Here is a 230,686-nt window from a genome sequence, read left to right as displayed (position 1 = left end):
ATGACTACCACTTTAAAAGAATATAAATCAATTACAAAAGTTGCAGGACCACTCGTCTTTGTTGAAAAAACAGAACCAGTAGGCTACGGAACTCTCGTTAAAGTTACCCTTGCTGATGGCACAATTAAATCAGGACAAGTTCTTGATACTAGCGATGATATGGTTGTCGTTCAAATTTTTGAAGGAACCAGCGGAATTAGTAAAGATGCAAAAGTAAAATTCTTGAAAGAGAACATCAAACTTCCGGTTTCGAAAGATATGTTGGGTCGCGTCTTTAACGGTGCAGGAAAACCAATTGATGGTGGCTCACCAATTATCGGAAAGAAAAATCTTGACATTACTGGTGCAGCAATTAATCCGTACTCTCGGGCATCTCCCGCTGATTTTATTCAAACAGGTATTAGCACTATTGATGTTATGAACACTCTTGTACGTGGTCAGAAGCTCCCTATCTTTTCAGGTTCGGGCTTACCGCACAACGAAATTGCATTGCAAATTGCTCGTCAAGCAAAAGTTGTTGGGACAAATGAAAAATTCATCGTTGTTTTTGCCGCAATGGGAATTACTAACGAAGAAGCGCAATACTTCATGAAAGATTTTGAAGAAACAGGCGCAATTGAACGTAGTGTGGTGTTTCTTAATTTGGCTAACGATCCTGCAGTTGAACGTCTCGTTACACCACGTATGGCTTTGACTGCAGCAGAATATTTTGCCTATGAAGAAGATGCTCACGTACTGGTCATCTTAACTGATATGACTAATTACTGTGAGTCACTGCGTGAGATTGGCGCAGCACGTGAAGAAGTTCCTGGTCGTCGTGGTTATCCTGGGTACATGTACACAGATCTTGCGATGATCTATGAACGTGCAGGTTTGATTAAAGGTCGTAAAGGTTCCGTAACACAGATTCCTATCTTGACTATGGTTGGTGATGATATTACTCATCCAATTCCAGATTTGACAGGATACATTACTGAAGGACAAATTGTTCTGAGTCGGGAATTACATCGTAAGAGCATTTTCCCTCCGATTAACGTCTTGCCTTCATTGTCCCGGTTAGCTAACATGGGTATTGGTCCTGAAAAAACCCGTGACGATCACAAAAACGTTTCAGATCAGATGTATGCAAACTATGCAGAAGGTGTTGATCTACGTGGCTTAGTAGCAATTGTTGGAGAAGAAGCACTCAGTGAGAAAGATAGAATGCTCTTGAACTTTGCACAACTCTTTGAACAGCATATTGTCATGCAGGGAAAACGTGAAGACCGTTCCATTAAACGATCACTTGATGTGTGTTGGGAACAACTGCGTAGCATGCCTGAACGCATGTTAACTCGGGTAAGTCCATCATTGAAGCAGAAGTATTATGGTGGGAAATAAGGTTAGACTATGGCACTTGATGTAAAACCAACGCGAAGCGAACTCTTGAAGTTAAAGAAGCAGATTAAGTTAGCGAAGTCTGGACATTCATTACTTAAGAAGAAGCGAGATGGTCTCATTCTTGAATTCTTCGAATTGATGAAGAAAGCAAAGACAGCACGTAGCGAACTTACTGCTGCCTATGTTGGTGCGGAAGAGCATATGAATCTTGCACGAGTGATGCATACTGATTTTAGATTAAGCTCTCTGGCTTTTGCCGTAACACAACAACCTCAAGTTGATGTAGAAACAAAAAACATCATGGGTGTACGTGTTCCCAAAATTACTGGTACTAAAATCTCTAAAACATTGGTAGAACGTAATTTAAGTATGGCAAGTTCTACGCCGGTGATTGACCAAGCGATGGGATCATATGAAACAGTCGTTGAGAATGTTCTTCGGGTTGCGGAAGTGGAGACAGCGATCAAGCGATTGTTGAAAGAGATTGAGAAAACCAAACGACGTGTTAATGCTTTAGAGTTTAGCCGGATTCCTGCCATGGAAGAAGTACGTAAGTTTATTGGGCTACGGCTTGAAGAAATGGATCGCGAGAATGTCTTTCGGTTGAAGAGGATTAAGGGGAAAGCATGAGTTTTCGAGAATGGTTTTCCAAACCGATGAATAAATTTATTTTTATTCGGGTTGCGCTGTTTGTGATTAATTTATTATTGTTTATTGCCGTGGCTGTGTATGGGTATTATAAGTTGGGCGGGAAGATTTGATAATTTCTTAGAGAAAAAAGAGCCCAAAATGGGCTCAAGAATTAAATATTACTAAAGCGTATGTCGCCGTCCATGCCATAAATAATACAGTCTGTATGAAATCGGTTGGCTCGTTCTTCTGCGTGTTGTGCTGCCTCATACATACTTTCATGCACACTTTCTGGTTTATGCTTACCTTCTTCAAACACTGCCCATCCACTCCCTGTTGATAGCACATAGTGCGTACTATGTTTCATCTTTTGTCTCATGCTGCATCCCCCCGTTTGCCATAGCTCTCCCTATGACTTATTCTTAAAAGAAGAGGGATTATATATGCTTGTCCCATAGTTTACCATGAAGTATATGTTCACTATCCTACGTTAACAACATTTCCATTTTTTTGGCTACTTTTATAAAACAGAGCTTTTGTGTATTTAGTATGGATGTCAAAGAATATCGCAATGGGTGTGTTTCTACATTGGATGGTCTTGCCGCTGCTGCTGTATATCAAACTAGTCTTGATTTGTATCAAACAGTTATGCTAAATGGATTTGGGCATGTTCAATTATTAGGTAATGGTAATATTGATGCTAAATTAAGAATGGCGTCAGAATTGGCATTGGATGATTTAGCTAAAACGGCACAAGATCTGGGATGTCGTTATGTTATTGGCGTTTCTGCAACTTCGATAATGACCAAGGAAGGCGTACTTGGTATCATGTATCAAGGCACAGGTTTAGTTCCAAAGAGTCAATTATCAATTGAAAAACCCAAAGAATAATTTCTCATTATCTTTTTAAAGTGTCAAAGAATCTTTCTTCCTATGAAACTTGTTGATGTCCATTGCCACATTTATCATGAGCAGTTTAAAGATACGTTTGAAGATGTTCTCCAACGCGCCAAAGATGCCGGAGTCAAACGAATTCTACTTTCTGGTGTTAATCCTGAAGGGAATGCTAAAGTACTTTCTATTGTCAAAAAACACCCTGAAATGCTACGTGCATCTTTAGGAATTTATCCCATTGATGCATTAGGTATTGAACCGGATGGAACCGGATTACCTGTTCACAAGGGAGCAATTGATTTAGAACAACAATTTCAGTTTATTCGCGATAATCTTAGTCACGTCACTGCAATTGGAGAAGTAGGGCTTGATTTCTATTGGGCAGAGAAAGAGAAGACGTATGCTCAACAAGCAGAAAACTTTCGTCGCATTATTCGTTTTGCTAAAGAGGTAAAGAAACCAATTATTATTCATAGTCGTAAAGCCGAGAAAGAATGCATTGATATTTTAGAAGAAGAATTACCAAATCGTGAAATCCCTGTCAACAACCATTGTTTCTCTGGTAAGAAGAATTTAGTCTTACGAGCAGCAGCGTTGGGGCATTATTTTTCTATACCTGCGAATGTGGTGAAGTCACAGCAATTTCAAATGATGGTGGAATTGGTGGATTTGAAACAGTTGTTAACTGAAACTGATGCGCCCTGGCTCTCTCCGTATACAGACAAACCCAGTGAACCCGCGTATATTCCATTAAGCATTGCGAAGATTGCACAGATCAAGAAGATGACACCAGAAGATGTGGCAGCACAAATTTGGCAGAATTATGTAAACGTGTTTGGGGAGAAATAGGTTTATTCTTGGTGGTGATTTTCTTACCTTCTTAATCGTCCACTATGTGTTAAATTCACACACAGAAAATCAGCAAGGTAATAATCAGGGATATAGAGTAAGTAGGTAATCACTTCTCCTAGTGCGTAGGCGTCTTTATAATCTAGGATGGATTCAATTTCATTGTGTTTGAATTTATATGTTTTAAAAAATAAAGAACAAAATTTGTGCTCTTTGGTGCTGAGCATTTCAAATACATCCCACTCCTGATGAAGACGAGCATCATACTTACGAACAACTCCTTGGAATATGCGATATAGGTGGTATTGTTCGCTATCAACATGGGTTATTTCCCAGATCGATCGCTTTTCTAAAGCATACTTTTTGAATGCAAGATGGATCATGGTTTTGACGTCACTATGTGTTAATACTGGCGAGCAACGTAGAGTAATATTGAGAAACGCTTCATACGTTGCTTTGCCACAGCGTTTAAAGAGAAGCTCGGTAGAGTTATGCCGTTTGGCTTTCACCATGTGGTCTTTGTATTTATCTACAATGAATTTTTTGACATTATTAAGAATAAAAAGGTTTTTGAAACATTCATATATACGTTGATGGTTATCAAATTTTTCAATGGTAAGGATGTTATGCAATCGATCAGCAAGTTTGATTTGAATTGCTTTTTCTCTGATGTTTGCATCGGGGTGTTGGAAGATTTGTGATAATGATTTATAATAAAAATGACGTTTATGTCGAGTAAGCAGTTTTGTGATAGTGAGTATCTCTTTTGCACAGGTTAATGGTAGGTGATTCTTATTACAGAAATTAAGTATTTCCTCTTCGAATGAATGATACGTTTTTCGTTCGAATTCTGCGAGTGTTGAAAGAATGGTTTCTTTCTTTGTTTTTCGTGTGATTAATTCACTTTTGTAAATATCTACTCGTTCTTCGATTAAATCATGGATCAATCCTGCGCAAAGGGTGGTTTCGTCTTTGATTTCTGCTTCACGCAACCCATATACTACATTAAGTGGGTGTACAAACGGGTTTTGTCCATTTTTTCTTTTATGAACTTTGGTATAAGTAGAACGAACTTGCGCATAAAGATAACAAAATAGGGGGTACATGCGAGCTTTAGGATCAAAAAGAGCTTTTGGGGGAAAAATCTTCACCGATGGTTTCCATAATTGGAGATCTTCAAATGCTTCTTTTTCAGATTTATACGACATGGTGAGAAGTAAAGAAAGAAAATAGATGATTTAAAGGTTTCTAAAAACCATACAAATCATGAAACTTATTATCTGATTAAAAATTATTATCTTTTTTATCTTTTTCAAAAATCTCTTTATATCTTTTGTTTCTTCTTTTTTGAATTACAAAATAGTCTTCAATTAACTCTTTTCCTGGTGTATCTAACAATCCTTGCCTTTGCATTCTTTCTAATCTAACTGTTTCATCTTTTAGTGCTTCATCATGTAGGTTCCATACATTGTGCAGGAGTGCATAGGTTCTGTTTTCAATTTTAGGTAATTTTTCTATGGTTCTTAATGTTTGTTCAAGGTTAGTACGTATCTGCTCTGCTTCTTTAGCAGTAGTGGGGACTCTGCTTCGTAGTGATGAGAGTTGTCGATTGTAGGCATACGTGGCAGCACTTACTTGGCTGGTTTCATCACGTAAATCTATTAGATCAAGAAAAAATATTGAAGGTGTTCTTTGTAATCCTTCTGTTATTAAAAAATCTTTATGTTCATCAAGAAGCGCTTTTACTTCATTAAAAATGAGCTCATAAATCGGTTGAAGATCACGAAAGCGGTCTGCGTATTCTGTTTTACGCATACCAATTCTGTCTACTAGCTGTGGAATTTGAAACGTGTTTTCATGGTATTGTTGCGCATCTCGTAGTAGAGTATATGCTAATTCACTTGGAGAAATTGGACAAGGGGTTAGGGTTGGTGGTGGCTGCGTTGGTTCTAACGCGTGGCGAAGTTGTTGATATGATGCAAGGGTTATCTCTTGCGCTCGTTGTTCTAAAGATAATGGGTGAGAACAAATGGTTATTGGTGTGGGAGAAACTTGGTTTGAGGAACTACAGTGAGCAGTGCTAAGGGCTATACCAATAGTTACAAAATACTTTTGTAGGTTCATATCTTCTCATGTTCTCAAATAAAGTCTTATTTTTAGATGATTTCGATTCTAGAGTATCGATTTTGTATTCCGTTTTCTTGTTTTTTCTGTTTTAGGATTTCTAAGTTTATTTTTTGTCTTTCTTTTCGCGTAAACTTATTTCTCTCAATGCGTTGGTAAGATCCTCTTTTGTTATTACTACTTTTGGATTCTCTTCTTGTTGGACGCGGCGAATTGCATTTAGCCCAGCTTCACGGCAAAGGCTTTCAATTTCAGCACCACTCCAGTTTTGGGTTTTTTCTACAAATTCTTTGAGTTTGATCTCTTTTGCAAGGGGCATATCTTTGGTATGTACTCTGAAGATTTGTTCGCGTGATGCTGTGTCAGGCAGAGGGATATCTATTTTGAGTTCAATACGTCCTGGTCGTAATAGGGCGGGGTCAATAAGGTCTGGTCGATTGGTTGCGGCGATGATGGTTACATTTTCAAGATTTTCAATGCCGTCTATCTCTGTTAAGAGTTGATTAACCATGCGTTCGGTTGAATCGTTTAATGATGCGCCACGAGTCTTGGTTATACTATCAAATTCGTCAAAAAAGATAACAGTGGGTGCAACGAGACGAGCGCGTTGGAATGTATCGCGAATCTGTTTTTCTGATTCGCCTACCCATTTACTAATTAATTCTGGGCCTTTTATTGAAATAAAATTGGCATTTGCTTCATTTGCTACGGCTTTGGCGAGCAAGGTTTTTCCTGTTCCGGGTGGTCCTGAGAGTAATACTCCTTTGGGTGGTTTAATTCCTGCTTTTTTGAAAAGATCTGGTTTGAGTAAAGGCAGTTCAATGGTTTCACGTAATTTTTGTTTAATTTCTTCTAATCCACCAATATCGCTCCATTTTACATTGGGTTTACTAATCATTACTTCACGCATGGCGGATGGTTCGACCATTTGCAGTGCTTCTTCAAAATGAGTGTTTTTGATTTCAAGTTTTTCTAAAATAGAGGTGGGTACTTTGACACTAAACTCTTTAAGGCTTGGGATGTATGGTTTGAGTGCTTTAAGTGCAGCTTCTTTACAGAGTACTTCAAGGTCTGCGCCGGTAAAACCAATCGTTTTACGCGCAATTTTGGTGAGTTCAACATCTTTTGCAAGCGGCATGCCTCGGGTGTGGATTTCTAGAATTTCTAATCTGCCTTCATCATTGGGGGGCATAATGCGTAATTCACGATCGAAACGGCCAGGTCGACGTAATGCTTCATCTATATCGTCAGGTCGATTAGTTGCAGCCATAACTACAACATTGCCACGGGTTTTGAGTCCATCCATGGCTGTAAGTAATTGTGCAACAATACGTTTTTCAGTTTGGTCTTTTCCATCACCACGTTTTGGTGCGATGCTATCAATCTCATCTATGAAGATAATGGAAGGCGCATTTTTGTTGGCTTGTTCAAAAATATCGCGGATGTGTTTTTCAGATTCACCGTAGAATTTACTCATAATTTCTGGTCCGGCAATAGAATAAAATGTTGATTCAGTTTCAGACGCTACTGCTTTTGCAAGCAAGGTTTTTCCCGTTCCAGGTGGTCCAGTGAGAAGAACACCTTTTGGAGCACTCACGCCAAGTCGTTCAAACACCTCGGGGTGTTTCATTGGCAGTTCTACCATCTCTCGAATAAGATCGATTTCGCGTTTAAGACCACCAATATCTTCATAAGAAATTGTGGGTAAATTATTTTGTTCTTCAGCAAGAGTATCAGAGATTGTGAGTTGAGTGTTTTGGGTGATGCGAACACAGCCTGCTGGGGAGAGTTTACTCACTACATATTGTAATTGAGTTCCCATGATGTCTACTGCAACACGTTGTTTTTTGAGAAAAACTTTTCCAACTAATCGTTGAAGTATATAGGGGGTGGGGTCGCTGCTAAATTGCACATTTTCTAATGGTGAGATGGTGATACTCTGTGCGGGTTGAGAATCAATTTTGCTAATGGTGACTGTTGATCCTAATGATGTCTCAGCATTAAATCGAGTAAGTGAATCAATACGAATTGATTCTTGTGTTTCGTCTTCTTTTCGTGCTGGCCAGACCGTTGCAACGGTTTTACTTTTGCCCGTTATTTCAATGACATCGTTTTGGTTTAGTTTGAGCTTATGCATTACATCGCTTGAAATTCGGGCAATACTTTTCCCTGCGTCGTGATGGAGTGCTTCTGTTACAATCAAATGGTGGGTGGGTTGAGGGGTCATGAGGTCACCTATTTTAGTGGTTTTGTAAGCCTAATGTTTATTTCAATTGATCTTGGTTGACTTAAGATAAACAAACTTATATAAAAATGTTGTGGATGATATTGTTCTTGGGCAGGGAAAAGTTCCTATTGCTTTTGGTTTGGGTGGAATTTAACAGTTTGTGTACAATTTTCTCTTCTGCTCCCCCACTATCTTTTTATATCAGTGGTGGTGGTCAAAGACTATGACTTCGGTGATAGAATATGCAACACAGGGTTCTCGGATATTTTTAAGTGGGTTAAAGAATCGAATTGTGGCAAAGAAGTATGAGGGTAATGCTCAAGAGATTTGTCATCAGGTTGTGAAAGAATGTTGGAATGGTCGATATTTCCAAACGTCTACTACCAATTTTCCACAGTTTTGGACCCGTGACTTTGGTTGGTGCACAGCTTCACTTCTTCAATTAGGATATAAAAATGAAGTTCATCATACTCTACGATATGCGTTGAATCACTTTCAACAATCAGGTGAGATTACGACCACAATTACTCCTGGGGGAAAACCGTTTGATTTTCCTTTCTTTGCAGTTGATTCATTGCCTTGGCTGATTCATAGTATGCGAATTTCTAAATTTAATTATGATGCGTACAAAGTGTTTCTCAATCGACAAATTGGTCTTTATCATGAAAAAGTTATCAATAAGAATACGGGTTTGGTGAAAGCGGATGTGTATTTTTCTTCAATGAAAGATTTTGCGTTGCGTAAGAGTTCCTGTTATGATAATTGTATGGTGGCAACGCTTGCTCGCGATCTTAGTGAATTACCTGGATTGATAAACCCTTTTGCAAATATTGATTCTGCTGCTTTATTGATAAAGCATTTTTGGAATGGGTCTTATTTTTATGATGATTTACGTCAAAAACCCTATGTGGGTGGCGATGCTAATATCTTTCCTTTTATTACAGGTACGATTAATGATGAAGAGATTGCGCAAAAATGTATCAAAGCGATTGAAGAAGCAAAATTGGATCATCCATTTCCTTTACGTTATACTTCTACTCGAGAAGCAGCGCATTTTGTCTGGCAGGAAGTATTTTTACGCGGATATGAACGTACAGCGATTTGGACACATATGGGTCCGTTGTACATCAAATTTCTTAAACAGTTGAATCCTGAAAATCAAGAGAAAGCGGATTTGCTTAAACAACTCTACACTGCGCAGATTGAGAAACATAAAAATTATTTAGAAGTATTCTCTGAGGATGCAAAACCATTTAGCACGCCGTTTTATTATTCTGATCGTGGGATGTTGTGGGCTGCGAATTATTTGACGTTGTAATTTTTGTCTCTTTTTAGTAGTAACATTTATAAAAAATAGTCTTTGTATACTCCTATGCGTTATTCACCAATTATCCAACATCTTCTCAAACCGGAGACCGTTTCTCTATTAGAAACTATACTTGAAGAAGATGTTGCTGAATTGGGACGCATTCAAAAAAGACATGATGAGGGCAAGTTACCTTTGGGCATGCCACTCTCACTTGAAGAGTATCGAGCACACTTTCCTCAGATCAAAGCTCGAGTAGATGATTTTCTTGGAGTGGAGGGTATCACTACCCCTCAAATACGTGGACATAGTGCCAATACCAAGTATCTTTATTTCGGGATTGGTTTAGCAACTATGGCAGGTGGTGCAGCTTTAGGTGTATGTGTGGATCATAGGTTGATATTAAGTGGATTTTTAGGAGCTATCCCGCTTAGAACGGCTTATGTAGAACTTCAAGCTGATGATTGTGAGGGAGAATATCGTCCTAATAAAATGCAAATGGTTGAACTAGAAAGATCTCGAGAACAATTGCTACCCATAGTCGGTCATGAATATGTTCATCATGTACAATGGCAAAAAGGGTTATTATCATTCAATCCTTTCCAGCTTAGAGCAACACAAAAAGCCATACTTACTGAAGGTCATGCTTGCGGTGTTCAACGACATCTTGCTCGTCAATATGCACAAGAAGAAGATAATGAAGTTTTTATTTATCATAATTTAACATTAGATATTACTAAATTAAAGAGATTATACACTTGGCTGTGTAAAGAAAGACAGGTAACAGTGAGACCTGAATTCCAGCAGGACGGGTTTAAACCTCATCTTGAAGTGCATGCAGTTGGTCTGGGGTATTTTCTTACTAGGGAGATGAGTGAAGGGTCTCGCATTTATGCGGATTGGATCGCAGGTGGAAATCCATTATTGGAATAAAACTAAATTTAGCAGTCGACAAAATCACATAACAACAATTACGATAGCTAAATCTACACTAAAAATCATATTTTTTGTAGTAGTACATTTTTTAAATAGGTCTTTGTTTCTTCTCGCTATGGTGGTTCCAGAGGTTTCAATAATTATTCCTGCGCATAATGAGGAGAAATATATTCCTTCGACGTTGCAGAGTATTTATTCTCAGAATTTTCCTAATTATGAAGTTATTGTCGTGGCGAATGGGTGTAATGATCAGACGGTTGCTGCGGCAAAAAATGTTGCTCAAGAGGGAACAGTTGTTTATACGCTTCCTAGGGCACATGTGAGTCGATCTCGAAATTATGGGGCGGATAAAGCGTCTGCTGATTTATTGCTCTTTTTGGATGCTGATACTACTTTGGAGCCTGGTGCTCTTTCAACGATGGTGCAAGAGTTTACGCCTGCTCATTCCGTTGCCACTTGTCGAGTTAAACCTGATACAACTAAGATTCACCATCGTGCTGTTATGGGTCTCAAGAATACGATGCATCGCAGCGGTGCGTATAAAGGCTGCAGCGGTTCGATTTTATGTCGAAAAAAAGATTTTGATGAAGTAGGCGGCTATGATCCTGCACTCCATGTTCGTGAGCACCGAAAATTAATTCAGAAACTCCTAACCAAAGGTAAATATCTTTGTAGCAAAGCCCAAACCGTGACCTCCATGCGTCGTCTTGAACAATGGGGTTTGTCAAAAGTTGCTAGCTTTTGGATTGGCAAATGGGTTAAAGATAAGACAAAAGGGCTAGAGAAAGAAGAGTATGAGAAGGTTAGGTAAGTAAAAAAATAGTTTGGTCTCTTGATATTCCTATGGAAGAAGACTGATATTGGAATTCTATTAATGTCATGGTTGAGTAGTAAACATTTTTAAAATAGATTTATCTTAGTTGGTGTATGGTACAAACTTCACTAATCCTACGGCCTTCTGAGGTAGAAACGTGGAGGGGGATTTATACTCCTAGTGCACACCAAGATCTTGATTCACTTACTAAACCATTTGACAATGGTGGTCTGCCTAAAGACCTTGTGCAAGAAGCTTTTATGTATGGGTTCTTACGAGCTTCAGGACAGCAAATCCAAGCACACGCACTGAATGGCGAAGTAGTGGATAGAGGGGTCCAACAAAAAGCATCTGCACCCTATTTGTTTGGAGCAAATGGTGGGATTACCAGTTTAAGTGATGCAAACTGCGAGAGTTATATTAGACCTGGCTATAATGGTGCTATTGATGAAACTCTTCTTAATTGTGGCTTTGAATCACCAATGTGGGTTCCTATGTGCGGTTTTCGAACATACACTAATCCAGACGTTCATCGTTTTGCACTCGCTTTGCGTGCAATCAAAGATGAGCGAATTCCAACAACTCCGCGAGATGAACGGCTTCCAGAAATCACTATTGGTGGAATGATTTTTATTCCAGGTGATAGAAACACAAAGATTTTTGTTGATATTTAATCTAGTTGAAATTTTATTTTTTATTTTGAATTAATGTTAGGCAATGAATCTAATTTTTATCGCTAGCACCCAATTTTTTTCTCTCCACCTACTAAACACACAATCTTATTGCTAGAAATTGTAAATGAATCTATCTGGGGGTTGTCCACTTTCTCTTTACAGCAAACACTCTTAGCCATGGTTGCGGCAAATGCGTCAAAATCACGTTGTACAGTTTCTTTCTCTTGTTTTGCAGTTTGCGCTTCTTGTGTGCATTGGACTTTGTCTTGTTCTAACTGCGTTGTCTTTTGATCGACAATGACGTTTTGCTGATTTTCTTTGTCGCGCAGTGATTGTTCATACAAACTTTTTGTGTTAGCGTTTTGTTGTTCAAGGAGGGCTACTTTATCAGCGCAGGAATCTTCGCTTACTTTAAGCTGCGCTACTGCTTGGCTTCGTTCATCTGTGCATAGAGTATATTTTTGTGCTATATCTTCATATTGTGAGAGAAGTTGCTCGTTAAATGAAGTATACAGGGTGGCATTTGTGCGGATAGTTTGAAGTTCATGCTGCAATTCTTGGAGATTTTTTCCATATGTGTCTACGGTGTAATTTGATTGTTCAATTTCTTTGTAAATCCCATATCCGATAATGCTTGGTCGGACAAAAAATATTGCTCCCATCACGAGAAGAAGTACTAAAATTACGGCTGTCGATTTGTTTTTAGTTTTACTACTCTCTTTTTGATCCATCAACTCCATGGGTAGAAAAATATTTTTTGACTATTTATACCTTTTGACTAGGATGTAGGGGAAAAAGGAGTTAGATCTGTCTAAAACAATGCAATCCAAAAACTTATAACCTTGTTTTCTTTTCTGGTGGTATGATTATTACTATCTCGGGCACTCCTGGTTCTGGAAAATCAACATTAGCACAACTTCTTACTCAAAAACTAGGGGCGGTGCGAATTTATGTGGGGGGTATTCGTCGTGATATTGCTGCGTCAAAGAATGTGACTCTAGAAGAGTTGAATAAATATGCTCTTACTCATCCTGAGACAGATGTTGATGTAGATAAAGCTGCGGCAAAGCAGGCGCGAGATTTGGAGAAAAAAAATAAGATTGTTATTGTTGAGGGTCGCACTCAATTTCATTTCTTGCCTGAATCTCTTAAGATCTTTATTGGAGTTGACGATATAGAAGGGGCACGGCGTATTTGGAAGACGCTTAAAAGTGATCCCAATCGCAAGAATGAAGGTACTGCGAAAACATTGAAAGACACAGTAAAGTTAGTTCATAAAAGAGATGAGATGGATCAAAAAAGGTATAAAAAGTACTATCAATTAGATTATCGTGATTTAACACATTACGATTTAGTTGTTGATACTACTCATATCTCTAAAGAAGAGACTTTGGAGAAAGTTCTTTCGTATATTAAACTGAATAAGAAAGCTTATAAATAACTATTTGACTATTTGTAGGTATGAGTAATACAATTACACAACACGATTTCGTCGTTCTTGATTTTACTGGACGTTTACCTTCTGGTGAAGTGTTTGATACCACTGTTGCATCTGTTGCTAAAGTGACTGGTCTGGCAACTCGAGAAGCTGGATTTCATCCTGTGACAATTTGTGTGGGCGAACGTCAACTTCTGCCTGGTCTTGATGCGCATTTACTTGGTAAAGAATATGGTAAAAGCTATGCATTCAAATTGAGTCCTGAAGAAGCATTTGGCAAACGTGATGTGAAAAATGTTAAAATCGTTCCTCATTCTTCGTTTAAGGAACATAATGTTATGCCTCGTCCTGGTTTACAGATTAATATCGATGGAGAAGTAGGGACAGTGAAAAGTGTTTCTGGTGGTCGTGTTATTGTAAATTTTAATCATCCTCTTGCTGGTCAAGATGTGGTGTATGAAGTAACTTTACACCGCAAAGTAACTGATGTTAAAGAGCAAGTGAGCGCATTTTTTCAGACATCATTAAAATTATCTGCTGAACAAATTGAAGTTTCAGATGATCCAGATAAAGTGCATGCAAAACTTGCTGTGGCATATCCTCAACCACTTTTAGATATGTTGTCTAAGAAGTTAACTGATTTGGTTCATGGCAAGATTGTGATTGTAAGCGCGAAGAGTGGATAGGGTAAGTTTCTTGTTCTTTTTAGAGTAGGTTTTGGGCTGGCTTGCGATATGTTGATAACGTAAGACTAGCAGCACAAGGGAAATAATCAATCTTCTTTCTTCTTATTCCGTCCTCGCTGTCTCACATCTTCTAATCGCTTGAGAACTTGCTCAGCTTCAGGATTTGTTAGTCTATAACTTTCAATAATTCCTTCAAATAATTCGTTGGCAATATCTGAATGTGTGCTGGCAACGGCACGTTCCATTAAGAATAAATCGACTGCTTTGTCTTCTACTTTTTCTGAGAACATGGATAATCCAAAGTCGATAAGATGCACGGTGTGATTGGTTTTGTGCAGGATCATATTAGATGTGGTTAAGTCGCCGTGAATAATATGATGTGCGTGAAGTTTGCCTATCTTTTCGCCGATCTCTTTTGCGAGGTTGAGATAGTCATCACCTGCTTCAATTACATCTTTAAGTTTGTCTCCCGGAATAAAATCCATCACGATAGACATGCGTTTGTCAGAGAAGGAGTGGAGTTGAGGTGCTGGAAACTGTAGTTCTGTGAGTTTTCCAAGTACTTTTGCTTCACGTCGAGTGCGAAATTGACGCAGTGATTCATCTAAGTGAGCTAAGCGGTACTCTTTACTAAAGCGTTCTTTGATAATGGTTTCATTATCTTTGTAGATAATGGCTTCTGCGCCTTGGGCAATTTTGAACATAATCACTTTATTTCTTATAAATTTAAAAACATATCGTATTGGGAATGAGTAAATGGCACTGCGCGCTGATCGTTGGTTTATTGATATGGATAAGACAGCTATTTTGCCTTATACAGCTCAAATTCCTACCAGTTGGGATATGATGAATCATGTGGCTGGCTTAGGAGATGTCGGAATGCACTTATTGCAACGCTATCATCCATACCCTGAGCAATATGAGGCGTGGGTTGGCGAATTAGCATCTCACTATCGAGGTCGAGACGCATATTCAATACAGGCTGCTGTTATTGCTGCAACTCAGTTACGCCCAGGATTACGTGAATTCACACATTATGTTCGTGTCCAAAATCCTCACGCAAAACAAGGCATTATTAGTGCTGGGTTAGAATTCGTTGCAGCCTATGTTGCAGGGGTTGTTGGGCTTGATTTTCATGAAGGAATTGAGCTTAAAGTTGATGGAGAAGGAAAGTTCACTGGTGAAGTTGTTATCAAAGTCCATGAAACAGATAAAGTGACTCCAGCACAGCGTCATCTTGGGGATGTTGCTTGGACGAGAGCTGCCCATATTGGTGATGGGCGATCAGATATCTCTTTATGGAAACGGGTAGGTCATGCGTTTGGTATTGGTGTTAGTGAAGATTATCGGGAACATGTAACAGAAAGTTTTGACTCATTCTATGGGTTAATTGACCATTTACGAACTACAGGAAAAACAAAAATAAGAAAGAATAGACAAATGTTCTAAATTTGATTCAGGATTTCCTGTATATCATTCTTTAATTTCTCTTTAGGTCGAAAGCCAACAATACGGTCAACTTCTTCGCCCCTGTTAAAGATGATTAAACAGGGAATGCCGGTAATACTTTGTTCGCTGGCAATATCTTGATACTCTTCGGTAGATATTTTAGCGAATTTAAGTTTGCCTTCAAACTCTTTACTCACTTGTTCAAAGATAGGGGCGAGCATTTTACACGGTCCGCACCAAGAAGCCCAAAAGTCAACAATAATAGGGATGTTACCATTAATTTCTTTTTCAAATGTTGCATCAGTTAATTCTAATACCATGTTAGTTCCCTCCTCTTTTTATTTTGGGGTGGGGGTGGTTTATTTGTCTTTTGGTGGTGAGTTCTGGAGGTGAGGAAGTTTTATATACATTATTCCCTATTCTCTGCCTGAAAAGAGGATGAAAAAATTATTTCTAATTATAGCTCTGCTTGTACTCTTACCTTCGTTATTTGCTCAATCAGATTGTCTTGCGTATTTTACTGGTCAAGGGTGTCATGATTGTGGAGAGATGGATCGTTTTACGGCTTATTTGGGTTTTAAGTATCCCACGTTCGTTGTGCCAACGTATGAAGTATATCGCGATGATGCTAACAAAGCATTACTTGAGGGATATTTTGCGCAATATGAAGTTCCTCTCGAAAAACAAGGTGTTCCTGCACTTTTTATTGGCAACATGTATTTTGTGGGTAATCAATCCACTTTAGCATTAGTAGAAAATGAGGCTGTTCGGTATGTTAATGGTAATTGCAGTTCATTTAATATGTCTTCGTATCTTGGTTTTGCGGGAAGTGTTTCACCCGTTGGGGTGCTTGAGACAGTAGGATATACTGACCTTGTTGCTGTTGGGTTAAAAGACGGATTTACTATTGGTATTGTAGCATTGCTTGCCCTTTTTATTGTTTTAATTACGGCAATTCGTTCTAAAGAAAAAATGATTCTTGCGGGTGTATTGTTTATACTTGGTGTCATGGTTATAAATATTTTATTTGTCTTGGGAATTGTTGGCAGTGAAATCATTCCCTCAACACTTTATTTTTTCACTAAAGCAGTAGGTATTTTTTTGGTTATTGCTGCGTTAGCTGTTTTAACTCATGTTGCGTTGTATCCTAAACCATTATTGGGTGCAAAGCAAGAGAAAGCTGTTCCCTATGCTCGATTTGCTATTAGTGCCATTGGATTAAGTTTAATTGGTTTAGTTGGTGGTTACATTTCTCTTGGTCCACGTAGTGTTGAAGTAGATACCATGCAATTTTTATCAACAGTGCGAGATATGAAAAGTGTTTTACTTGGTCAAGCGGTTTTGTATTCATTTCTGGTAGTCTGGTTATTTATTGTTACGCTGGTTGCACTCTTCTTTATCAAGAAAATCTTAGAGATACATTCGGTAGTGCGAGCTAAAGAACGTCGTGATGATCTTGATCGCTGGATTAAACATCATCATCGTTTCTTGAATGCAGTGGTGGCGGGAATTGCGTTGGTTGCGGGGATCATCTTTTTGGTAGTATAGAGATGGTTTCGATTGCTGAGATCCAAAAAGTTTTTTCTCTTTTAGAAAAAACGCATCCATTAACTATGCTTGAAGAGTTAGGTCATTATTCTGCGTTTCAACTGCTCGTTATGACTTTGCTGTCTGCTCGGTCTAAAGATTCTACGGTGATTCCTATCGTTAAAGAAATGTTTATTCGTTATCCTGAACCTTCTGATTATGTTGCCATGCCGGTTGAAAAGTTGGAGGCGATGATTCGTCGCATTGGTTTTTATCATGCTAAAGCTAAAAATGTGAAAGCATTGAGTGTGATGTTAATCTCGACGTTTAGTGGCAATGTTCCTGATACTTTGGAAGAATTGATAACGCTTCCTGGGGTTGGTCGTAAGACGGCGAATTGTATTTTGGCATATCATTTCAAAAAGCCGGCGATTGCGGTTGATGTGCATGTTCATCGGATTTCAAATAGGTTGGGATGGGTTCGGACGACGAAGGAGAGCGAAACAGAACAAGTATTGATGAAGCTGGTGCCACGTCAAGAATGGATTAATGTCAATCGCTTGTTGGTGGGACATGGACAGACGATTTGCCGACCGATCAATCCGCTGTGTGGGAAGTGTTTGGTGGTGAAGTATTGTAAATTTGGGAAAAAGGAAGCGAAAAATTAAATCTTAGAATTAGAAATTTACACTGCTCGTTTATTATCTTTCTTTGTTACGCTGACAAAATGATGTCCAATATCTCTCACGATGAATCTCTGTTGTTGTGCGGTCTTTTGCAGTGTTTGTAAATAACGATAATGAGGCATTTCCATGAACGCAACGGCTTGTTCTAATGAGAGGTGGTCATGTAATAATTCGTTGACGTTATGGTATAAATCAGAGAGCACTTGGACGTTTTGTTCAAAGTTTTTTACTTCTTCAATGGCTTTAGGCAGCCCAAATAAGTCATCGTTAAGCATTTGATTGGTAATAATTTTAGTTTTTGTTTTATCTTCTCGCATATGGCTTAGGGTAAGGTCAACCATACTGCGTGAGTAATGGTGAAGTTTCTCATGAATTTGCGTTGAGTTGCGTAATTGCGCGACTTTTTGATGGGCAAGGGTAAGATGAGAATTTAATTCACGCTTTGTTTCTTGAGGAAGATTCTGCAAGAATGGCATATTGGGGTTCGTATTAGAACGAATGGGGCGTACCCAGTTTTGACTAAAATTGTCAACTACTTTAGATATCTGAGGGAGGGTCGCTACTTGTTGTCGTATTTCTCGTAAGTCCATCTATGCACCGATGGGAATTAAGAATGGGAAGGATATAAAGGTTGTTGTTTGGGAAATGGACTCATTTGTTTTTTCTGTCAGATAATTTTATAACTAATTTGGCTGTTTTAATTTTATGAGTTCAACTAATATTTTTCGAAGAAGTGCGCTTATCACTATTTTAGTGGGTGGAGCAGGAGTGAATTATACTCATGGTTATAGGCCCGCATCTGAAAATCTTGAAGCGGGAATGAATCGTAGAGAAAGTGAAGATGCTCTCTATTCTAACTGGCAGCAGCATTATTGTGATAAAGCTACTCAAAGATGTGATCCCAGAATTCTGATCAATCCGTTGACTATGGTGGGAAGAGCTGTTGCGTATGCAACGTACGATCAATCTAAGTAAGAATGAGATTATATTTTCAACAAAGCCAAGTAAAGGGAAACCTTTATAAACACCTACTCAAAATCTAGTCTTAAATCCACGGAGGATACTCTTCCCATGTTCTACAAAGTCAAAGTTCGAGATCACATTCGCGTTCCACCACATATGTTTAACCTCTCTAAAAAGAAGGCAGTGTTAGACAATATCCGGTCTAGTTATGAGAATTATATCTCAAAAGATTTTGGATTTGCTGTTGCTGTTGTTGATGTGGGTACTATTAAAGAAGGTGTTATTGTTCCTGGTGATGGGGCAGGATATTATGAGAGTGAATTTGAACTTCTTACATTCAAACCTGAAGTAAACGAGCTAGTTTATGGAAAAATTCGCGACATTACTGACTTTGGCGCGTTCATGGACATTGGTGGCGTTGAAGGAATGGTACATATTTCTCAAAGCATGGATGATTTCGTTTCTTTTAGCAAAGAAAAAGTCTTGCAAGGGAAGAAAAGTGGTCGATCTATCAAAGTTGGTGATCGTTGCCGAGCTCGTATCATAGCTGTAAGCTACAAAGATCTTCATAATCCTAAAATTGGTCTTACGATGCGTCAAGAAGGACTTGGTCGTGTTGAATGGCTGGATGAAACTCCAGTTGTTGCAAAAGAAGCTGCACCAAAGAAAAAGGAGAAAGAATAGGAGAATATCATGGCAAAACGAAAAGTATGTCGCAGTTGCAAAGTATTTGTTGAGGGCACTGAATGTCCTAATTGTAAAACAACGAGCTTTATCGATACTTGGAAAGGTCGTCTTTATATTACTGATGCAGCTCAATCTGAGATTGCTAAGAAAGTGAATCATACTCAAAGCGGAGAATACGCAATAAAAGTACAATAGGTGGAACTATGCAAATTACAGTCGAACATAAAACAGAAAATCCATTAATTAAAAGAACTGATATAACTGGTAGTGTTACATTTTCAGGTGCAACTCCTAGCAATAAAGATATTGCTGCTGCTCTTGTTAAACAACTTCACGTTGATCAATCATTACTTGTTATCAAAACAATTCATAATGATTTTAGTTTTCAAAAAGCTCATTTTCAAGCTGTCGTTTATGCTAATGCTGAAACGAAGAAAAAGTATGAAATGATGACAACACATCTGCGTAAAAAAGAAGAAGAACTTAAGAAAAAATCCGCAGAAGCAAAAGGTGAATAAACATGGCAGCTCCTAATAAAGGTGGAAAAGCTCCAGCTAAAGCTGCAGCAAAAGGACCAGCGAAGAAAAAAAGTCGTAGTTTACATAAATTGTATGTTATCGAAGGCGATAAAATTAAACGTACTAATCCATTTTCTCCTAAATCTCCTGGAGACTTTCTTGCAAGTCACAAAGACCGTTTAGTGTGCGGCAAGACTGGTTACACAGAGATGAAACGGAAATAAGTATTGTTTTTGTTTTTTTAAGGGTTTGTTTAGGTGGTGAGAGTTGTTGTTTGTTTCATGATCTCAACTTTGCTCACTTCGTTTTGTAATCTCTTTCTCACTCCTCTTCGAATAATGTTCTTGTTGGAATATGAGGTTTGCAAATGAATCTTCGTAGCAGTGTTGTGGAGAATGATATCTCAATTGCATTTGTACCGGAAGGTTTTCCAATAAAACAGATTGGTTCTCTTGTAGGGCATGGCACAGACGCTTTGCTGGTTTCACTTCCTGTTCAGGGATCTGGTTTACATGAGGTGATCTCTCACTTCACACAACGATCCATTCCTTCTTTTATCATGGCTGCAAGCATAATGGAACGAGAAGTCTTAGAAACACTTGAGTTTCGTGGTGCTGTGCCGCTTGAAGCCTGGAATAATCAATATTGGGGTGTAAGTCGCGGACTTGAACGAATTGTTGATCAAGAGCAGAGACAATCGTGCGATCCAGCAATACAATATAATCGAATTATCAAAAGAGCGCAAGATGTTTTTGCAAACCCACAATATCCTTCCAGTTCGCAGTTTATTGATCTCATGCTTCATCCACGCCTTCGGACTCTTGCAGATGGAATCCCTCGCCGTAACGGCTCTGTGATCATTGATTGTGGACATATTGACAACAGGGGGATGTATGCCACAAATGCAGATCTTTTTACCATTGAAGATGGTGTAGTATTGTTGCATTATTTGCGAGCCAAAGGTCATCAAGATGTTAAAATCTCTGTTCTGGTAAATGAACAATATCTTTTTGGTCAATGGTCAAAAACGGATGCTCGTCGTTGGATTCACAAACTTCACCAACAAGTAGATCGTTTTGGTGTACATCAATTCGTTGCGCAGAATTATCGTGAGATTCTACGAGGATATGGTATTGATGAATCAACTTATGAACGCGACATTGTTTGCCGCTTTGAAGGCAGCCTCTCGTTAGAAGCTCGTCAACAACTTGCTGCATATGAGGAAGGGGGAGAGCATCCTTTCGTGATGGAGATTGATTTGTATGGTCAACGGGGATATTCGTTTCAAGTGCAAATGCCTACTCCTGATGGAAATGGAAGCAGAACATTTGAACGGGTGCTTGCATCAGCTCAATCTGGTGCGCCAATCTGCGCGTTGATTTCAGCTAATTTAGATCGTCGTCATGAACTGGCGGGCGCGAGCACGGTAATTTACTTACGTGATGAACAGTGGCGTTCTGCTGTGTTATGCGGTTCACGCAGCGCTCATTATATCTATGGGACACAATCTGAGGCAAATGCTGTTTTTTATCAAGAGAAAAATGGTCAAGTGGGAATTACTGAGATCGTAAGCCCTATCGTTTAATGGTTGGAATCATCCTTGTTTGGTATTATCCCACATAAATTCAAAGATTTTCTTGAAACCGTCTGCAATCTCTTTACTCTTTAATACAAATAATGTTGGTTTTTCTTTTAACTTACCGTATTCTTGACCAGTGTAAATGACTGTATAGTCACCAAAGAACTCTACGGTAAGTTTGCTGCAATATTTCTTTGGTAAAAAATGATACTCATTTTTTTCAAAATCTAGGGGGGAGGGTGCTTTTTTCTTTACTTCTTCATCAAAGATATGACGGAATTTTATTTTTGATTTCTGACGTTCTCGATCAAACTTGATACGAAAAAATTCTAGGCGTGGATCAAACCACATACCTTTTCCGCCAATACAATAATACGTTTTCTTTTCTTTGAGAATGTCAAACATATAATTCTTGTAGCCTTCCATGCCACGATAAAAATAAACCTCTTCCTCTTTGTTTTGTGTTTCAAAGCGTTTAGTGAGGTCTGGGAGTATTTTTTCAACAAGCTCTTGTTTTTCTTTGAGTAATTCTAGAATTCGCCGAGGGTGAGCTGCTTTGAAATGCTTTTGCCCTTCTATGGTAACTCCTGCGCAAAGACCTTTCTCGACAAGTCGTTCCATAGCATCATAGACATTGCTGCGATTTACATTTGTTTTAATTGAGATAGTATTTACAGATGCTTCTCCTAAGTCCACAAGTGCTTCATAGATTTTAGCCTCATTGGGACTTAGTCCTACTTCTTGAAAGAATTTTTCATACATGTAATCGCTTTCTGGTTTGAGACTTATTAAACTTTCGTGGTGAACGCTACGAATAAGCTTTATATGGTGGATAATGGCACGAAATAGCTGAGGGTGGTAGAGTAATACGTTTGAGAGTAGAAAGTGTAGCACTAGCGTAAGCTCTATCATTAACTAAACTAATATGGTAACAAAGATTGATCCAGAAAAATTAAACGCAGCTGTTGCTGACGGCGAACTTCTTTACAGTCGATTTATTGATGAAGAAATACCTGATCCTGAAAGAGTTGTGGAGTGGTGGGGTGAAAAAGGAAAAAAACGTCTTTTAGTTTTGTATACTGGCGGCACGTTAGGAATGGAACCTCACGAAGATGAAAAAACTCACGAAGAAATATTAAAGCCCTCTTTGAGTTTAGATAGACTTCTTGATGTTGCAAATATGGTTACTGGTTGCAAGTCTCGTTATAATATTCTTGGTTACAAAATTTCCCATATAGACAGTACTGAGATTAATGTGCGTGTGTGGAGTAATATGGCTAGACTTATCGCGGATCATTATGAGGATATTGATGGTGTTACCATTCTTCACGGAACAGATACAATGGCGTATACTTCTGCCGCGATGGCTTTTGCACTGCAACGCCTTTCTATTCCTGTTGTTTCTACAGGTGCACAAATGATACTTCAACGTGATGGGACAGATGTAATTGGGAATTTAACAGGTGCTCTTAAACTAGCATCGGATCGTCTTGCAGGTTCATTACTCTACTTTAATGGAAATGTCTTTTGTGGAACACGTGTTTCAAAAGTGCTTGATGAAGAACTACCTGGTTTTGATTCGAGTAATTTTGGTCGTATAGGTTATTTAGGGGCAAATGGAATAAAACCAGATCCACGAGCACTTTTACGTGGAACGTATACTCCTTCTGATCTAAAATATGAACCTGGATTTGGGAGTGGCGTTATTCACATAGGGATAACTCCATTTACACGTCCAGCGCAAATTGCTGCAGCTGCATCTCAAGGATGCGAAGCAATTGTATTAAGTTCGTTTGGTCCTGGCAATCTTCCACGATGGCATAACCCCGTTGTAGAATATCTTGTTCGTGAAGCGGGAGTTCCTGTGTATGTCTCTTCTCAATGTGCTGGTTCTGGTATTTCAGAAACAAGTCATTATGGGCCTGGCGTAGGAGCGCAACAAGCAGGAGCAGTTCCAACAATGGATATGTCTGGCGAGGCAACAGTTTCAAAGTTAATGTGGGTAAAAAATAGAACCAATAATCTTGATGAGATAAAACATCATATGGTTGGCACTTGTGTTGCTGGTGAAATTACCCTTCCCCAGACGTATGGGCATCATCAGAGGTAGATACCAATTAGTTGTAAATCTAGATGAAAAGTTACGTAAAACAAAGATTGGGCTGGTCAGCTAGTAAATTATTCTTTTCTCTAGATAATCAATTGTTCTTTTTTCTAGATAATTAGTTTCCATCAAAACCACATGAACTTTCATAAAACCACAGAAAGAAAAGTTAAAGTAAGAAAATAAATCACTTACCGCATAAACTCAATGCCTAGTTCATTTTCCATAGCGTCTTTCTTCTTGTTGGCAAACTTATTTCCTGTACCAAAGATTTGTTCAGATTTAACGCCGGTAATGATAATCATGGTACGAATAGTTCGTTCAAGATCTTTGTAAATTTGAGCTCCCCAAATAATCTTAGCATGACTATCAAGACTCTGGGCAACTTTCTCTACAATTTGGCGTGATTCATCAAGGGTAAGGTTCTCCCCTCCAGAAATGTTAATCAATGCGCCAGTAGCATTACTTACATCAACATCAATCAATGGATTTTGTAGAGCTTTGACAACGGATTCTAATGCACGATGTTCGCCGTCGGATTCCCCAACGCCAATCATGGCAACACCGCCTTCACTCATGATGGCTTTTACATCAGCAAAGTCAAGGTTAACAAGTCCTGTTTTGGTGACAAGTTCAGCAATGCCTTTGACGGAATTGGTGAGAATTTCATCTGCAACTTTAAATGCAGTTTGAAGTGGAAGATGTGGCGCAATTTCAAGCAATTTTTCGTTAGGAATAACAATGAGAGTATTGACACTTTGTTCGAGTTTCTCAAGCCCAATCATGGCGTTTTCAAAACGGTGAGATCCTTCCATGGTGAAAGGGATAGTTACAATAGCTACACTTAGGATACCCATTTTACGCGCAAGCGCAGCAACAAATGGGGCGCTACCCGTGCCAGTTCCGCCGCCTAAGCCGCAGGTGATAAAGATCATATCACAGCCATCAAGCAGTTTTTTGAGATCGGCTTCGTTTTCTTTGGCAGATTCTTCACCCATCTTGGGATTAGATCCTGCGCCAAGACCGTTGGTGAGTTGTTTTCCGATAAGTAGTTTTTTGTCACAAGTAGTATAAAGAAGATCTTGGGCGTCAGTATTGATCGCTACTGTTTCGATACCTTTGATGCCTACTTCCGTCATGCGGTTAATGGTGTTATTACCTGCACCGCCACAGCCAATTACTTTAATACGCGTTTTGTGGCTCGCAATCATCTTTTCGAGCTCTGCGTCGATGTCGAGATCAGCTTTTTTATGATTGATCTCTTTGGTTGTAAGCGCTGACATCGGTTGTGCTCGATTTACAGATTGATTTTGTATGGTTGTGTCACGAATATAGGTATCCACAGGTATCACCTTTTGGAATGGTATCAAGATAAAGCGTACTTCCCACCCTTTTTATGATTCTCAATGCGAAAGGTGCTTTATAAATTTTATTGCACTCTAGGACTACCCATTTTCTTTAACTTAATTTTTGATATAACTCTTGGAGAATTTTCATCAATTCTTCTAAATCTTTAGCTTTACCAATACGCGCGCGAATATCTTTGCCACCAATGACGCCACGGGTAAATGTCATGGCTTGCAAGCGTACGTTGACGAACTTAATTGTAGGATATTGTTTGGTGTATTTTACATATTTAAAGAAGTAGTTTAAGCGTTCTTTATCGGAGATTTCATCATATTTTCCTGTGGCAAGATATTGATTAATTTGCGTAAAGAGAAAAGGGTTCTTACAAGCGGCTCTTCCGACCATAACATAATCACAGCCAGTCTCATCCATCATACGCTTGGCATCTTCGGGTGTTTGGATATCGCCGTTACCTACGACGGGAATAGAGACTGCAAGTTTTAGTTCTTTGATACGATTCCAGTCAGCCTTACCTGAATAGCCTTCTTTAAGCGTTCTTGCGTGGAGTGTGATCATAGCAATGCCTTCTTCTTGGGCGATTTTGGCAATTTCAATAAACCGGTCTGGTGCATTTACTCCCGCGCGAATTTTAAGTGAGACTGGTTTGTTGCTGGCGTTGACCATGGCGCGAAAGATTTTTCTGGTCAGATCTGGTTGTTGAAGCAACGCAGCACCGGCTACTTGGCAAGTGATGTGCGGGGCTGGACACCCCATGTTGTAATCAATGATATCAAAGTGAGGGGCAACCAACTTGACGGCGTTTTCGAGTTCTTTTATATCTGAGCCGAAGAGTTGACAGGAATGCGGACGTTCAGCATCAGAAAATTCAATGAACTCACGAATATCTTGTCCTCGTTGTTGTCTTGCAGTGACTGCATGAATGCTAGTAAGTTCAGTTACAACGAGTCCTGCTCCAAGTTCTTTACAGACGAGCCGTAAGGCTGGATCAGAAACACCTGCCATGGGCGCAAAGAACGCTTTAGAGGTGAAATGAGGAAGGGGCTTTGCTACAAGATGTGACATTACACCCTCCTTTCAACTATGTATTAAAAAGATTACGACGAGAAATGAATTATTGGTCTACGGGTATTCGATAATCTCTGAATTCTTTTGCAAGTCGTTTTTCAAAACTTTGTAGTTCTTTTAATTCAGCTCGTACTTGGTCTGGTTTTTGACGTGCAACTTCCCAAGTGCTTACTATTCTTGAACACAAACCGTCAAGATATACATCCGACAACTCTGCGATGGTCGAATCTGCCCATGGATCTGCAAATATCCCTCCATGCGTTCCAATTCTATGAAGTACATCACTGTCACGATAAATATGTACTAATCCAATTATTGCTTGATATCCTTGTTGAGGAGTAATTGTGGGATATCCTATTCCAGAACCAGCACGTTCATAGAGAAAATGTTCTGATTGATATTGAGGCATATGACTTATTTTTTGTAAGCTCTTTTTAAAGATTTATCTTGTGAAGAGAATGGGAGTTAGAACTTCTTTTTCTTCTTTGCTGAATATTAAAAATAATTCCTACAAATTTAAAAATACGTTCTTGTGGAATGTATTTTATGGCTACGGTCCTTCTATCATTAGATGCTGCGATTAATCGAGAATATGGATTTTTAGCTCAACGAGAGCGAACTGGCTGGTTGCGTGTTGTCTGTCCTCGTCTCCCTACAGAAGAAGATACTTCTTATCGCGTTCGTGTTGGGGCCGCAGTTAAAAGTAACCGAGTGGAGAATGTTGCACAGCATTCTATTGAAATGGCTGTCTGGGGATATGTTCTTGCAAAATTATGTCGACCAGATCTTGATGCATATCATGTTTTCGAATTATCAATCATTCATGATCTTGAAGAGGGGAGAACGGGGGATTATATGCCAGGTCAAATCTCTGTTCAAGAAAAGTTCAAAATTGGATCTCAAGCGATTCAGGATGCATTTCGCGGTGTACGAAATGGTGAATATTGTGTTGATTTGTGGCTCGAGTATGCACATCGTTCTTCTGCCGAAGCACATTTTGTGAAAGAACTGGATAATCTACAAATGGCACTTGCGGCTTCTCGTTATAAGTGTCAGGGTTATGTTGGATTGGATGAATTCTATAAGAGTGCAGCTACAAAAATCAAAACTCCAGAATTGGTGGCGTTGTTTGAGAAGTGGACTGGTGTGTCTAAAGATTAAAATAAAGCATCTGCGTCTAATCTGATTTTAGGATCTTCGTATTTATCTAGGAATATTTTATATCGAGAACTTGAATATCCAATCTTTTTTTGGCGACAGATAATCTTGGACCAAGGCGAAGATGTGATCCTCGAGTTAATTCTTGATCGCGATTAGGTGTTAACCTTTCCCACGTTCCGTTTTCTAACATAAAAGATCGAGATTCTGTTTCATGTTGTACATAATATAACACTTCATTCGCAGTGTATATGGTTGCTCTAAATTGTCCAAATTCAGGAGGCATTTCTATGTTACTGTTTTCAGAACCAATAACTATCCTGTGGTCGGACCCATCTAATTCACTCAATCTATATTGTCTTATATCTATCTCAAGAGAATTTAGATCTCTACGAGTGATCATTAGGTCGATTTTCTCAATCATACGGGCTATGTCTGGTGACTGCATTTAAATCTTATCCAAGATCTGAAGAAATTGGCGTAATGTGTCCTGTGAAAAAGAGGATAATGGCAACACTCGAAAGTATTCTTGGTTACGTGGGCTGTAGAGTTGTTTTGACGTTGTAAGATTGGCAAGAAGATCTAGTTTGGTGATAATGCCAAGAAATAGTACTTGTCCATTTTCTTCATAACACGCAACGTGATGGTCAGCAATTTTATCTTGTTCATGTTGAAATCGATCATCAGGGTAGGCGACAGTTTTGTATTTTTCCAATGAGTCTTTATTGATGCTGCGTAGACCAAGACTTACTTCTTTTCCGGCTATTTTTACATAGAAATCAGCACCTGCACCATTGGCGTCGCCAAAATAATTTCCTCGGTAGCGAAACCATACGCTTTGTTGAATGAGTATTTGTTTGAACGCTTCTTCGGTGGTCCAACAACGCACAAAATTTGCTTCTTTAATACTAGTATTGCGACCTTGTTTTGCCCAGCCTTCTGATTGAATTTTTTGTTTGACTTGCGTTTTGAAATAGTCAATTGTTGACGCAGGAACTGTGAATTCGGGAGGCTGCATGAACAGAATGATCTTTTGGGAATATTTATTGTTTACGGTGTAGTCTGGTTCTTATGTGACCTCATTCTTATCTCTGATTATGGTGCATTAAACCCAAACATTCTTGCGTTTTCTTCAACAATTTTGGTAAGGGCGTTTACTCGTATAACATATTTATATGTCCCAGAATCTTGAGGAAATTGAGCAAAACTACGGCGATGGTCCATTCGCACATTTACTCCGCCCATGCCAGTATAATAAGCTGCAATCATCAAATCGCCTTTCTCTGATCGAGAGAGATAAGGGTACTCTTTCATGACTTCATCTCGTACATGAGCAAGATATTTTGCTCCACACAAAACATTACGTCGTGCTGCAGCTCGTTGTTGTGCAGGCGAGTCATAATCATGTGGCATAATGTCACGTGGAGAATAACCCATTGTCCGTGCTGTCTTTGGCATCACTTGCATGAGTCCAAGTGCACCAGCAGATGAGACAGCAAAAGGATAGCCGTCGCTTTCTTTGGCACAAAATCCCGCGAGATAGTATTCAGAAATTTGGTACGTATCTCGGGCTTGGAGAAAGTCACTTCCATAACGAGCTACGCGTGGCAACATCTGCTTTACAACTTTCCATTGTTTAGTTTTATAATTATAACATTCTGCTCGGATATCTTTGATCACATCATCCCGTGAAACACGTGGCTCTCCCATATATTGTTGCGGCAGTGGTTGTTGATTAAGTCCAATAACACTTCGCCAATATTCCTGAGCTTGAGCATCTGACCCTATGGCTAGTTCTGCTCCGATTACTGAAACAAGTCCAAGAAATCCTCGACGGGTAACTTCCATGATGTGCTTTTGAGGGGAGTTTATTAAAAAAGTTTGGAACAGAATGAGTTGACTTTACAAGACTTACTCTTCTTCTCGTGGTGTTGATGTGTTTTCTATATTTTTAAAAATTAAACAATAATGGTGATGTACATTAGGCACAAAACTATATTTGTAGCCGTAAGGATAAAGCGTTTTATTATCTTGACACCAGATTCTTTCTCCACGAAATTGATAATATTTCATCATTTCTTTGGCAAAGTCCCACGCTAATGGGGTATAATTTCCTTTGTCCATGTAATTTTGCAAAATGACTACAAGATGTCCGCCTGGTTTGATTTTAGGTTTGAGGTCAGCAAACATGGAGGCGAGGCGTTTGAGGAATTCTTCGTAGGACCCAGCGTTGCCTAAATCGCGGCTATCATCGCTATATTTGGTGTCTAAACCTTCTTCTTCTCGTTCTTTGGCAACGATGCCTTTCTTATTTAACATTGGTCCGTAGGGTGGAGAGGTAATGACTAAATCAATTTGCGGCAATGAATATTTTTTCCAATGCTCATCAATTTTAGTGCTATCACCTTCAATGACAAGTTGTTTAGTGTGTTGTCTTGCGCCACTTTCTCCTAATTGAAGCTGTGATTCTTTTTCAACAATACGATCTTTAGCAATCTGGGCATATTTTGGCTGTAATTCGATACCAATCCCGTTGCGCTGGGCGTTATAGGCAGCAATCAATGTACTGCCAGTTCCTAAGAATGGATCAAAGACGACTTGGCCTCTCTTGGTAAAATAATTGATAAACTGCTCAATCATGTTTTCGGGATACTTTGCGGGATGAAGAATTTCTGCTTTTTTGCGAGGGGGCGGGTTATGAATAAACCATGTTTTAGTGAACTTAAGCCAATCTTGGGCAGTAAGCTCATTGAGACGATTTTGTGGCGAGACCTCAGACATCGATTGTTCTTGGTATAATGGTTATTTAAAGATATGGATCATTGCACATAATTAAAGAAGTAAAAGAAGAATAAAAGAAATTAAAAAAGTGAATTTATCGTTTTTTCTTAGCTGCGGTTTTTTTTACTGCTTTCTTCTTAGCTGGTTTTTTTGCACTAGCTTTGCGTCCGCGAGCCATTTTAGCACGAGAAATGTTTCCTTTAGAGTCGATGAAATAAAGGAAGCCTTTTTCTTTTTTAACGCCTACTTTAACTACTACTTCTTTCTTAGCTTTGCCTTTGGATCTTCCAGCTCGGCTCATCATAGCGCGAGAAACGTGTCCGTCTTTGTCGACGAAATAAAGATATCCAACTTGTTTTTTAACACCAGTTTTGTGAACAACTTCTGCCATTTTCTATTCCTCCTTTTTGTTCGAGAACATAAGCCCCCGTCGGAAAATGATTATTTCCAGGTCTATGGATACATGGAAAGTATTTAAAGCTTTCGAGAGGGTGTCGACGGAGGGGGTGGGGTTTGTGTGGTCTAGTAAGTATTCTTTTTTGATTATTAACTACTATTTCTTAGTCTCTAAAAAGTAGTTAAAATTAAAAAGAAAGTTCATTTTTGCTCTCTTGATGGGAAGAAGACATAGGGGGAGCGGCGAGACTCTCGATAATATGTTGGCTGATGCTTTAGTTGCAAGTGTTGCATGGCGTACGTTTGCTGATCTTATTGATAACTCAGTTTCTACAGATTTTGCTGATCAGCGTTTTTGCTGGTTTATCACTAGTTGTACTATCATTACTGATGCTGCTTTAGGGACTGGCTATTGTCGGGAAAAACCTCTAGATCGGGAACCTTCAAATCAAGCAAGAGAATTGTACTTTCTTGCTCGTCAAGGAGAAGAAACAGGTTTGCCTGAAGGGATGGCAGAGAACTTTCCTCGCGCTTTTGGCGCAAGAATTAAAGTAGGTTTAGAAAGACTTGCTAATACTATTGTTGGTAGATATGGGTCTGATTATGGCTGGACTCATCGCCTCTTTGGTATTGATCCTCGTCAGGATACTAATTTACGAGAAAAATTTAGTGAGGTACTTCCTTTAAGTTATATTCAATCTCCTCTCCATGATCTAGATCAAGCAATGCCTTATTTAGAAGAATTACACCATTCGCCGAAAGCGGGGCTACAATCTCTCAAAGATATCTTTATTGAATTGGGTGTTCCTTCAGAGAAATTAGATGCTGTGTTTGAAACTGCCCAACAGCTTTCGTTAATCGATCCTCGGCATGCAATTACAGAGACATATTCTGGACTTGTCGTGCCATTTACGCTTGCAGACAATCAACCGTTTGCGGGTAAGACTGCCTATCTTAAAATCTCTCGTCCGGTGGAGATTGCCAATGAATTTGCCTATCTTTCTATTGCTGCGGCTCATCCTCTGCTTCGGGTGATTACACCACGGGTTCTGTCTTGTCTTTACGCTGACCAATCTGCTGTTGCGGCGTTAGTGACGTTGGGTACAGAAAATGATGATATTGTTAGTATGCAAGATCAATATACTTATTTTACGTTACGACAAGATGTTTTTTCCTCGGCAGCAGTACGATCTCGTTTCTCTCAATTAAAAGAAGACAACCCAATCTATATGGATATATTTAATCGTGCAGTGGCGCATACTCTTCTAACACAAGATAATCATTCTCATTCTCCTCTGCCTTATCTTAAGCCATTATTTTCTTTAGTCCATCCTTGGGAATTTATTGAACAACGCTTGGCCGGGTGTCAAGATACATCAATGAGAGAACAATTTCGTTCTTTCAAAACCGCTTATTGTGCTATTGTTCCGCGCGTGCATCAGTATGCTCATGAAAATCCTACAACAATTATCCATGGGGATGCACGACCTGAAAACGTCTGGGGTAGTCCATTAGGTGTTAGACCATTGGGGGATGCAAGTCATGCTCGCGCAGGTAATCCGGAATTTGATTTAGGTAAATTAGAAGTTGCAAATATCCCTGCTGCTGCGAAAGTATATCTGGCGTTGCGTCGTGAAGTAGAGTTAGTAGTAAATGGAAGAGAATACACGGCTCATACCGGTGATGCTGACTTTGCTACTCGTTCTCTGGAAATTTCGTTTGTTAATGCAGTGCGTTATGGGATGTGGAAAGCTGGTCAGAATGCCGTTGCTACTCATTACATGGGGTTGGCAACTAAATATCTAGTGCAGTTAAAGATTTGATTGAACTACGTTTCTGATTTTTCTAAACAAAGAATCCCATACAACGGTGAGCTAATTAAGTAGAGTAAGCGGGAGAGCTCGGCACAGTAATAAATAGCTATTCTTTCACGGGGTAAACTGGTTGTTAACGCAGGAAGAAAAGAACTGTTGAGTGCTTTGTTAATTTTTTCTGATGCTGATTCTATTTCTTTTCCCTGTTTTGTTAGAAACCCTTTCTTCATTTCAGAAAATGTTGATTCTAATAACAGCAAGAGTTCTTTAGTTTTAGGGGTTGCTTTTTTGTCGAGGGGTAACTGTTCGTAGAGATGAATGAGGTTGCGTTCAATAAGATTAAGATAGGTACTTAATGACCAATAAAGATACGTTTTATCATCAAAGAGTTTCTTTGTACTAATGATTCGTCGCAAGAAGTTATCATATTTGGTAATTTTCTCTGCATACTCTTTGATACTCTCACTTTTTGCTGAGTTTGCTTCTATTGATAATTTTAGTTCAATAAATGTTTCTGCAATAATATAAAACATGCGTTGTAGCATTGTTTCATGACTGGTGGCGTGTGATTCTGCAATGGCGCGGATAAGAAGTAGATTCTCTTTTTCTTCAATAATCTCAAATCCGAGGAAATACTTTTCAACGAGATCTTGGATAGTTCTGCGTTGTTTTGCATTTATGTACTTTATTTCAATATTATCATATCCTAATCGATAGACATTTTGCAACTGAATGCGAATTGTTCGATCATGTTCAGAACTGATGTTGATGGCGATTTTTTGGTGGGCGGGTTTTTGTGCGCACAATACAAGATTGCTTCCTTTTTCGATGAGAGTTATCTCTTCTCCCGGTTTTAGATCATTTTCCCGCACCCATTTGATTGGTAAAAAGATCGTTCTTCCGCCAAGACCCTGAGCAATGATTTTTCGTTGCATTTTTTGTTTTTTTGCAGTTTTATTTATTAATATTGTGGATAATTAATATTAATAATAAGAATTAGGTTAAAGTAGTAACTGGATTCTGATTTTTCATCTTTTGAATGGGGGGAAGGGAACATGGAATATATTCGACTATCACAAGCACTCACCCTTGCGCGAGGAGCTACTCAATGGTCTTTTCGAGAATACGATGCTGGCACAGCACGACGGTTTGAATTTAGTGCTCCTGCTGGAGTTATTACTGCTAAAAAAGCTTTAGATTATCGTGTTGCTGTCTATAAAGATCGACAAGTAGGAAAAAATCTCACTTATGGTATGGATATTTTTTCTCCTAGTGGTATTTCACTGGTAAGCATGGATTGCAAAAATCTGAATCCAATGAGCCCAGCCCGTGATTTGTATGATCAGTTGGAAAGGGAACAGATTCTACTTCATGTGGGTGTTTTAGAACAATTTCTGAGTGATGTAAATCAGCCGAAACGTGATTAAATATGTATTCTGCAATTCAAAGAATGTATAGTGCGGCTGTTAATGCTGCTCGCAATGTTAAAGATACTCTTCGTGATAGGCTTGATGTTTTAGTTACTCAAAGTAGTAGTTATCAACCTGCGTTTTCTGGTAATGCTATTGTTTTCAATGCTGATTATCGTTCTAGAGAAACCGGTCGTGGTTTAGAACCAATCTTGGGTGCCACGGATTATTGTTCATTGATGGGAAAAAGTCAGTGGGGTGAAAAATCTCCAGAAAAGATGACTGATGGCGAATTAGGCGACGCTATGAGGTACTATAAAGATACTAAAAAAGACCCCCCAAAAGGATTAGACAAGGAATATCGTGCACGATTTGAACAAAATCGTCGTAGTGTTGATGATAACGGAAATCGCACCAAACCAAAATGGAATGATACGCGTAAGAGCAAGTAAATATGGTTACCACATTCGACTTTTTTCGCAATGACGCACGGGTACTTGGTACAAGTTTATCTGGAAATGACTTAGTTGATCTTGTAAACGCTTATTTTGCTGAAGAAGATAGTAGGGTTCGAAGAGCACAAAAATGGCTCGTTACAGCGTTTGATAAAGAAAAGAGAGAATCAAGCTCAATAAGTATCGATGACGGGGAGAAACCAAATGGTGCTAATTTTACTTTTAATGATTATCGTCAAGTTGCTGTGCTCAATACTGTTCTTCAAGAACTAGATACACTAGCAGAAGGGCTTCGCGTTGCAAGTCCAGCTGAGATTGTTGCATATTGTAACTCACAAAATGGTAAAATCCCTATTGAAAAACACAGAAGTTTTGGTATATGTGTGCCTTTAGGGGTTATTGTAAAAGATAGGTATGCTTTTGAGAAATATGAGTTAAGTGCAATGACCAACCTATTATGTTGGAATCAACGATTGGAGGGACGTACATTATCACACAACACAGCGGGTTCTCAACCAATTCAATACACAGTAAACTATAATTTAAGTGGTAGCATCACGTTTCCATTTAGTGATCGATTTTCTTTTACAATTCTTGGACATAATGAACAAGTACTCTATTTTGATTTCCCGGGATCGTTAAATCGAGATCAAGTAATCAGATTAGGTCATACTGGAAAAACTCGAATGATTCAAACAAAGCAGGGCAATGGTCCTAACAGTTGGACAGATGAACCCATTAGTGTAGATGGTCTTAAGATGCTTCAATCATATGTACTGCTGGCACGAGATCAATAGACTTACTCTTCTCCCACAATCTCAACCGCATTTAGTGCATCATGTAAATTGACAACGCCCTTCATAAACTTCTCTTGATCGTCAAAGCCGACACGCGGGCAGGCAGTATTGACCCAGACGTCAATAAAGTTAAAATTCTCTAATTGATCAAATGAGATGACGTTATCAACAAAGAAGTAAAATTTTTTGTCAGGATATTGTTTTTCTAATTCCAATGCTGGTTTGAGGTGTTCTTGACCAGGTTTGATTGTAATTAAGACCCCAACTGTCTTGGCGCTAACGAATTTGAGTAATGAGCCACGATACCTCTGCAACATGATTCGAATATCATCCACTTCCATAATCTTAAGGTCTTTGGCTACAGGGTCATTACATAATACTTCTTTAGGATTTGTATCGCCGCGTTGTGCATAGACTAACGCGAGTGGATGAAATTTACCATCGCCAATGTAGAGATAGACTTGAATCTGTTCTTTTTGTTCATCAGTGAGATGAAGGGAGTTCTTGTCATTATCGCAGCCAAGCAGTTGTGTTTTGACGTGGGTGCGATCAGCTTTAGAAGAGATAATAGTGATGTTGAGTTTTTTGAGTTGTTGTTCGATAGTCTCTAGTTGATTGACAAACTGTACTGATGCATAGAGACCCACTGTTTTGATACTATTCTTTTTGAGATAGTCAATCGTTTTTGTACATAATTCAACAGTACCGGTGAATGGTGCTTCGAGAAACATTATTTCCACTTTTTACCACCCCTCCTGTTTCTTGTGAAAGATGTTGTGTCCCCAGCTAATCAAAAGATCAATACCCATTTTACTAAGGCCGAGAGGAATATCACAGGCACCAAAATTGCTGCCGAGCCAGATAAGCACACGTGCACCGGTTTTGGATGAGATCTCTGCTTCAATTTCTTTAGCGTAGGGTTTCATCCCGTCGGGTAATTGAATACAGACCACTTTAGCTCCGGTTGTCTGAATGTGTTCAATGGCTTTTTTGGTTTCTGCGGCGTAGAGTGGCATTTTGTAGTCTTTTTCTGGTTTGTTTTCCCAAACTTTTTTATAGTGTTTTCTTTATATACGTTTCCATGGTTATGTGGTTTAACGAAAGAATGGAGAATTTTCGCCAATGGCGAAGTCGAAACTTTGCTGCTGTGGGTAAAGTGTTTGTGAGGTTACATCTCTCTGCAAATATTCTTACCACGCTGGCTTTACTCTGTGGTCTGGTCTCTGTATACTTTCTGTTTCAAACGTATTGGTTATTTGTGTTGTTTGGTATTTTGCATATCTTTTTTGATTCAATGGATGGGGTAGTAGCTCGTTTAACTAAACCGTCTCGTTTCGGTCACTTTTATGATATCTGTTGTGATCGGTTGATTGAGTTGTTGTTTTTAGTTAAAGTGGGGTATGTTCTTCAGGATTATTTTGCTTACCTTGTTGTAGGTATTACACTACTGGCGCAAATCTTCTTTTTTATGAGTCGAGAACAAGCCCCAATCTTGTTTACAAGAACACTCGTGTTTGTTATGTTAGTTATTCCACTGTCTTTCTCCCCGATTCTGGCGTATTTATGCAGCGGTGTTGCGTCAATGTTTGTATTGGCACGACAATTGCAGTGGGTTATGATGAGGAAGGGATAATCAAAAAGGCTCATTATTAAAGATAACTTTGTAGTTTCTCTTGTTTTTATTATTTAGTAGTAATTTCAATTAGTTTTATAAAACACGTTTTTTCTTAAGGAAACGTGGTTGATCTCATAAAATCACTCGAAGAGAAAGTAAAAAATTATACGTATCGTGGACTAGATTGGGTTACAAGACTTGAGGGGCCATTACTGTTTCCCAAACAAAGAGTAATTGTTTTGCCTGATTTCTATTCAAAACAAGGTTATGCTCACACTGGGGTCTGTAATGAATTAATGGTTCAGTCTTTTATAGATCTTTCAAAAGAATTTCCTGATTTATATTCTCAAGGTCGTATATTTCGTGTTAAAGGAGCAGATCCTGTTTTCTTTGGACTTCCTTCGACTACCTGCCGAGATAGTAATGGTGGGGTGATTGGTAATTTATCCCAGAGAAGCAGAGGTGCTCATCTTTTTTTAGCGATAACTAATCGGCGCATTATGGATAATGGAAAAAATCTTCAAGGTACTCAAGCAAAACAAGCTTTAATGTATGGCAATGCAATTCTATTCGATCCCTCCTTTGGGATTGTTGAACGAGTAGCAGAATCTGAATATCTTATTGATGAGATCTGGGCTCCTGGCTTTAAATCCACCTCTAGTGCTAATTCGGCAATCTTTGACAATGGGCACTTTGGTTCTCCAAAACAGATAGTTGGTATCTCTGGGGGATTAGTTGTTTCTATCAATCTGTATTATGTTGAACCTAATACTACTCAAAATTATACTGTTACAATCAGTTATATGACTCCGGGAGTTGATATAAATCATGATGTTAATATTTATGCACGACACCTAGATTATACTGCTAAACATATTGAAGGTTTAGATGTTTTTTTGAAACATATGAGGATGATTTGTAAAACGGCGTCTTTTGGTGATGATTTAGCAAAACATCAAATGAGTGTTACTATCTGGTAAATTATCTTTCTCAAATCAACATTAAATTTTTCTTTCTCTCATCCCAAGTAGAAATCCAATATAATTTGCTCCTAAATGTAACAATGGACTTGCCACAAGTAACACTACAATCACTTCAATATTTGGGACGTAAATGAGGAATGATCCAACAATTGCTCCTATGACAAAGTCAATTTGATCAAAGACATACCATGGCTGACCAGGTGCAATCTCTGCTTGTCGTTTGTAATAGCTTTTGATGAGGTCGCCCATAATTGCGCCAAAGCCTAAGGCAAAACCGAGTAGGGGTGAGAAGTCACTATAATCAATAATTGCAAGTTGAGTAAATCCTATGCTGTACAGGATTTTTTGTATGATGAAAATGATTCCTCCTACAAGTGTGGCAAAAAAAAGCCCTCGCCAGGTTTTGTTCTTACCAAAATATTTTTCACTAATTGGTTTAGCCAGAAAAGGGACCTTACGAACAAAGACGGGCATCATATTAGCAATATAGGCTGGTAAAAAGAAATACAAGCAGGAAAGGATGAAGATGAGTAAAGTCATAATTGAAGGAGATCATTTGGGCTTTTAAAGATAACGAAAACTCGCTTACCTGAAGGCTATGATTTTACACTTCTCTCTTGTTCTTGCGAGTTTTCGGAACACGGAAAACTAGTTTTCCGGTTCAGAAAGACAGAGTCTTTCTTGAACAGAAAATCAGCACTATGCGATTCATCCTGGATCTAAAGATCGAGGCTTTCTCGCTGATTTTCTTGTAACGATTGCTCTTGGTTGATGTTTATCTTTCTGCTTTGTTTTTAATGTTAATCATTGATCGTCTTTCTCAATTTAGTGACTCAAGACTCATAAACATTATAAATAAATTATCTTCAAAGAAATCATGGCAAACGGATACGAATTAGTTGGGACTAATATCTCGCATGTTGAATTATATCATTTTAAAGTTAATCATCCTGATAAGGGAAAAATTGACACTTTCATCGCACTCACGCTAAATGCGTCTCAAAAATTTCCGGGATTAGGTGGATGGAGGGTCAATAATCAAAATTACTCTACTCCTCAAGAAGCAGCACAAGGCTCTGTTAATCTTGCAATGGGTATGGGACATAAAGCTGCTGCAGCAGGTCTTTATCTTACTGGCGGAAAAGCGGTCACGTTTATGGATCCTTGTGACTTAACCGAGACATTTATAGAAAATTTTGGCGGAGCTGTTGAATCGTTAGGTGGCCGATACGTCACTGCGGCAGATTCTGGAACTGGTCCTGAACAAATGGATATTATTGCTCGTGCTACTCAGCATGTCGTGTGTCGAAGTACGGGCAGTGGAAATCCTGCACCAATGACTGCATATGGAGTATGGCGAGCCATGGATGTTGCAGCTGAAAAAAATAGAATTATTCTTAACAATGCAATCGCACGTGTCCGTGGAGCTGGTGGTCAGGTTGCAACATCATTGATATTTGGTTTTCCTGATGGTCATGAGTATGATTCTCATCGAGAACAATTTCGTGGATTAGCTCGTAGTGTTCGCAAAGTCTATTGTAGTGAAACGAATGAACAGAATAGTAGCCGCTTACGTGACCGTATCCAACGTGAAGGTCTCGAAGGCAGAATTATCCTTGTCCCCGATGATGAGTTATATCAAACAAATGGTTCCATTTTTGTACCGTGTGCTTTAGGTGGAAGTGCAAGTGGAGAAAAGATCCAACAATTAGTTGACTCCAATTGTAAGCTCATTGTGGGTGCAGAGAACAATCAATTAGTTGATCCAGATTCCGAAGGTGGACGTCTTCAAAGAAATGGCATCTGCTACATCACTGATTGGGTTGCTAATGCTGGCGGGTTAATCAATGCTGCTGAAGAATTAAATGCAAGACGAGAAGCTCGCGAATATGATGTCACACGTGTTCTTCAAAAAGTTAATGATATAGGTGACACTGTAAACCAATTACTCAAATTAATGAACTGGAAATCTCCTTCAAATGCAGCTTTTAAATTAGCAACAGTGAACAAAGTTTGTTAAAGCTGATGGTTAGTTTAAGTTCATTATTCTTCTTGTTTTTGTTGATTTTATTTTTTTATTTGGATTATCTTTAGGTTTTTTTGTATTATTATTATTATTATTTATTATTATATTCTCATTTTCTTCTTTCTTTTCTTAGAACTTTTTAGCATCAATCAAACCAATAAAACATATTCTACAACACATATATTCAAGTACTAAAATCAATTTAAATTATCTTGGCTTTGATTATTAAAAACGCTAGCAGTGCTGTTTTTTCCGAGATAGAACACTAAATGTAGTGTTTTGTCACGCTGCAAAGAACACGCAAAGTAATTAAATAAGATCTGATTCAAAAATCAAAAAGGGGAGAAGTACGAATTAATTTTGGTAACAGTTTTATGTTTCCATGTAGATTAATTTGTTTAAGTGTAAAAATAGTTTTAGTGCAAAAAGTATTTGCAGGAAATCCTAACAGTAAATCACAAAGAAACCTAGGAATAAAAGAGATATTGCAAAAAAGAGACTAATAAAAAGAGATTATAGGTGTTACGATGTATTGTCCATTTTGTTCGCATGAAGAGACGAAAGTTTTGGAATCACGCATAGTAGAGGGTGCAATGCGCCGACGTCGTGAATGTTTGAAATGTTTAAGCAGATTCACCACTTATGAACGTGCGTTGTTTAATTTTGCTGTATTAAAACGGGATGGACGTAGCGAGCCGTTTGATGTTGCAAAGCTAACTTCAAGTATTCAAAGAGCTTGCGCGAAGAGTGAACCAGAGGTTGTATCTCATCTAACTCAAACTGTCTATCGTAAAATACTCAATAAAAGAACGAATCCCATAAAAAGCACGTTGATTGGTTCGTTAGTGTTAGCTGAACTCAAAAAACAGGATAAGATGGCATATGTGCGTTTTGCTACGATTCATAAAAAGATTGAAGATCCAAAACTCTTGGAGAGAGAATTAAACTTTGTGGCGTAAAATGCTTAGGAAGTATATTTAGAATGTATACTTAGGAAGGATGTATGCTTAGGATAAACCCTGAGAATACACGTTAAAAGATTACAATTACGAAATCACCATAAAGAGATTTCAGGAAATCATATTACCAAAAAGGGGAGTGATGTTATATGGAGAAACAAGAAAGTGTAGTTATGGAAAAGCGAGGGCTTGTAGTTCGTCGCTATTTTACTCGTGAGGGTGTTGACCCAACTAAAATGTTTACCTATGAGAAGCGTAGTTCTGTCATTAAGAATCCTGATGGGAGCACTGTTTTTGAAATGCATGATGTAGAGGTACCTCATTTCTGGACGCAAGTTGCAACGGATATTCTTGCTCAAAAGTATTTTCGTAAAGCAGGTGTGCCATTACGTAATGATGAGGGGGATCTCTTACTTGATGAGAATGGCAAAGTCATTACTGGTCGTGAGACAAGTATTAAACAAGTGGCTCATCGTCTTGCTGGGTGCTGGCGGTACTGGGGAGAAAAACATGGTTATTTTGCGTCTGCAAAAGATGCTCACGTTTTCTATGAAGAAATGGTGTTTATGCTTATTGGTCAATTAGCTGCGCCAAATAGTCCTCAATGGTTTACGACTGGTCTTAATTGGGCGTATGGTATTACTGGTCCTGCGCAAGGTCATAGTTATGTTGATCCAATTACACAGAAATTAGAGCAATCAAAAGATGCATACACTCGTTCTCAACCTCATGCCTGTTTTATTCAAGAGGTTAATGATGATCTAGTTCGAGATGGGGGAATTTTTAGTCTTCTTACTCGTGAAGCACGTATCTTTAAGTATGGCAGCGGAACGGGAAGTAATTTTTCTGGATTGCGTGGAAAAGGGGAGAGTCTTTCAGGCGGTGGATATAGTTCTGGCTTAATGAGTTTTCTTAAGATTTTTGATGCCGCTGCAGGCAGTATCAAATCGGGTGGAACTACTCGTCGGGCAGCAAAGATGGTTTGTTTAGATTTGACTCATCCCGAAATTGAAAATTTTGTTTGGTGGAAAGTTCGTGAGGAGGAAAAAGTTGCTGATTTAGTTGCAGGAAGCAAAATTTTGTCTAAACGTCTTTCTCATTTAATTGAACTGGCAAAGCATAAAGAACGTCCTTTAGAAGATCCTTTGGTTGCGCAAGCAGTTATTGATGCGACAACTGATGAAATTCCAGTGAATTATGTTGTTCGCGCATTGGATTTAGCACGACAGGGATATAGTCTTCCATTAAAAGAGTTTGATACGCATTATGAATCAGAAGCGTATCTTACGGTGTCAGGTCAGAATAGCAACAATTCAGTGCGTATTCCTAACACATTTTTTGAAGCGCTTGAAGGCGGACGTAATTGGGAGTTACGTAATCGTGTTTCTGCAGAGGTTGTTAAAACTATTTCTGCTCAGAAACTTTGGGATGATATTGGTTATTGCGCGTGGGCTTCTGCTGATCCCGGTGTTCAATATGATACGACGATTAATGAGTGGCATACCTGTCCTGAGGGCGGGCGTATTAATGCAAGCAATCCTTGTAGCGAGTATATGTTTTTAGATGATACTGCTTGTAATTTAGCATCAATTAATCTAGGTCGTTTTTATAATTTTGACACCAGTACATTTGATGTTTCAGGATATCGTCATACGATTCGACTTTGGACAATTGCATTGGAAATTTCTGTTTTGATGGCGCATTTTCCTTCTGAACGTATTGCACTCAAGAGTTATGAGTATCGTACGTTGGGGTTAGGATACGCTAATGTAGGTACGCTGCTTATGTTGCAGGGTATTCCGTATGATAGTGATAAAGGGCGGGCTATTGCAGGCGCTCTTGCAGCGATCATGACAGGAGATTCGTATGCTACTTCAGCAGAGATTGCAGCAACTTTGGGTCCATTTAAACGCTATAATGAGAACAAAAATCATATGTTGCGCGTTATTCGTAATCATCGCCGAGCTGCGTACGATCTTAATGATTATGAAAACTTAACCATTAAACCGATTGCGATAAATCAGGCGTTGTGTCCTTCGGAGCTATTATCTGCTGCTCATGATGCGTGGGATCAGGCATTAGTTCGTGGTGAACAGTATGGGTATCGTAATGCTCAAACGACTGTTATTGCGCCAACAGGAACTATCGGTTTGGTTATGGATTGTGATACAACGGGAGTTGAGCCAGACTATGCACTGGTTAAATACAAGAAACTTGCTGGTGGTGGGTTCTTTAAAATTGTTAATCAATCTGTTCCTAATGCATTAAAAAATTTAGGATACACTCCTGTGCAAATTCGTGAGATTATCGCGTACTGTCTTGGTCATGGAACATTACAGGGCAGTCCTGGAATAAATCGTGATTCATTAATGCAGAAAGGATTGCGAGAAGAACAACTTAGTGCGGTAGAATCAGAATTGCACAGTGCGATGGATATTAATTATGCGTTTAATTCGTGGACTTTAGGAAAAGATGCATATAATGCTATCATGGCAGGAAAAGATCCTAAGAAATCTGTGCTTAGTGTGTTGGGTTATACTCAACAAGATATCGATGCTGCAAGTGAGTATGTGTGTGGCACGATGACTCTTGAGGGCGCTCCACATTTACGTTCTGAGCATTACGCGGTGTTTGATTGCGCAAATAAATGTGGTAAGAAAGGGTTGCGTTACATCCATCCGTATGGGCACATGAAAATGCTTGCTGCAGTTCAACCATTCATCTCTGGCGCTATCTCGAAGACAATTAATATGCCTCAAGATTGGACAGTAGAACAGATCAAGAAAGCATATTATGATTCCTGGACGATGATGATTAAAGCGGTTGCATTGTATCGTGATGGGAGCAAGTTAAGTCAGCCACTCAATACTACGCTTGAAGAGAACAACCAACTTAAAGAGATTTTGACTACTAAACGAAAAGATGGTTCTGCGAGTGGAAGTGTTGGCGGGAATGTTGGTGGAAATGTTGTTGCGGGTCGTACTCTGATCAAGAAGATTGTCAAAGTGGGTGGTAAGAGTTGTGTCTTGAATGCTCAGCTTACTAATGATAAACTTGATGCTGTTGGAATTGAGATGGAATTTGCTGCACCAGTACAAGACGTGATGATGAAAGCACTTTTGAGTGGGGTTAATTTTATGATTCGTCAGGGCGTTACTCCTACGGTTATTGCGCGTGAGAGTCTTGCTGTTGAGGGTCATCCTGTGATTACAGAGCTGCGGACGTTTTTAGGTGAATTAACTCCCGCAATGATGAAGCCTTTGCCTACTTTGGGTGCTGTGGGTGGAGTTGCGGGCGGTGCAATACCTGTCATGTCAGCAGGATCTCGTGCTCAATCTGAGAATATTTCAGCTTCAAGCGTGCTGCCAACGTCCAAAGCAGAAAAGCAGAAATGTTCTGGCTGCGGCGCAACACAACTTCGCCGTAATGGGACATGTATGCTGTGTGAGGTATGTGGGGAAACGAGTGGGTGTAGTTAGGGAGATATTGATAAGGAAGAGAGTAATCTCTTCTTTACGGTATCGCTACTTTTATAACTACTCTTTTCTTTTTTTCTTATTAATCCTAATATTATGGCTGAACTTCATCAACATGCAATCCGCGAAATTGTAAAACGCGATGGACGAGTTGTTGCGTTTAATGAAGAGAAAGTAGCCAATGCTATCTTTAAAGCAGCGCAATCGGTGGGTGGCAGTGACCGAGAGCTGGCGTTACAATTAGCTCATGAGGCGCTTCATTTTCTTGAAGAGAAGATTAAGAAAGGAACGCCTTCTGTAGAGCAGGTTCAGGATGCTGTTGAACGGTTGCTTATTGAGAAGGGTCATGCTCGAACAGCAAAAGCCTATATTTTGTTTAGACATAAACGTGACGAGGAACGTGAACGACGCGCGTTGATATTGGGTCATGAACACAGTGCGGAGAATCTTGATTTTTCTTCTGAAGCTTTACGTATTTTAGAACGCCGTTATTTACGCAAGGATGAACAGGGTATGCTTCAAGAAAGTCCTCAACAGATGCTTTGGCGTGTTGCGTTCGCGGTTGCTTTAGCTGATGGTTCTTATGGTGCATCTAAACAAGACATTGAACAAACAGCTGCTCAATTTTATCAGATAATGTCACAATTAGTATTTTTTCCCACTACTCCTACTTTAATGAATGCAGGAGCGCCAATCGCGCAACTTCATGCGTGTTATGTTCTTCCCATTGAGGATAGTATGGAAAGTATTTTTGGCACACTTAATGATGCCGCTGTCATTCATCAACAAGGTGGAGGAACCGGTTTTAGTTTTTCTCGTTTGCGTCCAAAGCGGGACTTAGTACGTCATCATGTTGGTGTTGCTCCTGGGCCTTTGTCATTTCTTCGTGTTTATGATGCGGCATTAGACGTTATTAAACAGGGAGGTATACGACCTGGTGCGAATATGGCTGTGCTGCGTGTTGATCATCCGGATATATTGCGATTTATTGAAGCAAAGCGAGATCAGGCATCACTGAAGAATTTTAATATCTCGGTAGGTGTTACTGATCGTTTTATGAAAGCAGTAGAAGAAGACAAGGAGTATTATGTACGCAATCCTCGTACTGAGAAATATGTGGGTAAAATGCGGGCGCGGGATGTGTTTGCTGTTATTACACAAAATGCGTGGAAAACTGGTGATCCTGGTCTGTTATTTTTAGATGAAATAAATCGTCGACATCCAGCTAAACATCTCGGAGAAATTGAAACTACTAATCAATGTGGCGAAGCTCCTCTTTTACCTCATGAAGCGTGTGCTTTAGGCAGTATTGATGTAAGTAAATATGTTATAACTAAATCTGTGAGAGAGGATACACGCAATACACAGAAAACCGTGCAGAGTGATACTAGCGATACTGTACTGGATCTGGATTGGGCACGCCTAGGTAGAGATATTAAAACGTCTATTCACTTTTTAGATAATGTTATTGATGTTAACAAATATCCTCGTTTAGAGATGGAAGAAGCAACAAAACGAACGAGGAAATTAGGGTTAGGAATAATGGGTTTCGCGGATGTTTTATTTCAACTTTCTTTAAAGTATGATTCTGAGCAAGCTTTGGAATTTGCTGATAGGTTAATGGGGTTTGTTCGCGAGTCTGCGTATGAAATGTCTCAAGAATTGGCGAAGAAGAGGGGTGTTTGTCCTGCGTGGAAAGGGTCAGATCATGAAAAAAATGGGATCAAGATGAGAAACATGACGTGTCTGGCGTTATCTCCTACGGGCACGCGCAGTATTTTTGCTGACTGTTCTGCAAGCTGTGAACCCATTTTTGCTATTTCGTATCAACGAACATTGTTAACTTCAAGTGAGTTGGTATACTTAAACAAACATTTTGAGGCGGTGGCAAAAGAGAGGGGATTTTATAGTCCTGATTTAATGCGGCGTGTTTCAATGAGGGGTTCAATTCAACAAATTAAAGAAATTCCTAAAGATGTGCGTGATGTATTTGTGACTGCGCAAGATATTAACCCTTCATGGCATATTAAAATGCAGGCAGTCCTTCAGAAGCATGTGGATAATGCGATCTCTAAGACCATTAATTTTCCGCGTATTGCTGCTATTAAAGATGTCGAAGAGGCATATATGCTAGCGTGGAAATCAAAGTGTAAAGGTATCACCATTTATCGTGATGGAAGTTATGAAGATCAAGTTATTACGGTGGGAGATGGAAGTTAGAAGGATTAGGTTAATAATTTAGGTTAATAATAATTAAAGAATAGGGTGTGAATAATGAAGATCTATACAAAAATTGGTGATCAGGGAAAAACAACTTTTTTTGGTTGCGGACTTATCTCAAAGAGTGATCCACGTATTGAAACATTTGGCGCTTTGGATGAGTTGAATTCAGTGATTGGTGTGACATTATGTTTTGTAGAAGATGAAGGAATTAAGAGTTGTTTGATGCGTATTCAAAATGATCTCTTTCAACTTGGTGCCGATCTTGGTGGCAGCAAGTTAGCAAAAGATAGCATGCCACGTATTCGAGATGAACATGTGAAAGAATTAGAAGAGGCAATTGATGCTCTTGATGAAAAGTTGGGTGCTCAGCAGTCATTTATTTTACCTGGCGGTACGAAAGAGAGTGCGTTTTTGCATTTGGCTCGAGTGATTACTCGTCGTGCGGAGAGATGTCTTGTACAAGCGCAAGAAGTCATCGAAATTAATCCAGAAACATTACGTTATGTTAATCGGTTGAGTGATTATTTCTTTATGTTGGCTAGATCTGCGAATAAAGAAGTGAATGTGAAAGAGCAGCAGCCGATTTACAAGTATTTTGGGAAGGAGTAGGTTTAGGTTAATTTTATATATTTTCCACTCATTTTTCTTCTAGTTTTATTAAATAGGTGATACACATGGATTTTAGAAACAAAAGATTAGTTATGGTAATCCGCATTCTTTTTGGGTTATTTATGACGTTTAGTGGTGTAAGTGGACTTATGGCTGGTTCTTCTCTTGAAGGTATTCCCGCGCCAATGGTTGAGACAATGAAAGTTCTCTTGAGTACAGGGATATTTCATATGATTAAAGTGACGGAAATTGTTGCAGGTTTGATGCTCGTGTTTAACTTCTTGCCTGCGCTTGCTGCGATCTTTCTTGCACCAGTTTCAGTGGGTATTGTTGTATTTAATTTGATGCTACAACCAATGTATGCTATTATGGGCGTTGTTGTATGCCTGTTTAATGGGTATTTTGGATTTGTGTATTGGGAGAAATACAAAGCGTTGTTTAGCAGAAAATAAATTTTTGTTTTTTTCTTCTTGTTTTCTTTAATTATAAAAATCTAATACTATCTAGGATGAGGATATAAAAAAAATTATTTAATTATCTTTTTTAATTCTTCTACTAACAACTCTGTCACATCAATTCTATTGGTTGGGTGTTCAATGGTATTGGTTGATGCGAGATCGTTGACGTGTGCTTTCTTTAATTTACTCCTGGCGTCTTCGACAAATAATCCATGCACAACCACGGCTCCAACACGATGTGCACCAGCGTTATAGGCGTTCTTGGCGGCTTCGCAAATGGTATGACCGGTAGAGAGAATGTCGTCGACAACAACGATTTCACGATCTTTAAGCATTACGGGATGAATCATTTTAGATGTAACGTGTCGTGATGAGAAGCGTGTTTTTTCCATGATGGTGACTTGTGTTCCTACTTCTTTGGCAATGTCTTCTGCCCATTGATAGGATTCCCAATCAGGTCCAATAATTACGGGGTGGTTAAAATGTGTTTTAATATATTTGGCAAGAATGTTGTTGGCGGTCAAACAGCTTGTTTTCATGGTGAAAATGTCACGCAATGATTTGTAGCGGTGAAGATGGGGGTCAATAGTAATAAGATGATCAATGCAAGGATTCAGCATTTTTGCCATGATGCGGCTGGTTATTGCTTCTCCTGGATGAAAGCGTTTGTCTTGACGCATATACGAAAGATAGGGGGCGACGAGAATTACTTTTTTTGCCCCAAGATCTTTGGCAGTATGAGCAGCAAAGGTGACATCAAATAGGGATGTGTCAGGATTGGGTTGTAATGAATGAACGATTACAACGATCTGTTTTTTCACATCAACATTGTATTTCATGTAAATGTCGTTATCTGGAAAACTGGATATGGTTAATGGAGAAAACTTGGCTTTGAGTGCTTTGGCAATTGCCTTGGCGATGGGAATAGAATTACCACAGGATGTGATGATCATGCTAACACCTCTTTTTTAACTATGATTAAAAAAGGGGTTCAGAAACGAATGTTTCTGTACACCTCTGGTGGAATAGAGAGATTGAGGTATATAAAACTGTTGTTGTTGATCTGGTTTATTACTCTTTTATGGCGGTTCTTTTATACTTGTTTTTGATCTTTTGGGCTATTTTTGGTTTTCGATGATGGGGTTAGTTGTAATCTGTTATTTAATAATATATTCTCCAAAGTAGTGGTTCTAAACATTTTTATAGTCTGGTAATATCATTTCTTCTATGAAAAAGAGGTTTGGAGTTCGAAGTAGGTTAGTTTTCACTTTTTCTAGTTCGCTGTTGATCTTTGTTTTGTTTCTTCTGTTCATTTTAGGTGTCCCTTCGGTTTTTGCGGATGGTACTTGTTCTGGTACTGTACATGCTTGTAATAGCCATAATGGTGATCAATCTGGCTGTACTTCTGTTGGGTGCAGTTATAATCAGAATAATAACAAATGTTCTGGAACACATGATGCTTGTTCAACATTTTCTTCTCAGGCAACGTGTCAGTCGCATTCGTGTACTTGGGCAGAAACGCCTCCTCCTCCTGATCCCGGTTCGAACGCAACGATTTCAATAACGACTTCGGGCATGGGTAGTGGTAGTACTCCACCTCCTATCAAAATAGTATTTAAAAGTCCTGCAGATGAAGCTAGTTTACGCAGAGGTTCATTTGATTTGGTGGTGCAAGGGTTTGAGGGAATTTACCCCTCTTCTCAAATAAGAGTCAATGCATTCTCTTCTCTTTTTGGGGAAGTTACGTTAGAACCTGATTTTCAAAATCGCGGTGTTGGTTTTTATGGCGCAACAATCAATCTTAAAGAAGGCACAGCGGCAGAGGTGTATGAAATTATAGTTCGAGGTGAACTTAGTTCATTTGATGAAGAAAGGATACGGGTGCATGTGAATCCTACTCTTGAAATTACAACTTCCATTAAAGAGAGGTTTCAAAAAGGGGAACATTTAATGTTGGATGGAAAAGTAAGCTATTTTGATAAAGAAATTGCGTCTGGTATTCCGATTTCGTTGTCTATTATCTCTGGACATGAGATTTTTACTAAAGTTATAAACACAAGTTCTCTGGGTTTTTTCTCATTTGATTTTCCCATTAGTTTTGCTGAACCCAGCGGGGTTTGGAGAGTTGAACTTAATGCGTATGATAAACTGGGCAACATTGGTCAACGGGTTTTGAATACTACGGTGGTTACTCCTCCCAAAGTTGCGTATTATGATGTTCGATTTTTAAGTCCAGTGGAACACACTGAATTTGTTCGTGGTGAAATAATTCCTATTACGGTGGAAGTACGTGAAGGAAAAGATCTTGTGAGTGGTCTTGATGTTCATTTTCATAATTTACATAATGAGAAGATATTGTTAAAAGAAGTTGCTTTAGGGACGTATAGCGTTGGTTATCAAACAAAATATGATGGTAAGTTAGGTAATTGGCATTTAGCTGTTGAAGCGTTGCACCAAAGTAGAGAGGGAATCTACAAGGCAGGAGGAAACCATCTTGCTCTTACTCTTCGTCCAGCGCAGATTAATGCTGTTCTAGTCAGACCAACAAAAACTGATTTTTTTACTGGACAGGAAGTAGAATTTGCGGTAGAGGCACATTATTCGAGTGGTGCGCCTTTAGAGAAGGGGGTTGTTTTTGTTGCTCTTGGGCCGAGAATCATAAAATTAGGGGAAGTTGGGCTTGGGTTATACAGTTCAACAATTGTTTTAAATCCGGATGATGCATTGTGTGCTGAATTAGAGGTGTCTGTTCAGGACATTTATAATAACCGTTTAGAATTATCTCATGTTCCTGTAAACATTATTTTAGTTAATAAGTATGAACTGAAATTACGTTTATTTTATTACAATGTTTTTTCTCGTTATTGGTATTTTTTCGCAGGAGGCTTAGTTTTATTGTTGATTATTTCTTACCCTACTTGGCATCGCTTGTTGCTTCGTGTTCACTTGAAAAGGATTCTTAATCATGAGCAGCGTATCATTGAAACACAGAAGGATCTTCAGTGGAAATACTTTAAACATCATGTGATTTCACGGGATGATTATGAAAAGCTGATGCTCGAATTACGAGAAAAAATGTCTACTTACCATGAGAAAAAATTAGAATTATTGGATAAAATCGGGGAGAAAAACCTCTCGAGAAAGAGTTTTAAGAAAATAAAACTTCCAAAAAGGCAGTTTAAATAGGGCACATACATATGGTTAAAAAATCAAAAGGTATTCAGAGAAGTCCAAAGGTTAAGTTAGTTAAGATGACTAAACAAAAAGTCTCGTTGAAGAAGAGGGTCTTGTTGAAAAACAAAAATTTAGAGGATGGGCGCGGTCGCGCAAAAGATGGGAAAAAAGTAAAAGCTGGAAGAAAAGTTGCTACACTTTTACCAGCGCCTAAAAATAAATCTCTTGTTTCTTCTTCTTCTTCTTCTCGGTCTCTTCTTAGGTCTTCTCATACCTCTCTACCTAAGTCTTCTCATACTTCTCTATCTAGGTCTCTTCATACATCGCTAAATAAATCTCCCCACAAGCCTATGGATAAATCTCAAGAGAGATATGTGCATACGGGTATCACTGGATTAGATCATCTTTTTGAAAAAGGAATTCCGAAAGCAACGTCAGTTCTTGTGGCGGGAGGCGCTGGTTCTGGAAAGACTATCCTTTGTCTTCAATCGTTAATTCATGCTGCGCAACAGGGTGAGAAGTGTCTTTACATTAGTTTTGAAGAATCTGAACAGCGTTTAAAAGAGCATATTAGTGATTTTGGGTGGGACTGGAAAAAGCTTGAGAGTAATGGAACGTTGAAAATAGTACGAAAAGATCCATTTATTTTATCTACAAATATAGAAGCAATTTTTGCTCATGCTAAAGGCGAATTGCTCATAGATCTAAATGATATTTTAGAAATTATCCCTCAAGGGTTTCACCCGCAACGAATTGTCATTGATTCGCTGACTGCGCTTGCATCTTCCTTTGCAGGCCAAGATTTAGGGTACCGTTTATTTATGGAGAATTTTTTTCGCTATTTGGAAACATTACATGTGACCACATTTTTAATATCTGAGACTGGACAGGTTCCGGTAAAATTATCTTCTTATGGGGCAGAGGAATTCCTTGCTGATGGGGTTATTGTGCTTTATTCTTTACGAAAGCAAAGTGTACGGGAGAATGCTATTGAAGTGCTTAAAATGAGGGGAGCAAAACATCAGAAAAAGATTGTGGCAATGCAAATAACGGATAAAGGAATTCAAGTATATCCAGATCAAGAAGTATTTGAAAAAATTTAATTCTTACATGCATCTCGTTCTTTAAAGTTAATTTTAGTATATATACTGAGAGCCCCACTTGATAAATAGGAGATAAATTTAAGACTTTTTCAACCCATTTCTTTTTTTGAAATTTAATTCATTCGTGAAATCGATTGCTTTTTTTGCAGCGTAGATTACAAAAAATGCTGATATTATTCCTGCACCAGTCCAAATAACTTCTATAATTGTATTCTCTTTTACAACCAGATTCAACATTACGAGTGATCCTCCCGTCCATCTTATTGCTGAAAAAATACCTGCTAATAAGAACCCAACGATCATTTTCTTGAAATTATCTGAAGCTAATTTGGTTGTTGATTTAACCGCATACAGAAGGTATGCTAAGGAAATTACCGCAAGACCTATTACAGATAAATTTAAGATCCAACTGAATACTGAATGTACCATCTTGTCTTTTAGTAATTTAAATGAGTTTATATATTTATCGAGAGATCGTTTTTAAATAGAAAAATCTTAAAAGTATATTGCCAGATTCTCTCTCTCTCTCTCTCTCTCTCTCTTTTTGTGCGAGCCGCGTTAAAAGGAATAATTATATACTCGAAAGACGTTTCTAGGGTAAAGAGATGTATGTTTAATGACGATTTTACAACCAAAGAAGAGTGCTACTGCGCGTAAAGCAAAGACTCGAACTCTTGTAAAGAGTAATCCTCATGCAAGTAATCCTCATAACAGTAGTTCTAATGATAGTTCTTTACTGCTATTAGATGTGGGTACTTTTCATAAAAAGTATCCTTCATTGATTCAAAAATTAATACGTCAAAATAAGGGCGGGGGTATTTTTATTTCGTTTAACAAGTCGCTTACTGATGTCATTGCTATTCTTCAAAAAGAAAGGGTTATGTTTAAAGATCTTTTTATTATCAATGGGATTAACAATAAAGAAGAGTGTCGTAAACTTTGTCTTGATGGTAAAAATCGATATTGTTTAGATAGTCCACAAGCTCTTTCAGATTTGTGCATTCATCTTACTTCATTGATCTCGACTGGTAATTATCATTATATTGTTTTTGATAATCTTTCCGCATTTTTAATCTATAATGAATTAGAAACAACGCAGCGTTTTGTTCATTATGTTCTGGGAAAAATTAGTAATGCGAAGTTAAAAGCGACCTTTTTGGTTCTGGATGATACGAAAGGCAAAAGCTTAGTTGAAACGGTCTCCCCTTTCTTTGATAAATATATTAAGATGTAGTTTTGTCTGAGAAGATGTACATGGGTGTATATTTCTGGTCTTTCTGATACTGCGATCTTAACGATTTGATTGGTTCTAGGGAGCAAAATAATAGGTAGGATGAAGCCAAATTGGGGGTAACCTTTTTAAACAGCTGGCATATTTGCTTATTTGTGGAAATGTAGGCGTGCTTGCCCGAATCTACAAGAGTAAAATAGCAAACAATGGAGGCAAATTAAAATGAGTTTATACAAACATATCCGCGAAACGTGGAAAAAACCTAAAGAAAATTTAGATGCTCTTTGGAAAGAGAGATTAATCGCTTGGCGTCGTGAGCCTACTTCTATTCGTATCGAACGACCTACTCGTCTTGATCGTGCTCGTTCTGCTGGCTACAAAGCAAAACAGGGTTTTGTTATGGTTCGCCAACGTGTTATTCGTGGGGGTCATACCCGTCCTAAACCTGCTGGTGGTCGCCGTTCAAAACGGTTTGGAAGACGACTTAATTTACATCAAAGTTACCAATATGTAGCAGAAGTTCGTGCACAAAAAAGATTTACTAACCTAGTCGTTCTTAACTCTTATTGGGTTGCTGAAGATGGTCGGTATCGCTGGTTTGAAGTGATCATGGTTGATCCTTCCCATCCTGTGATTAAATCTGATAAAAATATCAATTGGATCTGCAGTCCAGAGAATAAGAGCCGTGTGTTCCAAGCAAAAACTTCTGCTGGGCAACGTATGAGAAGCTCATAAGTTAGCTCTTATTGTTCTTTTTACTTTTTTTACTCTCTTTTCTTTTTTGATGTTCAGCTTTTTTGTCTAGCCATCTCATTTATATACTGTACTATTCTTACAAATGCATGCACAAAAGAGGTGGATGGTTTTTAGTACTTCTAGTTTTACTTGCTGGTGTTGTTCTTGGTGTAACTTGGACAACTCTGCTCGTTACCGATTTTAATGGTGGAACATATACTAGCACTTCGTTTCGTGATGGTGCGGTGCGTACCAATCTTACAACTAATATCACTGGAAATTATACTAGTCCAATTTTGAATACAGGATACCTTGCAGTTCAATGGAATTGGATCAATTGGACGCGTGAGACTTGTTATGGGTATGGATGTGAACTTCCCAACTTTTTAGGTGTAGAAACGGGGTATTTGAACACGACGAATATGACGGGCAACGTGTTATTATATCATTTTGATAATGTGTCAGCTGAACAAACAAAAGGAAATGAAACACATGATTTTAGTGGAATGAATACGAATGGGACATGGGGCGCACCAGGAACTCGCCCTTCTCTTAACACGACTTCACGATTTGGAAAATCATATCATTTTAATGGGTCGTCTTATGTAAATTTAGGAGATGTGTTGGAGACGACGATTAACGGGACGTACACGATTAGTGCATGGGTATATCCAAATTCTAGCACGGGACAAATATTGGCAAAATACAATCCAACAGCAGGTAGACGACAATGGTCTTTTGATATTAACACTAATAAGTTTCGAAACGTGGTTTATGGTGCTTTAAGTGGAACTCCCGCAAGAATATATTCTACAGATGCAACATTCGCAGCGAATAAATGGTATCATGTGGTGTATGTGGGAAATATTCCTGCAGATACCTATGCAATTTATGTAAATGGAACTGAGGCGGCAGGTACAAAAGCCAGTAGTGTGGTTACTTCTTTTGCAGATTCGATTGAACCGGTTACATTAGGTGGTGCGGCAAGCGCAGGTTCGTTTGAAGGGTATATTGATGAGCTTGCCATTTGGAATCGCACTCTTTCTAAAGAAGAGATAGAGAATATCTATAAGCGTGGCATGTCGTTAAACTTAAGTGTTCGATCGTGTGATGATGCGCTTTGCAGTGGTGAAACTTTTACGGATGTAATAAATGACACTCCCTCACAAGCGTTGAGCTTAGCTAACAATACTTATTTTCAGTATCGATTTGAGTTTACTAGTTTGAGCGCAAATATTACGCCGGCTTTGTATAATGTGACTGTGAATTATCTTGATGTTTCATATCTGGTGCCGGAATGGAGTACGTTGGGCATGATGTTGATTTTAGTTATTGTTGGGTCAGGGTTTTTCATCATGAATCGCAAAGAAAATTTTTGATTCATTTTATCGCAATCTTCAGATAATTTGAAATAGTTTGTTTTCTTTTAGAGTAATATGGGGCGTAAAAAAAGTAAGTCACTGTTTTTGGTGTTATTATTGTTTGCAATAGGTTATGCTTTATATCTGTATGGTCCTTCTCTTTCATCGTTAAGTGGAGCAACTGTTGTTAATCAAGAGTCTTCTTCTTTTATTGCTGAAAATGGATCCATTGAACTTTATTTTTGTCCTCATCAAGGTTGTGAAGAAACATTGGTTTCGTTTTTAGAGTCTGCGAATGTATCTATTCATTGTGCATTGTATGATATTGGGTTGCCTTTAGTGCAGCAAACTTTACGTGAGAAAGCACAGGTGATTGATGTTAAAGTGATTACGGATGATGATTATTTTCATAAATTTGACGAATCATTTGTTAAACCAGATAAATCTGGATTAATGCATAATAAGTTTTGTATCGTTGATAGCAAACATGTTTCAACGGGTTCGATGAATCCTACCAACAATGATGCGCATAAAAATAACAATAATCTTCTTATTATTGAATCAACACGCATGGCGCAACTCTACGATGCAGAACTTTTGGAGATGTGGGGTGGCAAATTCAAAGGTGGAAATAAATCCATTAATAATGCGCTGGATTTGAATGGTGTAAAAACAGAGGTCTATTTTTGTCCTGAAGATGAATGTGCGCATCATGTCAAAGAGGAGTTAAAGAAAGCTGAAAAATCAATTTTGTTTATGGTGTTTTCGTTTACGCATGATGAAATCGGGAATGTATTGCTGCTTAAGAAAGCAGATGGGTTGGTGGTGCGGGGGGTTATGGAAAAAACACAGCTCAATGATTTTACAGAATATGGTCGGCTGGAGAATAATGGGGTTGATGTTCTGATTGATGGGAACAAGAATAATTTACATCATAAAGTGTTTATCATTGATGGCAAGACGGTTGTCACAGGGTCGTTTAATCCATCGGCGAATGGCGATCAACATAATGATGAGAACGTGATTGTGTTACATGATACTGCCATTGCAGCAGCGTTTACACAGGAATGGGAGAAGGTGCGGGGAGAAGCGGTTGCAACTAGCGAAAAAGAATAAATTTGGCTTAAATATTCAATCAGGAGGAATAATTGTCTTTTTTTAAGTCTCTCCCCAACCTTTATTAACTCTTTTGCCCGTCCTTGTCATATGAGTCGGATGTTTAAGTATTATCCCACTGATTTTGGGGAGCTTACTGTTAAAGTCGAGCATTTTGATTTGTTTTTCGATATCTTTGATGATCATACTACTGTGGTCTCAACTTTACATGCACATGTTCTTGCTAAGCCGATCAAAGAGTTAATTCTCAATGCCAAAGAGATGCAAATTCATGATGTCACAGGCTCAGTTCCTCTCACATGGAAGTATAAGTCTCCATTCTTACATGTTACATTTACAAAACCACTTAAAGCTAAAACTCAATTTACGATTACTTCTAAGCATACAATTATTCCTTCTAAGAATGTGCTGGAAGGACTTTATTATGATGAAACTCCTGCTGGTGCTCCTCCAACGCAAATTACACAGTGCCAACAATGGGGATTTCAACGCTTGGTGCCTTGTATTGATGATATGACGGCAAAGTGTACATATACGACAACAATTTGCGCAGATTCTCGTTATACCAATCTGATTACGAATGGGGATTTAGTGAAAGGTCCAGTACCTATCGATAAAGTATCTATCGATCAGAAAGATAATAAGAAAGATAAGAAATATCAGAAAGATAAAAAAGATAAGAGCAGTCGTGTTGAAGTTATTTATAAGAATACCAAGACGCCGATGGCGACGTATTTATTTTTCTTAGGTGTTGGGACGTATGCAACATTTACACGTATACTGGAATATCCTTCTGGACGTTCGTTTACTTTAGAATTATTAGTTCCACCAAAGACAAAAGCTGATCTTGCGCAGAAAGCACTGGAAATTTTGCATGATAGCATATTGTGGATTCATCTCTTCACTGGTCCTGATAGATATAAAAATGAACCTGTTGCTCAAGAACTCTGGTCTCTTCTTAAAGAACGTGAAGAACGGCGTGCTGCTAAAAAAGATGTTCGTGCTCTTGCTACTAAAATAAAAGAACTCGCAAAAGGACATCATTGGGGATATTCCTATACTGGGACAGTGTATCGTGAGATCGGTATGCAAAATTCAGATTTTGGTGGGATGGAGAATGTGGGAAATACCACTATTACTACGAATAGAATTATTCCTTTTGCAGAGATGACGGATCGTGGTTTTGAATATTTAATGCAAGTTAAAGTGCATGAGTTTTACCATAATCTTAATGGGAGTGAAGTAACGGGTCGTAGTCCTTTTGAAATTTGGCTTAATGAAGCCGTCACAGTATTTATTGAACTAGGATATCATACATTTCATTTCGGTAATGATTATTCTCGGTTACAGCGAGTGTTAACATTACTCTCCCCTGAAGCAGGTACATTAACACAGGATGTTGGCGCAGCGTCATTACCAATTGAACCAGAAGGATTTAATGATCCTAATGAACTTATTACTTCCATTACCTATGTTAAAGCGCCTGAATTTGTGCGTATGATTGAAACCATGCTTGGTCGTGAGGTTTTCAATAAAGGTCTTAATTTGTATTACCAGAGGTACAAGCATAGTAATGCTACTCGTCAACAATGGATTGCGTGTATGGAAGAAGTATCGGGTGTTTCGTTACAAGCAATGGCAACGACGTGGCTTAAGAAAACGGGGTATCCTATTGTTAAAGTTGAAAAACGCTATGATGTTTTGTACAAACGTCTTGTTGTTACGCTTACACAAGTTAATGCGAAAGAGAATGACTTTTGGACGTTTCCGTTTCAACTTGCTGCATGTGATGAGAATGGCAACGTATTGTATGAAACGACAGTTATGATGGATGCTCTTCGTAAAGAAGTTACGTTTTTACTTCATCGTCAACCCGCATTTTTATCTTGCAATAAGGGATATTCATTTTATGGGAAAGTAGAATATGCTACCACCCGTCAAGAACTCTTTTTACAAGTACGTAAGGAAAAAGATATTGTTGGTCGATTTTTAGCATGGTATCAATTAATCGATCAAGAGAAGATGCGTTTGCTTAAAGCACCTTCTGCTGAGGTTGATAAGTCAATTACAGATTTATATTTAGAATTGCTTTGTGATAGTTCTTTGATGATGTCAGCTGGGGCGCAATTTCTGGCAATCTTTGAAGCAGTAGATGATGAGAAATACGCACATCGTTATCAAGAGTTATTTACTGTGAAGAAGAAGATTTTAAGCGCTATTGCGCATCGTTATACTGATAAAATAATTTCATTGTATGATCGAATTGGAAAAGAAAAAGTTCCAACAGGGACATATCTTGATCAGCAGTCATTCTTACTTAAACAACGATCGTATCTCTTACTTTGTTTAGGCTTGCTGGCTCAATTGGATACTAAAGCTGTGCATTCTGAGTTAGAGAAACAGATTGGATCAACGAATGCAACAACACGTTTAACCGCGTTGCGTTTGTTGCTTAATAGCAATGCACCACGTCGTCATGTGTTTATTAAAGAAGAAGAAAAGCTTGCAGCGGGAAATTTAGTGCGCTGGGAAACGTATCTCTTGACTTTGGCTAGTTGTGATACTGTGGAAGTGTTTGATTACATCAAACGGGCTGAAGAGAGTCCTCATTTTCGTATCGAGCAAACCAATGATCAACGTGCGTTGTATGCAACTTTTGCAAATAATCGTAAGATGTCCTTACAAACTACTCAAGGTCGAGCTTTGTTGAAACGAGTGATTCTTAAATTAGCGTTTGTGAATGAGTATACTACTGGTCGGCTTTTACAAGTGTTTGGCAATGTGGATAAAATGGAAGAGAAGTATCATGTTCCTATTGTACAAATGTTGGTGGATATACTTCATGCTGTTCCAGTTGAGAAAGCAGCAAGTGTTCACAATACGACGAAACGGCTGTTGAAAGGGTTACCTTTGGCTGTTGCTGCGTATGAAAAAGAGAAAGGTAAAATTAAAGAATTGAAAGAGAAGTAGGAAAATTAATCTGGGTTCTTTTCTCTTGGTAAATATTGAGGTACCTGTTCTCCAACAAGATATGTGCCATTAACTTTGAGAACTATTGCAACACCATAATCTCTTGATACACCAATCATACATCCGCCACCGGGAGAAACTCCATCTGCATAAATGTGCGTGTCATCAATGTTGGTAATAGGAACTGGTATTACAAATTGGTTATCGCCCGTAAGCAAGAGATCTCCTAATTCAACATTTTGTCTTGTTGGTCGTTCAAATTGTGGTTGTGTCATGATCCGAGGTTTGTGAATGTTTTTATTTAAAGATTTGTGGTTTAGGTTATTATCTCCCTCTTTACTTTCTTGTCTCTATATGGTCACGACATACGTTTAAATATTCATTTTCATTTCTGTTATTATGCCGACGTGGTCGTATGTTGGTATTGATGAGTGCGCAGCTTCTGGCACGTCGCAGAGTCCACATAATCTGGTAGTTGTAGGTGCGACGTCACTGGCACGACGATGTACGGAGTATAAACCGCATAATTGGCTTTCTAAAGCACGAGGATATCTTCATGCAGATCAGCCTCTTCCCAGTCTTTCTTATTTGCATACGGAAGGGTTGCATAACTTTGCGTGGATGGGAATGTCTTCTTCTACGTTTCGTCGCAGCGAATTAGAGTATGGGATGATTGCGCAGATTGTTTTACGGTTGTGTCATGATGCCTCTCGCAGTGTTATTCATGTTGATTCATTTGGATGTGAACAAGAAACAACTGATGTTCTTGTTGATCTTTTGCACCGCAAACGGTTTTATATTCCCCGTTCACAAGTAGAAGTACATGGGAGTGGTGATGAACGAATGCTTTTGATTAATCATGCTGATCTTTTGGCAGCGCGTATTGCGTTATCTGGTTCTGAACAGAGCCCCTATTTTCGCACCCTTGTTCCACTTGAAGAAGAATTGATCCAAAAGAAACGAGTGGAAGGTTTAACAGCAGAGGATTTTCATGTCTTGTGGGATGCTGTAATGTATGTTCGACGACGACCAACTCCTTATCCAGTATCATTGGGTACATTAGGACAAACGGCGTGAGAAATGGTGAAACAAACTGGGATGTAGAAATTGAGTTAGCTCTTAGTTTAGATAGGGTGTTCTGAAAGTCTTTCTAGCAATGGTTTAACGAGGGGGTATTGGTTTAGAGTGTACACTCCATGATGTAAGCGTGCTCCATATTGTCCAAGCGTTGGGTCGAGAACGTACACGCCATTTTGATCTGGAACTACTCCTACTACATGGGTGCTATTGGTAGGTTTTCCATTTACGTTGCCTTCAATGTGGAATCCAACTACCTGAAATGGGACCCCAACAAGTCTTTGTTCTAGTACTGCAACTGCAGCGTGACATTGGTTATTCCAAGGAAGATCATGTGTGGGATTGGTGCGAATTGTTCTGCCATCTATGCTATATTCACCTTCAAAAAGCCCAATAGCCATTACTTCTTGGCAGACTTGTTCTAATCTTTCTCTCATGTTATGTTCTATTTTGATTGTTTTTATATAAAATTTTGTGAGAAATTGTACTTAACTAGTGGCAATTATTATTCTCTTTTCTATTCATACACGGCAAATCGTGCTGGCTCACACATGATTACCATGAGCATGTTTGGATTCTCTTTCTGTGATTCACGCAAGGTTATGATGTCTTGGGTAGAGGCTAAACAGCTTTTGTACGGGTGGGTGTGGAACAAGATGAGGGTTTGGGGTGGGCAGGCTTGAAAGGTAACTTGATTGAATGTTCTTTTGTATTGGGTGGGTTGAATAAATGAAATGATACGGTAAATATTTTCCTGTTTTTCTCCGAAGAGGCAAAGACTAAATTCCGCTTCTTGTTCTTGGAGATAGAGGTAGGTTATGTCTTGCGCGCTGTTGTTTTCAAAGTGGAGTTCAAGATCATAGATTCGTATGATATCCGATTCGATTAATGCGGAAGTAAATGAGCTTTCAATGGTTTTGGAAATAGGTGAATAGGCAAGATAAGAACCAAGGAAGATGGCAAGAAGAAACATACCTATGAGGGTTATGGTGAGGGGATGTTTGAAGAGAGATGGGTTGTCCTCTTTATCTTGGAGCGCTTCTTGTACTATCTCGTCATGAATCTTTTTTGCTTTATCTGGACTCATTATGATTCCCGTATTAGAAGATAGTTTGTAAGAGAAATAAGTTGTTCTTTATCTTTTGTCTGGAAAGGGAGTTGTTTGATTTGCGCAAGAGCATTCTTTGCTAAGGTTTGCATTCTTTTTTGCAGAAGTTGATCTATTCCTTTCTGTTTGATGAGAGTTTGGATGTAGATAATGTCTTGAGTTGAACAGTGTTTATTTCCTATGATTGAGAGGATTTGTCTTGTTTCTGTTTTTGTTGTGTTTTTTAAGAGCAGATGCATGTGTATTGTTTTCTTTCCTTCTCGTATATCCGAACCAACGGGTTTTCCGGTCTTTTTTTCATCACCCAGAAGGCCAAGTTCATCATCTTTGAGTTGGAAGAGCAAGCCTAATGTTTCTCCTAATTTTTCTAGTCTCTTTTGGGTTGTAGGATTGGCTTGGGCGAGTATCGCACCAGCTTTGAATGGTAATGAAAAGGTGTAGCGTGCTGTCTTGTAAAGATACATCTTCTCAATGGCGAGAGGCGTGGGCCATTTTGGTGATAGGGTGAAGTGAACGTCCTCCATTTGGGCAAAGATAGTATTACTAATCTCTTGTGAGAATAGAGTCATCAATTTTGCTGCTTGAGTTGATTTTACAATAAGATCAGTTGCAAAAACAAAGCCCAAATCTCCTACGCAGATCGCTTGTGCTATGCCATAATGCGTGGCGTCGTGGAGTAAGGGTGATGTTGTTTTATACTGTTCATGGATTGTTTTAGAACCACGTCGCAGCTCATCTCGGTCAATGATATCATCATGGATCAATAACGAAGAATGTATGAGTTCTACTGCTGCGGCAACAGGGAGATTTTTTTTGGTTTCTTTATTGCCTAAAGCTTGTGCGATAAAAAGAACAAAACTGCCCCGAAGAAGTTTGCCGCTGGTGGTGAATGGAATTAGTTTTTGAGAAGTATCGGTGCTCCAATTATTGACTTTCTGGTATCGTGTTGCTTGTGTTTTAAGATAACTTTCAAGAAATCTTTTGAGAGATGTTCTGTATTCGTCAAACATAGTCTGGAGAAGCGGTTTTGGGATTAATAAATGTATGCGGTCTATGTTCTTTGTTTTTCGTAGACAACGACTCGCGCTATGTATGCAGGAAATCTCTCGAAAACAGTTATGTCAATGTATTCGAAATGGGCATTGATTTCATCTCTCATTGCTAATTGATCTGTTGTTTTGAGATAGTTTCCAAATTCCGTCTCTATTCGAGGTTCTCTTCTTTTCATGTCAGACCAATTACCTGGGCTTACTAGGTCTAGTCGAAAATTCATAAGAAGCGGCTCACGATCTGCTCCTACAAATAGCATTTCAAGTCTGTCTAATTGGCTTTTTCCATCAGTTGGGGTTGTCATTCTTTCCTCCTAACCTCGCACCGTTATTATTGGCCATATTATTTGTTTATAATAGATCTTCTTCCCAAAAGGGGGAAGAGAAAGCAAAATTTAAATAAGGGGGAATAATCCTCTTTGTATGTCTATTGAAATGATTCTAGAAGGAATTGGGCTTACCAAAAATGAGATCAAAATTTATCTTGCCCTTTTGGAGCTTGGTCTTACGAGCAGTGGTGCGATCATTAAAAAGACTGGTATTCATACCTCCAAGGTGTATGATGGGCTAGAAAGATTAGCCGATAAAGGATTAGTAACGCATGTTGTTCAATCGAATATGAAATACTTTAAGGCAGTAAGCCCAGATCGACTTTTAGACTTTCTTGAGGACAAAAAGAAAGAATTAGAATTGCAAGAAAAAGAAATCAAGAGTATTCTTCCTGAACTGAAATTAAAGCAACAATTAACCGATAATGACACTGAAGCTGAAGTCTTTAGAGGTTGGAAAGGTATGGAAACAGTGTATAAGATGCTGCGCGATACGTTGAAGAAAGGTGATACAAACTTAGTCTTTGGTGCAAGTAAAGGTGAAAATGAAGAACAGGTTCAGCGCTTTTTTAACAAACATCTAAAATTGATGGCTCAAAAAGGGATTAAACAAAGGATTATCTATAATGAAACTGCTCGAGGAAACATTGAGGAACAATTGAAGTATCCTAGATTTTTTAAAACGAAATACTTAGCTCATACTACTCCTTCAGAAATAAACATCTGGGCTGATAAGATGATGGTTGTGATTTTAAAAAAAATCCCAACGGTAATTCTTGTAAGTGATGAACAGGTTGCAGATTCATTCCGAGAATATTTTTATGTGATGTGGGAATTAGCGAAAGAATAGGTTCTTTTCATCCAATAGTATCGAGAATCGAATGTGCATTGGTTGCGTTGTTTTGTTGAACTTTGCAATATTGCTCCATATAGGATTTAAGCGGCTTATGATTCTGTTCAAACATAGTCTGGAGAAGCGGTTTTGAATGTTATTGAATGATAATGTAGGTTTATTTTAAGAAATTGTAAGCATGATACCCTATCACGACGCTCCAAGCAGCATGATATCCTGTAAACAGAAGTGATCTATTTAGAGCTTCTCCAAAGGTTTGGTCTTGTCTCGTTGGTAATGTGTCTCTACCTTGATCAAATGAGTAGATTGCCCTCATGGCACCAACAACAGGTACTAATTCTACGGTTGTCTCAAGACCACTTAATCTTTCTTTTCTTTGCATCAAAAATTGCAAAATATACCTCTATTTAATCTTTTCGAATTAATTTGGTGATTGTTCTTTTTATCCAATTGTGTCTAGAATCGAATGAGCATTAGTTGCGTTTGTATGCTGAAGCAGATCTTTATAGTCTTTATTGAGCGAGAGCCGGTTGCGAATGGAGGCTGCTTCGTTATTGCTGACGCGGGCGAGTTTGTCGGCAACGATCAAACCATAGGGATAGCCTAAGAAAATGGGATCGGAGCTGAGGGAAAGCAATGAGTTGGCTTGTAGGATTGTTCCCTCAAAGCGAAAGACATGGGTTGATTTTGGATGAAGTTTGACGAAATTGGTTTGTGGGGTTGAATAGAACCAGCAGTTTTGTGGTCCGTGTTCTTGAAGAAACATGGTAATATTATTGCCTTGCTTAGTGAAGAGGGTGGATGTTTTTGCTAAAGCACAGACGTTTGACGAGAGTTGTTGAAGATACTTCTCTTCATTGGGATAGGTTTTATCTTTGGTGCCGTCTAGAACAACTATTCCTTCTTTAATGGATGTAGCAAGAGAGAGTTCAGCGAAGCGTCGCGCCATGCTGGTTATTTTTTCAATCGGGGCGCGCTGTGAGCTGGAGGTGAGTTGAGGATCATGAGATGAAACCATGAGATCTTGGGCGTTGATGAGAGGTTCTTTATCGCTAAAGATGGTTGCAGTGTACCAGACTTTACCCTCAACGGTTTTGGCATTAGTGAAGAGGTAGAATTCTTCGATGCGTTGAGATGACTTTTGTGTGCCGTTGAAAGTGATGGCTGCAACTCTGATAAATGAGATGGAAAAGTTTCCAGCGTTGATGATTTGCGCTTCTCCACCGTCAATGAATGTGGTGGTGCTGGATGTTGGGGTGAGTGGAGTAAAGTTTTTTTGATCAAATTTGTAGGAATGGTGGTCTAAGAGGAGTTCGTCTTCTTGGGAGAATTGTTGTAAGTAGTTTTGAAGATGGGTGTAGAGACCAGTGAGCATGGGGTTTGGAGGGGGTGAATTGTTATAAAGATTGTTGCGTTGAGGATATTATAAAAAAAGAGAGCCCCTGCCGAGATTTGAACTCGGGACCTTTACCTTACCAAGGCTGCGCGATGTTTTACCATCTTAACGCCATTTAGTGAGGTAAAACCTTACCACTAGGCCACAGGGGCATTATATTCTTCAAGCTTTCAAAGTGCTTTAAAAAACTTTCTTTCGTGTAGGATAGAAATCGGCTTTTTTGGGCTTTGATGAGACACGGACTATAACTAAATGTAAAGTGCCGAGGGAGGGAGTCGAACCCACGAAGGCACTAAGCCACAGGATATCTTCCATACTCAAACTATCCTTTGGATGTTTGAGGGCTTAAGTCCTGCACATTTGACCACTTTGCTACCTCGGCGATGATAGTCGGACAAAAGAAGTAATTTATAAAATCTTCTCTTAAAGATCGTTTATTTACCAAAAGGGTCTTCTAAACTCATTCGCCCAGAAGTGCTTCCATTTCTAATGGCGGCAGTAATATATTCTGGCATTGTTGGTATTAAAATAGTCTTGATAAGATCTGCTTGCGCATGAAAATAATCTCTTGCTCTTTTTGCTTGGTCTTCACCTAGTTTGCCAAAGTATGTGTCAAGGGAACCAATAGTGCCTAATATCTCTATAACTATGTCTTTATTAATGGGTCTCATGGTGCCAAATACTTTTGCAGGGTCAGGATGTTTTGTAGAACTTCCCCAGAGGTATAGCATTTTGGTTATACTACGATCGAAGAAACTTAGCATGAATCTTGCATATTCTTGTTCATCCATTTTCCCTTGAATATATCTTTTAGATTCACCATTTTTCGCGTTTTCAAGAGTATTAATCGCGGTTTCATTCTGGTGTTGGTATGCATCACTTAACGCGAGGTATGTTTGTATGAAATATGGTAAGTCGTTACTTCTAAAAATAGCGTTATTTGCTAATCCTAATACGGTGCAGTAACTACTTAGGTCTTCTGCAGCTCCATCCAACCCAAAATCTTCCAAGTCTACCATTTTAGTGCCAATTTGGTTCATGCCATTGCAATCTCGATGTTGAGCTCGTATTGGTTCACGGAAAACTGAACGCATTTCTCGTAACTGCGTTAATCTTTGCTCTAAGTCAAAATTTCCTAGTGCTGTTTGAAGATCTTCCCATCCGTTTGTCTTTTGAACTACAAGTGGTACTCGTCCTTCGTAAAGATGCCCTGCCAAAGCTTGAAGATTTTGTAGAAACAGTGTTGCATTAATTCTCTCATTTAATTCTCTTTCTTGAAGATAATCTTGACTTACAAGAAACGATGAAGGTTGTCCTGCTTTTCCAGCGTTAACTATTCCATCGAAACGTGCGATTCCTCTGATTCCCTCAAGGAATGTTTTGTTTAATTTAGCTAGTCCTTCGGTTCGTCTTTGGCATTCGTCTGCAGGTATTTGTCTGGCGAGTTCTGCGATAATATTTTTGCTGTTTTGACCACGTACATATTCCATGACAATGGTGCAGGTTTCAGGATCGCTTCCATACACTATGGGGACTAATTGTTTTGCAAGATCTCTGTCAAAAAGAGCTGCATGTCGTCGAATTCGTTGTAAGTTACGCAATTCTGCTTGATAGAGTCGACCCGGATTATGGACCAAATCGTAGAGAGGGATGCTTGTTGGTTCTGTTCTGGTAGAAGGTATAAACTGTTTTAAAATAAAATGTCTTAGGCGATGTCCTGTTCTTTTTAATGTAAAATGATCAAGGCGAGCATGACCTGTTTCCCAACTTTTCTGAATCGTAAATTGCTTATAATTAGAATATTGGTTTCCAAAGGCTCTACGAACACTAGATTCTAATTCATTTAGCTCAGCGGCATTTCTACTGCGGTCTACCATTACCGGAACTAAAACTGTCCTTTCTTTATAAACTTTTATGCAAATTCACTATTGCCCAATGGTTACTCCAGGGTATAAATCAATCGTCCTGTATTATGAATTAGGGTTGTCATTCTCTGTAATTTACTAATTACATTGTGTAAGTATGCTATTTTTTGCACGTCTTTTTCGAGTTCTTCTAGTTGATTATTAAATTTTAACTTCATTTCGGAGAGTTGAAGCGCTAAGGACATATCATTATTATGCACTGCTTTCATGGTGGTGATGAAGTAATCATTAAGTTCAAGTAACATGTTCTTGATTACTTTTTGTTTCTCTGCCGTGAGTTTGAGTTGGCGTAAATATCTTGCCGAGCGCTTAACTTCATCTCCTATTGCTTCCATGTAAAAACCAAGGGTATAATACTTTAACAAATCAATTGGGCTTAGTTTAAAATTTTTCATTGATTTGGATGGGTTTTCAAGGTTGTACAATATCGTTCGATATAATAAAAAATAAAGCCTGTTTACATCCCGATCGCGTTCATTAAGATTTTCATAAGTGTCTTCTTCAAAGATGGAACACATTTCTTTGATCATAGTTCTGGTTACGACATCCATCTTGCGAAGAAGTTCGTTGACGGATACTTTGTCCATGTTAAGAAAATCTTTTGCGATGATAGAATCTGAGTTTTGTTCAAGTATCTCTAAAGCCATAAGGCCTTGAACTATACCTTGCAATTCTTTTACTTTGGTTTTAATTTCTTTTCCACGAAGTGTGATGGTTCTATAATTAAGGATGTATGCAGAGCACACTTCTCTGGTAATGGAGAATACAGTTTTTCCATCAATGTTGATTACTTTCTCTTTTTCTTGGACTTCTTTGTTTATTTCTTGCTTACTTAAGACAAGGTTAGAACCTGATTCTTCGATGTAAATTAAATCGCCTTTCTCTAACTTACTTTGTCGTACCCAATTCTTAGGCAGTGATACTACGAAGCTGTTTTTTCCAAATGAGATAAGTTTTCGATATTCCATGTGTTTTCCCCCCGGATGTACATGTGTGTTATAGTCAGTATAACTAGAGATATTTTTTATAACTCTTGGTATTTAGCATATGCCTGACATATAGTATTTGGAGAATGTATTTATATTTAAACGTTTTGGAAGTAATATAGTAAACCAACTAAGTCGTGCCGACTTCTTTGGTTTACTAATAGTCAGCCGCGGTAATCTTCCGACCCCGGAAGATTTACGTGGATGGCTATATATGGGGGGATGGCTATGAAGCACACAAAAAATATGGTTAGAGATAATTCAGATGAAAGTATTTACTCGCCAATACAGCGTGATGAATTGTTAGATGATGATGAGTTGTCAGCAGAAGAACATGCATTTATGTGCGGGTATGATGATGAATTCTGGGATGCTGACAGATTGGAGAGTGAGATGTAATGTCCTTGCGAGAGTTGTTAGGCTTAGAGGACACCCATTTTACAGATGAAGAGATTATGAGATTACTCGAAAAAGGGTTGCGATCTCATCATCTTAACGTGGCTCTTGATGAGAATAATCATCATGTTGTTCTTCATCTGCATGAGATAGATCCTACTGCTGCAAATTATTCTTCTCTGTTTCATCAAGTTTGATACCGTTTTGGTCCATGTTCCTGAGCTGGTTTGAGAATTGTTTCATTTGAGAAAAGTCTTTATAGTCTGTGTTTCTTCTTTTGAGTATGGTTGGGTATATGCGTGGTGTTGAAAAGACATGGTTAGCTATCAAATCATATAAAATATTCTTTGCACTTTTGTGTGTTTTTCAACTTCTTTTGCTTGGTGCGGCAGCGATTATTTTTCTGCATTATCAACTTGCAATTTTGCAGGATGTGCAGAGTGTCTTGGAGCCATTAGAAGGGGCAACGCTTGATGAACAAGCTCTCCAAAATGGTCAGCCGTTCGTTGAAGATTTTCTTCCTTTGTATCGAGGATATTCTAAACTCATCAGTGATCTTAAAATGCTTGCAGCATGGATGGCACTCTTTTTTATCTTCGGTGGGGGATTGCTTTGGGTTGCGAGTCATCATCTAATTCATCGATTGCACTGGCGTGATGCAGGGCGGATCATGGTTCGTTATATTTTAGGGAGTGCTATTACCTTGTTGTTGTTTACATTATTTTTGACATTGCTGATTCAAGCAGCTCTTGCTAATATTGAAGGGGGATTCAACTGGCAGGTTGTTGTCGCAATTATTATTGGTGTTGTGTTGTATTTAGTGTTATTGGTTGCAACGCTTCATTCGCGCATTGTTTCTTGGAAAGAATGGATGGTTGTGTTTGGCAGTTCGTTAACTCGCAAACTTGGTTTTCATTTATTGGTGTTTTTTATGGGGTGGGTGGTATTGCTCGTATTTTTGGGATTGATGGGTATAGCGATAGCATATAATTCTGGTATTGTGTTATTGTTATTTGTACTTTTTAGTATAGTATTGGTATTGGTACGGATGTATGATTTGGTTATGGTGGCAGAACAAGAATGAGCAAAATTATACTTGATACCAATGCGTTGATGGCAATTAGTGAATTCCATTTGGATGTTTTTTCGAAAATAGATCTGGTTGTGGAAGGGGCTCATACTCTTTTTATTTTAGAAGGGACGATAGTTGAATTACGGCGTATTGAAGAAGAACAGCGGGGTAAGTATCGCTTGGGCGCGAAATTGGCGTTACAGCTGTTAGATCAGAAGAAGGTGAAAGTGTTGGTTAGTAGTGGGAATGTTGATGATGCGCTTGTTGATTATTCTGCGAAAGGATATTTGGTATTAACGCAAGATGCTGCTTTGAAGAAGCGATTAACTAAGCCGTATCTGACGATTAGGGCAAAGAAAAATATTTTTGTGGTGAGATAAGTTAGTTTAAGGAAGTATGATTGTATCTGGGAGATTTCTAAAATCGTTATCGCAGGTAATTAATGTTGAAGAATTGCTTTGTGCACTTGCATAGATAAGGGCATCCATTGCGGCAATTTTATATTTTATTGAAAATTGTGCTGCTTGTAAAACTATTTCTCTAGTTGGTACAATAATTAAAGTTTTTTTTTCAATAAAATTTATCGCTTTGGTTATTCTTTCTTCTTCAAATTGATCTTTAAGCAACTTTCTTTTAATCTCAAAAAGGGAAAGTATTGAAATATAGACAAACTCGTTTTGCTCAATGTATTCTTTATACTGCCCATTAATTAAATAATGTAACAATACAGAAGAGTCAATAAGTCTAGAATCGGTCACTTTTATCACGCAAATCTTTTAGAATTTGTTTTGATGATCGTTTAGGACCAAGATATCCAGCAAATGATTCTTTTACACGGTCAGCAGCAATTTTTCGTATGGCTTCATCGTAGGACGAGGAATTTGTCTCTTGTTTTATCTTACGCAGAAGATTGAGTGTATCATCATTAATTTGGATTGTCGTGACCATATAATTATATAGTTATGTGTTATATATAAACTTTGTGCTGGTTTTCAATCTAGGTAGATAATAGGTTGGATTAAAATCAAATCTAAAAAAATCTATTTTTTTCCTTTACTTTTCTTATAGGTTGCAATGCCCGTGTGGAATTCTTCTTTGGCTTCTTTGATGCCAACGTACTTATTTGCAACGACCTTTGCGCCTTTCATGTCTTTGTAATGTTCCATGAAATAGCTAAGTTCTTTTAAGAAGTGAGGGGAAACATCTTTGAGTTCTTTGATGTGGTCAAAATATTTGTCATCGCAGGGTACAGCAATGATTTTGTTGTCGACTTCGCCGCTATCATTCATAATGAGCATGCCAACTGGTCGTACTTTGACAAGTGAGCCCTGAAACGCGCTTTCACGCATAATTAGAACTACATCAACAGCATCTCCATCGTCGCATAATGTTTGTGGGATGAAGCCATAGGTTGCAGGATACACGAGTGGTTCAGGTACAACACGATCGATAAAGAAAAGTCCATGTTCTTTGTTATATTCGTATTTGTTTCTACTGCCAGCAGGAATTTCTACGATCATATTCATTTCGTTTTCAGTTCCGGGTGGTACATCGTGATGGAGATTTGTCATAGGTTTCACCTTTATGTTTTATGGGGGGAATGAGAAAGAAGAAGTATAAAAAGATAGTGGAGTGAAGAGTCTATCTAGATCTTTCCAATTCCTAGCTTCTTGACCTTCCTATGCAGTGTCTCGGCACGAATCTTAAGGTCTTTAGCTGTTTGCGCAATATTGCCCTGATGGTATTTGAGTGCGCGTTGCAGAAATGATTTTTCAAATTCATATTCAGCTTCTTTCCAAGTTAATGGTTGATGGGGGAGTAAATGGGCAATTGATCTAGAGAGATTAGGTACTTCACGATACATGTCTTCCATTCTTTTTGGTGCTAAAATCTCTTTGTAGGAATCAAGAGTGAGACGGATGGTGTGATCAATGGCAGTTTGTTTTTCACCTTCTAGGGTTTGAATGTTTTGTCGTAGTTCTTTGGTATCAAGTTCAAATTCACGAATTGCTCGATGTATTGTACGTCGATTTACTCCGGTGAATCGCGCTAAGGAAGAAATGTTGCCGCTATGGGTTCGTAATTCTCGGCGTACGAATTGAGCCAAAAATTCTTTTTTTGCTTGTGCAAAAGTGCGATCAGGTGGGATGTAGATTTCTAGGAGTGGTGTAGAGAGTTTGTCAGTGATATCAGATCCTATTTTTGGAATAGATATTCCCAATGCTTTTTCAAGTGTTGATCCTACGACAGGTAAAATCTTTTCTTTAATAGTTTCTTCAAGATTTTTTTGAGTTTTGGGTAGCGTCATGATAGAGTTGTGATCCTAGAGGAATACCTGCAAGTAGAAAAAGGCTACTGTTGATAAGTAAATATTGGGGTGGCGTGAAAAAGAGGCTGATGAAGAGAATGAGAGGTGTGATAGATGGGATATAAAATGGTTTTTTGCTTACAATTTCTGTTGTACTTATGGTTAAAATGAGTAGTCCATATCCTAATTGGTACACCATTGAAGGGAATGGAAGAGTGAGAAATAATGATACTAACATAATGTAGAAAAGAAATGAACTTACGGTACGAATATATTTTTCTGCGTCATGTAACTCTTCTTTGGCGATATGTCCTACTAATGCTCCTAATGGAATACCAATTAATGATGTTAATGGGATGAGGATCATTTTTTCTTTAATTCTTCGTTGAATTGGATCAGGAAGCGTTCCCAATCTTCGTTTTTCACGACGGTTCCACAGGCAGTGGGATGCCCGCCGCCATAGCCTTCAATGCCGTTAAGCGCCCGCCTAAGTGCAGGTTCAATGGGAAATTGGGCACGCAGGCTGCATTTCATGAAACCTTGGCTTTTGCGTGCGATGATAACTACTTTTTTAGGATAGCGTGTGGTGAGTTCATTAGCAAGATTGGCTGTGAATGACCATTGTTCATCATTGTATTCAAAGAGCAGAATTTTCTTGCGAGTTGCTTTTTCCATTGCTTGAACCATGAGTTTTTCATAGAGTTCATTGAGCATTTCAAATCGTTTGAAGAGATAATTGCCATCTTCAGAATTTGGTTTAAAGATTTCATCTGGTGAGGTAATTTTTCCTAAAATTTTGATTGATCTGGCTACATCACTTGATGGTCCTTTGAGCATGAAGAAAAAGAATTGCACAAGTTTACCCATTTTTGATTTGAAGACAATATTAGGAAGATCTCGTTTTTTCTTTGGTAAGTAATTTGGATATGTCGTGTTTGTTTGCTCAATAAAATCTGGAAGATGCCAGTCTGCTAGGCAGCCAGCAGTGGCAATCCAGAGATCTTTAGGATTGTTGGCTACTTGATACGCCATTCTTGTCGTAGGGAAGTATGATTCTGGTTCTTTGATTTTTGGGTTGAAGTAATGTACTTTATGTCGTTCTACGGGATCGTGATGATCTATCCAAAAGATAGGGACTTTAAACGCGTCGATAAATTCTTGGTGTACATCAGGAATATCAAGAATGACTATGAGATCAGGATTAAAATCTTGGATACGTTTGACAAACTTTCCTTCGAGATGGGGGGCAGCTTTAAGCATGAAATAGTGTCCTTCTCGTTTGATTCTGTAGAGGAGAAGGTAGGAACATAAGCCATCCGCATCATCGTCAAAAATGAAGATGGGGTTTTTAGAATTTTGAATAGCAGTGTGGAGTTGTTGAATTTGAGCTTGTGATAACATCTGGGGATTGTAGGTTGGAGAATATATAAAGATTGGGGTGAGTGTGATGACGATACTTAGTTAAATTCAAAACAAGATATTAGTATTATGTCGCGTTCAAAATCATTTTCATGGTGGAAGTGGGCTCTGCTAGGTATTGGTTTATATCTTGTTTGTGTTGTTTTAACAATTCTGGTGTGGGCTGCGGGAAGTAGGATGTTGGATGCAAATCCTACTGCTGCTCTTCCTTGGTGGAGATTTGTTGTAGCTCCATTAATGTTGATCTCTTTTTATCCTGGGCTTTTGATTGTGGGTAATTATGAGGTGGTGTGGTTGATCATTCCTCTCAATATCTTATTTTATGGTGGAGTTAGTATGGGGGTTGGGTTTTTAGTAAATAGATTGAGAAATAATCCTAAATAAGCATAACTTACACCTTCCTCTCCTCTCATTCTTTACCGAAATCTTTATAAAGAAAATGCCAACCAATCACCTATTCCGCTTACAAGTAAATTGAAGCAAAACGAGGTTTATTAACAATGGCAAAAAACAAAGAACACATCAACTTAGTATTCATCGGTCACGTTGATCACGGTAAATCAACAACCGTTGGACGTCTCCTTTTCGACACTGGAAACGTTGACGAGATTGCAATGCGTAAACTCAAAGAGAAAGCCCAACAACTTGGTAAAGGCGGATTCGAGTTTGCTTTCGTTATGGACAATCTTAAAGAGGAACAAGAACGTGGAGTTACCATTGATCTTGCCCATAAACGCTTCGATACTGACAAATATTATTTTACTATCATTGATGCACCAGGACACAAGGACTTTATTAAAAATATGATTACAGGAGCTTCTCAAGCAGACTGTGCAGTTCTTGTTGTTGCAGCAAACGACGGTGTTAACGCACAAACTATCGAGCATCTTAAACTTTCCAAAATCTTTGGAGTAGGTCAAATGCTTGTTGCTGTTAACAAAATGGATATCTCTGGGGTAGACTGGAGTGAAAAACGCTTTAAAGACGTTGTTGAAGACGTTAAAAAGCATGCACTTCAAGCAGGATGGAAACCTGATTTACTTCGCTTCGTTCCTATCGCGTCTCTTCCTGGTGAAAACATCACTAAGAAATCTGAGAAATTACCTTGGTGGACTGGCGACAATCTCTTAAGTGCTATTAACAAATTTGAATTACCTCAAAAACCAACCAATTTACCTCTTCGTCTACCTATTCAAGACGTATACAACATCACCGGTATCGGTGTTGTTCCAGTAGGACGTATTGAGACTGGTATTATGAAAGTTGGCGATAAAGTTATGATCGTTCCTGGTCGTGAAGGTAAAGGCGTTGCTGGCGAAGTTAAAACTATTGAGATGCATCACGAACAAGCTCCTCAAGCTGAACCTGGTGATAACATTGGTTTTAACGTACGCGGTCTTGGTAAAAAAGACATTGCTCGTGGAGACGTTTTAGGTCACGCTACCAATGTTCCTACTGTTGCAACTGAATTTACTGCACAAGTAGTTATCATGAACCACCCAAGTGTTGTGACTGTTGGATACACTCCTGTATTTCACATCCACACTTCTCAAGTGGCATGCCAATTCGTGGAAATTATCAAAAAAATCAATCCAGCAACTGGTCAAGAAGTTACTGAGAACAAAGACATCTTACGTAATGGGGATGCAGCAATTGTTCGACTTCGACCAACTCAACCAGTTGTTATTGAGAAGAACAGTGTTATTCCACAAATGTCCAAATTCGCTATCCGCGACTCCGGTGTTACCGTAGCAGCTGGTATGTGTATGGAAATTGTGCCTAAAGTTCTTTAGGATTGTTTTCTTTCTTTTTTTACTCTTTTTCTTGTGTATTGTTGATGAATTACTTTGGTCGTTTTTAGTTCTAAAGAAATATTTATATGTTGAAAAGATAGTCTGAGTGTGATGAAAAGAGGTCTGTGTGGTGTTTTTGTAGTAGTTGCTCTGTTGGTTACTACTCTCGTTCTCGCAGCACCAGAGATAAACTATACAACTCCTACGCCAAGTAATAACAATTATACTGGATCATTAAATTATACTCGGATCAATGCTACGATTACAGAAAGTCGTCTTGGATCATTGACGTATAACTGGAATGGGGCAAATTTTCTGTTTTACAATGACTCACTCGTTTTGTCGATGAATTTTGATAATCTGTCGGTGCTTGGTGAGAATGGCACGACGGCAGTAGATGTAAGTCGATTTGGCAATAATGGCACATGTACAAACATGGGAACTGATTGTAACTTTACTGCTAGTGGTGGCAGATATTATGGTGGGATTATGTTTGATGGGATCAATGATTTCATTAATTTAGGGGTGCCCACATCGTTACAGATTGCTCAAAATTTGACGATTAGTGCTTGGATTAATGTTTATCCTGCGGGGATTTATCCTCGAATAGTGTCTGCGGATCAAGGGGGCGTCGCTGATCAGGGATATGATTTACGATTATTTACAGGTCTAGGTGATCGACGACCTGCTTTTCGATTAGATAATGGGACAAATGTTGTTGAGGCGGTGAGTCCTGATGCGTTGGTGCAAGGTCGATGGTATCATATCGTTGCTATGTATACAGGCAACGAGTCTATTATCTATGTTGATGGTGTAAAAAAAGCCAATGTTTCTATGACTGGAAATTTGGATTATACTAACTTGACTTCGATACGTATTGGCGCACGGCAGGGTGATAATAATTATTTTAATGGCACAATTGATGAAGTTAAAATATGGAATCGATCGTTTTCCGATCAAGAGGTGTATCAATTCTATGCGTCAAACTTGCGTAAAAGAGATTTGAGTACGTGGGAATTGTATGTTAACCAATCGCAGAATGCCACAACAGGGCTTATTGATGGGACGTATACGTATTACATTAGTGCAACGAATACAACGGGAGATGCAATAACGACTTCCACAAGAACAGTTATTGCGGGACAAGATCCTGTTTTGGTTCCAGAATGGAGTGATTATGTAGTGTTAGTTATACTAGGAATTGTGGTGACGGGGTTCTTGTATTTGAAGAGAGATTAAGCTACAATCAAGCCAAACCAATAGCTTTATAAATAACCTCGATTCCAACAGCAACACCACGATGAAATAAGTTTTACCGTGGACTGATTTAAAATGGCACAACGCGCTCGCATCAAATTAGCAAGTATTGAAATCGAAAAGATTAACAAAGTCTGTGCTGATATCAAAGATATCGCTTCTAAGACTGGTGTTGACCTTCGTGGTCCAATTCCATTACCAACTAAAAAACTTAAAGTAACTACACGTAAATCTCCTTCTGGTGAGGGTAAAGCTACTTGGGAACGCTATGAAATGCGTATCCATAAACGCCTTATTGATCTTGGTGCAGATGAGAGAACATTACGTTTAGTGATGAGAGTTCCTATTCCTGAAGGTCTTAATATTGAGATCGAAATGGTAGAAGTTTAAATCCAAAAGATCAAAAATTTCTCTTTTTGTTTTTCTCAAGGTCTTGACATTAAGATAGAAATGACTGATGTGTAATTTTTCTCAAATGTAAGATTTTTTTTATTGTGTTATTCTAAATGAATCTATCTCTTTCTTTTTTAGTTACTACTAAAAAGTAAGAATAAATTTAAATAGTCCTCTTAGATTTTTATTAGTATGCACGTAATTCATCATACACCATTTGACTTTCCGTTGGATAGGCACTTTTTAGGTGAATCTATTATCATCGGTAGTCTATGTTCTGACCCCAAAACTAATACTTATGTGGTGTCTGCTGGTTCAAATCAATCTCCTCTTATTGCAGGATTACCTCCTAATTATGCATTGCCTGAACTTTTAGCACAACGTCAGTTTAGCTCCGGATTGGCAAGGATAGCTTACCGCGGTTGTGATTCTGATTATTTCGATTTCATTCGGGCTAGAATAAAAGAAGCAGAGAGTCCAATTATCTTAAATTACCACTTTTTACGTGGTGATATGGATGTTACAGCGAAAGTAAAAAAAGAGTTTAGAAATGATGTGGTTACAGTAATGCATTTGCATTGTATGCCAGATCTTTATCAAGCCGATAAATATAATCAGTCAAGTGATAAAAGAACATTGAATCAACTAATTAAAGTGGGGCGTGTTGATGGTTTTATCGCTGTTAGTAATGCTGTTCGAACAGGATTCATGTATGGCTCTGACATTCCGCAGGAAAAGATCGTGACAGTTACAAACGGTGTTGATGAACAGTTATATCAAGTTTATGCAGATAGTGTTAGAAAAGAAGTAAGAACAAGAATTGGCATAAAAGGCGAAGTAATATTGGGCTATGCTGGACGTATGAATGAAAATAAAGGTGTTTCAACCTTTTTAGAAGTATTACGTGGTTGTGAAAGATTAGGGTTAGAGTACGGTTTCGTTTTTGCAGCTTCAAATGGTGCAGAACGTCAAAAGTTTTTCAGAACCGTCTCAGAAATAGCTCCTGGGTTAATTCAAAGAGATCAAATTAAAATAGTTCTTGATGTTTCTAAATTAGTCAATGGAAGTTCAGGTTTGGATGACGCAGTTGTTGAACATTTTAGAGGTCAATTTATCGAAGAGGGTATATCTAACTCAAAAATTTGGGGCGGGTTAATTACACGTCCAGTTCAAGGAATTCTTGACGCTTATGTTCATCCAGCATATAGTGAAGCAATTAGCTTATCAATATTAGAAAGTCTTGCACAGGGCGTCCCAGTAATTGGTTCAAATACGGGTGGTATTCCTGATGTTGTTTCTGACAACATGGGTACATTGGTTAATATTAATCGTCCACAAGAGAGGGAATTAGAAGATAAAAAAGCGAGAGTTTATTCAAGCAATGCTGTAAAAGTTATGGAAGCTATAGATCAACTTCGAGAACGATTATTTCAGCGTGCCATATTAACCGCAAGTGATATGCACCACCAAGTGATTTCAAGAGGTCATACCAAAAAAAGAATGCTTGATAAAACATTAGATCTCTATGTAAGGCTTATTTCTAGGTTTGTTTAACTTTTCAACAAAACTGTTTAGGTTATAGTTATTAGTGTTATTATAGGTTAACAAGAAAAAGCGCCAGCACCCGGACTTTCCTATCTTTTGACTTAACGGTTTTGGTCAAGTTTTTTCAAAAGATTGTTTGAACCGGGATACCATTGCTGGAACAAGCTCTGTGGTTTTATAAAATTCCAGGCTTGCGCAGTACCGGGTTGTGCCATGCTGGCGTGAGGGCACAAAAGTCACATGATGATCAGAAGCGTACTTCTGTGTATACCATCGTGGCTTAAATGTGAAAATGAGGCTGGTATTTTATAAAGATGTCGAAATCAAACTAAAAATATTAAAAAATTAAATCTCTCTCACACCTTTCTCGGTATCGGGCGCAAACATTTGCGCGATTTTATGCTCTTTCATTAGTGTATTGTACCATTCTTGCCAGTGTCCGAGAGGATAGCTGTAGTTCTGTACTGTTTTAAGCAATGCAAGCATACTCGCGTCAGCGGCAGAGAAGTGTGAGATGAAATATTGCTGTTCACCTTTGAATTTCCAGAGTCGTTCAAGACGGTAGAGTGTATCTTTTTTCACATCCTCTTTTTGTTGTTGGTCATAGATGATGGCACGATGTGATACACCTGCTGCTCGTAGTCCATCAGCCATTTTTTCAAGGTAGAGTGGAGCGAGCGGACTGCTGATGCGTTCAATTGCCCAAATAGCTGTAAGAATACGGCCTTTGTCTTTTGGTGTTTTTCCTAACATTTTGTAGGTTTGAGGATATTTATCATCCAAGTATGCAATCGCTGCTAAACTATCACCAATAACTGTATCTCCATCTTGCATGACAGGGATGGTTTCTGCCGGTGTTAAGTTTTTGAATTCTTCTGAACGCTGACGTAGATTGACACTCACATGTTCAAAGGGTAAACTCTTGTGTTGAAGTGCACTGCGTAATCGTGCGACAGCAGGGGATTGAATTCCGTATATGGTTATCATGGTTGTTTTCCTCTCTGTGTGTAAGTTAGTGCTCTTTATGAAAGTTTTGGGGGCTGAGAAGAAAAAAATATGGCGACACCGAGATTTGAATTCCCGGGTCTTTGAGACCTCTCGGAACCTCCACGTAACCCAGTTATATCAGAGTTTGTCATCGGCATAATGCCTCATAGCTCAAGCATATGAGCGTGGCGCTATAACCAGGTTAAGCTATGTCGCCAAGAGGGAAAGACAGGGGCGGTTATAAAAAGGTTTCTGAAAAACACTTGCTTTGTGTTTTGTGACCACTTCTGGTCATTTTTCGCTTGAACTAAAAATTTATATATGTTCAAAGGTGTTATTCTCCTATGAGGATGATAGGAAGGCTCGTTGTTTTAATAGTGATTTTTGTATCTTTGCCTTTCGTTTTTGCTGATACTACTATTTCGGCGGTCTTTCCTCTCTTTAATTCAACTAATATCCAAGCATTTCAAATCAATGGTAATGCTGCGTTGTCAGGAAGTGTTTTACGCCTTACTCCTGCAACGGGAAATCAAGCTGGAAGCGCCTTTTGGAATCAGAAAATTTATCTTACAAACAATCGATCATTCTCAACCTATTTTTCATTTAAGATTACTGCTTCTGGTAGTGGTGGTGCGGATGGTCTTGTTTTTGTTATTCAACCTCAATCAAACACTGCGGGGTCATCGGGAGGCGGTTTAGGATTTGAGGGTATCAATAGTTCGTTTGGTGTCGAGTTTGATACGTATTTGAATACCGCGCCGACTAATGATATTAATGGAAATCACATTGGTATTGATGGGAGTAGCCCCAATAACAAAGGTAATGTTACTTCTTTAGCAAGCCGTGATGTTTCAACAATTAATAGTACTTGGGCTCTTGATGATGGAGCAGAATATCATGCGTGGGTTGATTATAATGGGACTAATAATTCTGTAGAAGTGCGTCTTAATCAATATAATAATACTCGGCCGGCCTTATCTCATTTAAATTATACTATTGATCTTGAAACTGTTTTTCCCGCTGAAGTGTACATTGGCTTTACTGCGGCTACAGGTGGATCTTGGAACAATCATGATATCACTGCATTTTATTTTTATAATGATCAAATTTCAAGTGGTATAAATCTTAACACCACCTCGTATCTCATGGCTCCATTTCGACTAAATATTTTTTCTCAATTTTCAAATCTCACAGCTAATGGATGGAATAGAACAGAAATTTATGTGAATGCAACGGACATCAACAATGGAACTCTTGCTAATCAGTTGATTTCTTTTACTACGACATCTGGAATTATTTCACCAGGTAGTGCAACGACAAATTCTACTGGAGGTGTACTTAATACTCTTATTGCTTCTCATAGTTATGCAGTTGCTACTGTTCGCGCGATTGCAGTAGGGGGCGCATTTGCAGATGTGAATGTGACGTTCAATCATCAAAGCACCGTTCCTGAGTGGAGTGATTTTGGTCTAGTATTGATTTTAGTGGTTGTGGTGAGTGGATTTTTAGTTGTGAGGAAGAAAATAGAATGAAGATTATCCTAGATCCAATTTTTTAATTTTTTCTCTAAACTTTTTTAAAAAAGAGGTATTGTGAGTACTAAATGGAGACGACTATTTATCCCCAGATGTTAGGGTTTGATATCGTGAAAGAAAGAAGCACTGGCAGGAAGGTCATACTTGAGATCAATGGTCAAATGTCAGGCTATAGTGGTATTCCTGATCCTGGTCAACGAACAATAATGTCAGGGGAAATGTTGATGGTGTTGGCGGATTATTTCCCTAATTCTCGTGTGCTTGCAAACTTGGATATACTTCAAGCAGTTTCTGGTCCTATTCGACCCGTTATGTTTGAAAAGACTGCGCGTAATTTGGGTCTTGAGATAGATAACATTGTACTAGATGATGAATTCCATAAAAGTCCCCAAGATTTTGAGAGCGATTGGGGTATTAATTTACGTGATTATGGATGTTTGTTGGGATTCGGATCATTCTTTTCACGAGATGTTGGCGTACCGATGATAAATCATCCCTACGTAGAGAAAATGACCGGAGATAAACTTCTTCTTTCACAAGTTCTTGCTGAAGTGGGGGGGGTTGTGATTCCAAAGACAATTTATCGTCGACGTGATCTTGCTGCTCTGCGTGATGAGTTTGCAACTCTTGTACTTAAACCACGCCATGGGGCACAAGGAGAGGGAGTGGAGATCGTTTCTTCTCAAGGGTCACTTGAAAGACTTTCAACATTTCTTTCCCGTTCATCACATATCGTTCAAGGCTTTGTTGAGTCTGAGCCTGTTCTTGATCCGTCTACGGGTCAATCTCATTATGCCCGTGCTCGAGTTATTTGGTTTGGTAAATACATTGGTGGGTATTGGGGATTATCATCAAATCCGGTCACACCGGTTCCAACGCAAGATGCAGTGGTGAATTATTGTCGGACACAAAAGTCAGTTCCGTTTACCTCTTACGAAGAACAAGATTTCAAAGATTTTGTGGAAGATGTAGCACCAAAAATAGTTGCGTATGCACAGGTTCATGTTCCTCGTTTAGTCCGAGAACGTCGAAATACAAAGATGGCTTATTGAAATTTCTTTGCTATTTCTTCGACACTTAATTTTCCTGCATTTTTGATAATAGAATGCATGCTGCCACCATTATCTCCTGTGTATCGTGGCATGATATGGATATGCAAATGTCCTACTGTTTGACCTGCTGTTGGTCCATCGTTCCAGCCTACATTAAATCCATCTGGATGAAGTTTATCTTGGATTAATTTCATCGTTTTTTTAACATCAGTGAGGAGTTCATGAGTTGTTTTATCATCTAACTCAAAAAGAATTTTTGCATGACTTTTTGGAATAACGACGGTGTGACCTTGAGCATGGGGATGAATATCAAGAAATGATAATGAAAAGGGAGTTTCTTGAATTTCGTGGCAAGGAATTTCTTTTTTGATGATTTTACAAAAGATGCAGGTGTCCATGTTGGATTGATGTTGGTTGTTTTTTTTAATTATTTCTATTTCAGGGGATAGTTTTAAAAGATTCAAAGATTATTATTCATTTATGCCTACTCTTGTCGTACGAACCCAAGTCAAGGATATTCTGAAAGACTCGGAGTATAAAATGGAGAATATGTCTGCGGATTTCATGGATATACTTGATGAGAAAGTTCATGAAATGATTCTTACGGCGGTTAAACGTGCTAAGGAAAATGGACGTAGGACAGTGATGGGACGAGATTTGTAGGTGATCCTGATAAATATCAGGATTTAATAAAGATTATTTTTCAGAGTGAAGAAATTTTTAACTAACTCGTAAAATTCTGACTTTCTGGCGAGTAATTTGTAAAACTGAAGCACAACAAGGTTTCCGCATAAGCATGGTTATATGCTCTTATTGAAGCGAAAATGTAACTTGGTTCGGAGCGAAACGGAGAAAGTTGGGTGAGGGACGTTCATTAATTAAAACTCATCCAGAAAAACCATGCTCCGATGCAGAAGATTACAAATCCCCATACCTCTGAATGTTTCTTAAATTTTTGGGCAATTTTATTGACATGTTCTGGAAATACAATTTTTTTAATTCCCTTGAATAAAGTAGTCCATCCAAGTAAAGTAACGGCTATTCTCCAATCGGTAACCCATAAATTATGTGCAACAACAGTAGCTAAACCTAATAGAAAGGTGATGTATCCTGTGGATATAGTTATTGCTTTGTTCTCTGTATATTGAATAACTCTACTCAAAAATTTTGCTCCAATTGAAGATAGACCCAGAATAATAAATAAACTACCCCAGAATCTTGCTAAAAAAATGGTAATATCCATGGTTCTTTCTCTTTTATTTGATTGTATCTATTAAGTTTATAAATTTTTATTTTATTGTTCCCTTATGCTATTGCAACTAACACTTATTTCCTGAAGTTTTATTTCCATTTTGCCTATCTTAAATTAAAACTAAGTTTTTTTTATTTAGTTTACTGATGGGGGAGTAGGTAGGAAAGATTGGGCTTCTTAAAAAGTTAGAATAAATGTTAATTTTACTTTTGGGTCTTGTTATTTTGCATTGAATTTTTTTAATGAGAACTGTGCATAATTCATTTTTTAATGTACGCAGTTCTCTTCAATTCCTTCTCTTAGGGGGTGGAGGCAACGGTAATTCCTTTTCAGAATCAATATCAGCACTGTCAAATTTCTGCTGTTGTTGCGGTGGCATTTTGAAAAGGATTACATGGCGTGGCTTGTTTGCGGTATCTTCTGTTTGTGTGCTGCTATTTTCTACTGTTACACTGCTAATCACATTTGGCACTGTCTCTTTTTCTTCTTCCTGATTTCTATCAATAGGAACTGGATTTTGTGAGGGCGATGAAGTGGGAAGAGAATGTCCTAATCTTTCTTTAATGTCATGGATTCGTTGATCAAGTAGTGCTGCTTTAGCTGGATCAAGTCGACGTTGTATTTCTACAAGTGTTTCTAGTTTAGCTAATTTTTCTTCTAATGCTGCAATCTTTTGTTCTCGTGAAGCATCTTGTGAGGCAACATCCACCATAGCTTTGGTTTCACGTTGTGCCATGAGTGTGCCAATGGTATGGGCAACTTTTTCTACTTTAGAACAAAACTCAGGATCTTGGGCAAGAGCAAGTCGCTGACGTAGTGACGCTATCTCTTTTTTGAGAGCATTAATTCTCATTGATTCATGGCGACGTTGCGCAGCAAGTTTATGTTCTAATTCGAACACGACGTTGAGTTTATGCTGGAGATGGTGAATCTCTTTTTGGAGTTGAAAACGAGGAACTTTCTTTTGTTCTGAGAGATATTTTATTTCGTTTATTTTTGCAAGTATTTCTTGTTTAGAGAATGATTCTCTTTCCAGATAGAACGAACTGGCTAGACGAAACAGAAGATGTTGGCTTTTGAGGTGTACCATCTCAATCGTTTATCCAAATGCTCCTCCAAATCCGCGTCGTGCTCCTGCGCCTGGACGAGGGGGTGGAGGTGGAAGATCACTAGGGCTGCTTGCAAATCCGTTATCCATTTGCATGGGGGGCGCCATTCTCGATGGTCCACGACTCATGGGCATAGAACCAAAAGATCCTACTCCTGAAAAAGGCATATCGATGGGTCCTGTCGTTGGTGATGAGGATGGTTGTGGGGAACTACTTTTTGAGATAAATTCATCTACTTTATCTGAGATGGCAATCATACCTTTTGCAATCGTTTCATTTTGTGATGCAACTGCGTCGAGTTGTTCTTTGATTGCAGGAACTATTTTTCCAATATCTCCTTCTTCTTTGACTTCATCAAGTGTTTTGGTAAAAATGGTATGAAGATCGCGAATGGAGTCTTTGAGACTTTCTATTTCGAGAATTAACTCGTTGATTTTAGAATCCGGTTGCGCTAACTTTTTTTTGAGTGCTTCAACTTCGAATTTTAGATCTTCAAGAATCTGATGTGGTATTACTTCGTATTCATCATTACCCATTGCTATCACCGCTTTTTAGTCTAAAAAGAAGCAGAGTGCGTATATAAATGTTACCAAAAAACAGTCTAAACTTAGGTTTAACTTTGTTGAAAAAGTATATAAATGGGTTACTAACTTTGAATCTCATGTCTCACACTACTAACACTAATACTGCTCCTACTATTGATTCTAAACATTGGTGGATTTTAATCGTTTTATGTTTAGGTACTTTGATGATAGTTTTGGACACAACTATTGTGAATGTGGCTCTTCCTTCTATTCAAACGAGTTTGGGATTTACTTCTGAGTCTCTTTCGTGGGTTGTGAATGCCTATATGTTAACTTTTGGTGGCTTTCTGCTTTTGGGTGGTAAGTTAGGTGATATCTTTGGTCATCGTCGTTTGTTCTTGATAGGAATTGCTTTGTTTACGTTAGCGTCGCTTGCTTGTGGCAGTGCTCAAACGCAAGGCTTTCTTATTGCTGCACGCGCAGCGCAAGGTATTGCTGGTGCTATTGTCTCAGCTGTCTCACTCTCATTAATTATGACTCTTTTTACTCATCCTGCACAGCGCGCAAAAGCGATGGGAATTTTTGGTTTTGTTGCAGCAGGTGGTGGTTCACTTGGTGTGTTACTTGGCGGCGTTCTTACTGGTGCGTTAAATTGGCACTGGGTTTTTCTGGTGAATCTTCCTATTGGAATTGCTGTAGTTTTGCTTGGTCTTAAGCTTCTTCCCCATATTCATCGTGATGCAACGCATGAGCATCTTGACGTTGTAGGTGCGATTACAATAACTTCTGCTTTAATGTTAGCAGTGTATGCGATTGTCAATGGGAATCAGGCAGGGTGGGCAACAGTGCGTACATTAGGGATGCTTGCACTTGCTGTTGTTCTTTTTGTTGTCTTTATTTTTGTTGAGTCTCGGGTTAAATCTCCGTTGATGCCGCTAAGTTTAGTTAAAATGCGTAATGTTGCAACGTCAAATATTGTTGGTGTGTTATGGGCTGCTGCAATGTTTGCCTGGTTTTTTATGTGCGCACTTTATTTGCAATCTATTCTTCATTTTACACCTCTACAGGTTGGACTTGCGTTCTTGCCAGCAAACATTATCATGGCAATTTTTTCAGTTGGTCTTTCTGCAAAAATTGTAATGAAATTTGGTATTAAGAAATGTCTCTCTATCGGTCTTTTTATTGCTGCATTAGGATTGCTGTTACTTGCTCGAGCTCCAGTTGATGGTCAAGTACTTATTGATGTTGTGCCTTGCATGATTCTATTAGGTATTGGCGCAGGGATGGCATTTAACCCCATGTTACTTGCCGCAATGAGTGATGTGCCAGCTCACGAGTCAGGTCTTGCATCTGGTCTTGTCAACACCTCGTTTATGATGGGTGGCGCATTGGGTCTTGCTGCACTTGCAAGTGTTGCTGTGATTCGTACTCAATCTCTTGTGGCATCAGGATTAGATTCGACTAGTTCTTTACTAGGCGGGTATCACCTTGCATTCTTGCTTGGTGGTATTTTCGCATTGTTGGGCAGCCTGCTCTCTGCATTGTTTTTACGCATTGAGAAAAATTCACATGCAGAAGCTCCACCGATGCACTAACTAAATAGCTTTTCAGAATTGAATTTTCATTTGTTTCTTTTAGAGAAAGTAGAGTAATAACGATAAAAGTCCGGTAATGATAAGATAAAATCCGACAATATAGCGTAAGAAACGTGGAAGTACAATAACGCAGATTCCCATTATGATAGTGATGATAGAAATAAGTAGGTTTAGAGAGATCATGTTGAGGATAATGGTGGTGAGATATAAAAGAGTTTGCCTCTTGGAATGGATAAATTTAAGAAAATAGCTTGAGTTGAACTTAGAATGAACATTGATTTACTCTTTATTCCGCTTTCTGTATTTGCTCTGGCGATAGCGTCTTACTGCGATGTACGTACGCGTGAGGTTCCTGATTGGATAAGTTATGCATTTTTATTGGGGGTTGCAGGAATTCGAGTGTTGTTTTCTTTTGAACAAGGTTGGTCTGTTTTGATTAGCGGAGCCTTTGGGTTTGCTGTTTTCTGTTTGCTTTCGTTAGGTTTGTACTACTCACGTCAGTGGGGTGGTGCTGATGCTAAATTGTTGATGGGGATGGGAGTGGTAATTGGATTGACATATCCTTGGAGCATTGCATCGTGGGATATTTTGCTTTATTTTGTGTTAGTTATGGTGCTTGGTGCAATTTATGGTGCATTGTGGATGTTTGGGCTTGCGATTAAAAGATGGAAAAATGTTAAACCTGCGTTGTTCGCTTTGTTTGAATCACAGCGCGTGCTTATAGTTTTGGTATTGATTGCGACAGTATTGTTGATGGTAGGAAGTGTCTTTGTTTCATTGTTATGGATATTAGTTCCGATTCCACTGTTTCTTACGTTCTTTTTGCTCTTTGTAAGTGTTGTGGAGAAGACCTGTTTTCAAAAATCAATTTCACCTTTGCATGCAACTGAAGGTGATTGGCTTGCGTTTGAGATCAAAGTAGGGACGAAAGTAGTTATGGAGCCTAAAGAATTACAACGGGAGGATTTGCTGGAATTACAGGAGTTAGAAAAAACAAAAAAAATTAAGCATATTATTATCAAAGAGGGAGTGCCATTTGTTCCGAGTTTTCTCATAGCATATGTGGTGTTCTTATTGGTGAAAGATGTCTCGTTTGAAGCGTTGCTTACATTTTTGTTCTAATTAAATGGTTCTCTGGTATGTTTCTGGTTTGTTCTCGGGTTTGTTTTTTAGTAACCTTTTTATACCCGAAAATAATGCTTGTATACTAGGTGTTAAAAAAGCAGTTTAGATTTTCGCTAAATTGGTATTGTAAAAAAAGAGGTGTACTATGAGATTCACAAAGAAAGGGTCATTGGAACTTTCTATTCAATCAATCGTTATTGTTGTTATTGCGTTTATTGTACTGGGTCTTGGTTTAGGTTTTGTTCAGAATATTTTTGATCAAGGTGAAGGTCTTACTGATACTGCATTTAAAGGAACAGCTGATAAACTTAAGACGAGTATCGCTAAGTCAAATGATCCTCTTTATTTTCCTCAAGACACATTGTCTCTTGAACGTGGTCAAGAAAAAGTAGATGGTGTTGGAGTTAAGAATGTCGGCGATGTTCCTGCTGAGTTTAGTGTTCGATTTTCCGTTCGTGTAAATAGCCAAAATAATCAATTTGTGGCATTTGAACCTGGCCAGGTTCAAACTTTTGGTTCTGCTGATTCAGCATTTACAGCTGGGATGGATTGGGATTCAACAGCTCATAGTCTTGGACCAGGTCAAGGGGAGCCGTTCCCTTTTTCGATGACTGCTCCCGATAAATTTGGTAGTTATCTTTACAAAGTTGAAGTTATGAAAGGCGCTGACCCTAAACCGTATGCTTCAAAAACATTTTTTGTTAAAGTAGGATAGGTGATATACAAATGACATCAAAAAAATCAAATTCACTTCCTCGTTTCCCAAGTCATCCTTCGGGAAAAAGGCAGATGACAGAATCTCAAGAGTTTGAGATTATGAAGTTAGTATTGGATAAGTTCCTTTGGCTTGGATTTATCATGATGGCGTGGGGAATGTATCAATCATTGACAAGTAATACATTTACTGCTGGGATATGGTTTATGATCTCAGGTGCAGTACTTCTCTTACTCTTCAGATTGATTATTGTACGTGAGTATGAAATTTTAGGCAAATAAGCTTTTATTTTTTCTTTTCCCATGAATCACAAAGGATCAATTGAGTTGTCGCTTAATACGTTAGTTGTAGTTATTATTTCGGTGGTTATTCTAAGCGGTGGAGTAACTCTTCTCTATAAGTTTGTCACACAAGCTGAAGACACAAAAGCCCAGCTCGATGCACGCACTATTCAAGCTATTGAAGATATGGTGGTTGATCAAGGCAAACAAGTTGCACTGCCTTTTCATACTGCAAAAGTGGAACGAGGACAAGTCCATGCGTTTGGTGTAGGGGTGCTGAATATTTATCCCGAAGATACTTCTTTTGAAATTTCGGTTCAGCCGGTTAAGCTTCTTGATGGATCAGGAAATGAGATTTCTGCTCAAGGCGAGTTAGAACGAGCTTTACGTTGGGTAAGTTATGATACAGAAAGTTTTACACTCAAAGAAAATCAACACGACAAAAAATCTATATTTGTGGCTCCAGATGAGACTGCCAAAGTTGGTCAGTATGTTTTTACAGTTAAAGTGTTAACTCGTTTAGATGGAAATTTAGTGACGTACGGTACCGTGCAGAAGATGTATGTGACGGTTTCTTAATTTTCTTATTCTTTCTCAATAAGTCTAGAACAAAATATATCAAAGAGGGGAAACTGTTGATATTCTAATGCGGATGCTTGACAGCCATTGTCTTCCAAACGACCAAGTCTTTCTGCAAGATGCTCACGTTGTGCTTTTGGTGTGTTTTGTAATAGGTTATCACTGTATTGGTCTCTGGCTTCTTCATTTGCTTGTCCACAATAACATAGTTCTGTTACGTCCACGGTAGGAGAAAGAGTGTATGTAACTGATTGTGTTTTTGGTTGTTTGATTTTTTGGTAGTCTTTTGGATTGCTTCCAGGTATTGGTTTTTTGTTTACAATGTTGACTTTTAGATGTTGTAATCCAAAACGACGGTCGTAATTGAACCAGTCATGCGTCCAAGGGATAATGACCAGGCGTGGATCTTGTTGTGCTCCTTCTTCTACTGGGTAACTTTGAGGATCATGCAGTTGGTCGATAATTGTATCCATGGATCCAGATACTTTCAGTTTGAGTGTATCATATGTCCCTTTAATCGCAGATTTTAATCTCTCATTAAGTGATGTTGCTGTAGGAGCATGATATGTTTTTCCATATTTATTAAAACAAGCTAAACCGCTTTCTCTTTCAGGTTGTACGGTAAGACTAAGATATACTGTCCACGCTTGTAATCTCGTTTCTAAGGTCTTTGTATAAAGGGATTCTGGCGGGGGCGGTATTAGTTCATATTGTTCGAGTTTTGTTTCTTTGACTATGTGCGGTACATTGTCTACTAATCGAGGTACAATAACGGCATAATCACCCGCAAAACGCATTGTTCCAATATTACTATCAAAACACTTGACTAGCAAACCTAAATTGGTAGGTATGGTGTCAGGTTCAACAGATGTCGTTTTAAGAAAAGGTGAGACTGGAGTAGTGGGTTGTGGAAGTTTCTCTATTGCCGGTGTTGGGGTTGTTGTCGTTGTTGGAGTATTTGTATCTTCTGATCTAGGTCTACTTTCTTGTAACGAAGATGAACCTGTTTGAGAGGGAGTGATTTGGTGGCTATAATTATTACTATTATTCTCGTCACCTATTAAAAGTAAGGCGCCTAACCCTAATGGGTAGAGTGAAGAAACAAATCTCGCCATGTAATTAATTTACAACGAGTTGAAGTATATAATCGTTCTGACAAATTTGGAAAAGTATATGCTGCGATATAACTATTTTTATAATCACTTTTAACTATTCTTCTACTGTTTGCACTTGGTCTTTATTTCCTATTTTCCTAATAACGAAAATCTGTTCATTCGGTGCTAACCACGGATTTCGTCCATGGTTTTTCCGCACCTCATCTTTGAACAGATTTTCGAATTAGAAATGGTGAAAAATCAATTTACGGACTTTGTTCGTGGTCTTAGACCAACACCATTTCTAATAATTGGAGAAGAGCTTGTTTTGGATTATGCGCAGTGACGATGGCATGACTTAACAATACTCCTTGGTATCCCATTGCTTTGGCGTGAGTGATGTCGCTATGAGAATGTATGCCTGCTCCGCAGAGTAATTTTGTTTTTGGACTTAAAATTCGTACTGTGTCATGGGCTTGTCGAAGAATTTTTGGCTGTGCGTCAGTTACGGAAATGTTTTTTCCAATCAATGCTGCAGGTTCGTAGGCAATATAGTCTGGGAGAAGTGGTGCGAACTTTTGGACTTGTGCAAGAGTCGAGGCGCAAAGTACGATACTGAGTTTTCTTTTTCTACACAGTTCGACAGTTTTTTTAATTATAGTGAAAGGAAGTGGCCGTTCAGAATGGTTAAGAATAACTCCTGTTATACCGAGTGCAGATAGTTCATCGACACTAATATGTCCGGTGTGTGGTCCGTTTTCAATAGGATCAACATGTTGAGCAAAGAGAGGAAGAGAAACGGTTTGTCTTACATATGCCAATGTTGGAATAGTTGGTGCAAGTGCGATTTGGTATTGTAAAGATTTTATGCTACTTAGAGATTTTGCAAATTTGATACTTTTGGTAGCTTGTATTTGTGGATAGGTTTTACAATTGATGAGAATGAGTGTTTTGTTCATGTAAGAAAAGGACCTCATTTCTTGATTTTATATTCTGCGTCGAGTACTTGTGTTTTTTCTTTGCGCTGTGGTGGTCGTGGACCAATTGCATTGTGTATTTTACGCCATATAAAACCAAGTACAACGAGGATAATGACGATGCTTAACACTATCAGAATTATCGGGAGACTCAAAAAGATAATCAAAAGTATAATCGAAAGACTAATGAGTACAATAACCCAGGCTTTCAATGCACGAAACGGGGAAACCATATTTGTCTAAAGAAAGATAAAGGTAATAAATGTTTCTTTTTGTGGAATTCTAATAAAAGAATGAGCTATGTGTTGGTTTCTTATGTCTTACATATTGCTCTTTGGTTTAGATATTTCTCCAACTCTTTCTCGAATTTTTAGGATTATAAACGGTGCTACAGCAAGAATCAATGCAGTTCCAAAAATATGTATTCCAATATTGCTAAAAAATTCAATCGGAAATGTTTGTATCAATAATGAATCTGCGTCAAATTGCCAGTTCCCCTGTGGGAAAAAGATTTGATGGAAAATAGTGAAGAGGTAGTTAAAACTAATACTTAAAAACAGGATGATGGAGAGGATAAAAATACTTGAACTTATACTTGCTGCGCGAATTAGATGAAGGATATTTTTTGTTCCCTCTTTTTTCTTTTGTAAGAGTATCAGCAGAATAAATGTTATAACCATAATACAACTATAAAACGCTATATCTACTCTGAACATCACTCTTTTAACATCTTCTAAGTGGCTTTGTTGCACTGTAGTATATGGGGGGATGTTAGTGGTATTTTGGTTGTAGAGCCAATCAATGGTTTGTTGTTGCGCGGGTGTAGTTGGTGTAAGCGCAAGAACGGTTTTATATGAGAAGAGTAAGATAAAAAGAGTAAAAGAAATACAAAATAAAATGGTAAGAAATTTATTCATCTCTTAGTGTTTGCAACCGCAACCGCCGTTACCGCATCCGCCGGCAGGTTTACCACTTTTTTCTTTGCAACATGCTTTTTTTGATTCGCCGTGAGCTTCTTTAGGTTTGCAGCAGGCACCCATTTCTTCTTCACAGTTTTCATCATCAGCGCATTCGCCCTCTTCGTCGCAGGTGCCATCTTCACTACAACAACTTCCTTCAGGCATTTCTTCTTCGACGAGTGGTTCGTTGATACCAACAAGTTTGATTTTGAAAGTTAAATCTTTGCCTGCGAGTGGATGGTTAAGATCAAGAGTGACATTATCTGCATCGACTTTAGCAATCATGGCAGGAAAGCGTTGACCCGTTGGCGCATGAACTAATAGTTGCATACCTACTTGAGGTTCAGGTCCGTCTTTTGGTAATGCGGCGCGGGGAATTTCTTTAAGTAGCTCTTCTTTATGTTCTCCGTATGCTTGTGCTGCGGGAATAGTGACGCTTTTTTCTTGGTTGAGCTTCATGCCTTCAACAGCATTTTCAAAACCAGGAATGACTTGGCCTGCGCCAACTTCAAATTGAAGAGGATTACGGCCTTCTGATGAGTCAAAAACAGTTCCATCTTCTAGCGTGCCAGTATAATGGATACTTGCAAGGTCTGTTTTGTGAATAGTATCTTTGGTTTGGTTTGGTTGTTCTTTGTGTGTCATAAGTTGTACCTTCCGTTGTTGTCTGTAAAAAAAGTCTATATTTTATAAAATGTTGGGTACGATTTTAGTTGCTTCGTTTTAGTCATTTTAATGTGAATGGAAAAAGACCTCTAATTAGTTTTCTAGTATAGAAATGGAATCTATTTTTGGCTGCACTATTTTCTTGTAATCTTGCGTTTTCATCTTAATTGATGTTGTTAATGATCCAGCATTGAATGCCATGAATTCTTCTTCAAATAATGCGCTGTCTACGATCATGTTAATTCCAATAAGATTTCCAAATGGTGGTACTGCGCCTGGAATTAATTCTGTTTTTTCAAGCAATTCTTCTTTGGTTGCAAAGCGTAGATTTTTAGTCTTGAGAACTGATTTTACTTTCTTAGTGTCGAGTTTACGATCAGCAGGAATGACGAGAAGGATAAATTCTTCATCTGCTTTGACTAAAAGTGCTTTGGCACCAATCTTTAATGGTTCACCGCGTTCACGTGCAGAATCCTGTGATGTTGGTGTAGGTGCGTGGTCTTTACGAATGAAGTCGATGTGGTGTTGCTCAAGGAAGGTGATAATTTTAGGGGTAAGCGATTTCATGGTTATTTTTCTGGTTTTTCTATCTTTCAAATCTTTTTACAAAGTTTGCAACTATTTCATATACTGGTTCAGATACCAATGAGAGGTGGTCTGCATTAGGGATACTTACATTCTCTGCGTGGTTATTATAAGGGAATGACCAGTGAGCTCTGTCAGGTCGTACAATCATATCTTTGTTTCCTGCAACAAATAGAGAAGAACAACGTAATGGTCGAGCATGAAGTGCTTTAATATAGGTGCTGTCTGGTGTTAATTCTCTTTGTAGTAATGTTAGGTATGCCAAAGGGTTTCCTCTTACTGGTCCTGCAAGACTTACACTTCCATTAATTTCATCCATTTGTTGAGCTAGACTTGTTGCTATAACTCCACCCATACTATGTCCTACAATGACAATAGGGCAGCTTACCTTGTCAGATATTTTTCTAATTTGGTCTGCAAGATGTGGTTCTGATTTTGCTACGCCGCGGTAAAAATCATAGCTTAATGTTTGTGTGTTAATGCCTTCTGCACGTAGATATCGCAGCAATCCACGACCACATTGACCCGTGCTCCATGCACCATGAATATATGCAACGGTTGGAGCTTGTGGATCAAGAATGTTATCTATGTTTCCATATACCAGATTATCTATATGGTGGGCAACAAGCACGGCGATATTTTCAGCTAATCTTTTCATTGAACTTTTTTTTTGTTGCTATTTTAAGAACTTTTTTGTGAAAAGACCAATTTCTTCTTCCACCACAGATAAAATAAGAATGTTGTGCCTAAAGCCATGTCGAGTACTGCAAGTTTGAGGAAGTGACGCAATGATTCTGCTGGGGCGTCGAGAAAAGAAGGTGTAGGTTGCGCAAGATAGATTCCATTATAGGTAGAGATATGATACTCTGAAGGCCAGAGAAATGGTATTCCTTTATCTGATACCACATCTAATAATAAATGCGAAGTAATACCTAATCCTAGAGCAAGGGCAAAAATGCGGGCTTCTTTATGTTTTACAATTTTGAAAAAAAGGTAAATACACAACGGAGCTACTATAACGAAGAAGAGACTGTGAGTAAACGTACGATGAACGTCGTAGTTAAAAACCCATTCTAGTATGAAATCAGCGTCAGGAAGAAGCGCGCCGAATATGATAAAGAACCACGCATAATGTGAAAAAGGAATTTTACGTGCTTTTTCGGCGATTTTTCCAAGAATATATCCTCCAATAATATGTCCTGAAGCAAATGGCATGATTGTGTGAGATTGTGGGTGGTTAAAAAGGTGATGGAATTGGGGCTTAAAATGAATTGGTTATTCTATGTCCAATCTAGATTTGATAGAGTTTATTCATTCGTGTGATCACTGCTGGTTTTACTAGTGTATCAAATGCGACACCTACGAATCCGGTTCTTTTTTCTGGTGTAAAAAAATCGTCTTCAAGTTCGGTGGGTTGTATTGCTAGGGTAAGTTCATTTGGTGGCATTAATCGTGAGAGAATGTGATATAATCCATTTGGTTTGTCAAACTGTGTGTGTTCGAGTAGAAATCGAATACGTCTGAGTGCTTCTTTATCGACTGGAGCAAACAAAGCAGCATTTTCAGATGGATGAAACGAGGTATATGCAGTGATAGCTTTTACTATGCGTACTTGGTTAGATCTTGTGTCTGCGTAGACTCTTCCCTCGCTACAATATTCCCCATACAGGACTCTACTTAGAAAATAATGTCGTAATGCAGGACTCATTCGTTGTTTTTCGTGGGTGTCATATTGTGTTGTATCTTCTCCTAAATACTTTCTATTGAAATTGCTGCAAAATTGTGCATAAATATCTTGATGAACTTTAAGGGAATCAAAGAGAAATGGAGGTATTTGTGCATCTTCGCAGAGTATGCTATCGAGACGTTGTGGTGTAAGTGCGCCTTGTGAACAGTCTGCAAGGGTGTGGAGCAGTGTTGTATATCCTCTTTCTCCATCAACAGGAATTGGTTGAGCAGTTACTGCGTTAAGTACTTGTGTTACTAATCTGGTATCTAGATTATTTCCTGAATCAGTATTGATCTTTTCGGCAAGATCTCTGATATTAGTTAAACGAAGCCAAATAGTGCCTTGCATTTAGATTAAATAAAAGAAGTAATTTATAAAATTCACTACTACAAAATTGAAACATCATGGATCTGTTACTGGCTGTTAATTTATGTACTACCAATTTCGCTTAAAGAATTTTGCAGGTTTTGGTCCAGTTTGTCCTTGATAATTTGATCCTAGTCCGGACTGTCCATAAATTATATCTGGCTTTTCGTTAAAGAAAAAATCAAGTTTGCTAATAGGCATGCCGTCTTCAAGCAACATACTGGAAACTTCATCAGATCGCACTTCAAAGACTAAATCTCCTTGAAATCCACTATCAATAAATCCAGCGAAATGAAGTGGTCCGCTTAGACCAACATCGGAGTAGGCTTTGACTTCAGAGCTAAGATGGGTAGGGATGGTGAGAATTTCTTTAGATGCAAAAAGATAATGCTCTCCTTTGACAATGCGGATGGGTTTATCATCTTTGAGCAGGGCTTCAAAGTAATGTTCGACTTCATATTCTCCCATTTTACGTAGATCCAGAGGATTAGGGTTATGTCGTGCACGCAATCCTACTATACCTTTTTCATTGCGTCCAGATATATCAAGATGAATTTGGAGGCTGTCAGTGACAAGGGGTTTTACTGGTTCAAGAATTCCTGCATGATTTCGTTGACAGAGTAACGGATTTAGATTAAATTCTTTGAGAATTTCGGAGGGAAGAAGTTGCGCGTCATGACCAGCAAAAAAACGAAGTTGATTAATGGCAAGACCAGGGTAGACAATTAAATTGAATGTTAGTGGTTGAACGAGAAGCCAGAGTGAGAGTTCGGTATTGGTTTTACTGTGGTCTGTGATCTCGTTAAAGCTAGGGTTATAATCTGCAAGCATGCGCGCGTTGATGAAGAGCCGACCATAACTACTTTTGGTTGAGGAACGAATATATTCTCCTTGTTCAAGCACAACACGTTCACGCAGAGGAAAAAGATAGGTAAACCCCTTTTTTATTTCAAATCCATTGCTGATGTCTGCTTTATAGCGTTGACGTTCACCCATTCTAAGAAGAACGCGGTAGACACTTTCATCTTTATGGGGACGAAAAATTCCTTCTGTTTCTGTATCAAGAATGTAGACTTCATTACCAATTGTGGTGTCAAAAGATGAAGGTTGAATTTGAGAAGGAGAGATGGAATTGCCGATAAGTTTTCCCTTGTTGATTAATTCTCTAATTTCTTGAGACGCTAAACATCGACCTCTCTTTTCCATGTGGGTTTTGGTGCGGAGGATGTATAAATAGATTTAGGTTGTGAAAGGTTTAAATAATTTGATTTGGCATAATAGCATAAGTTGAAATAATATGGTTACTACTTCCTCTTATGAACGAGATGCATTCAAGTTTTGCATGGTCTGCGGGTCTGATTTTGAAACAGTTTCAAACGTTGTGAAGCAATGTACTCATTGTGCTTATCGATATTACATAGCTTCTAAACCTTCTGCAAGCGCGCTGATTTTTAATTCTAAATATGAACTGTTATTGATTAAAAGAGCACGAGATCCCTGCAAAGGTACGTGGGACGTTCCTGCAGGGTTTGCCGATGATATTGAGACTCTTGAGGATGCTTTAAAACGTGAAATGAAAGAGGAAGCTAATCTTGATGTTAAGAAGTTTACATACTTTAAGTCCTATGTTGGTGATTATGATTACAAAGGTGTGATAAAACGGTATCTTTCAGCTTGCTTTATCATTCACGTCAGCGATCGTGACCTAAAAACTATCACAGCAGGGGATGATGCTGCAGAGTTAAAATGGGTAGCGTTGGACAAAATCAATTTTGATGAGCTTAGTTTTCCTGCGACAAAACAACGAATTAAAGATTATATTCAATTTCTGAAAATTAAAAAGTAGTTTTCCTATATGATTTTCAACACTTTATCTCTTCCTTTCTCGCCTTTCTCTATCAATACTTTTAAGCCAAATATTCTAGGTTTAAAGATCTTTTAGGAGATATTTCTAACAGAAAATAGATCAATTTAAATAATCAAATATCTTTAATTTTAACAGAACAAAATGGAAATTCAAAAAAAGTTGTTGATGTTTATTTTGATGTCCGTTATTTTGGTTAGTGGTTGTATCGAGCAAAAAATAGCAGATGATGCCGCTGCATCAAGTTCTAATGAACCGGGGGATTCAGATTCTGGACAGGGTGAAATTGAAGCAATGATTGATGATCAATATCCGACAATTACAACGGTTGTTAGTCCTTCTAATCCATCATTAGGCGATGCATTCACATTAACCATCAAAGCAGAAGATGATAAAGGGCTTAAGCATCTTATTTGGGAATCTTCGAACTCTTTTTCAAATTATGTGAGTCCCGGGTTTTTTGAATGTGGCATGCTAAGGAGCTGTTCAAACAGCTGGGAGCTTATCACGGTTAGTGAAGGTTTACATGAACTTATCGTTTATGCTGTTGATAGTTCAGGCAAAGAAACAGGCAAAACGCGTTTAGAAGTGAATGTTGGGTCAGCTAGAGAAATAACAAAGCCTTCTTGTGGAGATAACAATTGCGACGTTTTGGAGTCAGAAAACTCGTGTCCAAATGATTGTAGTGAACAAACTATTGTTACTACTGTTTGTGGAAATGATGTTTGTGATACTGATGAAACAAGTGAGACCTGTTATGTAGATTGTGCTGATGGGAGTTCTGATGATATTGGTTCTTGTAATTCAAATCAGGACTGTGATGACGAACAAATTTGTAGTGATGGAACTTGTGTGGATGTTGAATGTAGAACTAGTGCAGATTGTTCGGGCTGCAGAAGATGTTCTTATAACTCCTGTGTAAAATGCGCTCAAGGTCCTTATGGATGCAGTTGTTAAAGTAAAATTTTACCTATCTCCTTTGTTGCACTTTTTCAATCGCACACGTATATGTTCTAATGAATTTACAGTTATCGTCAATTAATCACTTTAAGCACTTTATCTCTTCCCTTCTCGCCCTTGTCGATTACTACTTTGAGTTTGAATTCTTTCTTGAAGAAAGCGATTATTTCTTTGTTGGCTTTGTTATCTTCTGGGACGGCTTTGATGTAGAGTTTGAGTTTGCCATCTTCTTCGATTAGACGGGTTTGGGATGCGTTGGGGGTTGCGCGCAGGGTGATTTTATTATTAGAGATATACTTTGTAATATCCATTTTGGATGAAGTGGTCTTCGACTATATGAGTCTTTCTTACTATCTTTAAACTATCAATAAGTTTTAAAAGCATGCCTAACCCCAAGTTCTTGGGGGTTATAGATCATTGGATAATAGTTTGAACTATGGATGAGATTAAAGTTACCCTGGAAACATTGTACGATATGTTGCGTAATGAGAAGAAGCGCGAGGATCTTCAGCAAGTAGATGGGGCTTTTTATCTTAATGTTGTGACGTATCTGCGTGAGAAGAAAGCGATTTTAGAACAAGCTCGTCAGCATGATAATATCTTTGCGGCAGGTGATCGTGAAAAGACAGAATACGAGTTGCGCAGTATTCAGCGTATTTTACGCGAGATTTATGAGAAACGTGAGAAAAAAATTATTGATATTGCATTAAATAAGAGTAAAACTGGTTCAGAGATCATTGATATTAGCGCGATGCTTCCTGAAGAGAAAGAATTTTATGATCAGATTTTGAGTATTTTAGATAAGTATCGTAGTGGCATACTGCAGAATTTGCTCACAGCACAGCTGCCGTCTCTTTTAACTTCGAATCGTTCTTACTTCAATCCTCCTCCTAAAGTGGTAGAGGCAGCGCCTTTTGTTTCGGAAGGAGAAGCGGTGCGTATTCGGTTTACTCATCCTACTCCTAAATTTATTTGGAAGGATTTGAAAAATTATGGTCCATTTGATGCAGGCGAAGAAACGGAGATTTATCCTGAAGTGGCTGATTTGTTGGTACGAAAAGGAAGAGCAGTGAAAGTGTAGGGAAATGGGCGTGGCTGCACATTTATACATACTTATACTTACTAGTGTGTATTTTTTAGAAGATTCTTTAAATTACTCTCTTTTTTAGCTTACTATGCTTAAAAAAATTACTACTGCTGACAACACTGAGACATTTCTTAATGAAGAAGTGGGAGAAAGCTATCATTCTCAAACAGGGGCGGTTGAAGAGGCGCTCAAGAAATATGCTATCCCCTGCAAAATTGCAGAAAAAGCAAAATCTGGGAAAGTTGTCATTTTGGATGCGTTTTTTGGGATAGGATATAATTCTGCAATGGCAATTGATATTGCGCTTGAAGCTAATCCTGAATGTGAAATCGAGGTTGTGGGGTTAGAAAATGATCCGCTTATTGTTGAGAAAATCAAAGAGATGATGCCCCCAATAAGTTTCTATACTCATTATAAGAATAAGTTGACTCCTTCTGTCTTAGAGTTTACAGAAGGGAATGTTCATGTGAAAATTCTTTTAGGAGATGCGCGTGAGACGATTAAAACTTTATCTGACGATTATTTTGATGCGATTTTTTATGATCCATTCTCTCCTAAAACCCAGCCAGATATGTGGACCGTGGATATTTTTCGTGAAGTGTATCGTGTGTTGAAGAAGACGGGGATTTTGGCAACATATTCTTGCGCGCGAGTTGTGCGAGAGAACATGAGTAAAGCAAATTTGTTTTATGATGATGGTCCGATAGTGGGAAGGCGAGGACCAGGTACGATTGCGACAAAATGGATCTTAGATTCTCATAAGTCTTCTAAATAGAAATCTTTTTTAACTGGTTATGGTTTTATTGTACTATGAAAAAGGTGATGGTTGGTTATGTTGCGTTACTACTTTTATTTACGTCCTTACTCGTTTCTTGCTCACAAGAACTTCTTTATGTGTGTCCAGATGGAGCAAAGGTGAGTGATGCAACATTATGTCGCGGTGTGGAAAAAGTTGAAAATACGATTGTTCCAGTTAAAGAAGTAAAACCTGTGACAAATGTTACAGATGGTAATTTATCTGATAATTTTGGTTCTATTAACAAAAATGTCCCTAAAGAAGTTGCAAAAATAATAGATAAAAGAAAAAATTTGATGAGTGCTTCCTATATTTATCGTATTAATGATCAAGGGTATGATGTGTTTAGTAAAGGTTCTTCTATGAAAGTGTATATGCCTGTTCCCAAGGTTGTTTTAAAAAATTTGGATTATGATACTATTATTGTCGATTTAGAGAAGCATACTGGTCAGGGGTATTGTGAACGCGAACGGTATTGTGATAAAATAGGTTATCGTTTAGATCTACGTCAAGATGAATTTAGATATTTTTCCCCATTTGATTGGCTTGATGAAATCGAATCTGTAGAGAAAATAAGTGAAGGTAAAATTAAAGATCGCATAGTGTGGGTTGTTAAAGTAAATGGTGATCGCATTTATCACTTGGATTATAATTTCGGTATTCCTTTACGTGTTGAAACGAAGGGGATAGTCTATATGTATGATGATATCGTCTATAACAAAGTGAAAGATGATGAAGTATTGTTCTCTGTTCGGGAATAATTCTTTTGTAGAATCATTTTATAGAAGAATTGGTTTTTAATTGATCTTTTATATGTTCGATTTCTACTTTTGAATAGTGGCATAAGCTTAAATCTATTGTTGCTTTCTTTTTAATGGACAATTCGGTTGTCCTGAAAAGGATGCTACCATGGCAGCCTCTTTCATGTGCTCTCACTACTACAGGGTCTGGACTATAACTCCCTGCAAAGACCTACACATGATACCCGCTTGTCTATGGCGCGAAGAAGATAACCGTTAAAGCTCAACATAGGTTAAGAAGAAACTGTTGGCGGTTTACGGCGGCTTTTTCACCGAGTCCAGTATTTTGTTTAATGAAAAAATGGTTCAGGCGAAAAAACTCTCTCCGAAGTCAACTAAGAAACTCGTTCCAAAGAATGAAGTACTCAAAGTAAAATCTAAAAGTGGTTTAAGACGTGTTGTGGGAAAAGTAGTTGAATCTATAAAAAGAGTGAAAAAATATCCTGCTAAGTCTCGGGTTGTTGTTTCTCGTTCTGCTAGAAGTATCCAAAAAACAAAAATAATTACAAAAAAATCACGCGGTCCTAGTGGAAAATCAAAAGATTCGAAGGTTGCAAAATTAATTGCATTAGCAAAGAAACGATCTAAATCCAAGAAAAAGAAATAAGTAAAATACCTTTGTTTCAGGTTAGGTTGTTGTATTCTGTTTGTTCGGTTTTATTAACTATGGTCACTGAGGTATTAATGATTGTTTTGTTTTGAGTTTCTTAATTCGTGATGTGAATTTTGAGGTATAAATTATAGTAAACCAATTAGGTCATACTGATCTCTTTGGTTTACTAATAGTCAGCCGCGGTGCAAGAAATAAAGAAGATTCTTTATTTCTGCACAGAAATGTGATTAAATTCACATTTCTTGTGATCTTGCGACTCGGCAAGATTTACGTGGATGACTATAGACGAAATCTCTATTAATTTTTATCTTTAATTTTTATCTATATCTTCGTTCCCCAGAACATTTAAATACTAAAGAATGCTACAATCTTACTATAAAACGAGGTGGTTTTGAGATGGAAATTACGCCGCTCATTAAAGATGATTTCTTAGTGTTTCAGGATGAAACAATGCTCTCTGAGGTTCTTACAAAGTTACGTCAATTTGATAAGCATGCTGCTCTTATTTTTCGTAATAACAAGTATATGGGTGTTATTGAACGTAAAAAATTATTGAAAAGCACTGTAGATCCTGCTACTGTTAAAGTCAGTGGTTTTGTGATTCGCACACCTATTTTAGATTATCATGCAAATCTGTTTGAAGCAGCTCGTTTGATTTTTGAAAGTGATACTGATTATCTTCCTGTACAGAAAGAAAAAGGAATTGTTGGTGTTATTCACTCATTAGATGTTGCTGCTGCGACTGTAGCTCTTCCGGAAGTACCTAAGACTACGGTAGGTTCGCTTCAGTTAGTCAAAACACCTAAAGTCTCCAAAGACGACAAGGTGGCAACAGTTATCAATCTGATGGACAAAGAAGGAATTGATCATGTGCCTCTTTTCGAGGATGGCAAGTTATATGGTATTGTGACATTTCGTGATTTGATTCGTCGTTCTTTAAACTGGAATTATAAGCGGGATGTATCGATGAAATTTAATCCGTATATCTCTGCTGATGATGTTAAATATAAAGTGGTAAACATGGGGTCTTTACCTATTGTTGATTTTGCAACTACACAGGATCTAGTAAAAGTTAAAGCAAAAGCAACCGTTAAAGAAGCAGTTGGATTAATGGTTAAGAACAAAATTCACGATGTGCTCGTTGTAGATGATAGTAAGTTTTCTGGTCTTATGACTACACGTACTGTCTTAAAGATGGTAAGCAATCTTAAAGTGAAGAAGAATTTTGCAGTTAAGTTCATTGGTCTTAAAGATGTGACTCTTACTGAACATCAACGCTATGCTTTGCAAAAGATTAGTGAACACGAAGCAATGAAATTACAGCGTCGTATCGATCAGCTTTTTGAAATTATTGTTTACGTTAAAGAGATGAATAAAGCGGGAAAACAACGTGAATTTCAAGTCGTGGTTAAAGTAGAGTGGCCTGGGAAAGTTATCGGTAGTGAGAAAACTGACTGGGATTTAGAACGCGCAGTTCATAAATGCTTTAACACGTTGAAAGTGGGGAAAAAATAAATTTTTAATTTTTCTTATTATCTTTTAGTCTTTAAAGATTTTATGTGGTAAGAGGTCGTCAAGTGTTTGTCTTATTTCTTCTTCCCATGTTTTTATCTTTTTGTCTGGTGCGTATGTAGAAACACCGTATTGGAAAAGAGAAGAAGCATCTAAGGGGTTTCTTCTACTTACTTGGAAATTTAATCCTAAACTGGAATTTGCCCTCATTCTTCTTGTTTTTAACACTTCTGGAGATGCTTCTAAAAATAATGTTGCATGGTCAAGGTAAATTTCTCCACCAATAGCATTAATGTATGCGATTGCTAACGGGTGCACTTCATGGAGTCTAAATCTTTCTTCAAATCCTGCTTTATATCCTCCTAATTTTAGATTTGCAGCATTTGTAGAGATAATGCAATTATCCCCTACAAATTGGAAGTTACCTAATACGGGGGCTTCGACAAGTGCTCGTAGATTGTCAACTACTTGTTCTTGCGTATGTATCGCTTGATAAGGTGTGGGAATGATTGCCATGATATTTGAAATCATGTCTTTCTTTAAAAATGTATTGGTAATTTGTCACTCTAGAATGAATACAGTTTTGGTTTATTTTTTTCTTACTGTATTGTTTTGTGTGAATTTTTTCTCATTCTTTTCCCACGTGCTTGTAATGCCGCAATTAATTCGAGTTCTTGTCTGCCTCGTTCAAATCTTTCTTCTGCTTCTGGTGTTAATATCCCATACGTATTAAGTAAGGCTCCTACATATGCAGAGCAAACATCACTCTCAAAGGCTGATGAGGTTATAGTTCCTAACAAATAATCGTGCAGTTCTTGGAATGGACTTTCGCCTACTTCTACTAATTCTGATCCTTTAGGTTGTATGGTTGTAAGAAGAGTCTGTGCTCCTTGAGGAAGAATTCGTTCGAGCTGTTCAATGCAATACACAAAACCACGTCGTTCATAGGAATTTAAAATGAGCTGATTTAATTCGACTGAGATGGGAAAGTTTAATCTTAGACTGGAGATGATTAAGAGTTCTTCGAGTGCTTTTGAGCCGATTGGTTCAAGAGTATGTAGGGCGAATTCTGGGTCAGTTTGTAGTTTGTCAAGAAGGGTTTGATCTGTAAATTGCTGATTATGAATTTGATATCCTGCGTAAATGTCAGTTGGTGTACTGTGTTTGATTTTATACTCTAATGCATGCGTAAATAATTGGATTTCACGGTCTTTCATAATTCTGTCTCTTAAGAGTAGTAATTTTTAAAGATTTCTTTTTTTCCCATAGGTTTTAAGAAGTAGGCATTTCATGTATAATATTGTAGACATATGGATAATAGTATTACTTCTCTGCCTGGCTGGTATTTGCCTGTTGCAGCTGCTCATCCTCGTGGATATCTTTCTTGGGTGAAGAAAATGCTTCCCCCACAGCCTGAATGTGATCTTTCGCAACTCTTACAAGTGCAGATGGAAAACTTTTGTTTTGTTCAAGATAGTATTAGCTTGCGTGAGTATGGTCCAGGTGTTGCACCGTTGTGGGTGGGGATTATATACCAAGGTTGGTTTGGTAGGAATAATGATAATAACCCACGTAAAGGATCTGCACTCATCGCGACGGCGTATCCACTTAAATTATGTTTGTCAGAGCCAAATATTGGTCGGTTTCGAACGTACGAACAGAAAAAGATCTTATTAGGGTTAGAAAAAGTCATTGAAATGTATACAAGATAGTTTGATCTACAAAATTTGTGCTTATTTCTTCTTTTTTCTCTTTTTCAATTCTGCTCGAAATGTTTATAACTATTCTGTTAGAATCACTCTGTATGGCTCACGATAATAATCCTGTACAAAATCATTCACAATCGAATCCTTCTCAATCTATGGATGCTGAACATGCATCAAAGCAACCTGCTGGTCCTCCCAAAGATATTATTCGTGTAAGTGATACTGTGTGGGAAATTCCTATGACTCATAAGAAAGGAATGCGTGTTCCTGCAAGAATCATTGCGAATGAAGAGATTATGAGTAGCATGGATGCGGGTGTGTTTAATCAAGTGACTAATGTTGCGTCTCTTCCAGGTATTGTTAAACATGCGTATTGTATGCCTGACGGTCATTGGGGTTATGGTTTTCCTATCGGTGGCGTTGCTGCGTTTGATATTGAGAATGGTGGTATCATTTCTCCTGGCGGTATTGGTTTTGATATTAACTGTGGAATGCGTTTGATTACAACAAATCTTACGGTTGATCAAGTTAAACCCCGTATTAAAGAACTTGTTGATGCTCTCTATAAAGCAGTTCCTGCTGGTGTAGGGTGTAAAGGGTTTGTTAAAGTTACTAAAGAAGAGTTCAAAGAAGTTATGAAATATGGCGCTCAATGGTGTGTGAAGAATAATTACGCTTGGCCGGAAGATATTGAATTTATTGAAAGTCATGGGCGTATCGAGCATGCTGATCCGGCAAAAGTTACTGATCGTGCGATTAAGCGTGGCTTTGACCAATTAGGAACACTAGGTAGTGGAAATCATTATTTAGAAATTCAAGAAGTACGTGAAGGAAATATTTTTGATCCAGTTACTGCTAAGGCAATGGGTATTGAGAAAGTAGGTCAAATTGTAATTATGGTGCATTGTGGCAGTCGTGGATTTGGTCATCAAATTGGAACTGATTATTTGCGTACTTTCTTAGATGTCATGCCGAAGTATGGTATTGAGATTTTAGATCCTGAACTTGCTTGTGCGCCATTCAAATCGCCTGAAGGGCAAGATTATTATGCAGCTATGGCGTGTGCTGCGAACATGGCATTTGCCAATCGACAAGTTATTACCCACCGTATTCGTGAAGTCTTTGCAAAAGTGTTTGGCAAGTCAGCTCAGGAATTAGGGATGAAATTGATTTATGATGTTGCACACAACATTGCAAAGTTAGAGAAGCATGTAGTTGATGGCAAAGAGAAAACACTTTTGGTGCATCGTAAAGGTGCTACGCGTGCGTTTGGACCTGCTCGTGCTGCTGAATTACCTACTGCGTATCGTCATTGTGGTCAGCCTGTCATTTTAGGTGGATCAATGGAAACAGGTTCGTATTTATTGGCTGGTACTGATAGCGCTGATATGACGTTTGCTTCAACTGCTCATGGTGCTGGACGTACGATGAGCCGTGGTCAAGCCATTCGTGAAATTGATGGAGTCAAATTACAGAAAGATATGGAAATTGCGGGAATTTATGTTCATGCTGTTACGTCAAAGGGTCTCGCTGAAGAGGCTGGTCGCGCGTATAAGAACATTGACGTAGTGGTAGATTCTTTACGAGCTGCGGGAATTACTAAGCCGATTGTGGCATTGAAGCCGATTGGGAATGTGAAAGGGTAGATCTGTATTAACACTATTCTGCATAAATTAATATTTCTGCGAGGTTGGTGATTTTAATATCTCCTATGGGGAACTTTGGTTTGTATGCCAGTGCAAGACCACAGGCTCTAAATAAACATTCGTCTGATTTTCCATCACCCACAGCGATACATTCTTCTGGTTTCACTTCCAATTTTTTCATAAGTTCTTTGGCGGCGTCTTCTTTACAAATGATCCTATCGCAGCACGTTGAATTGTGTTTTGTTTTTGCCGAGATCTCCCCTGTGTATCTTCCTTTTTTATCTAATAGCAGAACTGAACAAATGATATTATCTTCTTTAATCCCTATTTTTTTTGCTATACAATTAACTATGGGAGAAAAAGCTAAAGAAACTATTCCTATCTGGTACTGCCTCTTCTTAAGTCTTTCAACTACTCTGATTATATTGTCATTTAATTTTAGCTTTTCACAAATTATTTCAAGATCTTCTTTTGATTTTCCTTTCATATGCTTAGAAAGGGCGATAGTAATGTCTCGATCTAATATTTTTCCATCTTGGTGCTTTTTGCGTAGTGTTTTCAATTTATTTTCGAAACCTAGTTCTTTTGCTACAATTTCGATGCTACTTTCTGTAATCAGTGTCTTGTCAAAATCAAAGATAACCAATTTATGTTTATTTGCGATAATCCCCAACTCAGATAGGACCGTTTTGATAACCTGTTCTGACATAATCGTTAAATTTTCAATAGGCTGTTTTTTATGAATGAGCTTTCCAATATCTACCTCAGATATTCTTACTCCTTTCTTTACTAGCTGGAGTAGTATTTGAATATCTACTCCCCATTTATCATCAATCTTTAATTCTTTAATTAGTTCTCTTCTCAGGGCAAACTGGCCACTTAAAGGCTGTTTAAAATCAATAAATGGGAATATTACTCTAAATAATGGTTTTACTACTAGTTCGGTGACTCTACCTCTTGCTCGATTAAATGAAGTCTTAACAAAATCAGCTTCATCATTTTCTAACGGATGTAAGATGGATGTAATCTTCTTAACAGAAAGACAAGAAAGATCAGCATCTAAAAATAAAATGATATCTCCTTTACTATGTTCTACTCCTGTTTTGATAGCTGCACCCTTGCCTTTGTTTATTTTATGTCTAAACACTTTCACCCCAGTTGATTGTGCGTATTCATATGTTCTATCTGTAGAACCATCATCGACAACAATGATCTCATCTATGGTTCGTACTTTTTGAACTTTTGTAAGAACACTTACGATGGTGGATTCTTCATTATATGCTGGAATAATACAGGCGATGCTCATGATATTAACCATTATCCAAATCTCTTATAAATTTACCCCTTCTCAGTTATAGGTTCTTAGGTAGGACCACTCTTAGGTTTAGTGTGTGTTGTAAAAATGTTTTAATACTGGTTTTAATTTTGATAAAACAACATCTATATATTCTAATTGTTTATCCTCGTTCTCATGAAACAGTTTCTTCCTATTCTTAAAACTCCAGCTTATCTGTTAGTGTTGTTTCATGCAATTCTTTCAACTTTTTCGTTTTCATTTATTCCAACATTGTTTAAGAATGTGGAAAATCCGGTGTTTTTTCTTCTTACAATGTATGCTGTGTCAACGCTTGCGGGGGTTATCTTTATGCTTCTTGCACGACGTTTTGTGTTACGTCGTTATGTTCGAATTGGTTTGTGGCTTCATGGGCTTAATCTACTTCAAGTGGTGCTACTGCCGCCGCATATTGCGCTGTGGGTTTATAGTGTGGTGTTAGGGTTAATTTTTGTTTGTTATTGGATACCATTTAACACTGTGTTTTATGGTGGGGCACAAAAAAATACGAATGCGAGTTATTCAGCAATTTATTTTGCGAGTTACTCATTAATTGCCATTTTAATTCCTCCTCTTGCGGCGTTTTTGCTGGAGAGAGTGGGATATTTGGCAGTGTTTAGTGTGGTTGCATTATTTTATATTGTTGGCTCTTTTTGGATTACTAAATTTATTCCTGAACAGACTCATACTATTGTTCTACATGATGTTGTTACCAAATTCAAAGGTCTCAAAACTATTTCAATGATGGAGGGGGCAGCGCATTATGCTAAAGGGGTGATTATTCCAGTATATACTTTGATTTACATTACCCGCGAGCAGAATTTTGGTTTTTTCCTGAGTTATGTTGCGTTGATAGCTTTTTTTATTGCGTTGTATTTATGTTATCATTCTGACCGTACACAGCAACGAATGAAATATCTGTTTTTCTTGCTTTTTGGTTTAGCCGGATCATTTGTGGCGTTGGCATTTGTTCATACTCTTACATTTTGGTTAATTGTTGTGGGCGTTCTTACTATTTTTTATGATATTAGTGTGCCATTGCGTCTTGCGGTAAGCATGGATGTTAAGAAGAATGATTTAGATTTCTGGTATTCTCGGGAATTGTTTCTTAACATTGGCAGATCGATTATGTTAGCTGTGGCGGCGGTGTTATTTTACTTTGGTTTTTCTGCTGTAATCTTTGGCTTGTTTGCGGTGATGTTGATGATTTATCCGTTTTTGTTACGGTATAAATTTAAAGAGTTGGTGTAGAATTAGAGATTAAGTAATATTATTAAACCACAAATGTTTACTAAAATTATGAAAAAAGAAGTAGTCTTATTATTCTTAGTCCTTACAGTGTTTATTATTGCTTGTACTTCTCAAGAAGAAAAATCATCTTCAATTGACAATGATGTTGTCTTCAATGATGTTGCTTTTAATGATGAAGAACAAAGTGTTAGAGAAACAGAAAAGAGAGAAAGTAACGAACAAGAGGGAAGTGAAGTCAATAATCCTGAAGAAAGAGAAAACAACGACCTACAAGAAAGTGAAGATAACGAAGAGCAAGAGGATGAACAATCTATCCAAGAACAACATTGGAATCGCGTCTTTGCCAAGGCATTTGAGCCGGTAGATTGTCCTCAACCACGTGATCCTGTAACACTTCCTAATGGGTATTACAAAGGTCCGATGTTTGATGCCCATATCCATATGCAGAGTTTACCAGATGGTGAGCCTGGCATGCCTGCGGACTTTTACACTGGTGAAAATATTGGAACAAAGCGTAGTATTACTCAATGGGTATGTATGTTAGAATACGAAGGTACGCGCGGTGCGTTGGTTTTCTTTCCAGTATGGGAACCAATTATTAAAGAATCACTAGCGGTGGTAAAGCAGACTGTAGAAGGATATCCGCAACTTATTCCATTTATCATGCCACCCGATGATGATGGTAGTGTTGATGGCTTTCCTACTGTTGATGCGCAAGAACTTGAGGAAATGTTGAGTATTGAACCTGGACTTTTCAAGGGATATGGTGAAATCGGTTTGTATGAGCGTCCTGGTGGTGCACCTGCACTCTCGCCTAATTCGGTGAGGTTACAAGAGATTTATCCTGTTGTACGTGAGCATAATCTTGTGGTTTATTTTCATCTGGGTGAAGGACAAGCGGATGCACTTACACAGGCGGCACAAGCAAATCCTGATATCAACTTTATTTTTCATGGGGATCAATTAAAAGACTGTGCAGAATGTGATGGAACACACAAACAAATTGCTGCGATTCTTGAAAAAAATCCAAACGTGTATTATGGTGTGGATGAGTTGTATGGGGGAGATTGGTTACTAAAACCGGGATCAACAAAGGAAGATTTCATAAATCATTTTAAAGACTATGATATACTTTTGGAGAAAGATCTTGCGACGTTTAAACGATTTATTGAATCGCACCAAGATCAAGTGGTATTTGGTACTGATCGCGGAGTTTCTACATCATGGGATCTTGATTTGGAAGTTGCATTGACGCTGAACAATTACACTCGGTATTTTATTGGGCATCTTGATCCGGCGGTACAAGAAAAGATTGCGTATAAGAATGCAGAGAAAATATTTAGTTAGGGTGATTTCATGAGAGAACAACTAAATCAAATCCATGAACGAAATCGTCGTGTTGAAGCAGATAAAGCGTGGGAGACTAGCAAGACACGACGCAGTATTATTGCGGTAATGACATATGCGGTGGTAGTGGTATTTTTGTGGCTGATTGGTGTGTCAAATCCATTTCTGAATGCACTTGTTCCAGTGGTGGGATTTCTTCTCTCTACGTTGACGTTATCGTATTTTAAGAAGAAGTGGGTAGCTCGTTCTTACAAGAAGTAAATTTGGTTCTCTTTTTTTCTCCTAACCCACAAAGGAAATATTTTAATACTCTAATGATGTTATTTCTCTTAAAAAGGGTGATGATCATGAAACGTATTGCTATTGTTATACTTTCTCTTATGTTTTTAGTAGGTATGCTTGTTGCGTGTTCTAATGTCGATGAAGCTGCACAATCTAATGAATCCAATGCTACTGATGTAGTTCCAGAGGTTGTAGAGCAACCAGTAGTACCAGTTGAAGTAAATGATACTCAAGAACAAAATTTAACTGAAGAAAAACCTGTTGCTTGCACAATGGATGCGAAAGTATGCCCTGACGGGTCTTCTGTAGGTAGAATTGCTCCTGATTGCGAATTTGCAGCATGTCCAGAAACACAGATTGCACCCGTTCCTGTAAAAGAAACTGTTTCCTCGAAAAATAAGATTCATGTTGTGGAGTTACGTAATGCCACATTTAGTCCAGAAAAACTGACTATTAAAGTAGGGGATACTGTAACTTGGAAAAATATGCGTTCGGGGTATTATGGTCGCGCGATGATTGTTGGATCAAGACAATGTCGTGAGATTCGTAGCGAGATTTTTGATTCAGGTGAAACATTTTCCTGGACGTTTACTCAACCTAATGATTGTACAATTACTGATGGTTTTATTACCTATACTAAAGCAAGTACTGTTACTATCATAGAATAATTATCGTTAGGTAATCTTTGCAGAACTGAATAAAATACATCTTCGGATCGGTTGAAAATATGAAAATTGGTTTTTTTGCGCTTGAGGCGTGGGAGAAAGAGTTTTTGTTAAAGTCTTTTCCTTCTGCTTCTTGTATTTTCTCAACACAAGAATTAACATCGCGTAATGCTGGAAAATATGCAGATCTTGAAGTAGTAAGTGTTTTTGTTCATTCTAAAGTTGATGAAAAAGTGTTATCATTAATGCCTAAACTGAAATGTGTTGCTACTCGCAGTACTGGTTTTGATCACGTTGATCTAGCGGCATGTACTAAACGGGGCATTGCGGTTTGTAATGTTCCTACGTATGGAGAGAACACTGTTGCTGAGCATACGTTTGCGTTGATTTTGGCATTAAGTCGTAAAATTACAGATTGTATTGCTGCGGCTAAACTAAGTCAGGTAGATTTCAAGCAGTTGCGTGGATTTGATCTTGCTGGTAAAACTCTAGGGGTTGTTGGTTGTGGTAATATTGGTCGGCATGTTGTTCGTATTGCTCGAGGGTTTGAGATGAATGTGATGGTGTTTGATATGCGTCCAGATCCAGTATTTGCCAAAGAGATGGGTTTTAGTTATGTTTCAATGGAGAAGTTAGTTGCGCAGTCGGATATAATTACACTGCATGTTCCTTATAATCCTCATACTCATCATTTGCTCAACAAGAAAATGTTTGGGCTGATGAAAAAGGGATCATATCTGATTAACACGTCACGTGGCGGTATCGTGGATACAGATGCGTTAGTGTGGGCTCTTAAGACCAAACGGCTTGCGGCAGCTGCTCTGGATGTGTTAGAAAATGAATGCGGTCTCTCTGAAGAGCTCTCTCTTTTAAGAAAAAGTGATACGGCTTTGTGTACTATGAAAACTGTTCTTGAGAATCATGTTTTACTCACTATGCCTAACGTGATTATCACTCCTCATAATGCGTTTAATTCGCAGGAAGCTATGCGGCGAATTTTACAGACAACGGTTGAGAATATTCAAGGATTTATGAAGAAAAAGATTGTTAATAAAGTAGGATGAGTTTCTTGATATGATAATATTATATTGATATAACTTAATTGAGACAGTTAAGATCTGTATCTAAGAATAAAACCTAAAAATAAAATGTAATGTTTCCCGTAGAGCAGATTTCTCTAGTTCTGTAAGGGTCTTGGAATGATTCTAATCTATCTTGAAGAAGTGGGTCCATAATTCTTAATTTGTCAGCGTCTTGTGGGATAAAATATCCTTGTTCTGCTCTTCTGTCGACAACCAAATATCCGCTTTGTTGTCCTGGATCTAATTGTTCTCTTTCACCATGCCTACCTTTAATTGTTCCTTGTGTTACAAAGTATATTGCAAGATTATATTCGTGTGGTGGTTGTACATGTGGTCTTTGAGCTAAAGAGGGTTTTGAAAATCCTCTTTGGGGTGGTTGGATTTTGTATTCTAATCTTTCTGTTGTTTCTACAGTTCTGCCTAAAATCTCTGCATTCATATTAAATTCGATACGGCATATACCTTATAATTACTGTGACATATTTAGTCCATACTGGTAATATTTGACAAAAAGTAATGTCTGTTGACAAAAATAAGGTTGTGGAGATTTATCGTAATGTATTTAAAGTTAGAAATAACTCTGTGTCAATTATAAATCAGTGATATATCAGTTATTGAGGTGAATATTATGAAGAAATTATTCTTATTAGTTTTACTTGTGTTAGCTTTATTTGTTTTTGTAGGATGTTCTGGTCAAGAACCTGCTGCTGAGCAACTTGAAATTGTGCAGGATGAGTCTGCTCAAATAGTTGGAGAAGAAACGGGAGAAATACCTATTGATACACAAGGCAATACTGTGCAAGAGGAACAAGCGTTGCCTTCTCAACTACCTTCTCAAAGTGAAACTGTTGAGCAAAAACCGATTCTAGGGGTTAAAGTTGTTGAGGAAACAGTAATTCAACCAACACTAGTTCGTGAATGTGGGGTTCTTGGTGCAGGATCTTATGTTTTAGCCATTGATGTTATGGCTACTGGTCGTGAGTTATCTACTCCTTGTTTAACTCTTTCTTCTGATACTATTCTTGATTGCAACGGGCATCATATTTTTAAGAAAGGTGTAGATGAAGGTCAAGGTATTGCTATTATTGCTCATGATGTTCATGATATTACCATTAAAAATTGCAATATAGAGAACTTTCGCGATGGTATTGATGTAGTGAATGTACGAAATGCGTTGATTCTTTCCAATCATGTTTCCAATCAGAAGCGTGATGGGATTCGTCTCTTTGATGGATCAGAATTACGGGTGGAAAATAACACTCTTCGTAGTAATAGTCAGGCTGGATTTTTTCTCAATACTTCTATGTCTGGTAGAAGTTGGGCAGCCGATGTTTATTTTAACGGTAATGATGCTTGTGGTAATCTTGATCGTGATTATAAATGCCTAGGTAATTTTGTGGTAAGTGGCAGTAGAAATTATTTTGAACGCTTGATGGAATGTCGAGAGAGTAATGCATGGCCAGTTCAAGATAAAAACTATGTTACTTGTCATGACAGAAATTCATTCAAGGATCCCAGTTTGAAAAAGTGGAATTGATTGAATCTGTATTCTGTATACGCTACATTTATTAACTTATTTTTTATTCTTCTTTGTATGGTGAGTGATGTTTTTCGAGCTAAACAGGTTTTTCCGATTGATGTTTCTGGATATAAACGTCTTCGTTTATCGCTTTTACAAAAAGAGCTTACTTCTGTTCAACGAGTTCAACTTACAAAAAATGTGGCAATAGTACGAGATTGCATTGTGTTTATGACTGCATATGCGCATGCTAAAGGTGTTGGTGGGCACACGGGTGGTGCATATGATATTGTTCCTGAAGCATTAATTTTAGATGGATTCATGCAAGGTGAGAAGAAAATTGTTCCTATTTTGTATGATGAAGCCGGTCATCGTGTGGCATTACAATATGTTCTGGCAGCGTTGCATGGTCATATTCCCATTTCGTCATTGTTGTTTTATCGTGATTATAAAAAAGGATTATATGGTCATCCTGAACGTGATGAAAAGCAGGGGATTATGTTTAGTTCGGGAAGACTGGGTCACCTGTGGAGTTTTGTGAATGGCGTTGCGCAGAGAGAGAAAGGCAAAAAAGTTGTTGTGCTAGGAAGTGATGGGTCACAACAAGAGGGAAACGATGCCGAAGCTGCTCGCTATGCGGTTGCTCATAAGTTAGATGTGCTTGTTGTGGTCGATGATAATAATGTGACTATTGAGGGGCATCCGCGTGAATACATGCCGGGATATTCTGTTGCCAAAACATTAGAAGGGCATGGGCTTAGGGTTCATGCAACTACAAAAGATGACTTGAATTCTTTGTTTTCTCTTTTGCGTAAAGCTCTTAGCTCTCAAGGTCCGCAGGCAGTGGTTGTACAAAGTGTTATGGCACGTGGTATTGAAGGTATTGAAGGTCTTACGATTGCACATGATGCGGTTCCTGTTGATGTAGGGGTACGTTATTTAGCAAAGCGAGGGCATGTAGATGCGGCGGAGATGTTAAAGTCTGTTCGTGTTCCAAAATTAGATTCTGTTTTAGTTGGTTCTGGCGATCCGGTTGTAAAGAATCGTTCAGAGTTTGGAAAAGTAGTAGTGGATATTCTTGATCATATGTCTCCAGCTTCTCGAACTAAAAATCTCGTGGTAAGCTGTGATCTTGGTGGCTCAACTGGAATTGATGCAATTGAGAAAAAATATCCTGCTTTGTATCAAAAAGGTGGCGTGATGGAACGCAATAACTTTTCTGTTGCTGCTGGGTTTGGCGCAGTACAAGGTTGTCAGGGAATTGTTGCGACGTTTAGTGTCTTTAGTGAGATGCTTAATTCTGAGATTGCAATGGCACGTCTTAATAATGCGAATGTCTTAGCTCACTTTTCTCATGCTGGTGTGGATGAAATGGCGGATAATACCTGTCATTTTGGCATGAATGTCTTTTTTACGGATAATGGATTTGTTGATGGTGACACAACTCGATTATATTATCCTGCGGATAGTATGCAGTTGCGCTTAATGTTGCAAAAAGTATTTTTTGATGCTGGGTTGCGATTTGTCTTTACTCCGCGGTCTGCAACGCCAACAATCTTTGATACTACTGGCAAACCATTCTTTGGTCGAGGGTACAAGTTTGTGTCTGGTAAAGATGACTTAGTACGTACTGGAAAAGATGGTTATGTTATTGCGTATGGTGAGATGCTCTATCGCTGTCTTGATGCTGTTGAGAGATTAAAGAAAGAGAAAGGGATTAATCTTGGTGTTGTGAATAAATCAACACTTAATGTTATTGATGAAGTGATGATGAAGAAACTGGTGGGCAGTTCTTTTGTGGCAGTCGTTGAAGCGCAGAATGAAAAAACCGGTCTAGGGATACGTTTTGGAACATGGTTGTTAGAGAGAGGGTTTAAAGGTAGGTATGTGCATAAAGGAACAACCAAGAAAGGTTTGGGTGGCGAGAAAGAGCAAATTGGTCATCAAGGGTTAGAGAGTGAGCAGTTGCAGATGTGGTTGAGAAAGGAATTAAATAAATGAATTTTTTTAGTTTGTTGGCAAGAAATTCGTAGGCAAAATGATTAGTTCCAGATACCTAATTGATAATATAGTCATCCACGTAGATCTTGCCGAGTGGCAAGATTGCCGCGGCTGACTATTAGTAAACCAAAGAGGTCGATACGACCTAGTTGGTTTACTATAATAATTCTTAAAAAGAGACAATTTCTTCGTTAGTCTATGGCGATTATTTCAGACTCTTTTAATGTTAGGTTGATTGAGAATCTAGGTTTAAATGATACAAATTGTCCAGTACGCGCCTATAATCAAGGCATTACTTTTGTAGGTCAAAGTATCGACTTTGCTGCTGGTGTTGCTTATGGATGTCAAGTTAAATTGGGAAGGTATGAAGGTCAACTTCTTACTTTAAGTTTTGGTATACAATTAGTTTATCCCGCTTTGCCGCAGCAGAGTAGAATTAGTCAGGATAGTCATCCTTTGGATAATTTTAAACTTGATGAAAGTGGATATGTCGCGTTTCTTGTAGGTGATGTTACTCACCCTAAAATAAATACTATTCTGGCGTATCTTACTGATGAAAAAAATGTCACGTATCGAGTAAGTCCATTAGGTGGTAAGGATATGAGAAGACAGATTGGTGAGGATTTACATCATGCTATAACAGATGGTTTACCAACGCCACTGCTTTGGAGATCTCGGGGTTCAGTTCCAACATTAGAATCAAAACTTACTCGTTTCTGTAAAAATCTTCAAGCTGAAGAAGCGGCGTCAGTATTATAAAATACGACTCTTTTTCTCTATCTATGAATTACGAGAAGGTTATTGCGAGAATTAGTACGTTTGTTTCTGCACAGTATATCGAGGTTACGTCTCGCGGTAATACAGCGATTAAAGCAGCGTTATCTGCATTGCCTAAAGGTTCAACTGTTTTGATTCCATCTGAAGGTGGCTGGTTGACTTACAAGGAATATCCTCTAGAATTAGGTCTCAAGATTGAAGAGGTTAAATGTGTTGATGCAGTTATTGATTTAGAAGATCTCGAGAAGAAGTTGAGGGAAGGTAATGTTTCTGCTTTGCTGTATCATCATTTAGGTGGCTATTTTGCAGCACAGCCGATTCGTGAGATCTATGGGTTGTGTAAACAGTATACATGTATGGTTATTCTGGATGTGTGCGGTTCATTTGGTACGCCGTTGCTTGATCCTCGTTATGCTGATGTCTTGGTAGGCAGTTTTGGTAAATGGAAATTAATTCCTGCACACGGTGGCGGATTTGTTGCGTGTCGGGATAAAGTGTTTTTTGATAATATGGAAATTGAGCCATTTCGTGATGAAGAACAGTTGGGCAGGATTGTGGAAAAGTTTGAAGAACTTGATGATCGAATTATTTTTCTTTTGCGTAAACGTGCGGAGATTGCGCATGGATTAGCTGATCACAAGGTATTATTTCGTGATTCACCCGGTTTTGTTGTTGTGGTTGAGTTTGATTCTGTTGAGCAGAAAGAGGATATTCTTAACTTTTGTAAACGTGAGAAATTGGAATGGACAGAATGTCCACGTTATATTCGTTTGATGCGACCCGCGATTTCAATTGAAGTGAAAAGATTGGAGGGGTAATTGTTTTCTCTTTTTTTAAATTAACTTTTTAAAATATTTCTCATTTGAGACAGAATCTTATGGTTGACATTAAAGACTATTCTGTAGCAGAACACTTAGGTTCTGTTCTTGAACTTATTGCTCAAGTCTATCCTGATTATATTGATCACTCTAGTTTAGATTCTCGTGAGCAAGCAATTGAAGATTTAGGATGTGAATATGGTTCTGTGGCTCTGGTTGGTAGGGACGTTGTAGGGGTTGCTTTTTACGATTCACTTTCTTTTAATCTTGTGCGTTGGCATCATTTAGCTAGGATATTTCATGAGGCTAGTCAAGTTCTGAGGTGGTCAGAGTCGGTTACTGGTTCAAAAGCGATTCTCACATCTGATTATATTCCTGAAGGTTCTGTTCATTTTGTAGAAGCGTATGCTTCTGATCTGTTGCAGGTTGGATTGAAAGGAGGTGAGGGATATGTTTGGAATCTTGCAGTAAGAGAGGATTTTCGTCGACGGGGAATAGCTGAAAGATTGATACAAAAACAACTTCATCGAGCAAAAAATCTAGGTGCGGGTTATGTTTTTACAGATAGTTGGTTACAGGGTGGTTCTGATCGTCTTTTTACTCGTGTGGGATTTGAATCTTTGTATAAAACGGGTACTGATGATCGTACATTTTTGTATATGGGAAAGAGGGTTGATTAGTTTTTGACATGCGCAATTTTTTTTAGGATTATAATTCTGATCGGAATATTTTATGCAGAAGAGTTTATATTATGTTTGGTAACATATTTTTGTGGTGAATAAATAACATGGTTAGTATTGATACTGATGTAGAACAAGTACTTGGTGGTAGACAATTTTTGGTAGTAGGTTCAGCTGATGGTAGATATGATGCTCTTAATGCTCTTGGACATGGTGTTGGACTGAATAGATCCTATGGTTCGTTGAGAGATTTTGTAGGTGCTGCTGGAAATGTTGCGAATGGGTTTGATTTGCGATTGGGTTTAGATGGAAGCAATCTACGGCTTTATGATGGTGATAAACCAACTGGTCTGACAGTAAAACCAATTTATACCCGCATTTGATTTTTTCAAATCCAAAACATTTATATTCCTGTTTTGTTCTTTCTTTTTACATGGCACTTAAAGTTCCCAATTCAACTCAAGATTGTGTTTATTTTACCAACCGTTCTATTGGTGAGGGTAATGTTATTGCGTGGGTCTATAAGAAAAAATGTCCTAAATGTAAAAAAGCACTTATGGGGAAACCAGTTGTTGCAGGGAAGGTTAAAATTCGAGCAAAAGAGTATGAATGTCCTGATTGTAAGTATATGGAGGACAAAACGACTCATGAGAAAACTCTTGTACTTGAAGCTCAATATACCTGTCCTTCTTGTGGTAAAGAGGGTGAATCAACGGGGGAGTACATTCGTAAAAAATTCAAAGGTGTTCCTTCATTTCTTGTTGAGTGTGTTCACTGCAAAGAAAAAATTCCTTTGACAAAGAAATTAAAAGGCGTTTAGATCTTATAAATTTCTCTTTCTCTTTTCATATGATTTGTGTTTGTTTATGTCTGATAATTCCTATATTGCTTCTTATTCTCTTGTGAATATTCTCGTCAGGATGGTTTATAATTGTCTTGATGTTATCTTATTTTTATGAAAGCCGTGTCTTATCAAATTGGAAGTTATTTTTCTGGATCTATGATGGGTTTAATGGCATTGATGCACTAAGTGCGTCTTATTTTATTTCTACAATTAAGAATTAAGATGGGAGGAATTAACAATGACACAAAATGCACGTAAAATTGATTTAAATACAATATTTCCAAGACCAATAAGTAGTCTTACTAATGCGGAAATTGTTGTTCCAGAATGGTCATTTGTTCCAGATCACTGGGTAACAGCACTGCAACGCGGTCTTGATGCTGCTGAACTTACAGGGAACGTACTTGAAGTGGGAGTTGGTGCAGGAACAAATATTATTTATGCTCTTGCAACACGTTATGTACACATTGAAACTCTAAGAGGAACAGATGTAGATGGGAGATTAGTCGATCTTTCTGTTGAGAATGTAGGCAGAGTGCTTAATGGTCACTCAGGCAAGTATCATCCTTATCATGGTGGTCGTGATTTAATTACTGGCGTAGAAGACAAAGTGGATTCCATTTTTGCGTGCATTCCACAAGTTCCAGAAGATCCTACCAAACCAAAAGAAGCGGATAATTTAGCACATCATTTTAAAGAAAGAAGTACTTATTGTGATCCACGTTTGAAAGCGTATGGTCTTCATTTGAATTCTGATTTACTTTATGATGCTGGTAATGGACAAGGAGTATTGAAACGAGGGGGAAAAGTTATCTTGAATCTTGCGGGCAGACCGGGAAAAGATACATTGGTAGATCTATTTAGGGTTAATGGTTATGTTCCACGAATTCTTCATGAAGAAGTAATTCCCCAACATCGTGGGACGTCACTTGCGGGTCTAGCTGTACAGGAAGAGAAAGGTCTTACGTTTGAATTTTATGGCTCTGCTGATGCTATGCAATCACATTTGATACCAGCGAGAGAGGCTGAGAGGCGGCGTGTTGCTGGCGATCCAGTTTTTCATAAAATTTATGTTGTAGGGGGTGTGAGATCATGAGTCTGATCAAAAATAGACTGTCTATTCGTGAACTACTTGATCAAAAAAGAATCCTCTTGCTGGATGGGGCAATGGGCACAGAGTTGCAACGGCGTGGTGTGAAAACAGCTTTGCCCTTATGGTCAGCAAAAGCGTTGATTGAGTGTCCTGATCTGGTTACTGCTATTCATCGAGATTATGTAGATGCAGGAGCAGATATAATCACAGTGAATACATTTCGTACACAACGCATTCCTTTAATGAAGGCTGGATTTGGGGATCAAGTAGGTATTTTGACGAGACTGGCATGTCAATGCGCACATGATGCGTTAGTGGGTGTTTCACGTTCTGTGTTTATTGCTGGATCAATGGCACCTTTAGAGGATTGTTATGAACCAAGTCTGGTTCCTGCAAATGATATACTCTATGAACAACATAAAGAACATGCACTTGCTCTTGTTGAGGGTGGTGTTGATTTTATCATACTGGAGACGTTTAATTGCATTCGGGATGCAGAAATTGCGGCTAGGGTAGTGAGAGAATTAGGTAAAGATTTCATTGTGAGTTTTGTTTGTAATGAGGAGGGTTTATTGAGTGGCGAAAATCTTGCTGAGGCTATCACTCAATTGCTTCGTTTTAATCCAGTTGCTATCGGAATTAATTGTTGTTCTACAGAAGTTATTGAAAAACATCTTAAAACTCTAGGAAGTTTTTCAATTCCAGTTATAGTCTATGCAAATGGTGAAGGACATGCTGATAACAAATATGGGTGGGAATTTGAAGGAGGTGTGGAATTACAACGGTATCTTGATTTTGTTCGACGATCATTAAGTTCTGGTGTGAGAATAATAGGGGGTTGTTGTGGAACAAGTCCAGAGTATATTCGAGAAATAAAAAAATTAATTGACCCAGAGAATGTTGAAATCTTAACCAAAGATTAATAAAACTCATGGCCGTCAACAGCTACATCTTATGTCGTCATCAATAAACTCACCAAAATATTTGGTTACTGCGGCGTTGCCGTATGCCAATGGACCAATTCACATAGGACATTTATTGGAATACGTACAGGCAGATATTTATTCTCGTTTCTTACGGCTTAGTGGGAAAGATGTGCTTTATATCTGTGCTTCAGATATGCATGGCACACCAATTGAAATAAATGCAGCAAAAGCAGGAAAGAAGCCAGAGGATTTTGTGGAACATTTTTGGAAAGATCATCAACATGATTTTGCGTCGTTTGGGATTCATTTTGATAATTATTACAAAACCCACTCGTCTGAGAATAAAGAACTTTCAGAATATTTTTTTACAGAGTTGAAAAAGAAAGATTTGATTTATCTTAAAAATATTCAAGTGATGTATTGTTCCACTTGTGATCGGACTTTGCCGGATCGATTTATCAAAGGAACGTGTCCAAAGTGCAATGCTGTTGATCAGTATGGGGATGTTTGTGAAAAATGTAGTGCAGTTCTCAAAGGCGCAGATTTACTTAATCCCTATTGTACTATTTGTAATGGCAGACCGGTACCAACACAAAAATTACATTATTTTTTCAAGTTAAGTTTGTTTTCTGATCGGTTACTTGCTTGGATTAATGATAATGCTAGTGGTCTCCAACCTGAAGTGGCGAACTGGTTGCGTGAATGGATTACAAATGGGTTAGAAGATTGGTGTATTTCTCGTGATGCACCGTATTTTGGATTTCCGATTCCTGATTCTAAAAAAGAAACAGGTGAAACAAAATATTTCTATGTGTGGTTAGATGCGCCAATAGGATATATCTCTTCAACAAAGAATTATTGTGATAAACAAGGTCTTGATTGGAAAGACTATTGGTACAATGGCAACGTGCAGCATTTCATTGGGAAAGATATCGCGTATTTTCACTTTCTGTTCTGGCCTGCGATGTTGATGGGCGTAGGTGTTCCTATTCCTACACTAACTGTGCATGGATTTATCACCGTGAATGGACAGAAAATGAGCAAGAGTCGAGGTACATTTTTTACGGCAAAACAGTTTTTAGATATTTTTCCTGCGCAAGCATTACGCTTTTATTATGCAAGTCATCTTGATCGTAGTGTCGTAGATGTAGATTTGAATTTTGAAGAGTTTAAGGCGGTTAACAATAATGTATTAATGGCGAACTTGGGGAATTTCTGTTATCGCACGTTGAGTTTTGCGGCAAAGAATTATGGTAAGATTGACTGCGTGTCTGTTAATTCGGAACTTATTTTGAAGTTAAATTTAATGATTGAAGAAGTTAAGGGATATTATGCACAACAGGATTTCAAGAATGCTCTCAAAGCGATTTTGCGGATTTCTGATGTGGGCAATGCGTATTTTCAAGCAGCTGAACCATGGAAGAAATGGAAAGGCGTTGACTCTACTTTGGATAGTAGTATTGCTGCTGCCGTAGGTCTATGTGTTAACATTGCGCGAACGCTTGCAATCATTGTTTCACCGATCTTGCCTGAGTTTAGTCAGAAAATTTATGGGGCATTGGGTGAGAAACAGTTGCATTGGAAAGACATTCGCTTTGATTGGAAAGGAACAGTGGTCGATCCAGGTCATTTAGTGGAGAAGATTGAGAAAGTGCCTGAGCAAAAAATGTTTCCCTATCATCTTGTTTTAGGTCATATTGAAGAAGTTAAAGATCATCCGGGGGCTGAGCATCTCTTCATGCTTAAAGTTAATTTTGGGTCAAAGATAGGAATTCGGCAAGTTCTTACAGCTCTTAAGAAGCAAAAAGCTCGTTCTGAATTTGAGAATCAAACGGTGGCATTCTGCCTGAACTTGAAACCAATGAAGTTACGTGGCGAATTAAGTGAAGGTATGATTGTTGCAGGGGATGATGGCTCAAACATCTGCTTTTTACGAGTTGAAGGTGGAGTCGTGGGGGATGAGTTGGTACCAGAAGGGTTTACTGTTAGTTCTGGGCTGGTTGTACCTGATGATTTCAAGAAAGCACCGATGGTTGTTGAGGGTGGACAGGTTATTTTTGAGGGTAAGAAGGTGGGTTGCTTGAAGGGTTCTGCGTATGTCAAGGGGATTAAAGATGGGTCTGGCGTATTCTAAGCAGTTTCTTCCTCTATTGTGCCATCCAAACCTTTATATATCATCTTCACTTGCTTTTGTGTAGAGATGTTTGATAAAAAGAGGCGGTATGTTTTACCTGCGCTAGGTACTAAAGGACAAGTAACCATATTTATTATAGTGGGAATTTTGTTATTGTTTGGTTTTGGGGCTGTATGGTATTTTACAAGTTCAACTGGTCAAGCGGAATTAGAGGTAGAAGAGACTATTCTGGTTTCGAGTACGCCCCAAGCATTTGAGCCTATTTCTCTTTATACGGAGAGTTGTATGCGTCAAGTAGCGGAACGTGGTGTGCGTATTCTTGGTGAACAGGGAGGTTATATTTATCCTGATTTGGTAGGTGAATTTTCTTCAACGAATCCAACAGAGTTTGATGGGTTGTCGTTAGAATCCGTCAAAATTCCGTATTGGCATTATAATGCTGCGCCTAATGCTGATTCTAAAATTTCTCTTGCATCACTACGTCCTGCTCTTTTTGATGAGCAAGATGATCGAATGAGTGTTGAAGCACAGGTGCGGCGGTATGTTTCTGAACAGCTTGATGATTGCTTACAGGATTATGAACCGTTCGTGTCTCAAGGTTTTGAGATTGTAGATAAACAATCACCAATTCCTACGGTGATGGTTCGTGAGAATGATGTGGTTGTCAATGTTGAGATGCCACTGCGATTACGAAAAGGCGAGTCTGAAGGGGATTTTAAACAGTTTGTTGTTACGTTGCCGGTGCCATTGAAAAAGTATTATGATTTGGCGAATAATATTTCCATTACTGAACAACAGCATCCTTTTCTGGAGAATATTGCTCTCAATTTACTTCAAGTTTATTCTGGGTTAGATCAAAATAAAATTCCCCCAACATCTGCAACTGCTTTTGATGATGAAATGGTGATATGGCAAACATCTAAAGTAAAAGAACAATTCAAACAGATACTTTCTTCAAATGTGAATAATATCCGATTTTTAGACGCTGATAATTTTGAGAGGTATCAATATGAACCTTCAACGAGAAGTGGTTTATATCAACGCACTTCTGATGATATGATTCTTCCTCTTACTGGTGCGAAGGGTCTTGAAGTGCGGTTTGACTATTTTGATTGGGATATTTATCTTGATATTAATGAAGGGCAACAAATGGTGCAACCAGCAGGATATAAATTTTCAAACCCATTAGGATTAATTCCATTTAATCTTCAATTTAAAAATTATTATAATACTTATGATATTAGTTATCCTGTCTTAGTCACGATTCGTGATGAAGATGCATTTGAAGGGAGAGGATATAATTTTGCTTTTTCTTTAGAAGGAACAATTGTTAACAATCGACCGGCATACCTTAACCAAGTAGAAGCACCTTTAGTTTCTCGGAAAGCAAGTTTAGCGTGTAATCCCCAACAACGAAACACACAACTTCTTCGTTCAATAGTTGTTGATGCATCTACTGGTAATCCTCTTGATGCGGTTCAAATAGGGTTTCAAATACCCGATCAAGATTATTGTTACATGGGTTCAACTGATAGTGAAGGTGAGTTAGAAGTAAATTATCCCGCAGTATATGGTGGTATTGTCGACTTTACTCTTGAGGGCTATTTGACAAATTATTATCCTATAGATACTTATTCTTACAAGAAAAAAACGGGTGTTATTGGATATGCTGTTGGTCCTGAATCTGCACCAGTTGTGGAATTATATCCTTATAAAGAAATAAATATTTCTATTAAACAGAAACCACTTGTGAAGTGTATTGGTTCAAGATGCCCTTCTTTACAGCCTTTTGGATTTAGCGGTGATCCATTAATATCCTATAAACCTGATTTTGTTCGTTCGCGACACTCATGGGTATTTCCTGGTGCAACTAGAACTTTGACTGATGCGCAAACTGCAACCATAATTCTTACTAGGATCGGTGATTTGTATAATGAAGTATCACAAGATGATTTTACTACTGTTGCAAGTGTTACTGGATCTGAAGTGAGTGCTATTCGTCTTGTTCCTGGAGTGTATAAAGTAGATGGCGTAGTTACGACAAACCAAATGATAACTATTCCTGAAGAAGAACGCTGTGATGATGGGTTTACAGAAAAAATTTTCTGCGGAGATCTTGATGGATGCTGTTTTACGCTTGATTCAATGCAATTAAAAGAGTTTCAAATTGGTTCAATCCGATGGGATGAACAGAGTACTTATTTGACTATTACTCCAGATCAACTTTATGGGAGCAAACAGGTTAATTTTTATATCTCCACATATGATCTTGGTGGTGTAGAAGAAAGAGATAGGATAATGGAAGATTTAAATGTAATTAACGAGCTTAACAATGTTTCCATTATACTTCGTCGTGATTTAGAACCGGTGTTTAGATGATGAAAAAAGAGACTAAATCATTTCAAAAAAGAGGAATTGGACTGTTGATGATGTTTTTGATATTGACACTTCCTTTCTATTCAGCATCCGCAATGGCAGTCTCGGTTCAGGTAACGAAAAACACAGGGGATGATCAGATTCCTAATTTTATTGATGCAGAAGCAGATACCTGGAGTGTAGAGGCAACGATTCGAGATATTACGGCAGAGCAGGTTACAGCGGAAACGGTGCATATGAATATTGAAGGAAATCGTGAACCGTTTCAATCATGTGGTCAAAGTCCTGCAGGCATTGTATGTACTTATTCTAATCAATTACAAAATGGTATTGGGGAAGGATCTTATCCTTTTAATGTTGAGCTTGATTATACTAATGAGGAAGGTATTGCCGATACAGCTGAATCTGAAATTGTTTCTATTAAAGCTGATGGTACTGGTCCAGAGGTAAAAAATCTTCGGGTAGTGCAAAATCAAAACAGATTAGATATTTCTTTTGCAGTTGACGAACGTCCGCAAGGAAATGCGGTAGGTATTCATCAAATTCAAATTATTAATGCAGATACTTCAGAAATACTTGACGAAAAAACTCTTGATGAACCTGGTGACAGCACGTTTCGCTATCCTGCGGATGTTGTAGAAGGTCAAGCTCTTTTTACGCTTACGGGTGAAGGTCGGACTCGTTTGCGAGTTCGGGCTGTTGATTATTTAGGACATGAGACAATAAGTAATGCGGTTGCGGTGCAGTATGATTTTGCTGCTCCAACAATTCAATCATTTAATCTGACTAAGCTAGGCTCTTTTGTCGGAACACAACCAGTTTCTGATTCTAAACTTACCATTGATATTGTTGAAAAGAATGGTCCGGTGAATGCAAAAGTACGTTCTGAGCAGATTACTAATATCCCTGTAGGTGAACGGGAATGTGTTGAGGTACCTGAGCAGGAAGATCTGTGGCGATGTACTTGGGAGGGTGTTACTGTTGAACCTGTAAGTACTATCTCGATTACGGTTGATGCTACTGATGCACGCGGAAATCCTGCAACACAAACATTATCCCAATCGTTTACATTAGATAATACTCCGCCCGTAGTAGATTATTTTAACACAGTTAATACGTTTGAAGGCACAGGGTTTATTCAAACTGCGGATGATACTGTTTTATTACTTCGCGCTCATGACGAAGGAGCAGGGATCACAAAAGAAGGTATTCGCGCGTCATTCCAAGGTTTAGCAAATGGGGGTGGATCAGTTGCTCCTCAAGAATGCCTTACGTTAGATGATGGAAGTATTGAATGTCGATGGAATATTCGTGCTCAAGCAGGTGCTGATGATGTTACTGTTGGTTTAAGCACATTTCAAGATAATGTGGGTAATGAGGGTAGTGTCGTTCCTGTTCAACTCATTGTCGATGCGGATGCGCCAGTTATTGAGAGAGTGGCTTTTTTTGGTGTAAGTGAGGTCGGCACGAAGGATTATATCCAAAGTCGAGATGAATTAAAAATTGAATTAGATATTCTTGAGAGTGAGAGTTCGCCAGTTATTATTGTTGATATGAATAATGCCGTTAATGATGCTGCAACATTGTATCCTGCTACTGCGTATGCTGCTGAAGGGTTTGCAGTATTTAATGCAAACCAAGAAGCGTGTGTTCGTGACGAGTTGAAATGGAAATGTGAAATTGTTTCGCAACCTATTCGTAGCGGGTATGTTCGATCAGTTGAAGTCAGTGTTCAAGTTCTTGATACGGCTGCGAATAAAGCTGTCAAATGGCCTGAGACGGTGAAGAATGCGCGTATGGGTGGGTCTGGAATATTTTCATTTGAGCTATTGGGTCTTGAAGAAGATGAAACAGATCCTGATTTTTGGGCAGTACAAAGCGTTACTCCTCAAATTGCATTTGTTGATATTGATGCAGTTGCATTAACTGCTGTACGCATACCTTTTAAAATTACATTTAGTACTAAACAAGAAGCAGAAGTTGTTGGCTTAGAATTTCAGGAATGTCTGCCTAAAGAAGGAGAAGAAATACTCCCAACGGGAACTCACGTGCGACCAAGTGGTGCACAGGCACTTGCTGGTCGAGCTGGTGAGACTGATGATAGCGAACCTCTTGATGCAGAATCAGTTGTAACTAGCAGTAATTATCCTGAAATCTCACGTTCATTATTAGTTGGAAGTACCAGTTCTTCACCTACATTGTTGTTAGAGTTTAATCCATTTGATGCAAAAGAAGTATTAAAAGTTGAAGAACAAGATGAGTTTAAAACGCTGGATGTGGCGTATACTTGCACGTTTAAAATATTTTCTAAAGTTGGAAAAAATGCCATTGTCGCGCCAGAAACTCAACACGTAACGGTGCGTGTGCCATTTGGTTTTTCATCATTAGGAAGCATTGATGAAAACATTGATGATAGGGTCGATGAGATTAAAGATGAAGTTATCTACAAACTTACGGATAAATTGCGTATTTTTGCAGACATTCTAAAATATGTTCGCTTCTTTACAGGCATCATCAACATTTTGCGTAATGTGATGATTATGTTTGAGTTTGTTACATCTTCAAGTGATGCTATTGCGTATGCGTTTCCTGTATTTACAAAACCTATTGGAATAGGTACTTGCGAGGCAGCGCAAGCGGCCGGATTTCCTCTTAAAGAGACGTTAGCATATACAACACCTATTATTCAAATCTTAGATTGTGCTCCGCAACCAACACCTGGGAGTATATACAAAAATTGGCAATCGGGTGTTCTTAATGTGTATAATGCTTGGAAAGGGCAAGCGTTTATTGCTAGTGGTGTTGTTGGAGATGGAGATTTTTCGGGGAGAAATAACATTGTCGAGGCAAAGTCGTTGTATGATAATATTTGGGTTTCAAGTTTAGGGCTTTGTATTCCAGGTATTATAGAAAATCTGGAGAAATACCGTCAAACTCGTTGCATGGAAATACAATGTATAGAGGAAAGTGTTCCAGCGGGTGTTGCAACAATTGAGAGTTGTAAACAGATAGGTGATTTGCTTGCATGTAAATATGTTTGGGGTGAATTAGTGAGTACATTTATTCCCGGCACAGCATTTTTTGAGGCGATTAAGAATATAGTTACGTCATTTTTACGCAGTCCTATTAGTCTCGTGCGAACTGCTGCGACTCTTACTTGTTCTTACTTGTGTCCTACCTCGGGAACAGCAGTAACAGTTTGTAACTATACTGGATTTATTGTTACCTTATTTGATACGATTGATTCTATTATTGGGTTAGTTGATCGCTGGGAAGGAATAAGTTATGATGTTTGTTCAAAGTATGAAGATGATTATTTTTAGGTGACATAATGAAGAAAAACTACACTTCGAAACAGAAAGCAATGATTGTTGGCATCATTGCGATAGTTGTGTTAGTGTCAGCTTTATTTTTGATGAGATGGACAGGGGGCGGGAATGTGGCGGGAGAAGCGGCAGGAGGATCAAGGGAACGTGAAGTAGGAGATGATGGTGAACCAGTTCCTCCTTCTTCAACTCCTCTAAATATTGGAGAGTATGGTTATAATAAAGTTGAGGATACTTTTAAGATTAAAGGCGCATCGACTCTTGGTCATCAAGCACTTACGTTCACTCATGATAATGGGGTTGTGTTTTACTTAGATGAGTTTGGTAATCCTATTGGTTTTTCAAATGATCGTGGTAACACTAGATATCCTATCGATGAGCTTGAAGATGGTTTTTACAAGCAGAGAGTGGAAGAAATTAGGCATCAAAGTAGGGTGTCTAAGCTATCTGATAATGGAAGACGAGTAATTGGTGAATCGAGTAGGATCGGTTCTCTTTCTATGAATGATGATGCTTATGAAAATGAAAAAATTAAACTAAATACTCGTATTGAAGTGTTAGAAAAAACTTCAAATCCATCTTTGATTCAAAAGCAAGAACTCTTGCATCTTAGAATGTTACGAGATAATGCTGAAAAATTGCGTGAGTTACGTCAGCAGGGGTATAGTGCAGAGACAGTTACTCGTCAAGAGGATTTATTTTTAGCTGAATTAGTGGTGGCTGAAAAGAAAGCAGGAGTTGAATCTTTACAAGTAGCAACAGCACAGGCATCGAAAGCAGTTTCGGATCAGAGAGTTGCAATTCAAGAGTTAGAAAATAAAATTAAAGATCCTAAAACTAATGGTGCGGATAAAACTAAATTCGAGTCGGAACTATCTGATAAACAACGTGATTTACCTGGTTTAGTATCTGCTGAAGCAGCTGCGCTTGCACATCAAGTACAGGCTGTAAAAGAAGCAAAAGATGCAGAAAAACAGCAAGCTATTGCGCAAGAACTAGCTCAAGTAAAGCGGCGGGATTTATCTGGTCAAGAAGTCACGGCTAATCTTATTTCAGCATTAAGTTCCGGAGGATGGAATGCCATTTCTAATGCTCTAGGTTGGAATTGGAATGAGCAAGCTGATAAAGTAGATAAATGGTTTGCTGGAACTGTGTTAAGTGAGAGTTTTTGGGAGTCTGAAATTTGTTATGAAGCACCACAAGATCTCCAAACAGATGGTGCCGCTTTTATTGAAACAGCTTCTGGTACATTTCAACCTGTTGCATCGATTCAAGCGGAACGTGTGGGAGGATCTATTCCTTTGTTATGTGAAATAAATACTGATCCTGAAACAGTAGAAGATGAACCCTTTTATTGTCCAGGTCTTCCTTGTGAGGATAATAAAGCATGTCTTGTTTGTGGTGATGATCAATTTTGTCATAGAAGAGACGAGGTAGGGAAAATTAATGAAGCACCGGCTGTAGGCTATCTGCATAAAATAAGTTGGGGTGTGACCGCACCTTCGGATGAAGTACTTACTCCGTATCTTGATGAAAATGGTGTCGCTATTAAGTTCAAAATCACGGTGAATGGAAGATCATTATATGCTGATGAAATGGGAAATGATTTTATTGTTGAACTTAAGAATGGGGCTCATGATGGTGAATCGTTTGCGGTATATACTACTAAAGATTATAAAGGAACTGATAACATTTGTATTGAGTGGGTTAAAGCACCTCATACTAAAAGCACAAGTCTTGGTTTGAGTGGAACGGAACCTCTTCCTGATATTTGTAATAGTATTGTCGAGGCAACACAAGGTGAAGCAGGAAAAGAACGCGAAGGAAGTGATCCTACTGCGACAGTTTCGGGCGGGCATGCGAGAAGAGTAATGTTAGAATAAGGGGTAAAGATGAAATCTAATTTAACACACTTTGTTGATTCATTCCATTTTACGAAACAGTTTTTTGAAACGATTCTCTTTGAAGGATTTGGTATTGGTAGTATTGCTTTGGCATTCTATCTTTTTTTTGTATATACTCAAACGAAAGCAGAATTTCTCTTTGCTGGTAGAACTACTGAACAGCTTCAACAATATTTACTTAATGGTCCAACCGAACAAGTTGCTGCATTTGCTTCTGAACTTCAATCATTTATTGTTATTTTTACTGTTTGTCTGTTAATTTTGAGTATTCTAAGTTATTTATTATTTAGTTATACTCGAAAAAAAATTTGGCAGACACTTGCTCATGATGTGAAATGGAGTAAGTGGTGTGGTCTAAGCGCAGCCATGTTCTTTTTTGCTCTCGTGTACACGTTTGTAGTTGCGATTATTAGATCATTGGTTGCAGTTATATTCCGGTCCATGGGTGAGAATGCTGTTTCTCTAAGTGGTACCATTGTTTCGGTTATATTTATTATCCTCTTTTTACTCCTAGGTTTTACTGTAGCGTATGGACTGACTATAAAGAAGAAAGTATTTGAAGGAATTTCTTTTGGTCTATCTTTGCTAGTTAAGAATAAGACTCGGATGAGTGTTTTGTTTTGTTATGCCTTTTTAATGTTGGCTGTATTGAGTTTGTTTATGTATTTAGCACACAATTTGGTTTATCTCTCTCAAAATACTCTTTTATTCATCAATGGTTTTGTCTTTTTTATATACCTAACTTGGTTACGCTGGTATTTTTCGTGTACCCTCAAAGATTAGTTTTTTACTTTTTTCAGGTATATTTTTGTATTATTGTGTTGGACTAATTCTGTTTTAATTTTGATTTAATTTTAATGTCCAGTATTTCTCACTCACCAAAATATTTATATAGCGTATATGCTTTTTCGATTCCATGACTTTTACACCACGATTTACTTCCACACGATCTCTTCCTGATTTAGGTACTTTTGTTATTGCTGCTGTTGATGTAGCAAAATTTGCACGTAGTGCTGTAAGAGCTGCGCATACTGTTGTTACAAATCCAGATACCTACGCAGTGGCTGCTAGTTTAGGATATCAAGCAGTACGTGAACCAGTACGAGGAGTACGCAGTGCTTATCAATTAGTATGTGACCCCTCTGTTCTTACTCAAAGAACTTCATTCCAATATGATTCCACGTTAAGATTGGATAATGGCGGATCGCAGTGGTAGAATCTGTTTTCTTCCATATTCTCAAATCTCCCATAAACTATATAAATAGCCTCTCGTTTTCCCTTCTGTTACGCATTAAGTAGATGATGCAACTCTACTTGGTCATGATTTCGCTTCAAAAACATGGTCAAAAATGCTTCAAAATTATAGGAAACCAACTTAATCCTTTGGTGTTTGATGGTTGGTTTTCTTATTAGAAATCCAGTACTTAACGGAATGACTCCGCTGGATTTCTATACTATTGAATAGGTGATTAATTACAATGGCAAAACAAGTTGTTGAAACTATGGTTGAAGGCGGTAAAGCTACCGCAGCTCCACCGTTAGGTCCTGCTCTAGGTCCAACGGGAGTTAATATTGGTTTAGTTGTTACCGAAATTAACAAGAAAACCGCTGATCTTAAAGGAATGCAAGTTCCCGTTAAAGTTATTGTTGATACATCAACAAAAGAATTTAGTATCGAAATTGGGACTCCGCCCGCTGCTGCTCTTATTAAAAAAGAAGCAGGTATTGAGAAAGGAGCATCAAATCCAAAAACGGATCAAGTTGCCGATTTAGTTATTGAGCAGGTTATCAAAATTGCGCTTACTAAGCAGGATGCTTTACTTGGTAAAGATCTGACTATGAAAGTGCGTGAAATTATTGGCACATGTCAATCTATGGGTGTTCTTGTTGAGGGTATGTCTGCTCAACAAGCTCTTGTTGCAGTTAAAGAAGGTAAATTTGATGCTAAAATTAAAGCTCAAAAAACCGAAGTTAGCGCTGAAGAGAAAGCTCATCTTGCTGCTGAACGTACAAGACTTCAAGCAGATATTGAGAAACGTCGCACTGAGTTTGAAACGAAAGCGAAAGCTATTCTTAAAGATCTTGAAAAAGAACCTAAGAAAGCTCGTAAAGCGATGGCTGAAGCAGGTATTCCAATTTCAATCATTAATGAATTGGTACCTCCTGAGAAGAAAAAATAAACCGATAAGGTTTTTTTCTTTTGTTTCTTGTTTTTTCTCTTACTTTTTTCAGTTTTATTTTTCTATATCTTTTTTTGAGAGTTTATGTTATTGATGTTTATTTGAAATGGTGTTGGGTCTAAGACTCCGGACGTAGTCCGCAATTGATTTAGGTCAGAATGTCCCTTATGATGGTTCTGTTTCTCAAGCTGATCTTGTTCGATTCTTTCCATTTAGTGATTATTCATCCAAAGATCCTATTTTGTATGTTGATTATATTGCAGTGGGAAGCACGTTGCGTAAACGAGGTATTGCGAATGCTCTTTTGGATTATGTTATAGAACTTGAAAAACCGGAGTTAGTGGAATTATTTTCTCTTGATTCGGCTATTAAATTTTGGAAGAAATGGGGTTTTCATTTCCACGTTTGTATGTTTCAGAATTAATTGTGGGAGCTAAACTGGTTTAGTTATTTTCTTCCTAACGTCTTTTTAATTTTTCAATTTCGTCTAATTCTGCTTTTTTTACGTCAAGAATTGTTCCAGATAATCTATCCAGAAGGCTAGCGAGCCCTTTCATCTTGTTAAGTTGGGACATTAAGAGGGCGATAACGATAATTGCTTCAACAAATAGGATGAAAATAATGATACTAAATATTAAAAGTATTTCAATTAATGGGATATCAATTCCAAATACTAACATCGCTTTTTTACACCTCTTTTGTAGTTTGTAGTTTTTTATCGTTTTTAAACATTTGGTTTTTGAATAATTTTACTTTTCTGGCATAGATTCATTTGATTCGTTTTTGGTTTCTAGTTTAATCTAACTGAACTGGGAATATGTTTGTTATTAAAGGGGTTTGTTCTTGGTAAATTGTAGCAATAATCTCGTATTCTCCATTAATTCTATCCGGATCATATTCAAATTGTTGTCCAAAAACGAATCCTTCTTTTTTCTTAAGGATATATGGTCCATAAAATTCGCTTAGAATAATTTGGTCTTGCGTATTTGTTTCTATTAGATATTTTGCGAGATTAAACCCTGATGGTAGGTTGCTTTTTAGATCTAGGTGTTTCTTTTGAATAGTTACTTCAACATTATATCCATTTTGTGTCTTGGGATCAATTCTAGTAACTGCTGCTCCGGTGATGCCATTATTTTGTTTTTCGATTATTTTTTGAGAGAGGTCTGCGGGGAAAATAACTGCATAAAGATCAAAAACATTATTTTGTGTATCTACATCAATGGCACTTCCACTTACTGATTCGCGTGTGACAGAGACTTCTTTTTCAAGGACGGTTTCGTCAAAGGTAGTAAACTGAATTTTGAGTTGTTTTGGAATGCCAATTCCTTCTTTTACTTGAATTGCTTTTTCAACAGTTTCTCCGGGTTTTACAACAATTTGTTCAGGGTTGAGTAAGGTTGCTCGTAGCAGATCGCCCGAGATTGTGTTTTTAGCATAAGAAATGCCTGTAGCATCATGCAGGAACGAATCTTTTCCTCCAAGAGTTTTACGTGTAACAATCATAAATGGGTCATCAATGTCTTGTTCGATTTGTGGTGTAAGATGGATTTCTTTATCTCCTGTGTTTTTAATGGTGAATACTACTTGGGTTGTGTCGAGTGATGTTCTTTCTTGTACAACATTTACTTCTTGAAGTGAATCTCGTGCTTCTTGGGCGTTCGCAACAGTTGATTTTCCTGCAGAGCTACTTGTTCCAGAACTTGCTCCACTACTCGCCGATCCGCTCGCTGCACCACCTGCTCCTCCACCTCCTGCACTTGCGCCTGAACTTCCACTACCACCGCTTCCAGTGCTTCCTACTTGTACTTCTGTCACACATGTTTGGTATTTAGGATGATAATCAGTGATAGGGGCATTAATTTTGGTGCTGATTGTTCCATTGTAGGGGTAGACGTCTGCTGAACCTGTATCAACATATCCATCACCATCGGAGTCTGTTCCTTTATTACAATAATCATCATAGGTGTTTCCTTGGCTGAATGCGCCAAAAGTACGGTTGAATGCAATTTCGATCGAGCTGGCTGCAGGTGCACCAGATCCTTCAATACCCCAAATAACATGATTAATACTGCTATCAGAAAATGAGTTATGAACAAATGTAGATGCGTTTAATATATCTGCAAAGCTACCATCAAGGCGTAGCGCTTTTGTATTATCGTCAAACGTGATATTTGTAACATTGACTCCCGTACTTGAAGCAAGAACAAGCCCTGCTTTTTCATTGTCTTCTATTGTTCCTTTATGGAGTTGTAAATTATTTGTTCCAACTGCATACATTCGAGAATTAGTAAATGTGAAATTTTCAAATACTCCTCCGCTTGATGAAACTATTTCAACACAGGTACCATCTGTGTCTCCTGCTCCTGTATCTAATTTACAATTAGTAAATGTAAGATTGTTAAAAATGAAATTATCTGAACTTGTGGCATAAATGGCTCTGGCATAGTTTTGAAAATAACATCCTCCAGTAAGTTTTAGGTTATCTCTGCTGTCTATTGTGAGTGCTGTGTCTGCAGTGGTAGGGGCAAGGAAGGTTGTTCCTTGACAGGTTATGGTTAATGCTGCGACGCCCGTAGGTATGGACATATCTTTAACAGTATATGTCCCTGGGCAGAGAGTTTCATCACTGGTGATTGTCTTTCCTGTGTAGGGGCTTGCGCAGTTAAGTGAGAGTTCAAGATCGATTACTGTGTTATTTGTGTTAGTAACATTTATTGAGGTAAAGTTCTTACTTACATTGCCGTTAACAGAGAAACTGACATTAATAGAATGAGGCGTAATGTAATTTTTTCCGGATGAATTTTGAATGAATGAAGAGATTGGAAGCAGAGCAACTCCTCCTGCTCCAGTAAGCTGCGATGTGTCCATGGCAAAAGAATCATTGCGCAGCGCTGAAACATTTGCTCCTTGAATTACTGGGAGGGCCGTTGATCCATCAATAGTAACATTAATTGATGCTAACCATTGGTATGTAAGTATTGCTTGACTCGCAACGCTAAAATTGACTTGGTTGGTAGTGACATTAATAAGGTTGTTTGTGGCGACTAAATCGCTTGTTGCTATGACTTGTGCTTCACTATTGTTGTAAATATCAGTATGATATATTCCATTATCTGCCGATTCATTTAAGAAAATACCCTTGCTATTATTGAAAGCGAATGAGTTGCTGACATTGGATTGATTTGTTCTGGTTAAAAAGAATCCATTAGTGAAATTTTGAACTCGTATATTTACAAATTCCACGCCGGTTCTGTTTTCAACATTAAATCCGTTTCCTAATCCACTGCGTTGTCCTCGCAAAGTATATCCTTTTCCATCTATGGTGATGTTGTTTGATGTAATATTAAATCCATGCAATTGGCAATTGTAATCTGCACCGAATTCAAAGTTAGTAGTTATGTTTCCTCCGCATTCGACTAAGCGCAGAGTAAAGTTTTTTTGGGCATAGGTTTGATTGCGGAAATTAAATATGGAAATGTTTTGTGAATAGTTTCCTTTAATCACTTTGATTGTTTGTGGTGTGAGAACATAACTGATGTCATTTTGGTGATAGTATTCGGTGTAGCTTAGTCGTGAGAGACCAGCAGTATTAGTTTGGTTGTTGGAGTCGAGTGTTCCGTTGCTTAAGAAGATGCTTACATTTACATCTTGAAGGGGATTCGCATTTTGGTCTGTGACATTAACATCAATATACCACACTACATAATTGCGATGCAGCGCTCCGGTGTCGAGTTTGGTGTTGTTGATACTGCTGTTGATCAAATTCCACCATTCTCCATTGACACCATTGGACATGTTTAGGTCTAGCGTGCTGTTTACGATTAGCACATTTCTAAACGTGTTATTTTTGTTTGCTTGCACAAAGAAAATATTTCCGATTGATGCAACTCCTTGGTCATAAAGAGCTGATGCTGAATTATAAATGCGTTCGAATTCAAAAAGATGGTGAGATCGAGCTTGGTTTGCTTGAATTGAAATGGACTTCGTATTGTTATAATAAAAGTTTGAAGTAAAATAACTGTTTGTTGATGAGAGAACAACTGCTTGTTGATTAGAGGTAAAATTATTATCTCTTGCTGTTGTTGGGGCGCCGTTTAACGCGATGCCATTAAACAAAAAGGTATTATTGGTAACATTACCACTTCCACTATACCCCGTACTGCAATTTTGAAAGGTGTTATAAGAGATACTTGCTGATCCAGATAGGCATGTTTCTGAGCTGTTAAATGTACTATTTCCTACGACCACATTTTGTGGGCCGTTTTGTAAGTTTACTCCAATGGTATTTTGAAATGTTGAAGCATTGATAAATATGTCTCTGTATTCACTACCATCAACATAGATCCCATATGTTGTATTTTGGATACTGATATTACGAAGAGTTATGTTGTTAGCCCGAATTAAAATCGCTTGTGAAGAGAGGTAAATTTGTGAATAATTAATACTAATATTTTCTAGTATAGAATTTGCGCTTAGCTCTAATTTGATAGCATTTTCTGCTCTTGAAACGCGTATTGATGTAAGATTAGTTCCTGAACTATTGCTAACACTAATGCCCCAGGGGTCATAATCATTCATAAATGTGTTACTCAATGATTGATTAAAGTTAACAATCCCATCGTGGATGGTAAGATTAGTTACATTTGCTGCTAAAATCCCTATAAATGGGTCAGTAATGGTGAAGTTTCGAAGATAAATATTGCTTGAATTTAAGATAAAAGCGTTATAATATTCGCCGTTACTTACAAGATTAGTAATTTGGGCATTTGTACTATTTATGATGTAAATTACTCCCGGATTTGAACTTGCGCTTAGAACAATGTTGTTTTGTTGATAATAATAATAGATATTGCGATTATTAGCAATATTGTTTGTTTCAAAAGTGTGGTTATACTCATCTGATGATGCGGCTATTACATAGAAACTTCCAATAGAATTATTGATAAAAATATTTCTGCTAATGTTGTTTCCTACTGTTTGATTTAAGAGCAGACCATAACTATTATTGTATAACGTGCTATTTGTAAAATTATTATAATATCCGTAATATATTTCTGCTCCTATCGTGGTGTTGCTAATGTTGGCAAAATGGATTTGAGTGGAGTTGGTGTGGCTCAATTTAATTCCTACTTCTGCGTTCATAACCGAAATGTTTGAGAAATGGCTGTTAAAGATATGATCGGTATAAATTCCATATTTTAGTTTGCTGTAACTCGAGTTGATACTTACGTTGGCGATAGTTAAATTTTGCAGATACACTGCGTAGATAAATGCGGTGTTGTTAGATTGATTAATAACGGTGTGATTTTTGTTGAAAAGGTAGAGGAGGTTTTTTCCATCAACCGTGTTTGAATTATCGATCTCTTGTTGATACTCATGAACGCGGGTACTAACAAAATCAATATGAAATGGTGCTGTGTTATTGCTGAGATTATTATTGGTAAAGGTATTATTCCACATTAAACCATTTGCAACACAAGTTTGACATGGGCGTAAATATAATCCATATTGAGTATTGCGGTTAATGGTGTTATTTCGAATGAAGTTACCATAAGAGGCATATATTTTAACTCCAATAGTATTATTCTCTATGTAATTTGAATCAATTACGTTTTCTGTTATGTAGCCCTGTTGATAATATTCAAACTTAATTGCTTCATTAAGACTTTGTGTGATTTGGTTGTTGGTTATATTTAGTTTTGCAACGTCATAAAGAGCAAGTCCATAACTATTATTACCAATAACATTGTTTTGAATGGTAACTGATCCACTATTTGGCGCAGTTCCACCGAATAACCCTCTGAGATATATTCCATATCCTGAATTTGTTAAGCGAGAGTTAAGTATACTATGGTTTCCAGCATCATTTATACTATACACATTATATGCGTCATTATAATTAAATGTGGAATTAACAATGGTGATATTTTGTGCACCGTTAAGTGCAATCCCATAACTTGCATTTTTAGAAGTAATATTCAAAAAAGTAATGTTGGTTACGCCTGTTGATGGGATGTCAATATTAAAACTTGTACTAGATCCACTTCCACCATACGAATCGTTTCCGAGGAAATTACAATTCTGGACAGTGATATTGGTAGCATTATTGGTAATAACAATTCCATAATAAGTGGTTACTGTTGTAGGGTTGTCAAATGTGATAGTTCTACCTTTACAATCAAATGTTGTATGATTTTTCCAAAGTGTAAGGGCAGTGACATTACCTGAGCTTGCGCATAACAAATCACTCGTCATGTTTATTGAAGAAGTGATGTCATCTCCACAACTACATGGCCAACTGGCGCAGTTTGCTTGGACCCGTAGAGAATTCTCGCTTTGAGGTTCAGCTCGTATCTGTTGCGGTGGGGGGGTTGGTATTTGGGGTTCGAGAGTAGGATTAATACCAAATTCCGGAGCAACAATCGCTGCTCCGGTTAATGTGTCATTCTGAGTAAGAAAAAAAGTAATTGTAAACAGGGCAATTACAGCTAAAACTACATAAATTGCATCTAAACCTCTTTTCCTCTTCATGGAAGAGTAATTTGAGTTTTCTAAGATATATAAACATTCTGTTTTAGGCCGGTGTTCTTTTTCTTATTTACAGACGTCAAAAAGACAATGTTTATATATCCCAAATCAGTCATCTCTACTGATGTTAAAAAGAGGACAAGTTACGATTTTTATAATTGTAGGTATAGTCCTATTAGTACTTATAGCTACGGTTTATTTCCTTACATCTTCCTCCGTTAAACAAGAAGTGGGGGCAGGCGATGGCGAAATTGCGCTTTCATCTAAAGTTGCCTCGCCAATCGTGCCTTTTATTGAGAAATGTCTGCGAGATGTAGCAACACCTGGTGTGTATCTTGCTGGCGTGCAAGGTGGGGTGATTTATTCAGAAGGATTGAACCATCTTTTAACAACGGAGAAAGAGTTTGTTAATTATGGATATTTGGGTGGCGAACGCTATATCACTCTTGATCTTTTTGAAGAGCAGCTTAATCGATATGTTGAAGAAGAATTGCCTTTATGTTTGAATGATTTTGCAGTATTTGAAAAGCAGAAGATACATGTTGAGCCGCAAAGTGAATTACAGGTAAGCACTTCTCTCCAAGCTGATGTTGTTTTGGTGACATTAGATTATGAACTACGAGTGGAATTAGGTGAAGAACAACTGGATTTAGATACTTTCGAGGTTCGACTTCCTTTACGTGTAAGCAGGGTTATGGATGAAATGGAAAGATTGATTGCACAGGTGGAAAAGAATGCTGCGCAGATTTATAGTGCATCGAGTTCTGATTTTTTTATATCAACATTACCTTATGATGGCACGACATTTGTGTATTCGATTGTTGATGATAAATCTGTTATTGATGGTGCACCATTTACATTGATGTTTGCAGTGGATATGCCTCCAATTAATACGGCACCTGTTTTGTCTCCTGTTGCGGATATTGTCGTTCGAGCCGGAAGCAAGGTAGTGTATAGTCTTACGGTTGAGGATCGAGAGGAGAATGTTATGGAATTTAGTTCGAGTAATCCTCTGGTTACTGTAGATAACGAAGGGGTAGTTCGATTTAGCGGGAGCGGACTTGGAGATATATCAAGTACTATTGCGGTACGAGATAGTCAAGGGTTGGAAGACAGCGTGACAATAACATTTCATGTGATAGAATAGTGAAAAATCGGAAAACAGATGCGATGGTTGTACTAGTATTGGTGTTCTTAGTATTGTTAGCTCTTGCTGTATCAGCAGGTCCTTGCCCAGATGGGAGTGATGAACCCTGTGAAGTTGGTGGCGATTCTGGTTCTAGTGGGCAGCTTGGTGATGGTGTTGTATCATCTGGTCAAGATTTTTCTGACATGAGTCCTGCAGATCAACAGCAGTGGCTTTTTAGTAATCCTACTAATCCTGCTTTTGCTGACAATGCGCAAAATTATCTTTCTGGAAAAACGTCATTTGATGATAAGGATTCTACCATTGCGCAAAATTATCTTTCGAAAGCCGATTTTACATCTAATAGCGATGCTGTTTCTATTGGGGATAAGTATTATGGGGCTGATGCATCTCGGATTAATGCTGATACAGCAACTGCGCAGAAATATTTCAAAGGGAAATGGGATGCAGAGTATGTATTTAATGCGGTGGGTGCATTGCAATATGATTCTGTTGGTGGAACATTGACTCATGATGGGTTGATGATTACGCTTGCTCAATTTAGCGGAGATAAAACTGTTAAATCTATTACGACGCAGCCTGGCGGATTTTGTATTGAGACGATAACAAAGAGTTGTGTGCAGGATGAAGGGAAAAGTGGTTCTTCTTTACAATATAATTCCCAGAAAGGAGAGTTTAGCATTGGAACTGTGACTAGAGCTGTGGGTTCATCGGGGGTGTTAGTTACAACTCCTATTACTATCAAACCAGAAGGAACATTACAAGTTGATGTTAAAATAGGTACGGATGGTTCTGTACATGTTGAAGGAGATGCATCTGGGCTTATTACTACGACAGCTGGAAGCTATGATTTTGAGAATCGTAAAGGTTCTTTAGTTATCAATAAAGATGGTTCATTTTCGATCACGAATGGAGAATTAGCAACACCCGATTTGTTTGTGGATGGTGCTGCACGATATGATTCTACAAAAAAAATTGTTGAAACTTGGGATTTGGATGCAAGTCTCACTGAGCCAAAATCATCTCATGGATCTCGTTCTGTGGTGATTTATCGCGGTGCAGTAGATAGTGAGGGAAATAATGTTGGAGTTGTGTCAAGCGGACAAACAATTTTGGGACGACCACCAACTAAAGTGACAATACATCTTGATGCTTATTCTGATCGATCAAAATTCAAACCTCAAGAACCACAGCAAGGTCAATCTGGTGAGGGTGTACGGGAACGCATGCGTGAACAGGCGCAAAAAATAGTACCTCCTGTAAATAATTTAGGGGGAAATGCTGAAGTATTCATCAAACAAACTGATAATCCTGGTGTGGTAGTCACCGCAAAAGGTCCAGTTAAAGTGGGATTTTATTCTGGCGCAGGTTCGTTTGTTGGTCGTACTCCTACTTTGGAATCTAGTAAACCTTTTTTTGCAGGAAAAAGCTCACAAGTAGGTGTTGCTGATGCTGAATTTGATTTACTGGTTAACCCTGTTGAACAGCAAGTTTTTGTTCGAGGACAATCGCAATTTAGTGAAGGTCAATACGGTTCGGTTAAACAGGATCTTACGGGAGAAATAGTGGTACGGGGTGGTATGGATCTACTCCAAGAGGGAGCTACTCTATCTCTTTCACGTCAGAGTCAAGGTAGTGAAGATGCGCCGCCAAATCAGCATCTTCCTGATTTTATTCAAGTAGATTGTAAAGATTGTGCCAAAGGGCAAGAGGCAATAACCATTGGTAAAAAAGTTGCGACTGGTGTTGGTAAGGAGATCACTACGTCTTTTCATTATACAGTAAAAGAAGATGGTTCATTTTCTCTTACTGAGGATGTTGCGTCTGTTGCTGATCTTGCTCAAGCACGTATGGATGGAACACTTACTCGTGCTGTTGGGCTGTATCGCGGTGTGACGATGCAGACGGGTAAAGATGCACTGGGAAGTAATCAAATTGTTGCAATGGTTCCAGTTGTTGATCAAGCTGCAGTGGCAGTATTTTCAGAAGTACATAGAGCAGATGCAACTGTTGAAAAATCTCAGACTAGTTACGCATTAGCTGAAAAATTAGGGGGTAAAGTTATAGCTACAACTCCTGAAAATCAGGCAGAAGCGCAGAAGTTTTTGGATTTGCTTGCTGAAAATAAAATTTCTGAATTAAGTGGAGTTAACATAAAAGACGATCCCGCATTGCGAAAATATTTACTTGAAAAGACGGGCATTGATGTTACAGAGGTGGGCAATCAAGATTATATTGATCGGCTACTTGCAAAAGAAGATAGGTTCAAAAAATTTCAGGATAAAGCAGAGAAACAAGTAGTTAGTATAGAAAGAAAGTATCCAGGTGTTGATCTTGCTGAAGATGGTAGTTGTGTTAATCAAGCTTGTTTTGATTTACTTGGGAAGGGTGGACGATTTGTGTATGATCAAATTTCTGCGGAAATTAATTATCGTAAAGCAGCGAATGAAATGTTAACTGCCGGTATTGGTTTAGAATGTCAGGGTAGTAGTGCGGTTGCAGGGAAAGCCGCTGCGTTGTTTGGTTTGGCAACAGGTGTTTCTTGTAATGATGCAACAGCAGGGATAGTCCCTACGGTGATCAAAGATAATAATAAACGGTTAAAACCATTAGTTGCTGCTCAGCGACAAATAGAGGCTCGGGCAGCTCAACAACGCGCAATTGCTGCAGAGAAGAAACGTGTAGAGCAACAACAACTGCAAGAGCAACAATTAGCTCAAGATCCGATTGGGCAGCTTGAAGAAAATGCAGATTCACGAGGGTTAATTGAAGCTGATTTAGTTAATGAAGGCACTCCTGAGTCTGCTGCACGAGCATTACGTGAATTTGCTGTGGAGGATCAGGCTAAAGCAGACGCTTTAGCAGAAGAAAAAGCAGTATTACAACAGAGATTAACTCAAGTACGAGCTGCTCCTGATCGTAGTAGGAGAGGAAGCAGTCGAAATCTGGATATTGATCCGGGTGAAATAAAAGATATACAAATTGAGAGTTTAGAGAAAAAATTGGCAGTGTTGCAACAGCAGGAGAGTGCATTGGTTGCAAATATTAAAGCGGATAAAGCGCAAATTCGTTCGATTGTTCAAACGGCAGTAGAGGGTGAGGATTACATTCGTGCAGCAGATATAGCACATCTTGCTGGGATGAATTATCTCGAACGAGAAATTCTACAAAATAATGTTATGCCTCTTGATCCTCTACGCGCATCAGCATTACTCACAGAGAGTTATGTTTATCGTGAAGCAGAAATAGGATCTGTGGATTTATCTGATCAGGCACAGCGGTATCAAGATGTCTTGAGTGATCCTACGACACAAGCAGAGATGGCTCAATATGATGAGCTGCGTACGTTATATGATGAACAGAAAAAATTGTATGATGAAGATCAGCAAATTATTCAAACATATCAAGATGATCCAGAGAATGACGAAAAACGAGATGCGTATGAAGACTATTTAGATCGAGCGCAATCAGGACGGGCTGTTGTTGAACTTCCTCCTGCTCCTATTTTTCCTACAATGCCAGAGAGTATTGCGCAGGGAAAAAATGACAAAGATACAAGAATAGAATTAGTACGTCGAGCAGGCGCAATTGCGGCAAGATTTTCAGGTCAGCAGAATCAGAAAGATTTAGAATTGATGGTATTAGATGGAATTATTGGAATTTCAGGGCAGGATGTAACAAAAGTAGCTGAACACCGCAAAAATGTAGAACGAATGCGAGTTGATAAAGAGGGTTGGTCGTGGGAGTATGGAGGAGGTAAAGGTCTGCTCAATTATGCTGATATGTTTGGTTCATATTGGGGTTCCAAAGTGGCACAAGCTGGTTTAATTGCAAGTGATGTTGCTGGAGTTACTTCTGGTGATTCTGCTTCTTTTAAAACAGATTTATTTAGTTATGATACGGAATTAACAGCTCAAGTAGATGCAGAGAATGCTGATGCTTTTGATAGTTTGCAATCTCGATTTGGCGCAATTAATGGGCGTCATGCAATATTGAAATCCATGCGGGATAAAGTTGCGCGCGGTGAAGCAACTTTGAAAGATGTTATTGAAAAAGTTGAGAGATATGATGCTGATTTTAAACCAGAGAAAACACATAGTCCGTCTTCTCAGGGTGATTTAGTTGCTGCATCTGGTTCTTGTTCTTCCTCAGCTCTTGTAGGTGCTGCTATTGGTGATGTGCCTTGTCCTTCTCCCACGAAAATTCGTGGTCAACAACGTGAATCTTTAGCGTTAGATTATGGGTGGGATGAATTAAAAGCAACGATGTTGGGTGAGCAGGCATCACCTGAGATAAAAGGGAAAGCTCGCTGGGCAGAAATTAGAGATGAAGCAAATGGCAACGGCGGGAAGATGGTTACTGTTGAAGATAAAATTACTGACTTTAATTGGGAATTTCGGGGAGCAGAGGTTGGCAAATATGGTCGAACAGCACAAAATAATTTAGAACAAACAATTGGTGTTGTTTCAGTAGGTTTCTTAGAAAAATATGGTGATATTGCTATTCAATCAGCTTCGTTAGATAATTTTGTCCCTATTGGCACTATAGCTAAAGGTGGGCAATTACTTTTCGAAGCTGCTAAAGGAACAAATGCAGGTATTAAGATTGCAAGTACGGCAGGGAAAGTTGCGAGTGCAGCGCGGTTAGGATTAGATTCTCTGGAAGCAACTGCAATAGGTAATCGTATTGTTGCAGGTACTGGCGCAGTGGTTCGAGGCACAGGGAGTGTTGTGTCTACTACTTTTAGAGTAGGTAAAGCAATTGTTCAACCTATCACAAAACCATTTAGTATTGTGAATAACGCATTTAATACTCGCTTTGGTGATACTGCGACAATTATTAAAAATGCGCAGACTGCCGCAAAAGCGGAATTAGATGTTGCGCAAGCAGCATTATCTCAGGCTCGTTCGAGTTCTGCTCATGCTGCTGATTTTGCAGAAATTGAAGCTGATTTAGCTCGAGCAGAGCAAGCGTATACTAAAACTCTTCGTCAAAGTAATGTTGCAGCAGTAGAGAGAGCACAAGATAATCTTCAAGCAGCTCGAGCATCTGGTGATGCTCAAAAAGTTGAGAAAGCTCAAGCTCATTTGGATCGTGTTGAAAAGGTCTATAAAACTCATAATGATCAACTTACTGCACTTGCGCAACAGCGGCAGAGGTTATTACAACAACAAGCAGTTCTTGATGCTAAGGTGGGTAATGTTGAGACATTACTGCCTCAAATACGTGCTACTGAACAGAAACTACGTGATTTAGGGGAAGTATTTAGTGCGATGAGTGAAAATGCAGGATTACTGCTTAAAGAGCATTTGATTACCGGGGAACGATCAGCGGCAGAGGCACGTTCAATTAATGCAAAAGCATTGGTGGCACAGGCAAAAGCTAACCCTACTTCTGCAGAGGCGTTGGCTGCGGCTCGTTCTTTTACAAAAGCAAATGAGGAGTATAAACTTTCAGGTTTATTTACGTCTGGTGGACGTCTGGAACGATTAGTTGGCGGAGGCGTGGCACGTACCGGCACTGATTCTACAGCGGCTGATACTATTGCACGTGTGGAAGAAACGATAGCTGAAGCGGTTGAAGCAGAAGAATATAATGATCTTGTTTCTGATATTCAAGAATTAGAACGACTTGGAGGTCAAGTCCATACTATACAGAGTGAAGGTAAAGATATCGTTCGCTTTCGCTTTTCTCAAATTAAATCTGAACAGCAGGAACAGGCGTTAGCATTGGCATCACGTATTACGGATAATCTCAAGACGAATTCTCCTTTGAATGTTCATCGAGTTGATGATTTTGGAAATGTTCTTATTGATATGGGGGGTAGTGTTCCTGTTGATGGTTTGGTTAGTAGGGTAGATGATCTTGCACTGGGTCATGCTCTAGAAACATTAACGGAATTTGATCGGACTGGTGCAACTTCACTTGAACAAGCTCAAGGGGTGATGGATGATTTAGCTCGTCAACATGAGGGTATTGCCAGCGATTCTGTTGCAGTAGCTTCGCAAGCAGCAGAGAGGCAGGTTCTTGAAGCTGTTGCACGCAATGATCCGGTTCGTCTTGGCGCTCAGACTGATCTTGTTGATTCACTTCCTACTCCCTCTGAAGTTGTAGATGCAGTCACAGCTGTGGGTGAAGTGCCTGATACAGCTCAATTAGCAGTTGCGCAGGCAGCGTTAGATGCAGGTGAACCCGACGTTGCTGCTGCAATTATTCGAGAAGAGTTAAAACCTGTTGCGTCTTCTGATGAAGGGCTGCATGCAGTTATTGAGAGTGTTGCTCGTGGTGATGTTGGTGAGTTTGTCGAAAATACACCTCTGGTTTTAGCTCGTAAAGATCATGTAGCTATTCTGGAACGTCGAGTTAATCCTGATGGCAGCAGATCATTAATAGTTACAAGAATTACTAATCCTGAAGTTTCTTCTGCTCAACTTCATGAACAAGTCCAAGGATTAATTCCTGATTTACCAACATCTTCTCGTGAACGTATTGCCCGACTTCAAGAAGGTATTTGCGGTCCTGGCGGTGCACGTGTTGGCGCAGCTGTGGGGGATGTTGCAGATGCAGGTACTGACAGTGTTGGTTGCGGTTGTAGTGCGATAGAAGTATTGCTTGAATCAGTTTCCTCTGTTCAAGCTGGTGGCATTGCTGGAAGTATTGATAATGGCAGAAATCTTGGGGCACATGTTGCTGCAAGATTACGGGTCGCGCAACCAGGAAATGTAGAAACAGTTTCAGTGTCTGCTTTGAGAGATTCAGTGGTATTACCTCCATCAACTGATTCGTTCACTTCTGAATTAGCTCAAAGCGTTGCACATGCGGCAGGTGTACCTTCTGCTACTTCAAATGTGTTGTTGCCTCCAAGGGATTTAGACACAGTGGTTGATCAAAGTCTTGTTGGTGGAGGTGTGCCTAAGGCTAGACGTTCATTTGATGAGATTGTTGCTCAAAATGCTCAAAGAGAAGGAGTTGATGATGTTGGATCTATTAATGGTGGATCTGTAGAATCCGATATTGTCAGTCCTACTTTAAATCAAGCTGATCAAGTAGATGGAGCAATAGTAGATGAAGTAATTACTCAAGAGATGCCACAATTAGATTTTCCAACTACGGTGACTACTGATGGTGCGTCTGCTGATTTTGTCTATAAAGGATCGTTAGATCGAAATGTTGTTCTTGAGGCTGCTCGACATGATGTAGATCCTGCACCACTGGCGGGGTTTGAAGGGCGAGTTGCCCATTTCGTGTTAGATGAGAATGGTAATTTAATGCCACTTACGCGATTAGATAGTTTTGAAGGAAAACGGGTGATAAGTGGTGTACTAGATAATGAAGGTCGTGTTATTGCGACGGCTCCGGGTAAAATTATTGATGGTAAATTAGCTCGATCTGTACCGATTGAGAACGAAGTTCATGCGTCTAACGAATGGCTTGTGTTCAATGGTGAAATTGCTGAATATAATGCGGGGATACGAGCAACCACGGGAAAAGCACCGGCTTCATTAGATCAAATTTTGACTTCGCTGGATAATGGTCAAGCTCAGATAGTTCAATTTGTGCCAACAGTGAATATTGATGATTGGCGGCGATTAACATTCCCTCAGGATTCTGTTGCTCGTGAAGCTGTGCAGGGGATGGCAAAAGCAGAATCATTAGAAGAGTTTGCCAAGAGTTACGACACGTTCGTGGCTAAGTTAGAAGAATATGATGATGCTATTGCTAATGCTGTAAGTACAATCAATTCTTTACGTAATGTTGACTCCACAGACAATACACTTCGTATTCTTGCAAATGAAGCGCGTATTACGCAAGCAAAATTACGTAAGACGGAATTAATTAATGATCTTTTTGAATCAGGTATGCAAGAGAAATATGCTAGAGGAGTTATTAATGAACAAACTGCTGAGCATTTGGATGAACTTCGTATAGCGGCCACAAAGCAAACATTGGAAGATATCATTTTTCGTGACGCATCGATTCGAGGAACAATTGCGCAAACTCCTGAATTCAAATATTTTGCTGCGACTCGACGGGGTGTTGATTCGAGTCTATCTGATAATGCACTCTTGGCTGAATATATGAAGCAGAATATTCAATTTGAACGTATTGGTACCCCTAATTTTGCGAGTGATGCTGATATGAATATTATCATGCCTGATTCTCTGCAAGCAAAAGTATTTCCTGAATTAAAATCCCGTTTAGAAACAACCTTGCGAACACAGGAAGTTGAAATTGAACTTCTTCCAATGTCTGCAGAACGTGTTTCTTCTCAAGCAGAAGATGTGGCTCGCGCGAGTAATCGTGTTGATGCAAATAGTCTTCTTAATGATGAATTTATCTTGGGTGTACCGAGTTGGGTAGTTCAATCTATGCTTAAAAGAGGAGATATTCCACTTTTCGAGGCTGGCGCATTGCAACTTGAGCAGTTAATAAAATTAAATAAGTATAAAGATGCAGGTAATGTCCGTAAGTTAGCAAAACATGCAACGCGATCTACACAAGCTACCTTGTTGTCTCATCCTACTTATAATAAGATGTTAAATAGTGCGGTTGGTACTCTTTCTACAGATGCAATTGATAATTATGAACATGTTAAATTAGTTGCTTTGAGGGCGTTTAGAGATGGCTTTCTCTCGGAAACCCAATATCTTAATTTTGTTAAAGCACATGATATCTATAAAGGAAGTAAATCCGTAGAAGAAGTATTTGGTTCTGCTGATACTGCGATGATTGATGCATGGCGCAGTCAGGTTGTTGACGATGCGATGAATTCGTATAAATCTCTTTCGACAACACAGGGGGCGATGTACCAGGAATACGGTCATCTTTCTTTAGGTAAACTTGAGAATTTGGTTGAGGAGACGCGAGAGACACGGGCACTTTTACGTAATAATCCGGCTGATGAAGATCAAATAATCCGTCGCTTTGGCGAACGTAAAGCTGCTGTTGAGAAACAATTCATCACAGAAGAGCTGCGTTCTATTGAGGGAATGAATGATGACACATTAGGACAAATATTGAGTACTTACGATCATGAGAGTTTGCTTTCGGTTTCACCCGAAGGACTTGTAGGAATAGAGGGTGTTACTCCTGAATTAGCTCAAGCCATCATTAGTAAAAGTAAAGAGATGAATGCTAAGTATGTTAAATTCAATCATGAAATTGCACGGGCGCGGTATGAGGAGGTGACTGGTGAGGCACTAGATGATTTAGTCGTTTCTGTGGGAAGAGGACAGCGAGACACGCAGGAGATTGCTGTTGTTAATGCTAAAGTAGATTCACCAGAAGAAATTTTGTCTCAGGATGATATTTTAAATGTAGATGATGTTGATGCAGAGATAGAGATTAGCGATGCTGACGTAGTATTAGATGTTGATAAAGATTCTTTTGACAACGCGCAAGCTTCATTAGAAGATGCTATTCACACGTTAACACAGGATGTAAATGTAAAAACTTGGATGACTCCTGGCGCCGTATATGTAGAGGTGCCTATTGATTCAAATATCGATGATTTGGAGATATTGCTTAGTAATGTTAAAGAGTCCGCGTTTGCGACTGATCGAAATCCAATCATTGTACGAAAGACACCATCTCGTGTTGACCGTTTTGGAGATACGCGTCGTGTTCGATTAAGTGAAGTTAGTTCTCCAGCAGCATTACAACAAGTTGAAGTGGAAAATCTTGAACTTGCATCGGTGATTCAAAGCGCGTCTGTGGGCTCTTCACATATTGATGTTCTTGAACGGGCAGGGGTTCAAGTCTTAATTGATAGTTCTGGAAAGCGCATTTATGTTGTTGAGGGTATCCCTACGCCTGAAACAAGAATGCTAATAGATCGGCATCAACGATATCTTGACAGTCAAGGGGAAGGAACTGGTTTTGAGATAATAGATAGCACTGTTGATGCAGGTGATTATGATATTGGTGTAGATTTTGCAATGGACGAACCATTAAAACGTCAAATTCAACAACATCTAGCTCAACAACAATTAGAAGATGATTTAGATACATTAGCACAATTTGGTGTCCCTTCGGAAATTAATTCAGGATCTATTGTTGTCGTTTCACCTAAAGATCCTACCTCTCAAATCACGAGGATAATTGAAAGGGTACATATGAATGGTCAGCTGGTAGATAAAAAAATAATTTCCGTTCCAGCTCAATATCCTCTTCGGGAATTTTCAGCGAAAACTTTGAGTGAGGTTTCTCATGAGTTAGATCGTGTAGGTATTGTACTGGAAATTGATCCTCAAACTGGTCGTCGAGTGTATCGTCTTGCTGATGATAATCCTGACTTGCGTGATTTGGTTAAAGAACACAATACGGCGTTAGAAAAATTAGGTGATACTTCTGAGTTTGAAATCGTGGGTGATAGTTCAGAACGATTATTCAATCATGATATTATTGCGTTACGTGAACGCGGAGTTATAGTTAGAGTTCAAGATAAAAATGTGTTTGTAGATCTTTCAGAGATAGCAAGTGCAGATCAAACAGATGATTTAGATTGGCTTGTTACTCGCTTGAATGCTAATAGTAGATCTATTGGAAAAGAAGTACTGGTATCAAAAAGAACACCATCAAACCGATTAGTTACACCAGAAACTTCTCAACCTGTTACAACGGGTACGGTAAAAGCGCGTCCTTCTTCTATTAAAGCTGAATCTGCATCTCCAGTATCGTCACCATCTCTTGAAGCGGATTCATTGGAAAGAATGGTTGTGCAACGGGCAGCCGTTTTAGATGGTTTGGGAGTCAATGTTGTTGATTATAATACAGTTAATGGAGTGTATATTTTTCCTAATGTGGCAGTAGAAATGCGTAGTAAAGCAATTGAAACAGCGATAAAAGAGTATGAATCGGCATTGGAAGCTGTGGGTAGAAAGTTAGATTATGAATTTCAATTTGTAGACAGTGAAGAGGTTTTAAATTCTGACATTGTAAATCTAGAACGTCAAGGATTTAGTATCTCTGAAGAAGGGTCTAGAATTAAGATAGGGTTACCTTCTCGCGAGCTAACGAAAGCGGAGGAAAGGGTTCTATTACGAATTGATGTGAATGCGAGAGATGTTGGTAAAGAACGAATTCTTGTGGTGCGAACTGATATTTCGGATACTGCTGATTTAGATCGTGTAGATCGTCTTGCTGATAATGAACTGGATATTGATGTATCTGAATTTGAATCTTTAGGTGATACTGTTGCTGGTAGGTCAGAGAGTAGAATTGAAGCGGGTAGTGTAGTTGATTCTGTACCTGCTGCGTCTGTTCAGGGTGCTCAAGATCAGCTAAAAGCTAATCGTGGTAAAGTCTATACTATAGACTCTCTTCCGTCAACTTTCCCAGTGGGTAAGAAAGTTCAAATTCGAATGAAAGATGGTAAGGTAATTGAAGGTAGTATTTCTGGTTCTGATAAGGAGAATATTATTGTTAATCTTGCTGATCCTAACACTGGTTCTAAAGGGGCAGATGCAGCTACTTTGAGTGTTCCGGTTGAACGTAGTGATATTGATTTGCTTGTTTTGGATACACCTGCAGTGTCGTATACAGATCAGAAAGAAATGGAGAAGCTATTAACCAAATTTTCAGGTTTGAAGGATAAAGTTCAAATTAGTTATACTGTTGATAAAGATGGTAAAAAAGTTGTAAACATCGGTTTCAAACCTTCTCAGAGTTGGGATGCTGCAGAACGAGCTGCATATAATGCTGACTTTGAAGGGCTAGGTCGTTTACAAAGTCTTTTTGAGAAACAAGGATTTGCTATTGCTGATAAAGATGAGCTTCTGGATGTGGTTACAAATCCACTTACTTCCAAGAATTTCATCAAAGAGTTGGGTCTTGCTGAGGAGTCTGTGGCTGAGCAGCGTAGTTTAATGGTTCGTTTACGTGATCAAGCTAAAGCTGCAGGCAAAGATAAACTTGCAGCACGCTATGAACAAGATATTACTGTGCTCGATGCGTATAATAAAGGATGGAATAGATTTAAACAACGGTTTGGATTAGGGCAGCAGAGACCTGTTTCACAAGTATATGGCGAATCATTTTCTTTACAGCCTCTTCGAAATGCGATTCAAAATGCAGAGGGGGTATTTGCAGCGCGTGGTACGAGAGTGACCATTTATGAGGATATACCTGATATTTTGAATACTGATTCTAGAAATGTAAAAGTATTCATTTCACCATCTTCGCAAGCAAAAACAGTACAGCAGCAGAAAGCTTTAGAGGATTTAGAAAAAGCATTTACGGATCAGGGTGTTTCATTTTCTCTTATTGAGAATGGCGAGTTTGATTCTTCAAGTAGGTTTGTTAATTCGAAGAATGTAGATACAATTCTTGGTCTTCCAGAAGAGATAGAAATTGTGCCTGTGCCAGAGAGTGATGCTGTAGCCGTTGTTTCTCCCAAGATAGATGGATCAGAAGTTAGTGAAGTTGAAGTTGATGAAGTTGTTTCATCTGCTCTTGATGTTCAGGCTCCTGAAATGGCACCTTGTATTGTGGGTGGTGTTGATTCTGCTTTAGCAGGTGATGCTTTTGCGACTAGTCCTGTTGCGCCTGTACCTTGTGTTAAAATGTTAAGTGTTGCTGAAGCAACGCGAGTAACCAGCGCATTGGAAAGAGTTGCGCAAAGTCGACGATCGACGATGTCAAAAGCTTCTCAAGCGGAATTTGTCGTAAGCCGTGATGGCAGGACGTTATTCATTGTTAGCGCTGATCCCCATGCTACTCGTTTAGCAATTCCTCGAGAAGTGGAGGATGCATTGAAGAGACATCTTAATGTAGAATTTGTTACACCGCGCGATGCAGTCGCAAAATATAATCAATTTATTTCCACGAGTGAACGAACTATTGGGTCTTTTGAGGAGATTCCTAAAGTCCAGCCAAGTACGCTTTTAGATGATTTAGAAATCCCTCGTCAGGGTGAAGCATTGCATGCAGTTCCTACTCCAACTGAGATTTCTTTGCCTGATGAGTCTGCGGAAGTTGTTGGTCAAGTTCAAGCTCAAGGTGGTGAAATAGTTGAAGGTAGGGGTGTAGTTAAGGACTCGGCTGGGAAGTCTATTCCTGCTGCCACACAGCAACAAGGAATTATGCGTATTGGGGGAAATCGGATTGGTGTTGAAACCGGTACACCCGTATTTTCTCCTGCTGACATTGTAGCTGCTCGTCGTGAAACGAATAAAATCGTAATGGATCAGTTAATTGCTGATGCGCAATCTCAAGGAATCATGGAACAGTATTTGGTTGTTAATTCAGAAGGACAAGTTATAGAAATGTCACGAGTTGTACCTAAAAATAAACAGTATGTTCGTGTAACGGTCGAACCTCAATCTGAAATTATTAATGTACATGAAGGCGTTGGTTTTGCGGATAATCAGATTCAACCTTCTCAATTAGGTTCTATTACTCATGAAGCGTATGTGCGGAGTTATGTAGCACCACCAGTTCAAGTTGAGGGAGTTGTTGATGCAAGTTCCATAGGAAAAGCGAATGCGCAACGTCTTGCTCAGTATTATGATGTTTCTGCACCTGAACGATTTAGAATAACGAATCCTACTCGATCTAGCATTGCTGATCGTGAATCGTTTTATCTTCGCGTTAATGAAAATGGATTATATGATCCAAGTGGGCGATATCAAGTAGCTGTTCATGAGTTAGCTGATGGGCGTTATATGTATGATTCTGAGGAAGTTTTAGATACAACCAAATTGTTAGGTTCTCCATATGTCTCTGTTGAGAATGTTCCGCTGGGTGTTCGTGATGGTCTTGATGAAACACTTAATGAGTATGCTCGGTTGCGTGCATTGCAGCGTGAAAGGGAAAAGATTCCTATCACTGGAATTCGAGAAATTCCCGAGGAGCTGGCACCGTCTCGTCCTGTTCTCGCTACAGATGAGTTTACTCAACCTCCTTGTGAGCTTCCTGTTGTGCCAACGGGGACTGGAATGGCTGGTGGTGGACCTTGTCTTAAACGGGTTGCACGCGCTGATGGAACTGTTCCGGAAGCGGGAACGAGGATTAAATTACAGTCAAAGAGTGGTAATGTCTATGATGGAAGGTATATTGGTCAGGATGAAACAAAAGTTGCTTTGTATTTAGCGGATGATGGAACTGGAAGTCCAGGAATAGTTTACTTAAGTAAAGATAGATTAGAAGAACATGTGTGGGTGAGTGAAGATGTTGATCCTAGTTTCCTAGGTGGATCAAGTGGTGTCTCCTCTTCATTAATTGAATCTAACTTTCAAGTTATCAATACTCAATATAAGAAGGTGATGCAAACAGAATCAATAGGTGGTAATGCGGGTGGTAATTCCGCCGGAACAGCTATGTATGTTACTCCACGTGGTGAAATAGCGGGATTTCATACTGGTCAGAAAAATCCACTGGATCCTATTTTAAAAGGTAATTATGAGTTAATTTTGAGAAATGATGGTTTAACCGGCGTAGTTACGGAAATTGTTGGCTTAGAAAAACTTCCATTTTCTCTTCGTGAAGGTGTTGCAAGAGCAGTAGATCGATTTAATACTGATGTTGCTATGCCTGAATTAAGGGAATTATTACCAGATTTGAAAAGGATATATCCTAACTATGCTACGCCAACACCTTACAAATATAGGGGTGAGTTTTCTTTGGTTCCTCCTGTTAGACCTGCTGTTGTTGAGCAAATTCCCGCTTCTGTCTCTCCTGTGCGAGAAGCTATTAGAACGCCAGTGCCTGCACCTGCTGTTGCTCCAATCACTCCTGTTCCTCGAAGAGAGTTTTCGTACACTGAGGTAGATTTACATCTTCCTGTTGATTCTGCTGATCGTAGGGAATTTTTTAATCAAATCGCTGTTGTTGCGCAGAGAATGGGTCAGCCAGAGATTGCTGCGAAATATCAAGTATTAGCACAACAACAGGCTAGAGGTCAAAGTTGGTGGAGAATAGGTCCATTAAAGAGAGATCCTGTTCCTGATATCCTCAAAGCTGAATCAGAGATAGAAGATGGGATTTTAAAAGGTGTTTTAGATACAAAAAGCGGGTGGAAGTATCACGCGTCTGGAAATGAAGTATCTCTTATGAATATTAAAGCTCAACGAGGGATTAGTGTTCGTGTAAATGAAGGTAATGCATTCTTCTTAAAAGATGAGGTTAAAGAAGTTGCGCGTTCACATCCTTTTGCAAGTGATGATGAATTAGTTGAAGTATTGCGTGATCATTTCAAGGGAAGGTGTATTATTAATAATATTGGTGGAAAAGCTGTAGCGGCTGTTGCAGGTATGGGTACAGCTACTGATTGTATTGAACCTGAGATCACAGTTACGTTATTTGATGAAGCGCTTGGCATGCCTCGTATTGTTTCTAGAGTATCTGATCTAAAAGTTGGTGAGTCGGGATTCATTGATGTTGATGGATTGTCTGAGACGACTCGTGACTTTATGCGAGAGCATGGTTTTACAGGTGAGATTGAGAGATTAGGCAGCAGCCGTACAACTCCTGCCCCTAAAACTCTAGGGAAAGAATTAGCAAGCAGCGCTCCTGAGTCTGCGGCAAATGAGTTAGGGTTAGATAGCGCCGTTCTTATGCGTCGTGATAGATCTATTCTCGTCGAGGGAGACTCTTTTGAGGATGTTGATCAATGGGTGGTAAAAGCTGAGGCAGGAAAAATTGATGCTATTTCAGCTGATGATGTTTTAAGTCAATCTGCTGCAAGTGACTTAATTCGTCGTCATCGCGGTGAACGTCAACTTATGGAAGAGTTAGATCCTTTAGGAAGATATACTTTTTTAGCGGAGGAGGAATATTTAGCAGCACCGGGAAATGTTAATTTGGTTGCAAGTCGTGTCATTGCTGGGTATACTTCTGTAGGTAAAGAAGTGGATTTTTCAGCTCTTGATGAAGTTATGAGATCATTGCCTCCTGAAGAGGCTGCACGATTACAAGAGAGTCTTGATTTCCATGCGGCACTTACAGTGTGGTCGAGGTTTGCTGATCGAGAGTGGGGTTTACAACATTTGGGCGAGACAGCGCGTGTAGCTCCTGTTGACGCAGGTTATGCATTTAGTGGCTCACAATTAGGTTGGAAATATTCTCCTCCAAATAGAGTTAAAAGGGCTCTTGATGAAAAACTAAGAATTTTTGGAGGGAATGATCAAATTTATGTTCCTCTTCAAAAAGCAGATTTTGTGACTGTTGATGGTGCATTTGATGCGGTGAAATTTGAAAAACGCTTTGGTACGCATCTTAATCAAATTAAAACATTGGCTAATGAGAAACCAGAGGTACTTAAGCGACTTTTAATGAAAAATAATGTGTATAATGAAGAAGAAGCATCAGTGCTGGTTCTCGATTTACAACGCAATAGCAAAAATTTACGTTCTGATTTACGTTTGCTTATTGAGAATAATGGAAAAGCAGTTGTCGATGAGAATGGGGTTTTATACCCTATAGAACAAGCAAGAAAAGAATTATTTAAGATGGATAAAGCGCCGGTAAGTACGCCGCCTAGGGCAATGTCTGCATCAGCATCTCGTCCTACTCTTGCTTCTGTTGAACCTGTTGTTACGCCTCCGATGCCTGCTCCAAAATATTCGCTTTTGGTTGAGGGAGATAAAGTTTCGTTGAATGGGAAGGCGATCAAAGTTGAAGGAGGTATTGTCCCGCGTAGAGTAGTTGATGTAAAACCAATGTCTGATTCAGTTCGGAAAATGATTCCTAAGAATGCGCATCAGTTAAATCTTCCTGAGGGGGCAGTACGAATCTTAGATACACCAGAATTATTATTTACGGGGAAGTATTGGGAGTTGCCTGAACAAACAAAATTATTACGTGTTGATCATCCAGTACTTTCTCATCTTGATCTACGTCGTGTGCGAATCTATGAGGTAGTTACACCGGATGGTTCTACTTCAATAGTATTTGGTAAAGTTCAATTCGGTAATGATTTAGCAAAAATTCTTCCTGCTGCACATGAAGATCAAATATTTACAAATAGTTTTGCGCGTGACACGGCTGCATCTGTTCTTTTAGAAGAAGCAGGTGTTCTTACTCCTCATAAAACGATTCGTCATATCAGTATGGAAGGTGAGCCTGATCTGCATATTGTTTTTAGTGAACCTTTGCGTGACTTCACCAATATTCCTAAGAAAACTGGTCTTGGTCAACAGCGAGCAGCGTTGCTTGATGTGATTAAAGAACGTAAAGAGATGCTGAAAGAAATTTATGTTAAAGAGAATAAATTAACTTTAGATGAATTTAACCAAATAGATGCTGCGCTTGCTGGCGTCCCATTGAATAAGAATAATATTAAAAACGCTATTGTCGATATCCAATTAGAAGATCTTGGTGGTTTTACGTTGGGTGATCAGGAATTTTCTGCTCTTGCACAGGATCTTGTGAGTTATCATCAGATTGTGCGTAAGCAAGGATGGGATGCGGCTGATGAAGCAACTGATGTTATTGCTCGAGCCATGCTTGCGGATGCTCAATTAGGTCTTGCTCGTGATGATGCTGGGTTTATTAGATTAGCAAGTGTTGATGCAGGAGAGTTGGGTTTCTTGCATGTGAAACAAGATGGTTCAGATGCGCTTTATCCCACTCATTTAGATGTTACACCTGATGGTCAGTTTGTGACTTCACGCGGGAAGAGTGTGCAAGGTTCGAACATAATCTATTCTTTTTCTGAAGGTAAAGCAGTTAGAACGCCTAGTCGTCTTTCTGTTGCGCTTGAATCTGAAGAAAAAGTAGGTCAATTGCTAGCGAAGATGGAGAAAGCAGGGGTAGATCGAGAAACAGCAGCGGCATTTTTGTATAGTGCTGGCGCACAGGAGAAAGTATTGTTTAACAATGGGTTTGGAACAGATCAAATTAGGGTTATTAAAACAAAAGTAGGTGATGCTCCAGCTCGTGAAGCGGCAATTCGTTCATTTCAACTTCGTCAATCAGGAACGAAGGGAATTTCAAGTGGCAATTTTGTTCCTTATGAAGAAATGCAAGCTCGTTATGCGGCGCGCCGAATTGCCGTGCAAGCTCGTGTCAATAGAAATGTTGATGTATTGCCTCTTGATGAAGCTGTTCGGGTTATCTTTCCTACGGCAAGACCAGCAGATTTAGTGTTAAACAAAGTTCAACGAGAGCTTACTACGCAGATAGGTAAGTTGGATGTATATCAACTTCATCCTGGGGTTGCTAAACGATTGCAAACTGCAAAAGTATTTGATTCTTCAGGTCTTGTAAAAGCAGAATTTTCTGATAAGACTCCATTAGAAATAATTTCACACCAACAAGGATTTGTCCGAAGAGATACCGCTGGTCGCTGTGCCATTGCTGCGGGTGCAATATCTGGATTGGCTGGGTGTGTTGGCGATGCGTTTGATGTTACGGTTGATGATCTGTCTGCATTTCGTAATAACCTTGATGATCTAGGTCAAGGCGGTGTCTTTACGTTTGCGGATAATATTGGGGGTAGTGTTATTGTTGCTGGTTCTGTAGATGATCTGGCAAGAAATGCTGTTGAATTAGATACAACACTGGCTCGTTTGAATGATGTGGGTTTTGAACCTGCTTTGACACGCTATGTTGCAAGTGCTGATCAGGTTCCTTCTACTGCTCGAACATTAACTGATGAATTAGATATTCGTTGGATGTTAGGTGAGCAAGATGTGGGAGATGATTTTGCATCTGTTGCATCTGCTGCAAATGTTGTAAACAAAGAGGTTCCACCGCCTGCTGTGTTGCCATCGCTACCTTCAGCTCCTAAAGAAGTGAAAGCTACAACCTCTCCACTTACTCCAAGTGCGCAATTGAGCCCACAAAAAACGGTTGGTGTTGTTCCTTTTACTGCTCCGCGTGGTGTTGCTGTTAATAAGTTACATGATGCACCTGCTGAATTCGTACAGGGCTTACGAGAATCAGGGTATATTTCGCGTAGAGCTAATGAGGCTACGGGTGAAATGCAGGATGTTATTATTGTACGTACACAATCAAGTGCTAATTCTGTTTCAAAAGATATTGATAGCTATGGGTTTAATGTAGTATTTGGTTCTAAAGCAGTAGTAGTACAACGAGTTGATGAAGCTGGGGCTACACATTGGGATTTGCTTAAGCCTGTTGTTAAAGAAAGTGAAGATGACTTAAATGGGTGGGATGGGGCTAAAAATCAATTATTGGTTGATACGTTACGCAAACATATGGGCGAGCCAGTTCTTGCTTCTCAACTCATAGAATTGGGTGGGGAAAAATTGATTCGATCTCCATTTGATCCTAGTATTAGTTTTGGTAAAACTGTTTCTGGCGAACCTTTTGATATTTATGAGAAAGCACAGAATGTTCCTCTTGATGAGCTGATTTCTCGTCGCTTAAGCAGCAGCGACATACCTGTTTCGTCACAGGAAATCTCGAGGATTAAAAAAGATTTTGTTCGTGAGGGTATTGATAATTTAGTGATGCGTCGAACGGATCAAGAGTTAATGCTTACGTTGGAAGGGAAGATGGTTCATCCTCCTGATAGTGAGGTTGCTCTTCATGTAGGTAGATCAGAGAGAACTGGTTTGTTGGTAGATAAAGAGCCAGATTTTATTCATTGGTATTTGATGCATGTTGCGGGGTATAGAGAGGGGCATGTCGTTCCTAATGATGTCTTGAGTATTCGAACCACTCCGGTAGATTTTATGGTTGCTGGTGAATATAGTCGTAGAAGAATGGAAATGGCGGTGCGTCCTCGTTTAGAGCAATGGGCAGATATGCTTTATACTCCAGAGAGTCGTACTGCTTTAATTGAGGATATGGTTCATGTTGAGGGAACGACTCGTGTACAGGCTGAATTTATTTTAGATAAAATGGCTCGGGGTTCACGGGAGGAATTTATTCGTCAGCATTTAGATGAGTATGATATGATCTTACAGAAAGGTAATGGAAATGTTCTTACGCTTTCTACAGGTGAAGTTGTAACATTTGATCAATTAGTTGAAAGAGAGATTGCTAAAGGTAATCTTCGTCGTACGGATTTAGGAACAATTGAATTTGCTAAATGTTCTGCTAATGTTGCGGGTAAAGCTGCTGGTGCGGCAGCTTGTCCATTACCTGTGGGGTATGATAAGTATGTTCAAAGGTTGGAAGCACAGATTAGGGTTGGGTTGGATGAAGTGGATGAAGTATTAGATTCAAGTGCCGGTGCGGGTATCGCTTCGTCGGGAGGTTCATTGGATAATGGTTTAGACCAAGTTACTAATGAACAAGCTTATACTGTGGCAGTTGAGGCTGCAGGTGGAGATGAACTCAAAGCGGTTGAGAATTTATTAGGTGAGGCACGTGTTGCTGGTAATGATGATCTTGCTGTACGTTTAGAGAGACATCTAGAACAGGTACGTGCATATCGAGCACAAGAGCAACGATCTGGCTTTGATAGGGCATGGGATGGATTATTGCGTCGATCGCGTGTCGAGAAACCGGGTGTGCCGGATTTGGGAAATAGTAATTTAAATAACAAGTTGAATAGTGATTTAGATGTTTCTGTTTTGAATAAACAATCAGGGCAAGAAGGCACTGTTGATGTGCTTAATAATATGCCTAATGCACCTCTTTTAGAGGATGTGGATGTATTTGATGGTGCTTCGCTGCTTCCTTGTCCGATTGGTGTGCGTTCATTGACAGGAGGGGCTGTCGATCTTCCTTGTGATGGTGGTGTTAGTGATGCTAGTGGAGTAAATCCAATTCTTTTTGATGTGGGATCTTCAGAGCAAGTTATCGATGAATGGAGATCTATCTTATCTTCTCCTACGAGTGTTGAGCAGTTAAAATCTCTGGGCAAGGTGCAAAGAGAAGTTCTTATTGGGAATACGCAGGTGATTACTTTTAAGAATAAAGCAGGCAACACTGTTGAAGCAACACAATCTCTTACTTTAAAGACAGGTAACATTTTTGCTTTAGAGATTAATGTAGGGGGAGAAACTATTGCCTATCAGGATTTTATCATAACTCATTTAGATGATGCGGATGTTAATTCTCCTACAACTTTGTTTATTCTTGAAGCAGGAGTTAATCCAGATTATGAACGTCTAGGATTAAATCGACGACTCTATGATGATGCTCTTAAAGCGAGTCCTCACGTAAGTTACATTAAAGCTGAATTGGCTCGGACAAATAAAGAGGTGTATTTAGATTATTTAAAGAGAAATCCAACGGCATCGCCAGCTGATGCGTTAATGCAAACTCCTGCTGCTAAAATTCGTCGTGGGTCTGGGTATGTTCTCGATATGCAACATTCAACACTTCCAAAATATAATTTTAAAACAAAAGCTCTTGATGGTGAGATTATTATTGTCTATAAACGTGAAACAGGTACTTTAGGAAGTGAGCTAAGTGTACCTTCTTCTGCTCGTGGTCAGATACCTTGTGTTGGTGGGGCTATTGCGGGACTTGCCGGTGATTTGCCATGTGATGTTGATTTGGGTGATACTGGGGCTGGTTTGTTGGATGATGCAGTTGGGGCGGGTAAAGATATGGTTAAAGGTTCTAATACTCCTACTCCAGTGGTGGTTCATGGTCGAGAGATTACGCCTGAGGAGGTTATGCCTACTTTGCCTTGGAATGAAGGAATGGATGGTTCTCCCATTGTAGAAGATAGTCATTGGTTTGATACAAAAAAAGATTGGAGTATGATTCGTGATTTTGCAAAAGATAACGGTCTGATTGCGTTGGAGAGACAGGCTGATGAAGCGCTAGGTATGTTTGGTCGATATGAAGAGTATGCCAGATTGGGATTTTTGAGAAGATTGATTACGAAAACTCCTAGTCTTCCCCCACAAATTGATACTACTGGTGTTGGTCTTGATATTTTCCAAGGGGCAGAAGATTGGCATTTTAGAGGTGTTGATGATGCAGTAGAACCGCCCGTTGTCTCAGAATTAAATGATCTTGAAGGTTCTGTTTTGGATTCTGCGATTCCTTGTGATGTACCTAGTGTTGCTGGATCTCAGGCTATTGCTGGTCAAGCAGGTAATCCTTGCGCAAGTGCTGCTGGCTCGGTTGTCAGAAGAACGGGGTTATTAAAAGGGGCTGTGAAGATAGGTAAAGTAGAAAGTAAGGTTGAAGAGAAGGAAAATGAGCAATCTTTGTCTGATCGTGAATCAGAAAGAAAAATTGTGCTTGCACAAGAAGTTATTTCAGTTCCTGCTGAAGGTTCAACTGATAATTCTGTGGTGCTTGATCCTGTGTTGATGCAAACTCCACGGGCGCAGATTATGGATGAGCAATTATTAGCATATCCTGGTGTGAGTAGTGTTGCATTAGTTTCTGCCAATGGAGGAAGAGAAGTAGGGTATTACGTTCCTGATGATGTAGATATTTCTAAGCCAGTTACAGTGGTGTATTTCTTCCATGGTCTTGGCGAGGAGAAAATTAAAGATACCAATTCGTTAAAATTAAGTGCGAAAGCATTATTTGATTCTAAATCTAATGCTGTATTGGTGTTTCCTACGAGCGCAGGTAGGCGAGGTTTAGATCGTGATGGTAATCTTCTTAGCTATGATGCGTATTGGATGAGTCCTAGTGTGACAAAACAAGAGGAGAATATGGATTCACTTCACACGGCTTCATTAATGGCGTTGAAAGGATTGATGGGTAGCGATATTACGGTGGGAAATGTTATCATTGCCTGCCACAGTGCGGGTGGTCAAGCATGTAGAAATATCGCGCAAAGTGGGGGCATTCAGGCAGTACCTACAATTACCTATTATGAAGCGGATTCCTGTTATGGAAGTTGGTGTTCTGAGGCTGCGAAGGCAATTCGACCAAGTGATAAACTTAAAGTTGAATACCAACGTAGCGGTTCAACACGTACAAAAGATGGAGCTTTGGCTGTTGATGAGGATCCACGTATCTCTGTAGATTCACGAAACCTAATTCATATTGATTTTGTCAATGAAGGGTTGAGAAGCGTGATAGACGAGGACGGCGCTGTTGCTTCTAATTAGGTTGTTTTGTTGTTAACTGATCTGCCAATATTTTGCTTATTTGTTAATTTGACAATGTCGTTTTTTTAGTGCGTCACGAGGGATAGAGGCATACGTTTATAAATTCATAAATGCTTCTTTGGTATGATGTTTAAAAGAGGGCAGATTACAATCTTTGTAATAGTGGGTGTGATTGCGCTGTTTGTATTTCTTGTAGTTTTTAAGGTAACATCAGACAAAAATACTATCCCATTAGGAACTACTTTGTTAGATTCAGAGTTTGAACCTGTGCGTGTCTATGCACAGTCTTGTTTTGAAGATGCTACTCAAAAAGCATTGGAAAAATGGGGACAAAAAGGTGGGTACTATCAAACTCCTCCCGTATACACTTACTATTTTTCTACGCTTATTGAAATTCCGGTTTATTTTAATCGTACCGATGTTCATATTCCCTCTGAAGAAATGATTACAGCTGAGCTAAATCGTTATATTGCGGATGAAATTAATCAATCTTGTTCATTTACGTTTTTTGAACAGCAGGGGTATGATTTTGAGTTAGGTGTTCCTACAGTATCTACTTTTATTACTGATTTTAATGTAGAGGCAACTATTTTGTATCCTATTTCTATAACAAAAGATGTCAAGAGTGGTACTTTACAGGATTTTAGTGTTTCATTGGTTGCTCCTGTTAAAGGGATGTATACCCTTGCTGCAAGTGTAAGTCAGGAGAGATCCCGCAGCGAAGGTTTGTGTTTAAGTTGTATCGTGGAGTTATCTGAAAAATTTAATTTTGATGTTACAGAGGTTTCTAATGTTGAAACAGGTACAACGATTCTTCAAGTTAAAGAAAGTGATTCGAGTACGCCTCTGTTATTCCAATTTGCATTGTATGATGATATTTATACTTCAGAGGGTGATATTTGGTCATGAAACGAATAGAGAAGAGGTGGTTATTTATCAGTTTTATATTTCTGTTTTTAGTAATTATTTCCCCATTTACCAGCGCAAACAATCATGCGATGGTAAATTATAATGAGTTTTCACAATATGATCCTCTTCAACAGGAACAATATATTGATACCTATTTTACGCAACTAACCAGTGAGGTAGCGTGGTCTGAAGGAGACACTGAATTTGTAGATCAATATTTTAAAGAGCAGGGGGCGAGTGCAATTAATACTCATAAAGAAGTTTTTGAGCATTTTATGGAACAGAAGGGTGTAGTTATAACACTCAATGGTGAGATTGTTGATTATAAAGCTGATGGTACTCTTGTTGCACAAGATAATACTCAAGTTAATCCTACTGATTGGGTGGGAGTATATGACTTTGAGGTAGATACTGATGGTAATTTACAGCTTATTTCTAAAGGGGTCAAACATTCAATTCAGGGAACGGTTCAAAGAAATGACATGGGTGAGATGATAGTTACAAAGGGCAGTATTGGTGGAAAACAGATTGATGGTGGGATACTTACTATTGATGGCTCAGTTATTAAAGGAAAAGCTTTTGGTTTTGGAGATACAGTATTTGCTGGAGAAGAACAAAGGAAATCAGGTGTTATGGTTTTTAATGATAATGAACAACAGTTTAAATATGTTTCAGCTCGCGCCGATTTTTCGTATGATGCTCGGGATAACTCATTGACAATATTAAATCCAGAAAATAGGCCAAAATTATTTTTGTCAAAAGTTGGAAAAGATATTACTATTAAGTCAAAGTCAAATGCGTTTGTTTATTTTGTAGATGATGGAATAGTATTAAAAAATTCTCAGATTAAAGTAGAAAACGGCAAAGTTACACAGATAAAAACGCCTTTGTCGGTAGATCCGCATGATCGCGGTGGCGGAGTTTTAGTAGAAGGGTTAATACATTTTTTAAACTCTGGAACAACACTTAACTTATGTTATGATGGTTCATGTCCAAAGCAAGGCAATTATGTGCACTATCAAGCAGATGGTTTTGAAGTTTCAGGAAAAGGTTTTGAGACAAAACTTGATCGCGCAGTTTTGTCAGGTATAAAGAATAATGTTCTTGGTAAAGAATGGGTTGGTTCACGATATGAATTAATCAAAGGTGATGATTATCCCCCTATTCAACGAAAATTTCTAGCAGAAAATTATTTTGAGGGAAGAGGGTTAGAAGGGAATGCAGATTATTATGATTATTTTACAGTACGTCCTAATGGGGGTAGAGTAGCATATACAAACATAAATAATAAAGTGGGTCTATCTGTTGCTGGTCCTGCGGTTATAAATAATGGTTACTGGTCAATAGAATATGATGGTTCTAAAGTTCTCAAAAGAGAAGCGTATAATCCTCGGACTCATAGTAGATCTCAATCTTCTTTTATTAGTGATACGGATGGAAGGGATGTTGTTCCCATGACGGTTTCGTTTAGTAACAATGATAATAGTCAAAGTGGGTACTCTTTTATTGATTATAATGGGCGTCCAGACATTTTTGTTTATCCTGGTCGTTACACGGGTGTAACTGCTAATGGTGCTGATCCGGAAAATGAAGAGGAATTCTCAAATTTGTTTAAGTATAATTTGAATTTACTTGAAGGTCAACCTCTTGATTTTAGTGAAGGAAAACCACTTGAAGAAATTCCCGATACAAATGAATTTGTGTGTGTTGATGTAGCTATTTGTTCCATTAAACAAACAACAGGGTATGATATACTTGAAGATATGGCTGTTGTTGGTAAAGGGAAAAGTTGGGGGTCGGTAGATCTGCGTAGTAATTGGGCATTATATGAATATTTTCAAGCTAGTCCTCATTTTGAAACACGACAATTTGATGGAAAAGACTTTTATGGATCTGATGAGTCATTACGGGGCAGTTGGAAAGATGGACAAAAAGTTGATATCAATAAGATCACTTTTACTGATCAAAAAGCACCTCCGGTGGATTGGGAGAAAGATTATGGTCTACGTAAGGATAGAATAAATTTTGTGATGTTTGAAGCTCATGATATTCAAAGAGATACTTCCACTGACCAATATCAGAAAATAGGTGGTCATCCTCAGGATCACTTAGTTCCAGTTTATTGGGGTGAATATGAAAACAAGTATACTCATCAGAAAAATGAGGGTTGGATTTCTGTTCAAGCACCGGGTGGATGTCGAGCTAGTGGTGTTTGTGAAATTCCTCTTAATGATTGGATTGCAACGAGACGATGTGAATCTAGTATTATGACTGCAATGAGGGGTTGTATAGGGTATATGGGTGTAAATCAAGTTATACAACCTAAGTTAGGTCAGCTTAAACAAGCTGCTAAGAGAAAGTAGTAAAATAGTAAAATAGTAATAATATAAATAATAAGAATAATTAATGTATTAAATATTAGTAATAAATTTATTTTTTTAAGAACTCATTTTAAGAATTTATACTAACTTGTTTACTTTCTTGGTAGGCGCGGTCTTACAATTTCAAAAGGATATTGAGGGTAAAGACGTGGGGTGATGTTGCCAATACGTCTAAATTGAGGCTGTTGCAAAAGGGTATCTAATGCAAGATCGTTTATATCAAGTATGCCGTTTCCATTATCAAGAATCAGTCCTGCTGCATGCGGTGATTTGCCTTTTCCTCCCCAAATAAGAATATCTCCCGGATGAACTGCTTGGGGATTGTTAGCATCAAAAGGAATACGTTGATTAGGATCTGATTCGAAAAGAAATGCTGCGTTATGACCTTTTGCTGTTACAATATGAGTAGTTCCTTGGGTTCGCAAACCTTGTGAGTTAGTATAATCAATATGGCTTCCTGCTCGTTTCAAACCAAAAACAAGCAAGTCTGCGCAATCTGATGCAAGATATCCTTCTACGATTGGTCTGGTACTTGCCCACATATATGGTGTGTTAAAAAGGCGTGATGATTCATTGAGCCATGGTTCCCATTGATCGTTAGCAAAGGAAATTCTAAGAACTTGTTGGCTGCTTCTTAGAGTTCTCATATCTTCTATGCTGGGTGTTTGAAATTCTTTTTGACCATATGTTAACTGGAGTGAATAACGCATAACGCCTACTCCTGTTTTACTATCACTAAATTGATCTCTGAGGGTAGTAGGGTGAGCATCAGCGACTTGTTCCCAACCTGTTTTCCACTCTGTTTCTACATATTTAATTCTATTACATTGTGGGTCGTAGGCGTTGCATCCATTTTCTTCTTTATCATTCTGATAAAATTGATTAAAATTATCAAAAAACTCAATCTTTTTCCATTGAAGTTTTAAGTCTGTTGAATAGTCCCAAGGTTTAATTTTATTTTTGGGTATTTTTTTACCGTTGAGTGTTAATGACGGTGCTGAAGTGAAGTAGAATTGTCCATTTGGTGTTGTTGCTTGTACTACTGCATATAATGTCACTGTTTGATCTTTATGTGGGTCTTTTGGGCGTTCGTCGATTTTTCCTCCATATTCTGATACAGCAAAAATATTCATAACTTCAACGCCATTAATATGTTGATCTTGAAATTGTTGCGTAAGAGTTTGTGTTCTTTCTTCAAGTGAAACTTCTTGTTTTGGAGGTGCAGGAGAATTAGAGGAGTTAGGGGAAATAGGGGAGTATGCAATTGCGGTGGAATGAGTAGAAGTCGTCGTTTCAGATGAAGGATCTACGCATCCTACATACAATGTAGTAAGAAGGGTTATGCCAAATGGGCGTGCTGACATAACTATAAACAGCGATAATTACTTTATAAACCTTGTTAAACAGTTATTACTTAGGAGTAGTTTAATAGAAAGAGTTATTTTTTTATTTATAAGACTAACAATAATACTAATTCATTAATACTTGAAAATGATGAGAGTTAGAGAAGAAAATGAACAAACTAATTAAGACAAATAAACTAAAATAAATAGGATTACAATAATAAACAGAATTACAAAATTCCTATCCGCGTTTGAATTCGCCAGCAACATCAATCAATTCGACGTGTCCTAGCATGATTCCACGGCAGCAGTAGCGACGTAATCCTAATGAATCCATCACTTTTGCTGCGTTTTCGCCTTTTTCAACACGTTCTTTGAATTCTTCGTAAAGATGTCCAACGGGTTTTCCACAGGAAAAGCAACGAATAGGGATGATCATTTTTTGGTCTACCTGTATGATTTTTGTCGTTTAGCACGAGCTTTGGAATCGTTAGGTTTACATGATTCTTTGCGACGAACGTCAGCAACAAGCAGTAAACGGTCATAGTCGGTGAAGACTTTTTTGAGTTCTTCGTGTTCTTCAACTAATACACGGGCAATAGCAAGACGAGCAGCATCTGCTTGAGAGCTTACTCCTCCACCATTGATAATAACTGCAATATCAACTTTATGTGCGATGGGTCCAGCAAGCACGAGTGGTTCTGATACTCTCATGCGTAAAAGACTGTTACCAAAACTTTCAAATCCTTGTCCATTAATAAAGATTCTTCCAGTTCCTGCTTTTAGAGATGCACGAGCAACTGCGCATTTTCGTTTTCCTTTTGTAAGGTTTTGAGTTTGAGATTTCATTGTTTAGCACCAAGACGTTTACACATTTCTCCAATTGTGATATATTTAAGTGTTGGTAATTTATCTGAACTTGCTTTTGGTGTTGGAATGGTTGTTTTTCCTTCAAATTCAGCTGGAACACCAATATAACATAAAACTCGCTTATATGCTTCACGACCACGAGTAAATTTCCATGGAAGCATTCCCCGCACAGTTCGACGTACATGTCGGTCTGCTAAACGGGAGATAGTTTGAGCTTTTAAAGGGTATCCTTTACGGAGACGGCGTTGTTTTTCACGTGCGAGGGTATTTTCTTTTGCACCACTAATTAACGCTTTTTCACAGTTAATAATGCGGACTTCCTCACCAAGTAAAGCGTCTTTAGCAACAAGAGTTGCAAGTCGTCCAATGATCATGCCTTCTGCGTTGTAGATTCTCATGTTAATTATCCTAGGATCCTCACTTTTTTAGTATCTGGGTTATGAGCAAGTAGCTCTTGAATAGTTGTTGCTTTGCCTTTTGCAGCTTCAATTTTATGTTTTGCTTCAGCTGAGAATTGAAGTGCTGCTACATGTACTTTTTTGGTTAAGTCTCCTACACTGAGTACTTTTCCAGGTACAATAACAATCTCTCCATCTTGAGCAAATTTTTCAATTTTATAGATATTAACCATACGTCGTTGACGAGACGGTTTTCGCACGTCTTTTGCTACACGTTTCCATAATGGAGATGTGCGTGCTTTCTCATCAAGTACATTTAGTAATTGGATTGTCTGGTAATTAGTTGGGCCGCTGCGTATCATCTTAAATCAAGCCCTCCATTTCATCAATTTTTTCTATTAATATTTCTGCACTTTTTACAAGCATTTGTTTAGGACTAAGTTGTCCCCAGCTTTCAACAGTGAGTATGATATTTCCAGTGTATTCTAAGGTGATTTCTGGGTCAAGTTCGGTATAAAATTCAAGTAAATTACTGTCGTATAATTTGTCTTCATTCACTTCAATTTTATTTCCTTTTAAGGTTAAAACTCCATCAGTGCTTTGCGCAACTACAGCAGCTGCGTCTTTTACTTTACCTACATTGAGTGAAGCTTCATTACGATAAAATGCCCATCCTGGTGACCATTTGGTATGATCTTTTCCTTGTCCCATGACTGCGATAAGTGTTAGATCAACTTTTTGTTTTGCTAGTAATTTAACTAATGGCATTTTAGGATATACAAAGGTACATTTTGGATCTGCGCTTTCTGCTTCTTCAGCATAGACATATCCTTTTTTGGATGCTTTGAGTTTTAGTTGTAAGGTGCAACGAGCACTACGTTCTTGTACTTCTTCTATTGATTTAGGAAGGGAATAATTTGCAAGATCAGTTTTTATTGGCACTAATCCGATACGTAACGCGAGCATCTCATCATAAAGGGCACTGTTGTTATCTTTGATTTCTATGTCTTCAACAGCGAGAGTTGGCACTTCTTCGAGAATAAGACGACGTAGAGTATTAATAAATGCGTCATCTGCACCTTTAACACGTACATTAAGACGATTTTCTTTTTTACTCTCAGAGATCTTTTCAATATGAATTGCCATTTCTGCTTAAACCCTCCGTCCACGACGTCCGCCTTTCATTCGGCATCCGTTATGAGGTTCTGGTGTTACTTCATCTATTTTACCTATGCGAATTCCAATACGAGAGAGTGCGCGAATTGCTGCTTGTGCTCCAGGCCCGGTATTTTTTGGACCGTTGTGACCGCCTTTTCCGCGAACACGTATATAGAGTCCACTAATACCCTTTTCTGCGCAAATTTCAGCAACTTTTTTGGCACATCCCATTGCAGCAGTTGGTGAACTTTCAAGACGGTCAGATTTAACCATCTGCCCACCACTTGCGCGAGCAATAGTTTCAGTACCAGTAATATCAGTTACGGTGATGATTGTGTTGTTGTATGTTGAAAGAATGTGAGCAACTCCCCAACGAATTTTTTGCATTGGCTTTGCTGCAAATGAACCACGTTCAACCATTTCTGAGACGCCTTTTGCTGGTTTCATTCTACATTCTCCTCAGGAATTATGACATCTTCTTCATCATTTCCTTTATTCTTTTTGTCTTTTTTAGAATCGTCTTTAGGTTTAGTAGCTACAATCCGTTCTGGGTGATCTACATTAATGAATACAGATTTTTCATGGAATGCAATAGCTTCTTCTTCCTCTAGGGGTACAAGATAGGAAGGTGATGTTACTTCTTTATCTGCGATGCGAACGTGTCGGTGTGTGATAAACTGTCGTGCTTGTTTCATACTTCGCGCAAGACCTTTACGATAGACTACGCTTTGCATACGTCGATTTAATACATCTTTAACTTCAAGTGTAAGAATTTGATCTAAGGTGCCAGTTGATGGTAAGATACCAAGGCGTTTGAGTTTTGCTAATACCAATTCTTTTTCTCGTTGAGCTTGTTGTGTTTTAGTAGCAATAAGATTTTTTGCAATCTTTTTGTACTTACGTAAAAAAGAGCTTGCTATGAGAATTTCTTTTTTCTTTACAAGTCCAAATTCTTGAACTAGTACTTTTTCAGATTCAATAGCAGCACGAATCCAAGGATGGTTCGGAGTTGAATATTTCTTTTTAAGTTTTTTAGGATCTCCCACGTGTTAACACCTTACTATTTCTTCTTCGCAACGCCTACAACTTTGCCTTTACTTCGTCTGAAGTTTGACCGAGTACGTTGACCACGTACTGGTAGACCACGGATGTGACGAATTCCGCGAAGGGATTTAATTTTTTTGAGTCGTTTAAGATCGTTTTCTTGTGTGAATGATAATGAACTAGTAATCAAATGTTTATTTTCGCCAGTTTCGTAGTCTTTACGTCGATTAAACATCCAAGTAGGAAGTCCTGCTTTTTCTAAATGAGCAATAGTCTCATTAATTTTGACGAGTTGTTGATCTGTAAGTTCTCCAGCTTTAGTTGTTCGGGGAACAGAAGAGATTGAGAGGATTGCATCGGAGAGAGTAACGCCGATTCCGCGGATGTTGGTAAGTGCATAGCGAATAGATTTAGTACCTGGTAGGTCTACATTCGCTACACGCACAATGTGTTTGAAATCTTTTTTTGGTTCTACGGACATTTTGAGTTTGACCTTTTTTATAATTGCCTAGAAATCGCCTGAACAGCTTTGCTGGTATGGTCGTTGACTATACTTCACATTTGCTGCCCTGTAATCGCGTTAACTCGGGCAAAGATACTTGACAAAAAAGCAGGTGGTTTATAAACTTTTCTGAAATGGGGGTTTTGTGGTTCAATTAGTGTCTGTTATGATTTGTCGTTCTTAAGCTTATTTTGAATTCGCCCCTAATTAGTAGTGATCTTTAAATAAAATTTATTATTTTAACCATAAATGGTCTGACAAAAGTTTTTTCACGAAGGAGATTATATGCTTCAAGTTAAGAGTTGATTATTTTCTTTTTGTTTTACAATATGGGTTTGAATAACAATAAAATCTATAAAGCTTTAATTTAAATTAGCTTTTTTAATGACAATTATTGTTTCTGTTGGTGGTCCTAGTGCTGCGGGAAAAACTACCTGTGTTGATGCGCTCTATGAACGTCTTTCACAGCATTGTCGTGTAGGCAAATTAAGTTTAGATGATTGTTATCGTGATCTTGTGGCGGCTGGTTTATCTACTGAGCAGCGTTGTGCATTAGAGATCAACACTACTTTGAATTGGGATCATCCAGATATTATTGACTGGGAGAAACCGACTGGTTGGTATACTGCTCTTGCGCAAGGTAAATCCGTTACTTTTCCAAAATATTGTTTTGCAACTCACTCTTTTACTCAAATTGATGGCAGTACTCGAGAGGAATCAGTTCAGGGAGATGTAGAGGTTGTTCTCGTTGAAGGCCATTTACTTCTTTATTTTCCTGAAATTAGAAATCATAGTGATAGGCTTTATTTTGTTGATAGCCCAAAAGAAGTTTCGATTGTGCGTCGCTTTCAGCGGGATTTGTGTGAACGTCGTCGCAGTCCAGAATCAGTTTTAGCACAATTAGAGTCAACGGTACTTCCGATGCAGGACCAGTTTATTGCTCCTTGTGCTTATTATGAGGGTGTTCGTTTTGTTCCATGGTATGATAATGACTCAGCAGTTGCTCAATTAAGGTCTTTGGCTAATGGTCACGGTTTTCTAGGTTATATTAAACAACAAATTCAAGAGGAAGAAGCGAATCAACTTGCCAATCGTCTATTTATGGTTGCTCATCCTGCTCACCAACGTATGGTGGAAAAAGCAACGCTTTATGGTGTTATTGAAGGATTAGCAGAAGATATTTATTCTTTATTGGGTAGAGGGCAGTTACCTCGGGAACGTGGTCGTACACTGCCTGTAATTGAGAAACTTCTCGCTGTATAAATCTTATTCTTCTAACTCATTTTTATTTTGTTGTTCTGCTGCTGCATCTTGTGTTTCTTGTTCTTTCTCTCGTTTTCGCGCTTCTTTACGAATCTCTTTTTCTTGTTCTTTTTCTTTGAGAAATTCCTGTTCACGCAGATGTTTTCTCCATTTAAAGATAGTATAATTCACGGGATTTTTGACGCGTTGACAGATACCGGTGTCACATTTACAACCGAGAGCTTTGTAATATCCTTCATTATCACAATTTGGCGGTAATTTTTCACCAGCGACATAGCTCATAAATTGTCCCTTGATGTAGACTTCACGCAGTGGTTCAGGATTACGTTTGTTCCATTCAAAAATATATTTTTCTACTTCGTCTTGATTCCAGCCAATTTTTCCCAAGAAATTCATAAGGCAAAATAATCCTCGTTTTTTTCCGTCGATAAGTCCTCGGGAGATGTGTTGGATACAGGGTGGAAAAAACTCTTCTTTAATGGGGCTGGTGATTTGAATCTCTTGTTGTTTTTTGGTACTTTCTCTGGTTTTGTCACGGTCTTCTTTATGAACAAAATCATATGCTTTGATGAGTAGTGTGCGCGCAGAATCTGTGTAAATGTCACGTCGTAAAAATGGTCTAATTGCGGTGATTTTTTCCGGATCAGCCATGTCGCGAGTAAATGCAGCGACGCTGTGGATATCAATTGGTATGCTTGCAAGTCCTGATTTTTCATGCAGGCTATAAGGCATGCGGTAGAGGTGGCGTGAAGCGATAAGTATGGTGTCGATTTCTAAAAAAGCGTCGACATTGAGGTGAGCAATATTTTGCCCTTGTGCGTTTTTCTCGTGATAAATGATATCTTCTGTGTTGAGGTTTACTTTTTCTTTAATCTTGGCAAAATCGCCTTTTTCAAAGAGAACGATACGTCTTGCTAGTTCTTTTTTGATGTTGTGGGTAACATAAGCTGCAATTTTTCTTGCTGCTTCAGGAAAGAGTTTTTTCGTGCTAACATTATTTATCTGTTGGGGAAATGCTTCAAATGGAACGCCGATGTGGAACCCTTTATTCCCGCTAAATTTGATGAATATATCTTCTGTACTTACTTGAGTATATTCTAAAAAAGCGATGACAAGTTCAGCAGCGATACGACTATACTCAAAGATGGCACAGTCGATATCTAAGATAAGATCCCATCCACAGCGTAGTGCAGTTAGTTCTTCTCTGTTGAGTTTACTATCAATTGCTAACGGGTTGGTCCAGAGTTCTTCACTAGAATGAAATGAGGTGGCACCGTTCATGACGACGTCGAGTACATCACGCTGATATTGTAATGTATCAGGGCGTTTGCCAAAGCCTTCACCATACCGGATACCTATCTCTTTACGCTGTGCATGGTCAACGAGTGCTTGTTGTATCTCAGGACGTTTGTAATGCTTGAGGAGCGTACTTTTAGAGATGACCATGCATTAATCAGGAGAGCATGAAGTTTAAAAGGTTGTCTGTGGAAAGAAATTATTTTACTAAAATAAATTAAGAAATTATCTAGGTGATCGGTCTAGGATTGCTGTTAATTTTGTGTATACTGCGTCTGTTGGTTCTATTCTTTGGTAATTTCTATGTTGCTCGTTGAAATTAAGCGAATTTCCTTCAAAATCAAGATGATTTATATTAGTGCTCCAAATATTATAATGTGGCTTCTTCCCTGTAATTGGTTCATATTCAATAACGCTACAACGAGTAGCAGAACCCACTTCGTTTAATTCATGGCCACCATGGGCCATCCATCGTTTATGTTCTCGTTCAGTTGATGCTAAGGTTACAAGAACTTTGTCTCCAGGAATAAGATTTGCTATATCTTCTATTCCAGTTACGGACATGTATAAAGGTCGTCGTGACCTCTTTTATTTCTTGGCACTAATTAAAATGAGAAAAATTATAATCCGCTCGCGTCTTTTTTGAACTCTTCTGCTTTCTTTTTCATAGATTTAAGAGCTTCTTTGACTGCTTTACGTGGTTCGATACCTTTAGTTTCAAGAAGAAATTGAGGAACACCAATCAATGGGTGATCAATACGGTAGGTAGAGAGGGTTACACCTTTAACAGCAAGAAGTTCTTCTTTTAAAAGATTGCAAAACGTGTGAGTTTCGCCTTTGAGTTGGAATACAAGCTTGGTTTTTGATTCTTCAAGAACATTTACTTCCATGGTAAGAGGAGTTTCAGGGGGCTTGTTTATAAACTTTTCGTGACAGCTCGTGGATCGCGCGGTAATTCGTTTCGGTTTGGTTTCGGATGTTCTATTAGTTGTTCCTCTAATTCTTCAAGAGGATATACGCCATTATAAAAACGAACTATTATTAGATCGCAAAGTGTTCCTTCTTGCTGCATGGTGCGAAACAGTGAAGGTAAAAAGCCCCCTTCATCTTGAAATACGCGTTCAAGGTTTCTGGTTGTGCGCTCATTACTATATCCTTGTGGATTATGGAATAAATATTTATAATCTCTCCACATTTGATTACTTTGCGAGCAGACATTGTAGGTAACTAAGATGAGTGGACTAGATGTAAGGTTTCTTTGCGAGGCACGAACTGTTTGTGAATTACTTGTTAAAGTATAATGGTTGGCTTGACGTGTTTGAAGATGGTGGTTGGGCATAAGCTCTTTGATGAAAGTTTCATATCCTTGTGGATTAGCGGGAAGGGAGAGTATTTGTTTATCCACATCGTCTGTTTTAAACTGAGGGGGTGTTTCGTATAGTGTTCTAGCTTCTACCAAACCGCGTGGCATTGAAGAGACCAACGAGGCAAGATAATATACTCCCATGGGTGTCTTGGTGGTATGTTTACTTTTTAATATTTACTCTCTAAAAGTAAATACATTGCCTGCCAGCTCAACAAAAAGACTTAAAAACCTCAAAAATGTTCTTAGGTATAGGTGATTGATGATGAAACTTATTCTTACTAAAAAACCAAAAAATGTTACGATTATTGAGGGCTTTCCTGGCTTTGGTTTAATTGGCACGATTGCAACTGAATTTTTAATGGAGCATTTACAAACTGAAAAAATAGGTACGGTTGAAATAGATGATATTCCTGCAATGGTGGCAATTCATGGAGGAAAAGTTGTTGAGCCAGTTTCAATTCATTATAATAAAAAGCATAATCTCGTGCTTGTTCATGCACTTAATGTTGGAAAAAATGCAGGATGGCAACTTGCTGATGTTGCGTTAGAACTTGCTAAACAAGTGACTGCAAAAGAGATAATTTCGTTAGAGGGTGTTGGTTCTCCAAGTGGTGAAGACAATCGAATTTTTTATTATACTTCAAAGAAAAATACGATTGGCAAGTTAGAAGGTATGGCGTCGCCACTCATGGAAGGAGTTATTGTGGGTGTTACTGGAGCGTTACTTGCAAAAAATTCTTTAATACCACAAATGGCCTTGTTTGCAGAAGCGAGAAGTAATTTACCTGATAGTAAAGCAGCAGCTCATATTATTCAAGCATTGGATGCATATTTGGGTCTTGAAATTAATCCTCAACCATTGCTAAAACAAGCTCAACAATTTGAAGCGCAGTTGCGAGGAATGCTGCAAAAAGGACAAAAAGCTCAAGAGATACAGGAAGAAAAACATTTGAGTTATGTGGGGTAAGAGTATGGCTCAAAAACAACAAGTAATGCCTCCAGTTGCTTCTTCGGTGTCAAAGAGTTCTTCGTTTCCCTCTTTAACATTACTTTTTGCTGTCGTTGTTATTGCGGTTGCAGTAGTGGATTATTTTAAAATTTATACTATTCCTCCTCTAGCTATTGATGTTGTGCTCTTAGTTTCTGGTTTGAAATTATTGTATTGGGGCGTTGAGAAAGGCTTTGAGAAGCGAAGGAAGGAGATGTTTAAGAAGTATATTTGATTTTTAATTTTATAGTAACTGCTTGGACCTACTAGTATTATTTTAGTAATCATCAAAAATTTCTTTGGTTGTAATGGGCATTGTAGGTGAAATAATTCTCATTGCTTTATTAACACCTGCGAAAAATATAAAACTATTCGGTGTTGATTAAATATTTCATTCTTTAAATATCTAATATTAAATTGGATATTTAAGAAACTAAAAAATTAAATGTTTTAGTTTTTAATTGAATATTCAGTTCTTAATCTTTCCTGTACTTGGTTAAATAATTCAGAATCTAATAATTGTTTATGTGTTCCTTTACTTCCCTTTCCAGCAAATTTTACCTCACCAAGGTATGCCCTATTAGACAAAATTTTTTTTAGCCCGTTGACACTCACACCATGCATTTTAGCTAATTTGGTTAGGCTGTGATTGCCTTCTAAAAATAAACTGTACATAGACTTAACGCGCGCCGCGTTTTGTTCATCGATAACTAATTTCTTATCTATCATCACATATCCTAGCGGAGGCTTAGTGATTGCGCCCCCTTCTTGGAATTTACGTTCCATACCGAAGGTGGTGCGCTCTCCGATGATATTTCGTTCAAATTCTGCGAAGGCCGAAATAATATGAAACATTAATTTTCCCGATGCTGATGCTGTTTCAACTTTATCTTGTAATGATACAAAATCTATTCCCCAGACTTTGAGTTTATCGATTGTAAGAATAAGATCTTTGAGGCTACGGCTAAAGCGATCTAATTTGTAGATAAATATTGCAGAAAAGACGTGGTTTTCAGCATCAAATAACATTTGTTGCATGGCTGGGCGATGTTTGAGATCTTTTGCTGATTTTCCTTCGTCTTTGTAGATCTTATGTATATCATACCCTAAGGCAGAGGCATAATTACGCAGAGAATCTTCTTGTGCTGCTAACGAGAAACCTTCTTTAGCTTGTTCTTCGGTTGAAACGCGAGTATATATTGCAGCTAGTGGTTTTGGCATTTGCATAACCTCAGTTTTATTCATTAACTTTGCTTTTTTGTGCACTAAGGGCATTCAGTTTTAATTTCTTTAGTAACTTAGGGCTCCCTAAGTATATAAAATTTGCGTTCAGAACAAGAGAAAGTCCGTTCGCGTTCGTTTTTAGAACCCTTAGTGCACAGATAATATCATGAAAGATAGAAGTTGGTTGGTGTTTGAAAAGTTCTGATGGAGGATGCTAGTTTAAAGTAGTTTTTAGAACCTAAGTGAACAGAAAAATAACCATTGCCCAGTTTGAACCAAATCTTTATATGGTAATGTGAAATCCAATCATTATGGTCGATGATAAAATTTTACAAAGAAGTTTTTATGCTTCATTAGGTAATGATTTAAAACCCTACATTAGTCACGTGGGTGAATTAACGCTGGGTGACCAAGGAATCATGGCATCAGAACTCCGCCCCAAAGAAACATTAGATACTTTATGTTTACGAGTTGGTTTAAAGGAACAACCAAGAGAAGTAGTACTTCCAGAAACATACCAAGGACATAGAATTTTTTATGAAGTAGGTGGTCAAATTAGGGCGAAGTAAGTATCATTCATTAGTTCTAAAACTTTCAATCAAATCTACTAGTTTTTCGAAAATATTGTGCCTAAGTTTAGTTGATTTGGGTCAGCCCAAGTGAAGGAAACTACCCTCCCAAGTTAGTCTTAATTATTTAATTTAAGATTAAAATATGTAGGTTTGCTTTATCTAATTATTACTTGTATTTTTAAGAAATGTAATTGTTAGATTTAACTATAAATTCTTGGAATAAAATATTTAATTATCTCTCCTATCTTTTAGAAACTGGTTTATAATCAATACTTAAATATTTCAGCTCGTAAAACTTATATATTGTCTCTTTATCCTAAATAGATTATGGATAGTCGAAATGTGCAACGAACAGGCGATATGTTTTATGTTTATCTCCCCACTCGTTGGTGCAAAAAGTATAATATCTCTGGTAAAACAAAAGTAGGTATACAAATAAACGCCGACGGATCTTTGAGTATTCATCCGCAAGCTGCAACCAAAAAGAAAACACATCTCCAAATTAAAGTAAAAGGTGAAGACATAGATGCATTACACAAGCTTATTGTTGCAAGTTATATTAGTCCTGCTGATTCATTTAGAATTACACTAGATAATGAATTAGATTTTACCAAAGTTCTCAACCAGAAGAATCTGATGAGCTTAGAACTAGTAGAAATTGATGGAAACCATATTTTATGTGAATCATCAATGAGTGTTAATGACCCGTTACTTCTTCTTACTACGATGATTCGTAAGACTCGTAATTTATTGAGTGTTCTTGTAACTGAAGCACCCAAAGAGCTATTTGATCGATATGAGAGCGAGATTGATCGCAGCCGCGTCTTGATTGAGAAATCAGTTATCGGATCATTTGTTAATCCAGCTGAATCACAGCATAAGACGGTAGAACTATACTTTATGTCATTAATTTCAAAAGAATTAGAAAGATTGGCGGACCATCTTGTTTCGTTAGAAAAACCAAGTGAGTCATTTTGTAAAAAAGTTGCGAAAGGATTGGGATTGATCCAGGATTTGTTGGATAATGGCTGTAAAAAATTAGATGTGGATAGTGCTCTGGCGTTTGTGTCATTTATTTCTACATTACAGGATATTAAAGTCAAAGACGTAGAGAGTTATGATCAGCGCCGCATCGTTCGTGCACTGCATGCGATTTCTGAAGTAGTGATTGATTGGGCTGTGATTAAGGAAGGAGAGAAATAGACCACAAATTCTTTTATAATAAAGCTATTATGAAGAGAATATGTCTTTATCGTTAGTTAGAAGTGTAAAGAATGCGGTACAGAAAACACAACAGGTCCATGCGTTAAATGCCACAGAAATTCTTGAAGCGTTAGTACGAGTAGCAGATACAGTTGACAAACGCTTTACACCAACACGGTTAGATGACTGGTGGAAAGTAATAGATGAGGTAGAGTACGGACCATTTATTCATGATATTGGCGTGGAACAAGGACATAATTATCAAGACCCCGAAATACACCATCGACCATTATGGGGATATAATAAACAACACCACTATTTTCGTAAAAGAGATATTGACAGACTTAGACCTTTCCTTACTATAGTAGATGAAGAGAAATTCGGAGCTTTAGATATAAATGCAGAACTTCTGATTATGACGTTTCATATCAATTATGATTTAACTATGTCTAACTATTATTTTGATAGGTCATTTTTACCCCAAGCGTTAGAAAATTATGTTGGTTTAGGCAAAGCATTTGCAAAGAGGGCAGCCCCCATATGGGAAACTATTTTACGAGCTCGCGGCTATAGAGAAAAAGGTGAGACTGAAGCTGAGATCATACGGATTCTTGCGGCATCGCGTGTTTCAGATAAAGATCGGCCCGTCAGACTCATCCATGATGCCACACCAGCGGATTTATTTCGTTACCAAAATAGGTTTATAGGATTACTTCATGACACAAATGCACCTGATGCCCTTAGAGCAAACCTGGTTGATTTAATTTGGGGTTTAGGAGTGTATACTACTTGGCCACACCCATTAGGATACGTACAATTTAATAATGAACAAAAAATAAAAAGTTTATTAGAATAGATTATAGAATTTATTCGTCGCCTTCTGCTTCTAATTCTTCGATAGCTTTTTCGTATTCTTGTTCAGAAATAACTTTTTTCTTCATAAGAAGTTTAATTAAAGCGTTAAGCAAAAGGGTATTTTCATCAACAACGTCTTCGAGTTCCATTTCTTCGTCATCGAATTCTTCAGCGTCGTGGTTATTATGGTTGTTTTGTGGCATAGTAGTTTCCTCCAGGTTTTAGGGCTTGGAAGAAGGTTGATTAATAAAGGTATCTGGTGAGAATGGAATAGTATTATTTTAGTATTTTTTTTCTATACTTTTTGTATTATTTATGTACTTTGATGATCCTCATTGGACAATCACGAACGGTGCGTAATGATACCTCTAGTTCAATTTGGGAGATGGAAAGAATGGTTGTTTCTCCTTTTTGTATTCCTTTCTTAAGAATCGATTTGCCATCAAGTGGATTTATTTCCCAATGTTGAGGATCTAATTCTACACAGGCATTGCAACCTATACAGCGTTCACGAAGGTGAATTAACGTGGGCATATATCCCTCTGTTTCCAACGATATACTTTATCATTTTTACGCACTGTACTAGAACAGGGAAAAGTCACTAATGATGATTTTGGAGCGTGAACTACATTTTTCTCATCAATACAAAGCTGCGATACGGTAACTTCTTGAATGCCGGTAGTTGGGCCTGTTACAAAAATGGTTTCTGCTACTTTTAATTCACCAGCATCGAGTAGAACTTGTGCAATCTGTGTTTTGGGATAATAGTTATCTACTTTGCCAACATAAATTTTCTCGTGGGTTGCTTGTGACCCATACGACCCACTCCATTCCCCAAGTTGTTTTCCGAGGTAATAACCGCCTTGCCAAAATCCACGATTATACACTTGCGATAGACGGGTTGTCCACGTAGCTATTTTTTCAGGCGTGTAGGTCTTGTCTTGATAGGCAAGAATAGCTTCTTTGTATACAGTTGCTGTTGTGAAGACATACTCTGGCCCTTTTCCTCTCCCCTCTATTTTGAATATAGAAACACCACTTTCAATGAGCTTATCGACAAAGCCGATCGTGCAGAGATCTTTAGGCGACATGATGTATTTATTATCAACAACTAATTCATCTCCTGTTTCTTCGTCAGTAATTTTGTACGAACGTCGACAATTTTGTAAACACGCACCACGATTTGCTGAGGCATTATACGTTGCAAGACTCATATAACATTTCCCAGAGATAGCAACACATAATGCACCATGAACAAAGACTTCAACGTCTACTATTTTGCCAGAAGGTCCTTTTATTTGTTGATCTTTGATTTGTTGCACAATTTTTGTGATTTGCTCTAACGTGAGTTCTCGCGCCAGCACTACCGTGTCAGCAAATTGAGAATAGAATTTTACAGCATCAATATTTGTAATATTAGCTTGAGTGGATAGATGGATAGCAAGACCAATTGATCGAGCATAGATCATAGCAGCAACATCAGCAACGATAACTGCATTGACACCAGCTTTTTTTGCTTCATTACAGATTTTATGCATTAATGCGAGATCATGATCATACAAGATAGTATTTAATGTAAGATACGCTTTGATATTATTTTTATGACACTGCTTAACGATTTCGTGTAAATCCTCAATGCTAAAATTATTCGTTGAACGAGCCCGCATATTAAGCTGCTCAATACCAAAATACACGGAATCAGCTTTTGCTTGGATTGCAGCAGCAAGCGCTTCAAATGATCCCACAGGCGCCATAATTTCGGGAATTTTGTACATACTTCATTTTTAGGTGAGATTTTTATAAGATTTTGGGAGAAAAACAACAAATAAAGAAATCCAACAAAATAACTTGGTTAACGTGTTGGATTTCTAATAGGAAACCAACCAACAACACCGAAGAACTTAGTTGGTTTCCTATAAAGAATTGGAAAATAGAAGTAGGTAGGTGAGAGAAAAACGAAGGCTTAGTTTTTTAAATGCGGCTTAAATTGAAACTGTATGCAGGAAGAGAACCAATATTATTCTTATAATTCAGGCGACCTACCTAAAGGCTGCGAGATGTGTGTGCGTGGAGAGAAAGTAGTTTTATTTGTGACTGGAATTTGTCCCAGAAAATGCTACTTTTGCCCTCTTTCTGATGCAAAATATGGTAAAGATGTTAGTTTTGCAAATGAACGATCACTTCAAAGTTCGCAGGATTTAATTAAAGAAGCAGAAATGATGGATGCAAAAGGGGCAGGGATTACTGGCGGCGATCCGCTGATTAAAATTGAACGAACACTACGTTATATTAAAGCCCTTAAAGACCATTTTGGAAAAGAGTTCCATATACATCTGTACACTTCCTTTAATTTAGTTAGTGAAAAAAACATGCAGCAATTGTATCAAGCAGGCCTTGATGAGATTCGTTTTCACCCCGATCTAGAAAGCACACGATTTTGGAAACATATTCTTTTTGCTCGAAAATTTCCATGGTCAATGGGTATTGAAGTCCCTCTGATTCCTACAAAGAGAAAAGAATTGAAAGCTATGATAGATTATTTTTGTGATAAAGTGGACTTTATGAATTTTAATGAATTAGAACGAGCAGATAATGATCTTTCAAAAGTAGATGAACTTGGACTTAAAACGATTGATCAATTTAGTTATGCCATAGAAGGGTCAGTTGAGCTTGGATTAGAACTGATGGAATATGTCAAGACAAAAAAAGGCGACTTGCCCGTTCATGTTTGTACCGCAAAACTTAAAGATGCAACACAGCTTACAAATCGCTTGGAAAGGGAATCACACGGCATGAAACGCGATTTTGATCGAGTTGACGATGAAGGACTCTTAGTACGAGGAGCATTGTATTTACCAGATCTTTCACCCGGATTTGGGTATAGGGCGAAGTTGGCAGAGATGGATAAAATACCAATTCTAGATCAGTTGAAAGTGATTGAGAAAAAAATATTGAATCACATACCTCTCAAAGAAAATGAATATGCATTAGATTGTGAAAAACCACGAATTTTATTAGGTGTCAAAAATCTGCGTGTGCATAAAGCATTTTTCCATTCTTTAGGTCTGTTGACCGCAATTGTAAAAGAATTGCCTACGGCGGATCAATTAGAAATTGAAGTAGATTTCTTGGAGTGAAGTTATATAGATAGCGATAACTGAAGTTAGCCGAAAGGCTTAAAATAGCTAAAATAGTACTTGTCCTTTAAGAGGTTAGGCATGGATGGATCTAGTATTGTAGCAGTGCTCTTTGTGTTAGGTATTATTTTCTGGTTTTTGAGTCAGCACCATAAACGTTTTGCGTACACAACTGCTGCATCAGTCCATACAGCTCACCGGACGCAAGAACTTCATGCTCAAGAACAACGCCGAGAGCAAATTCTGCATAGACCAATTTCACCACCAGTAGATCTTCAACCACAACAACGTCAAATCCAAGAACAAGAACGGCAGGCTGAACGTCAAGAACAAAACACCCGTGAACAAGAACAAAGAGCAGCCCAACAGCAACAAGAAATTACGGCTCGAACCCAGCAATTGCAACAAAGTGAACGGGCAGAAGAACAGCGCTTAGCACACCTTATCAATCAATTAAAACAAAAAGAAGCTCAATTAACGCAAGCTGGCGAACGAGAAACACAATTACGCACAACAATAGCCGAATTAGAAACGCTAGAGAATCAATTAAAAGAAGCGATAGAAAAACAAATAGCGCAGACTAGTGACTTTAATGAAAAATTAGAGGCATTGCGTAAAGATCATATTGATTCTCTCAAAAGTGTGGATGATGAACAAAAGAAATTACATCAATTGCGTTCTGAAATCGAAGCCATTTTAGCAGAGAAAAACAGATTAGAAGCAGATGTTACAATGAAAAATAATGAGTTAGAAAGGTTGGGAACGACAACAATTCAAGAGACAGAAGAGTTAAATCGGTTAGAAAGTAAAGCAGCAGATTTACGTACGCAGATTGGAAGTCATCAAAATACAATTAAGAGTTATACATTGAAATTAAATGATTTGGTACGCGAAAGAGCAGAATTAGGAGTGAAAATAAACTTAGAAGAAACAAAATTAAGAGAAACACGAATGCAGCAACAAGCGTTATCATCACACATTGCAAGTAAACAACAAGAGTTAGAACGATTGGAACAAGAAATTACGCGAACAGAGAAGAATTTTAGTGAAAGTAAGAAGACATTGGGCGCAGAAATAGCTCAAAAAAGCCGAGAAGTACAAGCATTAGAAAATAGACAAAGAGAGTTAACTCAAGAGATAAGTTTACTTATACAACAGATTAGTGAATTAGAAAGAATTCAAGTACAACAAAATTCTCAACGAATATTAGATTTGGAAGCAGAAATAAACCGGTTAACGCAAATTCAAGCTCAAACCATGAAAGAAAAAGAAGACTCTGAGAAAAAACAGGCAGCAGAGATTGAACGATTGAATACATTACTTAAAGAACAGGGGAAGCAAACAGGAGAGGTTATCAAAAAAGCTCGGAAAAGATCGACAAATAAATCACAAGCACAGCGTTTGGCGCGAGGTCAGTTTATTTTTAATGTGATTTATGGGATTCATCAAACAATTAAAGCTTTAGATGATCCAACAGCAAAAATATCTGCGGTTCTTGCCGGCGTAAAAACAAGATATAAAAATGCAATCAGCACTTGCGATCAATTAATAGAAATCGTAAAAGACTCACCAGAGTTAGTACCTGATGCCCAGCGAGTTAAAAGCAATCTGGAAGTAAATTATACTAAATTTTTATCGTTTAAAATAAATAAACCTAATGCAGATGAGAAGGCTTTAGCTAAAATTATCCTAGAACAAGAGATTCGAGATTTAATTCTTCAATATGAATATGTTATTGCGATTCTTAAAGCAGTGTATGGAGAGGAGATTCAAGCGGTTTCAGAGGAAGTAATTACAGGAATAGCAAACAAAAGCACTTTTTCTACGTAAAACTTATTGTTAGAGAAGCGAATGGCAAATGATCTTACAATGATCTTTGATACACTTCCCGTAACCTTTATATAACGTGAAAATAGTCTTTTTTGGTGGTTGGGAAAAATAAAGTGGTAGTTAGAAAAAATAAAGAGATGTACCAAGAGGATACTTGGGATCTTTCTGCGTTAAAGACTGGCGACCTAGATAGTGAACTTGCAGCAATTGGAAAAAAAGTAAAGAATTTGGAAGCGCAACGCAAACTCCTCACCAATACTATTACTCCAAAAGTATTTTTGACAATTCTTCGAGAATTTGAAATGTTACGTAAGCATATTGAAATGTTTGCATCATTTTATCACCTTAAACAATGTGAGGATGTGTCTAATCAAACGATGCTTGCAGCAAGTTCTAAAATTGAGAGTACTCTTACGCAAGCAGGTAATAGGTTACTCTTTTTTTCATTCTGGTTTAAAGACCTTCCCGATGCTAAAGCGCAAGAATTAATCAAAGCAAGTGGAAAATATCATTATTACCTTGAAACAATACGTAAAACAAAAAAATATACTCTTAGTGAAAAAGAGGAAAAAATAATCAATCTTAAAGATGTTACGGGTAGTTCTGCGCTTAATACTCTGTATGAGCTTACAACAAGCCACTTTGAGTACATTCTTGATGGGAAAAAGTATACTCAAGAAGAGTTAGTGACATTTGTTCGTTCAGGTTCTGCTACAGTACGTGAAAAAACATATCGCACTTTGCTTTCCCCTTATCAAAAACATGCTGATGTGATCGGTGAGATCTACAAAAATATCATTATGGATTGGAGACAGGAACACATTACGCTGCGAGGATATAAGAGTGCCATTTCTGTTCGTAATGTTGACAATGATTTACCTGATAAAGCAGTAGAAGCGTTATTGCATGTTTGTCAAAAAAACGAGAACGTGTTTCATCGTTTCTTTGAGATTAAACGGAAAAGGTTAGGATTAAAACAATTACGACGGTATGATATTTATGCCCCGCTGGCTGAAGAGAAGGCAACTATTTCATATGATGAAGCAATTCGCATCGTATTGGAAACATTTGATAGTTTTTCTTCACAATTTGGTAACGCAGCGCGTAAGATCATAGATGGCAAACATATCCATTCTTCTATTGGTCCTAAAAAGCGTTCTGGCGCGTTTTGTAGTACAGTCACTACAGATATTGCCCCTTATGTATTTTTAACGTATACGGGCAAATATCGTGATGTATCAACGCTGGCACATGAGTTAGGGCATGGTGTTCATTCTGTTTTATCGGCAGGTCAGACAGAATTTACTCATTCTTCATGTTTGCCTTTAGCGGAAACAGCTTCTGTTTTTAGTGAAATGCTTTTAGCGCAGAAGGTGCGTACAAAGAATCCAGCTTTAGCTAAACAAATGATATTTACCCATTTGGATGATATTTACGCAACCATCATTCGCCAGGCTGGCTTTGTTCGGTTTGAGATTGTTGCGCATGAGATGATTAAACAAGGAAAAACAGTAGATGAAATTAGTGCAAAATACCTGGAGATGTTACGAAAACAGGTAGGATCAAATGTGGTTGTTGATGATTTGTTTGCTCATGAATGGTTGTATATTCCTCACATTTTCCACACGCCGTTTTATTGCTATGCGTATGCGTTTGGGAATCTTTTGACTCTTGCCCTATATGAGATGTATCAAGAACAAGGTGAGAAGATGGTAAATAAGATAATTACCATGCTCGCTGCTGGCGGAAGTGAGAGTCCTGTTAAAGTTACTAAAGCACTTGGTGTTGATATTTGTTCTGAAAAATTCTGGCAAAAAGGATTTGATTCGATTTCTAAGATGATTGATGAAATTGAGTAGGGTTTTGGTTCTATTCTGCTTGTTGTTTTTGGAGTAGCTAAATGTTTAAAAAGAGGAATTTGGTTTTTGGGTATATGAATATAGGCCAATATTTAGCTAATGTAGGTTATGCATTAATTGGTAAAACACCACCTGCGGGAAATGTTGCTTCTGCAAGACTTGGTGTAGAGAACCATAATGGTATTTTAGAAGGACCTTATAGTACTCTACAATTAGAAGGAAGAATTCCAGGAAAACCGCCCGTAGAATTAGATGTTGTTGAAATGGTAGGATTTTTTGGAACAAAGGGTTTAGATCCAGTTTATCATGATACAAGAAGTGAACCTACACGATTTGGATCACGAGTTTATAATCACAATGGGTGTGCTATTGTTGTGAATGAAGCCCATTCTTATTCTCGGATTCACGGACCAGAAGCAAGAGTTAGTGCTGTGTTTGATGAAATGGTTGCGAGTGGAGTCAATATTCGTAGACCAGGAGTTTTGGCTATAACTATTGCACGTGAAGGTACATCTCTTGAAGGAAGGATTAATAAATAAAATATCAAAAGTGAATTTAAATTCTAAACAGAAAAAGTATTGAATAAAAAACAAAAAACTGTGTTGGATTTATTTTCCGCCAACTACACCATAGCGTCTTTCGACTTCTTTATAATCGATGGCTTTGAAGACTGCCTCAAGATAATCAGCGCGTTTTAAGCCGTAATCAACCATGAATGCATGTTCAAAGACGTCAACAATCAAAAGAGGAGCACAGGTGGTTAAGTGACCTACATCATGCTCATTGATCCAGGTGTTAAAGAGTTTACCAGTTGAAAGATCATAGTAGAGTACGCCCCAACCGATGCCACGCATAGCACAAATGCCACGTAATTCTTTCTCCCAAGTTTCAATTGATCCCCAGGTTGCAATGATATTTTTTGCAAGGTGACTGTTATGGTCAAGTTTAAGAGCAGTTTTATTTAAATTGCCAAAGTAGAGTTCATGTAAACGCATACCATTAAACTCCCAGCCAAAGCGACGAGTAAGCTCGGCAAATTCAGGAGTGGAAATTTTACTCTCTTTGACAAGGGTTGCAAGAATATCTCGAAGTTTGTTGGTATTGGTAACATACCCTTGGTAGAGTGTAAAATGATTCTTAAGCAAGATATCGCTAAAGCCGGCAAGTCCAAGGAGATGTTCATAATTTTTTGGTTCGTAAGCAGTCATGGTATTTTCCTCTTCGATTTTTTTATTGATGTAGGGTTTTGTTGAAAATTTCGCTTTCGCTCAGTCATTGCCTTCAAAACGCTACAGGTTTATTTGTTAGGGCTATGTTCCCGTAGGGAGCAACCCCTCATTACGCCCTTGTTATTGTTCTTGATTGCGTTTTGACCTGATGGCAATTGACTTTTCAACAAAATATTATATAAATTAGATCTTTCCAACAAGGTTCAAACCAGGTCGAAGTGTTTTTGCGCCAGGTTGCCAGTTTGCAGGACAAACTTCACCGCCGTTTTCACGAACAAATTGGGCTGCTTTTAATTTGCGAATAATTTCATCAGTGCTACGACCGATGCTGTTGTCATGAATATCCATCGCTTTGAGAATGCCATCTGGATCAACAATAAATGTTCCACGCAAACTTAGACCTTCAGTTTCAATATATGTTCCATAACTGCGGCAGATTTTCCCAGTAGGATCAGCAACCATAGGATAGGCTATTTTCTTAATTGAAGGTGAGTTGTCCCACCATGCTTTATGTGAAAATACAGTATCAGTGCTTACGGAGAGTATTTCTGTTTTAAGTTTCTTAAATTCTTCATAATGTTCGGCAAGGCTCACTAATTCAGTCGGGCAGATAAAAGTGAAGTCTGCAGGATAAAATGCAACTACAACCCATTTTCCTCGGTAATTACTTAATTTTAGATCAACAATTTGATCGTTATGAAAAGCTTTGGCACTAAAGTCAGGGGCATGCGCACCAATTTCAATTTTGTTTTGTTCCATTGTTCTTTCACCATCCTCTATGTATAGATTATGTGAGAATTCTCAGTTTAAAAGGTTGTTGGAGAATAATCACTTTTGATAGAGCAGTTAATTAACCATAGTTAAGATGGCTTTTTATAAAAGTTATGAAAGCAAATTTTGGAAGCGAATCTAAAGATACGTTAGATATGTTCACTACTGTGGAAATTATTAAAAATAGGTGTGTAAAAATTTGGAGAATGACATTGGATTTGTATGTTTGTTCTTTCTCACTTAAAGCACCATTTAGTGTTCAACCTGTGGTTAATCGTGTTCGTGAGGCAATTGTTTATGCACAAAAAGAAATTGGACCGGGAAGAATAGATATTGCAGACCAATCACAGCGAGTATTAGAAGGTACAACTCAGGGTGAAATATGCCATAATTCTCAGGCAACTAACGGATTATACTGCCTAAATGTAAGAATTCAACCTCCAGAAACACGTATGCAATTTAGTTTTGCAACACGAACAGATAGAGTTACGATACAAGAAGATACTCTGGCAGGAATTCTTGGTGAAGAATTTTTGAGAAAAGGAATTATGTTAGTGCCCGATTCAGGAAGATACAGAAAATATGACCAATTATTTCCAGTTAAACAATATGAAGTGCAATATGTGCAGAAAAACCTTGCTAGTTGGTTGTCATCATTAGGGTTAATGTTAATGCCTTATAGTGAGATTAATGAAACACAGACCCATATTACGTCAGATCATACTCAAGTAGATTTGAATAGAGCATATGCAGTTCTTCCACTCATAGAAGGGTTTGATCAAGAGGACAAAAGAGAAAGAGCAGTTGCTTTTACTCGATATGTGATGCATGGACCTACTCCGACGATTATTGATCAAAATAGACAATTTCTTCAACTTAATGCGTTAGTTCTTAGTAAAAAGAGTATTAAAATATTCTCTGAAAAAGGAACTCAGCCCATGATTATTCCATTACCAGACGCGCAGGAAGAATTACTATTACGGGTTTCTCGACAAAATGATCAGGATGTTCCAGAAAGCAACAGATCGATACCGCGAACATTTGATGCATAGATCTAGATTAGATACTCCCTGATATTGAAATATTAAATCAACTATTCACTTTTAATTTTACGACTTCTTTATCTTTGAAATTTATTGGAAATTCCTGCTTATACTCTTTGCCGTAACGCAAGCAAAGCTCTGCTTTATAGAACTCTTTACCAAGATATGCTGCGTGTTCCAATCGAGTAATGAGTTTATGACGAACAACGGTATGATATAGATCCATCGCGTTTTTTCCATAGATTGCTTTGGTGATAACGTGTTGATTGGTAACGTAACCTAATTCAATACGTTTTTTAGATTGATTAACACGAATCAAAAAATATCCTTTAGGATCAGGATGCCATTCTACAAGAGGATCATGAGTTGCAGTAATTTTCTCGTCAAGTTTGAGTGTCTGGGTAAACCAAACATATTTCTTAGCAGCCATAAAACTACTACGAAACAGTTATGATTTATAAGATTTTGCACGAGAGGAGGTTGAAATGGCACAAAATTACGCAGAAATCGGAAAAAATGCTGGAAAGAGGTTGGAAAACTCTTTTAAAGAGAAAAATACTTCTCCATTACTATGGAGCGGGAAGTTATTATCATTGGTGATGTTGAGATAGGTGGTGGAACCCTTACTGATGATTTCATAGCAGATAGAACATTCTCAAATTTGATTGCAAAATTAACAAAACAAGAACATCCTGTGGATTTAGTTCTTAACGGAGACACGTTTGATTTTCTAAAATGCCCTTTGATTATTAATGGGAAGAACATGTTTCCTCGGCATATTAATGCAGATATTTCACTTGAAAAGTTAGAGATGATGGTTCATTCGCATCCTCGATTTTTTACAGCAATAAAGAAGTTTGTACGAAAGAAAAAAAATAGAGTTTATTTTATTATAGGAAATCACGATCCAGATCTTGTGTTTAGATCAGTACAACGACAAATTAAGAAAATTTTGCACAGTAAAGAGAATGTTTATTTTAGTTTTCGGTATCAGCATGCTGGCGTATATGCCGAACATGGTCACCAGTACGATTTTTTAAATAAAGTTAATAAGAAAAAATTATTTTTAATGTATAAGAAAGAAAAAATTCTCAACATCCCTTGGGTTTCTTTTAGCTTAATTAGCAATTTTATGACGATGAAGGAAGAGCATCCTTTTTCTGAAAGGATTAAGCCATGGCCATTGTTATTTTCACATCATCACTTAGTGTTGCGTAAACTTAACAAGAGATCATTAGAATATTTGTTTAAAGCGTTATTGTATTATCCTATTCGGTATTTTCGGGATCCAACCTATTGGGTACCTACAGAACTGTTTCGTGAATTATATCGAAGAATGAAAAATGTTCATTGGGATGTTGATGAAGTTTTAGAGAAATTTAAGCGTAAACAACGCTGGAGAAGAAATCTTCAACACCAAATTCATGTTTTAGGTCATGTCCATAAATGGCACGTTGAGCAGCTGCAAGCAGGGACTGTTTTTATTCATCCAGATACGTGGCGAGATGAATATATGTTTGATGATAAAACACGACTTCTCAAACCAAAGACGAAAAGATATGTGCGTGTTGCAATAGAGAAAGATGTGATAAAAGAGTGGGAAATTGTTGAAATGGTATCAAAACGTAAAGGATTCAAATTTGATGATGTGATAAAAGATGAGTTTGCATATATCAGCAAAGCAGCACAAGAGGAAGGGCATAGAGTTAAGGTGATAGGGATTAAATCAAATTCATCCTAAATTCTTTACCCCAATCTTCAAAACCTATTTTTTTATACCATTCATGCACGGTAGGGCGACTATGACGGCTTGTACCGATAATTTTTGTGCAGCTTAGTTTTTTAGCTTCTTCGATTGCTGCCTTGACTAGTTGTGTGCCAAAACCTTTACTACGATACTCTTCTTCAACAAAAACATCTTCAAGAAGTGCGTAGGGTTGAGCATGAAGCCCATTTTTTATGATGTAAATATACGCATGACCAGCTTCTTTGCCATTTTCTTGGATACTCAAGCGTTTGGCTTGACTTTGCACGTTCTCAATGATCATAGACTAAAGAGAGGGGGAATTACTTAATAATTTTGTGTATAGAAATTCAACATATTTAATTTAATCATTAACTGAATCATTAAGTTGTTTTGCTATACTTAAATTCACCACTTCCTTAGAATCAGCAAGGTTTATATAACGGCGGACGTGCTAGAAATTATAGGGGGATTGGTTTTTTGCTTGAAGAAACTATTGCGCGAGTCTTGCCGACATATTACCGGTTCTGTGAGGTACGTCAAGTGCTATTATCATTACCGTTAGTAGAGCAATTTCAAACGATAGTACTTGAGCAGAAGAAACAGCCAAATTTGGAGGGGAAAGGGAAGACTTCTGTTGACCCTTCCTCTTCATCTTTAAAACTGATAGAGGAGAAAGATTTTCTGGTTAAAAATTCAAATTCATTATCTAATTCTACAGCAAAAGATGTTTCTACTATTAAAAAGGGCGAGTTAGAAGAAGAGATTGATGAAACAACCACTCTAACAGATGATGATAAACCCATAATTAACATTGAGTATGCAATGGGTGAAGAACGACTCCTGCAAGCATATGGATCCCATCCCGTATTAGATTATGAAACATTATGGTATGGACCAAGTAATAAAAAGGGAACGTCTTTTGAATCTAGTGAGGAATATTGGACTGGAAATGTGCGTATGAGTGATGTTGAATCGGAAATGCTGAGCACGATGGAAGCAAAGGAGAAGTTTGTTGAAGTTCAATATGCATCTGTTATGGGTGAACGATTTACAATGAGTTCTACAGAGAAACGTAAATTGGACATGTGGATTAAATTTAATCCAGAACTATTTTCAATGATGGAACAATCATATGGGATTACACGAGATGTGAATTATGCCCCACTATAGGATTGTTTAGGTCGTTTATTATTTTAGTCATTTCTTTTGTGTTCTATTTCCATTACCCTATCATCTCTTTTTCAACAAAATCTTATTTCCACAAGTTGATCATTTCTTGCTCCACAAAGTGCAACTTTGAGGGGATAATCAAACAGTGAGGTGGTGGACCAAAATCAAATTTTTTAAGTTCTTCAATGGTACCAGATTTGATAAGGTAATTATCCCAACCAAGTCGAGCACAACCAATGACAACCATAGTAGATTTAATGAGATTTTCTTTCTTGCGTGATTCAATCTGCTCTAGTATTTCAAGTGCTTGGTTAACAGTCATAAAACGGTTTTTTCCTGGCGTGAGGTCGAGTAAGAATAGAGTGTGCATGTCTAAATATTGGTTCTGTTGCAAGAGACGATAGGGCGTCTCTAATTGAGGATGATCCTCGATGAAGGGAATAGATGCAATTCTTCCATATTTATAGAGTTGTAGTCCTACAATCCCAATGGATGTGAGGATAGAAGCATTGTGAATTACTTTAACATTAACATTTTGTTCTTTAGCAAGACGGAATAATTCGACGTGAGTTGTGGCTGAGAAGGGATCACCAATAATGAGGAACGCAACATCTTCATGCTTTGCTTCTTGGATAATAATAAGATCGCCTTGTTCAGACATGGCTCGGTCTGCTACGATGATTTTCTTACCGTAGAAAGATTCTAAATCATCAAATGTGCATTGCAGAAGGGAAGTATATGATTCAGCGTAGACTTTGCTGCATTTTTTTACTGCTTCAAGACCTTTGAGAGTAATGTCTTTTTGGTTTTCAAGTCCAATCCCAATAAGATAGAGCGTCATGTGTAAGATCAATTTGGGCGCGTTCTATAAAAGACTTTAGATTGTTTAAGTTGAATTTAAGTTTAATGACAATTAGTAATAATAATTAGCAGATAAAAAAAAATATTATCTATGCAACATGACCATATACGACTGGGTGCTGTCTGGCGGCTTGTAGATACGATGTATTCATAGATGGCGTAGGAAAGATTTCACTGCTCCCAGTAGGTTTTAGTGTAATGGATTCGAATGGGACAGGTGCTACAAAATCTAATCTATCCATCATTACATTGTAAATTTCTCGTTGTGAGACCGGATTTTGAATATATGTTCCAAGAATACTTAATGCTTCTAATGCCACGTCTGTTTTGAGAACTGTTTCTCTTGCTTCAAATTGCAGCTGTACTGCCAACTCATTAAAGTAGGTGCTTGCAACTACTTTATCAACAGCTTGATGACGCACCGCACGTATGATTGGTTGTAAATATTCTACAACTTGTCCAATGGCTTCTACCCCAGCACGAGTATTATGTAATAGTTGGGGCGCGTGTAAATAAAGTTGTCGAACCGCACCAACCAGCGTATCTGCTGTTGCATTTTCGGTTTCGAGCTGGCTATAAAAACTATCAAATACGAGACGGACAGGATCAATTCCATAGGAGGTTGCCTCCCATGTAAATGGATTTAGAACTGGATCGATTAAAATCATGGAAGGATCAGATCCATCTAAAAGAGGGTTTTCTAAAATAGTATCAATTGTTTGTTGTGGCATGTGTATCACAACTAGTTAGAAGTTAGAAACCATATCAATCCTTGTATCCTAATAGGGGGGAATCTGATCTTGTAAAATATTGTGTAAAATAAGAGTCAAAGAAATTCGACCACCGCCGGTCAATATGCACAGAAATCTACGATTTCTGGCACGCTAGAAACGCCATGCGTTTCTCAGCGGACCGGACGGCACAAGAAATCAAGAAACTACTTGATTTCGGTGCAGAAATGAGATTGTTTTCTTCTCTTTTCTGAGCTGAAATACAACCATAATTGTATTTCATGCTTCGCTCGGGTCGAATTTCCGACCCTGCTAATTCCAAGCAATGTTAGAATTGCAGTAAACCACTTGTGAATACACAAGTGGAATTAGCAGATTAAAATTGAAAAAATAAGATGAAAAATAAGATAAATTTTCTAAAAGAATACTTCTTCTTTTGAAAAACGCATTTTTGGTCTTGCAACGTCGGCTGCAAAGCCAATGGGACACACCACGGTGGGTACTAAATGTGCAGGTAAATTAAGAATTTTGCTGTAATCCGCGGCACTAAATCCTTCCATCGGGCAAGAGTCAAATCCTAATGAGGTGGCACCATTCAAAGCATTAGCTAATGCAAGATAGACTTGGCGTTGTGCCCAAGAGAGTTTTTGCTCGGGAGTTAAGTTGTTAGCAAAACCTTTCATCATGTCAATATAGCCTTGTGCTTGTGGACCTAGTGCTTTTTCAAGTTTGTGAATGTTATCTATGATGTTTGTATCAGCACAGAATATTAACAAATGTGAACAGGAAGTAATTTGGGGTTGGTTCCAAGATACAGGAAGAAGTTTCTCTTTCGTTGCTTGATCAGTTATGACTTTAATTTTCCAGGGTTGGATGTTAAAAGATGATGGCGCGTAGCGAATCATCTCGAGAAGCTGTTGAACTTTATCTAGTGGGAGTTGTTTACCATCAAATGTTTTGGTAGCATAGCGTTTATGAACAATGTCTTTGAATTCCATGAGGAGATATTTTTAATTGATAGATATAAATATGATGGTAATAGAGTTATTTGTGAAAAAAAATTGACAAGAAAGTTGAAAAGAAAAATAAGAATTAATGATTGAGAATGTGTTCTAATGCGCCAAGGCTAAGTGGTTGCCGAGCTGCTTGCCACACTTTATCTGCTCCATGACGAGCTGCTAATTTTGAAACCCGTTGAAGACCAGGGTGATACGCTGGTCCACCATAGAGTTTTAACGATTCATCCCGTCTACCAGAGACTATCCCTCTAGATCGATTGGTTATTGCATCTATGAGCATACCATATTCAATTCCTTGCGTGATTATTTCCTCTTGAGTTTGAGGCTGTGAAGAAAAATGTTTCGCAATCTGGTAACCTAACGTAGCTCGATTTAGAAGATAGAGATCTAGCTCAATATCAATAAGCCGCGAATCTACAAATTCTGATGCAAATTCACGATAAAACGAAATGCCTTGATCTGCCATACCCTCTTGAGTGCAAGTCTGATTCGTGCGCATTGCACCAATATGTCCTAAATGATCGTTTGTCCTATTGGCATATTGATTCCATAATACCATGAGCCGAAAATGACCACCTATTTCATGTGCAGTGGTTATAAGAAGATCAACAAGAGTACCGTGTTCGTGAGGTACAATAAAAGATTCTGCCTGAAATGCTCCGTTACCGCGTCCGTAATCAAATGATCCACCCGTCCCTTCATTAGCAGCTTCAGGAGTAACGATTTTGACATCTGCCTCTCTGGGGAAATGAGGATCGATATTTTTAATATGTTCAATTAATGCTGCTGCTACTTCACGATACTTTGTTAAATATGCTTGCGCACCGTTAAGTGGTTCGATTTGATTTCTAAATGCAGCTACTTTTTGAGAGAACGTACCAGAATGATATCCTAAATTATTAAGCCGCGCTTCTATTCTATCTCGCATCTGATCCATTTCAGTAATACTAGGAGTAGGATCTTGTGAAAGACCAGTAACACCTAAAACACATTCTTGGTATGAAGGTGAAGTGATATTAGGTATACCTAATTTTGCCCCATACACCTTTGCGAAAAGTTCTAAACTTCGCGCTTCATCTACACGAGTAAGACGTAAAGCATCATCAGTTATTCTAGCAGACATTTCTTGTAATTCTGCAATTCTTTCGAGTGGATGATATCTTTCCCATACTGCTCTCTGAAGATCCTGCACCTCAAGAGTCAATGCTGCACTTGCAGAAGTATCTTTTTCATCTCGTAATGAAATTAATCTAGAACGAGCACGATCAATATCAGCATTAGTATAGGTTTTGGGTAAATGATTATGCGAACTGGCGCAGTCAAAGATAACTCTTGGATCTTTGTATGGTCCTAATCCTCCTGCTACAATCTCAAGCACAGGGATTAAATCTGCGCGTCGTTGACCAAAATCATACACTAATTGAGAGGCTAAGTCCATATTCCAAAATGAAAAGTGAGATTATATAAAGATTATGAGAACAGATTATACTTAAGAATTAAATTTGCTGATGCACAGACTATACTTTTTCTATTTTTCACATCTTTTCTATTTGGTCTTTGGGGTTGACTTTTTCTAATAGCTCCACCATTCTTTTGTTTAAGACAGGATGGATTTTAAGAGGGGCGATATCACAAAGAGGGGCTAAGACGAATGCTCGATCCTGAATGAGAGGGTGAGGAAGAATGAGATTAGTGGTATTGATAATAACATCTTTGTAGAGAAGTACATCTAGATCGATAATTCTAGGTTCATTTTTGATGGTTCGCACTCTGCCCATGTTGGTTTCAATTTCAAGACAGTGATATAATAATTCATGAGGTAATAATGAAGTTTCAATTTCAATAACTTGATTCAGGAAGGGAGGTTGATCGAGGTTATACATCGGTTTTGTTTCATAAATTGAAGACGTTTTGAGAACAGTGCATTTGAGTTTGAGAAGTGTTATGGCTTGCGCAAGATTTTCTTTTCTCTCACCAAGATTTGATCCAAGACTAATAAAAATTCCAGACATAAAATCTCTTAATGATGTCACGAGTAGTCAACCATTGTGCGTGTTATATCTACTGCACAATAGAGGACTTGTTTCTGTGCTAAAGCCATTGGTTTTTTGAAAATGACTCGAATTTGGATGAGAGGGTATTGCTTGAGAAGAAGTTGCGCAATCTTTTCTGCGAAGGTTTCAATTAATTTATGTTGATGTTTTTTCATATATTCTTCAAGCAGAGCATGAATCTCATCATAGTTAATGGTATCGTGTACATTATCAGTATTTGCCGCTTTTTTGAGGTTAGTAGTTAATTCAAGATCGAGAATAATTTCTTGTTTGATTGCTCTTTCTTTATCAGCTACACCAAGGTTGACTTGAAATAACGCGTTGTGAATGATTATTTTATCATACACCATTACAACATCTTTACCATGTACGGCCCTTCTTTATGATATCCTAATTTATTCTTGTAATATTCACGTACTCCAACACCAGAGATGACAACGATTTTATTTTTTCCATGGTTACGAGCTATCTCTTCGGCTTTTTGCATGAGTTTTTGTCCCCAGCCACGATGTTGCACCGGTCCATCATCAGCGAGAGCAGTGGCAGTTCCATACACATGTAATTCGCGAATAAGTGCGCTGGCAGGAGTGATTTCTTCTCGAAGAAATTCTGCGGGGAAACGAAGACGTACAAAGCCAACGAGAATGTCATTGACAGGATCTTCTGCAGCAATAAAGAATTCAGTGCCCTGTGATGCAGGGTATTCTAACACTTTGAGTAGTACTGCGTCCCAATTTACTTTTCGACCCATAGGTTCTCGACAGCGAATGCATCGGCATTTGACAGGATAATTTTCAAAGAGAAATTGACGAAAGTTGGTCATCTCCACCCCGGCAGCCCATTGTTTAGTTGGTACGTCACGTTGGATACGCATGATACGACAGTATTCAGGAACGATTTTCTTAAATTCAACAATTCGCTGCGCTGCTTCATCAGCACTAATGGGTGTAAATTTTCCCTGTTCGAATTGGTAGTACAATGCAGTACCTTTACTTACCATGCAGGGATAGAGTTTGAGCATGTCTGGTCGATAGTTCTCATCAGTGAAGAGTTGATTCATGCCATCGATGTCACGTTGTTTATCGGTGAGGGGAAGTCCTGGCATGTAGTGTCCGGTAATTTTTAATCCGAGATCTTTGAGAATTTGGATGGATTTGATAGTGTCTTGTGCGGTGTGACCTCGATGCACAGATTTGAGAACGTCATCATAGACACTTTGAATCCCTAATTCGACACGGGTGCAGCCAAGTTTAAGCATTTCATTACCGTGTTTGAGAAATCCCCAATCGGGTTTGGTTTCAATACAAATAGCAACACAACGGATTTTTGCAGTTTCGTTTCGTTGCTGTTCATGGAGTAAAGTGCAAGTACCTTTGAGTTGAAGGATACGCTGTTGAACACGTTGAGTACGTTCTTTGTCTAGATGAGAATGCATAGGTAGTTCAAAGAATTCTTTGAATTTTTTGTAGTCGAATTGATCTTGATTGAAAAAGAGTTCACCAAAGTCATTGAGTGCTTTGTAGGTGTATTTCACGAAGTCTTCTTGATATTCTGCTTCCATTGCAGGAAATGTACCACCTTGGACGATGATTTCTACTTTTTCAAAATTGTGCCCTAACAGAAGATATTGTTCAAGACGGTTGAAGACAATAAGATACGGATCGTAATTGTTTCGGATAGCCCGCATGGTAGATGGTTCTTTACCAGTATATGACATAGGCACATCACCAAAATAACTGCCAGGACCGCCCGGACAATAGGTGCATTTGCCGTGTGGGCACGGGGCAGGCGCCGTCATCATAGCTAATGGCGCAACACCGGAGATGCTGCGTACTGGTTTAGTGAGAAGTTGAGCTTTAACACTGTCGATTTCATCTTCGGAAATGTTAAGCAGAATTTCGATGTTTGTAGGGATGCGTTTCATACGGTGCTTTAGGGAAAGATCTCGTTTGAGTTTACTTAGTTCTGGTTCAGTATGCTTTTTCTCTTTGAGGTTTTTGAGAAGCTCTTCGTAAAATGGATGCATGGAGTGGTTGGAGAAGAGTGATTTTAAGAATGTTTGGGAGAATTTAGATGCTCGCGAGAATTCAGCAAAATCTATTTATTAAAATAACAAAAAATACCCCACATGACTTCAAGCTTAGGCGGGATAGTAGTGAAAGCAGAATTGTATCATCGACATAACCGACTTCCAGTGATGAATGTAGATGGGGAAGCGATACCAGTATACAATGCTCAACGATATGTAGGAAGCGAAATTCTTGCTCGAGTTAAGTTTCGAAGTCCATTAGTAGGAAATTTTATTTGCTCTGCTAGTTTTGCTGATGCTGGGGGAAATTGTTTCTCTAATTTAAGATCTGAGCAGTATGTTTTAGTTGGTTTATGGGAAGCAGATATGCAAAAAGCAGAAAGATACCCCACCCATAAAGAAGTTGAACAGTATTTTGAACCCGGAGAAATGCAGTGGTTATTGTATATTAAGCAGGATAATCAAGAAGATGATCGAGGAAGAACTGTTTCTCTTAAAAATCACAGTAGATTTCTGAGAGGCACATGGAGAAAGATGATTAGAGATTATTTACCAGATGCGCAACGAGCAGCACGTGTGGTTATTGCTGAAACGATGGCAGATGTTGAAAAATGCAGGAATGCTGCACGGGATTTAGGTCTGGAGAGCATTATGATGGAGCCGAAGAAATCCTGATTATAGTAAACCAACTAGGTCGTATCGACCCATTTGGTTTACATGAAAATCGATACCATCGATTTTCTGTACCGAAAAGAAGTAGTTCAAGAAATGTGAAAAATTATCACATTTCTGACCAGAAAACAGGTAGTTTCCTGTTTTCTTGTTTCTTCTTTTCGTGTACTAATAGTCAGCTGCGGCGATCTTCTTACACGGAAGATCTACGTGGATGACTATAAATGATTATTTTGCATTCTCCTGTTTTTTCTGATAGAAAAATCCACTCACGACGATGACCATAATCATCAATATTGCAATATCATTCCATTCTGGCACAAGCGCAGGATCACCACCAATATGGATCACTCGTGTTTCGAGTGAGCCGAGTGCATTTAGATTGTTGTAGGCGTTAAAAGTGTAGAGATATGTCCCATTTGTTAGTTCATTTGTAGCATTCTTTGATTGATTAATGAAAAGATACCATTGTGTTTGATTGAACCGTTCAAAATTTGAAGTAAATTCTTGATAGATCTCTTGATTAGTAAGACTACGATTCCAAATACGGACGTCGTCAACAATCCCATCATAAAATTGAGCACCATTCCAGCTAGTAACACCAAGGTAGAATGAGGAAGGATCATCAGCTATTCTGCTTACAGAAGTGGCAGTGTTATTCTCAATAACCCCATCGATAAAGATCGAGAAATTTCCATCAAAACGAAATGTGACATGATACCATTGATTATTTGTTAAGGCAGTACGACTATAGATAGCATCAAATGTACTCCCATTGCCTATGAGAAATTTTAATTGACCTAGTGAACCGCCACAGCCTTGACCTTCATAAATGGCAAATCCTTTTGAAGTCGTGAAATCACCTTTTCCCACGATGCCCCCACAACTTTTAACAGTGTCGCGTTTCATCCAAAAAGATGCAGTAAGATTGCGTCCTGTAAGATTAATTGAATTTGAAATGTTGATTTTGTCATCAACACCGTCAAGATCGAGAGCACTTGCGTACCGTCCAGCGTTAGTGTAATTGATAATGCCTGATGAGACAGATGTGAGATTGTGGATACTCGCGTCATGAATATACGTTGTGTTTTCACTTAATGTGCTGCGATTATTCAAATTAAGCATGAGAAGTAAGGAATGACTGTAATACTCATAGGTAGTAGGTTGTGTGGCATTCCAATTATAAATAAGTTGACCAAGAGCAGATTCGATAAGTGAAATGTTAATTTGGAATGTCTGGTTGGTGTTAGTGTAACTGTTATGGGAAGGAGTGGGGTTCTCGTAATTGATTACTGGTGCTGCAATAGAAATATGGGCAAAGAGAGATAGGAATAATACTATTAACCCAAAAATTTGTATGCGTGCCATCTATCAGGTAAAAAGAGGTAATTTAACTTATATAAATTTGTGGGAAGATGGTGTTGAATTCAAAAGAGCAAAAGTCAAAATATTTTTAACTAGATATCCTTCAAAGTATAAAGATGAATCAAGAACTGCGAGAAGCATACAGAAAGGAGTTACGAAAAATCGAACCACCAGTGAGAGGTATTGTTGCTGCATTGTGGGATTGTGATTTTGTTGTTGATTCTCAAGAAGTTTGTTCTGGACATATTGTGACACCAAATTATCTTGCGAGTCTTGGCGGTGTTGAACCCGTACGACAGGGATTATACTGGTATCCGCACGGTGTACGATTATATCTTTATTTGCGAGCTGATGATTCAAGGAGCTCTGAGTTTTCTAGTGCAGTAAGTTCAATTGAAAATTCTCTTCATACTTCAACAAACTCATATAGAGGTAAATATACAATACATACCGGCGAGACAGTGCCAGCGATACATTTTGGCTTGCATTCCGATTTGCCTTCACCAGAATCATTGCCAGAGGCGACATCACCATTATCTCAAAAGGAAGAGTATATTGCAAACACGGAAGCGCAATTACGTGATTATTGGAATAAATTTGCAGGAGTGTTGCGAAACTTTAATCCTCACGTACCTGAAAAAATTGATGAGAATGCCAGTTTTAGGACAATTATTGATTGGGCAACTTGGTCAACTCAGATTAATGGAAAACAGAGGTACAAAGAGTGGGGACGATTTAAAATGGAGCGAGACTAATCAGCACCACAGAAACCTTTATAAACCAACCCTAAATCTAGCTTGATATGGTAAAACGTATCGGTTCTGCAATGCGTAAAACGCGTTATAAATTCCGCCGCCATTATCGTACTCGCGGTAAAATTGGTTTAAGTCACTATTTCAATACTTTTGTTCAAGGGGATAAAGTTAATCTCATTATTAATTCAAGTGTTGTGACAGGTCGTTTCTATCCACGGTTTCACGGATTGACTGGCACAGTAACTGGAGTTATGAAAGGATCTTGTTATGAGGTTATTATTCACGACAAGAACAAACAAAAAACACTTTACGTACATCCAATTCATCTTCGCAAATAAATAAAAATGGTAAACCCTCAATTTATTGAAGAAAAGCCTGCAAGTATCTCTGAAGTAAAAGAAATTCTTGCTGTTGTTGAAGATCGTGATGCAGCTTTGGGATATCGAGCAACACGTACTAAAGATTTTATTGAAGGATTATCATTAGTGTTATCTTCTAAAAAACGTGAGACTATGCAAGAAAAACTTGTTGGTTTAAATTTAACCCGTCTACGTGAAGAACACATTATCAAAATTATTGATTTTTGTCCTACGACAGTTGGAGACCTTAAAACCGTCTTACAGGCATACCCATTAAGTATGTCTAAAACTGATCAAGAGGCTATTGTACAAGTAGTGAAAGAGTGTATGTAATTACTGCAGTCGTTTGCACTGCGGTTAGAATTAGTTAGTTCTTTGTCTAAAAGAGTAAGCTTTATTAAGTGTGTTTAATTTCTGTGAATTATGGAGCAGCAAGAACAGAAAAATATTAAGGAAGATCAAGCAATAGTCCTCGATTTCTTGCCACACGGCTATCCTTTTGAGCAAGCTGCACTTAAAACACCGATAATTCAAGCATTAGGTACAAATCATTTAAGCCTTTTAGAACTTATCCCAAAGAGAGATATATTTGTTCAACCCCATCAAGCAGTTTATATTGGTGAGGGTAAACGAGAAGAAATCCACCACATTAAAGGACGAATCTCACTTGATAAACTTACTTCAACAGCTCGAGAAGAGTTGCATCATGCGGTTGAAAAAATGGTCTCAGATAATGAGCAACGCTTCATTGAGTTTTTTAACAAAGCACAACCATTAAGTATGAGAATGCACCAACTTGAACTTCTTCCTGGTTTAGGAAAGAAGCATATGTGGGAAATTCTTGAAGCACGTAAAGCAAAGCCATTTGAAGGATTTGCTGATTTGAAAGATCGGGTTAAACTATTGCCAGATCCGAAGCAAACTGTTGTTAAGCGTATTTTACTTGAGATTGAAGGTAAAGAGAAGTATATGATTTTTGCGAAGTAGGTTTAGACCCGATACTCTGGCGGCTTCGTATGGTAGCGTTCTTGTGTAGGAAACATGCTTTCTAGTTTCAGGTCTGTTCGTCGTCTGGTTTCGTATTCATCAGGAGTATGACCACATTCGTGCAGATCAACTTCTATTTTGAGTTTGTCGCTAAGATCGTCACGTAAATGAACTTGGCTCGTGCCACGATAGGTGAAACCATACAGACCTTGGTTACCTTCGAGGGGAAAGTGACAGACATGTGCTGGTGCGGTAAATTTGAGTGTGTCTCGTCGTTCTTTTTCGAATCGTGTGGATTCATGATGTGGTTGAGTATAGCTCGTAGGGAGAAGGCGTTGCTGTTCTTGTTGCTGCTGATAGAAAGTTGGGTTAAGAAGTGAGAAAATGGAAAGGACATAAGGAGTTATTTTTTGCGAGGGAGTGTGAACTGAGACATATTCTTTCATGTAGGTTAGTAAAGAGATAGAGAAACATAAATTATCTGGATGAGAATGAGACAGAATGATCAGAAGGACGTGGTTAAAATGGTTTTATGGTTTTTACCACTGCATTTTCCAACGAGCAGAATTCTTTTTTTCTTCTACCAAATGAGTCATGCCCGCTTTTTGTGCGTTTTTAAGATACTCTTTACAGATCATTTTAAGTCGAAGACCATTAATATCAGCATCATTTTGAAATGTTTCGTAAAGATCGAGTAATTCATCAAGAATTTTTCCCTGCGCCTGAAGGTTGATAACTTCAATTCCACTTTTAGCAACTTGTCGTTCTTTTTCTAACTCTTCAAGTGAATTTAGTTTGAGTGTAATTGCTTTTGCATCACTTTTAAGTTCATCAAGATAATCACGAATAGCATCTATATCATTAAGCACATCTACTTTAGTTTGAAACTCTGGCTTTTTGAATAGTTTTTGCCACCATTTCCGTTCGTAGAGTTTAGGCATGAGAAGTGGGATTGTTTTTAGGGATATAAAGGTTTTGGGTAGATCTTGGTTCTAACCTCGAAATCTATAAAAAGAAAGTAAGGAAAATATGAAGCATGGATAAACAATTACTCTTAATTAGCAATAGCAAAGTTCCAGGTGGAACATACTTTGGTCATGCTGCAGACGAGATTAGATCACTTTTGGGCGATAGAAAAACGATCACATTTATTCCGTACGCAAGACCAGGAGGAATAAGTCATGACGCTTATACTGCGGCACTTGCACCAACTTTTGCAAAATTAGGATATGAGTTGCAATGCATTGATAGGGATAATGCCATAGAAGATATTCAAAGAGCAGAAGCACTCATGGTGGGGGGAGGAAACACTTGGAAACTTCTTAAAGAACTCAAAGATAAACAACTTATTATGCCCATTCGAGAAAGAGTTCTAAACGATGGAATGCCATATATTGGTTCTTCAGCAGGTTCAAATGTTGCAGGATCGAGCATTGGTAACACGAATGATATGCCAGCAGCAGACTGTTATTGGCGCGTTGCCATGCAACTCGTTGAGTTCAATGTGAATCCCCATTATCAAGATACAGTAACACTAACATCAGAACAACGAGAAGCTGTTCTTGCTATAGCCCCACAACTTGCAATGCTTTTAGATCATCAAGGAGAAACTCGAGAACAAAGAATTAATGAGTATCATGCTTTGGAAAATACACAAACAGTTGTAGCTCTCCGCGAAGGATCGATGCTTCGTGTTAGTGGGAACACAGTTTATTTGCGTGGTTTAACAAACGCAAGAATATTTAGACCAGGAAAAGAAGCAATAGAATGCTCGCCAGGAGACTGCTTAGATTCTCTTTTACGTTGAGGGTACACTGCGCATACTTTTATCATGCCATTTACTTAGACATAATGCTACTGCTGCACCAATGAGTGCTAAGAACATGTCCCAATGGGCGTCCCAGATATCTCCTTGCGCCCCAAGAAAGTTTGTTCCAACATCTGATGAAGAAGCTAAGACTGCCCACCATTCAATTAATTCCCAGAATGCAGCAAGACCAACCACGATGGCAATAAAAGTAAAGATTTGCCAGCCACCTGTTTTGATAAGTTTTTTTCGTATGTAGATTTCTCGCACAGTGAATAAAATAAAGAAACCAAAGGCAAAATGACCAATGCGATCATAATGATTACGTGACAGATCAAAGGCAGCCATCGCCCAGTTACCCAATGGCGTGTTGGCATACGTGTAGTAACCGCCATAGACGAGAACGAGGCTGTGCAAGAATACGCACCAATACACCCAGTGAGAAAATGGAAAGCGTTTGTAGGTGGTAAAGAGTATAATAATGCCAATAACAGACCAGATTACTTCTAAAACCCAGTTGGTTCTACCAGCTGGAGGATTATAGAGTGTTACGGCGAAAATGAGGAGAAGGATTGTGAGAAAAATGAGGGGAAGACGTGCGTGTTTGGGTAAATTCATTACAAGAAGGAGATCAAGAATCTTTATATAGTCTTTGGATAGAGTTTTTTTATGGCTGGATTTCGTGCTCCTAAAAAATATGGTGAATACCAACAGAAAATCTGTGGGTTTTGTCCTAAAATTGCGACGACGAAAAATGAACAAGGGTTAGAAGTCTGTGTGTATCATGTCAAACAAGTGATGGATGATATTAAGTGCCTATGTGGACGCTGGTTAGAAATTCGATCTGGTAAATTTGGTGCGTTCTTTAATTGCATTAATTGTGGTAACCTCAATTACAATAAAGCAATGGAGATGAAAGAAGTAATGCTGGCAAGGGCGCAAAAAGAAAAAGGGAACAATTCTGAGCCAATTCATTCTTCTGATTTACATGAATCTTCTGTTACATCACCTTCGGGATATATTTCTTCTCTGACTGCTTCATCTGGAAAAGTACAGAGTAAACCTGCGGGAAAACCTCTGCGAAGAATTAATGATGATGACGATGATGATAGTAGAGTAACGACGATTTCGTCAAGGGATGTAGATTACTTTTAATCTGCTTTGAGAAGAGCTTGTAATCTTTTCTCCCCAATTTCATCAAGCTTATTTACTGATCTTAAAAATGCAGGTCTCGTTGCAGCAACAAACGGAAGATTACGATAAAGCACATGTTCCTCTGTTTCTACTTTAAAGCTCAAATCCATACCAAAACCTACAAGCCAATGATGACCAACGTCAATCGCAGCATGATAATCATACGCACCAGTAGTAAGTTGATACTGGCATTTTCCCGGTTTTTGCGCAAGACTCACCATGCGCAGGCTTGCGGGTTGTTGAGCTGCATAATGTTCTAATAACCAATGAGCAGTTGCTCCTTCATCAACTAAATCTTCTACAAGCAGAACGTGCTTTCCACGGACATTAACGCGAGCCTCTTGGACTAGCTCTACATCTTCACCAACTAGTTTAGACCCATATCGTGTTGCTTTAATTGTATCAGGTGTGATCGCAAAGTTTGGTTTGAGAAATCCTTGTAATACGTCGTAAGTTGGCGTAGCACCATCTAACACATTAACCATCACTAGATCAGAGATTCCGCGCTTTTGATAATCCAGTGTTAACGCTGTGGCAAGCTGACTTAAACCCGATTTAATTTCACCTGCAGAAATAACGACAGCGGCAAGATGAGTATCAAGAATGTGAGAATCGACAACACCCATTTTCCGCGCATACGTTGCTACGTCATCGATATGGCTAAGACGTGCTTGAAGAGGTTGATAATTTATTAGAGGATTGTTTGCAAGAGAATGTTGACCCATAAAATCGAATAACATAAATCATTTTTAAATTTTTGGATTATGAAGAACTAACTATGCAAATAGAACCATATTTTGGTAGATATTTTGATAATTTGCATACGAGACAGCAATAGTAATAGGAAGCCAGAAAAGAATCGTACTAACCCTACAAAACCTTTAAAAATGAATACTTCTCTTAAGTAGCAACATGAATAAAAAAGGCATGGCTTTAGCAATTGTTGCAGTGGTTCTAGCTGTTACCATTCTTGCAATTTATATTATTGGCGTTGCCACGCGCGAATGCAACAGCAATAATGATTGTTCAGAAACCTCGTATTGTGGAAGCGATTTTACGTGCCATGAATACCCTTCCCAAATCATTGTTAATGATTACAAAATCCTATGGGGCGCTCTCATTTTTGGTATCTGCCTGATTATTGCAGCATATGTGTATCGTTCAGGTAAACTTCCTCCGATTAAAGAGCCGATTAAGCATGCTGTTCATGAAGTGAAAGAAATGTTACCAAAAGAAGAAGATCATGGCGGTCACGGCGACCACCATTAAAGAGATCTAAAATAAAAATACTTTTTACTGTTCTACACAAATTCCTAACTTTTTACACATCTGTTTTTGATTTGCGGTTAATCGCTTATAATTTTTTGATACATACTCTTCAAATTCTCTATCTATATCCATCTACACCACCTCTACTATACTTAACATTTACTACACCAAAGTACTTTTCTGTACTGTTTCTTCCCAGTTCATCTGAGTACCAAAGAGGTATTTAAAATTTCGTCATCACTATCCAGAGTGACTTAGCGTTATTTGATAAAATGTTTTTAGCAGTGATCATGTTTCTTTTGAAATTTTAAAGAAATTACAGGGAAATGTTTAAGAAAAAAACCGATTTAAAATAGAAACATGAAGCATCACCCTGATCTTGTGGCAGCGTTACGAACAATTATCACCCATAATGTAGCTTTACCACCTGAAAAAGAAGTCATTTTAATTTATGATGAAGATAGTTCGCTTAGTCGCAAGCTTGCTGAAGGATACAAAGAAGCAATTGCAAATTATCCCCATCGTATTATTAAGTTTGATCCCTCAATGGGGCAAGAACTCAAAGAGCAAATGCTTCAAGTTGAGCCAGGTATTGCGATTATTTTGGTTCAAACTACCAGTTTTCGTATTTCAGAATACCGCATTCGTCTTGATCTTAATAAACAAAAAGCGTATGTCATTGAACATAGCCATCTTGATTTAATTAAACCTGAAGAGGAAGAAACGTACTTGGCGTGTTTAACATACGATCATGAACGCTACAAGAAAATTTGTGATTATATTACACCACTGTTGCAAAATGCAGCGAAAGTTGAGATAATCTCACATGATGGATCAGTTATGACTTATCAAGGACCATTTGAGAAGATTTATTATAATATTGGCGAGATCCAAAATACGCTGGGAAGTTTTTATCCCATTGGTGAATTTTTTACTGAACCTCTTGATTTAAAGAACGTGAATGGAACATTTCAAATTTATGCGTATCCTTCTGATCATCATGAGACAATTATTGAAGAGCCGTTTCATATCAATGTTGAAGGTGGATCGATAATATCACATGATGGTCCTGAGCGTTTTGAAGTGATTATGGATCTTATTCGATCTGAAAATAATGATGGGCGTGTCCCCATTCGGGAGATGGGATTTGGTTTAAATCGATTTATTGGCAAGCATGCGCCTTTGGGATATGTTGGTTCTCATGAACGACAATTGGGATTTCATGTTTCGTTAGGATTGAAACATGGAATTTACCGCAAAAAGATGCCCAACGCAGTTAATCAACGATTCCATATTGATTTGTTTATTAATGTAGGAAAGATTCTAGTTGATGATGTAGCGGTATTTGAGAATGGAGAATATAAATCTGGATAAAAATTAGGTTAATTCTTTTCTCTTTTACCAACATAAAACACATAGTCTTCTTAAAAGGAAAAAAGAACCAGTATTCTTAGTAGCTACACAAGGAGGTTGCAGACATGATTGATTTAATTTGGTTAGCAGTGGTCTTTTTAATTATTGGGGTCATTGCATATGCGTTGGGTGCGAAAGGTCTTGCTTGGTTTAGTGCTGACATGGCTAAATTAGTGTTTTGGATCTTCATCATCTTCTTTATCGTGACGCTATTATTTAGAGTACTAACCTAAAACTGTTTTTTTTCTATTTTTTTAATACACTGAGTGAAGAATTATTTTAATATTCATTTAGGTTATGTTGTCGTTGATTCTCTTTAAGAATTCGACTTTCGCTGAGGAGTAAGTTGAGATCAAAACCAAATTTACGTTTGATGATCTCTTTGGCATAGTTGAGCATTAGTTCTTTGCTGGCAAACGTAACTGACTGCTCTTGTAAAGATTTACGGGTTGCTTGCCGACAAACCCAGACACCTAAAGGGAGGTTATATCCTTCTGTGATGAAACGGAGTGCAAGAATAGAACCTTGTCGTTTTAGTTCTTTAAGTTTTTCGAGAACTGGCAGACGACAGGCATAATAGCCACCAGCTGTTTCTTCTGCGTAATTGGTTCTGCCGTTGTAGTCTTCATAGTCAGTGGAGTACTTGTAGCCTTCTTTTGACCAAGGGTTAGTATCTAGCGCAAGATACGTCTCAAAGAGTTCATAACGTAGGTTGTCTGTGAAGTATAAAATGAGATAGTAGTTTCCCCAACTACCACCAAAGTAGGCTTGATAGTCTATTTGTGGATAATTTTTGATTTCTTCAATGAGTTGTTTACCGATGGTATCGTCAACTGCAGTAATTGACCAACGAGTAGGTACGAGTTTACGATTCTGTTTGAGACCAAGAGAGCCGACTGAGAGGACTTTGTTGAGTTGCGCTTCTTCAAGACCTTGTTTGTAGAGAGTGGTGAGCGCGTCTACTGCTTTCAGATCTGTATCTTGTACAGCTTTTTCAACGTGTTGGTTAACTTTGACGTTGCCTGTGATTTTTGCTGTGGCAACTTGAGCTTGAGGACCAAACGGCGTGACATCACTTTCAGGTTTAATGTTGAGTTCTGGTTTCTTCGCAAGATGGATTTCAAGTTCTGGAGTTATTTTAGCCATGCCCACTTCTTGAACTGTTTGGACAAATCTCGTGTTGAGCTGTTTGATATTACCTTGGCTGCGTGAATTCACGAGGCCGTAGCGCAGAGAGGCTACTGAGCCAATTTTGAAGTTGCCTTTACTCCAGAGCTGAGGGGAATCGTAATACGATGTGTCTCCAGAAAATTGTGGACTAAGAATACCAATGTTGACGTTAGGATAGTTGTAACGTCCAATGAATGGTGCAGGAGCAGAGCCTTGGAATTGCGTTTTGAATTCTTTATTTACTTTGAGATGTGGGACTTGTTCAATGTCTTTGAATTTGATGCGTTGAAGGGACATGCTAACCAGATAGGTAAATAGTTTAAATTTCTGTTGACTTAAAATGAAACGAAATATTTATATCAAGAGGGATATTCTTTCTAGTTATGGTAAAACCACGCTTATCTTCAGAGGAATTTAAGAGTTTCTTAACAGAGTCACGAAAAGACCCGCAGTTCCATAAAGATCTCAAAAAGTTTGTGAAGATCACAACTGGAACCTACAAACTTAAAGATTATAAACTTCTTAATTAGTTTTTATCTCTAAACTTCCTAAGTAAATTATCATATTTGAGAAAGTGTGGCGTTGGTCTGTTCTCATTAAGATTAATATGATGATAGGATTTTAGTGAATCTTTACTAAGCATAGTTCTTTGGTCGTTGGAATACACTATATCCAATTCGTAGAAGCTTGCACAAGCAACGATGATAAAGTCAATTCGGATGTTAGTGTCCCACCCGTACGTACCACCAAGATTACGGTAATGGTCATAATATTTCTTCGCTAAACGCGTAATTTCAATAGAATTTCTCACGTAGTGGCCTTTTGTTATGTGATCATACATCTCCAAAAGAGAGATTCGCGCTTTTCTGCTTGATTTTGTAATTCTAGGAATATTTCTAATCTCTTGTCGAATTAGAGGGAAGTGATAAACAACAAAATCTTTTTCGTCTTGGATTCGTTGCTCAATCTCATCTGCATCTGGCTCTTCCAATAGGTTACCATAGATGTTAGTATCAAATAATACTCTTAGCATACCTATTTATCTTAAAGAATAGTTCTTAAATCAAACTCGGACTTGACCAGTGCGTCCAGTGGTTGTTGTAATTAATGAAATCATTATTTTGGGAGTATAAAGTAATAACACTTTTTGAGATTTCGGCAATAAGAATTTCTTGGCCATAACTACTATATTCCTACAATTTTTTTAGGGATATAAAGAGTTAGATCCAATCGTGAGAAAGGGCTAAGAAAGGAAGGGCGAGAAAAACTTAAGATTTAAGCAACACACAATCATCTTTAAATTCACAAATATTACATTTCCAAGAAAGTGGTTTAATTGGTAATTTCCCATTTTTCATATCAATCCATTTTTCCAATAAGTCAATCACTTTCTCTTTATTAATCGGGTCAATATATGTATGGACTTTATCCTCTTCTTCACAAAATATTTGTACTCTTCGTTTAGGTCGTTGAAAATATACACCATAAACATCTGCTTGACAAGTAGCAGTAATTAATGTCTGTTTCATATATCTTGATTTACCTGGCACATTTATAAGAACTAAACAATGATTAACACTAAAATTTTAACAGGAGAGTTCCTTTCTATTCCCGACCGCTAATCAATTTATTTGCAACTTGAACTAATTTTTCATCAGACTTACAATTCTTAATTAACGAATAAACTCTGTATGCTCGGTCACCATCTTTAACTAATAATGTCCTTGCGGGCACCTGATCATATGCTATAGACCCATCGCCAACATTATACTCTTTAACATTTTTTCCTTCCAATTGTTTAAACTGATTAAATTCATCTGATGAAATAAATCCGATATCAATAAAAAGAGAAGTGTAAACTCCTTTAAATACAGGATCGGGTATTTGAAATTTTATGCCTACGTTACTTGTAGATTTTTTTATTGATGAAGCATCAATATTACAAATGGTAGCTACATCTGACTCTGATAAATCAGGAACAGAACTACATCCAAATAAAAAAACGGACAGTCCAATCAAAAAAACATACAATGATTTTTTCATCAATCAAACCTGTTTACTATAAGAAAGTTAATCTTTATATTGTTTTCTATTTCAAAAATCAAGATTAGATTAACAGAACGCCCCCCTTCTAAAATACTAAAACTAAAAACACTAAGTGTTAATCGGTACCAGTGTCAATAGATAGTGGTTCATTTTTTGCCATAGTAATTCTGTTGAGCGAGAACACAACTCTGCGGACGCATGTTTCCCACACTGCAGATAGGAAACTAACTTAACTGCATTAAGTCAAACTAAAAAACAATATTTGCCCCAAATGATTTAAAAGCAGTATTTGTAAAAGAGATCTTAACATGGATTTGGGTGAGGCGTACGAGACGTTAGGGCTAGATCAAGGTGCAACGCTTGAAGAGGTTATACTAGCCCATCGAACTGCTGCAAGGAAATTTCATCCAGATAGGAACCCTGCGGGACAAACACAGTTTGAGAAGAGTCAACAGGCGTATCGAATGTTACGGCAACGCGTAGAGTCAAATGATTATATACCTCACGAAGCATTACAACAAATTTGCGACAAACTTGATGCCATTGATACATTTGCAAAAAGAGGGAGTTTTCCTCTCGCAACAAGGGAATATAACCTGTTGGAAAGCCTACTACAAAACATCCCATCAGCATATGCGCAGTTAGCAGAACGTATTGCGCTGCGATATTTTCAAGAAGGATACACTGATTCTTTAGATAGATCGCTTAACATAGGAGACATTTCTTCTGCAGTATTAGTATATCAATCAGCAGAGTCTTTTGCAAAGAGGATCGCCAAATCAGATTCAGCAGGAATGGAAATAGATACATTGAGAACGACGTTATCTTATGCGTATGCTCAGAGTATTTGTCAAGATGCGCGAGAGGGAAATGTCTTGCGAGCAAAAAATGAATACCATAAAGCTAGAGGCATTTTTGGTGCGAATCCGGATGAATTACAACCATTAGAATTTAAAAATGCCATTAGAGAAATTGTAAATGCTTCTGTTCGTGCCATGGCAAGAAGCGTAACTTCTGGTGATTATGATCATGCGAAAAGAGTTCAAAAAGAAACAAGATATTTTGTTGAAACAGATACCTGGATCGCAGCACAAACTAAGTTGGATTTATTATACGAGATAAATTTGACGATCTAACTTAACGACTTTCTATATCAAAGAAATGAATGCGATTATTCATTAATTTTAACACGTCAAAGAGAATAATCAACGCAAGGGAAAAGCCAATAGCAATTTCCCAGCCTGCTAATGGAAGTGGTATAACTTCAAAGACGACATTTAAAGAAGTGTATAATATTGCAAAAGTGGCAAGCAAAGAGATAACGGAAGCATAAAAAAGATAGATATTAGTAAATGGAGATCGAGTTAAGACACCTTTGTGAAACGATCTAAAATTAAATGCAGCAACGATTTCTAAGAGTACTAAGGTAACTAATGCGGTAGTTTGGGCATATTCCACGCTTTGATGAAAGACGTTAAATGCCAAGTAATAGGATAATAAGACAAACAATGTTAAGAGAGCACCATTAAAAAGCAGCAATAGGATTACATTTTTTGTGAGAAGTGGAACTTTTCGGCGAGGTTGTTCATTCATCACCTCAGCAGAAGACGGATTAAATCCCAGGGTCACGGCGGGAAGATTATCGGTTATAAGATTCATAAATAAAATCTGCAGAGCAAGAAGAAGAGGAATTTGCCACCCTAATATGGAAGAAAATAAAACTCCAAAGAACAGAATTGCTAACTCTGCTAAACTGCAAGAAAGCTGATAGGCTACAAATTTTTGAATATTTTTAAAGATGGTTCTGCCTTCTTTAATTGCTGTGACGATACTCACAAAGTTATCATCTTTGAGAATCATATCGGCAGCTTCACGAGAAACATCCGTCCCATTTTTTCCCATAGCAACACCAATGTGAGCTTCTTTTAATGCTGGCGCGTCATTAACGCCATCACCGGTCATAGTAACAATTTCCCCATTGGCTTTGAGCGCTTTGACAATACGCAATTTATGTTCTGGTTTTACTCTTGCAAAAATAACCACTGAATTAATCATCTTTCTTAATTCGTTATCCGTAATGGTGTCGAGATCGTTGCCTTCAACAACTTTGCCTTTAAGACCAATTTGTTTGGCAATGGCGAGCGCAGTTTCTTTATTATCTCCGGTAATTATTTTTACTTTGATCCCTGCTTTAATACAAGAATAAATCGCTTCTTTGACTCCTTCGCGAGGGGCATCTTCCATTCCCACTAAACCGATAAATACAAGATCTTCTTGTGAACATTGTTTGGATGTGGAAGATTGTTTTTTGTAGGCAAATGCTAACGTGCGCAGAGTTTGAGAGGTTAGGGACAGGTTGTGTCCTAGGATTTTCTTTTTTTGCGCTAACGTTAATGGAACCAGCGCATTGCCCATTTGTATTTGCGTGCACTTTGAAAGTATAACTTCGGGAGCGCCTTTAAGAAAAACAGTTGTACTTCCTTCAAATCTCGTTAATATAGACATAAATTTTTTTTCAGAGTTAAATGGAATTTCTTCAATGCGAGTAAACTCTAAATCTTCTTTATGTTTGCCAGCTTTCGCAGCCATAATTAATAAAGCGGCTTCAGTAGAGTTACCAATGGGACGGTAGGTATTTGTTCCATTTTCATTAGTTCTTTCTATTGTAGAATCATTACAAATCACAGCGGTTTTTATTAATAGATCAAGAGATGACTTTGGTTCTACCTCAATCTTCTTTTTTCCGTGATAGAAATGTCCAATGGATTCATACCCTACACCCGTAACATCAATAATAGAATCATCAACCATAACTTTTCTCACTGTCATTTCGCCTTTGGTAATCGTTCCTGTTTTATCCGAACAAATTACTGTTGTTTCACCAAGAGTCTCAATGATAGACATACGATTAATAATTACATTTTTTTTCGCCATGGAATGCGCTCCTGCAGCAAGCGCAGTAATAAGCACCACAGGAAATCCTTCGGGAAAAGCAGAAACAGATAATGCGATCATAAGAATAAGCACATTAATAAAAAATTCTTGAGAAAAGGAAGTTGCTTGGACAACCATGAGAATGCCCGTAAGCACTGAAACAATAATCGCAACAACCGCCATATACTTAGCGATAGTATTCACTTTCTCTTGAAGCGGCAGTTCTTTTTGAGCTGTTGAGATCATGCTGGCAATTTTGCCAAAACGTGTATTCATTCCGGTATGAATAACCTGCGCCACACCTTTTCCATTCATGATGAATGAGCCCATAAATAGAATGTTAGTTTCATTATAATTCGTCGTGCTTTTTGCGGGGTTTTTCCGAATTTCCCTTGATTCTCCTGTTAAAATAGATTCATCAATACTCAAGTCTTTTTCTTCAAGAACAATACAATCCGCAGGGATCTTTTCACCATTTCTTAAAATGAGTATGTCCCCTGGCACAATTTGAAGAGAAGAGATCTGCTGTTGGCGCCCATCACGTATAACAATTGAAAGAGGCAAAATCATTTTGCGCAAGGCTTTGATTGCTTTGTCAGCCCGATACTCTTGAATAAACCCCACAGAAATGACCATGACAATGACTCCGGCAATAGTATATGCCGTAGTAAATTTGCCAACGATAAAAGAGATGATGAGCGCGCAAAAGAGAAGATACAGAATAAAGTTGCCTTGTATTTGCCTTAGCAAAATGCGTAGAGTTGTGGTTTTAGAAAATTCCTGAATTTCATTAAGACCCGCTGTAGTTATTCTTTTTTTTGCTTCTTGAGTACTAAGACCGTGTTGTTGCATGGTGAGGGGAAAATATAATCTCTTTGAAATTATTTTTTTGTAGATCTTTTGCGAGGTTACTCTTTAGCTAAGCTTTCTAATTTTTGCACTAGTTCTGGTTGAATATAACTATGAATAGTAACAGTAAAATTATCCTGCCATTGGTCATTCTTTTTGTCAAACTTCATATGACCTAACGCATGGGCGATTGAGAGATAAAGTTGTTTGATTTGTTCTTTAGTGGTTCTCTTATGGGTAGCTAAAAAAGTTTTGACTTGGTTTGTAGCGTAATAGGAACGTACAATATGAGGATAGAATTCATGACCACAATAGGATATGAATGCTTTTTTAAAGTCAGTCTCATGCAGTAATTTGCCTTCTTTGTCAAAAATAAAATCTTCGGTCTTTTTTGTTGCAAGTGATGCTTTAAGCCGACCGACGTACTGAGGAGGGAATTCATGGGTGAGAGTAACAGGAACTCCATCTTTTGCAAGGAAATGAAATGTGACAACATTTCCTTTAATGAGAAGATCTTTTTTGGTAAGCGTGGTGAGACCTTTATGCCCATGCGCTTTAAAGTAGATCTCGTTGCCGACACGCATGTTGGTTTTAAGCAATGTATACATGGGCAATGCCATAGGATCTTTTTTATTAGTCAGAGATTTTGTGACGTTGGTTAGAAGCAACGAATAATACTTGCTAAATAAATCTACTTTTTTGTATTTGCCAGACCGGTGCTGTTGACGTTTTGCCAGAGTGTACACGTATGACCACGTACCACCTTTATTTTGATATAATACATCCCAATGATCGTGCGAATCTTGATCGTGAATGGTGAGATGAGGTGAGAATAAAGAAAATGCTTTTTCAAGTTTTTCTCCGGTGGGAAGGACGTTGATACGCGCCCCTTGTTCTTGCCCGTTAGATGAAAGTTGACCTTTGAGAAATTCTGAATTTTTTGTATCGATAAGATCTGATAGATGGTTGTGCGCTTTGAAAAGCTTGACTACCTGAAGAAGTTCTGGAAATTGCTTTGATGATATTTTCCAGCCCGTGTTGGTTTTTTCGTATGGTTTGAGGGTACTCGCTTTAACGCGAATTGTTCCAACAGGAACTTCTTTTGTGATGCTTTTGGCGATACTTCTTCCGTTTACATTTTGAATTTTTACCATTATCGTAGTCCTTCCGCTTTAGGATGTTCGTGTCCAACCTGCCGTCGTTTATGAAGATATTTGATATGATTAGATTTCTCTTTTCCAAACTTGTGACTATCAAACCCATACTCCTCGATCATGGAAGAAATGTGTTTTCCACCCAAAAAATGAGGCATAATAACATAACTAGCACCAGCATCGTATAATGCCATCGCTTCGTCAATTTGGTGTGACACTACTTTGATAATGGTGTTTTTGTTAGTCTGTTTGATTTTTTTAATGAGAAGCATGTTGGTCTCTTGAACAGGAATTGTTGAGATCGCCATTTTACAATGCCGAAAGTCCAATTCATTAAGCATCTCCACATCATTGACATCACCATATTTACAGTCAAAACCTTGTTGAGTTAATTTCTCGATGACCGCAGGATCGTAGTCAACTATCAACACTTTTTTACCTATTTTTTTAATTGCATTGAGAATGTCAAAACCAATACGATTGTACCCAAAGAGGATAACATCATAAAATCCAGATGTGTGTGTTCCTAATTGGTCGACTTTTTTGCCTTTTCTTTCAAAGAGGGCAAGATATTTTGCAAGATAAGGGTAGATTTTGTCACCAGATAAAACAAGATAGGTAGATCCCGCAATGGTTATTAATCCTACAAATGTTACGAGAGAGAGGATTTCTTGATTGACATGACCTAATTGAACGCCTAATGCAACAAGCACTAATGAGAACTCGCTAATTTGCGCAACAATCAGGCCTGTAAAAAAACTATTGCGTTTGGTGTAACCCAACCAGGACATAAGCAAAAACATGATAAGAGGATTGGCAACCAAAATAAAGAGAGATAAGACGATGATAGGAATCACATAAGAGCTGAGATTGGCAAAGGTCATTTGAGAGCCAAGTAAGACGAAAAAGAGCATAATGAAAAAATCACGTAATGGTTTAATCTTAGAACTGATTTCATAGCTATATGCGGAAGAGGAAAGAGTTACACCTGCAAGTAATGCTCCTGCTTCAATGGAGATATTAAAATAGTAAAAAATAGCAGCAACGACAAAACACCAGCCAATGGAGAAGAGAAGCAGAAATTCTTGTGATTTTGCAATAAAACGAGTTACTGGAGGAAGAACTTTCCAGCTAATAATCCCCAATATGCCTATGGCGATAACAATTTTGAGCAAGGTATGTATTGCAACCGCACCAATGTTTTCACCGCTGGGAACAGATGAGAGAATTACCAGAATAAGGATCGCAATAAGATCCTGCACGATGAGAAACCCAATGGCAATTTTTCCATACAATGTGTCAAGATCACGTTTGTCGGTAAGAAGCTTCATGATGATAATCGTGCTACTAAATGTTAACGCAACGCTTACATATACAGAAGTGAGGGTTGAGTACCCAAGCAGTTTACAAATACCAAACCCAATAATTGATGTGAAAATAACTTGACCAATTCCAGTAATTAAGGACACTTTTCCTACTTCTTTGATAACTTTAGGATTAAGACTTATGCCCACTATGAATAAGAGAAAAGTGACTCCCATCTGCGCAAGGGTGGATACTGTTTCACTGGATTGAACTAAATTTAGAAAAAATGGACCTACAGCAATACCAGCTAAAATATAACCAATAATGAGTGGCTGTTTAAGAACACGAGCAAATGCTGCGAAGAGTAGAACAATAGCAAAAATAAGTGCAAATTCTACAAAAACACCTAAACTCATACGCGTACCTCTTTTTTAATGGTTTTATGGGAGTAAGAGTTTAAAAAATCTCCTTTTTTGGGTTGAGTAGAGAGGTTTTAGGTTGAAATAATCTTATGGATAAGTTGACCTAATTCAGGAATTCTCTTAAAGAAATAATCTTGTTCTAAGTGTTTTCTGATCTCATCATCTAATTTAATACCATATCCTGCAAGAAAATCTTCAGGTTCATATTTGGCAAAGTGTTCGCGGTTAAGTGGTGTCCAGAGGGGTAGTTCGTCAAGAGTGATACCGATTAATGTTTGAGTGCCAGCTTTTCTCATACGGCGATTCGCATGACGCTCGGGGAGGTTATAGAGTCCAACTGGACGAGTTAATTCATAAAGACGAGCATCAAGATCATTTGAGAGTCGAAGTAAGGCAAGGCGTTCTGGATCACTATCAAGATGTTTAATACCATTTCGAGGATGTTGTTCAAAGATTCGATCTTGAACACGCATATACTCACCCCCCATCTTTGCTTGAGTTTGAGTAAGAAACGTAATTGTTGGTTGGTATTCTTCTGGAAAACTACGGATATGAACAATATAATCTGACGAGCTTCCCCCTTGTGGATCAATTGTAGGAAATCCAGTTGCTGCAGTTATTACATAATTGGTTTGAGTCATGTTTAATCACCAAACAGGTTTGGTTTACGAAAGACTTATATTCTACTGATATTTTGAATATAAGTAATATAAGTTAATGATTGATGTGTTATGGAACGTAAACTGATTAAGCAAGGAGACAACGCACTTACTGTTACATTACCTGCTAAATGGTTGGCACAAAGAGGGTTGAAAGCAGGAGATACTGTGTCCATCAATGAAGAAAGTACACAGATTACAATTAGCACTGCACGTAAGACTGGTGTGCGAGAGATTGAAGTCGATCTACGTGGTCTGGAGAGAAGCGCCGCATTTCAAAAAGTAATTTCTGTGTATATTGAAGGGCATGATTTGATTGTTGTTAACCATTCTTCTGCCGCACTTATTGTTGATATCTCAAAGGAGTTAATGGGAATGATTATTGAGAAACAGACTGGATCACAAAGCGTACTGCGTAATCTGATTGTGGTTCCGGAAGATAATGTCGAGAAAATTTTACAGCGAATTCGTTTTATGCTGCTTGAGCAGGGACGGCTTTTGTTGTTGGTTGCTACAGGAAAAGGAACTATTGTAGAACTACGAGCATCGGAAAAACTACTTGACCAAAACATTTTGTATTGCTTAAGATATATTTGTAAATACGAACGCTCTTTGGAGGGGTATCGTCTGTTCTCATTATGTTTGACATTTGATCTGATTGGTGATAAGATCACAGAGATCGGAAAATATATAGGAAAGAATGCGAAATTAGCTTCGTTAATTGTTGATGCTATTGAGAGTTATACCTCCCTGGCGTTTAAAGGTGATTTGGAAGGATTAAATCGATCATTGAGATCATTTAGGGATGCAATTGGCACGAAGACGTTTGTGGAAGGGTTGACCTATTCGCTGGCTGAGACGATGTATAACTTTGTAGGATATTTGATGGAGAAGAGATGATACAGTTTATCGATCTAATAATTTGTAAGTATGCTCTCTAGAAAGATCTCCTAACCAACGCCAGATTCCAGGAATATACTTCAGACCAGGACACCCAACAATTCCATCCAGGAATGTTCCAGGAGTTTGAGCCAAGACTGCTGCAAGAGAATCTTTTATTTCCACGCTTGGCCGCGCTCCAAGCTCGAAGTGTTTTACTCCCCCATATACTTTGAGGTCTCCACCATAGCATTCTACCCCTAACTCCCTTTGGATAAGTTCTGTTTCAAATAAATGAAGCTGGGTAAGAGGGCTTATGGAAGTTAAACTGTTTGTATAAATAGCATCCATTTCACTAGAGTTAATAGGTCTTCCCTGAGCTTGACGAACTAAGACTTCTGCATATCGTTGAAAACTGCAGCTAATTCTTACTGTTTCATTTGCTGCCACGGAAATGCGTTGTTGGGCAGTTCGATTTCCGAATACCCCTTTACGATCGCGATCAACAAGTTGATTTAAACGAATATAACGAGGATCTTCTATTACTTTTTGCTCCCAAACTTGAGTAGCAATATCGATCGTTCGATGAACCCCTTCATGAAGCCAGTACGTTGCACGAAAGAAATTTGATGCGTGTGCGTCTACTTTTACTAGCACTCCTTCTCGAGCGGAGACCACAGTAGAACCCTCATACATAACTAATCCATCCTCAAAGTTAGTTCTTAAATCTGCAACGCGAGCCATAACACCATCCAAAGCCCACCCTAAAAGATGATAGTACTCAGCTTTGTGCTCGTTAGGATCTAGGTTAGCAGGATCGGTTGAAGACATACCAGAAGCTTTGGCTAGATGGGGACAACCGCGACTCTCATTTATTCTTTGAACCAGTTCTGTTGTTGAACGACTTTCACTTGCCATATGCATAAGTTCTAAAGCAATTTTTTATAAATCTTTCTTTTTTGTTATCCCTTTATAATGGTAAATTTTATAAAATAATGGATGGAATGTCGTAGTATGTATCAAAATCCAATTATAATTACAGGAGCAACTACTTCGGGAAAATCTGCTGTTGCTATAGCGCTCGCTCAAGAAACTGCACGTAGTGTTCTTGTTAATATGGATAGAACTTTTACGATTGATGCTTTCCCCTTAGGTACAGGGTATGCTGATTTAAGAGCATGTTTAGTACCCAAACGATTATATGGAATACTTCCTGCAGCAAGTGAACCTCTTTCGATTCCAGACTATGTAACCTACGCAAGAGACACAGTTGAAGATCTCTTAGCTCGCAGACAACAACCTATCTTTGAAGGAGGTAGCATAGAATATCTTAAAGGTTTAATTGAAACAAGAGATGAATCGTATTCATCAATTTTGGGTATCCGTTTAGATCCTTCTATTGATCTGGAAGCACAAATACGTAAGCGCTTAAACGCAGCACTAGAGCATGGTTTGATAGAAGAAGTTAGGCAAGGACTAGAAGCTGGATTAAGAGAATCTCATTTAATGAAAAAAGCGATTGTAATAGTACCTCTTATTAAGTATCTTGATGGAGTGATAGGACTAGGAGAAGTCAAAGATGAAATCACCAATCAAGCGTTAACGTATGTTAGTCGATGGTTTGAAGAAGCCTCTAAGATTAGTGAAATCCAATGGATTGACCATCATCCTGCTTCTATGGAGAGAACCTTAGAAAAAATTAGAGAATGTATAAGACCAGCAGAAAAAAAGATCAGAATTACTGTATGAACTTGTTTATATCTACATAGCAGAAAAAAATATAATCTACTCAATGATCATCACTCCATGTTCAAAGTTCAATTCGCTATTACCCATGAAGGCTGTTGGGGTTCAGAGATTCATACTAAGTTTCCACAATACGAATTCTCATCGATTGATTGTCGATGGGTGAAAGGTAATGTTGCACATATCCTTTTAGTACGTGGTAATCAAAAAGAATTTCCCGTGATTGTACAATATTTAAGAAAGCGCCGTGATGTTGTGGAAGTAGAAGAGCTTTCACAAGACGACCAATCGTTGCATTTACGAGTTACAAGTCGTAAGAATCGTATAATGGAGCAGTTTTCAGATATGTTCTTTGAGAATAATTGCTTTCCTCTTGCGTCAACTCGCTTTGAGAAAAATAAAGAAATATGGACATTAGGATCAGCACACAAAGAGAACATTACTAAAGTATACGAACAACTTAAAGCACATCATCCTGTAAGTATAAACTCCTCTGGCGTTAGAGTTATTTCTGACCTTATTACACAAAAACAACGGGAAGCATTGACTTCTGCATATCATTTAGGCTATTACGAATGGCCGCGTGGTAAATCTATTCAGGAGATCTGTGAGGTGTTGAAAGTGCCTAAAACTGTTTTTTTGTCTCATCTACGCAAGGCCGAACAAAAAGTGATGAAAGAATTCATGACTAAGTAGACTAAAAGAAGAGGAAAAAATGTATAGACTATAGTCTACTCAAAATTAATACGTTAGTTAGGTTTTTTCTTCTCTATGGAGTTCACACCATTTAAGCACAAATTAGTTGCCGTTCTTAACGAGAAGATTGAGACAGGACGAGTGATGAATGCATTGGCACATATGGCGTTGGGAATAGGAGGAAGTGTTGAGAAAGAGAAGTTGCGATTACAGGATTATCATGATGCGAGTGGAGGTGTTCACCCTGCAATATCTGATATTCCATTCATTGTGTTGAAAGCGAATTCTTCTCAGATTAAAATGTTAAAGAGATTAGTTTGTGAGCAAGGTATTGAGCATACTGATTTTATTCACACCATGATTGATAAGACCTATGTCGAACAACATGAGAAAACTCAACAGACGAAAGAGGAAGATTTAGAATATTGGGGGATTTGTTTGTTTGGGGATTGGTCAACTGTTAGCACGTTAACGAAAAAATTTTCTTTGTGGAGGTAAAAATGGCATTAGCAGAAGTAGTTGACCTAAACATTGTCAGATTTGAATATGAAGGGAAGAGAGGGGTTGAGGCAATTGAATGCGCTTACACTTATGTTACAAATCGACTCTTAGAAGGTAGGGACGAAAAAGCAATCATTTTAGATAATTTAGCATCCCAACAAGGATTTTATGGAAAATTGTTTGACCTTTACTTCTCATTGCATCCTGACCAAGCACAGATCATTGTAGAAGAACACCAGGATCGATTTAAAGGCTGGTGTAAAATAATGGAACCTTTAGAAAAGCTGTTGTGGACAGGATGTAAAACAGAGAGATATAAAGCAGCTTTAAGAAGGGGAGTACAGAATTTTTAATGAAAGAGCAGGTTTATATATGTTAAAATAATGGCTAAATACATGAATACAAAGACCGCAGTGATATTCATAGTCCTGGCATTTCTCGTTGGTGGAATTGGCGTTTTCTTGCTTCAAAATATAGACTTGGCAGAGAATACTCAATACCAGCAAACAAGAGAAGCAGATATTAATCAGAGGGAGCAGTATGCAACACAACAATTTAATGAGATTGCTAAAGAAATCGATTATTGGTATGAAAAACCAGATGGCTCTATTGGAAAAGCGCATTATGACCAACTTATCCAACGGCTCGACGATATGGAGGGGAAAATAGCTGCTAATCAGATTGAGGAGCATAAAGCTAGACTTAATGAGATGGTCTTAGCACAACAACCATCTTTGAATCAACAAAATGAAAATGATCCGTCTAATTCTAATCAAAATCAACAAAACCAAGCCCAATATAACACAGAATCTAAAGGCTGCGATGGCACCGGACCAGTCCAGTTTACATTCCCACCTAGACGATTAGAAGACATTGAATTTTTTACCCCAATGGGTATAATGATTGGCAATCATGTTACACCTGTCGATCATGGTTATTTCTATCCACCAAACTGGAAACCTGAACCGACTTTAGCAGGTCTTTCAGATGTACTTATCCCTGCTGATGGAGTTATTACATCCATTGGACGTATGCCTACTTATTTTAGTATGAAAGGAGAGGGAATTGAAGATTACCGGATTGTTGTTCATCATTCATGTACATTCTTTACAGTGTATATTCATGTTTTAGTTCTCTCGCCTCAGATTAAAGAGAAAATTGGAGAAATCCAATCCGGAAATACAATGTATCCAGCAATTCCTGTTAACGCAGGAGATATATTGGGACGCGCGAGTACATTCGATTTTAGTGTTCATGATGAAGAGGTTACATTATCTGGGTTTATTGTTCCAGAACATTATGAACGTGAAAAATGGAAAATTCATACGATTGATCCATTAGAATCATTTATTGAACCATTACGGACACAATTGCAAGCCAAGAGTCTGCGAAGCGTAAAACCTTATGGCGGTAAAATTGACCAAGACATTGATGGGACACTTCAGGGAAATTGGTTTGTAGAAAATACCAATGGGTACCAAGGAGTTAAACAACCAGAATATTGGGAAACGCATGTTTCATTCTCACCAGATATGCTTGATGAAAACCATTTTATTATTTCATTAGGTGGTTTTAATGGAGAGGCATTACAGTTTAGTTCAAAAAGTAATTCGCCATTACCACGTAGCGTTAATACTCAATCGGGATTGGTGAAATACGAACTTGTTACCACAGAGTATACTATTGGGAATTCTAATCAATATTGGGATAGGTTGAGTTTAGCGCACGATCTTAAAGCACAACCTGGTTCAGAAGTAAAAGGTGTTGTTCTTGTTGAGATGCTGGAAGATAGAAGAATGAAACTAGAAGTCTTTGCTGGAAAGACTGCATCACAAGTAAGTGGATTTAGTTCTGCTGCAAAATTTTATGAAAGATGATTCTTACTCCCTACTGCTTGAGAAATATTGGTAAAACCATCTTTTTTTAATAATTCTACGAGACTTTTGTTTACTTTACCTATGAGTGCTGGACCTTCATAAACCATGCCCGTAATAAGTTGAACAAGACTTGCACCTCGACAGATTTTCTCATACGCATCCTGTGCGTTAAAGATGCCACCACAACCAACAAGAGTATATTTCCCTTTAGTTTTTTGGTAGATGTAGGAAATCATATCGTTGGCAAATGGTTCGACAATTTTTCCGCTCAATCCACCAGGCCCAATTCTTGCAAGAATCTCTGGAGAGAGATTAGCTTTTGATCTGTCTTTGACCAGATTGGAAATTATAAGACCATGAATTCGATGTTGGTTAATAACTTGGAGTAAATCATCTACTTGCGTTAGAGTTAAATCTGGTGAGAATTTAATGAAAATTGGCTTAGTCGTAGGGATTGTGTCAAGTTGAGCAAGTAGCATCTCTAGTAAGTTAGGATCAGTAAAAGGTTGACCCCCATAGGCATTAGGACAACTAATGTTAATAGTAAGATAATTTGCGTAGGGTTCAAGAACACGAAAGCCTTCTACGTAATCATCTACTCCCACTTGGGCATCACACGTCTCTGCACAATTCGTTTTTGCAATACTTATGCCCAAAGGGAATTTGAATGTACGTCCGTGTATTTTTTTGGCAATGGCATGACAGCCTTCATTTTTAAGACCATAATACACTACGAGAGATTTGCGTTCAGGAACACGCCACAAACGTGGAGCAGGATTTCCTGCACAGGGTTTTGCGGTGACTGAACCAATTTCTTCAAATCCAAAACCGATACTGGGAAGAATATCCATCAGATTAGCGTTTTTATCAAAACCTGCGGCTAAGCCAACAGGATTTTGGAATGTAATATTGTGGATCTTTTGAACTAGTGAAGGATGAGAATAGGCAAAGCACGTAGAGATAATCTTTTTGGAGAACGCATGTTTTCCTAGAAAGATTCCCGTATTGGTTGCCCGATCATGTACCTTTTCGGGATCTGATCGAAATAGAATTGGTTTTATGAGACGCTGGTACATACTTTTAATATGATGCTGAGTCCTTTAAAAAACTTGGGGAACAAACGACTGTAAAAAAAGTTATTTTATGAACAAGCCTATCCCTTCTGCAACCGTTTTAGTAGATCATAGGTTTTCAATGTATAATCATCGTTGAGGTAGATTAATAATTCTGATGTGGCAGTGAGAATTTCTGTAATTACAATATTGTTCATGGTTAGTTCGCGCGTGAGGGTTGAGACGATACCTCTTTCTTGATTTGCCTCTGCTGGAAAGAGAAGGCTAATTTCTGAGATGTGAGAGTGTTTCTTTTTGATTTTGACGTTGTCAAGGAGGTCTTTAATTTTAGGGAGATTGTCTTCATCTAAGAAAACAGTTACTGAAGATGAACCAACCACAATTTTGAGAGTGTCTCCTCGATCATAATTTGTGGTGGTGATGAGCTTTTGTAATTTTTGAACAAGTTCTTTCTCTTTTTCAAAATCGAGAATAACAATGTTGTCTTTGATGTGGATTTTGATTTGGTTAAAGAAGTCTTTAGGTGGTCGGACTTTCTCTGCAAAGGGGTAGCGACGAATCATGGCAATAACTGCTTCCATTTGGTTTGATTTTGCAACGCCTTGTTTGATGATGTATCTTGCGAGTGAACGGCGGTTGATGAGACCATCTTGATACGCGGTTTCAATTTCAGGTCTTTTGCTAAGAAATAGACGAAAGTCTTGTTCTATTTGTGACATATTTTGTTATAATGTGGCTTTTATTTATAAAATGTTGCAAATGAGACGGCGGAGATAAATAGGAGGTTTGACTATTAAATTGTGATGGCAACAATAAAAACAAGTGATTATCGGTGGCAAAGATGAGCAAAATATGGAAAATGAACAAAGCATGGAAAGTCAAGGAGGTAAGAGGTTGCATTTACAACTCCTTTATCAAGGAGGATTTAGGATACCAGAAACTTTTGGCCCCATAGATATAAATCTTTTAGATAAACATAGGCTTTATGTTGTGCGAAGTAGTGCTGCAGGAGAAGATGGGCATACAAAAACTTCGGCTGGAAAATTTCTTACATTAAAAGGAGTAGCACACCAGGATTTAGAAGTTGCGATTCTTCAAGTTCGTTCTTATTATGATTTTGGAAGCGTTGTTATCCAACCAGATCTAAGTGAAATAATGCAGTTCTCTGGTGTAGCGTATTCAAATCTAAATGGTCAAACTTTAATCTCTGGAGGTCGAGGAGCATGTGTCCAACGAATTGTTGAGGGGGAATCATCAGAAACCGAGGTGACATTCTCAGGTGAGAAAGCAAGTATACGGGGTTCCCCTATTAATCCTAAGTTCATCAGAGAGGTTTGTGCCAAATCAAGAGAAGTTGAACACTATTTTGGAATCCCAACAGATATAGAATTTGCAGTAATTGAAAATGAAATGACTTTCTTGCAGGCAAGACCATTGCCAAATCCGACGGATGCTGCCCTGCGCGAACATGAAAGAAGAAGATTAAATAGAGATTTACAACATCTAAAAGATCAAGGTCTAGATGAGTTAGTTTTGGGAGTAGGAAATTATAGGGAGATTTTAGGAAACGCAAACGCTACCCATCTTAGTGCATCCACGTTTAATTATATCTTTTCAGGTGATGGTAAAGAGATTTTAGGCGCAGTCCAATTAGGAAGAAATGAGTTAGGATATGACCTTGGAACGGAAATTTTCCCTTGGACCATCATGTTAAATGGAAAAGTGTATTATAATTTTGCAGGAGATGCTCTTCAGTTTAGACCTAAAGGAATATCGAAAGAAGATTTAATTAATGTTGTTAATGAAATATATTTACCCTGCGTAAGAGAAAATCCGGATCTGTTAAATTATCCAGAACTTCGTCTCTACATCCAATTTCCTCATCAAGCAACACAAGTGGGTTTAGATTCTGAACCATTTAAAGAGTTAGTTGCGCGTAACAGAAACGCAGTTGAGGCAGTAGAAATTCCTCAAAAACCACCTCTTAAGAAATTTGCAGAGGTATATGATTCAATTGAGGCATGTATAGGAGATATAACTACATTAGTAGATGACATTAGAGTAAACAGTGCTAAGGAGTATGTTAAAGCAGCTCGGCTAGCTTTTTTTGCATTGGAAGACGTACGAATGTACATTGAGGCTTTACAACGAGAAAAAAAACACTCTTTTGGGATTATTACTAGATTATATGGCAAAGAATCTGCTGAAGAGTTACGTGATGCAATAGTATATGATGAAAGCATTGGATCGTTTGAATTAGAAGATCAAGAGGAGTTTAGATATCTTGGAAGTTTTGAATTATCTGAACCGAGAGGATTTCCCCCCAAGCGTCATTTTAAACAGGGAAGAGAAATAGCGGACAACAATCTTGCTCAGTTGATTAGTAGAACGCGTAAAGTCTTAGAATACCGAGAAAAAGTGAAGTTTACTCTCTTTAGAGATTATGACCATTTGAAACAACTCTATGAACAAGTTGGAGCATTAAGTGGTCTTGAGAAAGATGTTTTCTATTTAGATTTTGGTGAATTGAGTCATTTAATAGATACACCAAGATTGGCAATGTATAGAGTTGAATTACGTAAGAAAATCAAAGATAAAAAATTATTACCTGATCCCTTATTTGGATCAGACCTTGAATCCGGCAATTTTAGAACCTATGAGAAAAGACCAAAACTAGTGTTTGGATCGCTCCCGCAACAGAAGATGTATGTTCAAATAGGAAAAGAGGGACACATTGTCGATTCTGTTGATCAAACAATAGAAATACCCAATGAAGCAAGAGTGGTATTAGTTCCCGATAATGTACGACCTGGTTCTCATCTCTTTACCATTTTATCAGATTATGGTCTTCCCGTAATAGGGGTTGCTCAAGAGGAGTTGGACACAATAAGAAATACACAGATTGGTATCTCGATGTTAAAAAACGGTTATGTTGAAATCGTGAGACAGGATCAGAAACTGGAATGAAAAAATTAATCTTTATGAGACATGGATATTTAGAAGGAAAATATAAAGATTATACCTCCTTGAAATTTGAAGAATTTGAAAATTTATTACTTAAAAAAGTAAACCCAAGTATTGATGAGCAAAGAACTGAAATCGTTTTGAGAGATAAAGAGATTATCTCCAGTATAGACTTTATTGTTTGTTCTGATGAAAAAAGGGCAATGGAAACGGCAGAAATAGTAAAAAAAATAACTGGTGTTAATTTTGAAACTTCACATTCTCTACGGGAAGTTACTTTTTTTAAAGGAATTATTACCACTAATGATATTGAAGATTTTCATTACTTAAGAACGATAATACTAACACGTTTTTATTATTCTCATCATTCTGAAAAATTTGAAGATGCCATTACAAGATTCTTACTATTCTTGGATTACGTTAAAACATTAAATTATAACACGATTTTATGTATCACCCATGGGTGGTTTATGAGGCTAATTTACATTTACTCATTGAATAGACCATTGAAGGAGATATCATTAAGAGAATTATTAGAAGCAAATGTCGCTACCTTTTTGGATACGATTGAAATAGTGATAGATTAAAAATATAAAAAAAATCTGACCTATACTGTTAATACTATCTTTGTTGTTTCTTTGCTTGATCAAACAACAATCTCCATACGGCAATAATAAAGTTTGATGGCAGACTTCCTTTGCTAGCAAGCAGACGTTGAATGATTTCATTTTCCCGTTCGGTTTGTTCTGCAAGCAGGGTTTGGCTCTGTTTTATTTTTCCTACTTTTTCAACTAGTTCCATACGGC

233 protein-coding genes and 4 tRNA genes (1 of these 237 only partly in view) are annotated in these 230,686 nt (G+C 38.2%); 127 read left to right on the top strand and 110 right to left on the bottom strand.

Going from position 1 to position 230,686, the window contains the following annotated elements:
- Positions 1 to 1,380, top strand: a complete 1,380-nt coding sequence (locus tag HYV86_02745; GenBank protein ID MBI2572753.1) for a V-type ATP synthase subunit B — start codon at positions 1 to 3, stop codon at positions 1,378 to 1,380.
- Positions 1,381 to 1,389: 9 nt separating this feature from the next.
- Positions 1,390 to 2,010 carry a V-type ATP synthase subunit D gene (locus tag HYV86_02740; protein MBI2572752.1) on the top strand — a complete coding sequence of 207 codons (621 nt, stop codon included), beginning with the start codon at positions 1,390 to 1,392 and terminating at the stop codon, positions 2,008 to 2,010.
- Between the two features lie 172 nt (positions 2,011 to 2,182).
- Here the strand turns inward: HYV86_02740 and HYV86_02735 are convergent, their stop codons facing one another.
- The gene (locus HYV86_02735) at positions 2,183 to 2,389 is read right to left on the bottom strand and encodes a DUF2188 domain-containing protein (protein ID MBI2572751.1); all 207 of its coding nucleotides are present in this window, start codon (positions 2,387 to 2,389) and stop codon (positions 2,183 to 2,185) included.
- Between the two features lie 170 nt (positions 2,390 to 2,559).
- Here HYV86_02735 and HYV86_02730 point away from each other — a divergent pair, with 170 nt between their 5' ends.
- Complete coding sequence (locus HYV86_02730; GenBank protein ID MBI2572750.1) at positions 2,560 to 2,901, top strand: hypothetical protein; 342 nt, start codon at positions 2,560 to 2,562, stop codon at positions 2,899 to 2,901.
- A 42-nt stretch (positions 2,902 to 2,943) separates the two neighbouring features.
- Positions 2,944 to 3,753 carry a TatD family hydrolase gene (locus HYV86_02725; GenBank protein MBI2572749.1) on the top strand — a complete coding sequence of 270 codons (810 nt, stop codon included), beginning with the start codon at positions 2,944 to 2,946 and terminating at the stop codon, positions 3,751 to 3,753.
- Between the two features lie 23 nt (positions 3,754 to 3,776).
- Here HYV86_02725 and HYV86_02720 read toward each other — a convergent pair whose 3' ends face one another.
- The 3 genes from HYV86_02720 to HYV86_02710 form a co-directional block, all read right to left on the bottom strand.
- A complete protein-coding gene (locus HYV86_02720; protein MBI2572748.1) occupies positions 3,777 to 4,961 on the bottom strand; it encodes an HD domain-containing protein in 1,185 nt (394 codons plus the stop codon).
- A gap of 76 nt (positions 4,962 to 5,037) precedes the next feature.
- The gene (locus HYV86_02715; GenBank protein MBI2572747.1) at positions 5,038 to 5,877 is read right to left on the bottom strand and encodes a hypothetical protein; all 840 of its coding nucleotides are present in this window, start codon (positions 5,875 to 5,877) and stop codon (positions 5,038 to 5,040) included.
- Positions 5,878 to 5,983: 106 nt separating this feature from the next.
- Positions 5,984 to 8,104: a CDC48 family AAA ATPase gene (locus tag HYV86_02710; protein ID MBI2572746.1), complete on the bottom strand. Its 2,121-nt coding sequence runs from the start codon at positions 8,102 to 8,104 to the stop codon at positions 5,984 to 5,986.
- Positions 8,105 to 8,327: 223 nt separating this feature from the next.
- Here HYV86_02710 and HYV86_02705 point away from each other — a divergent pair, with 223 nt between their 5' ends.
- The 4 genes from HYV86_02705 (at position 8,328) to HYV86_02690 (ending at position 11,834) form a co-directional block, all read left to right on the top strand.
- A complete protein-coding gene (locus tag HYV86_02705) occupies positions 8,328 to 9,422 on the top strand; it encodes a hypothetical protein (GenBank protein MBI2572745.1) in 1,095 nt (364 codons plus the stop codon).
- A gap of 54 nt (positions 9,423 to 9,476) precedes the next feature.
- Positions 9,477 to 10,343, top strand: a complete 867-nt coding sequence (locus HYV86_02700) for a hypothetical protein (GenBank protein ID MBI2572744.1) — start codon at positions 9,477 to 9,479, stop codon at positions 10,341 to 10,343.
- Positions 10,344 to 10,461: 118 nt separating this feature from the next.
- On the top strand, positions 10,462 to 11,157 hold the full coding sequence (locus HYV86_02695; GenBank protein MBI2572743.1) for a glycosyltransferase: 696 nt from the start codon (positions 10,462 to 10,464) through the stop codon (positions 11,155 to 11,157).
- A gap of 116 nt (positions 11,158 to 11,273) precedes the next feature.
- The gene (locus HYV86_02690) at positions 11,274 to 11,834 is read left to right on the top strand and encodes a hypothetical protein (protein ID MBI2572742.1); all 561 of its coding nucleotides are present in this window, start codon (positions 11,274 to 11,276) and stop codon (positions 11,832 to 11,834) included.
- 62 nt (positions 11,835 to 11,896) lie between these two features.
- On the opposite strand, the gene HYV86_02685 is transcribed toward HYV86_02690, so the two are convergent.
- Positions 11,897 to 12,574, bottom strand: coding sequence for a hypothetical protein (locus HYV86_02685; GenBank protein ID MBI2572741.1), 678 nt, complete (start codon positions 12,572 to 12,574; stop codon positions 11,897 to 11,899).
- A gap of 122 nt (positions 12,575 to 12,696) precedes the next feature.
- Between HYV86_02685 and HYV86_02680 the strand changes: the two genes are divergently transcribed.
- Positions 12,697 to 13,275 (top strand): cytidylate kinase family protein, encoded by a 579-nt coding sequence (locus HYV86_02680; protein MBI2572740.1) that lies wholly within the window; start codon positions 12,697 to 12,699, stop codon positions 13,273 to 13,275.
- A gap of 20 nt (positions 13,276 to 13,295) precedes the next feature.
- Positions 13,296 to 13,958: a peptidylprolyl isomerase gene (locus HYV86_02675; GenBank protein ID MBI2572739.1), complete on the top strand. Its 663-nt coding sequence runs from the start codon at positions 13,296 to 13,298 to the stop codon at positions 13,956 to 13,958.
- An 86-nt stretch (positions 13,959 to 14,044) separates the two neighbouring features.
- Here HYV86_02675 and HYV86_02670 read toward each other — a convergent pair whose 3' ends face one another.
- Positions 14,045 to 14,662, bottom strand: a complete 618-nt coding sequence (locus HYV86_02670; GenBank protein MBI2572738.1) for a Kae1-associated serine/threonine protein kinase — start codon at positions 14,660 to 14,662, stop codon at positions 14,045 to 14,047.
- Positions 14,663 to 14,714: 52 nt separating this feature from the next.
- Between HYV86_02670 and HYV86_02665 the strand changes: the two genes are divergently transcribed.
- Positions 14,715 to 15,407: a haloacid dehalogenase-like hydrolase gene (locus HYV86_02665; GenBank protein ID MBI2572737.1), complete on the top strand. Its 693-nt coding sequence runs from the start codon at positions 14,715 to 14,717 to the stop codon at positions 15,405 to 15,407.
- Here HYV86_02665 and trxA read toward each other — a convergent pair.
- A complete protein-coding gene (trxA, locus tag HYV86_02660) occupies positions 15,404 to 15,727 on the bottom strand; it encodes a thioredoxin (protein ID MBI2572736.1) in 324 nt (107 codons plus the stop codon). The genes HYV86_02665 and trxA overlap by 4 nt on opposite strands.
- A 118-nt stretch (positions 15,728 to 15,845) precedes the next feature.
- On the opposite strand from trxA, the gene HYV86_02655 reads away from it, so the two are divergent.
- A complete protein-coding gene (locus tag HYV86_02655; GenBank protein ID MBI2572735.1) occupies positions 15,846 to 16,955 on the top strand; it encodes a hypothetical protein in 1,110 nt (369 codons plus the stop codon).
- A 2-nt stretch (positions 16,956 to 16,957) separates the two neighbouring features.
- Positions 16,958 to 17,602 carry an endonuclease III gene (locus HYV86_02650; GenBank protein ID MBI2572734.1) on the top strand — a complete coding sequence of 215 codons (645 nt, stop codon included), beginning with the start codon at positions 16,958 to 16,960 and terminating at the stop codon, positions 17,600 to 17,602.
- A gap of 17 nt (positions 17,603 to 17,619) precedes the next feature.
- Here the strand turns inward: HYV86_02650 and HYV86_02645 are convergent, their stop codons facing one another.
- A complete protein-coding gene (locus HYV86_02645; protein MBI2572733.1) occupies positions 17,620 to 18,210 on the bottom strand; it encodes a hypothetical protein in 591 nt (196 codons plus the stop codon).
- 115 nt (positions 18,211 to 18,325) lie between these two features.
- On the opposite strand from HYV86_02645, the gene HYV86_02640 reads away from it, so the two are divergent.
- From HYV86_02640 to HYV86_02615, 6 genes are all read left to right on the top strand, one after another.
- Entirely contained in the window at positions 18,326 to 18,595 is a 270-nt protein-coding gene (locus HYV86_02640) for a hypothetical protein (GenBank protein MBI2572732.1), read from the top strand.
- 96 nt (positions 18,596 to 18,691) lie between these two features.
- Positions 18,692 to 19,267, top strand: a complete 576-nt coding sequence (locus HYV86_02635) for a DNA-directed RNA polymerase (protein MBI2572731.1) — start codon at positions 18,692 to 18,694, stop codon at positions 19,265 to 19,267.
- 9 nt (positions 19,268 to 19,276) lie between these two features.
- Complete coding sequence (locus HYV86_02630; GenBank protein MBI2572730.1) at positions 19,277 to 19,465, top strand: DNA-directed RNA polymerase subunit E''; 189 nt, start codon at positions 19,277 to 19,279, stop codon at positions 19,463 to 19,465.
- Positions 19,466 to 19,473: 8 nt separating this feature from the next.
- Entirely contained in the window at positions 19,474 to 19,788 is a 315-nt protein-coding gene (locus tag HYV86_02625) for a hypothetical protein (protein ID MBI2572729.1), read from the top strand.
- A 2-nt stretch (positions 19,789 to 19,790) separates the two neighbouring features.
- Complete coding sequence (locus HYV86_02620; GenBank protein MBI2572728.1) at positions 19,791 to 20,012, top strand: 30S ribosomal protein S27ae; 222 nt, start codon at positions 19,791 to 19,793, stop codon at positions 20,010 to 20,012.
- A 143-nt stretch (positions 20,013 to 20,155) separates the two neighbouring features.
- Entirely contained in the window at positions 20,156 to 21,373 is a 1,218-nt protein-coding gene (locus HYV86_02615; protein ID MBI2572727.1) for a hypothetical protein, read from the top strand.
- A 9-nt stretch (positions 21,374 to 21,382) separates the two neighbouring features.
- Here the strand turns inward: HYV86_02615 and HYV86_02610 are convergent, their stop codons facing one another.
- A complete protein-coding gene (locus HYV86_02610) occupies positions 21,383 to 22,129 on the bottom strand; it encodes a hypothetical protein (protein ID MBI2572726.1) in 747 nt (248 codons plus the stop codon).
- Positions 22,130 to 22,292: 163 nt separating this feature from the next.
- Between HYV86_02610 and HYV86_02605 the strand changes: the two genes are divergently transcribed.
- Positions 22,293 to 23,477 (top strand): asparaginase, encoded by a 1,185-nt coding sequence (locus HYV86_02605; protein ID MBI2572725.1) that lies wholly within the window; start codon positions 22,293 to 22,295, stop codon positions 23,475 to 23,477.
- Between the two features lie 185 nt (positions 23,478 to 23,662).
- Here the strand turns inward: HYV86_02605 and ftsZ are convergent, their stop codons facing one another.
- The 3 genes from ftsZ to HYV86_02590 form a co-directional block, all read right to left on the bottom strand.
- Entirely contained in the window at positions 23,663 to 24,754 is a 1,092-nt protein-coding gene (gene ftsZ, locus HYV86_02600) for a cell division protein FtsZ (GenBank protein MBI2572724.1), read from the bottom strand.
- Positions 24,755 to 24,929: 175 nt separating this feature from the next.
- On the bottom strand, positions 24,930 to 25,901 hold the full coding sequence (locus HYV86_02595) for a tRNA-dihydrouridine synthase family protein (GenBank protein MBI2572723.1): 972 nt from the start codon (positions 25,899 to 25,901) through the stop codon (positions 24,930 to 24,932).
- 49 nt (positions 25,902 to 25,950) lie between these two features.
- Positions 25,951 to 26,313, bottom strand: coding sequence for a hypothetical protein (locus HYV86_02590; protein ID MBI2572722.1), 363 nt, complete (start codon positions 26,311 to 26,313; stop codon positions 25,951 to 25,953).
- Between the two features lie 137 nt (positions 26,314 to 26,450).
- On the opposite strand from HYV86_02590, the gene HYV86_02585 reads away from it, so the two are divergent.
- Positions 26,451 to 27,065, top strand: a complete 615-nt coding sequence (locus HYV86_02585; protein MBI2572721.1) for an HD domain-containing protein — start codon at positions 26,451 to 26,453, stop codon at positions 27,063 to 27,065.
- 46 nt (positions 27,066 to 27,111) lie between these two features.
- Here HYV86_02585 and HYV86_02580 read toward each other — a convergent pair whose 3' ends face one another.
- The 5 genes from HYV86_02580 to HYV86_02560 form a co-directional block, all read right to left on the bottom strand.
- Complete coding sequence (locus HYV86_02580; protein MBI2572720.1) at positions 27,112 to 27,486, bottom strand: hypothetical protein; 375 nt, start codon at positions 27,484 to 27,486, stop codon at positions 27,112 to 27,114.
- Positions 27,487 to 27,510: 24 nt separating this feature from the next.
- Positions 27,511 to 28,080 (bottom strand): hypothetical protein, encoded by a 570-nt coding sequence (locus HYV86_02575; protein ID MBI2572719.1) that lies wholly within the window; start codon positions 28,078 to 28,080, stop codon positions 27,511 to 27,513.
- A gap of 77 nt (positions 28,081 to 28,157) precedes the next feature.
- The gene (locus HYV86_02570; GenBank protein ID MBI2572718.1) at positions 28,158 to 28,910 is read right to left on the bottom strand and encodes a lytic transglycosylase domain-containing protein; all 753 of its coding nucleotides are present in this window, start codon (positions 28,908 to 28,910) and stop codon (positions 28,158 to 28,160) included.
- 63 nt (positions 28,911 to 28,973) lie between these two features.
- Positions 28,974 to 29,843 carry a hypothetical protein gene (locus tag HYV86_02565; protein MBI2572717.1) on the bottom strand — a complete coding sequence of 290 codons (870 nt, stop codon included), beginning with the start codon at positions 29,841 to 29,843 and terminating at the stop codon, positions 28,974 to 28,976.
- A 94-nt stretch (positions 29,844 to 29,937) separates the two neighbouring features.
- Complete coding sequence (locus HYV86_02560; protein ID MBI2572716.1) at positions 29,938 to 30,234, bottom strand: hypothetical protein; 297 nt, start codon at positions 30,232 to 30,234, stop codon at positions 29,938 to 29,940.
- A 223-nt stretch (positions 30,235 to 30,457) separates the two neighbouring features.
- On the opposite strand from HYV86_02560, the gene HYV86_02555 reads away from it, so the two are divergent.
- Entirely contained in the window at positions 30,458 to 32,062 is a 1,605-nt protein-coding gene (locus HYV86_02555) for a hypothetical protein (protein MBI2572715.1), read from the top strand.
- 5 nt (positions 32,063 to 32,067) lie between these two features.
- Here the strand turns inward: HYV86_02555 and HYV86_02550 are convergent, their stop codons facing one another.
- Positions 32,068 to 32,988 (bottom strand): hypothetical protein, encoded by a 921-nt coding sequence (locus HYV86_02550; protein MBI2572714.1) that lies wholly within the window; start codon positions 32,986 to 32,988, stop codon positions 32,068 to 32,070.
- 120 nt (positions 32,989 to 33,108) lie between these two features.
- Here HYV86_02550 and HYV86_02545 point away from each other — a divergent pair, with 120 nt between their 5' ends.
- From HYV86_02545 to HYV86_02535, 3 genes are read left to right on the top strand one after another with little or no spacing between them, the layout of a single operon-like run.
- Positions 33,109 to 33,480, top strand: a complete 372-nt coding sequence (locus HYV86_02545) for a hypothetical protein (GenBank protein MBI2572713.1) — start codon at positions 33,109 to 33,111, stop codon at positions 33,478 to 33,480.
- A 2-nt stretch (positions 33,481 to 33,482) separates the two neighbouring features.
- Positions 33,483 to 33,914: a hypothetical protein gene (locus tag HYV86_02540; GenBank protein ID MBI2572712.1), complete on the top strand. Its 432-nt coding sequence runs from the start codon at positions 33,483 to 33,485 to the stop codon at positions 33,912 to 33,914.
- A 2-nt stretch (positions 33,915 to 33,916) separates the two neighbouring features.
- Positions 33,917 to 34,714, top strand: coding sequence for a hypothetical protein (locus HYV86_02535; protein MBI2572711.1), 798 nt, complete (start codon positions 33,917 to 33,919; stop codon positions 34,712 to 34,714).
- A 2-nt stretch (positions 34,715 to 34,716) separates the two neighbouring features.
- Here HYV86_02535 and HYV86_02530 read toward each other — a convergent pair whose 3' ends face one another.
- Both HYV86_02530 and HYV86_02525 read right to left on the bottom strand, forming a co-directional pair.
- Complete coding sequence (locus HYV86_02530) at positions 34,717 to 35,454, bottom strand: diphthamide synthesis protein (GenBank protein ID MBI2572710.1); 738 nt, start codon at positions 35,452 to 35,454, stop codon at positions 34,717 to 34,719.
- 3 nt (positions 35,455 to 35,457) lie between these two features.
- Positions 35,458 to 35,730 (bottom strand): diphthamide synthesis protein, encoded by a 273-nt coding sequence (locus HYV86_02525; GenBank protein MBI2572709.1) that lies wholly within the window; start codon positions 35,728 to 35,730, stop codon positions 35,458 to 35,460.
- A 65-nt stretch (positions 35,731 to 35,795) separates the two neighbouring features.
- Here HYV86_02525 and HYV86_02520 point away from each other — a divergent pair, with 65 nt between their 5' ends.
- Together HYV86_02520 and HYV86_02515 are read left to right on the top strand one after the other, a co-directional pair.
- Positions 35,796 to 36,347, top strand: coding sequence for a CDP-alcohol phosphatidyltransferase family protein (locus HYV86_02520; protein MBI2572708.1), 552 nt, complete (start codon positions 35,796 to 35,798; stop codon positions 36,345 to 36,347).
- A 104-nt stretch (positions 36,348 to 36,451) separates the two neighbouring features.
- Complete coding sequence (locus HYV86_02515; GenBank protein MBI2572707.1) at positions 36,452 to 37,309, top strand: hypothetical protein; 858 nt, start codon at positions 36,452 to 36,454, stop codon at positions 37,307 to 37,309.
- 21 nt (positions 37,310 to 37,330) lie between these two features.
- Here the strand turns inward: HYV86_02515 and HYV86_02510 are convergent, their stop codons facing one another.
- The gene (locus tag HYV86_02510) at positions 37,331 to 37,852 is read right to left on the bottom strand and encodes a CDP-archaeol synthase (GenBank protein ID MBI2572706.1); all 522 of its coding nucleotides are present in this window, start codon (positions 37,850 to 37,852) and stop codon (positions 37,331 to 37,333) included.
- Positions 37,853 to 38,189: 337 nt separating this feature from the next.
- Between HYV86_02510 and HYV86_02505 the strand changes: the two genes are divergently transcribed.
- The 6 genes from HYV86_02505 (at position 38,190) to HYV86_02480 (ending at position 47,057) form a co-directional block, all read left to right on the top strand.
- Positions 38,190 to 39,332: a Glu/Leu/Phe/Val dehydrogenase gene (locus HYV86_02505; GenBank protein ID MBI2572705.1), complete on the top strand. Its 1,143-nt coding sequence runs from the start codon at positions 38,190 to 38,192 to the stop codon at positions 39,330 to 39,332.
- Positions 39,333 to 39,865: 533 nt separating this feature from the next.
- Positions 39,866 to 40,297: a transcriptional repressor NrdR gene (gene nrdR, locus HYV86_02500; GenBank protein MBI2572704.1), complete on the top strand. Its 432-nt coding sequence runs from the start codon at positions 39,866 to 39,868 to the stop codon at positions 40,295 to 40,297.
- Between the two features lie 236 nt (positions 40,298 to 40,533).
- Positions 40,534 to 43,776, top strand: a complete 3,243-nt coding sequence (locus HYV86_02495; GenBank protein ID MBI2572703.1) for an adenosylcobalamin-dependent ribonucleoside-diphosphate reductase — start codon at positions 40,534 to 40,536, stop codon at positions 43,774 to 43,776.
- A 93-nt stretch (positions 43,777 to 43,869) separates the two neighbouring features.
- On the top strand, positions 43,870 to 45,993 hold the full coding sequence (locus tag HYV86_02490; protein ID MBI2572702.1) for an adenosylcobalamin-dependent ribonucleoside-diphosphate reductase: 2,124 nt from the start codon (positions 43,870 to 43,872) through the stop codon (positions 45,991 to 45,993).
- 54 nt (positions 45,994 to 46,047) lie between these two features.
- Positions 46,048 to 46,605 (top strand): cob(I)yrinic acid a,c-diamide adenosyltransferase, encoded by a 558-nt coding sequence (locus HYV86_02485; protein ID MBI2572701.1) that lies wholly within the window; start codon positions 46,048 to 46,050, stop codon positions 46,603 to 46,605.
- Positions 46,606 to 46,670: 65 nt separating this feature from the next.
- Positions 46,671 to 47,057 carry a DoxX family membrane protein gene (locus HYV86_02480; GenBank protein ID MBI2572700.1) on the top strand — a complete coding sequence of 129 codons (387 nt, stop codon included), beginning with the start codon at positions 46,671 to 46,673 and terminating at the stop codon, positions 47,055 to 47,057.
- A gap of 74 nt (positions 47,058 to 47,131) precedes the next feature.
- Here the strand turns inward: HYV86_02480 and HYV86_02475 are convergent, their stop codons facing one another.
- Positions 47,132 to 48,016, bottom strand: a complete 885-nt coding sequence (locus tag HYV86_02475) for a ribose-phosphate diphosphokinase (protein MBI2572699.1) — start codon at positions 48,014 to 48,016, stop codon at positions 47,132 to 47,134.
- A gap of 274 nt (positions 48,017 to 48,290) precedes the next feature.
- Between HYV86_02475 and HYV86_02470 the strand changes: the two genes are divergently transcribed.
- Both HYV86_02470 and HYV86_02465 read left to right on the top strand, forming a co-directional pair.
- Entirely contained in the window at positions 48,291 to 50,249 is a 1,959-nt protein-coding gene (locus HYV86_02470; protein ID MBI2572698.1) for a hypothetical protein, read from the top strand.
- 11 nt (positions 50,250 to 50,260) lie between these two features.
- On the top strand, positions 50,261 to 51,340 hold the full coding sequence (locus HYV86_02465; protein MBI2572697.1) for an AAA family ATPase: 1,080 nt from the start codon (positions 50,261 to 50,263) through the stop codon (positions 51,338 to 51,340).
- A 78-nt stretch (positions 51,341 to 51,418) separates the two neighbouring features.
- On the opposite strand, the gene HYV86_02460 is transcribed toward HYV86_02465, so the two are convergent.
- A complete protein-coding gene (locus HYV86_02460) occupies positions 51,419 to 51,769 on the bottom strand; it encodes a hypothetical protein (GenBank protein ID MBI2572696.1) in 351 nt (116 codons plus the stop codon).
- 187 nt (positions 51,770 to 51,956) lie between these two features.
- Here HYV86_02460 and HYV86_02455 point away from each other — a divergent pair, with 187 nt between their 5' ends.
- The 5 genes from HYV86_02455 to HYV86_02435 all read left to right on the top strand — a co-directional run bounded on the left by HYV86_02455 (position 51,957) and on the right by HYV86_02435 (position 58,753).
- Entirely contained in the window at positions 51,957 to 52,574 is a 618-nt protein-coding gene (locus tag HYV86_02455) for a hypothetical protein (GenBank protein MBI2572695.1), read from the top strand.
- Between the two features lie 219 nt (positions 52,575 to 52,793).
- Positions 52,794 to 53,306 carry a 50S ribosomal protein L15e gene (locus HYV86_02450; protein MBI2572694.1) on the top strand — a complete coding sequence of 171 codons (513 nt, stop codon included), beginning with the start codon at positions 52,794 to 52,796 and terminating at the stop codon, positions 53,304 to 53,306.
- Positions 53,307 to 53,413: 107 nt separating this feature from the next.
- Positions 53,414 to 54,685 (top strand): LamG domain-containing protein, encoded by a 1,272-nt coding sequence (locus HYV86_02445; GenBank protein MBI2572693.1) that lies wholly within the window; start codon positions 53,414 to 53,416, stop codon positions 54,683 to 54,685.
- Between the two features lie 57 nt (positions 54,686 to 54,742).
- On the top strand, positions 54,743 to 55,783 hold the full coding sequence (locus tag HYV86_02440) for a hypothetical protein (protein ID MBI2572692.1): 1,041 nt from the start codon (positions 54,743 to 54,745) through the stop codon (positions 55,781 to 55,783).
- Between the two features lie 90 nt (positions 55,784 to 55,873).
- On the top strand, positions 55,874 to 58,753 hold the full coding sequence (locus HYV86_02435; GenBank protein ID MBI2572691.1) for a DUF3458 domain-containing protein: 2,880 nt from the start codon (positions 55,874 to 55,876) through the stop codon (positions 58,751 to 58,753).
- Between the two features lie 5 nt (positions 58,754 to 58,758).
- Here HYV86_02435 and HYV86_02430 read toward each other — a convergent pair whose 3' ends face one another.
- Positions 58,759 to 59,028 (bottom strand): hypothetical protein, encoded by a 270-nt coding sequence (locus HYV86_02430; protein MBI2572690.1) that lies wholly within the window; start codon positions 59,026 to 59,028, stop codon positions 58,759 to 58,761.
- A gap of 124 nt (positions 59,029 to 59,152) precedes the next feature.
- On the opposite strand from HYV86_02430, the gene HYV86_02425 reads away from it, so the two are divergent.
- On the top strand, positions 59,153 to 59,830 hold the full coding sequence (locus HYV86_02425; GenBank protein ID MBI2572689.1) for a hypothetical protein: 678 nt from the start codon (positions 59,153 to 59,155) through the stop codon (positions 59,828 to 59,830).
- A 47-nt stretch (positions 59,831 to 59,877) separates the two neighbouring features.
- Here HYV86_02425 and HYV86_02420 read toward each other — a convergent pair whose 3' ends face one another.
- The 4 genes from HYV86_02420 to HYV86_02405 all read right to left on the bottom strand — a co-directional run bounded on the left by HYV86_02420 (position 59,878) and on the right by HYV86_02405 (position 62,292).
- Positions 59,878 to 60,267 carry a hypothetical protein gene (locus HYV86_02420; GenBank protein ID MBI2572688.1) on the bottom strand — a complete coding sequence of 130 codons (390 nt, stop codon included), beginning with the start codon at positions 60,265 to 60,267 and terminating at the stop codon, positions 59,878 to 59,880.
- Between the two features lie 80 nt (positions 60,268 to 60,347).
- Complete coding sequence (locus HYV86_02415; GenBank protein ID MBI2572687.1) at positions 60,348 to 60,917, bottom strand: hypothetical protein; 570 nt, start codon at positions 60,915 to 60,917, stop codon at positions 60,348 to 60,350.
- Complete coding sequence (locus tag HYV86_02410; GenBank protein MBI2572686.1) at positions 60,917 to 61,948, bottom strand: polyprenyl synthetase family protein; 1,032 nt, start codon at positions 61,946 to 61,948, stop codon at positions 60,917 to 60,919. The genes HYV86_02415 and HYV86_02410 overlap by 1 nt, the downstream gene beginning before the upstream one ends.
- A gap of 41 nt (positions 61,949 to 61,989) precedes the next feature.
- Entirely contained in the window at positions 61,990 to 62,292 is a 303-nt protein-coding gene (locus HYV86_02405; protein MBI2572685.1) for a hypothetical protein, read from the bottom strand.
- A 118-nt stretch (positions 62,293 to 62,410) separates the two neighbouring features.
- Between HYV86_02405 and HYV86_02400 the strand changes: the two genes are divergently transcribed.
- Positions 62,411 to 63,166 carry a hypothetical protein gene (locus HYV86_02400; GenBank protein MBI2572684.1) on the top strand — a complete coding sequence of 252 codons (756 nt, stop codon included), beginning with the start codon at positions 62,411 to 62,413 and terminating at the stop codon, positions 63,164 to 63,166.
- Between the two features lie 160 nt (positions 63,167 to 63,326).
- On the opposite strand, the gene HYV86_02395 is transcribed toward HYV86_02400, so the two are convergent.
- The 6 genes from HYV86_02395 to HYV86_02370 form a co-directional block, all read right to left on the bottom strand.
- Entirely contained in the window at positions 63,327 to 63,551 is a 225-nt protein-coding gene (locus HYV86_02395; GenBank protein ID MBI2572683.1) for a hypothetical protein, read from the bottom strand.
- A gap of 60 nt (positions 63,552 to 63,611) precedes the next feature.
- A complete protein-coding gene (locus HYV86_02390; GenBank protein ID MBI2572682.1) occupies positions 63,612 to 64,544 on the bottom strand; it encodes a hypothetical protein in 933 nt (310 codons plus the stop codon).
- A 62-nt stretch (positions 64,545 to 64,606) separates the two neighbouring features.
- Positions 64,607 to 64,717: transfer RNA gene (locus tag HYV86_02385), tRNA-Thr, on the bottom strand.
- A 108-nt stretch (positions 64,718 to 64,825) separates the two neighbouring features.
- Positions 64,826 to 64,947, bottom strand: a tRNA-Leu gene (locus HYV86_02380).
- A 52-nt stretch (positions 64,948 to 64,999) separates the two neighbouring features.
- Positions 65,000 to 66,442 (bottom strand): hypothetical protein, encoded by a 1,443-nt coding sequence (locus HYV86_02375; GenBank protein ID MBI2572681.1) that lies wholly within the window; start codon positions 66,440 to 66,442, stop codon positions 65,000 to 65,002.
- Positions 66,443 to 66,504: 62 nt separating this feature from the next.
- Positions 66,505 to 67,458, bottom strand: a complete 954-nt coding sequence (locus HYV86_02370) for a phosphate uptake regulator PhoU (protein ID MBI2572680.1) — start codon at positions 67,456 to 67,458, stop codon at positions 66,505 to 66,507.
- A 246-nt stretch (positions 67,459 to 67,704) separates the two neighbouring features.
- Between HYV86_02370 and HYV86_02365 the strand changes: the two genes are divergently transcribed.
- From HYV86_02365 to HYV86_02350, 4 genes are all read left to right on the top strand, one after another.
- A complete protein-coding gene (locus HYV86_02365; protein MBI2572679.1) occupies positions 67,705 to 67,875 on the top strand; it encodes a hypothetical protein in 171 nt (56 codons plus the stop codon).
- Positions 67,875 to 68,069, top strand: a complete 195-nt coding sequence (locus HYV86_02360) for a hypothetical protein (GenBank protein MBI2572678.1) — start codon at positions 67,875 to 67,877, stop codon at positions 68,067 to 68,069. Before HYV86_02365 ends, HYV86_02360 begins: the two co-directional genes overlap by 1 nt.
- Positions 68,070 to 68,155: 86 nt before the next feature.
- Positions 68,156 to 68,956 carry a hypothetical protein gene (locus HYV86_02355; GenBank protein ID MBI2572677.1) on the top strand — a complete coding sequence of 267 codons (801 nt, stop codon included), beginning with the start codon at positions 68,156 to 68,158 and terminating at the stop codon, positions 68,954 to 68,956.
- Positions 68,953 to 69,324, top strand: a complete 372-nt coding sequence (locus HYV86_02350; GenBank protein MBI2572676.1) for a hypothetical protein — start codon at positions 68,953 to 68,955, stop codon at positions 69,322 to 69,324. The genes HYV86_02355 and HYV86_02350 overlap by 4 nt, the downstream gene beginning before the upstream one ends.
- Positions 69,325 to 69,330: 6 nt before the next feature.
- Here HYV86_02350 and HYV86_02345 read toward each other — a convergent pair whose 3' ends face one another.
- From HYV86_02345 to HYV86_02320, 6 genes are all read right to left on the bottom strand, one after another.
- Positions 69,331 to 69,702 carry a PIN domain-containing protein gene (locus HYV86_02345; GenBank protein ID MBI2572675.1) on the bottom strand — a complete coding sequence of 124 codons (372 nt, stop codon included), beginning with the start codon at positions 69,700 to 69,702 and terminating at the stop codon, positions 69,331 to 69,333.
- Positions 69,689 to 69,892: a hypothetical protein gene (locus tag HYV86_02340; protein ID MBI2572674.1), complete on the bottom strand. Its 204-nt coding sequence runs from the start codon at positions 69,890 to 69,892 to the stop codon at positions 69,689 to 69,691. The genes HYV86_02345 and HYV86_02340 overlap by 14 nt, the downstream gene beginning before the upstream one ends.
- 92 nt (positions 69,893 to 69,984) lie before the next feature.
- On the bottom strand, positions 69,985 to 70,515 hold the full coding sequence (locus HYV86_02335; GenBank protein MBI2572673.1) for an inorganic diphosphatase: 531 nt from the start codon (positions 70,513 to 70,515) through the stop codon (positions 69,985 to 69,987).
- Between the two features lie 74 nt (positions 70,516 to 70,589).
- Positions 70,590 to 71,252: a hypothetical protein gene (locus HYV86_02330; protein ID MBI2572672.1), complete on the bottom strand. Its 663-nt coding sequence runs from the start codon at positions 71,250 to 71,252 to the stop codon at positions 70,590 to 70,592.
- Entirely contained in the window at positions 71,221 to 71,619 is a 399-nt protein-coding gene (locus HYV86_02325) for a hypothetical protein (GenBank protein MBI2572671.1), read from the bottom strand. The genes HYV86_02330 and HYV86_02325 overlap by 32 nt, the downstream gene beginning before the upstream one ends.
- Positions 71,616 to 72,653: a hypothetical protein gene (locus HYV86_02320; GenBank protein ID MBI2572670.1), complete on the bottom strand. Its 1,038-nt coding sequence runs from the start codon at positions 72,651 to 72,653 to the stop codon at positions 71,616 to 71,618. The genes HYV86_02325 and HYV86_02320 overlap by 4 nt, the downstream gene beginning before the upstream one ends.
- Before the next feature lie 87 nt (positions 72,654 to 72,740).
- Here HYV86_02320 and HYV86_02315 point away from each other — a divergent pair, with 87 nt between their 5' ends.
- The 5 genes from HYV86_02315 to HYV86_02295 all read left to right on the top strand — a co-directional run bounded on the left by HYV86_02315 (position 72,741) and on the right by HYV86_02295 (position 77,668).
- Positions 72,741 to 73,055, top strand: coding sequence for a hypothetical protein (locus HYV86_02315; GenBank protein MBI2572669.1), 315 nt, complete (start codon positions 72,741 to 72,743; stop codon positions 73,053 to 73,055).
- A 116-nt stretch (positions 73,056 to 73,171) separates the two neighbouring features.
- A complete protein-coding gene (tuf, locus tag HYV86_02310; GenBank protein ID MBI2572668.1) occupies positions 73,172 to 74,464 on the top strand; it encodes a translation elongation factor EF-1 subunit alpha in 1,293 nt (430 codons plus the stop codon).
- 111 nt (positions 74,465 to 74,575) lie between these two features.
- Positions 74,576 to 75,703 (top strand): LamG domain-containing protein, encoded by a 1,128-nt coding sequence (locus tag HYV86_02305; GenBank protein ID MBI2572667.1) that lies wholly within the window; start codon positions 74,576 to 74,578, stop codon positions 75,701 to 75,703.
- A 93-nt stretch (positions 75,704 to 75,796) separates the two neighbouring features.
- Positions 75,797 to 76,111 (top strand): 30S ribosomal protein S10, encoded by a 315-nt coding sequence (locus HYV86_02300; GenBank protein MBI2572666.1) that lies wholly within the window; start codon positions 75,797 to 75,799, stop codon positions 76,109 to 76,111.
- A 195-nt stretch (positions 76,112 to 76,306) separates the two neighbouring features.
- Entirely contained in the window at positions 76,307 to 77,668 is a 1,362-nt protein-coding gene (locus HYV86_02295) for a glycosyltransferase family 4 protein (GenBank protein ID MBI2572665.1), read from the top strand.
- A 61-nt stretch (positions 77,669 to 77,729) separates the two neighbouring features.
- Here the strand turns inward: HYV86_02295 and HYV86_02290 are convergent.
- The 3 genes from HYV86_02290 to HYV86_02280 form a co-directional block, all read right to left on the bottom strand.
- A tRNA-Ser gene (locus HYV86_02290) sits at positions 77,730 to 77,880 on the bottom strand.
- A gap of 124 nt (positions 77,881 to 78,004) precedes the next feature.
- Positions 78,005 to 78,646 carry a glutathione S-transferase family protein gene (locus tag HYV86_02285; GenBank protein MBI2572664.1) on the bottom strand — a complete coding sequence of 214 codons (642 nt, stop codon included), beginning with the start codon at positions 78,644 to 78,646 and terminating at the stop codon, positions 78,005 to 78,007.
- 70 nt (positions 78,647 to 78,716) lie between these two features.
- Positions 78,717 to 78,863 (bottom strand) — tRNA-Met (locus tag HYV86_02280).
- A gap of 127 nt (positions 78,864 to 78,990) precedes the next feature.
- On the opposite strand from HYV86_02280, the gene HYV86_02275 reads away from it, so the two are divergent.
- Together HYV86_02275 and HYV86_02270 are read left to right on the top strand one after the other, a co-directional pair.
- Positions 78,991 to 80,178 carry a hypothetical protein gene (locus HYV86_02275; GenBank protein MBI2572663.1) on the top strand — a complete coding sequence of 396 codons (1,188 nt, stop codon included), beginning with the start codon at positions 78,991 to 78,993 and terminating at the stop codon, positions 80,176 to 80,178.
- Positions 80,179 to 80,249: 71 nt separating this feature from the next.
- The gene (locus tag HYV86_02270; GenBank protein MBI2572662.1) at positions 80,250 to 81,233 is read left to right on the top strand and encodes an ATP-grasp domain-containing protein; all 984 of its coding nucleotides are present in this window, start codon (positions 80,250 to 80,252) and stop codon (positions 81,231 to 81,233) included.
- Here the strand turns inward: HYV86_02270 and HYV86_02265 are convergent.
- The gene (locus HYV86_02265) at positions 81,227 to 81,631 is read right to left on the bottom strand and encodes an HIT domain-containing protein (protein MBI2572661.1); all 405 of its coding nucleotides are present in this window, start codon (positions 81,629 to 81,631) and stop codon (positions 81,227 to 81,229) included. The genes HYV86_02270 and HYV86_02265 overlap by 7 nt on opposite strands.
- An 82-nt stretch (positions 81,632 to 81,713) precedes the next feature.
- Between HYV86_02265 and HYV86_02260 the strand changes: the two genes are divergently transcribed.
- On the top strand, positions 81,714 to 81,896 hold the full coding sequence (locus HYV86_02260; GenBank protein MBI2572660.1) for a DUF1931 family protein: 183 nt from the start codon (positions 81,714 to 81,716) through the stop codon (positions 81,894 to 81,896).
- Between the two features lie 211 nt (positions 81,897 to 82,107).
- On the opposite strand, the gene HYV86_02255 is transcribed toward HYV86_02260, so the two are convergent.
- The 3 genes from HYV86_02255 to HYV86_02245 all read right to left on the bottom strand — a co-directional run bounded on the left by HYV86_02255 (position 82,108) and on the right by HYV86_02245 (position 84,130).
- Positions 82,108 to 82,476 (bottom strand): hypothetical protein, encoded by a 369-nt coding sequence (locus tag HYV86_02255; protein ID MBI2572659.1) that lies wholly within the window; start codon positions 82,474 to 82,476, stop codon positions 82,108 to 82,110.
- A gap of 295 nt (positions 82,477 to 82,771) precedes the next feature.
- Positions 82,772 to 83,575, bottom strand: coding sequence for a hypothetical protein (locus tag HYV86_02250; GenBank protein MBI2572658.1), 804 nt, complete (start codon positions 83,573 to 83,575; stop codon positions 82,772 to 82,774).
- 9 nt (positions 83,576 to 83,584) lie between these two features.
- Positions 83,585 to 84,130 (bottom strand): hypothetical protein, encoded by a 546-nt coding sequence (locus HYV86_02245; protein MBI2572657.1) that lies wholly within the window; start codon positions 84,128 to 84,130, stop codon positions 83,585 to 83,587.
- Between the two features lie 125 nt (positions 84,131 to 84,255).
- Here HYV86_02245 and HYV86_02240 point away from each other — a divergent pair, with 125 nt between their 5' ends.
- Entirely contained in the window at positions 84,256 to 85,713 is a 1,458-nt protein-coding gene (locus HYV86_02240) for an MFS transporter (protein MBI2572656.1), read from the top strand.
- A gap of 39 nt (positions 85,714 to 85,752) precedes the next feature.
- Here HYV86_02240 and HYV86_02235 read toward each other — a convergent pair whose 3' ends face one another.
- The gene (locus HYV86_02235) at positions 85,753 to 85,896 is read right to left on the bottom strand and encodes a DUF3096 domain-containing protein (GenBank protein MBI2572655.1); all 144 of its coding nucleotides are present in this window, start codon (positions 85,894 to 85,896) and stop codon (positions 85,753 to 85,755) included.
- 84 nt (positions 85,897 to 85,980) lie between these two features.
- On the opposite strand from HYV86_02235, the gene HYV86_02230 reads away from it, so the two are divergent.
- The 4 genes from HYV86_02230 (at position 85,981) to HYV86_02215 (ending at position 88,413) form a co-directional block, all read left to right on the top strand.
- The gene (locus tag HYV86_02230) at positions 85,981 to 86,835 is read left to right on the top strand and encodes a prepilin peptidase (GenBank protein MBI2572654.1); all 855 of its coding nucleotides are present in this window, start codon (positions 85,981 to 85,983) and stop codon (positions 86,833 to 86,835) included.
- Positions 86,836 to 86,983: 148 nt separating this feature from the next.
- Positions 86,984 to 87,553: a hypothetical protein gene (locus tag HYV86_02225; GenBank protein ID MBI2572653.1), complete on the top strand. Its 570-nt coding sequence runs from the start codon at positions 86,984 to 86,986 to the stop codon at positions 87,551 to 87,553.
- An 11-nt stretch (positions 87,554 to 87,564) separates the two neighbouring features.
- On the top strand, positions 87,565 to 87,834 hold the full coding sequence (locus tag HYV86_02220) for a hypothetical protein (GenBank protein ID MBI2572652.1): 270 nt from the start codon (positions 87,565 to 87,567) through the stop codon (positions 87,832 to 87,834).
- A gap of 21 nt (positions 87,835 to 87,855) precedes the next feature.
- Positions 87,856 to 88,413, top strand: a complete 558-nt coding sequence (locus tag HYV86_02215; GenBank protein MBI2572651.1) for a hypothetical protein — start codon at positions 87,856 to 87,858, stop codon at positions 88,411 to 88,413.
- Between the two features lie 5 nt (positions 88,414 to 88,418).
- Here the strand turns inward: HYV86_02215 and HYV86_02210 are convergent, their stop codons facing one another.
- The 10 genes from HYV86_02210 to HYV86_02165 form a co-directional block, all read right to left on the bottom strand.
- Positions 88,419 to 89,528 (bottom strand): hypothetical protein, encoded by a 1,110-nt coding sequence (locus HYV86_02210; protein ID MBI2572650.1) that lies wholly within the window; start codon positions 89,526 to 89,528, stop codon positions 88,419 to 88,421.
- 266 nt (positions 89,529 to 89,794) lie between these two features.
- Positions 89,795 to 90,466, bottom strand: a complete 672-nt coding sequence (locus tag HYV86_02205; protein MBI2572649.1) for a triose-phosphate isomerase — start codon at positions 90,464 to 90,466, stop codon at positions 89,795 to 89,797.
- A gap of 14 nt (positions 90,467 to 90,480) precedes the next feature.
- Positions 90,481 to 90,717 (bottom strand): hypothetical protein, encoded by a 237-nt coding sequence (locus HYV86_02200; GenBank protein ID MBI2572648.1) that lies wholly within the window; start codon positions 90,715 to 90,717, stop codon positions 90,481 to 90,483.
- 87 nt (positions 90,718 to 90,804) lie between these two features.
- Positions 90,805 to 91,401, bottom strand: coding sequence for a DUF1461 domain-containing protein (locus HYV86_02195; GenBank protein MBI2572647.1), 597 nt, complete (start codon positions 91,399 to 91,401; stop codon positions 90,805 to 90,807).
- A gap of 3 nt (positions 91,402 to 91,404) precedes the next feature.
- Complete coding sequence (locus tag HYV86_02190) at positions 91,405 to 92,088, bottom strand: peptidylprolyl isomerase (protein ID MBI2572646.1); 684 nt, start codon at positions 92,086 to 92,088, stop codon at positions 91,405 to 91,407.
- Between the two features lie 114 nt (positions 92,089 to 92,202).
- Complete coding sequence (locus tag HYV86_02185) at positions 92,203 to 92,676, bottom strand: hypothetical protein (protein MBI2572645.1); 474 nt, start codon at positions 92,674 to 92,676, stop codon at positions 92,203 to 92,205.
- A gap of 19 nt (positions 92,677 to 92,695) precedes the next feature.
- Complete coding sequence (locus HYV86_02180) at positions 92,696 to 93,352, bottom strand: alpha/beta hydrolase (GenBank protein ID MBI2572644.1); 657 nt, start codon at positions 93,350 to 93,352, stop codon at positions 92,696 to 92,698.
- A gap of 23 nt (positions 93,353 to 93,375) precedes the next feature.
- Positions 93,376 to 93,909, bottom strand: a complete 534-nt coding sequence (locus HYV86_02175) for a metal-dependent hydrolase (protein ID MBI2572643.1) — start codon at positions 93,907 to 93,909, stop codon at positions 93,376 to 93,378.
- A gap of 76 nt (positions 93,910 to 93,985) precedes the next feature.
- On the bottom strand, positions 93,986 to 94,771 hold the full coding sequence (locus HYV86_02170; protein ID MBI2572642.1) for a hypothetical protein: 786 nt from the start codon (positions 94,769 to 94,771) through the stop codon (positions 93,986 to 93,988).
- Positions 94,772 to 94,858: 87 nt separating this feature from the next.
- Positions 94,859 to 95,995, bottom strand: a complete 1,137-nt coding sequence (locus HYV86_02165; GenBank protein ID MBI2572641.1) for a 2'-deoxycytidine 5'-triphosphate deaminase — start codon at positions 95,993 to 95,995, stop codon at positions 94,859 to 94,861.
- Positions 95,996 to 96,086: 91 nt separating this feature from the next.
- On the opposite strand from HYV86_02165, the gene HYV86_02160 reads away from it, so the two are divergent.
- Entirely contained in the window at positions 96,087 to 96,635 is a 549-nt protein-coding gene (locus HYV86_02160; protein ID MBI2572640.1) for an NUDIX domain-containing protein, read from the top strand.
- A 162-nt stretch (positions 96,636 to 96,797) separates the two neighbouring features.
- Complete coding sequence (locus tag HYV86_02155; GenBank protein ID MBI2572639.1) at positions 96,798 to 97,610, top strand: hypothetical protein; 813 nt, start codon at positions 96,798 to 96,800, stop codon at positions 97,608 to 97,610.
- A gap of 77 nt (positions 97,611 to 97,687) precedes the next feature.
- Here the strand turns inward: HYV86_02155 and HYV86_02150 are convergent, their stop codons facing one another.
- On the bottom strand, positions 97,688 to 97,924 hold the full coding sequence (locus HYV86_02150) for a DUF167 domain-containing protein (protein ID MBI2572638.1): 237 nt from the start codon (positions 97,922 to 97,924) through the stop codon (positions 97,688 to 97,690).
- 125 nt (positions 97,925 to 98,049) lie between these two features.
- Here HYV86_02150 and HYV86_02145 point away from each other — a divergent pair, with 125 nt between their 5' ends.
- From HYV86_02145 to HYV86_02125, 5 genes are all read left to right on the top strand, one after another.
- Positions 98,050 to 98,694, top strand: coding sequence for a DNA replication complex GINS family protein (locus tag HYV86_02145; GenBank protein MBI2572637.1), 645 nt, complete (start codon positions 98,050 to 98,052; stop codon positions 98,692 to 98,694).
- Between the two features lie 94 nt (positions 98,695 to 98,788).
- Positions 98,789 to 99,475 carry a hypothetical protein gene (locus HYV86_02140; protein MBI2572636.1) on the top strand — a complete coding sequence of 229 codons (687 nt, stop codon included), beginning with the start codon at positions 98,789 to 98,791 and terminating at the stop codon, positions 99,473 to 99,475.
- 35 nt (positions 99,476 to 99,510) lie between these two features.
- Positions 99,511 to 100,257, top strand: coding sequence for a hypothetical protein (locus tag HYV86_02135; GenBank protein MBI2572635.1), 747 nt, complete (start codon positions 99,511 to 99,513; stop codon positions 100,255 to 100,257).
- A gap of 340 nt (positions 100,258 to 100,597) precedes the next feature.
- Positions 100,598 to 100,903 carry a hypothetical protein gene (locus HYV86_02130; protein ID MBI2572634.1) on the top strand — a complete coding sequence of 102 codons (306 nt, stop codon included), beginning with the start codon at positions 100,598 to 100,600 and terminating at the stop codon, positions 100,901 to 100,903.
- A gap of 402 nt (positions 100,904 to 101,305) precedes the next feature.
- Positions 101,306 to 102,424 (top strand): CBS domain-containing protein, encoded by a 1,119-nt coding sequence (locus tag HYV86_02125; GenBank protein MBI2572633.1) that lies wholly within the window; start codon positions 101,306 to 101,308, stop codon positions 102,422 to 102,424.
- Between the two features lie 24 nt (positions 102,425 to 102,448).
- Here HYV86_02125 and HYV86_02120 read toward each other — a convergent pair whose 3' ends face one another.
- Positions 102,449 to 102,937 (bottom strand): hypothetical protein, encoded by a 489-nt coding sequence (locus HYV86_02120; protein ID MBI2572632.1) that lies wholly within the window; start codon positions 102,935 to 102,937, stop codon positions 102,449 to 102,451.
- Between the two features lie 83 nt (positions 102,938 to 103,020).
- Positions 103,021 to 103,638: a hypothetical protein gene (locus HYV86_02115; protein MBI2572631.1), complete on the bottom strand. Its 618-nt coding sequence runs from the start codon at positions 103,636 to 103,638 to the stop codon at positions 103,021 to 103,023.
- 93 nt (positions 103,639 to 103,731) lie between these two features.
- Here HYV86_02115 and HYV86_02110 point away from each other — a divergent pair, with 93 nt between their 5' ends.
- Both HYV86_02110 and HYV86_02105 read left to right on the top strand, forming a co-directional pair.
- Positions 103,732 to 104,133 carry a hypothetical protein gene (locus tag HYV86_02110; GenBank protein MBI2572630.1) on the top strand — a complete coding sequence of 134 codons (402 nt, stop codon included), beginning with the start codon at positions 103,732 to 103,734 and terminating at the stop codon, positions 104,131 to 104,133.
- A 149-nt stretch (positions 104,134 to 104,282) separates the two neighbouring features.
- Positions 104,283 to 105,773, top strand: a complete 1,491-nt coding sequence (locus HYV86_02105; GenBank protein MBI2572629.1) for an RtcB family protein — start codon at positions 104,283 to 104,285, stop codon at positions 105,771 to 105,773.
- Between the two features lie 13 nt (positions 105,774 to 105,786).
- Here HYV86_02105 and HYV86_02100 read toward each other — a convergent pair whose 3' ends face one another.
- Complete coding sequence (locus HYV86_02100) at positions 105,787 to 107,079, bottom strand: HAD-IB family phosphatase (protein ID MBI2572628.1); 1,293 nt, start codon at positions 107,077 to 107,079, stop codon at positions 105,787 to 105,789.
- Positions 107,080 to 107,244: 165 nt separating this feature from the next.
- On the opposite strand from HYV86_02100, the gene HYV86_02095 reads away from it, so the two are divergent.
- The 5 genes from HYV86_02095 (at position 107,245) to HYV86_02075 (ending at position 111,715) form a co-directional block, all read left to right on the top strand.
- Positions 107,245 to 108,357: a hypothetical protein gene (locus tag HYV86_02095; protein ID MBI2572627.1), complete on the top strand. Its 1,113-nt coding sequence runs from the start codon at positions 107,245 to 107,247 to the stop codon at positions 108,355 to 108,357.
- A 48-nt stretch (positions 108,358 to 108,405) separates the two neighbouring features.
- Positions 108,406 to 109,704: an amidohydrolase family protein gene (locus HYV86_02090; GenBank protein ID MBI2572626.1), complete on the top strand. Its 1,299-nt coding sequence runs from the start codon at positions 108,406 to 108,408 to the stop codon at positions 109,702 to 109,704.
- A 9-nt stretch (positions 109,705 to 109,713) separates the two neighbouring features.
- The gene (locus HYV86_02085) at positions 109,714 to 109,965 is read left to right on the top strand and encodes a hypothetical protein (protein MBI2572625.1); all 252 of its coding nucleotides are present in this window, start codon (positions 109,714 to 109,716) and stop codon (positions 109,963 to 109,965) included.
- 86 nt (positions 109,966 to 110,051) lie between these two features.
- Positions 110,052 to 110,654 (top strand): hypothetical protein, encoded by a 603-nt coding sequence (locus HYV86_02080; GenBank protein ID MBI2572624.1) that lies wholly within the window; start codon positions 110,052 to 110,054, stop codon positions 110,652 to 110,654.
- Positions 110,655 to 110,713: 59 nt separating this feature from the next.
- A complete protein-coding gene (locus tag HYV86_02075; GenBank protein MBI2572623.1) occupies positions 110,714 to 111,715 on the top strand; it encodes a hydroxyacid dehydrogenase in 1,002 nt (333 codons plus the stop codon).
- Between the two features lie 73 nt (positions 111,716 to 111,788).
- Here the strand turns inward: HYV86_02075 and HYV86_02070 are convergent, their stop codons facing one another.
- Positions 111,789 to 112,172, bottom strand: coding sequence for a hypothetical protein (locus HYV86_02070; GenBank protein MBI2572622.1), 384 nt, complete (start codon positions 112,170 to 112,172; stop codon positions 111,789 to 111,791).
- A 189-nt stretch (positions 112,173 to 112,361) separates the two neighbouring features.
- On the opposite strand from HYV86_02070, the gene HYV86_02065 reads away from it, so the two are divergent.
- The 17 genes from HYV86_02065 to HYV86_01985 all read left to right on the top strand — a co-directional run bounded on the left by HYV86_02065 (position 112,362) and on the right by HYV86_01985 (position 132,735).
- A complete protein-coding gene (locus HYV86_02065) occupies positions 112,362 to 113,270 on the top strand; it encodes a right-handed parallel beta-helix repeat-containing protein (GenBank protein ID MBI2572621.1) in 909 nt (302 codons plus the stop codon).
- A gap of 57 nt (positions 113,271 to 113,327) precedes the next feature.
- Positions 113,328 to 115,253, top strand: coding sequence for a transketolase (locus tag HYV86_02060; protein MBI2572620.1), 1,926 nt, complete (start codon positions 113,328 to 113,330; stop codon positions 115,251 to 115,253).
- 198 nt (positions 115,254 to 115,451) lie between these two features.
- A complete protein-coding gene (locus tag HYV86_02055; GenBank protein MBI2572619.1) occupies positions 115,452 to 116,012 on the top strand; it encodes a hypothetical protein in 561 nt (186 codons plus the stop codon).
- Between the two features lie 23 nt (positions 116,013 to 116,035).
- Positions 116,036 to 116,848, top strand: coding sequence for a DegT/DnrJ/EryC1/StrS aminotransferase family protein (locus HYV86_02050; protein ID MBI2572618.1), 813 nt, complete (start codon positions 116,036 to 116,038; stop codon positions 116,846 to 116,848).
- A gap of 59 nt (positions 116,849 to 116,907) precedes the next feature.
- Entirely contained in the window at positions 116,908 to 117,528 is a 621-nt protein-coding gene (locus tag HYV86_02045; protein ID MBI2572617.1) for a GNAT family N-acetyltransferase, read from the top strand.
- A gap of 107 nt (positions 117,529 to 117,635) precedes the next feature.
- The gene (locus HYV86_02040) at positions 117,636 to 117,911 is read left to right on the top strand and encodes a hypothetical protein (GenBank protein MBI2572616.1); all 276 of its coding nucleotides are present in this window, start codon (positions 117,636 to 117,638) and stop codon (positions 117,909 to 117,911) included.
- Between the two features lie 50 nt (positions 117,912 to 117,961).
- Entirely contained in the window at positions 117,962 to 118,348 is a 387-nt protein-coding gene (locus HYV86_02035; protein MBI2572615.1) for a hypothetical protein, read from the top strand.
- Positions 118,349 to 118,610: 262 nt separating this feature from the next.
- Entirely contained in the window at positions 118,611 to 119,468 is an 858-nt protein-coding gene (locus HYV86_02030) for a hypothetical protein (protein ID MBI2572614.1), read from the top strand.
- Positions 119,465 to 120,388: a homocysteine S-methyltransferase family protein gene (locus tag HYV86_02025; GenBank protein ID MBI2572613.1), complete on the top strand. Its 924-nt coding sequence runs from the start codon at positions 119,465 to 119,467 to the stop codon at positions 120,386 to 120,388. The genes HYV86_02030 and HYV86_02025 overlap by 4 nt, the downstream gene beginning before the upstream one ends.
- A gap of 31 nt (positions 120,389 to 120,419) precedes the next feature.
- On the top strand, positions 120,420 to 122,525 hold the full coding sequence (gene metG / locus HYV86_02020; GenBank protein ID MBI2572612.1) for a methionine--tRNA ligase: 2,106 nt from the start codon (positions 120,420 to 120,422) through the stop codon (positions 122,523 to 122,525).
- Positions 122,526 to 122,591: 66 nt separating this feature from the next.
- The gene (locus tag HYV86_02015; GenBank protein ID MBI2572611.1) at positions 122,592 to 124,904 is read left to right on the top strand and encodes a hypothetical protein; all 2,313 of its coding nucleotides are present in this window, start codon (positions 122,592 to 122,594) and stop codon (positions 124,902 to 124,904) included.
- The gene (locus HYV86_02010; GenBank protein MBI2572610.1) at positions 124,901 to 128,224 is read left to right on the top strand and encodes a hypothetical protein; all 3,324 of its coding nucleotides are present in this window, start codon (positions 124,901 to 124,903) and stop codon (positions 128,222 to 128,224) included. The genes HYV86_02015 and HYV86_02010 overlap by 4 nt, the downstream gene beginning before the upstream one ends.
- An 8-nt stretch (positions 128,225 to 128,232) precedes the next feature.
- Complete coding sequence (locus tag HYV86_02005; GenBank protein MBI2572609.1) at positions 128,233 to 130,110, top strand: hypothetical protein; 1,878 nt, start codon at positions 128,233 to 128,235, stop codon at positions 130,108 to 130,110.
- 9 nt (positions 130,111 to 130,119) lie between these two features.
- Positions 130,120 to 130,914 carry a hypothetical protein gene (locus HYV86_02000; GenBank protein MBI2572608.1) on the top strand — a complete coding sequence of 265 codons (795 nt, stop codon included), beginning with the start codon at positions 130,120 to 130,122 and terminating at the stop codon, positions 130,912 to 130,914.
- 133 nt (positions 130,915 to 131,047) lie between these two features.
- On the top strand, positions 131,048 to 131,347 hold the full coding sequence (locus tag HYV86_01995; protein MBI2572607.1) for a hypothetical protein: 300 nt from the start codon (positions 131,048 to 131,050) through the stop codon (positions 131,345 to 131,347).
- A gap of 262 nt (positions 131,348 to 131,609) precedes the next feature.
- Positions 131,610 to 132,311 (top strand): 50S ribosomal protein L11, encoded by a 702-nt coding sequence (locus tag HYV86_01990; GenBank protein ID MBI2572606.1) that lies wholly within the window; start codon positions 131,610 to 131,612, stop codon positions 132,309 to 132,311.
- A 241-nt stretch (positions 132,312 to 132,552) separates the two neighbouring features.
- Entirely contained in the window at positions 132,553 to 132,735 is a 183-nt protein-coding gene (locus HYV86_01985; protein ID MBI2572605.1) for a GNAT family N-acetyltransferase, read from the top strand.
- A gap of 34 nt (positions 132,736 to 132,769) precedes the next feature.
- Here HYV86_01985 and HYV86_01980 read toward each other — a convergent pair whose 3' ends face one another.
- Complete coding sequence (locus tag HYV86_01980) at positions 132,770 to 132,991, bottom strand: hypothetical protein (GenBank protein ID MBI2572604.1); 222 nt, start codon at positions 132,989 to 132,991, stop codon at positions 132,770 to 132,772.
- 115 nt (positions 132,992 to 133,106) lie between these two features.
- Positions 133,107 to 138,845, bottom strand: coding sequence for a right-handed parallel beta-helix repeat-containing protein (locus HYV86_01975; protein MBI2572603.1), 5,739 nt, complete (start codon positions 138,843 to 138,845; stop codon positions 133,107 to 133,109).
- Between the two features lie 121 nt (positions 138,846 to 138,966).
- Here HYV86_01975 and HYV86_01970 point away from each other — a divergent pair, with 121 nt between their 5' ends.
- The 4 genes from HYV86_01970 (at position 138,967) to HYV86_01955 (ending at position 166,204) form a co-directional block, all read left to right on the top strand.
- Positions 138,967 to 139,989, top strand: coding sequence for a hypothetical protein (locus tag HYV86_01970; protein ID MBI2572602.1), 1,023 nt, complete (start codon positions 138,967 to 138,969; stop codon positions 139,987 to 139,989).
- Positions 139,989 to 162,932, top strand: coding sequence for a hypothetical protein (locus HYV86_01965; GenBank protein MBI2572601.1), 22,944 nt, complete (start codon positions 139,989 to 139,991; stop codon positions 162,930 to 162,932). Before HYV86_01970 ends, HYV86_01965 begins: the two co-directional genes overlap by 1 nt.
- A gap of 123 nt (positions 162,933 to 163,055) precedes the next feature.
- A complete protein-coding gene (locus tag HYV86_01960; GenBank protein ID MBI2572600.1) occupies positions 163,056 to 163,841 on the top strand; it encodes a hypothetical protein in 786 nt (261 codons plus the stop codon).
- Entirely contained in the window at positions 163,838 to 166,204 is a 2,367-nt protein-coding gene (locus HYV86_01955) for a hypothetical protein (GenBank protein MBI2572599.1), read from the top strand. Before HYV86_01960 ends, HYV86_01955 begins: the two co-directional genes overlap by 4 nt.
- 110 nt (positions 166,205 to 166,314) lie before the next feature.
- Here HYV86_01955 and HYV86_01950 read toward each other — a convergent pair whose 3' ends face one another.
- From HYV86_01950 to HYV86_01910, 9 genes are all read right to left on the bottom strand, one after another.
- A complete protein-coding gene (locus HYV86_01950; protein ID MBI2572598.1) occupies positions 166,315 to 167,586 on the bottom strand; it encodes a hypothetical protein in 1,272 nt (423 codons plus the stop codon).
- Positions 167,587 to 167,806: 220 nt separating this feature from the next.
- A complete protein-coding gene (locus HYV86_01945; GenBank protein ID MBI2572597.1) occupies positions 167,807 to 168,004 on the bottom strand; it encodes a DNA-directed RNA polymerase subunit N in 198 nt (65 codons plus the stop codon).
- Between the two features lie 8 nt (positions 168,005 to 168,012).
- Entirely contained in the window at positions 168,013 to 168,414 is a 402-nt protein-coding gene (locus HYV86_01940) for a 30S ribosomal protein S9 (protein MBI2572596.1), read from the bottom strand.
- Positions 168,411 to 168,833, bottom strand: a complete 423-nt coding sequence (gene rplM, locus HYV86_01935; GenBank protein MBI2572595.1) for a 50S ribosomal protein L13 — start codon at positions 168,831 to 168,833, stop codon at positions 168,411 to 168,413. The genes HYV86_01940 and rplM overlap by 4 nt, the downstream gene beginning before the upstream one ends.
- A 5-nt stretch (positions 168,834 to 168,838) precedes the next feature.
- Complete coding sequence (locus HYV86_01930; protein ID MBI2572594.1) at positions 168,839 to 169,195, bottom strand: 50S ribosomal protein L18e; 357 nt, start codon at positions 169,193 to 169,195, stop codon at positions 168,839 to 168,841.
- A gap of 1 nt (position 169,196) precedes the next feature.
- Positions 169,197 to 169,979, bottom strand: coding sequence for a DNA-directed RNA polymerase subunit D (locus HYV86_01925; GenBank protein ID MBI2572593.1), 783 nt, complete (start codon positions 169,977 to 169,979; stop codon positions 169,197 to 169,199).
- 6 nt (positions 169,980 to 169,985) lie between these two features.
- Entirely contained in the window at positions 169,986 to 170,378 is a 393-nt protein-coding gene (locus HYV86_01920) for a 30S ribosomal protein S11 (protein MBI2572592.1), read from the bottom strand.
- A gap of 56 nt (positions 170,379 to 170,434) precedes the next feature.
- A complete protein-coding gene (locus HYV86_01915; GenBank protein ID MBI2572591.1) occupies positions 170,435 to 171,037 on the bottom strand; it encodes a 30S ribosomal protein S4 in 603 nt (200 codons plus the stop codon).
- 14 nt (positions 171,038 to 171,051) lie between these two features.
- On the bottom strand, positions 171,052 to 171,516 hold the full coding sequence (locus HYV86_01910; GenBank protein MBI2572590.1) for a 30S ribosomal protein S13: 465 nt from the start codon (positions 171,514 to 171,516) through the stop codon (positions 171,052 to 171,054).
- Positions 171,517 to 171,921: 405 nt separating this feature from the next.
- Here HYV86_01910 and HYV86_01905 point away from each other — a divergent pair, with 405 nt between their 5' ends.
- Complete coding sequence (locus tag HYV86_01905) at positions 171,922 to 172,800, top strand: hypothetical protein (GenBank protein MBI2572589.1); 879 nt, start codon at positions 171,922 to 171,924, stop codon at positions 172,798 to 172,800.
- Positions 172,801 to 172,803: 3 nt separating this feature from the next.
- Here HYV86_01905 and HYV86_01900 read toward each other — a convergent pair whose 3' ends face one another.
- The 4 genes from HYV86_01900 to HYV86_01885 all read right to left on the bottom strand — a co-directional run bounded on the left by HYV86_01900 (position 172,804) and on the right by HYV86_01885 (position 175,603).
- Positions 172,804 to 174,246, bottom strand: coding sequence for a hypothetical protein (locus tag HYV86_01900; GenBank protein ID MBI2572588.1), 1,443 nt, complete (start codon positions 174,244 to 174,246; stop codon positions 172,804 to 172,806).
- 75 nt (positions 174,247 to 174,321) lie between these two features.
- Positions 174,322 to 174,660 (bottom strand): hypothetical protein, encoded by a 339-nt coding sequence (locus tag HYV86_01895; protein MBI2572587.1) that lies wholly within the window; start codon positions 174,658 to 174,660, stop codon positions 174,322 to 174,324.
- 56 nt (positions 174,661 to 174,716) lie between these two features.
- Positions 174,717 to 174,986, bottom strand: coding sequence for a DNA-directed RNA polymerase subunit L (locus HYV86_01890; protein MBI2572586.1), 270 nt, complete (start codon positions 174,984 to 174,986; stop codon positions 174,717 to 174,719).
- Between the two features lie 26 nt (positions 174,987 to 175,012).
- Positions 175,013 to 175,603 (bottom strand): hypothetical protein, encoded by a 591-nt coding sequence (locus HYV86_01885; GenBank protein ID MBI2572585.1) that lies wholly within the window; start codon positions 175,601 to 175,603, stop codon positions 175,013 to 175,015.
- Positions 175,604 to 175,721: 118 nt separating this feature from the next.
- Between HYV86_01885 and HYV86_01880 the strand changes: the two genes are divergently transcribed.
- Positions 175,722 to 176,429, top strand: a complete 708-nt coding sequence (locus tag HYV86_01880) for a proteasome assembly chaperone family protein (protein ID MBI2572584.1) — start codon at positions 175,722 to 175,724, stop codon at positions 176,427 to 176,429.
- Positions 176,430 to 176,433: 4 nt separating this feature from the next.
- Positions 176,434 to 176,685 carry a hypothetical protein gene (locus HYV86_01875; GenBank protein ID MBI2572583.1) on the top strand — a complete coding sequence of 84 codons (252 nt, stop codon included), beginning with the start codon at positions 176,434 to 176,436 and terminating at the stop codon, positions 176,683 to 176,685.
- Positions 176,686 to 176,900: 215 nt separating this feature from the next.
- On the opposite strand, the gene HYV86_01870 is transcribed toward HYV86_01875, so the two are convergent.
- On the bottom strand, positions 176,901 to 177,671 hold the full coding sequence (locus HYV86_01870; protein MBI2572582.1) for a recombinase family protein: 771 nt from the start codon (positions 177,669 to 177,671) through the stop codon (positions 176,901 to 176,903).
- Positions 177,672 to 177,985: 314 nt separating this feature from the next.
- Between HYV86_01870 and HYV86_01865 the strand changes: the two genes are divergently transcribed.
- The 3 genes from HYV86_01865 (at position 177,986) to HYV86_01855 (ending at position 180,305) form a co-directional block, all read left to right on the top strand.
- Positions 177,986 to 178,243 (top strand): hypothetical protein, encoded by a 258-nt coding sequence (locus HYV86_01865; GenBank protein MBI2572581.1) that lies wholly within the window; start codon positions 177,986 to 177,988, stop codon positions 178,241 to 178,243.
- Between the two features lie 330 nt (positions 178,244 to 178,573).
- Positions 178,574 to 179,449 (top strand): hypothetical protein, encoded by an 876-nt coding sequence (locus HYV86_01860; GenBank protein MBI2572580.1) that lies wholly within the window; start codon positions 178,574 to 178,576, stop codon positions 179,447 to 179,449.
- 40 nt (positions 179,450 to 179,489) lie between these two features.
- Positions 179,490 to 180,305, top strand: a complete 816-nt coding sequence (locus HYV86_01855) for a hypothetical protein (GenBank protein ID MBI2572579.1) — start codon at positions 179,490 to 179,492, stop codon at positions 180,303 to 180,305.
- Between the two features lie 10 nt (positions 180,306 to 180,315).
- Here the strand turns inward: HYV86_01855 and HYV86_01850 are convergent, their stop codons facing one another.
- The 3 genes from HYV86_01850 to HYV86_01840 form a co-directional block, all read right to left on the bottom strand.
- A complete protein-coding gene (locus tag HYV86_01850; protein MBI2572578.1) occupies positions 180,316 to 180,507 on the bottom strand; it encodes a hypothetical protein in 192 nt (63 codons plus the stop codon).
- 106 nt (positions 180,508 to 180,613) lie between these two features.
- Positions 180,614 to 180,838, bottom strand: coding sequence for a ferredoxin (locus tag HYV86_01845; GenBank protein MBI2572577.1), 225 nt, complete (start codon positions 180,836 to 180,838; stop codon positions 180,614 to 180,616).
- Entirely contained in the window at positions 180,826 to 182,079 is a 1,254-nt protein-coding gene (locus HYV86_01840; protein MBI2572576.1) for a U32 family peptidase, read from the bottom strand. Before HYV86_01840 ends, HYV86_01845 begins: the two co-directional genes overlap by 13 nt.
- A gap of 222 nt (positions 182,080 to 182,301) precedes the next feature.
- On the opposite strand from HYV86_01840, the gene HYV86_01835 reads away from it, so the two are divergent.
- The 4 genes from HYV86_01835 (at position 182,302) to HYV86_01820 (ending at position 187,669) form a co-directional block, all read left to right on the top strand.
- Positions 182,302 to 183,441, top strand: coding sequence for a radical SAM protein (locus tag HYV86_01835; protein ID MBI2572575.1), 1,140 nt, complete (start codon positions 182,302 to 182,304; stop codon positions 183,439 to 183,441).
- 81 nt (positions 183,442 to 183,522) lie between these two features.
- A complete protein-coding gene (locus HYV86_01830; GenBank protein MBI2572574.1) occupies positions 183,523 to 185,271 on the top strand; it encodes a hypothetical protein in 1,749 nt (582 codons plus the stop codon).
- 95 nt (positions 185,272 to 185,366) lie between these two features.
- Positions 185,367 to 187,130: a M3 family oligoendopeptidase gene (locus HYV86_01825; protein MBI2572573.1), complete on the top strand. Its 1,764-nt coding sequence runs from the start codon at positions 185,367 to 185,369 to the stop codon at positions 187,128 to 187,130.
- A gap of 74 nt (positions 187,131 to 187,204) precedes the next feature.
- The gene (locus HYV86_01820; GenBank protein ID MBI2572572.1) at positions 187,205 to 187,669 is read left to right on the top strand and encodes a hypothetical protein; all 465 of its coding nucleotides are present in this window, start codon (positions 187,205 to 187,207) and stop codon (positions 187,667 to 187,669) included.
- A 69-nt stretch (positions 187,670 to 187,738) separates the two neighbouring features.
- Here the strand turns inward: HYV86_01820 and HYV86_01815 are convergent, their stop codons facing one another.
- Entirely contained in the window at positions 187,739 to 188,338 is a 600-nt protein-coding gene (locus tag HYV86_01815; protein ID MBI2572571.1) for a Fe-Mn family superoxide dismutase, read from the bottom strand.
- A 204-nt stretch (positions 188,339 to 188,542) separates the two neighbouring features.
- Positions 188,543 to 189,118, bottom strand: coding sequence for a redoxin domain-containing protein (locus tag HYV86_01810; GenBank protein ID MBI2572570.1), 576 nt, complete (start codon positions 189,116 to 189,118; stop codon positions 188,543 to 188,545).
- Between the two features lie 218 nt (positions 189,119 to 189,336).
- Between HYV86_01810 and HYV86_01805 the strand changes: the two genes are divergently transcribed.
- On the top strand, positions 189,337 to 190,182 hold the full coding sequence (locus HYV86_01805) for a hypothetical protein (GenBank protein MBI2572569.1): 846 nt from the start codon (positions 189,337 to 189,339) through the stop codon (positions 190,180 to 190,182).
- A 37-nt stretch (positions 190,183 to 190,219) separates the two neighbouring features.
- Here HYV86_01805 and HYV86_01800 read toward each other — a convergent pair whose 3' ends face one another.
- A complete protein-coding gene (locus HYV86_01800) occupies positions 190,220 to 190,603 on the bottom strand; it encodes a DUF4346 domain-containing protein (protein MBI2572568.1) in 384 nt (127 codons plus the stop codon).
- 141 nt (positions 190,604 to 190,744) lie between these two features.
- On the opposite strand from HYV86_01800, the gene HYV86_01795 reads away from it, so the two are divergent.
- Positions 190,745 to 191,914, top strand: a complete 1,170-nt coding sequence (locus HYV86_01795) for a metallophosphoesterase (protein MBI2572567.1) — start codon at positions 190,745 to 190,747, stop codon at positions 191,912 to 191,914.
- On the opposite strand, the gene HYV86_01790 is transcribed toward HYV86_01795, so the two are convergent.
- Entirely contained in the window at positions 191,895 to 192,221 is a 327-nt protein-coding gene (locus tag HYV86_01790) for a GNAT family N-acetyltransferase (GenBank protein MBI2572566.1), read from the bottom strand. The genes HYV86_01795 and HYV86_01790 overlap by 20 nt on opposite strands.
- Before the next feature lie 176 nt (positions 192,222 to 192,397).
- On the opposite strand from HYV86_01790, the gene HYV86_01785 reads away from it, so the two are divergent.
- Positions 192,398 to 193,090: a hypothetical protein gene (locus HYV86_01785; GenBank protein ID MBI2572565.1), complete on the top strand. Its 693-nt coding sequence runs from the start codon at positions 192,398 to 192,400 to the stop codon at positions 193,088 to 193,090.
- Positions 193,091 to 193,172: 82 nt separating this feature from the next.
- Here the strand turns inward: HYV86_01785 and dph5 are convergent, their stop codons facing one another.
- The 7 genes from dph5 to HYV86_01750 all read right to left on the bottom strand — a co-directional run bounded on the left by dph5 (position 193,173) and on the right by HYV86_01750 (position 199,781).
- Complete coding sequence (gene dph5 / locus HYV86_01780) at positions 193,173 to 193,931, bottom strand: diphthine synthase (GenBank protein MBI2572564.1); 759 nt, start codon at positions 193,929 to 193,931, stop codon at positions 193,173 to 193,175.
- A gap of 109 nt (positions 193,932 to 194,040) precedes the next feature.
- Positions 194,041 to 194,682: a hypothetical protein gene (locus HYV86_01775; protein ID MBI2572563.1), complete on the bottom strand. Its 642-nt coding sequence runs from the start codon at positions 194,680 to 194,682 to the stop codon at positions 194,041 to 194,043.
- Between the two features lie 416 nt (positions 194,683 to 195,098).
- Positions 195,099 to 195,680 carry an NAD(P)H-dependent oxidoreductase gene (locus HYV86_01770; GenBank protein MBI2572562.1) on the bottom strand — a complete coding sequence of 194 codons (582 nt, stop codon included), beginning with the start codon at positions 195,678 to 195,680 and terminating at the stop codon, positions 195,099 to 195,101.
- Positions 195,681 to 195,774: 94 nt separating this feature from the next.
- Complete coding sequence (locus tag HYV86_01765; GenBank protein MBI2572561.1) at positions 195,775 to 197,139, bottom strand: hypothetical protein; 1,365 nt, start codon at positions 197,137 to 197,139, stop codon at positions 195,775 to 195,777.
- A gap of 97 nt (positions 197,140 to 197,236) precedes the next feature.
- Positions 197,237 to 197,713 (bottom strand): 2-amino-4-hydroxy-6-hydroxymethyldihydropteridine diphosphokinase, encoded by a 477-nt coding sequence (folK, locus tag HYV86_01760; protein ID MBI2572560.1) that lies wholly within the window; start codon positions 197,711 to 197,713, stop codon positions 197,237 to 197,239.
- A 17-nt stretch (positions 197,714 to 197,730) separates the two neighbouring features.
- A complete protein-coding gene (gene folB, locus HYV86_01755) occupies positions 197,731 to 198,105 on the bottom strand; it encodes a dihydroneopterin aldolase (protein ID MBI2572559.1) in 375 nt (124 codons plus the stop codon).
- Positions 198,105 to 199,781 (bottom strand): tRNA uridine(34) 5-carboxymethylaminomethyl modification radical SAM/GNAT enzyme Elp3, encoded by a 1,677-nt coding sequence (locus HYV86_01750; GenBank protein MBI2572558.1) that lies wholly within the window; start codon positions 199,779 to 199,781, stop codon positions 198,105 to 198,107. The genes folB and HYV86_01750 overlap by 1 nt, the downstream gene beginning before the upstream one ends.
- Positions 199,782 to 199,883: 102 nt before the next feature.
- Here HYV86_01750 and HYV86_01745 point away from each other — a divergent pair, with 102 nt between their 5' ends.
- Complete coding sequence (locus HYV86_01745) at positions 199,884 to 200,459, top strand: hypothetical protein (GenBank protein ID MBI2572557.1); 576 nt, start codon at positions 199,884 to 199,886, stop codon at positions 200,457 to 200,459.
- A gap of 225 nt (positions 200,460 to 200,684) precedes the next feature.
- Here HYV86_01745 and HYV86_01740 read toward each other — a convergent pair whose 3' ends face one another.
- Complete coding sequence (locus tag HYV86_01740) at positions 200,685 to 201,824, bottom strand: LamG domain-containing protein (GenBank protein ID MBI2572556.1); 1,140 nt, start codon at positions 201,822 to 201,824, stop codon at positions 200,685 to 200,687.
- Positions 201,825 to 201,937: 113 nt separating this feature from the next.
- Here HYV86_01740 and HYV86_01735 point away from each other — a divergent pair, with 113 nt between their 5' ends.
- The 4 genes from HYV86_01735 (at position 201,938) to HYV86_01720 (ending at position 203,922) form a co-directional block, all read left to right on the top strand.
- Positions 201,938 to 202,576 carry a hypothetical protein gene (locus HYV86_01735; GenBank protein MBI2572555.1) on the top strand — a complete coding sequence of 213 codons (639 nt, stop codon included), beginning with the start codon at positions 201,938 to 201,940 and terminating at the stop codon, positions 202,574 to 202,576.
- Between the two features lie 47 nt (positions 202,577 to 202,623).
- Positions 202,624 to 202,914: a 50S ribosomal protein L21e gene (locus HYV86_01730; GenBank protein ID MBI2572554.1), complete on the top strand. Its 291-nt coding sequence runs from the start codon at positions 202,624 to 202,626 to the stop codon at positions 202,912 to 202,914.
- 6 nt (positions 202,915 to 202,920) lie between these two features.
- Complete coding sequence (locus HYV86_01725; GenBank protein MBI2572553.1) at positions 202,921 to 203,268, top strand: hypothetical protein; 348 nt, start codon at positions 202,921 to 202,923, stop codon at positions 203,266 to 203,268.
- Positions 203,269 to 203,358: 90 nt separating this feature from the next.
- A complete protein-coding gene (locus tag HYV86_01720; protein ID MBI2572552.1) occupies positions 203,359 to 203,922 on the top strand; it encodes a DUF655 domain-containing protein in 564 nt (187 codons plus the stop codon).
- Positions 203,923 to 203,924: 2 nt separating this feature from the next.
- On the opposite strand, the gene HYV86_01715 is transcribed toward HYV86_01720, so the two are convergent.
- The gene (locus HYV86_01715; protein ID MBI2572551.1) at positions 203,925 to 204,368 is read right to left on the bottom strand and encodes a hypothetical protein; all 444 of its coding nucleotides are present in this window, start codon (positions 204,366 to 204,368) and stop codon (positions 203,925 to 203,927) included.
- 93 nt (positions 204,369 to 204,461) lie between these two features.
- Positions 204,462 to 204,863, bottom strand: a complete 402-nt coding sequence (locus HYV86_01710) for a hypothetical protein (GenBank protein ID MBI2572550.1) — start codon at positions 204,861 to 204,863, stop codon at positions 204,462 to 204,464.
- Between the two features lie 95 nt (positions 204,864 to 204,958).
- Here HYV86_01710 and pepE point away from each other — a divergent pair, with 95 nt between their 5' ends.
- Positions 204,959 to 205,729 carry a dipeptidase PepE gene (pepE, locus tag HYV86_01705; protein ID MBI2572549.1) on the top strand — a complete coding sequence of 257 codons (771 nt, stop codon included), beginning with the start codon at positions 204,959 to 204,961 and terminating at the stop codon, positions 205,727 to 205,729.
- On the opposite strand, the gene HYV86_01700 is transcribed toward pepE, so the two are convergent.
- Complete coding sequence (locus HYV86_01700; GenBank protein ID MBI2572548.1) at positions 205,721 to 206,347, bottom strand: DUF2238 domain-containing protein; 627 nt, start codon at positions 206,345 to 206,347, stop codon at positions 205,721 to 205,723. The two genes, pepE and HYV86_01700, sit on opposite strands and share 9 nt — an antisense overlap.
- 51 nt (positions 206,348 to 206,398) lie before the next feature.
- Between HYV86_01700 and HYV86_01695 the strand changes: the two genes are divergently transcribed.
- Positions 206,399 to 206,884: a hypothetical protein gene (locus HYV86_01695; GenBank protein MBI2572547.1), complete on the top strand. Its 486-nt coding sequence runs from the start codon at positions 206,399 to 206,401 to the stop codon at positions 206,882 to 206,884.
- On the opposite strand, the gene HYV86_01690 is transcribed toward HYV86_01695, so the two are convergent.
- On the bottom strand, positions 206,881 to 207,648 hold the full coding sequence (locus HYV86_01690; GenBank protein ID MBI2572546.1) for a hypothetical protein: 768 nt from the start codon (positions 207,646 to 207,648) through the stop codon (positions 206,881 to 206,883). The two genes, HYV86_01695 and HYV86_01690, sit on opposite strands and share 4 nt — an antisense overlap.
- A 187-nt stretch (positions 207,649 to 207,835) precedes the next feature.
- Here HYV86_01690 and HYV86_01685 point away from each other — a divergent pair, with 187 nt between their 5' ends.
- The 3 genes from HYV86_01685 to HYV86_01675 all read left to right on the top strand — a co-directional run bounded on the left by HYV86_01685 (position 207,836) and on the right by HYV86_01675 (position 209,838).
- Positions 207,836 to 208,192: a hypothetical protein gene (locus HYV86_01685; protein MBI2572545.1), complete on the top strand. Its 357-nt coding sequence runs from the start codon at positions 207,836 to 207,838 to the stop codon at positions 208,190 to 208,192.
- Positions 208,193 to 208,552: 360 nt separating this feature from the next.
- On the top strand, positions 208,553 to 209,566 hold the full coding sequence (locus tag HYV86_01680) for a hypothetical protein (GenBank protein MBI2572544.1): 1,014 nt from the start codon (positions 208,553 to 208,555) through the stop codon (positions 209,564 to 209,566).
- Between the two features lie 104 nt (positions 209,567 to 209,670).
- Entirely contained in the window at positions 209,671 to 209,838 is a 168-nt protein-coding gene (locus tag HYV86_01675; protein ID MBI2572543.1) for a DUF1328 domain-containing protein, read from the top strand.
- 46 nt (positions 209,839 to 209,884) lie between these two features.
- Here HYV86_01675 and HYV86_01670 read toward each other — a convergent pair whose 3' ends face one another.
- Complete coding sequence (locus HYV86_01670) at positions 209,885 to 211,072, bottom strand: hypothetical protein (GenBank protein MBI2572542.1); 1,188 nt, start codon at positions 211,070 to 211,072, stop codon at positions 209,885 to 209,887.
- 86 nt (positions 211,073 to 211,158) lie between these two features.
- On the opposite strand from HYV86_01670, the gene HYV86_01665 reads away from it, so the two are divergent.
- Positions 211,159 to 211,305, top strand: a complete 147-nt coding sequence (locus HYV86_01665; GenBank protein MBI2572541.1) for a hypothetical protein — start codon at positions 211,159 to 211,161, stop codon at positions 211,303 to 211,305.
- Here HYV86_01665 and HYV86_01660 read toward each other — a convergent pair.
- The 3 genes from HYV86_01660 to HYV86_01650 all read right to left on the bottom strand — a co-directional run bounded on the left by HYV86_01660 (position 211,302) and on the right by HYV86_01650 (position 212,818).
- Positions 211,302 to 211,808: a PIN domain-containing protein gene (locus HYV86_01660; GenBank protein ID MBI2572540.1), complete on the bottom strand. Its 507-nt coding sequence runs from the start codon at positions 211,806 to 211,808 to the stop codon at positions 211,302 to 211,304. The genes HYV86_01665 and HYV86_01660 overlap by 4 nt on opposite strands.
- A gap of 235 nt (positions 211,809 to 212,043) precedes the next feature.
- Positions 212,044 to 212,304, bottom strand: a complete 261-nt coding sequence (locus HYV86_01655; protein MBI2572539.1) for a hypothetical protein — start codon at positions 212,302 to 212,304, stop codon at positions 212,044 to 212,046.
- Positions 212,305 to 212,380: 76 nt separating this feature from the next.
- Positions 212,381 to 212,818, bottom strand: coding sequence for a hypothetical protein (locus HYV86_01650; GenBank protein MBI2572538.1), 438 nt, complete (start codon positions 212,816 to 212,818; stop codon positions 212,381 to 212,383).
- Between the two features lie 311 nt (positions 212,819 to 213,129).
- Between HYV86_01650 and HYV86_01645 the strand changes: the two genes are divergently transcribed.
- On the top strand, positions 213,130 to 213,957 hold the full coding sequence (locus tag HYV86_01645) for a J domain-containing protein (GenBank protein ID MBI2572537.1): 828 nt from the start codon (positions 213,130 to 213,132) through the stop codon (positions 213,955 to 213,957).
- 1 nt (position 213,958) lies between these two features.
- Here the strand turns inward: HYV86_01645 and HYV86_01640 are convergent, their stop codons facing one another.
- The 4 genes from HYV86_01640 to HYV86_01625 all read right to left on the bottom strand — a co-directional run bounded on the left by HYV86_01640 (position 213,959) and on the right by HYV86_01625 (position 220,126).
- Positions 213,959 to 216,607 (bottom strand): cation-transporting P-type ATPase, encoded by a 2,649-nt coding sequence (locus HYV86_01640; protein ID MBI2572536.1) that lies wholly within the window; start codon positions 216,605 to 216,607, stop codon positions 213,959 to 213,961.
- A 56-nt stretch (positions 216,608 to 216,663) separates the two neighbouring features.
- Positions 216,664 to 217,758 carry a hypothetical protein gene (locus HYV86_01635; protein MBI2572535.1) on the bottom strand — a complete coding sequence of 365 codons (1,095 nt, stop codon included), beginning with the start codon at positions 217,756 to 217,758 and terminating at the stop codon, positions 216,664 to 216,666.
- Positions 217,758 to 219,479 carry a cation:proton antiporter gene (locus HYV86_01630; GenBank protein MBI2572534.1) on the bottom strand — a complete coding sequence of 574 codons (1,722 nt, stop codon included), beginning with the start codon at positions 219,477 to 219,479 and terminating at the stop codon, positions 217,758 to 217,760. The genes HYV86_01635 and HYV86_01630 overlap by 1 nt, the downstream gene beginning before the upstream one ends.
- A gap of 77 nt (positions 219,480 to 219,556) precedes the next feature.
- Positions 219,557 to 220,126 carry a hypothetical protein gene (locus tag HYV86_01625; GenBank protein ID MBI2572533.1) on the bottom strand — a complete coding sequence of 190 codons (570 nt, stop codon included), beginning with the start codon at positions 220,124 to 220,126 and terminating at the stop codon, positions 219,557 to 219,559.
- 90 nt (positions 220,127 to 220,216) lie between these two features.
- On the opposite strand from HYV86_01625, the gene HYV86_01620 reads away from it, so the two are divergent.
- Complete coding sequence (locus HYV86_01620; protein ID MBI2572532.1) at positions 220,217 to 221,044, top strand: hypothetical protein; 828 nt, start codon at positions 220,217 to 220,219, stop codon at positions 221,042 to 221,044.
- Between the two features lie 6 nt (positions 221,045 to 221,050).
- Here the strand turns inward: HYV86_01620 and HYV86_01615 are convergent, their stop codons facing one another.
- Entirely contained in the window at positions 221,051 to 221,941 is an 891-nt protein-coding gene (locus HYV86_01615; protein MBI2572531.1) for a hypothetical protein, read from the bottom strand.
- Between the two features lie 96 nt (positions 221,942 to 222,037).
- Between HYV86_01615 and HYV86_01610 the strand changes: the two genes are divergently transcribed.
- The 5 genes from HYV86_01610 to HYV86_01590 all read left to right on the top strand — a co-directional run bounded on the left by HYV86_01610 (position 222,038) and on the right by HYV86_01590 (position 225,843).
- On the top strand, positions 222,038 to 222,772 hold the full coding sequence (locus tag HYV86_01610; GenBank protein ID MBI2572530.1) for a hypothetical protein: 735 nt from the start codon (positions 222,038 to 222,040) through the stop codon (positions 222,770 to 222,772).
- A 57-nt stretch (positions 222,773 to 222,829) separates the two neighbouring features.
- Complete coding sequence (locus tag HYV86_01605; GenBank protein MBI2572529.1) at positions 222,830 to 223,465, top strand: helix-turn-helix domain-containing protein; 636 nt, start codon at positions 222,830 to 222,832, stop codon at positions 223,463 to 223,465.
- A 75-nt stretch (positions 223,466 to 223,540) separates the two neighbouring features.
- Positions 223,541 to 223,963, top strand: a complete 423-nt coding sequence (locus tag HYV86_01600) for a DUF2000 domain-containing protein (GenBank protein ID MBI2572528.1) — start codon at positions 223,541 to 223,543, stop codon at positions 223,961 to 223,963.
- A 2-nt stretch (positions 223,964 to 223,965) separates the two neighbouring features.
- Positions 223,966 to 224,319, top strand: a complete 354-nt coding sequence (locus tag HYV86_01595) for a hypothetical protein (GenBank protein MBI2572527.1) — start codon at positions 223,966 to 223,968, stop codon at positions 224,317 to 224,319.
- A gap of 42 nt (positions 224,320 to 224,361) precedes the next feature.
- On the top strand, positions 224,362 to 225,843 hold the full coding sequence (locus HYV86_01590; protein MBI2572526.1) for a hypothetical protein: 1,482 nt from the start codon (positions 224,362 to 224,364) through the stop codon (positions 225,841 to 225,843).
- Here the strand turns inward: HYV86_01590 and HYV86_01585 are convergent.
- Positions 225,831 to 226,919 carry a quinone-dependent dihydroorotate dehydrogenase gene (locus tag HYV86_01585; GenBank protein MBI2572525.1) on the bottom strand — a complete coding sequence of 363 codons (1,089 nt, stop codon included), beginning with the start codon at positions 226,917 to 226,919 and terminating at the stop codon, positions 225,831 to 225,833. The genes HYV86_01590 and HYV86_01585 overlap by 13 nt on opposite strands.
- A 77-nt stretch (positions 226,920 to 226,996) precedes the next feature.
- The gene (locus HYV86_01580) at positions 226,997 to 227,635 is read right to left on the bottom strand and encodes a hypothetical protein (GenBank protein ID MBI2572524.1); all 639 of its coding nucleotides are present in this window, start codon (positions 227,633 to 227,635) and stop codon (positions 226,997 to 226,999) included.
- A gap of 133 nt (positions 227,636 to 227,768) precedes the next feature.
- Here HYV86_01580 and HYV86_01575 point away from each other — a divergent pair, with 133 nt between their 5' ends.
- Together HYV86_01575 and HYV86_01570 are read left to right on the top strand one after the other, a co-directional pair.
- Entirely contained in the window at positions 227,769 to 229,883 is a 2,115-nt protein-coding gene (locus HYV86_01575) for a hypothetical protein (protein ID MBI2572523.1), read from the top strand.
- Positions 229,880 to 230,467 (top strand): histidine phosphatase family protein, encoded by a 588-nt coding sequence (locus HYV86_01570; GenBank protein ID MBI2572522.1) that lies wholly within the window; start codon positions 229,880 to 229,882, stop codon positions 230,465 to 230,467. Before HYV86_01575 ends, HYV86_01570 begins: the two co-directional genes overlap by 4 nt.
- A gap of 34 nt (positions 230,468 to 230,501) precedes the next feature.
- On the opposite strand, the gene HYV86_01565 is transcribed toward HYV86_01570, so the two are convergent.
- Positions 230,502 to 230,686 carry the 3' portion of a chorismate mutase gene (locus HYV86_01565; protein ID MBI2572521.1) on the bottom strand. 70 nt of this gene lie beyond the right edge of the window, so only the last 185 of its 255 coding nucleotides appear in the window; its start codon lies beyond the right edge, outside the window; the stop codon is at positions 230,502 to 230,504.

The sequence above is a fragment of the Candidatus Woesearchaeota archaeon genome (assembly GCA_016188115.1).
GTDB lineage: Archaea > Nanobdellota > Nanobdellia > Woesearchaeales > GW2011-AR9 > JACPIK01.
This window is presented reverse-complemented; position numbering and strand designations above follow the sequence as displayed.

Bases quoted from the DNA above. Each gene is read 5' to 3' on its own strand.
- HYV86_02365 (MBI2572679.1), top strand. From the start codon at position 67,705: ATGAAGCACACAAAAAATATGGTTAGAGATAATTCAGATGAAAGTATT.
- HYV86_01900 (MBI2572588.1), bottom strand. From the start codon at position 174,246: ATGGTCATCTCTAAAAGTACGCTCCTCAAGCATTACAAACGTCCTGAG.
- HYV86_02630 (MBI2572730.1), top strand. From the start codon at position 19,277: ATGGCAAAACGAAAAGTATGTCGCAGTTGCAAAGTATTTGTTGAGGGC.
- HYV86_02425 (MBI2572689.1), top strand. From the start codon at position 59,153: ATGCCGACGTGGTCGTATGTTGGTATTGATGAGTGCGCAGCTTCTGGC.
- HYV86_01615 (MBI2572531.1), bottom strand. From the start codon at position 221,941: ATGGCAAGTGAAAGTCGTTCAACAACAGAACTGGTTCAAAGAATAAAT.
- HYV86_01805 (MBI2572569.1), top strand. From the start codon at position 189,337: ATGACATTGGATTTGTATGTTTGTTCTTTCTCACTTAAAGCACCATTT.
- HYV86_01650 (MBI2572538.1), bottom strand. From the start codon at position 212,818: ATGAAAAAATCATTGTATGTTTTTTTGATTGGACTGTCCGTTTTTTTA.
- HYV86_02195 (MBI2572647.1), bottom strand. From the start codon at position 91,401: ATGAATAAATTTCTTACCATTTTATTTTGTATTTCTTTTACTCTTTTT.
- HYV86_02375 (MBI2572681.1), bottom strand. From the start codon at position 66,442: ATGGTAGACCGCAGTAGAAATGCCGCTGAGCTAAATGAATTAGAATCT.
- HYV86_02005 (MBI2572609.1), top strand. From the start codon at position 128,233: ATGAAGAAAAACTACACTTCGAAACAGAAAGCAATGATTGTTGGCATC.
- HYV86_01580 (MBI2572524.1), bottom strand. From the start codon at position 227,635: ATGTCACAAATAGAACAAGACTTTCGTCTATTTCTTAGCAAAAGACCT.
- HYV86_02655 (MBI2572735.1), top strand. From the start codon at position 15,846: ATGAAAAAATTATTTCTAATTATAGCTCTGCTTGTACTCTTACCTTCG.
- HYV86_02075 (MBI2572623.1), top strand. From the start codon at position 110,714: ATGAAAATTGGTTTTTTTGCGCTTGAGGCGTGGGAGAAAGAGTTTTTG.
- HYV86_02200 (MBI2572648.1), bottom strand. From the start codon at position 90,717: ATGGTTTCCCCGTTTCGTGCATTGAAAGCCTGGGTTATTGTACTCATT.
- HYV86_02720 (MBI2572748.1), bottom strand. From the start codon at position 4,961: ATGTCGTATAAATCTGAAAAAGAAGCATTTGAAGATCTCCAATTATGG.
- HYV86_02120 (MBI2572632.1), bottom strand. From the start codon at position 102,937: ATGGCAATCATTCCCACACCTTATCAAGCGATACATACGCAAGAACAA.
- HYV86_01590 (MBI2572526.1), top strand. From the start codon at position 224,362: ATGAATACAAAGACCGCAGTGATATTCATAGTCCTGGCATTTCTCGTT.
- HYV86_02490 (MBI2572702.1), top strand. From the start codon at position 43,870: ATGGCTGAACTTCATCAACATGCAATCCGCGAAATTGTAAAACGCGAT.
- HYV86_02450 (MBI2572694.1), top strand. From the start codon at position 52,794: ATGAGTTTATACAAACATATCCGCGAAACGTGGAAAAAACCTAAAGAA.
- HYV86_01795 (MBI2572567.1), top strand. From the start codon at position 190,745: ATGGAGCGGGAAGTTATTATCATTGGTGATGTTGAGATAGGTGGTGGA.
- HYV86_01645 (MBI2572537.1), top strand. From the start codon at position 213,130: ATGGATTTGGGTGAGGCGTACGAGACGTTAGGGCTAGATCAAGGTGCA.
- folB (MBI2572559.1), bottom strand. From the start codon at position 198,105: ATGGTGTATGATAAAATAATCATTCACAACGCGTTATTTCAAGTCAAC.
- HYV86_02295 (MBI2572665.1), top strand. From the start codon at position 76,307: ATGCACGTAATTCATCATACACCATTTGACTTTCCGTTGGATAGGCAC.
- HYV86_02695 (MBI2572743.1), top strand. From the start codon at position 10,462: ATGGTGGTTCCAGAGGTTTCAATAATTATTCCTGCGCATAATGAGGAG.
- HYV86_02070 (MBI2572622.1), bottom strand. From the start codon at position 112,172: ATGAATGCAGAGATTTTAGGCAGAACTGTAGAAACAACAGAAAGATTA.
- HYV86_02030 (MBI2572614.1), top strand. From the start codon at position 118,611: ATGACACAAAATGCACGTAAAATTGATTTAAATACAATATTTCCAAGA.
- HYV86_02400 (MBI2572684.1), top strand. From the start codon at position 62,411: ATGTCTATTGAAATGATTCTAGAAGGAATTGGGCTTACCAAAAATGAG.
- HYV86_01815 (MBI2572571.1), bottom strand. From the start codon at position 188,338: ATGACTGCTTACGAACCAAAAAATTATGAACATCTCCTTGGACTTGCC.
- HYV86_02555 (MBI2572715.1), top strand. From the start codon at position 30,458: ATGGGAAGAAGACATAGGGGGAGCGGCGAGACTCTCGATAATATGTTG.
- HYV86_02060 (MBI2572620.1), top strand. From the start codon at position 113,328: ATGGTGAGTGATGTTTTTCGAGCTAAACAGGTTTTTCCGATTGATGTT.
- HYV86_02730 (MBI2572750.1), top strand. From the start codon at position 2,560: ATGGATGTCAAAGAATATCGCAATGGGTGTGTTTCTACATTGGATGGT.
- HYV86_02230 (MBI2572654.1), top strand. From the start codon at position 85,981: ATGAACATTGATTTACTCTTTATTCCGCTTTCTGTATTTGCTCTGGCG.
- HYV86_01575 (MBI2572523.1), top strand. From the start codon at position 227,769: ATGGAAAATGAACAAAGCATGGAAAGTCAAGGAGGTAAGAGGTTGCAT.
- HYV86_02550 (MBI2572714.1), bottom strand. From the start codon at position 32,988: ATGCAACGAAAAATCATTGCTCAGGGTCTTGGCGGAAGAACGATCTTT.
- HYV86_02335 (MBI2572673.1), bottom strand. From the start codon at position 70,515: ATGACAAATCTCCATCACGATGTACCACCCGGAACTGAAAACGAAATG.
- HYV86_02685 (MBI2572741.1), bottom strand. From the start codon at position 12,574: ATGGAGTTGATGGATCAAAAAGAGAGTAGTAAAACTAAAAACAAATCG.
- HYV86_02390 (MBI2572682.1), bottom strand. From the start codon at position 64,544: ATGCTCACTGGTCTCTACACCCATCTTCAAAACTACTTACAACAATTC.
- HYV86_02535 (MBI2572711.1), top strand. From the start codon at position 33,917: ATGGTTACCACATTCGACTTTTTTCGCAATGACGCACGGGTACTTGGT.
- HYV86_02035 (MBI2572615.1), top strand. From the start codon at position 117,962: ATGGCACTTAAAGTTCCCAATTCAACTCAAGATTGTGTTTATTTTACC.
- HYV86_01840 (MBI2572576.1), bottom strand. From the start codon at position 182,079: ATGTACAAAATTCCCGAAATTATGGCGCCTGTGGGATCATTTGAAGCG.
- HYV86_02485 (MBI2572701.1), top strand. From the start codon at position 46,048: ATGAAGATCTATACAAAAATTGGTGATCAGGGAAAAACAACTTTTTTT.
- HYV86_02595 (MBI2572723.1), bottom strand. From the start codon at position 25,901: ATGTCACATCTTGTAGCAAAGCCCCTTCCTCATTTCACCTCTAAAGCG.
- HYV86_02355 (MBI2572677.1), top strand. From the start codon at position 68,156: ATGGTTGGGTATATGCGTGGTGTTGAAAAGACATGGTTAGCTATCAAA.
- HYV86_01870 (MBI2572582.1), bottom strand. From the start codon at position 177,671: ATGCCAAAACCACTAGCTGCAATATATACTCGCGTTTCAACCGAAGAA.
- HYV86_02315 (MBI2572669.1), top strand. From the start codon at position 72,741: ATGTCGCGTTCAAAATCATTTTCATGGTGGAAGTGGGCTCTGCTAGGT.
- HYV86_02155 (MBI2572639.1), top strand. From the start codon at position 96,798: ATGGAAATTCAAAAAAAGTTGTTGATGTTTATTTTGATGTCCGTTATT.
- HYV86_01810 (MBI2572570.1), bottom strand. From the start codon at position 189,118: ATGGAACAAAACAAAATTGAAATTGGTGCGCATGCCCCTGACTTTAGT.
- HYV86_01980 (MBI2572604.1), bottom strand. From the start codon at position 132,991: ATGTTAGTATTTGGAATTGATATCCCATTAATTGAAATACTTTTAATA.
- HYV86_02225 (MBI2572653.1), top strand. From the start codon at position 86,984: ATGAGATTCACAAAGAAAGGGTCATTGGAACTTTCTATTCAATCAATC.
- HYV86_02495 (MBI2572703.1), top strand. From the start codon at position 40,534: ATGTTTACCTATGAGAAGCGTAGTTCTGTCATTAAGAATCCTGATGGG.
- HYV86_02540 (MBI2572712.1), top strand. From the start codon at position 33,483: ATGTATTCTGCAATTCAAAGAATGTATAGTGCGGCTGTTAATGCTGCT.
- HYV86_02065 (MBI2572621.1), top strand. From the start codon at position 112,362: ATGAAGAAATTATTCTTATTAGTTTTACTTGTGTTAGCTTTATTTGTT.
- HYV86_01720 (MBI2572552.1), top strand. From the start codon at position 203,359: ATGGAGCAGCAAGAACAGAAAAATATTAAGGAAGATCAAGCAATAGTC.
- HYV86_01635 (MBI2572535.1), bottom strand. From the start codon at position 217,758: ATGGTAAAAATTCAAAATGTAAACGGAAGAAGTATCGCCAAAAGCATC.
- HYV86_02360 (MBI2572678.1), top strand. From the start codon at position 67,875: ATGTCCTTGCGAGAGTTGTTAGGCTTAGAGGACACCCATTTTACAGAT.
- HYV86_02510 (MBI2572706.1), bottom strand. From the start codon at position 37,852: ATGACTTTACTCATCTTCATCCTTTCCTGCTTGTATTTCTTTTTACCA.
- HYV86_02605 (MBI2572725.1), top strand. From the start codon at position 22,293: ATGGTAACAAAGATTGATCCAGAAAAATTAAACGCAGCTGTTGCTGAC.
- HYV86_02670 (MBI2572738.1), bottom strand. From the start codon at position 14,662: ATGTTCAAAATTGCCCAAGGCGCAGAAGCCATTATCTACAAAGATAAT.
- HYV86_02610 (MBI2572726.1), bottom strand. From the start codon at position 22,129: ATGTATGAAAAATTCTTTCAAGAAGTAGGACTAAGTCCCAATGAGGCT.
- trxA (MBI2572736.1), bottom strand. From the start codon at position 15,727: ATGGTATTAGAATTAACTGATGCAACATTTGAAAAAGAAATTAATGGT.
- HYV86_01675 (MBI2572543.1), top strand. From the start codon at position 209,671: ATGATTGATTTAATTTGGTTAGCAGTGGTCTTTTTAATTATTGGGGTC.
- HYV86_02165 (MBI2572641.1), bottom strand. From the start codon at position 95,995: ATGGAAAAGAGAGGTCGATGTTTAGCGTCTCAAGAAATTAGAGAATTA.
- HYV86_02740 (MBI2572752.1), top strand. From the start codon at position 1,390: ATGGCACTTGATGTAAAACCAACGCGAAGCGAACTCTTGAAGTTAAAG.
- HYV86_02055 (MBI2572619.1), top strand. From the start codon at position 115,452: ATGGCGATTATTTCAGACTCTTTTAATGTTAGGTTGATTGAGAATCTA.
- HYV86_02700 (MBI2572744.1), top strand. From the start codon at position 9,477: ATGCGTTATTCACCAATTATCCAACATCTTCTCAAACCGGAGACCGTT.
- HYV86_02325 (MBI2572671.1), bottom strand. From the start codon at position 71,619: ATGATCCTCATCCCATTAACATCATTAATTGGTATTCCATTAGGAGCA.
- HYV86_02525 (MBI2572709.1), bottom strand. From the start codon at position 35,730: ATGCCACTCTACGCCGCAGAAACCAAAAAAGCCATTGAACACATTCAG.
- HYV86_02140 (MBI2572636.1), top strand. From the start codon at position 98,789: ATGCTTAAAAAAATTACTACTGCTGACAACACTGAGACATTTCTTAAT.
- HYV86_02180 (MBI2572644.1), bottom strand. From the start codon at position 93,352: ATGAAAAGATTAGCTGAAAATATCGCCGTGCTTGTTGCCCACCATATA.
- HYV86_01680 (MBI2572544.1), top strand. From the start codon at position 208,553: ATGAAGCATCACCCTGATCTTGTGGCAGCGTTACGAACAATTATCACC.
- HYV86_02420 (MBI2572688.1), bottom strand. From the start codon at position 60,267: ATGAGAGAAAGATTAGAACAAGTCTGCCAAGAAGTAATGGCTATTGGG.
- HYV86_01910 (MBI2572590.1), bottom strand. From the start codon at position 171,516: ATGTCCGTAGAACCAAAAAAAGATTTCAAACACATTGTGCGTGTAGCG.
- HYV86_01865 (MBI2572581.1), top strand. From the start codon at position 177,986: ATGGTCGATGATAAAATTTTACAAAGAAGTTTTTATGCTTCATTAGGT.
- HYV86_02440 (MBI2572692.1), top strand. From the start codon at position 54,743: ATGGGGCGTAAAAAAAGTAAGTCACTGTTTTTGGTGTTATTATTGTTT.
- HYV86_02505 (MBI2572705.1), top strand. From the start codon at position 38,190: ATGGCAAACGGATACGAATTAGTTGGGACTAATATCTCGCATGTTGAA.
- HYV86_01830 (MBI2572574.1), top strand. From the start codon at position 183,523: ATGGATGGATCTAGTATTGTAGCAGTGCTCTTTGTGTTAGGTATTATT.
- HYV86_02015 (MBI2572611.1), top strand. From the start codon at position 122,592: ATGTTTGATAAAAAGAGGCGGTATGTTTTACCTGCGCTAGGTACTAAA.
- HYV86_02160 (MBI2572640.1), top strand. From the start codon at position 96,087: ATGGTTACTACTTCCTCTTATGAACGAGATGCATTCAAGTTTTGCATG.
- HYV86_02430 (MBI2572690.1), bottom strand. From the start codon at position 59,028: ATGACACAACCACAATTTGAACGACCAACAAGACAAAATGTTGAATTA.
- HYV86_01820 (MBI2572572.1), top strand. From the start codon at position 187,205: ATGAATATAGGCCAATATTTAGCTAATGTAGGTTATGCATTAATTGGT.
- HYV86_01685 (MBI2572545.1), top strand. From the start codon at position 207,836: ATGAATAAAAAAGGCATGGCTTTAGCAATTGTTGCAGTGGTTCTAGCT.
- HYV86_01905 (MBI2572589.1), top strand. From the start codon at position 171,922: ATGACAATTATTGTTTCTGTTGGTGGTCCTAGTGCTGCGGGAAAAACT.
- HYV86_02570 (MBI2572718.1), bottom strand. From the start codon at position 28,910: ATGGAAGTTACCCGTCGAGGATTTCTTGGACTTGTTTCAGTAATCGGA.
- HYV86_02680 (MBI2572740.1), top strand. From the start codon at position 12,697: ATGATTATTACTATCTCGGGCACTCCTGGTTCTGGAAAATCAACATTA.
- HYV86_02395 (MBI2572683.1), bottom strand. From the start codon at position 63,551: ATGCAAAGAAAAGAAAGATTAAGTGGTCTTGAGACAACCGTAGAATTA.
- HYV86_01970 (MBI2572602.1), top strand. From the start codon at position 138,967: ATGTTAAAAAGAGGACAAGTTACGATTTTTATAATTGTAGGTATAGTC.
- HYV86_02210 (MBI2572650.1), bottom strand. From the start codon at position 89,528: ATGGCGAGATTTGTTTCTTCACTCTACCCATTAGGGTTAGGCGCCTTA.
- HYV86_01920 (MBI2572592.1), bottom strand. From the start codon at position 170,378: ATGCAAAAAATTCGTTGGGGAGTTGCTCACATTCTTTCAACATACAAC.
- HYV86_02270 (MBI2572662.1), top strand. From the start codon at position 80,250: ATGGAGACGACTATTTATCCCCAGATGTTAGGGTTTGATATCGTGAAA.
- HYV86_02305 (MBI2572667.1), top strand. From the start codon at position 74,576: ATGAAAAGAGGTCTGTGTGGTGTTTTTGTAGTAGTTGCTCTGTTGGTT.
- HYV86_01885 (MBI2572585.1), bottom strand. From the start codon at position 175,603: ATGGGAGTATATTATCTTGCCTCGTTGGTCTCTTCAATGCCACGCGGT.
- HYV86_02130 (MBI2572634.1), top strand. From the start codon at position 100,598: ATGGTTCAGGCGAAAAAACTCTCTCCGAAGTCAACTAAGAAACTCGTT.
- HYV86_01880 (MBI2572584.1), top strand. From the start codon at position 175,722: ATGATGAAACTTATTCTTACTAAAAAACCAAAAAATGTTACGATTATT.
- HYV86_02465 (MBI2572697.1), top strand. From the start codon at position 50,261: ATGGTTAAAAAATCAAAAGGTATTCAGAGAAGTCCAAAGGTTAAGTTA.
- HYV86_02520 (MBI2572708.1), top strand. From the start codon at position 35,796: ATGGTTATGTGGTTTAACGAAAGAATGGAGAATTTTCGCCAATGGCGA.
- tuf (MBI2572668.1), top strand. From the start codon at position 73,172: ATGGCAAAAAACAAAGAACACATCAACTTAGTATTCATCGGTCACGTT.
- HYV86_01890 (MBI2572586.1), bottom strand. From the start codon at position 174,986: ATGGAAGTAAATGTTCTTGAAGAATCAAAAACCAAGCTTGTATTCCAA.
- HYV86_02220 (MBI2572652.1), top strand. From the start codon at position 87,565: ATGACATCAAAAAAATCAAATTCACTTCCTCGTTTCCCAAGTCATCCT.
- HYV86_02260 (MBI2572660.1), top strand. From the start codon at position 81,714: ATGCCTACTCTTGTCGTACGAACCCAAGTCAAGGATATTCTGAAAGAC.
- HYV86_01960 (MBI2572600.1), top strand. From the start codon at position 163,056: ATGATGTTTAAAAGAGGGCAGATTACAATCTTTGTAATAGTGGGTGTG.
- HYV86_02470 (MBI2572698.1), top strand. From the start codon at position 48,291: ATGAAAAAGAGGTTTGGAGTTCGAAGTAGGTTAGTTTTCACTTTTTCT.
- HYV86_02255 (MBI2572659.1), bottom strand. From the start codon at position 82,476: ATGGATATTACCATTTTTTTAGCAAGATTCTGGGGTAGTTTATTTATT.
- HYV86_01875 (MBI2572583.1), top strand. From the start codon at position 176,434: ATGGCTCAAAAACAACAAGTAATGCCTCCAGTTGCTTCTTCGGTGTCA.
- HYV86_02285 (MBI2572664.1), bottom strand. From the start codon at position 78,646: ATGATAACCATATACGGAATTCAATCCCCTGCTGTCGCACGATTACGC.
- HYV86_02145 (MBI2572637.1), top strand. From the start codon at position 98,050: ATGGATGAGATTAAAGTTACCCTGGAAACATTGTACGATATGTTGCGT.
- HYV86_01735 (MBI2572555.1), top strand. From the start codon at position 201,938: ATGAATCAAGAACTGCGAGAAGCATACAGAAAGGAGTTACGAAAAATC.
- HYV86_01940 (MBI2572596.1), bottom strand. From the start codon at position 168,414: ATGAAATCTCAAACTCAAAACCTTACAAAAGGAAAACGAAAATGCGCA.
- HYV86_01690 (MBI2572546.1), bottom strand. From the start codon at position 207,648: ATGGGTCAACATTCTCTTGCAAACAATCCTCTAATAAATTATCAACCT.
- HYV86_02085 (MBI2572625.1), top strand. From the start codon at position 109,714: ATGAGAGAACAACTAAATCAAATCCATGAACGAAATCGTCGTGTTGAA.
- HYV86_02370 (MBI2572680.1), bottom strand. From the start codon at position 67,458: ATGGAATATCGAAAACTTATCTCATTTGGAAAAAACAGCTTCGTAGTA.
- HYV86_02640 (MBI2572732.1), top strand. From the start codon at position 18,326: ATGAGTTCAACTAATATTTTTCGAAGAAGTGCGCTTATCACTATTTTA.
- HYV86_01955 (MBI2572599.1), top strand. From the start codon at position 163,838: ATGAAACGAATAGAGAAGAGGTGGTTATTTATCAGTTTTATATTTCTG.
- HYV86_01660 (MBI2572540.1), bottom strand. From the start codon at position 211,808: ATGCTAAGAGTATTATTTGATACTAACATCTATGGTAACCTATTGGAA.
- HYV86_02205 (MBI2572649.1), bottom strand. From the start codon at position 90,466: ATGAACAAAACACTCATTCTCATCAATTGTAAAACCTATCCACAAATA.
- HYV86_02460 (MBI2572696.1), bottom strand. From the start codon at position 51,769: ATGGTACATTCAGTATTCAGTTGGATCTTAAATTTATCTGTAATAGGT.
- HYV86_02615 (MBI2572727.1), top strand. From the start codon at position 20,156: ATGAATCTTCGTAGCAGTGTTGTGGAGAATGATATCTCAATTGCATTT.
- HYV86_02590 (MBI2572722.1), bottom strand. From the start codon at position 26,313: ATGCCTCAATATCAATCAGAACATTTTCTCTATGAACGTGCTGGTTCT.
- HYV86_02025 (MBI2572613.1), top strand. From the start codon at position 119,465: ATGAGTCTGATCAAAAATAGACTGTCTATTCGTGAACTACTTGATCAA.
- HYV86_02575 (MBI2572719.1), bottom strand. From the start codon at position 28,080: ATGCAGCCTCCCGAATTCACAGTTCCTGCGTCAACAATTGACTATTTC.
- HYV86_02585 (MBI2572721.1), top strand. From the start codon at position 26,451: ATGGCTACGGTCCTTCTATCATTAGATGCTGCGATTAATCGAGAATAT.
- HYV86_02665 (MBI2572737.1), top strand. From the start codon at position 14,715: ATGGCACTGCGCGCTGATCGTTGGTTTATTGATATGGATAAGACAGCT.
- HYV86_02545 (MBI2572713.1), top strand. From the start codon at position 33,109: ATGGAATATATTCGACTATCACAAGCACTCACCCTTGCGCGAGGAGCT.
- HYV86_01765 (MBI2572561.1), bottom strand. From the start codon at position 197,139: ATGGACTTAGCCTCTCAATTAGTGTATGATTTTGGTCAACGACGCGCA.
- HYV86_02435 (MBI2572691.1), top strand. From the start codon at position 55,874: ATGAGTCGGATGTTTAAGTATTATCCCACTGATTTTGGGGAGCTTACT.
- HYV86_01670 (MBI2572542.1), bottom strand. From the start codon at position 211,072: ATGTCCCTTCAACGCATCAAATTCAAAGACATTGAACAAGTCCCACAT.
- pepE (MBI2572549.1), top strand. From the start codon at position 204,959: ATGGATAAACAATTACTCTTAATTAGCAATAGCAAAGTTCCAGGTGGA.
- dph5 (MBI2572564.1), bottom strand. From the start codon at position 193,931: ATGACGCTCTATCTTATTGGGATTGGACTTGAAAACCAAAAAGACATT.
- HYV86_02265 (MBI2572661.1), bottom strand. From the start codon at position 81,631: ATGGACACCTGCATCTTTTGTAAAATCATCAAAAAAGAAATTCCTTGC.
- nrdR (MBI2572704.1), top strand. From the start codon at position 39,866: ATGTATTGTCCATTTTGTTCGCATGAAGAGACGAAAGTTTTGGAATCA.
- HYV86_02350 (MBI2572676.1), top strand. From the start codon at position 68,953: ATGAGCAAAATTATACTTGATACCAATGCGTTGATGGCAATTAGTGAA.
- HYV86_02455 (MBI2572695.1), top strand. From the start codon at position 51,957: ATGACGATTTTACAACCAAAGAAGAGTGCTACTGCGCGTAAAGCAAAG.
- HYV86_01745 (MBI2572557.1), top strand. From the start codon at position 199,884: ATGACTTCAAGCTTAGGCGGGATAGTAGTGAAAGCAGAATTGTATCAT.
- HYV86_01655 (MBI2572539.1), bottom strand. From the start codon at position 212,304: ATGAAACAGACATTAATTACTGCTACTTGTCAAGCAGATGTTTATGGT.
- HYV86_02040 (MBI2572616.1), top strand. From the start codon at position 117,636: ATGGTTAGTATTGATACTGATGTAGAACAAGTACTTGGTGGTAGACAA.
- HYV86_01995 (MBI2572607.1), top strand. From the start codon at position 131,048: ATGACTTTTACACCACGATTTACTTCCACACGATCTCTTCCTGATTTA.
- HYV86_01845 (MBI2572577.1), bottom strand. From the start codon at position 180,838: ATGCCCACGTTAATTCACCTTCGTGAACGCTGTATAGGTTGCAATGCC.
- HYV86_01700 (MBI2572548.1), bottom strand. From the start codon at position 206,347: ATGAATTTACCCAAACACGCACGTCTTCCCCTCATTTTTCTCACAATC.
- HYV86_02115 (MBI2572631.1), bottom strand. From the start codon at position 103,638: ATGAAAGACCGTGAAATCCAATTATTTACGCATGCATTAGAGTATAAA.
- HYV86_01605 (MBI2572529.1), top strand. From the start codon at position 222,830: ATGTTCAAAGTTCAATTCGCTATTACCCATGAAGGCTGTTGGGGTTCA.
- HYV86_02560 (MBI2572716.1), bottom strand. From the start codon at position 30,234: ATGGCAGAAGTTGTTCACAAAACTGGTGTTAAAAAACAAGTTGGATAT.
- HYV86_01585 (MBI2572525.1), bottom strand. From the start codon at position 226,919: ATGTACCAGCGTCTCATAAAACCAATTCTATTTCGATCAGATCCCGAA.
- HYV86_02645 (MBI2572733.1), bottom strand. From the start codon at position 18,210: ATGGACTTACGAGAAATACGACAACAAGTAGCGACCCTCCCTCAGATA.
- HYV86_02710 (MBI2572746.1), bottom strand. From the start codon at position 8,104: ATGACCCCTCAACCCACCCACCATTTGATTGTAACAGAAGCACTCCAT.
- HYV86_02170 (MBI2572642.1), bottom strand. From the start codon at position 94,771: ATGCAAGGCACTATTTGGCTTCGTTTAACTAATATCAGAGATCTTGCC.
- HYV86_01695 (MBI2572547.1), top strand. From the start codon at position 206,399: ATGGCTGGATTTCGTGCTCCTAAAAAATATGGTGAATACCAACAGAAA.
- folK (MBI2572560.1), bottom strand. From the start codon at position 197,713: ATGTCTGGAATTTTTATTAGTCTTGGATCAAATCTTGGTGAGAGAAAA.
- HYV86_02725 (MBI2572749.1), top strand. From the start codon at position 2,944: ATGAAACTTGTTGATGTCCATTGCCACATTTATCATGAGCAGTTTAAA.
- HYV86_02045 (MBI2572617.1), top strand. From the start codon at position 116,908: ATGGTTGACATTAAAGACTATTCTGTAGCAGAACACTTAGGTTCTGTT.
- HYV86_02415 (MBI2572687.1), bottom strand. From the start codon at position 60,917: ATGAGTCCAGATAAAGCAAAAAAGATTCATGACGAGATAGTACAAGAA.
- HYV86_01990 (MBI2572606.1), top strand. From the start codon at position 131,610: ATGGCAAAACAAGTTGTTGAAACTATGGTTGAAGGCGGTAAAGCTACC.
- HYV86_01835 (MBI2572575.1), top strand. From the start codon at position 182,302: ATGCAGGAAGAGAACCAATATTATTCTTATAATTCAGGCGACCTACCT.
- HYV86_01715 (MBI2572551.1), bottom strand. From the start codon at position 204,368: ATGAAAGAATATGTCTCAGTTCACACTCCCTCGCAAAAAATAACTCCT.
- HYV86_02650 (MBI2572734.1), top strand. From the start codon at position 16,958: ATGGTTTCGATTGCTGAGATCCAAAAAGTTTTTTCTCTTTTAGAAAAA.
- HYV86_01725 (MBI2572553.1), top strand. From the start codon at position 202,921: ATGGTAAACCCTCAATTTATTGAAGAAAAGCCTGCAAGTATCTCTGAA.
- HYV86_01610 (MBI2572530.1), top strand. From the start codon at position 222,038: ATGTATCAAAATCCAATTATAATTACAGGAGCAACTACTTCGGGAAAA.
- HYV86_02475 (MBI2572699.1), bottom strand. From the start codon at position 48,016: ATGATCATCACATCCTGTGGTAATTCTATTCCCATCGCCAAGGCAATT.
- HYV86_02245 (MBI2572657.1), bottom strand. From the start codon at position 84,130: ATGGGTAATGATGAATACGAAGTAATACCACATCAGATTCTTGAAGAT.
- HYV86_02300 (MBI2572666.1), top strand. From the start codon at position 75,797: ATGGCACAACGCGCTCGCATCAAATTAGCAAGTATTGAAATCGAAAAG.
- HYV86_01630 (MBI2572534.1), bottom strand. From the start codon at position 219,479: ATGAGTTTAGGTGTTTTTGTAGAATTTGCACTTATTTTTGCTATTGTT.
- metG (MBI2572612.1), top strand. From the start codon at position 120,420: ATGTCGTCATCAATAAACTCACCAAAATATTTGGTTACTGCGGCGTTG.
- HYV86_02215 (MBI2572651.1), top strand. From the start codon at position 87,856: ATGAATCACAAAGGATCAATTGAGTTGTCGCTTAATACGTTAGTTGTA.
- HYV86_02010 (MBI2572610.1), top strand. From the start codon at position 124,901: ATGATGAAAAAAGAGACTAAATCATTTCAAAAAAGAGGAATTGGACTG.
- HYV86_02135 (MBI2572635.1), top strand. From the start codon at position 99,511: ATGAAAAAGGTGATGGTTGGTTATGTTGCGTTACTACTTTTATTTACG.
- HYV86_01750 (MBI2572558.1), bottom strand. From the start codon at position 199,781: ATGCATCCATTTTACGAAGAGCTTCTCAAAAACCTCAAAGAGAAAAAG.
- HYV86_02410 (MBI2572686.1), bottom strand. From the start codon at position 61,948: ATGTTTGACGAATACAGAACATCTCTCAAAAGATTTCTTGAAAGTTAT.
- HYV86_02240 (MBI2572656.1), top strand. From the start codon at position 84,256: ATGTCTCACACTACTAACACTAATACTGCTCCTACTATTGATTCTAAA.
- HYV86_01860 (MBI2572580.1), top strand. From the start codon at position 178,574: ATGGATAGTCGAAATGTGCAACGAACAGGCGATATGTTTTATGTTTAT.
- HYV86_02480 (MBI2572700.1), top strand. From the start codon at position 46,671: ATGGATTTTAGAAACAAAAGATTAGTTATGGTAATCCGCATTCTTTTT.
- rplM (MBI2572595.1), bottom strand. From the start codon at position 168,833: ATGAGAATCTACAACGCAGAAGGCATGATCATTGGACGACTTGCAACT.
- HYV86_02100 (MBI2572628.1), bottom strand. From the start codon at position 107,079: ATGAGCATCGCCTGTATTATTCCAGCATATAATGAAGAATCCACCATC.
- HYV86_02050 (MBI2572618.1), top strand. From the start codon at position 116,036: ATGAATTACGAGAAGGTTATTGCGAGAATTAGTACGTTTGTTTCTGCA.
- HYV86_02340 (MBI2572674.1), bottom strand. From the start codon at position 69,892: ATGGTCACGACAATCCAAATTAATGATGATACACTCAATCTTCTGCGT.
- HYV86_01770 (MBI2572562.1), bottom strand. From the start codon at position 195,680: ATGGAATTCAAAGACATTGTTCATAAACGCTATGCTACCAAAACATTT.
- HYV86_01895 (MBI2572587.1), bottom strand. From the start codon at position 174,660: ATGTCCGTAACTGGAATAGAAGATATAGCAAATCTTATTCCTGGAGAC.
- HYV86_01925 (MBI2572593.1), bottom strand. From the start codon at position 169,979: ATGGCAATTCATATTGAAAAGATCTCTGAGAGTAAAAAAGAAAATCGT.
- HYV86_02150 (MBI2572638.1), bottom strand. From the start codon at position 97,924: ATGGATATTACAAAGTATATCTCTAATAATAAAATCACCCTGCGCGCA.
- HYV86_02715 (MBI2572747.1), bottom strand. From the start codon at position 5,877: ATGAACCTACAAAAGTATTTTGTAACTATTGGTATAGCCCTTAGCACT.
- HYV86_01850 (MBI2572578.1), bottom strand. From the start codon at position 180,507: ATGCCACAAAACAACCATAATAACCACGACGCTGAAGAATTCGATGAC.
- HYV86_02330 (MBI2572672.1), bottom strand. From the start codon at position 71,252: ATGACGCTACCCAAAACTCAAAAAAATCTTGAAGAAACTATTAAAGAA.
- HYV86_02250 (MBI2572658.1), bottom strand. From the start codon at position 83,575: ATGGTACACCTCAAAAGCCAACATCTTCTGTTTCGTCTAGCCAGTTCG.
- HYV86_01620 (MBI2572532.1), top strand. From the start codon at position 220,217: ATGGAACGTAAACTGATTAAGCAAGGAGACAACGCACTTACTGTTACA.
- HYV86_01775 (MBI2572563.1), bottom strand. From the start codon at position 194,682: ATGCCACAACAAACAATTGATACTATTTTAGAAAACCCTCTTTTAGAT.
- HYV86_01595 (MBI2572527.1), top strand. From the start codon at position 223,966: ATGGCATTAGCAGAAGTAGTTGACCTAAACATTGTCAGATTTGAATAT.
- HYV86_02625 (MBI2572729.1), top strand. From the start codon at position 19,474: ATGCAAATTACAGTCGAACATAAAACAGAAAATCCATTAATTAAAAGA.
- HYV86_02275 (MBI2572663.1), top strand. From the start codon at position 78,991: ATGAGGATGATAGGAAGGCTCGTTGTTTTAATAGTGATTTTTGTATCT.
- HYV86_01855 (MBI2572579.1), top strand. From the start codon at position 179,490: ATGTCTTTATCGTTAGTTAGAAGTGTAAAGAATGCGGTACAGAAAACA.
- HYV86_02090 (MBI2572626.1), top strand. From the start codon at position 108,406: ATGAAAAAAGAAGTAGTCTTATTATTCTTAGTCCTTACAGTGTTTATT.
- HYV86_02320 (MBI2572670.1), bottom strand. From the start codon at position 72,653: ATGTTATCACAAGCTCAAATTCAACAACTCCACACTGCTATTCAAAAT.
- HYV86_02705 (MBI2572745.1), top strand. From the start codon at position 8,328: ATGACTTCGGTGATAGAATATGCAACACAGGGTTCTCGGATATTTTTA.
- HYV86_02405 (MBI2572685.1), bottom strand. From the start codon at position 62,292: ATGACAACCCCAACTGATGGAAAAAGCCAATTAGACAGACTTGAAATG.
- HYV86_02580 (MBI2572720.1), bottom strand. From the start codon at position 27,486: ATGATTGAGAAAATCGACCTAATGATCACTCGTAGAGATCTAAATTCT.
- HYV86_02635 (MBI2572731.1), top strand. From the start codon at position 18,692: ATGTTCTACAAAGTCAAAGTTCGAGATCACATTCGCGTTCCACCACAT.
- HYV86_01800 (MBI2572568.1), bottom strand. From the start codon at position 190,603: ATGGCTGCTAAGAAATATGTTTGGTTTACCCAGACACTCAAACTTGAC.
- HYV86_01665 (MBI2572541.1), top strand. From the start codon at position 211,159: ATGGTAAAACCACGCTTATCTTCAGAGGAATTTAAGAGTTTCTTAACA.
- HYV86_01600 (MBI2572528.1), top strand. From the start codon at position 223,541: ATGGAGTTCACACCATTTAAGCACAAATTAGTTGCCGTTCTTAACGAG.
- HYV86_01640 (MBI2572536.1), bottom strand. From the start codon at position 216,607: ATGCAACAACACGGTCTTAGTACTCAAGAAGCAAAAAAAAGAATAACT.
- HYV86_02000 (MBI2572608.1), top strand. From the start codon at position 130,120: ATGAAATCTAATTTAACACACTTTGTTGATTCATTCCATTTTACGAAA.
- HYV86_02175 (MBI2572643.1), bottom strand. From the start codon at position 93,909: ATGCCATTTGCTTCAGGACATATTATTGGAGGATATATTCTTGGAAAA.
- HYV86_01740 (MBI2572556.1), bottom strand. From the start codon at position 201,824: ATGGCACGCATACAAATTTTTGGGTTAATAGTATTATTCCTATCTCTC.
- HYV86_01950 (MBI2572598.1), bottom strand. From the start codon at position 167,586: ATGTCAGCACGCCCATTTGGCATAACCCTTCTTACTACATTGTATGTA.
- HYV86_01930 (MBI2572594.1), bottom strand. From the start codon at position 169,195: ATGATACGCAGCGGCCCAACTAATTACCAGACAATCCAATTACTAAAT.
- HYV86_02620 (MBI2572728.1), top strand. From the start codon at position 19,791: ATGGCAGCTCCTAATAAAGGTGGAAAAGCTCCAGCTAAAGCTGCAGCA.
- HYV86_01570 (MBI2572522.1), top strand. From the start codon at position 229,880: ATGAAAAAATTAATCTTTATGAGACATGGATATTTAGAAGGAAAATAT.
- HYV86_02565 (MBI2572717.1), bottom strand. From the start codon at position 29,843: ATGTCTGAGGTCTCGCCACAAAATCGTCTCAATGAGCTTACTGCCCAA.
- HYV86_02745 (MBI2572753.1), top strand. From the start codon at position 1: ATGACTACCACTTTAAAAGAATATAAATCAATTACAAAAGTTGCAGGA.
- HYV86_02110 (MBI2572630.1), top strand. From the start codon at position 103,732: ATGGATAATAGTATTACTTCTCTGCCTGGCTGGTATTTGCCTGTTGCA.
- HYV86_02445 (MBI2572693.1), top strand. From the start codon at position 53,414: ATGCACAAAAGAGGTGGATGGTTTTTAGTACTTCTAGTTTTACTTGCT.
- HYV86_02235 (MBI2572655.1), bottom strand. From the start codon at position 85,896: ATGATCTCTCTAAACCTACTTATTTCTATCATCACTATCATAATGGGA.
- HYV86_02125 (MBI2572633.1), top strand. From the start codon at position 101,306: ATGGAAATTACGCCGCTCATTAAAGATGATTTCTTAGTGTTTCAGGAT.
- HYV86_01710 (MBI2572550.1), bottom strand. From the start codon at position 204,863: ATGCCTAAACTCTACGAACGGAAATGGTGGCAAAAACTATTCAAAAAG.
- HYV86_01945 (MBI2572597.1), bottom strand. From the start codon at position 168,004: ATGATCATCCCTATTCGTTGCTTTTCCTGTGGAAAACCCGTTGGACAT.
- HYV86_02735 (MBI2572751.1), bottom strand. From the start codon at position 2,389: ATGAGACAAAAGATGAAACATAGTACGCACTATGTGCTATCAACAGGG.
- HYV86_02105 (MBI2572629.1), top strand. From the start codon at position 104,283: ATGGATGCTGAACATGCATCAAAGCAACCTGCTGGTCCTCCCAAAGAT.
- HYV86_02185 (MBI2572645.1), bottom strand. From the start codon at position 92,676: ATGAAATCGCTTACCCCTAAAATTATCACCTTCCTTGAGCAACACCAC.
- HYV86_02080 (MBI2572624.1), top strand. From the start codon at position 110,052: ATGAAACGTATTGCTATTGTTATACTTTCTCTTATGTTTTTAGTAGGT.
- HYV86_01625 (MBI2572533.1), bottom strand. From the start codon at position 220,126: ATGACTCAAACCAATTATGTAATAACTGCAGCAACTGGATTTCCTACA.
- HYV86_01730 (MBI2572554.1), top strand. From the start codon at position 202,624: ATGGTAAAACGTATCGGTTCTGCAATGCGTAAAACGCGTTATAAATTC.
- HYV86_02690 (MBI2572742.1), top strand. From the start codon at position 11,274: ATGGTACAAACTTCACTAATCCTACGGCCTTCTGAGGTAGAAACGTGG.
- HYV86_02095 (MBI2572627.1), top strand. From the start codon at position 107,245: ATGAAACAGTTTCTTCCTATTCTTAAAACTCCAGCTTATCTGTTAGTG.
- HYV86_01790 (MBI2572566.1), bottom strand. From the start codon at position 192,221: ATGATCATTGAGAACGTGCAAAGTCAAGCCAAACGCTTGAGTATCCAA.
- HYV86_02190 (MBI2572646.1), bottom strand. From the start codon at position 92,088: ATGACACACAAAGAACAACCAAACCAAACCAAAGATACTATTCACAAA.
- ftsZ (MBI2572724.1), bottom strand. From the start codon at position 24,754: ATGTCAGCGCTTACAACCAAAGAGATCAATCATAAAAAAGCTGATCTC.
- HYV86_02675 (MBI2572739.1), top strand. From the start codon at position 13,296: ATGAGTAATACAATTACACAACACGATTTCGTCGTTCTTGATTTTACT.
- HYV86_01975 (MBI2572603.1), bottom strand. From the start codon at position 138,845: ATGAAGAGGAAAAGAGGTTTAGATGCAATTTATGTAGTTTTAGCTGTA.